Origin of the sequence: Limnomicrobium aquaticum, assembly GCF_040545545.1 — a bacterium.
Lineage (GTDB): Bacteria > Pseudomonadota > Alphaproteobacteria > Rhizobiales > Rhizobiaceae > Ensifer_A > Ensifer_A aquaticum.
In genome coordinates this window covers 451,076-676,361 of record NZ_JBEPMB010000001.1, presented here as the reverse complement: position 1 = coordinate 676,361, position 225,286 = coordinate 451,076, and the positions used below count along the sequence as shown (strand labels likewise).

Genomic DNA, 225,286 nt, shown 5'->3' with positions numbered 1-225,286 from the left:
GATGTCGACATAGTCCAGGCCGAGCCGCTTCAACGACTGGTCGCACGACGCGATCACATATTTGCGGCTACCCCATTCGCCATACGGCCCAGGCCACATGCCGTAGCCCGCCTTGGAGGAGATGATCAGCTCGTCGCGATAGCCTGCAAAGTCCGTCTTCAGGATGTCGCCGAAGGCCGTTTCCGCGCTGCCGGGCGGCGGGCCGTAGTTGTTGGCGAGGTCGAAATGGGTGATGCCGAGATCGAAGGCCGTGCGGCAGATGTCGCGCTTGGTGGCCATCGGCGTATCCTCGCCGAAATTGTGCCAGAGCCCCAGCGAGATTGCGGGAAGCTTCAGGCCGCTTTTGCCGCAGCGGTTGTATTTCATCTTTTCGTAGCGGTTTTCGGCGGGCTGCCAGGCCATGGGAATTCTCCTCGACATAAAACATGGAAAGCCGCGCCTCAACAGCGCGGCTCGAAAGAGCGACTGGGAAGGGTCAGCGCATGAGCGCTGCTGCCTCCTGCATGCTGAAGGGCGCGGGCTGGGTGCATTTCGTGCCGATATCGACCGAACGCTTCTCCTCCGCCGACTTAAGGATCGACAGCAGCACGTCCACGACATGCAGCGCGCGATCCAGCGAGCAGCGATGCTCGCGTCCCTCCTCATGCGCCGCCATCATGTCAGAAAGACCGGCCGCGCGATAGTTGGCGAGCATGCGTCCATCCTGCGTCTGGAACTTCGCACTTGTGAGCGGATGATCCCAAAGCTCCACCGCCTCAAAGCCCTTGCCGCCACGCTGGGCCATCTCGACCGAACCGCCGAAGAAGTTCGGGTCCGGCACATGCAGCGCGCCGTCAACCCCGTAAAGCTCCATGTTCGTGTGCTTGTTGGCGATGACATCCCAGCTTCCCATCAGCGCGATATGCGCGCCGTTCTCGAATTCGAGGATGGCGTGGATATTCGTAGGCGTCGAAACCGGCACGGCCTCGCCATTGCGCGGACCATTACCGATGACGCGCTCGGTGCGCGCCATGTTGGCCATGGCCATCACACGCTTGACCGGCCCGACGAGGTTGACGAGGTTGGTCACATAATAGGGCCCCATGTCGAGGATCGGCCCGCCGCCCGGACGGAAGAAGAAATCCGGGTTCGGATGCCAGGCTTCCATGCCCGCACCCAGCACATGCGCCGTGCCGGACATGACCTTGCCGATGGCGCCATCATCGATCAGCTTGCGGGCAAACTGATGTGCACCGCCGAGGAACGTGTCCGGGGCAGATCCCACGCGAAGACCCTTGGCATCGGCGATCTTGCGAAGCTCCTCGCCTTCCTCGACGGAAAGCACGAAGGGCTTTTCCGAATAGACATGCTTGCCGGCTTCCAGCGCCCGCTTCGACATCGCGAAATGCGCTTCCGGGATCGTCAGGTTGACAATGACATCGACCTCGGGATCGGCCAGCAGCGCCTCGACGGTTTCGGCGCGAACGCCGAATTCGGCGGCGCGGGCTTCGGCAGCCGCCGGGTTGATATCGGCGCAGGCAACCGCCTTCAGGTTCTTGAACAACGGGATCAGCTTGAAATAGGCGGCGGAAATGTTTCCGCAGCCGAGAATCCCAACTCCATATTCACATGCCATGACTGCAATCCTCAATACGTCTTGAACGAAGCGATCGAGCGGCTGACCATCCGCTTGAGATCGTTCGGGTTATCGTGCTCGGCGATGTAGTATTTCGCGCTTGTCGTCTCGCGCAGGAACGGCATGAGCTTCGCCCACGGCACGACACCATGGCCCACATCGGCCCAGCCGCCCTCATCCGTTGCCTCGCCCGGCGGCGCAATGTCCTTCACATGGACGGTCACGACCTTGTTCTTGTACTTTTCGATCCAGGCAAACGGATCGGCCTTGCCGCGCACGATCCAGGCAATGTCTGCCTCCCAGTCGAGATCGGGCGCGCCTTCGAAGATGCGGTCCAGCACGACCGAACCGTCCTCCAGTGCCGCAAATTCGAAGTCGTGATTGTGCCAGGCATAGCCGAAACCGGCAGCGCGATAGGGCTGGCCAGCCTTCTGCAGACGACGACCGAAGTCAGTCCAGCCTTCGACCGAGTTGGGCCGCTGGTCGGGCATGAGATAGGGGCAGATGATGATCTCCATGCCCACGGCCTTTGCAAAGGCGATCACCTTGTCCGGGTTCTGCTCCAGCGCGTCGATGGAGAAATGCCCGGTGGGCATCGCAAGCCCGTTGGCGTCAAGCTGTGCCTTCAGCGCCTTGCCGGCAGCCTCGTCGGCATCGCCATAGACGCCACCGAAACCTTCGGCGTAAGCATAGCCGTTGGCGGCGAGAAGCTTGAAGACATCTTCAAGCGGCGGATAATTGCGAGAGCTGAAAAGCTGAAAGCTGAACTTTTCCATGGGGTAACTCCTCCTCGTTGTTTTGTTTCCGTTACGTCAGCCAACATCCTTGGGTGATGCCGCCTTGCGGGCGCGGTGTGCGCTCGAAAAGTTTAGCCGGCGTAACAGCTGTGAAGATCGAGCACGCTGAACTGCGGCGTGACGGCCAGACGGTTCGCGGGCGTGAAGATGACGGTCTTGGTCTCTCCGGCCGTAAGGTCGAAGGCGTTGTCGGAATAGCGTCCCTCGCAATCGGCCTCGAGCATGACATGCAGCGCAAGTCCCTTCGCGGTGACCCGCACCTCGAAGACACCTCCCGAGAAAGGCTGGACATCGACGGACAGGCCGGCAGACTTCATATCCAGCGACTTGTAGGTCACCGTCGCGTGATGCCCCTCACCCGTCATGCCGTTGGCGGCGGCAAACGACCAGAAGAGCAGCATGTTTTCCGGAATGTCCGCCCTAGCGATGGTCGCAGCCGTCACCGCCCGGTCGGCAGGTGCCGCACTCTCGAAACTGCGGAACGGACGGCGTTTGCCGGCAAGATCGACCAGCCAGGTCTCGATCTTGACCGTCGTATCGTCCAACGTGTCGTTGACGACAGACAGCGCAATTTCGCTCTCGTCATCGGACGGAATGGCGGCCACAGCCACCTGCTGGAAGAAGCGGCGCGCCATGTAATGCATCGCCTTCCAGCCGCCGCCGTAATCGAGGCTCGCCCAGGAGGCGACCGGCCAGGTGTCGTTGAGCTGCCAATAGAGTGTGCCCATGCAATGCGGCTTCAGCGAGCGCCAGAAATCGACCGCCGTGCGGATCGCAAGACCCTGCTGGATCTGGCTAAGATAGACGAAGGAGGGGAAGTCCTTGGGGAAGCGGAAATAGCGGAACATCGTGCCCGCGATCCGCTCGTTGCCGCCGGCATTCTTCTGATGCGATTCCATCACCGGCGAAGCAATGTTCATGTCCGCCTCATCCGCGAACTTCCGGATGACCGGCATGGACGTATAGGACTGGAAGCCGAATTCCGAGCAGAAGCGGGGCTTGACCGTCCGGTAATTGTCGAACGACTTGTTCTCGTGCCAGACCGACCAGTAATGCATGTCGCCGGAGCCATCGGCATGCCAGGCATCGCCGAAATCAAGATAGCCGGACGCCGGGCTCGACGGCCACCAGATCAGATCCGGCCCCGCTTCCTTCAACGCCACTTCGATCGTCCGGTTGAGGCGGTCATAGGACACGAGATAGCGGTCGCGATTGTTGCGCGTGATCTCAAACCAGTTCAGCGCGCCAATCAGCTCGTTGTCGCCGCACCAGAGCACGATGGAGGCGTGCGAGGAGAGCCTGCGAACCTGATAGAGCACCTCATCACGCACCTCAGTGAGAAAATCGTCGGTCGACGGGTAGATATTGCAGGCGAACATGAAGTCCTGCCAGATCATCAGACCCTTGGCATCGCAGAGATCGTAGAACCAGTCCTGCTCGTAGAAGCCGCCGCCCCAGACGCGGATCATATTCATGTTGGCGTCGACCGCCGACTGCAGCAGGTCCTCGGTCTTCGCCGGGCTCGACTTGGAAAAGAGCGCGTCGGCCGGAATCCAGTTCGCGCCGCGGCTGAAAATCTCTTTGCCGTTGATGCGGAAGGCGAAACGGCTGCCGGCCTCATCCTTGTCCGTCAGAAGCTCGACCTTGCGGATGCCGATCCTGCGAGACACGCGCTCGCGCGTCGTCTCGACGGCAAGATCGTAAAGGACCTGCTCGCCCGAGCCCGCCGGCCACCAGAGGCGCGGCTTCTCGATACGATAGACCTGCGTGACCTTGGTCAGCCCCTCGCCCACCGAGCAATCCAGCCGCTCGCGCTCGCCGTCGAAGGTGAGATAGAGCTGCACCACACCGGGTTCGAAGGCATCCAGCGTCACGGTGACCGTCACGTCCACAGCACCATTGTCATGATGCGTCTGCCGCGCTTCGACATGCTCGATCCGGGCCGGTTCCATGCGCTTCAACGCAACCGTACCGTAAAGACCCAATGGCGCCAGCGCGATATTCCAGTCCCAGCCGAAATCGCATTGCGCCTTGCGCAGGAGATTGCCGTTCGCGATGGGCGAATTGGCCTCCTGGCGAGGCACGTAGAAGGGTTGCAGCGCCTGCCGCCGTGCGCCCTCGGTCACCGAGGAGTGAATGAGGATGCGGATCTCGTTGCGACCGGCCTTCAGCGCATGGCTCACATCGGGCCGGTAGCGGCGGAAGACGTTCTGCGCCTCAAGCACGACGACATCGTTGATGGAAACCGTCGCCACTGTATCGAGATAGTCGATATCGAGATACCAGCCTTCCGAACCGGCATTGTCGCCCATCTCGAAGCTGCGCGTCAGCACCCAGTCCTTCTCGGCCAGATGCCGCAGTTTGTATTCGTTGCGCCCGTAATAGGGATCGGGAATCAGCCCTGCGCATTCCAGCGCGGAATGCACGTCTCCCGGCACGGCCATATCGACCGAGGGAAAACCCTCCGACGAAACATGCCATTCACCCGAAAGATCAACGCAATCCTTCTCCGCCCCGATCCATACCACCGGCATCGCACTCACCCTGTCACATGTTCTAATTTGCCGGCGGACCAAGGGCCCGCCAGTCTTGTCTGTTCCGAAATCAGATACGCAGTTCGGTTTCTGCATCGAACAGCGACGCGAGGCTCATGTCGTAGGCGAGCTTCACCTGCGCGCCCGGACTGTAGCGCCGGTTGCCGCCGATGCGCACGGACATGGACTGTCCGGCATGCTTCAACCAGATCAGATTGTCGGCGCCCATGGGCTCTTCGATTTCGACGACGGCCTGATGCGTGTTCACCGTCTCCGGCCCATCGACGCTGATATGTTCGGGACGCAGGCCAAGCACCGCCTTCGTGCCCGGCTGCAGCGGCCCCTTGGCCCGGTAGCCGTCAAGCATGAAGGTGACGCCATTGGTCACGAAAGCCGGACGGCCATCCGCGCTCGTGATCTCACCCTTGAAGAAATTCATTGCCGGCGAGCCGATGAAGCCCGCGACATAGAGATTGTTCGGCTCGTTATAGATCGTCATCGGATCGTCGAGCTGCTGGATAAGCCCCGAGCGCATGATGGCGATCCGGTCGGCAAGCGTCAGCGCCTCGATCTGGTCATGTGTGACGTAGATCATCGTATTCTTCAGGTTCTGGTGCAGGCGTTTGATTTCGACGCGCAGTTCCGAACGCAGCTTGGCGTCGAGGTTCGACAGCGGCTCGTCGAACAGGAACACATCCACATCGCGCACCAGTGCACGCCCGATGGCGACACGCTGCCGCTGGCCGCCGGAAAGGGCAGCGGGCTTGCGCTGGAGCAGCGGACCGATCTGCAGGATTTCGGAAGCCCGCGCCACGCGCTTGTCAATCTCTTCCTTGGCCATGCCGGCAATGCGCAGGCCGAAGGACAGGTTCTTCTCCACCGTCATCTGCGGATATAGCGCATAGGACTGGAACACCATGCCGATGCCGCGGTCCTTGGGCTCTTCCCAGGTGACGTTCTTGTCCTTGATGAAAATCTGTCCGTCCGTCGGCTCGAGAAGACCGGCGATGCAGTTGAGCAGCGTCGACTTGCCGCAACCGGACGAGCCGAGGAGAACAAGGAACTCGCCATCCTGGATGTCGAGATTGAGCTTGTCCAGCACGGTGATCGCGCCGAATTTCAGCGTCAGGTCCTTGACCGAAACACTCGTATTCATTCGATTATCCCTTTACAGCGCCGGCGGCGATGCCGCGCACGAACAGTTTCCCCGAGACGAAATAGACGATGAGCGGCACAAGCCCGGTGATCAGCGTCGCGGCCATGTTGACGTTGTATTCCTTGACCCCCTGAACGGAGTTCACGATGTTGTTGAGCTGAACGGTCATCGGATAGGTGTCCGGTTTGGTGAAGACGACGCCGAACAGAAAGTCGTTCCAGATGCCGGTGATCTGCAGGATCATCGCAACGACGAAGATTGGCAGCGAGATCGGCAGCATGATGCGGAAATAGATGTTCCAGAACCCCGCGCCATCGACACGCGCGGCCTTGAACAATTCCTCCGGTAGCGCCGCGAAATAGTTGCGGAACAGCAGCGTCAGGATCGGCATGCCGAAGACGGTATGCACGATGATAAGCCCCTGCAGCGTTCCGTAAACACCCATTTCACGCAGGATGATGACCATCGGATAGAGCATCACCTGATAGGGAATGAACGCGCCGACGATGAGGATCGTGAAGAAGACATCCGCACCCTTGAAACGCCAATTGGCGAGCGTGTAACCGTTGAGCGAGGCGACCGCGATGGAAATGACGACAGAGGGAACGGTGATGATCACCGAATTCCAGAAGCCCCGCGACAGACCATCGCAATTGAGGCCGGTGCAGGCTTGCGACCACGCCTTGACCCAGGGCTCGAAGGTGATTTCGACCGGCGGGGCGAATATATTGCCTAGCCGGATTTCCGGCATGCCCTTCAGGGAGGTGACGATCATCACGTAGAGTGGGAGGATATAATAGATCGCGGCCACGATGAGCGTGCCGTAGACGATGACGTTACGACGGGACACAACCCTCTTCGGCTTGGCGCCGCGCGGTTCTGCAGATGTGCCCGAGGTCACGGAACCGGTTGCTGAGACCATGGTATTCATCAGCGCGCCCTCTTGCCGGAGAATTCGAGATAGGCCCACGGAATGATGATGACGATCACCGTCACCAGCATCATCGATGAGGCGGCAAAGCCCTGACCGAGATTCTGCGAATAGAACATCAGGTCGTAGACATACTTGGCCGGCACTTCGGATGCACCGCCGGGCCCACCGCCGGTCTGGGCGACGATCAGGTCATAGACCTTGATAATACCGGAGCCGATGAGCACCAGCGTCGTCACGAAGACGGGACGCAGCATGGGAATGATGATGAAGACATAGGTCTTCCATGTCGGAATGCCGTCGACGCGCGACGCACGCCAGATTTCCTCGTCGATACCGCGAAGCCCGGCGAGCATTATAACCATGATCAGCCCGGTTCCCTGCCAGAGGCCGGCAATCAGCACGCCGTAGATGACGATATCGGCATTATAGAGTGGGTCGAAAGTGAAGCTCGTGAACCCTAGGCTGCGCACGATATGCTGCACGCCGAGATCGGGATTGAGCAGCCACTGCCAAACCAGCCCGGTGACGATGAAAGACAGCGCGAAGGGATAGAGAAAGATCGTCCGGAAGGTGTTTTCGAACCGGATCTTCTGATCCATCGCCACCGCCAGAGTAAAACCGATGACAAGCGAAAAGATCAGCGACAACACGCCATAGATCGCAAGGTTCTCGACGGAAATCAGCCAGCGCGGCGTAGACCACAGCCGCGCGTACTGGTCGAAGCCAACAAAATTCAAACGCGGCAGCAGCTTCGAATTGGTGAAAGAATAGACGACGGTCCAGATCGTTCCGCCGAGAAAGACCACCAGCGCGGTGAAAGCCATCGGGATAGCCGCGATCTTGGCGCTCATGTTCTTGAAGAGCGAATTCCTTCGCTTGGGCGCGGCGCGCTCCATCTCCCCTCCTCCCGGTTACGCGCAACGGCGTCCGGTGTTTATATTGGCGACAGCGGAGAACGGGCCGACCGAAGTCGGCCCGAAACGCCCGGCAATCAATCGGCCTTGGCGATAATCGCAGCGTACTGCTTCTGGGCTTCCTCCGGGGTGATGGACAAGTCGTGCCAGAACTTGTCGATGACATCCTGAAGCTGGCCGGTCGTGTCCGGCGATAGCGTCTGCGAACCATCAGGCAGAACACTGCCCTTCTTGAGGATTTCGAGACCCTTCTTCATGCAGTCGTTGGCAGCCGCAAGATCGACGTCGCCACGAACCGGCAGCGAACCCTTCTTGAGATTGAAGGCAACCTGCGTGTTTTTGTCCAGGAGCGTCTTTGCCAAAACCAATTGGGCCTTGGTCTTTTCCGGGTCCTTCTGCTTGGGGAAGTAGAAGCTGTCACCACCAGTGCTGATGACTTCGTTCACACCGAGGCCCGGAAGGCAGGTGTAATCCTTGCCGGCGACCTTGCCGGCCACGGCGAATTCGCCCTGCGCCCAGTCGCCCATGATCTGGGCGGCAGCCTTGCCGGTAATGACGAGGTTGGTTGCCTGGTTCCAGTCCTGAACCTTCGTGTCTTTGGACCATTCACGCGCCTGCGCGGCAGCCTTGAAGATCTTCAGCATTTCCGGACCGCCGGCAACCTTGGCGTCCTTGTCGACATTGACCTTCTTCCAGAGATCGACACCGCCAAGCGCGACCTGCAGGACGCCGAAGAGGCCGTTCGACTGCCAGGACTGACCGCCCACGGCAAGCGGAATGATGCCCGCCTTCTGCAGGTCCGGCACATCGGCGACGAATTCATTCCAGTTCTTCGGAACCGGCTTTCCGATCTTCTCGAAGACGCCGTTGTTCATCCACATCCACTGCCAGGAGTGAATATTGATCGGCACGCAAAACCACTTGCCGTCCTTGACGCAGGATTTGTAGAGACTTGGCGGGTTGATGATCTTGTCCCAGCCCTCGGCCTTGGCGACCTCGGTCACGTCCTGCATCAGGCCCGCTTCAACGAGTTCATCGGCCTGACGGCCGGTGTTGAACTGCGTGGCACCCATCGGGTCGCCGCCGGTGATGCGGCTGATCATGATCGGGCGGGCCGTATCGCCGCCGCCGGCGATAGCGCCATCGACCCACTTGTTGCCTGTTGCGTTGAATGCCTTGGCAAGCTCGGCGACCGCGGCAGCCTCCCCGCCGGACGTCCACCAATGCGTGACTTCCAGATCAGTTGCCTGAGCTGCACCAAAAGAAAGCGTCACGGATGCTGCGAGTGCAGCAGCCAGAGAACGAATATTCATGAGTTCCTCCCTCACTGAAACGTTACCGGAAAAACTTATGACAAAGCTCTGAAACACGCAACCGGCTCCGCAAAAATTATTTTCTTCCCCAAAAATAATCGTATTGCGTGTACATTCGAGACCGGGTCACGAGCGAAATCGCAAACGGCTGAAAGAGACTCCTCTGTCGTATAATCTTGATATTTCGATATAAATGACATTATGAGAACGTTTTTACTTTGCGCCGCGAATTCGCAGCGCAACACCTGGATTTTGCCATGCGGAATTTCATCCCGCATACGGAAAATTGGGTTGTGTCGAAATTTTCGCTCGACAATCAACCTGTAACGTTACAGATTTCCCGCCCTGCCCTTGGTCCCGCTTTCGGCATTGACCGGAGCCCGCATACATATATGAATCCGATGAGTGGAAGCATGGCGACGCGAAGGAGCGGAATGGTGTCGGGAACGGATCGGGTGAGCGCCGGCAAGGCGCACGCGCCGCAAATTCTGGAGGGCGAGCGCCCGACGCTGAAGACGATCGCTTACCTGACAGGCCTTGGCGTGACGACTGTGTCGCGTGCGCTGAAGGATGCGCCCGACATCGGTGCCGATACGAAGGAACGGGTCCGGCTTGTTGCCCGGCAGTTGGGCTATCAGCCGAACCGCGCAGGCGTGCGCCTGCGCACAGGCAAGACCAATGTGATCGCACTTGTCCTCGGCATGGACGCCGAAATCATGTCGATGACGGGTCGTATGGTCTATGGCATATCGGATGTGCTCACCGGCACGTCCTACCACCTCGTCGTGACCCCGCATATGAACAGCGCAGACCCTATGGTGCCGGTGCGCTACATTGCCGAAACGGGCTCGGCCGACGGGGTGATCCTGTCGCGCACGGAACCCGACGACGCGCGCATCCGGTTTCTGGCGGAGCGGAACATACCCTTCGTCACGCACGGTCGAACGGAGATGGGCTTTGTCCACCCCTATCACGATTTCGACAACGAGGCTTTCGGCTATCGGGCCGTGCAGCGGCTGGCCGAGCGCGGCCGTAAGCGTATCGCCATTCTGCGTCCGCCGATCCAGCTTACCTATTCCGGCCATACGATGACGGGTTTTCACCGCGCGCTCAGAGACTTTGGCCTTGAAGAGGCCCGCTTCGACTGGATTTCCGTCGAAACACCGGCCTCGGAACAAAAGGATGCGGTGGAGGCCCTGATGCGTGGTCCTGACGCGCCGGACGGCCTGATCTGTTGCTCCGGAAGTTCGGCGATTGCGGCCGCGGCCGGGATCGCCTCCGCCGGCAAGACGATCGGGCTGGAACTCGACATGGCGGCCAAGGAAGCCGCAGGCGTTCTGCCCTGGTTCCAGCCCGCAATCATCGCGATGAACGAGGATTTCGCCAGCGCCGGCCGCGAGCTGGCCCGCGCGCTGCTCGCCCGCATCGCAGGCACAGATCCCGAAACGCTGCAAAGCATCGCGATGTCGCCCTGGGCGGATGAGTAGTCGTCTATCGGGACAGACTGATCTCAAGACCATCACGTCCGACGATCAGCTCGCCAGAATAGGTCTCCTCAAGCGCCGCGCGCCAATGCGCTTCCGTAAAGTCCGGATCGTCGGCAGGGATCATGTGGTTCAGCGCAAGCCGCCTGACACCCGCGGCAGTCGCAATTCGCCCGACATCGACGGCAAAGGTATGCGAAGCGATGAGATGCTCGCGCAGCCGCGACCCGTTGCCGGTGCGGCTAATGATGCTCTCAAGACCCGTCGGTAGCATCGCTTCGTGTATCAGCAGATCGGCACCGCTCGCAAACTCTGCCAGTGGCGGATGATAAGCGGTGTCGCCCGAAAACACGACGATGCCCGAGGGCATCTCGACCCGAAAGGCAAAGCAATCAGCCACCGGCGGATGCGGCACCCGAAGCGCAGTGACCCGGAAGCCCGGCTCATCGAGCACCAAGCCTTCGTCGATTTCCATCACCGTCACCAGATCGGCCAGCACCGGGCGGCCCTCATCCACGATACGGGTGGAGATATCGACGTCCAGAGAGGCGAGGAAACCACGCCACACCGCAGCAACACCTTTTGGACCGTAGACCTTCACCGGCGTCGAAAGACCAGACGTCCAGGCCGTATGGATCAGCCCGCCGAGTTCCAGCACATGGTCGGAATGGAGATGTGTCACCAGGATGTGACTGAGCCCCTTCAGCGACACGCCGGCATTGACGATGCCGCGCGAAACGCCGAGCGCGCAGTCAACGGCGATCACGCGCCCGCCGGTCTCGATCAGGCTCGATGTCGGCGAAGGACCGCCCGGCCGGATGGCCGGACCGCCCTTCGTGCCGAGAAGAACGATGCGATCATTCATTCAGGCCGCTACCCCACGGGCCGTGGTGGAAGTCCTTGCCGTCGAGACGGTCGAAGCCATGCGCGCCGAAGAAGTCGCGCTGCGCCTGGATGAGGTTGGCGGTTCCGCGCGCCTGTCGGTAGCTGTCGAAATAGGACAGTGCCGAAGAGAGCGCCGGAACCGGCAACCCTGCCGTTACGGCTGCGGCCACAACGCGACGCAGCGACGGCAGAGCTTCCTTGACCATCGCGGAGAAAGCCGGTGTCATGATCAGGTTTTCCACATCCGGCATGGCCGTGAACGCGGTTGTGATCTCGTCGAGGAACTGCGAGCGGATAATGCAGCCGGCGCGCCAGATCTTGGCAATCACCGGCATCGGCAGCGACCAGCCGAATTCCTTCGACGCTTCCGACATAACGGCAAACCCTTGCGCATAGGCGCCAATCTTGGCGGCAAACAGCGCCAGTTCCAGATCATTGAGACCCGCGCCACTCGCATCAATCTTGCCGGGAGCGGAACCGAAGATCTTTTCGGCCGCAACACGCTGCGACTTCATGGACGAAAGCACGCGGGCAGCCACGGCAGCTTCGATGGCCGTTGCCGGCACGCTTAGCTGCTGCGCTTCGATCACCGACCACTTGCCGGTGCCCTTCTGACCCGCCTGATCGAGGATCATGTCGACCATCGGTCCGTCGCCATGGGGGTCACGGGCAGCCAGCACCTTCTCGGAGATCTCGATGAGATAGGAGTTCAGACGGCCCTTGTTCCAGCCGCCGAAAATGTTGCCAATCTCGGAGGCCGACTTGCCGGCACCGTCGCGCAGCAGGCCGTAGATCTCGCCGATCATCTGCATGTCGGCATATTCAATGCCGTTATGGATCGTCTTGACGAAATGGCCGGCACCGTCGGCGCCGAGCCACGCGCAGCAGTCCTCGTTATTGAACTTGGCGGAAATGGAGGTCAGGACCTTCTCGACGCGCGCATAGCTTTCCGGCGTCCCGCCGACCATGATCGACGGTCCGTGGCGCGCACCCTCTTCGCCACCAGAGACGCCCATGCCGATGAAGGTCAGACCAGTGCCGTCCAGCTCCTTGAATCGGCGGCGCGTATCATGGAAATTGGCGTTACCCGCATCAATGACGATGTCGCCATTGGTCAGATAAGGCCGAAGGTGCTGGATCTGGTCGTCCACCGGCTGGCCTGCCTTGATCATGATGATGATCGGGCGCGGCGGGCGGATCGCGTCGATGAACTCTTCCATCGTGTGGCAGGGAATGATTCGGTCGGCGAGCGCGCCAGCCTCGGCGAAGAACTCGTCCGTCTTCTCGGTGGTGCGGTTGAACACCGCGATCCGGTTACCCTTTTCGGCGATGTTGAGAGCGAGATTCGCCCCCATCACGCCCAAACCGATGAGACCGATTTCTGCCTTTTCCATGGGGATCACTCCAATGTTTTTATTGGAGCCTTTTTTGGCACTCGGCACGGCCATGGGCAAGAGCAAATCGATTAAGTTTATGTGTCAGGCCGGTCGTCGCCGTCGTCGAGCACCCGCCATGACGACCCTTCGAGATCGTCATACTGGCCGCTCTTCAGTGACCAGAGAAAGGTCGCAAGGCCAAGCCCACCCAGTGCAAGCGCGATGGGGATGAGATAGATCAGGACGTTCATGAAGCCACCGCCGGTGTCAGGGGTGCATCATGTTGCTCGCCCACGGCGACCCTGCTCGATCCGAGCGTCAGCCGCATCGCATTGGCCACCACGATGATCGACGAGGTCGACATGGCAATGGCAGCAACCAGCGGCGAGGCGTAGCCCAGCAGCGCGAGCGGCACGAAGACGACGTTATAGGCAATCGCCAGCGCGAAGTTTTCGATAATCAGCCGGCCTGCGCGCTTCGACACCTTGATGGCCAGCGACACGGCAGAAAGGCTCTCATGCAGGAAGACGAAGTCTGCCGCCTGTCGACCAACATCGGATGCCGTTGCCGGCGCCATCGAAACATGCGCGGCGGCAAGCGCCGGCGCATCGTTGATCCCGTCACCGACCATTAGCACCTTATGTCCACGAGCCGAAGCCTTGTTGATTTCCTCCACCTTGCCCTTCGGCGTCAGTGCCGAGCGCCAGAAGCCGATGCCGAGACGCCGAGCGAGCGCCGCAACGACACCTTCGCGGTCGCCCGAAAGGATCGCCGTCTTCAGACCGCGCCCGGCAAGCCCGGTGATCAGCCCCTGCGCATCGCGCCGCATCTGGTCTTCGAACTGGAAGACGGCAACGAGCTTGCCATCCAGCGACAGAACCGTTTCGGGGCCGGCGGCATCGTCTTTACCCGCGTCGGCTGAAGCAGCATTGAGAGCGAATGCGCGGTGACCAAGCCGCCACAGTCCCTCGCGGTCTTCGGCCTCGATACCTGCGCCGGGTATTTCGGAGACGGTCAAGAAGCGTGTCACGTCACCCCCGCCGGCATCGGCCAGAGCAACCGAGAGCGGATGGCGCGAATGCAGCGCCAGCGACGCAGCCGCCTCAAGCGCCTTTACCGGCATCGCGCCCTTGTTGATAAGCCTCGGTTTGCCCAGCGTCAGCGTGCCCGTCTTGTCGAAGATCGCCGTATCGATCTCCGTCAGCCGCTCCATGGCAGAGCCGTCCTTGACCATGATCCCATCGCGGAAGAGCCTGCCAGCCGCAACCACCTGCACCACCGGCACGGCAAGGCCGAGCGCGCAAGGGCATGTGATGATGAGAACGGCTATGGCAATGGTCAGAGCATGCTTCCAGTCGCCGCCGAAAACGCCCCAGAAGAGGAAGGCGGCGAGCGCCAGAATATGCACCGCCGGCGCGTAGATTTCCGCAGCACGGTCGGCGATGCGGCGATAGCGCGCCTTGCCGCCCTCTGCCGCCTCCATGAGACCGATGATTTCGGCAACAAAGGAATTACGCGCCGCAGCCATCGCCTGCACGGTCAATGCGCCCGTGAGGTTCAGCCCCCCGGCCTGCAGCGCCGATCCCTTTGAAGCCGCTATGGGCAAACTCTCACCGCTCACGATGGACAGATCGAGCTCGCTCGCCCCCAACATCACGACACAGTCGACCGGCACGCGCTCGCCAGCAGCGATCAGCAGCCGGTCGCCGGGAGCGATCTCGTCGATATTGCGATATTCGCGGCCGCCATCGGCGGTCAGCACCGTTGCGCCGCGCGGGCTTAAGCGAGCCAGCCCGCTGATGGCCGAACGCGCGCGATCACGCATGATATGGTCGAGCGTGCGGCCGATCAGCAGGAAGAAGAGCAGCGACACGGAGGCGTCGAAATAGGCTTCCCGACCGTGGTTCATCGTCTCGTAGAGCGACATGGCATAGGAGAGCGTGATCGCCAACGCTATCGGCACATCCATGTTCATCCGGCCATGACGCAGAGCGTTATAGGCTGAAACATAGAATGGACGGCCGGAATAGATCAGCGTCGGCCCGGCAATCGCGGCAGAAATCCAGTGGAACATGTCGCGGGTCGCCGCATCCGCGCCCGACCAGACGGAGACCGACAGCAGCATGATGTTCATCGCGGCAAACCCGGCCACCGCCATGGCGCGAATGAGTCCATTGCGCGTGCTGTCCTGCTCCTCGGCAGAAATCGAAAAGAGATGCGACTCGTAGCCGGCCGCCTCGATGGCCCTGGCAATCACCGAAGGGTCGGTGCGGCGGCCATCCACCTCTTCCTTCCACACGCAGGTGACGCGCCGGGTCGATAGATTGACGCGGGCGCGCTCCACTTCAGGCAGCGCCTTCAGCGCCTTTTCGAGCGTCGTGATGCAGGCGCCGCAATGCACACCGGGCACGGCAAGATCCGTCTGGCGCAGCCCGCCATCGAGCGGGCGGCTCGCCATCCACAGTTCGTCAGTCGGCGGCAGATCGTGGATCGCCTTTTCGGCATCCAGTGCGGCTTCGGTGCCTGCTGCACAGCAACTCATGGGACTACCCTACCCTTCAACCGTCAGCGATTGGGGAACACATGGACGCGGATGGCTTCGTGATAGACCATCTTCCCGTCGTCATTGGTCTTCAGATCGACGATCCATTCGCCCGGCAGAACCTCATGATTGGTCGTGAAGACGCCGTCGCCTTCATGTTTGAGCGTCACGGTGAAGTCCTGCAGCGTCCCGACCGGGCGGTGGAACGAGGCCACGACCTCGTCGGCGGGAACCGGGCCGCGCTGCGGATGGGTCAGCACATAGCGGATCCCTTCCCGGTTGGCGTTGAGCTCGCCGCGAATACCGGTCGCAGCCATCTGGCGCATATGCTCCGCAGCCGCATTGAATTGCTGGCTTGCCTTGAACGTGTCATCCGCCACCAGCCCGCTCCACGAATGGGTGGCGTACCAGGCCATCGTGAAGTTGACCGCGATGACCGTCCCGAAGAAGGCGATCATGATGGCCAGGAAATGCCAGCCTGTGAAGGTGAAGCCGCTGGGCTTGTTGGTAGCAGTTGCCATCAGTGATGCTCCCTGTTCTTGACGTCGGCCGGCGCATTGAAGACGGCCTTGTAGACGTCATGCTCGTTGCTGGACTTGTCTTCGGCAATGAAGCGGAAGTGTTGCTCTTCGTCATGCAGATGTTCGCGCGGCACGGTCACATAGACCTTCAGCGTCACGGCCTTGTCGGGATCGGCCTGAATGTCGAAGCTGCGGCTGTCGGGCTGATCCATGCCGTTGATCTTCATGACCGCCCCATCGAGCCCCTCAAGAGACAGTGAGATCACGCGCGGCTCGGGGATCATGTTGAGGATGCGCACGGTAAACCCGTTGCGGATCGAACCGTCCGATTCCAGCACGAATTGCGGATTGCGGTCATGCAGAACGTTGACCTCCAGCCGGTCACGCGACAGCAGCGCAACGAGCAGACCGATGCCCACCGCCGCCCAGACGCCCATATAGAGCAGCGTGCGGGCGCGGAAGATGATCTTCCAGTTGAAATGCTTGACCTTGTCGTGGAAATGCCCGTCGGCATCTCGCACGATATTGGGGTTGATGTCATGCGCGCCGTTGCCAGTCGCCAGCGCCATGTTGGCGTTGTAATCGGCAAGCGTCGCATAGGAGATCAGGCCCTTGTCGCGGCCGAGCTTGTCCATCACACCGTCGCAGGCGTCGATGCAGAGCGCGCAGGTGATGCATTCGAGCTGCTGCCCGTCGCGAATGTCGATGCCCATGGGACAGACGACCACGCAGGCATTGCAGTCGACGCAATCGCCGGCGACCTTACCCTCGGCGGCTGCCTTCTTGGTGCCGTGGGTGCGGGGTTCGCCGCGCCAGTCGTTATAGGTGACGGTCAGCGAATTTTCATCCAGCATCGCGCCCTGAATACGCGGCCAGGGACACATATAGGTGCAGACCTGCTCGCGCATCAGCCCGCCGAAGACATAAGTCGTGGCAGTCAGAACGCCGATGGTCATGTAGGCAACCGCGGGGGCTTGGAAGGTCCAGAGATCAAGGAGCAGCTGCGGCGCGTCGGCGAAATAGAAGATCCACGCGCCGCCGGTGGAAACGCCGATGGCCAGCCAGATGGCGTGTTTCGACACCCGCTTCCACAGCTTATCAAAGGACCACGGTGCCTTGTCGAGTTTCATGCGTGCATTGCGGTCGCCCTCGATGAAGCGCTCGACAACGAGGAAGAGATCGACCCAGACCGTCTGCGGACAGGTATAGCCGCACCACGCGCGGCCGACGGCCGAGGTGATAAGAAAAAGGCCAAACCCGGCCATCACCAGTAGCCCGGCGACGAAGAAGAATTCCTGCGGCCAGATTTCGATGAAGAAGAAGTAGAAGCGGCGGTGCGCCAGATCGATCAGGATCGCCTGATCGGGCGCAAACGGCCCGCGATCCCAGCGAATCCAAGGGCCGAGATAGTAGATGCCGAGCGTGACCAGCATCACGATCCACTTGAACTGCCGGAACTGCCCTTCCGCGCGCTTCGGGAAAATCTTCTTGCGCGCTTCGTAGAGCGGCTTTCTGATTTTCGCGGAGTTGACCGGCTCGGCGTCATGGCGAACCACGTCGTCAGCTTGCGCGTTCGCGGCCTCCTTCTTGGGCTCTTCGGCAGTGTAGATGTTCATCGCTGGAATTCCCGATTCTGATATCTGCCTTTTCACATCGGGACGCGTTCAAGACCTTGACTTAAGTCAAGCGCGGACAATTGGCCGCATCGCCGGGAAACGAAAAAGCCGCGCCTTTTGAGGGCGCGGCAAGCGGCATGACAAACAGGTTATCATGCTGGAGAGATCGTAGGCCGCCGGCGTGAAACCGGCGACGAAACTTCATTCACCGCCGCCGAGAGAGTGGACGAACACGGCGAGTTCCTTGACGGTCGTGTCGCCGAGCCGGGCTGTCCAGGCCGGCATGACGCCATGCTTCGGCTTGGTGACCTGCGCGATGATCGCTGCCTCGCCCGAGCCCTTCAGCCAGATGGCATCCGAGAGGTTCGGCGCGCCGAGGTCGCGGTTGCCCTGAGCCTGATCGCCATGGCAGGCGACGCAGTTGGTGGCGAAGATTTCCTTGCCGGCGGCGGGATTGCCGCTGGTCACCGGCTGCTTGGAAAGATCGGCCACATAGGCTGCGACGTTTGCGATTTCCTCCGGCTTCAGCATGTCACCGAAGGCCGGCATTTCCGAAACGCGGGTATTGGTATCCTGCGGATCGCGAATACCATGCGAGATCGTAGTGTAAATCTGATCCGCCGAGCCGCCCCACAGCCAGTCGTTGTCGTTGAGGTTGGGATAGCCGATGCTGCCTTGCGCGCCCGAACCGTGGCAGGGCGTGCAATTGACCTTGAAGGCGGCAGCGCCTGCGGCCGTTGCAAACTCGCTCAGGGACTTGTCCTTGATGATGTCGGCAACCGGCATTGCGGCGATCTTGTCCACGAAGACCTTCTGGGTGCCGTTCGCAGCCACAAGCTCGTCCTTGAGAACGGCACGGTTAGTCACGTTCCAGACGCCTTTGGTGTTGGTCGTGAGCAGCGGCCAGGCCGGATAGACGATCGTATAGCCGATCGCCCAGAGAATGCAGGCATAGAAGGTCCACACCCACCATCTCGGCAGCGGATTGTTGAGCTCGCGAATACCGTCCCAGACATGGCCTGTGGTCTCGACGCCGCTCAGTTCGTCAACATGTTTGTCTGCCATTTTTCAATCCTCCTTGAGAGGTATGGATGCGGCCTCTTCGGCCATCTTTTTCGAACCGGGCCGGAGCGCGAAGACGATCGCGCCCACGAAGAAGAGGGTGAAGCCCAGGAGCCCCCAGCTGTCGGCGAATTGCCGCATCATGGTGTAGGTTTCCATGGTTCTTACCTCCTCACCGGTAGCCGGATGCGTCGTCGTAGGTCGAGAAATCGACCAGCGTGCCGAGCATCTGGAGATAGGCGACCAGCGCATCCATTTCGGTGACCTTTGTCGGATCGCCGTCGAAGTCACCGACCTTGGCCTTCGGATAGCGCTTGACGAGATCAGCCGTATCCGCATTCGGATCGGACTGCGCCATCAGGTCCTTCTCGGCATTCGCGATGTCGATATCCGTATAGGGGACGCCGACGACACGATTGGCCTTGAGGTGGCCTGCCACGTTCTCGATCTTGAGCGGCGTATCCTTCAGATAGCCGTAGGTCGGCATCACGGATTCCGGAACGACGGAACGCGGATTGGTCAGGTGCTGGACGTGCCACTCGTTCGAGTAGCGGCCGCCGACACGGGCGAGATCCGGGCCCGTGCGCTTCGAGCCCCACTGGAACGGGTGGTCGTACATCGATTCAGCCGCCAGCGAGTAGTGACCGTAGCGCTCCACTTCGTCGCGGAACGGACGGATCATCTGGCTGTGGCAGAGGTAACACCCTTCGCGGATGTAGATGTTACGGCCAGCCAGTTCGAGCGGGGTGTAGGGACGCATCCCGTCCACCTTCTCGATCGTGTTCTGTAGGTAGAAGAGCGGCGCGATTTCCACGATGCCGCCGATGGTGACGACAAGCAGCGAACCTACCAGGAGGAGCGACGCGTTCTTCTCGAGCAATTCGTGTTTTGCAAGAATGGACATGATTGCCTCTCCTTATTCTGCCGGCTGGAGCTGCGGGACAGCGCCACCGATCGGGGCTTCATCACGCTGGTGGCCAAGGATGGTCATCGTGACGTTGTAGGCCATGATCAGACCGCCGAGCAGGTACATGCCACCGCCCACTGCACGCAGGACGTAGTAGGGGAACATGGCGCGGACAGCTTCAGCGAACGAGTAGACGAGGAAGCCCTGGTCATCATATTCGCGCCACATCAGACCCTGCTGGATACCGGCAACCCACATGACGGCGGCATAGACCACGATCCCGAGTGTTGCGAGCCAGAAGTGCCAGTTGACCAGCCGCAGCGAGTACAGGCGTTCCCTGCCCCACAGCTTCGGAGCGAGGTAGTAGATGGCGCCGAAGGAGATCATGCCGACCCAGCCGAGCGCACCCGAATGAACGTGACCGATGGTCCAGTCTGTGTAGTGGCTGAGCGAGTTGACCGTCTTGATCGACATCATCGGGCCTTCGAAGGTCGACATGCCGTAGAAGGCGATGGCCATGATCATCATGCGGATGATCGGGTCGGTGCGGATCTTGTCCCAGGCGCCCGAAAGCGTCATCAGACCGTTGATCATGCCGCCCCAAGAGGGCATCCAGAGCATGATGGAGAAGACCATGCCGAGCGTCTGTGCCCAGTCCGGCAGAGCCGTATAGTGCAGATGGTGCGGACCGGCCCAGATATAGAGGAAGATCAGCGCCCAGAAGTGGATGATCGACAGGCGGTAGGAGTAGATCGGACGACCGGCCTGCTTCGGAACGAAGTAGTACATCATGCCAAGGAACGCGGCAGTGAGGAAGAAGCCCACTGCGTTGTGGCCATACCACCATTGCGTCATGGCATCCTGAACGCCCGAGAAGGCCGAGTAGCTCTTCACACCGAGGAAGGAGACCGGCACGGCGGCGTTGTTGACCAGATGCAGCATGGCGACGGTGACGATGAAGGACAGGAAGAACCAGTTCGCCACATAAATGTGGGTCTCTTTCCGGGTCATGATCGTGCCCAGGAAGACCAGCAGATAGGCGACCCAGACGATCGTCAGCCAGATATCAACATACCATTCCGGCTCGGCATATTCGCGCCCCTGCGTGATGCCGAGAAGATAGCCGGTTGCCGCCATGACGATGAACAGCTGATAGCCCCAGAAGACGAACCAGGCGAGATCGCCGCCGAAGAGACGGACGCGCGAGGTGCGCTGGACCGAGTAAAAGGACGACATCAGCAGTGCGTTGCCGCCAAAGGCGAAGATCACCGCCGAGGTGTGCAGCGGCCGCATGCGGCCAAAATTGAACCAGGGCGCAATGTTCAGCTGGGGATAGGCAAGCTGAAGGGCAATGACGACCCCGACCAGAAAGCCGACGACACCCCAGAACACCGTGGCGATCAGGGCATAGCGGACCACTTCATCGAAATATTCGGACTTGCGCTGCTCGGCGGAGACCGTCGAAACCGGCGCAAAGGAGACGCGACGGATCAACGCCACGCTGAAAATGAGAAGAACAGTGAACAGGACCCACATATGGGCCTTGAACAGGCTGTCCTGGGCAAAGGCTGCCCCTAGCAAGGCGAGAAAGGCGAAAAGCCCGACACCCACCGTTTGTGAAATTTTCGTCATTGTTGGTATCCCCCAACGATTGCTGATCATGCGGCAAGCAGCGCCGGAATCGTCGTCCGACCGTCTTGCGGCTGATGCAGCAATCGCATTTGGGGGGCATGCCATCCTTGATATAGATCAATGCAAATTCGTGCATTCCACGCGACAAATAGCCCTACAATGGGGCTCCTTAGCCTGCACTCAGACAGGTGGAAAAATGAAGACGCTGGACACGCACGACCGGGAGGAATTCGAGAAGCGCTACCGCCCGCCGCAGGGTGTGAGCGCTGTCGATTGGCTGAAGAAAATACACGGCGAACAGCTCGAACTCTGCCGGGAACTCGAAGAGATCGCCGACAGCCTCCCCGCAGAGGTCAATCGCCAGAAATGCATCTATGCCGCCAAGGCGATCGGCCCGCTCACCATGGGTGCTCACCGTTTCGAGGAAGATGTGCTCTTTCCCTGGGTCGAGCAGAATGTGACCGGCCATCCTGAACTCGCAGCCACGCTTGAGCGACTGAAGTTCGAGCATTTCGAGGACGAATGCTTCATCGAGGAGCTGATCGACGCCCTCCTCCGCCTTGGCGCGGCAGACCCGACGCTGAATGCCGAAACCATCGGCTATATGCTGCGCGGCTATTTCGTCAGCATGCGCCGCCACATCGCCTTCGAGCAGGATCACCTGCTGGCCATGGTGAGCGAGCGCAAGGCGGCGTAAAAAGTCGCCTTCCGTTACCCGAAGACGGACCAGCCCGATTTCTTGGCAAACAGTTCCAGCGCCCGCGTACCCGTCGCGGAATTTCCGTTGGCATTGAGCCCCGGCGACCAGACGGCAATCGACGCCTTGCCGGGCGCGATCGCCAGAATGCCGCCACCGACGCCGCTCTTGCCGGGCAGGCCGACGCGGAAGGCGAAGTCGCCGGATGCATCGTAGTGCCCGCAGGTGATCATCAGCGCATTGATGCGCCGCGCCCGCTCGCGTGTGACGACCGTCAGTCCGGAGACGGGATTGCGACCGCCATTCGCCAGGAACAATCCGGCCTTGGCCAACTGCTCGCAGCTCATCGCCAGAGAGCACTGGTGGTAATAGACCCCGAGCGTCTTTTCGACAGGATTGTGGATATTGCCGAAGGCACTCATGTAATTGGCGAGCGCCGCATTGCGAAAGCCCGTGGCCTGCTCGGAGCGCGCGACGTCCTCATCGATATAGACGCTGTCGTCGCCGGAGAGGTAGCGGAAGAATTGCAGGATCTCGCCCAGCGTCTCGCGCGGCTGATGGCCGGCGAGCAGGACGTCGGCCACCACGATCGCCCCAGCATTGATGAAGGGGTTGCGCGGTATGCCGTGCTCATGCTCAAGCTGGACGATGGAGTTGAACGCCGTGCCGGACGGTTCGCGTCCAACGCGCGACCAGAGGCCAGCCCCTATCCGTCCCAGCGCCAGCGTCAGCGTGAACACCTTCGACACACTCTGGATGGAGAACGGCTCGGCCGCATCGCCCACCGTGAACACCTCGCCCTCGGCCGTCACCACCGCCATGCCGAATTTCTTCGGGTCGATGCGGGCGAGCGCCGGAATGTAGTCCGCCACCTTGCCCTCCCCGATATGCGGCTGCATCTCGTGATAGACCTCGTGGAGGATGTCCTGAACCGGCTGGGAGGCGATTGGCATGCGGGCTCCTGTGATTGGCGTCCGGCAGCCCGAATGCGGCATTGCAACCGGGCCTTCAAGGATTTCCTATGCGGTGTGTGAGTGTTTTTGAAGGGCCGAAATGGAATTGCCGCTGTGCAAATCCGGCAAACCGCGATCAGGGAACGAAGTTGCGGTACTCTTCGGAAAACTTGATGTCCCAGCGGTCGTGATACCAGAGCCACTGACCGGGATATTCCCGAACCCAGCGCTCCACCGTATCGTTAAGCAATTGTGCGGTGGCGTTCACATCCACTTCGCCCGTCGCCTTCCGAGGAATGGCCAACGCCGGCTCGAGTTCAAGACGATAGCGGTTGTCGGGAAGCCGGATACAGCGGGCCGGATAGACAGGGCAGTCGAACTGGCGCACCAGCTTGGCAAGGAGCGGATTGGTCTTGACCGGCACGCCGAACAGCGTGGTGTCCGCACCCTTGGAAAACTTCTGGTCTACCAGAACGCCGACGCCACCGCCCCTTTCCAGCTGCCGGGCCAGCGCAAACGAGGACCCCGCATGCGACGGCACCAGCGAACCCATACGATCTGCGCGGAAATCGTGGATCATCTCGGCCATGTAGGGATTGTTCGGCGGCCGGAAGAGCACGGTCACGCTGAGCCCGAATGCGTTACCCGCCACCGGCAACATCTCGAAATTCGCCGTATGAGCGGTGAAGACGATGAACGGCCCCTTGAGATCGCGGATTTCCAGGAAGAGCGGGATGCCGGAAACCTCCACCCTGCCCTTACCCTCGCGGGCCGGATCGAAATCGAAAAGCTTGTCGAGATAGACATATTCGGCCGCCATGCGGCCCATCGATCCCCACGAATCCATGGCGATCTTAACCCGCTCCTCTTCCGTCATCTCGGGAAATGCGCGCCTGAGATTGTAGAGCATCATCTTGTGACGCTTCTGCCTAGGCCCCAGCCGACGCGCAATCCGGTCCATCAGGTTCAGCGCGAAATCGGCAGGAAGTAGCTTCAGCAGCGTCAGGCCAAAGAGCACCAGCTTCGCCAGAAACCACGGCCAGATCTTGCGCAGGTTCGCGCCTATGCGGAGCGCAAGGCCCTTCATGGACTCAATCCATCCGCAGGATGATCTTGCCGAAGATGGAACGATCTTCCATCCGCTTCAGCGCCTTGTCGATCTCGCCGAAGCCGACTTCCGTGTCGATGACCGGATGCACGATGCCCTGCGCCATCTTCTGCATGGCATTCGCCATGTTCTCCATGCGGCAGCCGAAGGAGCCGAGCAGTTTGAGCTGCTGCTGGAAGAGCATCATGAGGTTCATTTCGGTCGAGACGCCCGAGGTCGAGCCGCAGGTCACGAGACGGCCGCCGCGCTTCATCGACAGCATCGAGCCCGCCCAGGTGTCCTTGCCGACATGTTCGAAGACGACATCGACGCCCTTCTTCTTGGTCAGCTTGCGCACCACGCCTTCGAAACGATCGACGCGATAGTTGATGACGTGGTCGGCGCCCAGCGCCTTCGCCTTCTCGATCTTGTCGTCCGAACCGACCGTCGTGATGACCGTGCAGCCCATCCGCTTGGCAAGCTGGATCGCCGCCGATCCGATGCCAGAACCACCGGCGTGAACGAGGATCGTCTCGCCCGGCTGGAGCTTGGCATTGTCGAACAGCATGTGCTCGACCGTGCCGAAGGTTACGGGCGCAAGGGCTGCTGCCACCGCATCGATGCCGGGCGGTGCCACGACGAGCTGACGGGCCGGAATGTTGATCTTTTCCTGCGCGAATCCGTCGAGATGGAAGCCATGCACGCCGCCGACATGTTCGCAGAGGTTCTCACGGCCTTCCCGACAGGCCTTGCAGTAACCGCAGATCCGCGCGCCATAGATCGACACGAGCTGGCCCGGCAGCACATTGGCAACGCCCGAACCGATCGCCTCGACCACACCGGAGGCTTCAGCACCGATCGTCAACGGCATCTTGCGCTTGGCAAAGGCCATGCCGCGCCAGCCCCAGACATCGATATGATTGAGCGCGACCGCCTTGACGCGCAGCGTCACCTCGCCGGGAGCCGGTGCTTCCGGTTCGGGAAGCTCGACGGCTTCCAGTCTGCGATCTTCGATGAGTTGCAATGCGCGCATGGGCCAACCTTCCGCTTTCGCGGCTCAAATTCATGTGTTCAAGATGTGCGGTTTACTGAGGTTCCGCCGCCAGCACAAGGCTGGCATTCTGCCCGCCGAAGCCGAAGGAGTTGGACAGCACGGCCGAAACCTGCTGCGCCCGCTTCACATTCGGCACGACGTCGAGTTCGATGCTCGGGTCCGGGTTCTGGTAGTTGATCGTCGGCGGCAGCGTGCCGGTGAGGATCGTCTGCAGAGAGAACACGGCTTCGACCGCACCTGCTGCCGTCAGCGTATGGCCGATCATTGACTTGTTGGACGAGACCGGAATGGACTTCAGCCGCTCGCCGAAGACGGAAAGCATGGCGCCGTATTCCATCTTGTCGTTTTCCGGCGTCGACGTGCCATGCGCATTGATATAGCCGATCGCCTCTTCACCGACGCCCGCATCTTCAAGCGCGGCGCGAATCGTCGCAATCGCCGGCCCGCCATCGGGCGAAGAGCGCGTGCGGTGGAAGCTATCCGCCTTTTCGCCGCAGCCCTTCACGATGCCATAGACCTTCGCGCCACGCGCAATGGCCGATTCCAGCGATTCGAGCACGAGCGTGGCAGCACCTTCGGCAATGACGAAACCGTCGCGATCCTTGGTGAAGGGCTTGGAGGCCTTTTCCGGCGGATCGTTCTGGGTCGAAAGTGCGGAGAGAAGCGCGAAGCGAATGAGTGATTCGGCCGAAACGGAACCGTCGGTCGCAACCGTCAGCGCGCGTTCCGTGCGGCCTTGGCGGATCGCCTCCACGCCGAGCTGGATCGCCGTCGCACCCGATGCACAGGCCGTCGACAGGGTCACGGGAAGCCCGCGCGTCCCGAAACGGTCGGCAAGGCGCTCCGAGATCGAACCGAAGAGAACCGCCTCATGAAAAGCCGGATCGGGACGCTCGCGCATCGCGGCAAGGAAGCGGTCGTAGGCATCGCCCGGCTCTTCCGCCGGACCGGCGCGATCAGCGAGTTCAAATCGCGCCGACCATTCCGGCTCGACCGGAGGGGCCGCCAGGAACAGCGGGCCGTTGAAGTCGCCGGAAAGCCCGGCCTGCGCCAAGGCTTCCAGCGTCGTCTCGCGCGCCATGGCATAGGAGCGCTCGACGGAATTCGCCACCGGCAGATCGATGAAATCCACCGTGCCGGCAATCCGCGTCGAGAGTTCGTTGACCGGGAAGCGCGTGATGTCGTGGATGCCCGAACGGCCACCCGTCAACGCCGCCCAGTTGTCCTCAAGCCCCTGGCCGAGCGAGGTGATGACGCCCATGCCTGTCACGGCAACGATGGGCCTGCCGAGATGATCGCGAAACTGATTGCTCATGGGCGTTTGCCTCACGCGTTGGCGGCAAGAAGGGCAACCCCCTCGCCGCGCTGATGGCCGATCGTGGTGACGAGCGCGGTCGCAGCCGGCTTCGCCATCGCCTTTTCATGATCCTTGTCGAAGGGTGCAACCGGCTTGGCGGCAGAGAGCGCCATCGCGGCAAGACCGATCCCGGCGGTAAACTGCGCCTCGACCGAATGGCCGATGAGCCCACCGAAACCACGGAGGGCCGCCTCCGGGAACTTCGCTTCGAAGAAGGCCTTTTCGCGGGCCGCCAGATCGTGGAAGCCCGTGGTGCCGGACATAACGAGTTCGGGCTTCGCCCCCGAGACCATTCGCTCCAGCCGCTTTTCCAGCCGCCCCTCGGCGCGATTACCGCGGTCGCCTTCGACCTGCTCGATCGTCGCATAGATGCGCGCACCGCGCGCTTCCGCATGGCCGCGCGATTCGAGGATCAGGAAAGCGCCGACCGAGCCCATGATCATGCCGCCGCCGTGGTCCTTGTCGCGCGCCCAGATCGACGACCATTCGCCGGTCTGATGCCCCTTGATCGCCTCGACCATCAATATGATGTCCAGACGCTCGGCAATGAAGGCGCCGCCAACCAGCGCATGGGTGGACTGTCCGGCGCGGATGCGCGCAGCAGCCGTTTCCACGGCCGAAACGCCCGCACCCTCTTCGCCCATGAAGGTGCGCGAGGAACCTGTGACCTTGTGAACGATCGAGATATTGCCGGCGAGAAGATTGGAAAGCTGCGCGAGAAACAGCGTCGGGCGCAGTTCGGTCGTCAGCTTCTGGTTCAGGAGCGCCTCGCGGTCGTTGCGCTTCAGCGCCTCGTCCACGATCATCGAATCGACATTGATGTCGCGCTCGCCGCCACCGGCCGCCACGATCATGTCCATGGAGGCGCAGGCGTCCGCATCGTCCTTGAAGCCGGCATCGTCCAGCGCAAGGCCGGCCGCGAAGACGCCAAGCCGTTGCCAGTTTTCCATCTGGCGCTGGTCACCACGTTTCGGGATCTGCTGCGACCAGTCGATGGCAGGCAGCGGATGCACCGGATAAGGCGCGAAACGTTCGGTGTCGACGATCGGTGCCGGGGCGCTGTCGCCCAAAATCAGCGCCTCATGCGCCTCGCGTCCGACGCCCAGCGACGACACGAGGCCTATGCCGGTAATCACCACATCCTTATCAGACTTGGCCATGTTTTCAGTCCTTATGACACGTTGGCCGCGATTGCGTCGTGAAGCCCGATCTCGCGGGCGCGGTTCTTCACGATATCGCCGATGGGAACCTGGTCGAAGGGAATCGTGCGCAGCTTCAGCTGCGCATCGCAGACCTTCTTGCCGCCGGATGTGATCTTCGCCTTCGTCACCGCATAGCCGGAGCCGAGATGCACCAGATCGGCCTCGATGTCGAGCTCGGCAAGCGGCTCGACAAAGGTGCGAAGCTTGGCCTCGTCCACCGCCATCAGCAGCGGCATGGATGACAACTCGTTGACCGCCAGCAGCATGAGGCCGCAAGCCTGCGCCATCGTTTCGATGAGCAGAACGCCGGGCACCAGCGGCATGCCGGGAAAGTGACCTTCAAACACCGGGCTCTTTTCCGGAACGACGGAACGCGCGACAAGATGCCCCGACTTGAGGTCGAGGCTCGTCACGCGGTCGATCATCTGGAAATATTCAAGCAGCATGGGATCGCACCTGTCGCTCGGGACCGCAGGATACGGCCCCGGAGAAAGCCGTCAGGCCTCAGCCCTTGGCGGCGCGCAGTTCGTCGATCTTGGCACAGAGGTTCTTGAGAACGAAATACTCGTCCGTCGCGACCTTGCCGTCGTTGACTTCCTGGGTCCACTTTTCGAGCGGAATCTTGATGCCGAATTCCTTGTCGATCGCGAAAACGATGTCGAGGAAGTCCAGGCTGTCGATGCCGAGATCGTCGATCGTGTGGCTCTCGGGCGTAATCTTCTCGCGGTCGATTTCGCTGGTTTCGGAAATAATGTCGGCTACTTTATCAAACGTCGTCGTCACGCCGATACCTCTCAATGTCAAAGCTGTTGGCCGATGCTATAGGCAAATCGATTTCAAAAGCCAATGGCTTGCAACAGTCAAATGACATAAATGGGCGCAAGCTGTTGCGCGTTTACACTGCTATCGAATGCCGCCCCTTGCCGTTCCCGAGATAGGCATCGAACTGCGAAGCGACCGTGCGCGCAAAAAGCCGGCCCGTTTCGGTGAGCCTGAACCGGCCGTCCACGATCTCTGCCAACCCGTCCGCGTTCTGCCCGACGAAGAGCTTTGCCTCCGCAATCACCTCGTCGGCACCCGCACCGAAGCGCGCCTTGAGATCGGCAAAGGAAAAGGCGAAGTCGCACATGATCTTCTCGATCGCATAGCCGCGAAGGCGATCCTCGTCGCTGAAGGCAAGGCCCCGCACGACCGTCAGCCCGTCCGAGCCGGTCATCCGCTGATATTCGCCAGTCGCCACCATGTTCTGCACGAAACCCTGCCGGAACTGGCCGATGGACGAGGCCCCGAAGCCGATCAGCGTTTCGGCAGCGTCATCGGTGTATCCTTGGAAATTGCGCCGAAGCCGCCCTTCCCTATCCGCAATGGCCATCGAGTCGTCCGGCTTGGCGAAGTGGTCGATACCGATTGGCTGATAACCGGCCGCCACCAGCATGGCCGCGGCCATGCGCGACTGGTCGAAGCGCTGATCGACATCCGGCAGCACCTCTTCCTTGATCATCGTCTGATGCTTCTTCATCCATGGCACATGCGCATAACCGAAGAGCGCGATGCGATCCGGATCGAGCGTCAGGATCTGATTGACGGTGGCGGCCAGCGTTTCCAGCGTCTGGTGCGGCAGGCCGTAAAGCAGGTCACAATTGACCGAGTGGACACCGCGTGCCCTGACCGCATCGACGACCGACTTCGTCTGCTCGAAGGTCTGGATGCGGTTGATCGCCTTCTGCACCTCGGGCTGGAAGTCCTGCACGCCGAGGCTCGCCCGTGTCATGCCGATATCGGCCAGCGCATCGTAACGCGCTTCGTCCATGTCGTTCGGGTCCATCTCGACACTGATCTCGGCATCAGGCGTAAAATTGAAAGCCTCACGGAAAAGCGCTCCGATGCGACGGATGTCCTCGGGCTTCATTAGTGTCGGCGAGCCACCGCCGAAATGCAGTGCAGTCACGAGTGCCTTCGGGCTCACCAGCTTTGCTACTGCCCGAACTTCGCGCGTCAACGCATCAAGATACTCGGCCACCGGCTCGTAGCGCAGCGTATGCTTCGTATGGCAGGCGCAGAACCAGCACAGCCGATCGCAATAGGGAATATGGACATACAGCGACAGCTTGTCGCCCTCGCCAAGCGCTTGCAGCCATTGGCTGTATGCGTCATTTTTAATATGAGGACCAAAGTGAGGCGCTGTGGGATAGCTCGTATAGCGCGGAACGGGGGCGGAATATTTGCCGGTCAAGGTCTTGTGGGTGGGCGTCGTCAGCATGGGCGTTCTCCTGCCGGAATTGCATAAAGGCAAAAAACCGCCGCGTGCTTGATCTTGATCAAACAGGCAGTGTCTAATCTTTGCGACACTCCGGACGTTGACGATTGCCAAGTCGATCAATGCAGACGAACGTTGCGTAGACGGCAGGGGGACTCCCGATTAGAGGTCGGGAGAAAAAGCGAGATGCAAGTCATTCAATTCAGCCAAGCCAGGGCCTCGATGGAACCGCAGCGCAAGGACATTCACAACTCTGAAATCCCGGCAGTCTGCGTGTCCTGCGAAGCGCGGCATGGCGGGATCTGCGGAACGCTTTCGCCGTCACAACTGACGGAACTGAGCCGTCACACGAAACGCCGCAAGGTCACTGGTGGCTCAGAGGTTATCGGCCAGGGCGAACAGCTGAACGCCTATTCGAATATCCTGAGCGGCGTCGTGAAGCTGTCGAAGATGATGGCGGACGGACGCCAGCAGATCGTCGGCCTGCAATTCGCCCCCGACTTCATGGGCCGGCCCTTCCTGCGCGAAAGCCAGGTTGCGGCGGAAGCGGCCGTCGATATCGAAGTCTGCTCCATGCCCAAGGCCATCATCGACCGGATGATTGCCGACACGCCGGAGCTGGAACACAAGATCCACGAGCAGACGCTGAAGGAACTGGACGAAGCGCGCGACTGGATGCTGACGCTCGGCCGCAAGACCGCACAGGAAAAGGTCGCAAGCTTCCTGCACATGATCGCCATGCATATCGATCCGGAAAGTGCCGACAAGCGCAGCTTCGACCTGCCGCTGACCCGCGCGGATATCGCCGACTTCTTGGGACTGACAATCGAAACAGTCAGCCGCCAGATGACGAAGCTACGCCGCGACGGCATTATCCGCATCGAGAACAACCGCCACGTCACCTGCCCCGACATGGAAAGGCTCCGCCGCGCCGCCGGCAACGACTGACGGCGCAGACCTCATTCTTCACGCTTTACAGCGCATCACTGCGAAATGACGATCCGTGTATTGGAAAGACCGGCATCCTTCACCAGCGAGAAGAAGGTCGCAGCATTCTGCGGGTGCAGCCGGACGCAGCCATGAGACGCCGGACGGCCGAGGTTGCGCACTTCGTTCGTGCCGTGAACGGCATAGCCGCCCTTGAAGAAGACCGAATAGGGCATCGGCGAATTGTGATACTTGCGCGAACGATGGTCGATGTCGAGCGACTTGGCCGAGTAGCTGCCGACCGGCGTGGAGTAGCCGCGGCGCGCCGTCGAGACCTTCCATTCGTAACGAACGAAGCCGTTCTCAGTGATTGTCATTGTCTGCTTGGAAAGATTGACCTGCGCCACGAGGCTTGAGGCGTAGGAAGAAGAAACAGTGGCTGCAAAGGCGGCGGCGAATGTAACGCCGGCAAGAATATACTTTTTCATCAAATCGTCCCCACGTTAGGCAGGAGTGTCCGACTCCGCTGATACATAAGGATATGCGAATTTTTGTGGATTAAAAGCTATTCGCGAAAAAACCGTTGCGCATCGTTAAAAAGCCGCAATTGAATTAAGTCACTGCCAAGATCAGCAGGGCGCATATGACACCCGCGAGCCAGTAACATGCGTGGTCAAAAACCTTGATCGCCCGGTCGATATCGGCCGGAGAGGCGCTTCGCCGCCCCCCGATATTCAGCATCTCTTCGTTGACCGGAACTCCGTGATAGATACGCGGGCCGGCGAGCTGCAGGTCGATGGCGCCGGCCATGGCCGCCTCCGGCCAGCCCGAATTGGGCGAACGGTGCTTGCCATGATCCACGCGCGCCGTCCGAAGCGAACGCCGCATGGCCATCATGTTTTCGGCAGTCCAGGCACCCAGCGCAATGAAGATCGCCGACAGCCGTGCGGGGATCAGATTGACGAGATCGTCCCATCGTGCGGCTGCCCAGCCGAAATGCAGATATTTCTCCGATTTGTGGCCGATCATCGAGTCGGCCGTGTTGACCATCTTGTAGGCGAAAATTCCCGGCAGACCGAGAAGCACATACCAGAAGGCGGGCGCGACCACGCCATCGGAGTAATTCTCCGCTAGGCTTTCGATCGCCGCCCGGCTCACGCCCGGACCATCCAACGTCTGTGGATCACGCCCGACAATCAGCGACACCGCGCGCCGCCCGCCGGCAAGCCCCTCCTGTGTAAGGGCATCAGCGACCGCACCAACATGGTCCGCCAGGCTCTTCTGCGCGAGCAGAATGGCGACAACGATAACCTCCATCACCACACCAAGCAGCCAGAGACCGGAAAACACCGCCGAGAGCAATATGCCCGAGGCCAATGCCAGCACAGTCAGCAAAACGGCGGCAACAATGCCGCGCGATCTGGCCGCAGCAGGTGACAGACCGGGTGCGTTCAACCGCCTGTCAGCCGCCGCCACCGCCTTCCCGAACAAGACGATCGGATGGGACACACGCGCCCACAGACGCGGCGGATCGCCAATCGCCTTGTCGATCAGGAGCGCGAGAAACAGAAGGGCCAGACGCAGTGCGATCATCGTCCGCTCCAGTTCTGCAGGGCCGTCTGCAATCGCGCGAGACCTGCGCCGTCGGCTGGCAGGCCCAGACGCATCCAGTCACGCCGATAATCGAAGATCCGCGTCAGGATCGCATGGCGGCAAAGATGGGCATGCAGCGCCTCCGCCCTCGCGTCCTCGACCAGAAGGAAAAGGCCGGCATTGGCGGCGACCCGTAAACCCGCCCCCCTCAGCACCGCCTCAAGCTGCCCGGCCCGCTCGAATATCTGCCGCCGGAGCGCATCGGCATCGAGATCGAAACAATAGCGCGCGAGCGCAAGTGCCGGGCCGGAAACGGGCCACGGCCCCAGCCCGGCCTCAAGCGTTGCCGCATGCTCTTCGCCCGCAATTGCAAAGGAGAGCCGGGCCCCGGCAAAGCCGAAAAACTTGCCGAAGGACTTGAGAACGACGAGATGCGGATGATGTGCAACAACGCCGGCAAGACTGGCCTCCGGATGCATCTCGCCAAAGGCCTCGTCAATGATCAGCAAAGCGCCGCGCTCGCTCAGATCAAGCGACAGCGCCAGCAGGTCGGCCCGCGAGTAGCGCCGGCCATCCGGATTGTTCGGATTGACGACGACGACCGCGCGATGCTCCGCCGTCACCTCAGAAAGTCTTGAGACCTCATCAACGACAAGACCCGCCGCCGAAAACACCGCGCGATATTCGCCATAAGTCGGCGACAGGATCGCCACGCGCCCCTTCTCGACCTTCGCGGCCAAAATCCGGATCAGCGGCTGCGTGCCGGCGGCGGCGATCGGCAGGACATCGCCGCTGCCATAGAAGCGCGCCGCTGCCCGACGCACATCGTCAAACAGATCGGCGTCCGGCAGGCGATGGAAAAGCTGCAGATCAAAAGACGGCAGCGCGGGCGGAACCGGGTTGATCCCGGTCGAAAGGTCGAGCCAGTTTTCTGAAGCGATGCCATAGGCCCGCACCGAAGCAGCCACGCCGCCACCATGGAAGACGATGCTCATGAACGATCACCATCAATATCCTGGGCAAGATCAATCAGGTGCAAATAGGAGCCCGCGACTCGGCCGCGTTTCATCCCCATCGGCCCCAGATCGGCCCCAAGCGCATCCTCAACCCGGAAAAGCGGCTCCGCCTTGCCCGCCTGAACGACGCTCGAATAGTGGAATTCATGCGCCCGCATCGGTGCGCGAAAGATCGAATCATCGGCCGGCCGCGCCACCCGCAGGCCGAGATGCCGCTGCCGCCTTTCGAACGATGTTGTCACCGGCAGCAGACCAAGCATCGCGTGGGCCGCGCCAGTCGCATCGACAAGCGCCTCGCCGAGCACCATATAGCCGCCGCATTCGCCATAGACGAGCGCACCACGTTTCACCGCATCCCGCATGCCGACAAAGAATGGCTCGGCCGCAGCAATGCGACCCGCGTGAAGCTCGGGATAGCCGCCCGGCAGATAGACCGCATCGGCCCGCCCGTTCGGCGCTTCACCGGCCAGAGGTGAAAAGAAGGTCAGTTCCGCACCTTGGCCCCGCCAGCCCTGCAGGAGATGCGGATAGGTGAAGGCGAATGCCTCGTCGCGCGCCACGGCAATCCGCTGCCCAAGCGGCGGCAGCAGCGCCGGGACGTCCAGCGCATCGGCCGCATCGCGCCGGGCCAGCTTCGCCAACGCAGAAACATCGCAATGCTGCTCAACGCGAGACGCCGCGTGTTCAACGAACTCTTCCAGCGCCTCATGCTCGGCCGCCTGCACCAGTCCCAGATGCCGCTCCGGCAGTTTCAGCGCCTCATCGGTGGACAGCGCACCGAAGATGGTGAAACCCACACGCTCCAAGGCGACACGCAGCATCGCCTCATGCCGCACGCTGCCGACGCGGTTGAGGATGACGCCGGCGACCCGCACATCCTTGCGGAAATCGCGATAACCGGAGGCCAGCGCCGCTACCGAATGCGACATGCGCGCGCAATCGATGACCAGCACGACGGAGAGATCGAGCTGCGCTGCCAGATCGGCCGGCGAACCGGAGCCATCGCTGGCCCCATCGAATAGACCCATCATGGCCTCAACGACAAAATGCCGCCCGCCACCGTGTCCCGCCGCCATCACATTCAGCAGTTCCGGCCGCATGCCCCAGGGATCGAAATTGAAGCAGACTTCACCGGAGGCCGCAGTGTGAAAAGCTGGATCGATATAGTCAGGCCCCGCCTTGCCCGGCGCGATCTTCAACCCGGCATTTTTCAGCGCACGCAACAAACCCAACGTGACTGTCGTCTTGCCGGAGCCGGAGGAAGGCGCTGCAATCAGCAATCCGCTCATTCTGCCGCTTTCGGGTAATCGGGCATAAGCCCCTCCGTAGTAAGCTGCCGGCCCGACATCGCGCCCAGCCAGTCCATGCCCTTGCGGAAGCGGACCACCTCGCCGATCACGACAATCGCCGGAGGCTGCAGGCCAGAAGCCTCGACATCGGCCTCGGCGCGGGCAAGCGTCGTTTCCAGCACCTGCTGTTCAGGCGTTGCCGCATTGCAGACAAAGGCGACCGGTTCGTCTGCCGAGCGCCCAGCTGCGATCAGATTGGCCGAAATCTGCCCGATATGCTTCATCGCCATATACATGACGATGACTGGCGAGCCACGACCCAGCGCCTCCCAGTCGATCCGGTCCGGCACGATGCCGGACGAATCATGGCCTGTAAGAAAAGTCACGGCATGGTTGATCTCGCGATGCGTCACCGGAATGCCGGCATAGGCCAGTCCGCCGATCCCGGCCGTGATCCCCGGCACGATACGGAACGGGATGCCATGCTGCACCAGTGTGAGCGCCTCTTCTCCGCCGCGCCCGAACACGAAGGGATCGCCCCCCTTGAGGCGCAACACCCGATGCCCCTCGCGCGCCAGATCCACCAGCCGCAGCGAAATATCGCGCTGCTTGACCGAAGGCTTGCCGCCGCGCTTGCCCGCATATTCCAGCATCGCATCCGCACGGGCCAGCTTCAGGCATTCATCGTTGACCAACGCGTCATAAACGATGACATCCGCCTCGCTCAGCGCCTTGGCGACGAGAAGCGTCAACAGGCCCGGATCGCCGGGTCCCGCGCCTGCGAGCCAGACGCTTCCCTTCTCGATCCCCGGCAGTTTCGCGAAAAGCATGTCCATGACAATGTCCTATGAGCGAGGCTCGAAAAATGCAACGGCGGAATGAATTGCCGCCTTTCCCGACCACGCCCCACTCCCTATAATCCGCCCCATGAGCGACACTCCCGAAACCGCCCGCATCGACAAGCCGGATGCCGCCCTGCGAACGGGCTGGACAACAGGCGCCTGCGCCACGGCAGCCACCAAGGCCGCTCTGACGGCGCTGATCACCGGCGAATTCCCCGACCCCGTCGAGATCACCCTGCCGCGCGGCGAAACGCCTGCCTTTCCGCTCGCCTTCGAGACGCTGGGCGATGGTTACGCCATGGCAGGCATCGTCAAGGATGCCGGCGACGATCCGGACGTCACCCATGGCGCAACTGTAGTCGCAGCAGTCCGCCCCCTCCCGCCTGAAAGCGGCATCCGCTTCCGTGCCGGCGAAGGCGTTGGCACCGTCACCAAACCGGGCCTGCCGGTCGAGGTCGGAGAGCCCGCCATCAACCCAGTGCCGCGCTCGATGATGGCGGCAGAAGTGCTGGCGATTTGCGAGGAAGCCGGCCTGCCCACCGATCTGGAAATCACCATCTCCATCCCCGGCGGGCAAGCACTCGCGGACAAGACCTGGAACCCCCGCCTCGGCATTGTCGGCGGCCTCTCGATCCTCGGAACCACAGGCATCGTCCATCCCTTCTCCTGCGCCGCCTGGATCCACTCGATCCATCGCGGCATCGATGTCGCCCGCGCCGAAGGGCTGACGCATCTTCTCGGCGCCACCGGCTCGACCTCGGAAAAGGCCGCGCGGGACTTCCATAACCTGCCGCTTGGCGCACTCATCGACATGGGCGACTTCGCCGGCGCGCTGCTGAAATACTTGCGCGCCCACCCGGTCGAACGGCTCACCATTGCCGGCGGTTTCGCCAAGATGACGAAGCTGGCGCAAGGCGCGCTCGACCTCCATTCCGGCCGCAGCCAGGTGGATATGGATTTCTACCTGTCACTCCTGCCCGGCATAGACGACGCGCTCGCCAAGCGGATTCAATCTGCGAACACAGCGCTGGAAGTGCTGGAAACGACTCGGGAAAATGGCATCGACCTCGCGAGCCTCATCGCCGCCCAAGCCCGCGAGAAGGCGACGGAGACGTTGCGCGGTGCGCCCGTAGCGGTGGACATCCTCGTCACCGACCGGCAGGGAACGATCATCGCCCATGCCGAGTGACGCGCTACCCGCAAAGCCAGAAAAAATCCTCATCCTCGGCGGCACCCGTGAAGCCGCCGAACTCGCGCGCGATCTCACCGCCAAGGGTCTCGACGTCACCACATCCCTCGCCGGCCGCACGAAGGAACCCGCCCCCGTCGACGGCACGCTCCGCCTCGGCGGCTTCGGCGGCGCGGACGGCCTCGCCGCCTATCTGAAAGCGGAAGGCTTCACCCGCGTCATCGACGCGACACATCCCTTCGCCAAAACCATTTCCGCCAACGCCGTCAAAGCCTGCGATATCGCCGCCCTGCCGCTCGACATCCGCACCCGCGCGCCTTGGCAAAAACAGCCCGGCGACCTCTGGACCGAAGTCGTAACCCTGGAAGACGCCGCAAACGCCCTGCCGCAAAACGCCCGCGTCCTCCTGGCGCTCGGCCGCCAATATCTCGACGCCTTCTCAGCCCGCCCGGACTGCCATTTCGTCATCCGCATGGTCGACCCGCCGGAAAAGCCTCTTGGCTTTGCGAGCTACGAAATCCTCACCGCCAAGCCTTCAACCGATCCGGACGAAGAAGCCACCCTCTTCCGCAGCCACGCCATCACCCACATCGTTTGCCGCAACTCCGGCGGCGACGGTGCCTATGCGAAGATCGTCGCGGCAAGGGGGATGGGATTGCCGGTGGTGATGGTGGAACGACAAAATCAACTGCCGGAAGCCTTTCGCAGTGCCTCGCTCATACGCGCCCGCCAATCCTTGCCCTGACGCTGAAAACGCTCAATCACATCGGGATCGACACGCAGTGTTACGGCTTGCTTCGGTTTTTCAATCCGCGGACGCCCCGCCTTTCTGGCCTGTGCGAGTTTTTCAAAGAAGCTCTGCGGAAGAACCTCTTTCGCGGGCTTCATCTGGGCAAATTCGGCCTCGGTCAGTTCCGGGCTGTCCACAGCATCCCAGTCTTGCCGCGTGTAGCCGCGCCCCGGAACAAAGGTCTTCGTTCGATCAGGCTTTGTTGTCACGAAAGAGCCTCCTTTCCACGGAGCCGGCGGGACGAAAACTGATGACGGACAGAGCCTCCGATCCCAGAAGCGCATAAATCACCACCGCTGTTCCGTCTTCAAGGCGCCCAATCGCCTTGTAACGTCCGTCCCTGGCAATCAGGATGAGTGCATTCTCCCAACCGAAATGCACGACATCGATAAAATCGAGGCCGTGTTTTCCAGATTGGCCAGACGCTTCGGCTCATCCCAGACGATTTTCATGACTATTAATGTACACGAAAATTAGGCTCGCCGCCAGTAGGGCCATCAATCAAGCCCTCAGTCTTCCTTCACCGACACGATCGTGTCATGGATCAGCTTCAGCACCGCCTTGTCGTTGATCCCCACTGCGATCTTCTGGCTCGGCAGGTTGTCCCAGTCGGACGGGCCGAAGCCGCGGCCGTCGGGTTTCTGGATCGTCTTGCCATCGGCGAGGCCGCCGCAGACGACGCGGACCGTGCCGGAGCGGGTGGCGAAGAGTTCGGGTGCCACGACATAGGCGCAGGCGCAGCTGTCGTGGACGACCATGCCGTCATCCACGAGGCCTTCGTAGAAGTCGATATAGAACTGCGACAGATCGAAGAGCAGCTTGCCGCGGCGGCCCGCGGCATCAGCGATCTCCTTGAGTTGCGTCCGCGTCATGACGGTCTGCATGGTCACGTCGAGACCGATCCAGACGACCGGCCATGTCGCCGTTGCCACGATATCGGCGGCTTCCGGATCGCCATGGATATTAGCCTCGGCCGCCGGCGTCACATTACCGGGCACTTCGAACGCGCCGCCCATGATGACGACTTGCCTGACCAGCGAGACAATTTCCGGATCCTGCTTCAGCGCATTGGCAAGGTTCGTCATGCGGCCGACGGCGACCAGCGTGACCTCGCCCGGATATTTGCGCACCATGTCGATGATGAACTGCGCGGCGGGACGCGGATCGGGTTCGATATCGACCGTCTCCGGCACGCCGATATTGCCGAGCCCGTCGGCACCGTGGATATGCTTCGGCGGCTCATGCGTCACGCGATGCGGAATGAAGGTCTCACCTGCCCCTTGAACGACCGGCGCATCGATCTTCCATTCGCGCTTCAGGAAGAGCGCGTTGCGCGTCGTCACCTCGATCCGGGCATTGCCGAATACGGTCGTGACGCCGATGAGATCGATATCCTTGTGATGATGCAGAAAGAGGAGCGCCATGGCGTCGTCAACGCCGGGATCGGTGTCAAAAATGACCTTATGCATAGTGTTCTTACCTTTTGATAATCGAAATATCGGCGCTCATGCGATGATGTTCAGTCTTACCCGGATCGTATCGCCCGCCGCAAGTCTCGCCGCCTTTCGTAGCGATGCCTTCAATGGCAGCAGATAGCTGCCGGAGGTCTTGTCCGGAAAGATGGACGTTTCCACACTGGCTCCTTGAACGGTCGCCCTTACCTTGATCATGCCCCAGCCCGGTCCGTCGAACCCGTTTTCCGCCTTGATCTGAAAGCCGATATCGCCCGGCACAGTGACAAAATGCCAGCCGCCCGGCCCTTCGTATTTCCAGATTTCGGCTTCGAACTCCATATGGCCGGCCCCAGGCTCCGCTCAGAAATCGGACGCCGCATAGGCCGCGAGCAGCTCCGGAAAACGTTCCATCGGCGCGAATTTCTCGAAACTGTGCTGTGCCGGCGTCTTTGCCCAGGGCAGCATTTCCGACGTAAAAGTCTCGATGAACGGCTTATAACCGCGACTATCGTCGATCAGCGTGGAGCGCACGTTGACATAAGGCCCCATCATTTCGGCGCGGGTGAACATCCAGCTTTTGCAGTCCGGGCAGACATGGTGCTTCAGCTCCTGCCGAAGCCCGCCGAGCACCGTCTCTCCTTGTGTGACCTCGAAGTTCTCAAGCGCGTAGAACGAGCTCAGCGAAAAGGCGCTCGCCGTCATCTTCTGGCAGCCCGTGCAATGGCAGGCCATGGTGATCATCGGCCTACCCTTCACGCGGAAACGCACCGCCCCGCAACGGCAGCCGCCATCCTTGTAGTCGCTCTCTTCGGTCATGCTCGAACTCCTTTCACGGGAGCCAGCTTACCAAGCGATCATGACACGTCTACAGAACTCTTCTTCTTTCCCTTGTTTCTCAGAACATGGCTGAAGGAAGCATTGTAGAGATCGCTGTCGCGGAACTCGACCTCGCCGAACACCTTGCCGACGAAAATCAGCGCAGTGCGGGTGATCTTAGCCTTGCGCACGTCTTCCTTCATGTCCTTCAGCGTCGTGCGGATATACTGCTCATCCGGCCAGGTGGCGCGATAGGCGATGATCACCGGGCAATCCCCGCCGTAATAGGGCTCAAGTGCATCGTGCACATAGGTGAGATTGCGGATCGAGAGATGGATGGCGAGCGTCGCGCGCGACTTACCCAAAATCTCCAGCGTCTCGAACTCCGGCATCGAAGATGCCTTCATGCCGGTACGGGTGATGATAATCGTCTGGGCGATTTCCGGCAGCGTCAGTTCCGCCTTCATCTTCGCCGCCGCCGCTGCAAAGGCCGGAACGCCGGGCACGACCTCATAGGGGATGTCCAGCGCATCGAGCCTGCGCATCTGCTCGGCAATCGCCCCATAGATCGACGGGTCGCCGGAATGAACGCGCGCCACATCCTCACCGCGTTCATGCGCCGCCTTTATGTCCGCGACGATCTCGTCGAGATGCATGGGGGCGGTATCCTTGACGATCGCGCCCTCGGGCGCACATTTCACCGTCTCCTCCGGCACCAGCGAACCGGCATAGAGGCAGACCGGGCAGCTTTCGATGAGGCGCAAGCCGCGTACGGTAATGAGATCGGGCGCGCCGGGACCGGCGCCGATGAAATAGACTGTCATGCTTCCACCTTCTTCATGCCGGTATCCGTCTTTCCCGAATAGCCGCGTGGCGTATAGACCCAGGTCTTGCCGTCGCCGGTCGTCACCGTCCGGCTTTCCGACGAGCCGACCACGACCACGGTCAGCATATCGACCTCTTCGATATTCAGTTCGCCAAGCGGCACCGTGCGCACGCTCTCGCCCGGTCGGCCGAGATTGGTCGCGAGCACGACCGGCGTCGAAGCCGGGCGATATTTCAGGAGTTCGTCGCGGGCGTAAGCCAACTGCGTGCGCCGCTTCATCGAGACGGGATTGTAGAAGGCAATCACAAAGTCGCCCTCGCCCGCCGCCTTGACGCGCCGCTTGATATCCTCCCACGGCGTCAGCAGATCGGAGAGCGAAATCGTGCAGAAATCATGCCCCAGCGGCGCGCCGATCCGGGCAGCGGCACCTTGAAGGGCAGAGATACCCGGCGAGCATTGCACCTCGATCCGCGAGGCCGCATCCGAAATGCCGCCCTTGTCGAAGAGTTCGAAGACCAGCGTCGCCATGGCATAGATGCCGGCATCGCCAGAGCAAACCAGCGCAACATCGCGGCCCTGGCCGGCAAGCTCCATGGCGTGCACCACGCGCGCCTCTTCCTTGCCGAGGTCGAAATCGTGCCGCGCCTTGCCCTTGGCGAGCGGCCCGAGCAGATCGAGATAGAGCGAATAGCCAACGAGATCGGTGGAACGCGCCACCAGCTCCGTGACCTCCGGCGACCGCCAGCCTTCCGACCCCGGCCCGATGCCGACGACGAAGAGCCGCCCGCGCGCCCGGCCGATCTGTGTCGGATCGATGATGTCAGCGGCGCGCGCAATCGCCGCCGTCGCGCCCTTGGACTTGATCTTCTGGAACACCAGCTCGCCTTGTGCACCAACCGCCGCCAGTGCCGCCCCCTCGGCCACGCCATGGCACCCAACTTCGGCAAAGACGACATCGGACGGGTTCTTCAGCCGCGGCGTCTCAGCCTCCAGTCTCGCGGCATCGAAGAAGCGCGCGGGCACACCGAAATGCTCCGCCACAGCATGGATCGCCGCCTCATCCGCCTTCAGATCGAGCGACACGACCGCCGCGATGGATTGCCGGGCATAACCGCTCTCGGCAATCGCCTTCTCCGCCAGCGCAATCGCCTCGGCTGGATCGCAGCCGCGCTCGCAGCCCATGCCGAGCGCCAGCGTTGCCGGGTGATAGACGAGTTCGCGCGGCCCGGCCGTGTGGGGCTTGTCGGTGACGGTGAGCGTGACAGTGCCGCCTTCCGAAAAGGGCAGCTTGGAACTGGCGAGCCATCGGCTTGCTCCACTCTCCCCCCTTGAGGGGGAGATGTCGGCGTAGCCGACAGAGGGGGGTGCGGCTGGCGCAGGAGCAAGCGGATTACCCCCCTCTGCCCTGCCGGCGTTCGTCACTGCAATCGATTCACTGGATCGATTGCTTCGCTGCGCGAACCGCTCCTCACCCCCCTCAAGGGGGGAGATCGGCAGAACGGCTGCCCCCGCCACCAGTTCCGCCATCACAGCCTTCGCCGCCTCCGGATTACCCAACCTCAACCCAGCCGGCGGCGCATCCAGCGCAATCCCGAACCGTAAGTCGCCGGCCGTCGTGATTGCCGCATACCCCTTCAGAACCTCGGCAATCGTCCGCGCCAGATCGTTCGCTCCATGATGCCCGCCGAGAAGCGGCACGACGGAGGAACCATCCTCAGCCACCGCGATCACTGGCGGCTCGACCATCTTGTCGGCAAGCAGCGGCGCAACGAGCCGGATCAGCGCGCCGGAGGCCATGACGGCAACGATGGGCCGGCCGGCGGCAAACAGCGCCTGCACCTCCACCCGCGCCTCATCGAACAGTCGGTCGGCCGAGGTCACCCGCGCCCGCGCGCCGACAAGCTCCCCGCCTAGGATGTCCGCGACGGCGCGGCCGAGCGGCGCAGCCTGTTCGCTCAGGATGATGACGGCGGGTTTGGTCATGCGGAGAAATCTTTCGTGACGATGGGCAGACTGGAAATCCAGTCCTCCTGCCCCTTGTAGATCAGGATCAGCGAGAAATAGGGCGCGGCATCTTGTGCGACGTCTGCCAGCGGAAACACCCGCTCATTGGCAAGCGAAACACGCTCGAGATAGCCGGCACGGTCGATGAGCCCCATGTCGCGGATGAGATCGCGGATACGGGCGAAATGCCGCCCGACCTTCATGATCGCCACCGCATCGGAAGCGTCTATTCGCGCACGCAAGGTCTCCGTGTCCAGCGGTCCGGGGATGACGGTCAGAATATCGTTGCGCGCCGTCAGCGGGCGTCGAAGTGCCGCAGCGCCTGCCATGATCGAGGACACGCCGGGCACGATCTCGACCTCGTAGCGCGCTTCAAGACGCTCGAAGAGATACATGAAGGAGCCGAAGAAAAACGGGTCGCCCTCGCAGAGAACCGCCACGTCGCGGCCTGCATCGAGATGCCCCGCGATGTCCTTCGCGGCGGCGTCATAGACATCCTGCGCCGGATAGCGCTCGACGCGCATCGGCATGACGATGGGAATTTCGACCTGTTCGGGCCTCAGATATGGCTCGGCGATCTGCCGCGCAAAGCTTGGGCCGGTATCGGGCGCCGGATAGGCGATGACAGGCGCTGAGGTCATGATACGATGCGCCTTCAGCGTGATCAGTTCCGGATTGCCGGGGCCGAGGCCAAGGCCGTAGAGTTTACCGGGCATGGGAGGCCTCCGCATCCTCTCCCCTTGTGGGAGAGGATAGTAAGCCCGCACGAGCCGCAGGCGAGTGCTGGGCGCACTTGGTGAGGGGTAATTGGGTTAGGATGAAACCCCTCACCAAGCCCGCCAAGCCAATCGGCTTCGCCTCTTGGGGCGGGCTATCCTCTCCCACAAGGGGAGAGGAGGAAATCGAGGCCACCATCACGCCCACCCCTTCTGCACCGACCACAACGTCACCGGCATCATCGGCCTGAACGCCGAGAACCGCCCAACGGGCTCCGCCCGCGACACCGCCAAGCGCACCAGATCTCCACCCAATTGCGCCTGAAGCGAGATCAGCGCCATCTCGCCCTCGACCGTCACCGCATTGGCAACGAGACGCCCGCCCGGCTTCAGCGCCTCCCAGCAGGCCTCGAACACGCCCTCACCCGTCACGCCGCCACCGATGAACACAGCATCCGGCGCTTTCAACCCATCAAGCGCATCCGGCGCTTCGCCTTCAACAATCTGAAGACCGGACAAGCCAAATTCCGCAGCATTATGCTGGATCATCTCGATCCGCTCGGCCTTCTGCTCAATCGCCACGGCCCGTCCACCGGCGCGCATCCATTCGACCGAAATCGAACCGGACCCCGCCCCGACATCCCAGAGCATCGCATTGCGATAGGGCATGAGATAGGCGAGCGTGACGGCGCGAATTTCCCGCTTGGTGATCTGCCCGTCATGCGCGAAGGCATCGTCCGAAAGCCCCGGCACCAGCGGCTGGAATTCGGGCGCACGCACCAGATGAATGCCGATCGTATTGAAATCGGCAAACTCTTCCGCCCCCTCAATAATGTCTTCCACCGTCAGCAGGCTCACCCGCTCGCGCTCGCCGCCCATATGCTCCAGCACATGGATATGCGACCCGCCATAGCCCTTGGCCACGATCAGTTCGGCAACCTCGCGGATCGTTGCCGCATTGGAGGTCAGCGCCAGAATCCGCGCCGCCGGCTGCAAATGGCGGATCAGCGTTTCGACCGGCCGGCCATGCAGCGAAATCTGCTCGACATCCTGCAGCGCCCAGCCGAGCCGGGCCGCCGCCAGCGAAAATGCCGACGGATACGGGATGATGCGCATCTCCTGCGGATCGAACTGCCGGCGCAGCGTCGAGCCGATGCCGAAATGCATCGGATCGCCGGTGGCAATGATCGTGACCGGCGTGCCGCGCAGCGCAACGATCCGGTCGATCACGTCGCGGTAGCCCTCGGCCCAGTTGATCACCGTCTTCGGTGGCAGGCCTTCGAGCACCGTGTCGAGCCGCTCGGCGACGACAATCGTCTCCGCCTGCCAGATATAGGACAAGGCCTCCGGCGTGATGCTGGAAAGCCCGTTATCGCCGATGCCGACAATGGTGAGCCAGGGCTCTTCGCCCGGCTCTGTCCGCTCGATATCCTCAGTCATTCGCCCCCAATCCCCCGGCCAGCGCATTCACTGCCGCCGCCGCCATCGCCGAACCACCCCGGCGCCCCCTGACGGCAATGAAAGGAATGCGTGAACTGTCTCCAATAAGTGACTCTTTTGATTCAGCAGCACCAACAAAGCCGACCGGAAAACCGAGAATGATCGCAGGCTTGCGCCCGCCCGCCGCGATCAGCTCCAGCAGCCGGAACAGCGCCGTCGGCGCATTGCCGATGGCGACCACCGCACCCTCCAGACGATCGCCCCAGAGATCGACCTGAGCCGCCGAGCGCGTATTGCCGATCTCGCCCGCCAGCGGCCGCACGCGCGGATCGTTGAGCAGGCAGATCACCTCGTTGTCCTTCGGCAGCAGCCGCCGGATAATCCCATGTGCCACCATTTCCGCATCGACCAGCACGGGTGCCCCGGAAGCCAGCGCCGCCTGTCCCGCCTCGAAGGCACCATCGGAAAAGGCAATATCACTGGCGAGATCGACCATGCCGCAGGCATGAATCAATCTGATCACCAGCGCATCCATCCCCTTGGGAAACCGCGATAAATCCGCTTCCGCGCGGATCGTCTCGAAGGACTTCGCATAGATGGCGGCGGGGTCGCGGATATAGGTGAGGTGGGACGCCATCCTCACCCCTTCTTCAAACTCTTCGGCCCCAGCGGATGATCGGCATGGGGATAAGGCGCGTGGTGGTGATCGTGGTCATGCGCGTGGCCATGATCGTGGTGATGGTGCCCGTGATCGTGCGAATGACCGTGGTCGTTCCCGTGATCATGGTCATGTTTATGATCGTGATGGTCGTGATCATGGCCATGATGATGATCATGCGAATGATCGTGTCCACAGCCGCAATCGGGCCCGTGGACATGACCTGTCCGCTCGTAATCCGCCTCGTCAAGCGTCTCCGCCACGACATGTTCCAGCTTGGCATACTTCCCGCCAAGCGAGATCGAGGGGGTGTAGTCGAAGGCAGGCTCCAGCGGTGCGGGGCTGGCGTGGCTATGCACCGGCGTCCACGGCAGGCCATGTTTCAGGCAGAACGCTTCCTCGCGGCAGGAGGCGTCACAATCGCCCTTGCAGGGACAGTTTTCCAGACCGCCGCCAATGCCTTCGACATGATGGTGATGGCTTTCCTGCGGCTGGCCGACGGAAGCCTCGAAGCCGAGAACCTGTTCGCGATACTTGCACATCTGGCAATTCATCAGCGCCTGGCCTTCGAGGATTTCGGTCACGCGATCCTGAAAAGCATCGAGCACAAGCGGATGATCGTTGAGGTAAGGCGCCTTGACGAACTGGATCTCGGGATGGCGTGCCGCCACCTCGTCGGTCGAGGAATAGATGCGCTTCACCAGAACGCCGGTGAAGAGGAAATACGGGAAGACGATGATGCGCTTGTAGCCGAGGCGCGAGACATGCTCCAGCGCCGGCTCGACGAGCGGGAAGGTCACACCCGAATAGGCCGTCTCGCCCCAGCCGAAGCCCATGCCTTCCCAGAGCATGCGCATGACCTTGGCGACATTGGAATTGGCATCCGGATCGGAGGCCCCGCGCCCGACCACCATCAGCATCGTGTCATGCAGCGACATCTCGCCATGCTCGCGATTTGCGGCATCGACGGCTTCCTTGATGCGATCGCCGGCGGCACGGATCATCTTGAGGTCGATGCCCAGTTCCCGGCCGTAATTGACCGTCACGCCGGGGTTTTGCGCGGCCCAGGTATTGAGGACAGAAGGGATATCGTTCTTGGCGTGGCCGGCGGCAAAGAGCATGCCGGGAACGGCGAGAATGCGCGTCACGCCGGCGTCGCGCAACGTGTCGAGACCGTGCGACAGGACAGGATTGCAGAATTCGAGATAGCCGTACTCGACTGGCAGGTCGGGGTAGCGCTTGCGCAACTCTTCGGCGATGACGGAAAATTCGCGCGCGGCATTCTGGTTCCGGCTGCCATGGCCGCAGACCATGATTCCGAGCTTTTCCGTGTGCTGAAGCATGACTGTCTCCCGTTTCGCGTTTCCCAATGCACGAAACGGCGCGAGCACTTGCACATGACAAGGCTCCACCTCCCCGACAGCCCCGGATCCAAGCCCCCTGTTTGGGTCAGCCGCACCGAACTCGCTTCAGTCCTCAATAGGACGCCGCCGTACATCTTGAAGGATCGGTGTTAGCCGAAGCACGCGCCGGGGTCAAACCGGATTGCGCCCGCGACAGGCGCATTTGCGCCAGAGCCACTCCGCGCCCGCAGAATTGTCATCGAGACGAAATGACATTTGCCTTTTTTAATCGGCAGTGCGACATGTCGGCCCTTCCCTTTGAAAGCCTACCCGTGCTCGAAATCACCCTCCATCTCCTCATCTTTCTCTTCATAGCCGCCTTCGTCGCCGGCTTCATCGATTCCATCGCCGGCGGCGGCGGGCTGATCACGGTTCCAGCACTTCTGATCGCCGGCGTCCCGCCGCTCGAATCACTTGGCACCAACAAGCTGCAATCGTTGTTCGGAGCGGGCTCCGCGACCATTGCCTATGCGACCAAGGGGCATGTGAGGCTCAGAGAGCAGCTGCCGATGGCGCTCATGTCCATGCTCGGCGCGATGATCGGCGCCAAGATCACGACCTATATCCCCGGCGATGTGCTGAAGGCCTTCCTACCGCTCCTGCTGATCGCCGTGGCGCTTTACTTCGGCCTGAAGCGCAACATGGGCGATGACGACCGCCATGCCCGTATTCGCCCGTTCATTTTCGGCCTGACCTTCGTGCCGGTCATCGGCTTTTATGACGGCATGTTCGGACCAGGCACGGGCTCCTTCTTCATGCTCGCCTTCGTCACCATGGCGGGCTTCGGCCTGCTGAAGGCGACCGCCCATACGAAACTCCTGAATTTCGCCTCCAACCTGGGCGGCTTCATCGTCTTCAGCCTGTCCGGTGTCATCCTGTGGAAAGTCGGTATCGTCATGGCGGCCGGCCAGTTCCTCGGCGCACAGACGGGCTCGCGGCTCGCCATGCGCAACGGCGCGAAGATCATCCGGCCACTGCTCGTCGTCACCTGCATGGCGCTGGCGGTAAAACTGCTGGCCGATCCGGCGAACCCGGTGAGAGTGTGGCTGGGGATATAAGCCTCAAAGCACCGCAAGCATGACGGCACCGGCCGTCATCATGCTGATCGCCAGCCAGTGCAGCAGGCTGAGCTTTTCGCTCAAGAATACGACGCCGAATACGGCAACGAGCACGATCGACAGCTTATCGACGGGCGCGACACGCGCCGCATCGCCAAGCTTCAACGCGCGAAAATAACAGAGCCATGAAGCGCCGGTGCCGAGACCGGATAGAGTAAGAAACATCCACGTCCTTGCGGAAATGTCCCGCAGCGGCTGGAACTGTCCCGTCACACCAACAATCGCAGTTAGAACGACAATCACCACACAGGTCCGGATCAACGTCGCGAAATCGGAGTTCACACCGTCTACGCCAATCTTCGCGAAGACGGCCGTCAGCGCGGCAAAAACGGCGGATAGAAGCGCCCAGGCCTGCCAACCGAGCGCCATCAAAACTCCACACCCTTCTGCGCCTTGATCCCCGAACGAAAGGGATGTTTCACCAGCTCCATCTCCGTCACCAGATCGGCAATCTCGATCAGTTCTTCGCGCGCATTGCGCCCCGTCAGCACCACATGGGTCATATGCGGCTTTTCGCTCTTCAGGAACTCGACCACCTCGTTGATATCGATATAGTCGTAGCGGATGGCGATATTGATCTCGTCGAGCAGCACCATGGACTTCTCGCCCGAGGCGATCAGCTCCTTCGCCTTCGCCCAGGCAGCCTGCGCCGCCGCAATATCGCGGGCGCGGTCCTGCGTTTCCCAGGTAAAGCCCTCCCCCATCGTATGAAACTCGCAGAGTTCCGAGAAGCGGGCGAGGATCAGATCACGCTCGCCCGTCGACATGCCGCCCTTGATGAACTGCACGACGGCCGACGGCATGCCATGCGCGATATGCCGGAAGATCATGCCGAAGGCCGCCGTGGACTTGCCCTTGCCCTTGCCGGTATGGACGACGATCAAACCCTTCTCATCGGTCTTCGTCGCCATGATCTTGTCGCGTGCGGCCTTCTTCTTCGCCATCTTCTCGGCGTGGCGCGCATCGTCCTTCGGCGTGGTCTCTTCGGCTTCGGTCACTTTGCAGGCTCCTCGATTTGCGCTATTCTTACATTTCTTGATCGATAAGGATACGTAAAATGAGCGATACGGCTACGCTCTCGTCCAAGTTCCAGATTTCCGTGCCGAAGGCGGTGCGGGAAAAGGAAGACTGGCAACCGGGCCAGAAATTCGCCTTCGTGCCATGCGATGGCGGCTACGTGCTTGTGCCGGTCCCCTCTGCCGCCGGTCTTCGCGGTCTTGCCCGTCACGCGGACACGAAAAACGTCCGCGACCGGAATGACCGCGTCTGATGCGTGTCATCGATTCTTCCGTCTGGATCGAAATTCTGGCCGACAAGCCACTTGCCGACCGTCTTTTGGCGGAAATTCCCGCGCAGCAAGAGATCGTCATGCCGTCCATCATCGAGCTCGAGCTCGCGAAATGGATTGGCCGCGAGGCCGACACCGCAACGCTGCGCAAGTTCCTTGCCTTCTCCAGCCTGTGCATTCCAGCCCCTCTCGATACTAATCGCGCACTCATGGCCGCCGAGATCCACCGAGATCTTAAACTCGCGACTGCCGATGCCATCGTTTATGCCGCAGCGCGCGAATTCGACGCCGAACTCCTCACCTGCGACCGACACTTTGAGAGCTTGCCCCATGTGATCTACATCCCGAACAAATAGCATCAAAGGCCGCCGACCAGCCGCTCCAGCTCGAACCGCGCCGAATTCGACCGCGCCTCCCAAAGCCCCCGGTCCAGTGCCTCGATGAACCGCTCCGCCAGCTCCTTCAGCGCAGGTGCATTCTTCTCGCGCATAAAGTCGCGCACCGCCTCGTCCGCGATAAAAGCCTGATACGCCGCCTCGAAATGATGGCTCTTCACCGCGCCAGTGGTCGCCGAAAACGCGAACATGTAATCCACCGTCGCGGTAATTTCGAACGCGCCCTTGTAGCCATGGCGCATCACGCCAGCGATCCATTTCGGATTGACGACGCGACCGCGCACGACGCGCGAAATCTCCTCTTCCAGCGAGCGGATCACCGGCTTTTCCGGCCGCGAATGGTCGTTGTGATAGACGGCCGGCTGGCTGCCCTTCAGATGCTCGACAGCAGCCGACATGCCGCCCTCGAACTGGTAGTAGTCGTCGGAATCGAGCAGATCATGCTCGCGATTGTCCTGGTTGTGGATGACGGCCTCGACGCTCGATAGCCGGGTCTCGAACAGCGCCCTTTCCGCCGCGCCCTCCTCGCCCGCGCCATAGGCATAGGAGCCCCAGACGATATAGCTTGTCCCCAGATCGCCGCGCCGGTCCCAGCCCTTCTCATCAATCAGCGCCTGAAGACCCGCTCCATAAGCACCCGGCTTGGAGCCGAAGACGCGGAAGCCAGCCTTGCGCGCCGCGTCGGCTTCGCTCAGACCGGAAGCTGTGAGCGCGGCCACCTCGCCGCGCATCCGCGCCGCGACCGGATTGTCGGTCTCATCCTCCTCCAGCGCCCCCACTGCCCGCACGGCCTTGTCGAACAGCGCGATCTGTTCCGGGAACGCATCGCGGAAAAAGCCGGAAATGCGCAAGGTCACATCCACGCGCGGCCGCCCAAGCTGCGCAACCGGGATGATCTCATATCCCGTCACCCGCAGCGACGCCGCATCCCAGACAGGCTTCACGCCGATCAGCGCCAGAGCCTGCGCAATATCATCACCGCCGGTGCGCATGTTTGAGGTGCCCCACGCGGTGAGCGCAAAACTCTTGGGCCAGTCGCCGTGATCCTGCACATAGCGCGTCACCAGCAACTCCGCCGATTTGCGCCCCAGCTCCCACGCCGTCTGCGTGGGCACGGCGCGGCTGTCGACGGAATAGAAGTTCCGCCCCGTCGGCAACACATCGGGCCGCCCCCGCGTCGGTGCGCCGGAGGGACCGGGGGCGACGAAACGGCCATCGAGTCCGGTGAGAAGGCCGTGGATTTCCGCTGGTCCGCAGGCGATGACGGAAGGCTTCAGGCGGGTTTCGATCTCGTTGAGAACAGCATGTGTCGCGGCCCATTCCCCGGGGCAAGCCGTCCCGCCGGACACGAATTGCGCGGAAAGGAGTTCGATGCGCTCAACGGTGTCGCCGTTGGTGCGCCATGGGTCCATGGAGAGATCAGTGAGGACGGCGGGCTTGGGGCCGATCCAGAGATCGGACATGATGCAATCGAGGGGATCGAAAACGCTCGCCTTCCCCTCAAGGGGGGAGAGTGAGAGGGCATCCCGCGCAATCGCCCGCTGCAAGCTGGCATTGCCGCCCTCGCCCAGCGCGCGCGGCACCCGCGCCAGCGCAACGCAAAGATCGGTCAGCAATCGCCCCTCCGGCGCCACGCCAAAGACATGCAGACCATCACGGATCTGCATTTCCTTCAGATCGCAGAGCCAGGCATCGAGCTTGGTGAGCGCCGCATCCGCATCGTCCGCCTTGGCAATCCCTGCATCGTGGTCGAGCCCCAGATCGGCAACCAGATCGAGGATCTTCTTCCTGAGCACGGTCAGACGGCGCGGATCTCCACCCGCCGCCTGATAGTATTCGTCCACCAGGGCTTCCAGATCCTTCAGCGGCCCGTAGCTTTCGGCCCGCGTGAGTGGCGGCGTCAGGTGATCGATAATGACAGCCGACGTCCGGCGCTTGGCCTGCGTACCCTCGCCCGGATCGTTGACAATGAAGGGATAGAGCTGCGGCAGCGGCCCGAACACGGCCTCCGGGTAGCAGGTCTCGGAGAGCGCCAGCGCCTTGCCGGGCAGCCATTCGAGATTGCCGTGCTTGCCCATATGGACCACGGCATCCGCCTCGAAGGCCTCGCGCAGCCACGCATAGAAGGCAAAATAGCCATGCGGCGGCACGAGGTCCGGCGAGTGATAGGTCTCCTTCGGATCGATATTGTAGCCGCGCGCCGGCTGGATGCCGATCGCCACATCACCGAGGCGGGACACGGGCAGAGCAAACACATGGCCGACGATGTAAGGATCGCGCTCCGGCGCACCCCATTTCGCGGTCACGGCCTCTTGAATCACTGTGGGAAGTTTCGCTAAGAAGGCCTTGTAGAGACTCAAGGAATAGGTCTCGCGGATTTCGCGCCCATCATTCCCCGCATTGGTCGGCCCGGCCATCAGGAAGTCCATGAGCATGTCGCCGTCCGCCGGAATATCTGCAACCGGATAGCCCGCCCCCGCCATCTCCTTCAGAACCTCGACGGTTCCGGCTGGGGTATCGAGCCCCACGCCATTTCCCAGTCGCCCGTCGCGGTTCGGATAGTTCGCGAGCACAATGGCCACCCGACGCTCCGCAGGAGACTTCCGCCGCAGCCGCACCCAGTTGGCCGCCAGATCGGCGACGAACCAGACGCGCCCGTGCTCAGGCACATGCGAGACGATATTGGCCTGAACCCGCTCGTCAAATCGCGCCGCCGCCTTGAAGGACACGGCCCGTGTCATCACTCGCCCGTCGGTCTCGGTCAACGACACATGCATGGCCAGATCGCGCGCCGACAAGCCTTGCGGCGAGGCTTCCCAGGCTTCTTTCGAGGACGAGGAAAACACCACCTGAAGCACCACCGCCCCGCCCTCATCCAACACGCCGGGCCGATACTCGGCGCCGGGCGGCGAAACGGCAAAGCCGGTCGCATTGATCACCACATCGGGCTTCACCTCGGCAAACACATGCCGCACCGTCTCCTGACTGACCGCATCCTTGAGGCTAGACACGAAGATGGGCAGCGCCTTGATGCCTCGCGCAGTCAACGCCTCGACCAGCGCCGCCACCGGCGCGGTCTCGCCGGATTGCACCAGTGCCCGGTAGAAGCAGATCGCAACAGTGCCACCGCCGCCAACTCTCCCCCCTTTAGGGGGAGATGTCGGCGAAGCCAACAGAGAGGGGGGCGCCACGGCAGACTGGGAGGTTACCTCCCTCTGTGACCGCCACGCATCAAGCCCAACTACACCCTGCCCCGGCCACCAGATCCCCGCCTTCAAAAGCGGCGTCGCAGGCGCCGGCCGATCCGCCTCGGCGAGCATTGCCGCGCAATAATCGAGAAACCCGCGGGCATTCGCCTCGCCCCCCTCGACGAGATAGGAATGCAACGCCTCGTAATCACCACGCGAAATGTTGGAATAGCCGACCAGTGCCGGGTCAGGTCGATCATCGCCCGGAAGCGCAGCTATCAACGCGCCCGAACGGCTCGCAGCCGCATGAAAAGCTTCCAGCAGATATTGAAAATACCCCGCCCCGCCGAGCGCACGCACGACGACAAGCTTCGCGTGTTTCAGCGTCCGCTCAACATAGGTATCGACCGACATCGGGTGTTTCAGGCTCATCAGGCTCGCCAGCCTCAACGACGGCCCGCCCCAGCCTTCAGCGGCGCCAGCCACCGCCGCAAGCTCGGTATCGGCCGCCGACAGAAACACGATATCCCCCGGCGACTGCCCGAGATCAACCGCCTCGCCGCCATCGGCTATGGAACCCTTTTGTGCGAGAAGAAGATGCATCGTGGCGCAATCAAGCCGCTTCGAGCGGTTCTATGGCGGCAATGACATCCGCCTTTTCCGCCCGCGCCACAGCAAGCTCGTAGCCGACCTGCATGTTCATCCAGAAATCGGGCGTTTTCCGGAAGAAGCGCCCGAGGCGCAGAGCCGTGTCGGTCGTGATCCCAGTTTCCTCGGCAACAATTCGCTCGATCCGCGTACGTGGCACCTGCAAGCGGCGCGCCAATGCGCCAGCGCTCATATTCAACGGCAGAAGGTATTCTTCCCGAAGGATTTCTCCGGGATGGATCGCGGGCAGCAACTCAAAGATTTCCCTCATGACATTCAACCTTTGTGATAGTTCGGCGAGCGCGCCTCCATCCGTCTCCCCCCTTGTGGGGGAGATGGCGGCAGCCAGAGGGGGCTTAAACACCAGCGCCCGCTTACCCGCGAGAATGCCCCTCCCCAACCCTCCCCACAAGGGGGAGGGAGTACCCTCATCAAATCCCCTTGATCGCCGCAATGATCGCGGCATCGTCCATCTCGTCATGCAGCCCGATCACCACGAGCTTCGTCGCCCGCGTCTCGCCCGGCTTCCACGGCCGGTCGAAATAGGTTTCGATGCGGTTGCCGACAGCCTGGATGACGAGGCGCATCGGCTTGCCGGGAACATCCGCGAAGCCCTTGAGGCGGAGGATATCGTGCGTCTCGATGATGCCCTTCAGCGCGTCGGCAAAAGCGGCCGGATCGGCGACCGGACCGTAATCGACGACGAAGCTTTCGAACTCGTCGTGATCATGGTCATGCGGCGCACCTTCATGCTCAAGCTCATGATGCGACTTCCGGTTTTCGATATCGTCTTCCGTGCCGACGCCAAGGCCGAGCAGGACAGAAGCCGGAACGTCACCGCCACGGCTGACCACCATTTTCGGCTTGCGCGCCGTCGCATTCGAAACGGCCTCGCGCACGGTTTCGAGCCCGGCTGCGTCGAGCAGATCGGCTTTGTTGAGAATAACAAGATCGGCGGCCGTCAGCTGGTCTTCGAATAGCTCTTCCAGCGGGCTTTCGTGGTCCAGCCCCTCGTCCTCGGCGCGCTGCGCGTCGATGGCATCATGGTCGTCGGCAAAGCGCCCGGCTGCCACGGCGGCGCTGTCCACCACGGTGATGACACCATCCACCGTCACGCGCGTCTTGATCCCCGGCCAGTTAAAGGCGGCGACGAGCGGCTGTGGCAGGGCGAGACCGGAGGTTTCGATGACGATGTGATCCGGCAGGTTGTCGCGCCCCAGCAGCTTTTCCATCGTCGGGATGAAATCATCAGCAACCGTGCAGCAGATGCAGCCATTGTTGAGTTCGATGATGTCGTCCTCGGTGCAGTTCTCCGCGCCGCAGCCCTTCAGCACCTCGCCATCGACGCCCAGATCGCCGAATTCGTTGATGATCAGCGCGATCTTCTTGCCGCCCGCATTGGACAGCAGATTGCGGATCATCGTTGTCTTGCCAGCACCCAGAAAGCCCGTGATTACGGTGGCCGGTATCTTCTGCATTCTCGTCAACCCTTCATCTTGAGCGGCAGCCCGGCCGCCACGAAATAAACCTCGTCGGCCACAGCCGCGATTTTCTGGTGTAGCCGGCCGGCATGGTCGCGAAAGGCGCGCGCCATGGCATTATCCGGCACGATGCCGAGACCGACTTCATTGGAAACGATGAAAATCCGCGCCTTTGCGCCGGCAATCGCGGAGACTAGCCGGTCGAAGGCGTCGTCCACGTCGCGCTCCGCCATCATCAGATTGGTAACCCACAGCGTCAGGCAATCGATGAGAATGGTATTCTCCTCGAAGTCCAGTGGAGTGATCGCGCAGGTGAGTTCAAGCGGCGCTTCGATGGTCGTCCATTCCGGCCCGCGCCGGCTTTGATGCTGGCCGATGCGCTCGCGCATCTCCGCGTCCCAGGCCTGGCCGGTCGCGATATAGTGAAGCAGCAGGCCGCTCTCGCGCGCCAGCCGTTCGGCAAGCGCGGATTTGCCCGAGCGGGCACCGCCGAGAATGAATGTGCTGCGCGTCATCGCGCCGCTCTCGATGGAGCGTTGAAAACCTGCGCCAAGACAACCTCCGTGCTGCGAGCGCCTGATCTGAACGGAGAATGGCAGGTCTCCTGGCTCACGGCTCCCGGTCTAGAAAAAGACCATCGGCGGCCCTCGCCTTCCCGGCATTGCTGCGCATCTTGAGAGGTGGACGATTCGTAGAAAAAGAGGCGTCCGGCCCCGGTTGTTCAAGACATGCATGCCAGTGGCTTTTCGCGCATTCCTGACGCCCGCACCCATTGCAGTTTCAGATTTGCGTGACGGGCCGACCTCACCGTTCTACAGTCGCGGGGTCGGCTGCGATTGGAAATCCGCATGAAGCGGCTTTCGTCGCATTCCCTCTTCGTCTCCGGTTGCCCGGAGAAACCATTCAAGTAACGGGAAAAGGGTTAGGCGCGATGGACGCGCATGTCAATCGAGCAGACTGCCGAGCCACCGCTTGTCCAGCACCGCCTCAAGCTCCTCCGCCACCTGATCAAGCGCCTGATCGACCGTCTGGCGATATGATTGAGCACCACCTTCAACCCCGAAGCTGGCGAGAAGCGCCCGCCTGTACGCATCCGAGCCGAAGAGCCCATGCAGATAGGTCCCCATCACGCGCCCATCGCTCGAGATCGCGCCATCGGCCCGGTTGTCGATGGACACGGAAGGTCGGGAGCAATCAACACCCTGCGTTACACCGAGGTGGATTTCATAGCCCGTGAGCGGTGTGTCATATTCCAGCGAGCGCGCAGAGGAATTCCGCACCGTCTTTTCCGGCGCCATCTCCGTTTCGACATCAAGAAGCCCGAGCCCCGCAATCTCCCGCTCCTCGCCTTCCAGTCCGAGCGGGTCCGTGATCCGGTTGCCGAGCATCTGGTAACCGCCGCAAATGCCGATCACCCGGCCGCCCCGGCGGCGGTGCGCGAGAAGATCGCGATCCCAGCCAAGGGCGCGGAGCGCCTTCAGGTCGCCAATCGTGGACTTGGAGCCCGGAAGTACGACAAGCCCGGCATCGGCGGGCAATGGCTCGCCCGGCTTGACGAAGACAAGCTCCACCTGCTCCTCCGCCACCAGCGGATCGAGATCGTCGAAATTGGCAATGCGCGGCAGCATGGGCACCGCCACCTTCAACGCGCCCGCGCCCTTTGAGACCAGCCGTTCCAGCACGACCGAATCTTCTGCCGGCAGACGCCCGGCCGATTTGAGCCACGGCACGACCCCGAAGCATGGCCAGCCGGTAAATCCTTCGATCTGCCTGATCCCCTCATCAAACAGGCTGACATCGCCGCGAAACTTGTTGATCAGATAGCCGGTGATCATCGCGCGATCCTCTCCCGGAAGGATCGCATGCGTCCCGACCAATGAGGCGATGACACCGCCCCGGTCGATATCCCCGACCAGAACAACGGGAACATTCGCCGCCGTCGCAAAGCCCATATTGGCGATATCGCCTGCCCGCAGATTGATTTCAGCGGGAGAACCAGCGCCCTCGACCACGACAATATCCGCGCCCGCCTTCACGGTCTCGAAGCTCTCGAGCACAGCGCCCAGCAATTGCGGCTTCAGGCGCTGGTAATCGCGGCCCTTGGCCTGCCCAACCACCTTGCCTTGCACGATGATCTGGCTGCCATTTTCCGATTGCGGCTTCAGCAGAACCGGGTTCATGTGAACGGAGGACGGCACCCGCGCAGCCATGGCCTGCAGCCACTGTGCCCGCCCGATTTCGCCACCATCGTCGGACACGGCTGCATTGTTGGACATGTTCTGCGGCTTGAAGGGTTTCACCTTCAGCCCGCGATTGGCCGCAATCCGGCAAAGCCCTGCGACAAGCACGGTCTTGCCGACATCCGAGCCGGTCCCCTGAAGCATGATGGTCTTGGTCATGGGGCGTGTTGGTAGCATCGCAACGGATGCTTTAAAAGCGCGAAAGCCACACAGTCGCCGAGCGAACCATGTGGCTTGCCGATACTCACTGGCCATCCCGCACATACACTGCGAGATACGCTCGCCTCCGGTACGCGAGACCTGATCCGGAAGCGTTGCGAGCGGTGTCCCCCGCTGCACGAAAACAATTAGCCGGACATTCTTACCGGAGAGTTATTGAGAGCTTAAATATCTATGAATTGGCGATTTATTTTATTGGCGGCGACCCCGGCTGCGCGTTCCAGGTCGCGGGGAGACCAGTTATTTTATTGAAACGGAAGGATAATTGGTAATTATAGAGCTAAGGGAAGATAGCGATTGAAATGATATAAAGATATCTTTATATCATTCGCATCAAATTGAGGATCCGACGATGACGACTGCAAATCCGTTAGAGGCGCTGCTGGCCGAAAAGGGCGTACTCATGGCCGATGGCGCCACTGGCACCAATCTTTTCGCCATGGGTCTGGAGGCCGGCGAGGCTCCGGAATTGTGGAACGAATCCAAGCCCGAAAACATCACGAAACTGCACCAGGACTTCGTCGATGCCGGTGCTGATATCATCCTCACCAATTCCTTCGGCGGCACGCGCCAGCGTCTCAAGCTCCACAAGGCCGAAGGCCGCGTCTTCGAACTGAACAAGAAGGCTGCAGAAATCGCCCGCGCCGTCGCCGACAAGGCCGGCCGCAAGGTCATCGTGGCAGGCTCCGTCGGTCCGACAGGCGAGCTTCTGGTGCCGCTCGGCGCCATGACCTATGATGATGCAGTCTCCGCCTTCAAAGAGCAGATGGAAGGCCTTAAAGCCGGCGGCATCGACATCGCCTGGATCGAAACCATGTCGTCGCCGGACGAAATCCGCGCTGCCGCAGAAGCGGCCATCGCGCTCGATCTGCCTTACGTTTACACCGGCTCGTTCGACACGGCCGGCAAGACCATGATGGGCCTGAACCCCAAGGACATGCCGCAGGTGGCCGATGGTCTCTCGGACAAGCCGGTCGCCTTCGGCGCCAATTGTGGCGTCGGCGCTGCAGACATCCTCTCCTCGCTCCTCGACATGACGGCAGCGGATCCGAATGCCGTCGTCGTCGTCAAGGGCAATTGCGGCATCCCGGAATATCGCGGCGCTGAAATCTATTATTCCGGCACGCCGGAACTGATGGCCGAATATGCGCATCTGGCGATTGACGCCGGCGCGCGCATCATTGGCGGCTGCTGCGGCACGTCCTGTGATCACCTGCGCTCGATCCGTGGCGCCATCGACAGCCACACGAAGGGCCCCCGCCCGACGATCGATGACGTCGTCACCCGCATCGGCCCGCTGCGCAACAAGATGGCCTCCGAAAGCGGTGGCAGCGGCGAGCGCCGTCGCCGTCGCGGCTGAGTCCCCGTTCGGCACTCAGGCCGATGCTGATCTGAGAAAGATGATATGTTTCGCCTTCAGGGCCGGCTGGAAACAGTCGGGAAGGTGCGCCATGCAGAAATTTCAAGGTCGTATTGCGTTGCTGTAACCCTTCCACACCGCCTATTGAGGTGGGCGCTTCCGTTCTTCTCCTAGGAGACCATGAGCTCACGGAAGCGAAGTCGAGATCGTCAGAGAACGCGACCGATTGGAGCTCTGACAGCGCCTCGCGAACGAAAACGCAATCCTTGCGGTCGCGAACGGAACAGTCCTCCCCTATGATCCGGCCAGACCCGACGATTCGAAACCAAGGGACCTGAGACGATGAACGCCAAGGCCAATTTTCCGGACAGCGAGACCGTTGCGGCAAAGCTCTCGAACCTTGACGATCAGGACAAGGCCTGGCTTCTGCTCGTTCTGGAAAATCTGGCGCAGGACGATGCGTTACTCGACGGGATCAGTCATTTCGTCAACGCTGCGGCTGAAGGGCGTTTCCTGAACTCGTTGAAGCTCTCCCGCGCCGGCGAATGGTTGGGGACGAATGCCCCTGCCCGTCTCCAGATCCGGCTGATGGAAATAGCGCGCTCCAGCCAGCACCCCGCCTATGCCGCCTTCCGCGAAGGCGTGGCTAAATCCGGCGGCCTGGACAAGGCGTGGCCCAAGGCCTGAAATTCAGCGGAAGAGTGCTTCCATGTGAAAGCGAAGTTGCTCATCGGAATAGCGATACTCTGCTCCGGCCGGGCAGGAATGGCGCGCCAGACATCCTGCCACCATACAGCCGGTTCGCCCCTCCTCCGTAAGGAGATGAGCCCGGCAGGCACCGACTTCAAATCCCGACGCCGAAATCGCGCCGACCGGACATGTTGACAGGCACGGCTTCCCGACACAGCTTTCGCAGGGTGCACCCGACACGGTGCGCCGCTCCGGAGCGATTGGATCGGCAAAGGCCAGAGCGGCGCGATAGCCGTGCCATGTCCCATAGATCGGGTGAATGAGAATGCCGAACGGCGACGCCGTAAGCCCCTCGGCGAGCACCGCCCATTGCTGGAATGGCATGTAAGGCTGGTCTGATGGAAAGAAGGCTGTCGCGCGCATCTCTTCGGCAATCGGCGTGATCACCGCTTTCGACCAGGTATCGAGCGGATCGTCACCTACATAAGTCATGTGCCACGCCGAAAACGCCGGCCAGATCGATCCGCCGACATTGCCGAGCAGAACGAGCGCCCGCGCCGTCTTGCCATCGCTGAGCGTCGGCCCCGCTCCGTCCCCGAACGAAACGACACCGCGCAGGCGAATGCCCGAAGGCCGCAGCGCCTCCTCAAGTGCACCAAGAACGCCGAAGGCGGACATCACTGCCCGCCCTCCGCTTTACGCGACGCCTGATCACGCATTTCCTGATAATGCGGCCGCCAGACGGCACGCTGGATCATCCCCGTCACCTGTGCCGCCGCGCCTTGCTCCCTGGCTGCGGGCTCGTTTCAGGTGAAGGCGTCAGGCACGGAGTCCTTCTTCTGCTGGATGAAGGCCAGAAGCGCCTCGTCGATGGCCGGATCGAGCGGCGGGGCTTCGTAAGCCTCAAGCCACGAACGGCAGAGCGCATTGGCGCGCTCCTCGATCCGCTTGGAGCCTTCGATTTCCCACTGCTCGAACGAGTTGTTGTCGGCGAGCGCTGAGCGATAGAAGGCCGTCTGGAAATTCGCCTGCGTATGCGCGCAGCCGAGATAGTGGCTGCCCGGACCCACTTCGCGGATGGCGTCGAGCGCCTGCGCGTTCTCGGACAGGTCCACGCCCTCGGCCATCTTCTGCATCATGCCGAGCTGGTCCTGGTCGATCATGAACTTCTCGTAGGACGAAACCAGACCGCCTTCGAGCCAGCCGGCGGCGTGAAGCACGAAGTTCGTGCCGGCCAGCAGCGTCATGTTGAGCGTGTTGGAGCTCTCATGGGCCGCCTGCGCATCCGGAACCTTGGACGCACAGAGCGAACCGCCGGTGCGGAACGGCAGGCCGAGACGGCGGGCAAGCTGCGCCGCACCGTAAGACACGAGCGACGGTTCCGGCGTGCCGAAGGTGGGCGCGCCGGACTGCATGGAGATCGAGGCGGCAAACGTTCCGAACAGAACCGGCGAGCCCTTGCGGATGAGCTGCGTGAACGAGGCACCGGCGAGAACTTCCGCCAGGATCTGCGTCAGCGTGCCGGCCACTGTCACCGGGCTCATCGCGCCCGAGAGAATGAAGGGCGAGATGACCGAAGCCTGGTTGTGACGCGCATAGACCTTCAGCGCACCGACCATCGTCTCGTCGAAAACCATCGGCGAGTTGGCATTGATGAGGTTGAGCGTCACGCAGTTGTTCTCGACGAACTCGTCGCCGAAGACGAGCTTCGCCATGGCGATCGTGTCTTCCGCGCGTTCCGGCGCGGTGACCGAGCCCATGAACGGCTTGTCGCTATACTTGATATGGCTGTAGATCATGTCCAGGTGACGCTTGTTCACCGGCACATCCACCGGCTCGCAGACAGTGCCGCCCGACGAGTGCATGGACGGCGCCATGTAGGCGAGCTTCACGAAATTGCGGAAATCCTCGATCGTGGCATAACGACGATTGCCTTCCAGGTCGCGCACGAAGGGCGGGCCGTAGACGGGCGCAAAAATCGTTGCCTTGCCACCGACATGGACGCTGCGCTCAGGGTTGCGCGCATGCCAGGTAAACTCGCGTGGCGCGGTCTTCAGCAGTTCGCGACACAGACCTTTGGGGAAATGCACGCGCTCGCCACGAACATCCGCACCTGCGTCCTTCCAAAGCTTGAGCGCTTCCGCGTCTTCACGGAACTCGATGCCGATTTCCTCCAGAACGCGGTCCGCATTGCTCTCGATCAGGCTGAGGCCTTCCTCGTCCAGAACCTCATACTCGCGGATCTTGCGGGTGATATAGGGAAGCGACGGACCAGGACCACCGCCCGTGCGGGCTGCACGGCGTGCGGCCGCTCCACGGCCTGCTCCACGGCTGCGCCGCCCGCCATCTCCCTCGGCTGCGGCGCCTGCAAGTTCGATTTCCTGATCCATGGTTCCCTCACCCGATATGATGGCTTTTCCAGCCGATGAAAAACGATCTTAGACCATAGCCCTAGCCGGACATTCCTAAATGCGCCACTGAGAAGGCTGTTCGCGAAGCAAAATTCACCGCCGGCAAGCGCCTTTTCATCCGCTCGCATCCTTGCACCGGCCGGGCCACTGCTCTACAGGCGGACGCATCGCCCTCCGAAAGAACAAAGCTCCGCCCATGTCCAAAAGCGACAGCCGCAACAGTATCGGGAACTGGTGCCTGCTCATCGTACTGACCGCTGTGGTGACGGGCGCTCTTTTCGCCTTTCGCCTGCCCGCCGTCTTTCTGCTCGGACCGATGGTGTCGGGGCTGACACTCGCAGCAAGGGGCACAAAATTCTCCCTGCCCTCGCCGCTGGTTGCCTTCTGCCAGGGCATTATTGGAGTCATGATTGCCGGAGGCATGCCGCTCACCGTCTTTGCCGAGATAGCGAAAGATGGCTTTCTCTTCATCGGTCTCGTGCTCTCGGTCGTCGCCCTGAGCTTCGGCATCGGCTGGCTGCTCGCAAAATATCAGGTCCTGCCGGGCACGACCGCCATCTGGGGTTCCTCGCCGGGGGCGGCCAGCGCCATGGTGCTGATGGCGGAAGCAGCGGGCGCCGATTTCCGTCTCGTCGCCTTCATGCAGTATCTGCGCGTCCTCATGGTTGCCGCGACAGCCTCGCTGATCGCCCGCTTCGTGCTCGGCCAGACCGGGCAAATGCCACCGCCCGAGCCCTGGTTCCCACCGATCGACCCACTGAACCTGATCCTGACACTCGCCATCGCCACCTCAGGACCGATCCTCTCCCGGTTATTCAGGCGCCCCTCAATCAACATGCTAGCGCCCATCGTCATCGGTATTGCCTGCCATGCGGCAGGCCTTGTCACCATCACGCTGCCGATGTGGCTGCTCGCCTCGGCCTACATGCTCTTCGGCTGGAATGTGGGTTTCCGCTTCACCCGCGACATCGTCATCCATGCGCTGAAGGCACTGCCGACGCTCTTCCTCTCGATCCTCACGCTGATCGCACTTTGCGGCCTGCTGGCCGTCGCCGTCTCGCATCTCTTCCACATCGACCTGCTCACCGCCTATCTCGCGACAAGCCCCGGCGGGGCGGATTCAGTCGCCATCATCGCGGCCTCCTCCCCGGTCGACAAACCCTTCGTGCTCGCCATGCAGATGGCGCGGTTCATCTCCGTCCTCTTCCTCGGACCAGTGTTCTCCCGCTTCGTCGCCGCGCAATTCGACCGCAGAACTGCGCGGTAACATCGCAGCCGTCGCAGATCGGCGCACCACCTGTCGCTTTCAATTGCGCGTTACCCAAAACTTAAGCTAAGCATATGTAAGGTTTCGGCGAATTGATGCCGAAAGGCTTTTTGGAGCGGGAGCGACCATGTCTGACGATGAAATCATTCTTTCCGAGCTTTCCGACGAAGAACTCGTGCAGCAGATGCACGATGACCTTTATGACGGTCTGAAGGAAGAAATCGAGGAAGCCACCCGCATCCTGCTGGATCGCGGCTGGGCGCCCTACGACGTTCTGACCCAGGCGCTCGTCGAAGGCATGCGCATCGTTGGCATCGACTTCCGCGACGGCATCCTCTTCGTGCCGGAAGTTCTGCTCTCGGCCAACGCCATGAAGGCCGGCATGACCATCCTGCGCCCGCTGCTGGCAGCCACCGACGCCCCCAAGCAGGGCAAGATGGTCATCGGCACCGTCAAGGGCGACATTCACGACATCGGCAAGAACCTCGTCGGCATGATGATGGAAGGCGCCGGCTTCGACGTCGTCGATCTCGGCATCAACAATGCGGTTGAAGCCTATCTCGAAGCAATTGAAAAGGAAAAGCCGGACATTCTCGGCATGTCCGCGCTGCTGACGACGACGATGCCCTACATGAAGGTCGTCATTGATACGCTGAAGGAAAAGGGCATCCGCGACGATCTCGTCGTTCTCGTCGGCGGCGCGCCGCTGAACGAGGAATTCGGCAAGGCGATCGGCGCAGATGCTTACTGTCGCGATGCGGCTGTGGCCGTGGAGACAGCCAAGGACTTCATCAAGCGCAAGCACAACAGCCTGAACGCCTGATAGAAATACAAAACGGCCGCCCTTCAAAGCGGCCGCTTCGATTTTTGTGCTGACGCGGCGCGGCTTAGTTGGCAGCCTTCGCAACGCTGTGCGCGGCACTCTTCGTCGCACCAACGGCACTGGCCGTATCGCGGCCGACGCCACGGATCGTGTTGCCACAGGAGGCCAGCGCGACGAGCGAGGCGAGAAGAACTGCGGTGGTGATTTTGGAACGATTCGAAATCATGGTAAGTTCCCAAATAATTAGACTGCCCAAGCTCCGGTACGGAGCTAACTCAGCGATAACGCATGACTCGCCGCCAAGTTCCCTGACAGGTTACACATGGTTCAGATTTCTCAAAAGGTGAAAGTGATCGCCTGCGGTGCTCTTGCACGCGAAATCCTCGCGGTCTGCGAGGCGAACCGGCTGGACCATGTCGACCTGACCTGCCTGCCCGCTATCTGGCATGTCTATCCGGACAGGATCGCCCCCGCCCTTCGGGAGAAAATTGCGGAAGCCCGCGCCGAAGGCATCGAGCGCATTTTCGTCGGCTATGCCGAATGCGGTACACGTGGTGAAATTGACCGCATCTGCGCGCAGGAAAAGATCGAGAGGATCGCCGGCCCGCATTGTTATGCCTTCTACACCGGCGTCGACAAATTCCTGGCGGAATGCGCTGACGAGATCACGGCCTTCTACCTGACCGACCTGATTGCCCGTCAGTTCGAAGCCTTCGTGATCGAGCCGCTCAAGCTCGACAAGCATCCGGAGCTGATACAGATGGTCTTCGGCAATTACGAGAAGATCGTCTATCTGGCACAGACGGAGGACAGGGAATTGCAGTCCAAGGCAAAATGGGCTGCGGAATTCCTCGGCCTAGCCTACGAATATCGCTTCACCGGCTACGGCGATCTGACACCCGCTCTCACGGGTGCTGCCAACGCTCAAACCTGACGAACTCAGCGGGCTGCCCGGAGCGGTTCCCCACCAAGGCTACGGGCGGTGCAAGCCTTTTCCGCATAATAGGCGCGCTTTTCCTCGAACATGATCGCATCGGCGCGGCGTACGACGGATTCGATCGTATCGCCGGGCTCGCTTGTGGCGAAGCCTAATGACATCGAGATCGGCGCGTCGCAGTAGAACTGATTGTTGATCTTCAGCAGCTCGCGCACCGTGTCGGCCATGGCCTGTGCCGCGCGATAATCCGCGCCGGGCATCAAAACGGCGAACTCATCGCCGCCGATACGCGATGCCGTGACGGGAGCGGAAGCAACACCGTTCAGCACCTCGCCGAAACGGCGCAGCAACGCGTCGCCCGCCTCGTGGCCGAGCTGGTCATTGGCTTCCTTGAGACCGTTAAGGTCGATGATGATCGCCGAAACTGGCCGCAGCGGCTTGCGCTCCAGACGGTTCAGTTCATCGGTATAGAAGGCGCGGTTATGCAAGCGCGTGAGCACATCGTGCTTGCCGAGATATTCCAGATAGGCCTCTGCCTTCTTCCGCGCCGTGATATCGGTCAGCGCCACCTGCACCAGCGACCAGTCTGCTTCGTACCCCGGTAGCACCGAGAAGTTCATCAGGAGATGCCGCTCGTTGCCGTCGAGCGCGTAATTGACGACCTCGCGATGCTGATGAAGCCGGCCCTCCCACAGATCGACCAGCTGCTCCTTGAACGGCTTTTCCATCGCATCCCGAAACACATGCGGAAGCCGCTTGAACAGCACTTCGCGATCCGGCGCCCCGAAGAGATCGAGCGTCGCCTTGTTCACGTCAAGCACGCGAATCTCGGACATGCACTGCTGGATAAATTCAGGATGCACGTCGAGGAAGACACGGAAATCGACGATACCTGTTTCCCGAACGCGCTCCATCAGCTTGTAGATGGCGCTGAAATCCTCCATCCACAAAGAAACCGGCGAATATTCGAAAATACCTTCCGCATGGAGACGGTTGCGCTCTTCGGCGCGGCGAGCCTCCTCGCGTGCCGTAACGTCTTCCGTCGTGATCAGCAGGCGATCCAGCGCCGCCTCATGGCCCGGTAGAACGGTGCCGCGCAGCTGTATATCAAGCCGGCGTCCTGAGAGCGTATAATTCACCGCGCTGCCAGAAAAGGCCGTCTTGCCCTCCCAGAGCTGAACCAGCTCGTTGATATGGGTCTCGAGCATGTCGCCCCAGAACACCTTGTCGAGATTGGCCTTCAGGTCATCGAGATCACGCGCTTCGAAAAGTTCGAGCGTCTTGGAGTTTACCTCGAGAATCTTGATCCGGCTTGAGCAGGCTGAAACGCGTGATGCGTCGTCACGCAGAAACGCGCCGAGGTCTTCGACACCCTCGGCTCGCCAGGCATTGAATTGCGCACGAACATCGCTGAAATCCTCGATCCACATCGCCACAGGAGCGAGTTCGAAAATATCCGTATCACGAGACTTCGGCATGAAGACAACCTGTTGAAAGAATCATTGGAAAATACAATCGAACGTCGAATAAGTCTCGGCCTTTCTGGTCGCTTGACGAAGCTCAAGACTTGAGAACCCTGACGCACGCTCACGGTAGAGACAATTCGTAAACCCGGTGTTTACGTCTTCCCTAAAGATGTTGCGGTTCGGGCGGCATCCCTTTCAGACTCTGTCGCTTTTGAGCGATCCCGACGTCGCGGCAAGTGGCGTCCGCCTGTGAACGCAGGTGCATTCTCCTTGCATTCGCGAGCCTTGCAGGACAGGCTCTGGCGATCTGGGGAGAGGCAAGGCAAATCCATCATGGCAGATCTTATCGTCGTCTATTGGCGCGACATTCCGGCGCAGGTGATCGTGAAGAAGGGCCGGACGGCCGCAAAGCGCGAATTGTCGCTGCGCTTTACCGAAGCGATCGACATGTGCGCCATGCGCTCTGGTGTCGCCGAAACCGACGATTACCTCGCCGAATGGCGCAAGGCCGACCCCGTGCCGGTCTCCGACGAACTGGAGGCGGAAGCCGACAAGGCCGCTGCCGATCTTGAAGCCGCCTACCCCAGGGACCGCCTCGTGGCGCTCGTCCACGCCGGAGGCCGCGACAATGGCTGACGCTGCTGCCAAGAAGCCGATCGCAACGGCCTATCAGCCCTCCGGCGTCTCACCCTCGCGGCGTGCCGGGCGCAGCTACACGATCCGTCTCTGGTCGGTGCGCCACTCGCGCTTTCTCGAAGTGATCTACAATCTCTTCGCCGACCTGTTTCTCAAGCTTCATCCCGTCTGGAAGGCCATCGGCTACGCCCGCGCCGAAAAGCCGTTGAAGTTCATCGAGCGCAACGTGAAGGGCCTCCTCTTCGACTGTCGCATGTGCGGCCAGTGCGCCCTGTCTTCGACCGGCATGAGCTGTCCGATGAACTGCCCCAAGCAGCTCCGCAACGGCCCCTGCGGCGGTGTGCGCGCCAACGGCAATTGCGAGGTCGAGCCGGACATGCCTTGCGTCTGGGTCCAGGCGTGGAAGGGCTCGCGCAACATGGAAAAGGGTGATGCGATCCTGAACGTGCAGAAACCCGTCGATCAGTCTCTGCGCGAAACCTCCGCATGGCTGCGCGTCACCGCGCAGGCCGCGAAGGCAAGAGAGGAAGGGGCGGCAAAATGATGAACGATACACATCCGCACGATCCCGGCCTGCCGCTGGAGCCCCTGCCCGGCCATTCCTCGCGCGGGCGGCTGGAACGCATTCTCCGCCGCGGCGAATTCGCCGTCACCGCCGAACTCAACCCGCCCGACAGCGCCAATCCCGAAGATGTCTACGAACGCGCCGCGATCTTCGAAGGCTGGGTTGACGGCATCAACGCCGTCGATGCGTCGGGCGCAAACTGCCACATGTCCTCCGTCGGCATCTGCGCGCTGCTGACCCGCATGGGTTATGCGCCGATCATGCAGATCTCCGCCCGCGACCGGAACCGCATTGCCATTCAGGGCGATGTGCTGGGCGCTTCCGCCATGGGCGTGCAGAACATTCTCTGCCTCACCGGCGACGGCGTGCAGGCCGGCGACCAGCCGGGCGCCAAGCCCGTCTTCGACCTCGACTGCATGTCCATGCTCGAAACCATCCGCACCATGCGCGACGAGGCGAAATTCCTCTCCGGCCGCAAGCTGACGACACCGCCCGCCGTCTTCCTGGGCGCAGCCATCAACCCCTTCGCGCCCCCTTACGATTTCCGCCCCTATCGCCTCGGCAAGAAGATCGCCGCCGGCGCGCAATTCGTGCAGAGCCAGTATGTCTTCGATATTCCGATGTTCAGGGAATACATGAAGAAGGTCGTGGATCTCGGCTATGCCGAGAAATGCTTCATCCTCGCCGGCGTCGGCCCGATGGCCTCGGCCAAGACCGCGAAGTGGATCAGGACCAATGTCCCCGGCATCCACATCCCGGACAGCATCATCAAGCGGCTGGAAGGCGCCGAGAACCAGAAGCAGGAAGGCAAGCAGATCTGCATCGACATGATCAACGAGGTCAAGGAAATCGAAGGCGTTTCCGGCATCCATGTCATGGCCTACCGGCAGGAAGAATATGTTGCCGAGATCGTGCATGAGTCCGGCGTGCTCAAGGGCCGTCAGCCGTGGAAGCGCGAAGTCTCGCGCAGCGAAGCCATTGCCGCAGCCCATGCCACGGAAGTTCACGAAGGCCAGTTGCAGAACCAGCAGGACATGGTCAAAGCTGCCGCCACGCATCAACCCTGAGGCGGCGACGCCTCATAGTCAAACAATCATCTGTTCAACGTTGATCCGCCTGAAGGACCGAACACAATGACCCGCACCATCGTCGCCTCAGCCACCCGCGAAATCGTCATCGGCTTCGACCAGCCCTTCTGCGTGATCGGCGAACGCATCAACCCGACCGGCCGCAAGAAACTCGCCGCCGAAATGCAGGCGGGCAATTTCGACACCGTGATCAAGGACGCGCTGGAACAGGTCGCCGCCGGCGCGACCATGCTGGACGTCAATGCGGGCGTCACCTCCGTGAACCCGAACGAGACCGAGCCGGGCCTTCTCGTCCAGACGCTCGAAATCGTGCAGGGTCTCGTCGACGTGCCACTCTCCATCGACAGCTCCGTGACGGCCGCTATCGAGGCGGCGCTGAAAGTCGCCAAGGGCCGCCCGCTGGTCAATTCCGTCACCGGCGAGGAAGAGAAGCTCGAAGCCATCCTGCCGCTCTGCAAGAAATATGACGTGCCGGTCGTCGCCATCTCCAACGACGAGACCGGCATTTCCATGGACCCGGACGTCCGCTTTGCGGTCGCCAAGAAGATCGTCGAGCGCGCCATGGACTACGGCATCAAGCCGCATGACATCGTGGTCGACCCGCTCGTCATGCCGATCGGTGCGCTGGGCGATGCCGGCCGTCAGGTCTTCCAGCTTCTCTATCGCCTGCGCAACGAACTGAAGGTCAACACGACCTGCGGCCTCTCCAACATCTCCTTCGGCCTGCCGCATCGCCACGGCATCAATGCCGGCTTCATCCCCATGGTCATCGGCGCCGGCATGACGTCCGCCATCATGAACCCCTGCCGCCCCCAGGAAATGGAAGCCGTCCGCGCCGCCAACGTGCTCAACGGCACCGATGCCAACTGCGCCAACTGGATCATGACCTATCGCGACTACAAGCCGGCAGAGGGCGGCGCTGCGGCCCAAAGCCCGGCCCCCGCCCCCAGCGGCGAGCGCGCAGGCCGGCGGGGTGGGCGAGCAGCGCGCGTTGGCGGGGGTGGCGCGAGCGAGTGAGGCTGAAGATCAGCCGATCATCTGCCCCAAAAGGAAAATGCCGGCAGCACTGCCGGCAAATGCATAGATGGTGGAATTGATCAGGCTGTCGGCGCTGCCAGGATCAAGTTTGTCTGCGAGCAGACTCACGACGACCGAACCGATCATGGCGGCAGCCAGGAACTGCGGATAGCGCAGCCACGGTCCCTTCAGCAGCCTGACAAAAGTGAAACTCGAGATAAGGGCGCTGATGACGAGATCCGGCATGAAACCTCCGTGAACTGCGCGGAATTTTCATTGAAACTCTCTGCCAAACCATTAAGCCCGGCGGGACAATTCGAAAGAACGCCATATTCACGCATCGGCGAAGCGAGCAAGAATGACAGATCACCTCGTCCTTTTCATGCCTTCGGGCAAGCGCGGCCGTTTTGCCTCGGGCACGCCCGTCATCGAGGCGGCGCGGGAGCTTGGCGTCTATGTCGAAAGCGTTTGCGGCGGGCGGGCGACCTGCGGGCGCTGTCAGGTGTCCGTGCAGGAAGGCCAGTTCGCCAAGCATGGCATCACCTCCTCCAACGATCACATCTCGCCCATCGGCCCGAAGGAAGAGCGCTATGACCGTGTGCGCGGGCTGCCTGAAGGCCGCCGCCTCTCCTGCTCGGCCACCATCGAAGGCGATCTCGTCATCGACATTCCGCAGGACACGGTCGTCAATGCACAGGTGGTGCGCAAGGAAAGCGATGGCCGCGTGATCGAGCGCGATCCGGCGGTCCATATGTGCTATGTCGAGGTCGAGGAACCCGACATGGAAAAGCCGCTCGGCGATCTCGACCGGCTGCTGGTGGCGCTCGAAAAGGACTGGAAGCTGTCCCGTATCGAGGTCGATTTCCATATCCTGCCGCGCGTTCAGCAAATCTTGCGCAAGGGCGAATGGAAGGTCACTGCGGCGATCCACAAGGATGAAACGGACGACCTCCCGCGCCTTGTCGCGCTCTATCCCGGCCTCAAGAACGAGGCCTATGGCATCGCCTGCGACATCGGCTCGACGACGATTGCCATGCATCTCTCCTCGCTGCTGTCGGGCCGTACGCTGGCGTCATCCGGCACGTCCAATCCGCAGATCCGCTTCGGCGAGGATCTGATGAGCCGCGTCTCCTATGTCATGATGAACCCGGACGGACGCGAGGCGATGACGAATGCCGTGCGCGACGCCATCAACGGCCTTGTCGACAAGGTGGCTGCCGAAGGCGGCATCGACCGCGAGGACATTCTGGATGCCGTCTTCGTCGGCAATCCGGTCATGCACCACCTCTTCCTCGGCATCGACCCGACCGAACTCGGCGGCGCGCCCTTCGCACTCGCCGCCTCCGGCGCGCAGCACATGAAGGCCGACGAGATCGGCATCCATCTCAACAAGGGCGCGCGCGTCTACATGCTCCCCTGCATCGCCGGCCATGTCGGCGCGGATGCCGCCGCAGCGACCCTCACCGAAGGCCCGCACCGGCAGGACGAGCAGATGCTGCTGGTCGATATCGGCACCAATGCCGAAATCGTGCTGGGTAACTCGGCGCGCACCGTCGCCGCCTCCTCACCGACCGGCCCGGCCTTCGAGGGTGCTGAAATCTCCTCCGGCCAGCGCGCGGCGCCCGGCGCCATCGAGCGCGTGCGCATCGACCTCGACACACTGGAGCCGCGCTTCCGCGTCATCGGCGTCGAACAATGGTCGGACGAGCCCGGCTTTGCCGAGGCCGCCGAGAAAACCGGTATCACCGGCATCTGCGGCTCGGCCATCATCGAGGTCGTCGCCGAAATGTTCCTCGCTGGCATCATTTCGGAAGATGGCGTGGTTGATGGCGCAATGGCCGCCAGAAGCCCGCGCATCCTCGAAAACGGCCGCACCTTCTCCTATCTGCTGCATGACGGGGCACAGAAGATCACCGTCACCCAGAACGACGTCCGCGCCATCCAGCTCGCCAAGGCGGCCCTCTATGCCGGCGTCAAGCTGCTGATGGACAAGCTGGGCATCGATCATGTGGATCGCATCGGCCTTGCTGGCGCCTTCGGCACCTTCATCGACCCGAAATACGCCATGGTGCTCGGCCTCATCCCCGATTGCGATCTGGACAAGGTCAAGGCCGTCGGCAACGCCGCCGGAACCGGCGCCCGCATGTGCCTGCTCAACCGTGGCTATCGTCGCGAGATCGAGGAGACCGTGCGCAAGATCGAAAAGATCGAAACCGCGCTGGAGCCAAAATTCCAGGAGCACTTCGTCTACGCCATGGCCATGCCCAACAAGGTGGATAGTTTTCCGAACCTTGAAAAGGTGATTGCGCTGCCGGAGAAGAAGGCGATGGGGGATGCAGGGGGAGAAGGCGGGAGACGGCGGAGACGGAGCCGGGAGTAGCATCGCTAAGGGGCGCCGAACCATAGGTTCAGCTTGAAAAGACCTGTTATTGGTACTAATATAAGCACTCAGAACAGGTCTAAGGATCGCATCATGACGCAAGTTGTTCTTTCCGAGGTCACGGCCAGCGTTTCCGAGCTGAAGAAAAATCCCATGGGCACGGTTGCGGCTGGTGAAGGCGCTGCGGTTGCCATCCTTAATCGCAATCAGCCAGCATTCTATTGTGTGCCGGCCGACACTTACGAAGCGATGCTCGAAAGACTGGAAGATCTGGAATTGAATGCCATCGCCGATGCGCGGGCGAACGATCCCGTGATCAAGGTCAAGCTGGATGACCTATGAGCTCGGCTTTGTCGAGGCGGCCCTGAAAGAGTGGAACAAGCTCGACAGCAACACGCGCGAGCAGTTCAAGAAGAAACTCGCGGAACGTTGCATCAATCCTCGGGTGCCGTCAGCGCAGCTTTCTGGAAGCCGGGATCGGTACAAAATCAAGCTTCGCAGTGCCGGCTATAGGCTCGTCTATGAAGTGCGGGACGAACAGCTGATTATTGTGGTGATCGCTGTCGGAAAACGGGATCGCTCAGAGGTCTATAATGCCGCGGCAAGCCGGAAAATCCCGAGCAAGGCTGAGTGACTGACACGATCGGTTTACTTCCAGACTCGCCCCACCCCTGCTAGCCTCGCTCCATGAAACTACTCGCCATCTCCGGCAGCGCCCGCGCCCAATCCACCAACACAGCACTTCTGTGCGCGCTGGTGGATCTCGCGCCGCCCACGATAAAAATCGAGGTTTTCGCCGGCATCGGCGACCTTCCCGTCTTCTCACCAGATCGTGAAGGCGATGCGACGCCGGATGTCGTGCGGGCCTTCCAGCAGAAGATTGCCGCTGCCGATGGCCTGATCATCGCCAGCCCCGAATATGTCCGCACCCTTCCCGGTGGGCTTAAGAACGCCATCGACTGGCTGGTCTCCGGCGAGCATGTCATCGGCAAGCCGATCGCCCTTGCCCACGCCTCCCACCGGGGCGATGACATGCTGCAGATACTGCGGACGGTGCTTTCCACCATCAGCTCGAATTTCAATCCCGGCATCTTCCTTCGCGTGCCTCTGATGAAGCAGACGCCCGAGTCCATTGCCGAAATCATGACCCAGCCCGCAAACAGGCAAGCCGCCGAGAAATTTCTGGCCGACTTCGCCGTCTTCTGCCGCAACAGCCGGGCGATCAAGCCAAACGCTATGGAATTGTGATCGAACCGGAGGGATCGGCGTCGCGTTTTCCGCAGCCTTTCCCCAAGTTGCGGGCATTTTACTGTCGCCTGAACCGGCTTCCTGCGCTATAGGGGCCTGATCAGCGCCACCCTGAGCCAGACGGACGCCCATGACCATTTCGAACAGCAAGCCGATCACCCCGGAACTCATTGCCGCTCACGGCCTGAAGCCGGATGAGTACCAGCGCATTCTGGACCTGATCGGCCGCGAGCCGACCTTTACCGAGCTCGGCATCTTCTCCGCCATGTGGAACGAGCACTGCTCCTACAAGTCGTCGAAGAAGTGGCTGCGCACGCTGCCGACCAAGGGGCCGCGCGTCATCCAGGGGCCGGGCGAAAATGCCGGCGTGGTCGATATCGATGACGGCGAATGCGTTGTCTTCAAGATGGAGAGCCACAACCATCCCTCCTATATCGAGCCCTATCAGGGCGCTGCGACCGGCGTCGGCGGGATCCTGCGTGACGTCTTCACCATGGGGGCGCGTCCGATTGCCGCGCTGAACGCCCTGCGTTTCGGCGAGCCGGATCATCCGAAGACCAAGCATCTCGTCTCCGGCGTTGTGGCCGGCGTCGGCGGTTATGGCAATTCCTTCGGCGTGCCGACTGTCGGCGGCGAAGTCGAATTCGACGCCCGCTATAACGGCAACATTCTCGTCAACGCCTTTGCCGCCGGCCTTGCCCGCGCGGACGGCATCTTCCTCTCCGAAGCCAAGGGCGTCGGCCTCCCCGTCGTCTATCTCGGCGCCAAGACCGGCCGCGATGGCGTCGGCGGCGCGACGATGGCATCGGCCGAATTCGACGAGAGCATCGAGGAAAAGCGCCCCACCGTTCAGGTCGGCGACCCCTTTACCGAAAAGTGCCTGCTGGAAGCCTGCCTTGAGCTGATGCAGACGGGTGCCGTCATCGCCATCCAGGACATGGGTGCGGCCGGCCTCACCTGCTCGGCCGTCGAAATGGGCGCCAAGGGCGACCTCGGCATCGAGCTTCTTCTCGACAAGGTGCCGGTGCGCGAAGAGCGCATGACGGCCTATGAAATGATGCTGTCGGAAAGCCAGGAGCGCATGCTCATGGTGCTCGAACCCTCCAAGGAAGAGGTCGCCAAGGCGATCTTCGTCAAATGGGGCCTCGATTTCGCCATCTGCGGCAAGACCACCGACGACCTGCGCTTCCGCGTCATCCATCAGGGCGAGGAAGTCGCGAACCTCCCGATCAAGGATCTCGGCGATCAGGCTCCGGAATATGACCGCCCGTGGAAGGAGCCCGGCAAGTTCCCGGCGCTCGCCGCCAGCGCCGTCGCCGCGCCGGCCGACTACAAGTCCACTCTTCTCTCGCTGGTCGGCTCGCCCAACCAGTCTTCGCGCCGCTGGGTCTACGAACAGTATGACACTCTGATCCAGGGCAATTCGCTGCAGCTTCCCGGCGGCGATGCCGGCGTCGTGCGTGTTGATACGCATCCGACCAAGGCGCTTGCCTTCTCCTCCGACGTGACGCCGCGCTATGTCGAGGCCGATCCGTTCGAGGGCGGCAAACAGGCCGTTGCCGAATGCTGGCGCAACATCACGGCCACGGGCGCCGAGCCGCTCGCCGCCACCGACAACCTGAATTTCGGCAACCCGGAAAAGCCGGAAATCATGGGCCAGTTCGTCATGGCCATCAAAGGCATCGGCGAAGCCTGCCGCGCGCTCGACTTCCCGATCGTCTCCGGCAACGTCTCGCTTTACAATGAGACAAACGGCGTCGCGATCCTGCCGACCCCCACCATCGCCGGCGTCGGCCTCCTGCCCGACTGGTCGAAGATGGCTCGCATCGGCGGGATGAAGGAAGGCGACGCCATCCTCATGATCGGCGTGGATGGCAGCCATCTCGGCCAGTCGATCTACATGCGCGACGTGCTCGGCATCAAGGAAGGCCCCGCCCCGGAAGTCGATCTTGCCGCCGAACGGCGCAATGGCGACTTCGTCCGCAATGCCATCCGCAACGGCGAAGTCACCGCCTGCCACGACATCTCGTCGGGCGGCTTGGCAATCGCGCTTGCCGAAATGGCGATGTCTTCGGCCAAGGGCATGAAGCTCTCGCTCGCCGAAAGCCATGGCCCGGCACACGCCCTGCTCTTTGGCGAAGATCAGGCGCGCTATGTCATTGCCGTTCCGGCCGATCTCGCCGATTTCGTCTGCGCAGGCGCTGAAGATGCCGGCGTTCCCTTCCGTCGCCTTGGCACGGTCGAGGGCGCAAATCTCGTTGTCGATGAACTTTTCAATGTTTCGGTTGACGAATTGCGCATGGCCCATGAATCATGGTTCCCTGAATTCATGGACGGCGGCAAGGCGCTTCGCCCGGCTGCCGAGTAAGCGGAGAAGTACCAGACATGGCAATGAAAGCTGGCGACATTGAAGATCTGATCAAGGCGGGCATTCCGGGCGCGAAAGTAAAAATTCGCGACCTTGCCGGCGATGGCGATCATTTTGCCGCTGAAGTCGTCGCGGAAGCCTTCCGCGGCAAGACCCGTGTGCAGCAGCACCAGATGGTCTACGATGCCCTTCAGGGCAATATGGGCGGCGTGCTTCACGCGCTCGCCCTGCAGACCAGCGTTCCCGAATAAGGCACGCGGGCGGCGTCCGATGAAATCGCCTGCCGCCTCTTTTATTCCGGAAATGCCGTGCTATTTATCATGTCGGAGATCGCCGGACCTTGAATCCGGGCAGGAAAGGACAAAACCATGAGCGCAGTTCAAGAATTCATCGCCAACGAAGTCAAGTCGAACGACGTCGTCCTGTTCATGAAGGGCACGCCGCAGTTTCCGCAGTGTGGCTTCTCGGGCCAGGTCGTGCAGATCCTCGACTATCTCGGTGTCGACTACAAGGGCATCAACGTTCTCGCCGATGGCGATATCCGCCAGGGCATCAAGGATTACTCCAACTGGCCGACCATCCCGCAGCTCTACGTCAAGGGCGAATTCCTCGGCGGTTGCGACATCGTGCGCGAGATGTTCCAGGCCGGCGAACTGCAGGATCACCTGCAGGCGCAGGGGGTTGCCGTCAAGGGCGCCGCGTAAGCAGCAGGACAGCCGCTCCCGGCGGCAAAACGGAAAACCGGAATGGCGAAGGCGCTGTCCAACCAGCGCCTTCTTGCTTTTTGGAGTACAGGAAGAATGACCGGAACGAATGCAACGCGGCCCACCGTGCTCGGCAGGATGGGCAGGACGCAGTTCATCGCGCTTTGCGCCGCGCTCATGGCGCTCAACGCGCTGGCCGTCGATATCATGCTGCCCGGCCTGCAGCAGATCGGTGCTTCGCTGAATGTCGAAGACGAGAACAGCCGACAATTCATCGTCACGGCCTATCTCATCGGCTTCGGCCTTGCGCAACTCTTCTTCGGCCCGGTTTCCGACCGCTTCGGCCGCCGCAAGCCGCTCTTCTTCGGCTTCCTTGTCTATGTGCTCTCGGCCTTCGCCATTGTCTTTGCTCCCACTTTCGGCATTCTGCTCGCGCTGCGCTTCGTGCAGGGGATCGGCTCGGCGGCAACGCGCGTCGTCACCGTCTCGATCATCCGCGACGTTTACGGCGGGCGTCAGATGGCGGAAGTCATGTCGCTGATCATGATGGTCTTCATGGTCGTGCCGGTCATTGCGCCGGGCACGGGCCAGATCATCCTGTTCTTCGGCGAATGGCACCTGATCTTCCTGTTCATCGGAATGGTCGGCCTCGTCGTCGCGCTTTGGACATGGCGTAACCTGCCGGAAACTTTGCATCCGGAGGATGTGCGTCCCTTTACCGTGGCGGGCATTCTGGGCGGCTTCCGCATCGTGCTGACCAACCGTTCGGCACTGTTCTACACGCTCTCCAGCGCCGTGATCTTGGGAGCCCTGTTCGGCTTCATCAACTCGGCCAACCAGATCTATATCGAGGTCTACAAGCTGGGGAACTGGTTCCCGCTCGCCTTTGCAGGTGTCGCGCTCTTCATGGCTCTCTCGTCCTTCATCAATTCGCGGCTGGTCGGACGCTTCGGTATGCGGCGTCTGTCGCATGGCGCGCTTCTCGCCTTCATTGCCGTCAATGCCATCTGGCTGGCCGCCGAAATTCTCGGCCCTGAACCGCTGCCCTTCCCCATCTTCATCTCGCTCTTCGCGATCTCGATGTTCCTCTTCGGATGGATCAGTTCGAACTTCAATTCGCTGGCCATGGAGCCACTTGGCCATGTCGCCGGCACCGCTTCGTCCGTGCTCGGCTTCACAACCACCGTCGGGGGCGCAGCACTCGGCGCCGTGATAGGTCAAGCCTATGACGGCACGGCCCTGCCGCTTGTCATCGGCTATTGCGCCCTGTCGATTGTCGGTCTGGGATTCGTGCTGATCGCAGAAAAGGGCCAACTCTTCCGGCCGCATAACCCGCCGGTAAAGTAAGACTTTGCGGCAGGCATTGGTCGCCGCTCAGGCGGCCATCGTGATGTTCGGGAAAATCGTGTCGCGCAGCGCCTGCCAGCTATCTCGATCGGTGGCGACCAGCAGCCCGCCCTCGGTATGGCTCGGCAGATAGGCGGACCCATCGAAGCGCGCCGCATGACCGCCGGCTTCCTGCGCGAGCAGCGCCCCGGCGAGATGATCCCACGGCATCAGCTTGTTATAGAGCGCGAACTGCATCCCGCCCTTGGCGAGCAGGCGATACTCATGCGCCGCACAGCGGTAGCTGAAGAAGGAGCGGACCTTGGCAAGATTGGAAAGCAGCGACACGCGCTCCTCGCCATACATGTAACCGGTCGAGGCAGCGCCCAGCATCTCCTCAACCGGAAGCCCCGCGCCGAGCGACAGGCGCTTGCGCTCACCGTCGAGCGGTACCGCCCAGGCGCCCGCACCCTTTTCCGCCACATGGCAATCGCCCGCAAACGGATCGAGGATGATGCCGGCAACCGTCTCGCCGCCCTTCACCACCGACATCATGACGCCGAAGAGCGGCACGCCATTGGCGAAGTTGAACGTGCCGTCGACCGGATCGACAACGATGGCCAGATCGGCAGCGCCGAGTTTGCCAAGCAAAGCCGGATCGGCAGCCACCGATTCTTCGCCGACGAACAGCGCATTCGGCATCAGCGCTGCGATCTCGCGCGCGATCAGCCGCTCGGCCGCCTCATCCGCCTCCGTCACCAGATCGATGGCCTCGCTCTTCTCGCGAATGTCGCCGTCGCCAAGCTTGCCGAAGCGCGGCATGATCTCCGCCTCCGCAGCCTGCCAGAGAATGTCTATGAGCTTGTCGGTCTGGATGGTCACGCGATCAGTCCTGCCTGTCTTGAGCGGATAAGTCTTTTGAGAGTGTGAGCGACGCGAAGTCGAAGAGGTTCTTATCGAGCATATGCGACGGGTTGATGTTGGCGAGCGCCTTCATCATCACATCCCTGCGGCCGGGCATCCTCGCCTCGATCCCGGCAAGCATGTCCTTCATCGCATTGCGCTGCAGACCATCCTGCGAGCCGCAAAGATCGCAGGGAATAATGGGAAACTGCATGGCCGCCGCGAACTTCGCCATATCCTCTTCAGCGCAATAGGCAAGCGGCCTCAGAACCATCAGGTCGCCCTCGTCGTTGAGGAGCTTGGGCGGCATGGTGGCGAGCTTTGCGCCATGGAAGAGATTGAGGAAGAAAGTCTCGAGAATATCCTCGCGGTGATGGCCGAGAACGAGCGCATCGCAGCCCTCCTCCTTGGCGATCCGGTAGAGATTGCCGCGTCTGAGCCGTGAACAGAGCGCGCAATAGGTCGCCCCCTCCGGCACCTTCTCCTTCACGATGGAATAGGTGTCGCGATACTCGATCCGGTGTGGAACCCCAAGCGAGGTCAGGTATTCCGGCAGGATATGTTTCGGAAAGTTCGGCTGTCCCTGGTCGATATTGCAGGCGACAAGCTCCACGGGTAGCAGCCCGCGCCACTTCAACTCCATCAGGATCGCAAGCAGACCGTAACTGTCCTTGCCGCCCGAAAGCGCCACCAGCCAGCGCTTCTGCCCTTTGAGCATGGCGAAGTCGTCGATGGCCTGCCTGACATTGCGCAGCAGCCGCTTGCGCAGCTTGTTGAAGTTCGAGGACTGCGGCGCATGGGCATAAAGCGCCGTCATCGACGCATCGCCCGCAAAGCTTTCGGCAGCAGGATCGACATGTTCGTCAGGCGTCACCGCAATATTCATCAGACCCTCTGCCGCAAGCTGGACTCGATCCGCATCAGTGATGGGTCGAGGCTGCTCAGCACCGAATATTCCACGTCCCGCCCCTCTACCAGCGCGTCGCGCTGCCGCAATACCTTGTCGACGAAGCCGGGATGGCACATGAACACGCCGTAATTGCCCTTCTCGATCAGGCCCCGCAGCATCGGTTCGAATTCTTCCGGGCGAGACCAGTCGTAAAAGCCCAGAAGCGGACCGCGGATGCTGTAGCCATATTTCCGCATCGCCGTTTCAAACCCGGCGGCCACGACAGCGACCACGGCGGTTTTCGCCTTGATCCTTATCCCCGGTGCCGCCATCACGGACGGGGCGCCGCGCAGCCACGGCAGCTTGCCATATTCCGCAAATAGCGTCGCGCGCTTGGCAAGCCAGCCGCGCACGACGGGCAGGAAATGCACATGCTGGTGGCCATCGATATAGGCCGGCAGGCCGCCCATGGCTTCGACATAGGCGGCGAACTGTGCATCGAGTTCGCCTTCAACTGCAGCCGTATTCACCTTGCCACGGAAGCTCGCCTTGATCAGCGCATCCACCTTCGGCATCCGCCGGTTCTGGCCAAAAGCGTTGCGGCCGCTCATCGGATTGAAGTCGGTCAGCGTCAGGTGAAGTCCCGCCTGCGCATAGCCCTGATCGATCAGCGCCTTGAGCCCGGCCGCCTCGACGCGCCAGTCTGCAAAGAGGGTCATGCAGCCCGTGCCGTCGATCTTGCCGGCAGAGATCAGCTTGCGGATGGCGCGGTTGACGCCGGGCGCCAGACCATAATCGTCCGCCACCACACTCAGGCCGTCACGCTTTGAACCCCCGCCCTGCCTGCTCATGACAGGTCGCCCGGACGGTGAACCTTGCGAACGATGTAGAGCGGCCGGTCCTTGACCTCGGCAATCGTCACCCAGATATATTCGCCGAGCAGCCCGAGCAGCGCCAGATTGAAGCCGCCGAGAACCGAAATGGCGGACATGAGGCTCGGGTAACCGGGAACGTCGATCCCGAAAACAAGAGAACTGATGATGATATTCGTGCCGTAGACAATCCCGGCAAGGCCCGTAAGAACACCAATGATGGACATGATCCGCAGCGGCAGAGCCGAGAAGGACACGATGCCCTCCACCGAAAGGGCAATCAGCCCGAGACGCGACCATTTGGTTTCGCCTGACAGGCGGGGATCAGGCTTGTAGTAGATGCCCTTCTGCCGGAAACCCGCCCAGGCATAGAGCCCCTTGTTGAACCGCCGCTTGTCGCGCACCCGCAGCAGCGCATCGACAGCGGCGCGGTTCATGACACGGAAGTCACCGGCATTTTCCGGCACTTCGAAACGCTGACGAAAATTGATCAGCCAGTAGAAAATGCGTCCCGCAATCGCCTTCTTCCAGGACTCCTCGTTGCGGTCGTCACGGATCGTATAGACGACATCGAGCTTGGGATCGCCCATCAGCTCGTCAATCATTTGAATGCAGACATCATAAGGATGCTGCAGATCGGCGTCGATCATCATCACATAGTCGCCGCGCGTCTCGGCAAGGCCCGCATAGAGAGCCACTTCCTTGCCGAAGTTGCGGCTGAGCTCGATGATGCGCCAGTTGCCGTTAAGATGTTCCCGATAACGCTCGATGCTGTCGTCGGTGCTGCCGTCGTCCACGAGCACCACTTCCAGATCGAAACCGTAGCGGCTTCGGATCTCGAGCGCGAGCTTGTCCGCGAACGCACCGAAGCGTTCGGCGGATTCCCGTTCGTTCAGAAACGGTGCGACGATCGAGAACAATGGCATGTAGGAACCAGACTTTACAGTTTCATTGAGCCGGTCGGCAAAGACCTTCCGGCAGCAGAACAGTTAATGTCGCAATCCTGCCCTGTCCACCGCGGCCGTTCCGCCAATCGAAATTTTCCTGTGCGGCAACGCAAAGGCCGTTGGCCTCCGGATAGCCGGCAGGAACTGCCTCGGTCGCCAGAATGCCCTGGCTCCGAATGAGCGCGTCGGTGATCCAGGGCGAATAGCCCTTGTTGTAGTGCTCGAACCAGGCGGGCCTGCCCGGCGTCACATTTGCGACGCCTGCCGCCTCGGGCCCGCCTGCGACGATCTGGATCTTCATGTCCGGCTTGCCCGCCGCCGTGACCGCCTTGCGCCACAGAACCTGCCCCGCCTCGGCCATCGGTTCGGCGGGCATCAGCGGCGCCCAAAGAACCGGTCCGCCATTCGACCGCCAGTAATGCGCCTGACGCTCGACGGGATAGGCAATCGCCAGGACGACAAGGCACACGAAATAGAAGATCGCGGCACTCTTGCGCCATGCAACGTCAACGCCGTGGGGCACAATCAGCATGACGACCATGGCAGGTGCGGCCAGCAGATAGGCGATCAACCACTGGTCCTTGATCAGCCCACCGCCCAGCGCACCGATAAAGGCAGCTATGGCAATCGGGCCGACGACCACGAAACCGAGATAAACCTTAAGGCTGCGGTCTACGGAGGAATCAAACCGGCGTGGCTCGGATAGGAAATCGAGGCCACGAACCGCAATCAGCGCGGTCGGAATAAGGACGGCGACAGCGCCCAGTATGACCAGCAACGGACTGGTGAGGTGCCCGAGCGCAGTTCCTTCGGTCCGTTCGGCACTCATCCGGAAATAATCGACCGTATTCATCGGTGCAGTGAAAAACCAATAGACATGCGGCAGGAAGACCAAGACGCTTGCGACAAATGCCAGCAGAACATGCAGCACCTTCACCCGCGAGCGCGCAACCGGATCAGCCAACAGCCCGGCTGCGGCGAAAAGGGCAATGAGACCGAAGGAATACTTGCCGAGCAGACCGGCCCCGGCGGCAAAGCCGGCCAGAAGCGTCCATCCTAGCGAACGGGTCATGACCCCGCGGAAGGCCGCATAGAGAAAGAGGCCGACGAAGGGCAGCTGCGCAACATTGGCATTCCACTGCGGCAATTGCGGTCCGAAGAAATAGACGAGCGGCGTCGTCAGCGCCACAAGACCGGCCTGAGTGGCCGGCCGCGAAATGCGCATGAGCAGATAAATGAAGACCAAGCCGACACTGAGAGCAACACCGGAAGCGAGGTAAGGACTACCAATCCAGCCGCCCGAAAGCTTCCATGCGATCCCCACCAGCCAGATCATCATGGGCGGGTGACGGTAGATGCCGAGAAGCCATTCGCGCGACCAGGCGACTTCCTCGATCGTATCGACCGGCAGACCGGCATTGGAGAAATAGGGAATGACAGTCCAGCAGATCGTATAGATCGCAAGAAAGACGACAACACCCGCAAAAGACCGGATGAGCCAGTCAAGGCCTACCTGAAGTTTGTTCTTCTCGTTCAAAATCGCCTGCCCGCCCGCGTGGCTGAAACGCAATAAATTCAAAAACAGCTTGGCCTTCCGGAGGCCCAAAATAAAGAAGCCGGCGACCTTGATCGCCGGCTTTCCAAAGATAAATTCCTGGGACGACTGAAAGAAATCAGCGCGAATAGAATTCGACGACCAGGTTCGGTTCCATGATGACCGGATACGGTACGTCGGCCAGCGAAGGAACGCGAACGAAGGTTGCGACCATCTTGTTGTGGTCGGCTTCGATATAGTCCGGAACGTCGCGTTCAGCGAGCGAAACAGCTTCGAGAACGACCACGAGTTGCTTGGACTTTTCGCGAACTTCGATCACGTCGCCAGCCTTGCAGACATACGAGCCGATGTTGACGCGAACGCCGTTGACCTTGACGTGGCCATGGTTGACGAACTGACGGGCAGCGAAGACCGTCGGAACGAACTTGGCGCGGTAGACGATGGCGTCGAGGCGCGATTCGAGCAGACCGATCAGGTTTTCGCCCGTGTCGCCCTTGCGGCGGTCAGCTTCAGCGAAGATCGCCTTGAACTGCTTTTCGCGCAGGTCGCCGTAATAGCCCTTGAGCTTCTGCTTGGCGCGCAGCTGCACGCCGAAGTCCGAAAGCTTGCCCTTGCGGCGCTGGCCGTGCTGGCCGGGGCCGTATTCGCGGCGGTTGACCGGGGACTTCGGACGGCCCCAGATGTTTTCGCCCATGCGGCGATCGATTTTGTACTTGGCAGCGGTGCGCTTGGTCATCGCATTTCCTTTTTATTCGTTGTTGTTAGACCGGTCTGTTGCCAAACCGGTTCAAGGAAACACGCCCTCCTCTGAACGGTTTTTGCCGCTCTGACAGGCTTCTCACGGGTAAGCGTCCGGAGAATCCACGGGACATGTCAATAAAAACACCGGAAACGTTAAGCCTCCGGTCCTGGCGCGGTCTTTATGGAATCGTCACGGAATTGTCAACACTGTCAGAGCACAACGCTTGCTGATGTTGTCCTTGATGCGCCGGAAATTGACGGAATGCCAGAAATTTTGACCCGCCTGCCCTTGAAGCAACAGCATCAGTCCCCATTTCGAAAAAAGCACCGGGCCCCTCTGACGTGTACGCCGCCGGATCGACCGTGATGTCGGTGCTTTGAATTTCAACCTGATCCGGCATGGACGATGTCATGGATTTTTTCCTGGTTGATTTTCAGGGAGCCGCCGTCTGGATGTGGCTCCTCTTTATCTCCATCGTGATCGCGCTTCTGGTGCTGGATCTCGGTGTCCTCCACAAGAAGAGCCGTGAAATCGGCATCCGCGAGAGCCTGCTGATGTCGGGCTTCTATGTCACGCTCGGTCTTCTCTTCGCCGGCTTCGTCTGGAGCCAGTTCGGTGAGCAGGCCAGCCTTCAATACCTGACCGGCTTCGTGATCGAGAAAAGCCTGGCGATGGACAATATCTTCGTCATTGCCATGATCTTCGGCTATTTCTCCATTCCGCGTGAATATCAGCACCGCGTGCTTCTATTCGGCATTCTTGGCGTGATCGTTCTCCGCGGGATCATGATTGCAGCCGGCGCTGCCGTGGTCGAAAACTATGGCTGGGTTCTCTACCTCTTCGCCGCCTTCCTGATCGTTACGGGCATCAAGATGCTGTTTTCGAACAGCGAACCCTATGATGTCGAAAACAATCCGGTCCTGAAATTCCTGCGCAAGCGCCTCCCTGTCACGGACCGCCTGCGCGGTCAGAAGTTCCTGGTGCGCGAGAACGATCCCTCGACCGGCAAGCTGAAGACCTATGTGACGCCGCTCCTGCTGGCGCTGATCATGATCGAATTCGCCGACCTCGTCTTCGCGGTCGATTCGATCCCGGCCATCTTCGCCATCACCACCGACCCGTTCATCGTCTACACGTCGAACATCTTCGCGATCCTTGGCCTGCGTGCGCTTTACTTCGCGCTTGCCGCCCTCATCCACCGCTTCGCCTATCTCAAATATGCGCTCTCGGTGGTCCTGATCTTCATCGGCTCGAAGATCTTCGTCGCCGACATGCTGGGCCTCGCGAAGATCCCGCCGCTCATCTCGCTCGGCGTGACGCTCGCCATCCTCGCTTCGGGCATCATCGGCTCGCTCTGGGCGACGAGGGATATGGACAAGGCCGATAAGGCGCTGCCGGAAAAGCCCGCCGCGTAAGATAGGCAACCTCAACGCAACAGCCGCGCCGCCCCAAAAGCGGCGCGGCTTTCTATTTGTTGGGCGCAAAAGGATTTCCGCGAGGCCTCTGCGGGGCTAAGGTCGCCCCGAAAGTCTCGATCAGAATCGGATGCCCTTGATGACGCCTGCCAACGACACTGTCCTTTCCCGCTTCCTGCGCTATGTCGTGGTCGACACCCAGTCTGACCCGGCCTCCCCGGCACAGCCATCGACGGAAAAGCAGAAGGACCTCGCCCGCATCCTCGTCGCCGAACTTCTCGAGTTGGGCCTCGCCGACGCGCATATGGACGAGCACGGCAATGTCTACGCGACGCTCCCCTCGAACACAGACAAGGACGTCCCCGTCATCTGCTTCTGCTCGCATGTCGATACTGCACCAGATTTTACCGGCACGGGCGTGAAGCCGCAGGTGGTGAAGAATTACGATGGCGGCGACATCGTCCTGCCGGGCGACAGGGAGCGCGTCATCCGTCCGTCAGAACATCCCGAACTTCTGAACCTCATCGGCAACGATATCGTCACGTCAGACGGCAAAACGCTGCTCGGCGCTGACGACAAGGCCGGCGTCGCCGAAATCATGACGGCCGCCGCGTGGTTCATGGCCCATCCGGAAGTCAAGCACGGCACGGTGAAGCTCCTTTTCACCACCGACGAAGAGATCGGCCGTGGGGCGGACAAGGTGAACCTCGAAAAGCTCGGCGCGCGCTTTGCCTATACGATGGACGGCTCCACCGCCGGCGACATCGAGAACGAGACGTTCTCCGCCGATGGTGTGGAGATCGAGATTTCAGGCGTTGCCATGCATCCGGGCTTTGCCAAGGACCGCATGGAAAACGCCATCAAGATCGCCTCGGAAATCGTCGCACGCCTGCCGAAATCGCTGTCACCGGAACGCACTGCGGGCCGACAGGGCTTCATCCATCCCGTCTCGCTGGAAGGCTCGATGGAGAAAGCCACGATCGGCCTCATCGTCCGCGATTTCGTCGATGACGGGCTGAAGGAAAAGGAAACGCTGCTGGAGGGGATCGTCGGAACGGTGATGGCCGACTATCCCGGCTCGACCTACACGTTCAAGGTCCGTCAGCAGTACCGCAACATGAAGGTTGTTCTCGACCGCACACCGGAAGTGGTGCACTACGCGGTGGAAGCGGTGCGCCGCGCCGGCATGGCCCCGAAACTCGGCAGCATTCGTGGCGGCACGGACGGCGCGCGCCTCTCCTTCATGGGCCTGCCCTGCCCCAATATCTTCACCGGCGGACATGCCTATCACTCGCCGCTCGAGTGGGTGAGCGTTCAGGACATGGAAAAGGCGGTCAGGACAATCGTCGAACTGGTCAAAATCTGGGAAGAGCGCCAGGCTTGACAGCAGTTCGCGGTCAGAAAGCGTTTAGCGGTCGCGGCCACCGACGGAAGGCGCAGCAACGCTGCCCGCTCCCGCCATCGAAACGGCGGTATTGTCGTTGCGCTTCAGCCACTGCTCGAAAGACTTGCTCCAGGTGATGCTCGCCGTTCCCGGCCGCCCCATGGCAAAGCCGTGGCCGCCCGTAGGCAGACGCACAAAATCAACCGGCACCTTGGCGCGCTTGCAGGTGAAATCCATGATTTCGCTGTGTGCGACATTGGCAATGGGATCGTCTGCCGCATGAACCAGAAACACGGGCGGCATGCGCGTATTGACGCCCGTCTGCACCGACCATTGCGCCTCCGTCGCCACCGTACCGCGGCCGACCATCTGGCGATGTGTCGAGGTCTTGGTAAAGGGCGGCTCCAGCGAAATGACGGGATAGATCAGCGCCACCCAGTCGGGCCGCGCGGAGAAGGTGTCGATCTTGTCGACCGGCTCGTAGAAAGCTTCGGCAAAGCGTGTCGCGGCCAAGCCGGCAAGATGTCCGCCAGCGGAAAAACCGATGAGACCGACTCTGGCTTTGTCGATGCCATAGGTCGCGGCGTTGGCCCGAATAAGCCTCAGCGCGCGCTGCGCATCTTCCAACGCCACTTTAGGTCCATCGGCCCAGCCCTCGCCGGGCAGGCGGTAGGTCAGAACGAAGGCGGCATAGCCACGGTCATTCAACCACTTGGCAGACGAATACCCCTCGCCCTGCACCGAGATGGAGCGATAGCCCCCGCCCGGAATGATGAGCACCGCACCACCATTCGGCTTCGAGGAAAGGAAGACGCTGAGTTCCGGCGTCGAAACCTGGCTGACCGCGCCCCAGGGGGTGGATTTGATCTCACCCTTCGGGCCGCCGCCACCGGGCGCAGCCTCGGGCCAGAGAAGAACATGTTCAGGTGATTGAGGCATGACATCTCGCGCTTGGACTGAACCAACAGTCAAAGCGAGAATTGCAGCAGCAATGAGATATATGCGGAGGATCATCCAGTCTCCGATAACACGAAGGCTTCTTGCGCACCGGACCATCAGGTCCGGGCAGCGACCACAATTCCATTGTGTCATGCGCCCCTGCGGTTCTCATTGGGCAAGGTCGCCGTCAAATGCAAGCGAATTGTTCGGTTCGAATGATTTATGTTTCGCAAACGCGGGAAGATATGGCGTTTCCGGCCCGTTTCGGCTAACCGTCGCGGCATATGAATACCCCGCCGCCGAACTCCAGGAACCCCTCGTCCATGTCCTTGCGTCTCTCCCTCGCTCTTGTCCGCGCAGCACTCAGCTTCTCCCTGCTCTTTTCGGCCCATGCCGCATTCGCCGACCGCGCCCACCTCATGCTTGATGCGCAGACAGGCAAGGTTCTAGAGGCCGAAAACCCCGATCAGCAGAACTTCCCCGCCTCGCTGACCAAGATGATGACGCTCTATCTCACCTTCGAGGCGCTGCAGAAGGGCGCGCTGAAGTGGGACGACAAGCTGGTTCTGTCTGCCAATGCAGAGAGCAAGGACCCTTTCAAATACGCGCTCGGCGCGGGCAAGACGATCACGGTCAAGGAAGCCGTTCTGGGCATGATCGTCCTTTCGGCCAATGACGCGGCCGTCGCGGTCGCCGAACATTTCTCCGGCTCCGAAGCGGATTTCGGCAAGGTGATGACGCAGAAGGCCCATGCGCTCGGCATGACCAACACCGTCTTCACAAACCCGGCAGGTCTGCCCGACCCGGAGCAGGTCTCCACCGCGAAGGACATGGCAACGCTGGGGCTCGCGCTGATGCGCGACTTTCCGGAAGACTTCAAGCTCTTTGCCACCCGCAAGTTCGTCTTCCGCGGCATGAAGCTGCATGGCCATAACCGCATGATGGCGAGCTACACCGGCGTCGATGGTATCAAGACCGGCTATACCCAGGCCGCCGGCTACAATCTGGTCACGTCGGCGTCGAAGAACGGCAAGCGCGTCATCGGCGTGGTCATCGGCGCCAAATCAGCCACCGAGCGCGACCAGCAGATGACCGACATGCTCAACAGATATCTCGGCGGCGAGACCAAATCCGCGAAGAAATAACACCAATACGACGAGGACGAGCAGGACATGCCAACAGTGACAGTCACCTACGCCCTCCTCGTCGCAGCCATCTTCTTTGAGGTCATCGGCACGACGCTTCTGAAGCAGGCGGCAGGGTTCACCAGACTTTGGCCCACCGTCTTTTCCATGGCCTCGTATGGTGTGGCCTTCTACCTGCTCTCGATCATTCTCAAGACCATGCCGGTGGGCATCGCCTACGCGATCTGGAGCGGACTGGGCATCGTCTTCGTCTCCATCATCGGCGTCATCATCTTCCGCCAAAGCCTCGACTGGCCAGCAATCGCAGGACTTTTCCTGATCATAGCCGGCATCCTGATCATCAATCTTTTCTCCTCGTCTGTCGGTCACTGAGCGTCACACCTGCATCTTGCGACAAAGACGTTCAGGAAAAACGGTTGCGTTTTCAGCCGATTCCTTTATGAAAAGCGCATCGAACTTTGCTAGCGACTTCTGGTCGGCGCTTAACCGGCCTCTGTTTTCCCTTCAAAATCGATCCACCGGCGTGGGAGGTTTCCCTCGCCAAGTCCACACAACGATTTGAAAGGAAATCGTCATGGCATCAGGTACCGTTAAGTGGTTCAACAGCACCAAGGGCTTCGGCTTCATCCAGCCGGACGACGGCTCCACGGACGTTTTCGTACACATCTCCGCCGTTGAGCGCGCCGGCATGGGCTCGCTCACCGAAGGCCAGAAGATCCGTTACGAAGTCCTCCAGGACCGCCGTTCGGGCAAGAGCGCCGCAGGCAACCTGCAGGCAGGCTGATAAGCCGCTCTCTTGAGAGAACAACGAAAAGGCCGCGTTTCGACGCGGCCTTTTTGATTCTGATGTCCCTTTAGGAAGATCAGTGGCGTTCTGACAGCCTGCTTACTCCGCCGCCTGCGCCACATCCGCCGCATCCGGATTGCCCGGCGCGGTCTCGCAATCGAGATCGGGAAAGGCCGCGATGCGCCCGCCGCCATGGGCCGTATGGACCACGACAAGCCCCTGCTCCTCGAAATAGCTCAGGAACCGCCGCGCACGCCGTGCCGAATGCGTGCCATAGACGCGGGCGATCGACGCATCCGGCGGGCAGGCCTCGCCCTGGATTGCAGCTTTTGCCAGCAGCAGGAAAACGCCTTGCAGGTCATCGGTCACGCGGCGCGCCAGCTCCAGCGCACTCGCCCATTGTTCGGAACCCGCCGTTTCCTCATCGACGCCCGAGCGAACGATGGCGAGCCTGCGCCGGAAATCGGCGAGCGGCAGCGGCGGCCCCGGAATGCGGCGAATGCGCGCACGCACGAGGAAGTCCTGATAAAGCTCCGCATCCGGCCGGAAGGTTGCGCCGGGCTGGGAAAGCACTTCCGAGAGCGCCAGATCGAGCTTGTCCTCCCGCTCGGACGGATCGAGGTCAAGCGAAGCCTGACGTGGCTGCGGCTCGGAGGCTGCCGGCTCGGCGCGGGCAAGCTCGGCCAGAATATCGGTCGCCGGCTTCGGCGTCGGCGGCGCACGGCGCATGACGGGTCGCGTCAAGTCCTCCTCGGTCGGAGTCAGGATCAAATCCTCGACGTCGACTTCCGGCGCCTGCCCCGGCAGCGGCATGAGCTTGGGGCTCGAAGACCGCGCCGAGGTCTCGACGTTTCCGATCGTCACGTTCAGAGGACGCCGCGACAGCGCCGGCCCGAGCGCCACGAAGGAGCCGCGCGACAAATCGCGGAACATCTCTGCCTGCCGCCGCTCCATGCCGAGAAGGTCGGCCGCACGCGCCATGTCGATATCGAGGAAGGTGCGGCCCATGAGGAAGTTGGAGGCTTCCGCCGCCACGTTCTTGGCAAGCTTCGCCAGACGCTGCGTCGCAATCACGCCCGCCAGACCACGCTTGCGGCCGCGGCACATGAGGTTCGTCATCGCACCGAGAGAGAGCTTGCGCGCCTCGTCCGAAACCTCGCCACCAACGGCCGGCGCAAACATCTGCGCCTCGTCCACCACGACCAGAACCGGATACCAGTAGTCGCGATCCGCATCGAAAAGCCCGTTGAGGAACCAGCCCGCCGCCCGCATCTGGTTCTCGACATCCAGCCCTTCCAGCGAGAGGACACAGGAGACGCGATGCTGGCGCACCCGCGTCGCAATGCCGACCAGCTCACCCTCGGTGCGCTCGCCATCGACAACCACATGGCCATACTTGTCGGCCAGCGTCACGAAGTCGCCTTCCGGATCGATGATGACCTGCTGCACCCATTGCGAGGACTGTTCGAGAAGACGCCGCAAGAGATGCGACTTGCCGGAGCCGGAATTGCCCTGCACCAGAAGACGCGTCGCCAGCAGTTCCTCGATATCGAGCATGGCCGACTTGCCGCCCGAAACCGTCCCCATATCGATGCCGACTTTCAAACGCGCGTATCCTGATCTGATTGGAAGCTGCCATTAGACTCAAAGCGAGCCTGCCACGACCTCGCCTTTTAGCAAAGACGCAGGGCTTTGGGGACAGCGAATGCCGAAAAACACAGATGATTGCGGAACATATCATCCTGCCATAATCTGTCAGGACACCATGCCATTCAGGCGGTTCGAGGGAACCCATGTCGCGCTCTGCCAGATTGCTCGATCTCATCCAGATCCTGCGCCGCCACCGCCAGCCGGTGAGCGGGGAAAATCTCGCGCGCGAACTCGGCATCTCTATCCGCACGCTCTATCGCGACATCGCGACGCTGCAAGCGCAGGGCGCCGATATCACCGGCGAACCGGGCATCGGCTATATCCTGAAGCCCGGCTTCATGCTGCCGCCGCTGATGTTTTCCGAGGATGAGCTGGAGGCGCTCGTACTCGGCTCCCGCTGGGTATCCAAACGCGCCGGCGGGCCTCTCGGCAAGGCGGCGGAAAATGCGCTGGCGAAGATTGCAAGCGTTCTGCCGAAAGACCTGCGTGAGCAGCTGGATGCGACCAACCTTCTCGTCGGCCCCGGCGATCCCGTGGTGGCCGGCGACACACATCTTTCCGCCATTCGGCTTGCTATCCGCAAAGAACGCAAGCTGGCTATCGCCTATGAGGACGAAAGCGGACGCTCGAGCGAGCGGACGATCTGGCCCTTCGCGCTCGGTTTCTTCGATCGCTCCCGAGTCGTCATCACCTGGTGCGAACTGCGCAACGATTTCCGCCATTTCCGCGCCGACCGCATTACCCGTCTGGACGAAACCGATATCCGCTATCCCCGTCGCAAGGCCATTTTGCTCAAGGAATGGCGCGAGCTGGACCACAACACCGGCAAAAACTGATACTGCCATTTTTTGGCAGTATCGGATTCTATAACTCTCCTGTTCCCAACGACAGGAGATCATCATGCAGCCTTCCAACTTCGTCCTCTTCTATGTGAAGAGCCCCAACGCCAGCGCCGCCTTCTATGAAAAGCTGCTGGGTTACAAGCCCGTCGAGCAGTCGCCCGGCTTTGCCATGTTCGTCATGCCCGGCGGCTTCAAGCTCGGCCTGTGGATCGACACGGCCATCGATCCTCCTGCCAATGGCAGGATCGGCGGTGCGGAAATCATGTTCGATTGCGACACGGATGCAGAAGTCGACGCTGCCCATGCCGACTGGACGGCCAAGGGTGCCGAGATCCTGCAAAAGCCAACCCTGATGGATTTCGGCTACACCTTCACCGCCGCCGACCCGGACGGCCATCGCCTGCGCGTCTATCGTCGCGCCGAAAACCCGGTGTGAGGTGAAAATCATGCCGAGATACTGGATCGGAATTGCCTCGGCGGACCATGTCCGTCGGGGTGCCGGCGAAGGCTTCATGCAGGTCTGCCACGGCAAGAGCGGCCCGCTGAAGCGCACCGCTCCCGGCGATTTTATCGCCTATTATTCGCCCAGCCGCGTCATGGGCGTGAAGGACGGCTTGCAGGCCTTCACCGCCTGCGGCCGCATCCGCGACCGCGATCCTTACGAGTTCGACGCGGGCGGCGGCTTCGTCCCGTTCCGCCGCGATGTTGACTGGATAGCCGCCGGCGAGGCCAAAATCCTGCCCATGCTGCAATTGCTGAGCTTCACCGCCGGCAAGACGAACTGGGGCCAGCCCTTCCGCTACGGCCTGTTTTCCATCCCGGCAGAGGATTTCGTGTTGATCGAACAGGCGATCCGTCAATCGTCCGGAGAAAGAACCGGGGCAGTCGCGGCTTGAAATCGGCGCATGCGATGCTACCTTGAAGACATTCAAGCGGATTGTTGCATGCGTCACCTGACCCGCCTATTCCTGATCGTCTGTCTGCTGGCCGGCCTCGCTGCCGCGCCGGCAGCATCTTTTGCCGCGCCCCAGGGACACGAGATGACGACAGCCATGATGACTGACATGGATGCATCCATGGATGCCCATCACATGATGATGCAGACAGAGAAGACAAAGCCCGCATCCCCGGCCCATCACGGCGACCACGCTGCCGCCTGTGCGGCCTGGTGCGCGGGCGCGTTTCTGACCACCCTGCCCGCGAGCCCGGCGTGGAACCACGCCACGCCCTCGCCCCGCCTTGAACCAACCCCGGCAGAACCGCTCACCGGCCTCGTCCCCGCCCCGCCGCTCCAGCCGCCGAAACGCCTGCTTTCCTGATGTCACCGCTCCGCGACTTGGCGGAGCAATCGACCTACATCACGAAAGCAAAAACCATGAACAGAAGAGAGTTTCTGAAAACGGCAGGCCTTGCCGTGGGCGGCCTTGCGGCCAGCCAGGTCTTCCCCCGCCTCGGCCTTGCCACGCCGAACCCGCGCTCGCTCACCATCGACACCCGCACGCTGGAGGTCAACGGCAAGGCGGCGACCGTCTACGGCCTCACCGAAAACGGCAAGCCCGGCCTCACCTTCGCACCCGGCGAACGTTTCTCCGTAGCGCTCAGCAACCGCCTGAAAGAAGAGACCATCATTCATTGGCACGGCCTCACCCCGCCCTGGGAACAGGATGGCGTGGCGGATAATCCGCTGCCCATGCTGAAAGGTGGCGAGACCCGCGCGTATGACTTCGCACTTGAAGAGACCGGCACATTCTGGATGCATGCCCATACGTTGCAGGAGCAGAACCTGCTGGCCGCCCCGCTCATCGTCCATTCGAAGGAGGACACAATGGCCGACCGGCAGGAGGTCGTCATCCTCCTGCACGACTTCTCGTTCAAGCCTGCGGAAGAACTGCTCGCAGCCCTGAATGGCGGCAAGGGTAGCCATATGATGCATGGAGGCCACAAGATGGACATGGGCAGCATGGGCAAGATGTCGATGCAACATGACATGACATCTATGGGCTCCGGCCAGACCATGTCCGGAAATCACGACATGTCGGCGATGGGTGGCATGGGCGCGATGGACCTCAACGACATCGAATATGACGCCTATCTCGCCAACGACCGAACGCTGGATGATCCCGAAGTCATCAAGGTTGAAAAAGGCGGCCGCATACACCTGCGCATCATCAACGGCGCGGCCTCCACCGCCTTCCATCTGACGACGGGCAAGCTTGCCGCAAAACTGGTCGCCGTGGACGGCCACCCCGTCGTCGCCGTGGCCGGCGATACGTTCCCCATGACCATGGCCCAGCGCATCGACCTCGACATCGAAATCCCCAAGGATGGCGGCGCGTTTCCGATCCTAGCTCTGCGCGAAGGCACCGGCCACCGCACCGGCATCGTGCTCGCGACCGCTGGCGCGAAGATCGAACGCCTCCCCGCAAAAACCGAGGCGAAGGCCCCGCCCCTCGATCTGTCGCTGGAAGTAGCGCTCCGCTCCACCACACCGCTCGGCGAGCGCCGCGCGGACAAGTCCGTCGTGGCGCATCTGACGGGCGATATGGCGAGCTATCAATGGGCGCTCGAAGGCCTTGAAGACCTGAAGCTGAAAACCGGCGAGCGGGTCGAGATCGCCATGATGAACATGTCGATGATGGCGCATCCCATGCACCTGCACGGCCATGCTTTTCAGGTCGTCGATATAGACGGCAAGCGCTTTGCGGGCGCTGTACGCGACACCGTCTTCGTGCCGCCGATGAAAACCGTCACCATCGCCTTCGATGCCGGCAGACCGGGCCACTGGCCCTTCCATTGCCACCACCTCTACCACATGGTGACCGGCATGATGACGCATCTCGAAGTAAGCTGACGAAAGAGGCGGAAGCGGGGATTGCTCCGCTTCCGCCTCGCCATCAAAGCCGGCTATCCCAACGGCCGGGCCACAGAATATGGGGCTCGACCTCGATCTCGGGCAGACCTATATCCCGGCGCGTCCTGTTGTCGAGAAATGCCAGTTCGCGCGCCTTGCGGCGGCGCTGCATTTCCGTGGCCAGAAGCGCCCGCAATGTCCTCCAGAAGCCGAATTTCCGGCGGATGATATCCAAAGCAAGATCAAGCTCTCTTGCGTCTCTAAGTTGCAATTCAAACATGATTGTCCGTCCCGGCGCTCGACGAGCCGCCAGGTCCTTTCGCGATTGCGACGGACAGATTCCGGGTGCGAAGGGCCATGCCCCAAGGCGCCGAAAGACCGTCAGGAACTAGGAATGAAATCGGGAGTTAAGCGTCTGCAGAATAAGGGTTTCAGACGCCATCACACGTGATGGCGATAACCCATCGTGCCGGAAAGCACGCCCGCTGGTTTGAACCAAATTCGCAGACGCATGTCGGGATATGTCGAATTCATCTCGCGTCTCCAAGGTTCGCGTTGCAGATGCTGAGACGATACACGAACTTTTTTGCTCGGCAACCCCGCAATTGAAGATTGCAGAAATCGGATTCATTTGTTGCAAATCCGCAACAGGCCGAAGCGTCACTCGATAGCCATGACAGTTGGCTGCCTTCTCGTATCTGCAGCGACGCGATGCATCGGGTCGGCCTCCCCGGCGCGATAGCCGAATTCGCGCGCAAAGCCCGCCTCGCCTGCCCGCGTGATCGTCAACGCTCGCCCGCTGCTCGCGCGCCGGAGCCAGCCAAGCTCGATGAACCGGTCAAGCAGGCCTGCGCCCAGCGCCCCGCCGATGTGAAACCGCCGTTCGCTCCAGTCGAGACAGGCCCGGCAAAGCGCCCGGCGGCCCATCGAGTGCATCTCGAGATCGACCCCGAAATCGCAAACATAGCGCCTGCCGTCCGCGCTGAGGCTGGCCCCATCCTGCGACAAAGCGATAAAGCCGCGTGCTTCCATGCTCTCTGCCACTCTGACGGCGAGATGCCCGGCCAGGTGATCGTAACATGTCCGCGCCAGACGCATGGCCGCGTCCTTTGGTCCCGTCGGGCGGGAACGCTTCGGCCCGGCGGCGATCAGCGCGGACAGGACTTCGATCAGCTCGGCGACATCGCCCGACGCGAGCTTGAAATACCGATGCCGGCCCTGCTGGTGAACCGCGATCAGCCCCGCCTCCGATAACTTTGCAAGATGCGCGCTCGCGGTTTGCGGCGTCACCCCGGCCTCGGCAGCGAGTTCGCCGGCGGAAAAGGCGCGGCCGTCCATCAGCGTCAAGAGAATGGTCGCGCGGCTGACATCGCCGATCACGGCACCGATTTCGGCAATGCGGGTTCCGGAAACGAAATTGCTCATGCGCCGACCTTAGCCCGCAGGCCGGCATCCGTCATCGACAAACACTTCGGCGCTCCCCGAAACGTCGAGCCCGCCAGCCGCATTACACCCATGGCAGCAAAGGAGATTGGGCCATGACGTTTGGAAACCTGTGGAGACTCTGCCTGATCGAATGGCCGCGCCGCTGGAGCCAGCGGCAGGATCTCGCCGAACTGGCGGAAGAACGCCTGCAAGACCTCGGCCTTTCGCGCAAGGACGCCCTTGCCGAAAGCCGACGTCCCTTCTGGGCAACCTCGCAAAAGCGCGATCCCGTGGCTAGACCGTCAACCCAAACCCCTGCAAGAGCCGCCGTGTCGCAAAATCCGGCGAACCAGCCGTGAAATGGGCGACATCGGCCTCGCCGTCGGATTTCAGGTGGTCCGTCATCGGCACCAGCCGCCGCGCCTGCCGGGCAATGGCCTCGGCCGGGTCGAGCCAGTCGACCGGCCATGGTGCGAGCTTGCGGAAGATGTTGCCGAGGAAGGGATAGTGCGTGCAGGCAAGCACGACGATATCGGTCTTCTTCCCATCCTTCTCGACAAAGCAGCCGGAAATTTCGGCGAGCACCGCCGCATCCTCCAGCTTGCCGCCGCGAATATAGGTTTCCGCCATGCCGGCCAGATTTTCAGATCCGACAAGGCGGACATGGCACTGGCTGGCAAATGACTGGATGAGTTCGCGCGTATAGGCGCGCTTGACCGTACCGGGCGTGGCCAGCACCGAGACGAGGCCCGAACGCGTGCGCTCCGCCGCCGGCTTGATCGCAGGCACGGTACCGACAAAAGTCATGTCGGGATAGGTCGCGCGCAGCGCAGAGCCTGCAATCGTGAACGCGGTATTGCAGGCGATAATACAGGTTACCGGCCTGAACCGCGCGATCAACTCTCCGAAAAGCGAAACGACGCGCTGCGTCAATTCAGCTTCCCCCCAACGGCCATAGGGAAAGGCGGCATCGTCTGCCACATAGACGAAATTGCGCTCCGGCATCAGCACGCGCGCCTCGCGCAATACGGTGAGCCCGCCGATACCGCTGTCGAACACGAGAACCGGCTGCATCTCCATCGTCTTACTCTTCCGTGCTTTCCGTATTTTCCGTGTGTTTCACCCGCTCGGCCCGCGGCTTGACCTTCGGCTTGCGCGCCCGGTTTGCATCGGCAGAGCCGCGCGGATTGTCCCGCGTGAACTTGTCGAGGCAGGAAATGACGCCGCGTATGACCTGGATTTCGGATGCCGTGAAGCCTGGCCGGGTGAGAACGGTGCGCAGATTCTCCACCAATTTCGGCTTTTTGGCGGCTGGCCGGAAATAGCCTCGCCCGTCCAGCGCCTCCTCGACATGGTCGAACAGGCCCTGCAGATCACCCTTCGTCGCCGGCGGCATGGGTTTCGCCTGAAACGGGGTGTCCTCGGGCGACGCCAGCCCCGTCTTCAGCCATTCATAGGACATGAGCAGCACGGCCTGCGCGAGGTTCAGCGAGGCGAACGCGGGATTGACCGGAAAGGTCACGATCTCGTCGGCCAGCGCCACTTCCTCATTTGTCAGGCCCGTGCGCTCGCGGCCGAATAGGATGCCGACCTTCTCGCCCTCCTTGAAACGGGTGCGTAGCGTGGCAGCGGCCACTTCCGGCCCGCGCACCGGCTTGAACCCGTCGCGGTCGCGCGCCGTGGACGCATAGACGAAATTGATGTCGGCCAGCGCTTCCTCCAGCGAGGAGAAAAGCTGAGCCCCGTCGATGACGTGATCGGCGCGTGAGGCGGCAGACCGCGCGCTTTCGGACGGCCAGCCGTCGCGCGGATTGACGATGCGCAGCTCGGCAAGCCCGAAATTCGCCATGGCGCGCGCCACCATGCCGATATTCTCGCCCAGTTGCGGGCTCACCAGAATGATCGCCGGTCCCTCCGCCAGAAGCGGTTTTTCGCTGTTCGTGCCTGCCATGCTGCCCTAGAGTTTAGTTAGCGCATTTCCGGACGGAAAACCGGATGCCACCTTTCCTGGAAATGCTTATAAAACCGGGCATCCATAGTTCAGCACGGCGCAAAAATCAAAAGCTACCGCCCGCCACAGCCGTCACTGCGCGGTGAAATAACCGTTCATCGTGTCGCGCAACGAAACCGGATCGCCGTCGGGAACGATATTGACGATATCGTCGATCTTCGCAGCGCCGTTTTCGATGACGACCTTGAAATGCGTCTCACTGAAACGGTTGTCCGCATTATCGAAGCAGTAGAAGGCGTGGAACTTGGCAATAACATCGAACCCGCCATCCTTCGGCCCCGCATTGGTAATCGTCAGGTCCTTGGGCGCGCAACCGTCCTGCCCGCCGAGCACCGGATCGTAATCGATGAAGGGCTCGTCATTCGCCTGCGCCTTGGCAAAACCCTTCTTCGCAATAGCCACGAAGGCGGAGCTGAAGAGCTGCGGCATCCACTTGTCGGAGAAATAGTCGTCCTGGGTCGAATCATTTCCGCTGAGCGTGCTCTGACTGATCTCCATGATCTTCTGCACGGGAGCCACAGGATCAGCGTCAGCAGCCAATGCCGGCAGGGCCAAAGCGAGAAATGCAAGGAAGGAGGACAGTGCGCGCATCTACGGTTCTCCGGCGCGAGACTGATTCGCGCAATGGTGTGACGTTGGCATGAACTGGATTCGAACTAGCCTGCCATTTCAACCAGAAAATGGCATGACAACCATGCTCTCCCAAAATGATCCGGCCCGCTAAATTTGACGAACTGGCCCCGCATCCGCCTTTGCGTTCGCTTCTCCCGGTGCTATAGCCCACGGGATATTTTCCGAAAGGCGACTTCCCATTCGCCGCAATCCGAGAAAGAGGCCGATATATGAGCAAGATCAAGGTAGCCAACCCCGTCGTGGATCTCGACGGCGACGAGATGACCCGCATCATCTGGCAGTTCATCAAGGAAAAGCTGATCCTGCCCTATCTCGATCTCGACATCGAATATTACGACCTCTCGGTCGAAAACCGCGACGCCACCAACGACCAGGTCACCGTTGACGCCGCCAACGCCATCAAGAAGCACGGCGTCGGCATCAAGTGCGCCACGATCACGCCGGACGAAGCCCGCGTGAAGGAATTCAACCTCAAGGAAATGTGGAAGTCGCCCAACGGCACGATCCGCAACATCCTCGGCGGCGTGATCTTCCGCGAGCCGATCATCTGCAAGAACGTGCCGCGCCTCGTTCCCGGCTGGACCCAGCCGATCGTTGTCGGCCGTCACGCTTTCGGCGACCAGTACAAGGCAACCGACTTCAGGTTCCCCGGCAAGGGCACGATCACCATCAAGTTCGTCGGCGAAGACGGCCAGGTCATCGAGAAGGAAGTCTTCAAGGCTCCGGGCCCGGGCGTCACCATGGCCATGTACAACCTCGACGATTCGATCCGCGATTTCGCACGCGCCTCGATGAACTACGGCCTGATGCGCAAGTGGCCGGTTTACCTCTCCACGAAGAACACGATCCTCAAGGCCTATGACGGCCGCTTCAAGGACATCTTCGAGGAAGTCTACCAGGCCGAATTCAAGGCAGAGTTCGACAAGGCCGGCATCATCTACGAACACCGCCTGATCGACGACATGGTCGCTTCCGCGCTCAAGTGGTCCGGCGGTTATGTCTGGGCCTGCAAGAACTATGACGGCGACGTTCAGTCGGACACGGTGGCACAGGGCTTCGGCTCGCTTGGCCTCATGACCTCCGTTCTCCTCTCGCCCGATGGCCGCACGGTTGAAGCCGAAGCTGCCCACGGCACGGTAACGCGTCACTACCGCCAGCACCAGAAGGGTCAGGAAACCTCGACCAACTCGATCGCCTCGATCTTCGCCTGGACGCGTGGTCTCGCCCACCGCGCCAAGCTCGACGACAATGCCGACCTCGCCAAGTTCGCCGACACGCTGGAAAAGGTCTGCGTCGCAACGGTCGAAAGCGGGTACATGACGAAGGACCTCGCCCTTCTCATCGGTCCCGATCAGCCGTGGCTCTCCACGGTCGGCTTCCTCGACAAGGTCGACGAAAACCTCAAGAAGGCCATGGCCGCCTGATCGGCACCCTGCTCCGAATTCCGAAGGACCCGGTCGCAAGGCCGGGTTTTTTGTTGCCCAAGACACATAGCGAAAACCAAAGTTTAACCCTCGGAGGCCATTATTCGCACAACTGTGGAATGAATGAATGACCCCGCAAACGCCCCGCTACAAACATTACGATCTGGGAAGGCAGCCCGCCGGTACGGTGGTGGAGGTTGCTCTGTCATCGATCAATAATGTCCGGCTGATGGATGAGCGGAACTACCGGCTCTATGCCTCGTCGCAGGCTTACAGGTTTCTGGGCGGTCTTACGGTCAAGACACCGACAAAGCTGATCGTACCGGCGAATGGTCAATGGCATCTGGTGGTCGATCGCGAAGGCCTGCCCAAGCTCGCCAATTCCAATGTCCGCACGATCCAGCCGGGACACAAGCAGTTTCGTGTCCAGGAAGCCGATGCAGTCGATCCGCAAAAGACAAGGGCGGGAAGCGAAATCGGCGCTCCCGAGCAGCCGGCATCAGAGCCCGCGTCTGCAACCAACGGGGAACACAGTCCTGCGGTAATGGGAGAAATCCTCAAGGAGCTGCACCAGTACAAGCGCATTGCCAATACGGATGCTCTGACCGGTCTTTCCAACAGGCGCGCCTTCGACGAGAAGCTGGCTTCCGTCTTTGCGACCGGTCAACCCCACATGGCGGCGCTCGTGATTTCGGATGTCGACCACTTCAAGAAGTTCAACGACACCTACGGCCATCTGGTCGGCGACAAGGTCCTGACTATCGTGGCCGAAATTCTTCACCGGCATGCACGCGAAGATATATTCGTGGCCCGCGCCGGCGGCGAGGAATTCGTCATGGTCATCGAAGGCCGCGACCCCGCAGACGTTCTCCGGATCGCCGAAAGCGTCCGAACCGCGCTTGAGCAGACGCCGTTCAGGGACGAAGAGGCAGGCGCGGATTACGGCAGCATTACCATTTCCGTGGGCATCTGCATGAAGGCGGATGCCACGGACGCGAAAGACATCTACTCGAAGGCTGACAGCGCGCTCTATGCCTCGAAGAAGGGCGGCCGCAATCGCTGCACTATTTTCGACGCCGATCTTCAGGCAGCAAGCTGACGTCGTTCAGACCCCATGGGCTCGGTATCAGGCCTTGCGCCGCCCCACCTCATTGGCAAACTCCGAGGCAAAGAGTTCCAGGGCCGCCCAGTCGGTGAACTCACGGTCACCCTTCTGCTCACCCGCCGGCGCGTTGCGCGACAGCCGGCGCACCATCCAGCGCTTGAAGAAATCGTATTCAGCCAGCCGCAGCGCCCCGCCTGCATGATGAATGGCCAAAGGCTGCCAGCCGGTCTCGGCAAGCAATCCGGTCGGGTAATCCTCCGCCTCCTGGCGCTCATCTGCATTGTCGCTGACAATCGACAGCGAGACCGAGACGAAGGCGGACGGAACGGAATTCAGCCAGTCGGCTTCCTGCCTGACGAAATGCGTGAAGGGGGTAGGATATCGCCCCGCATGGACAGGCGCGAGCAGGATCGCGGCATCCGGCCGGTTGAGAATGAATTCCATCATCCCCGCCGTGTTCTGCAACGCGACCTGCCAGCCGCGATTCTCAAAGATTTCGGCAAGCTGCGCAGCAATCTTCCGTGTCTGCCCCTCGACCGTGGCATAGGCAATCAGAATGTTCATGGGTCCGCTCCCGTTCAATGTTGAACGGATCATGACCGTGAATACACTTCTACGCTTTGAGGAAGATCAAGTCGTCCGAACTTCCAATCGCTCAGGCGACCTCAAGCTCCGGAAAACCGTCTTCCACCGCATCCTGATGTGTCTCATTCAGCCGGCGGGCCACGATGTCATGGTTCAGCCACAGGACCGGACCAGACGGCTTCGAGGTTTCACCGAAGATCAGCTTGCCGGTCGCCTGCACGACAAGCGCGCTCAGGTGATCGCTGATCAGCGCCTTGCCGTCGCGATGCATCTGGGTGATCTCGTTGGAGGTACCGATCGTCAGGTCGGCCTGTTCCTGGCTGTTGGCCTTCGGCCATGCCGAGAAATCGTAGAAGGGTTCCATGACCGGGCTAGCCTGCATGTCGGCGATCTTGCCGAAGACATCCTTGAGGCCGTAACCGTCAGCGAGAAGCGCTTCGCAGGCCTGCCACTGCGCATCCGCCCACGCGCCACCATTCTCCTGCTTCAGCGCCAGCAGAAGCGGGATCAGCGGCAATTCGATGCCGGCGAAGACGTCGGAAGAATTGGTGCGGATTTCCGGGCAATTATAGACGGTCGCCTTGATGCCCTTTTCCCATGCCGCCTGAGCGACATTTTCAAGCCGCATCTTGGCATACCCTTGCGTGTAGTTCGTATAGGTCTGCCAACGGTAGTTGCCGTCAATCAGCACGGCGGAACCGTGATATCCATAGGCGGTGTAACGCACCTGCCCGCCCGCAGCAGTGATGCGCTCGCGGATAGCCGCGCTGCAATCGATCAGATGCTGGAACGTATAGGCCGTCACCTCATCGAAATTCTGCAGGATCAGCTTGCCGAGATCGCTGTCGAGCAGCGCCTGCGACGACATGTGACGCGCCCCGCGCCCCTTGTAGATCCGGTTGGCCAGAACGAGGAACACCTTGGCCTTCGGAATGCCGCCCGCCATCGTATGGGCGAAGAAGACATTACGGCCATTGGCGATCATGCCGTCGAGAACGGTCATGACCTCGGCGAGTGTATCCTTGAACCGCTTCGTGCCGATCTCACGGCATTTGGCGATGTGATCCCAGTCCAGCGTCTCGTCCTGCCAGCCTTCCAGCGTCAGCTTCGCCAGAAGATCGGTCGGCGTCTCGCCGCCTTCCGGGGCGTCAAGGTCGAAGCCCGCCATCAGCGGCAGATTGATGATTCGTCCGCCCAGCCGGGCCTCCGCCTCCGCAAGTTCCTCGGCAGACAGCGGACGCAGCGCGTTGTTCTCGTCGCGACGACCAACAGTGATGCCGATGATCTCCATGCCCACCCGCCGGGCTTCGTCCAGCAGGCCGGTCGCATAGCCGCGCCCGAACAATTCGCCGAAGAGAACGAAAACGTCGCCCTTCCGAAAGACAGTGTTTTCCGCGATGCGATTCAACGAGACCGGATTTTCCATACTTTGCACTCTTTGATTTTTTCAGGTCAGGAGACGCGAATGTAAGCGTGGACTATGACATGGCTTTATTGGTGCAAAATTGGAAGTCATTTTAAATAAACGTTTATTTCACTGCGTGAACAGCCGTGGAAATGTGCCGGAATGATGCACATCAAGAGCCGACGGGCGCTAGGGTCAAAACCCTAGGCTTTGCCCGACCGCTCGGCCCGCAGCTTCGCCCACCAGTCCAGCCTTTTGCGGATATCGCGCTCGAAGCCGCGCTCCGGTGGATCATAGAATGTCTTGCGGCCCATCTTCTCGGGGAAATAATCCTGGCCTGAGAAGGCATCGGGCTCATCGTGATCATAACGATAGCCCTCATTGTACCCCTCCGCCTTCATGAGCTTCGTGGGGGCATTGAGAATATGTTTGGGCGGCAGCAGCGAGCCATATTCCTTGGCCGCCCGCATCGACGCCTTATAGGCGTTGTAGACCGCGTTCGATTTCGGCGCGGTGGCGAGATAGACGCAGGCCTGCGCCAGCGCCAGTTCCCCTTCCGGCGAACCGAGAAAGTCATAGGCATCCTTGGCGGCATTGGCGACGACCAGCGCCTGCGGATCGGCAAGGCCGATATCCTCCACCGCCATGCGCACCAGCCGCCTGCCCAAAAAAAGCGGGTCTTCACCTGCATCGAACATGCGCGCCATATAATAGAGTGCCGCATCGGGGTCCGAGCCGCGCACGGACTTATGAAGCGCCGAAATCAGATTGTAGTGCCCGTCCTGCCCCTTGTCATAGACCGGGGCCCGACGCTGGACGACGCGGGTCAGCCCGGCCGTGTCGAATCGCTCGCCGGCACGCGCCGCGCGCCAGACTTCCTCAACCAGCGTCAGCGCCGCGCGCCCATCGCCATCGGCCATGCGGATGAGGCTCGTGCGTGCATCCGGGTCCAGCGGCAACGCTTTCCCTTCCTCCTCCTCCGCACGCTGCAGAAGCGCCTCAAGACTCTCCTCGTCATGCGGCTTGAAGGTCAGCACGCGAGCGCGGGAGAGAAGAGCGGCGTTGAGTTCGAAGGACGGATTTTCCGTCGTTGCGCCCACAAGCACGATCGTCCCGTCTTCCATCACGGGCAGGAAACTGTCCTGTTGCGCCCGGTTGAAACGATGGATTTCGTCGACGAAAAGCAACGTCTGCCGGCCCGACATGCGCCGCGCGCGCGCCGTCTCGAACACCTTCTTGAGGTCGGCAACGCCGGAAAAGATCGCCGAAATCTGCTCGAAGGCCAGCCCCGTCTCGCCGGACAGCAGCCGCGCAACCGTGGTCTTGCCCGTGCCCGGTGGGCCCCAGAAGATCATCGAGCCGAGCGAACCCGCCTCGATCATCCGCGTCAGAGCGCCGTCCGGCCCGGTGAGATGTCCCTGCCCGGAGACTTCCGCAAGCGACTTCGGCCGCAGGCGTTCGGCCAGCGGCCGCTTTGCCGCAAAGTCTTCCGGTTCGTGCGCGGCGAAAAGGTCGCTCATCGGAAGACTTGCCGGATGCGCTGGCCGCCGCGATTGATCTCGACCCGCCAGATGTTCGGATCGCTGTTGGCCATCTGCGCCAGCGTCTTCGTGTCCTCGATCGCGGTTCCGTTGACGGAGACGATGATATCGCCCTTGGCAAAACCGAGCTGATCGGCCGGCGAGCCATCCTCAACCTTGCGGATCGCAACGCCGGTATTGTCGCCCGGCATCTGCAGCTCGTCCGCCACGCGCGGCGACAGGTTCACGGCGACAATGCCTGCAAAGGGGTTGCGGCCGTCGATGCGGCGCTCGTCGCGCGGCGGATTTTCCGGTGCACGGTCAAGCTTGAGCGAGACCTCACGTTCCTTGCCATCGCGATAGACCGTGAGCTTGACATCGCTGCCGAGCCCGGCGGTGAGCATGCGATAGCCCAGCGCATCGGGATGCTGGATCGGAATACCATTGAGCGCGATCACGGTGTCGCCTTTCACAAGTCCGGCCTGCTCCGCCGGCCCACCCTTGGCAACCTTGGTGATGAAGGCGCCGCCGGCGCGCTTCAATCCCAGCGCATCGGCGACATCGGCCGAAACCGCATCGAAAGACGCGCCGACATAGGGACGTTCGAACGCCTTGTCGCCGCGCTCGGCGGCCGCGATGAAGACCTTGGCAAGATTTGCGGGAATGGCAAAGCCGATGCCGTTCGAGCCACCGCCCTTGGAGAAGATCGCCGAATTGATCCCGATCAGCTCGCCCTTCATGTCGACAAGCGCGCCGCCGGAGTTGCCGGGGTTGATCGAGGCATCCGTCTGGATGAAGAAGCCGAAGTCGGAGACCCCGATATTGCCGCGCGCGAGGCCGGATACGATCCCGCTTGTCACCGTCTGGCCGACACCGAAGGGATCGCCGATGGCCAACACGATGTCACCGACTTCCAGCTTGTCGGAATCACCCAGTGGCAGCGGCGGCAGCTTCTCCGTCGTGTCGATCTTCAGCACCGCGAGATCGACCTTGTCGTCCTTGAGCATGACCTTGCTCTTGAACTCGCGCCCATCGGACAGCGCGACCTTGATGTCGTCCGCCCCTTCGATCACGTGGTTGTTGGTGATGACAATGCCGTTTTCGCCGACGATGACGCCCGAGCCCAGCGAGCTTTCCGTCTGCCGCCTGCCCTGCCCGCCACCGAAGAACTGACGGAAGAAGGGATCGTTGTCGAAGATCGTGCTGCGCACCACCGTGCGCTCGGCATAGACGTTGACGACCGAAGGCGCCGTCTGCTTGACGAGGGGTGCATAGGAAAGCCGCACCTCTGCCTGGCTCTCCGGCAACTTGCGCACATCCTCCGACACCGCCGTGAAGGCGAGCCCCCCGGCAACGAGAAGTGCGGCGGCGAAAACGGCTGGGATTTTGAAATTCATGGATCAACCTCGGCATTGGGTCGGAAGGGCGGCAACCGACATGCCGAAACTGGCCCAAAACGCTGGCCGTTTCAAACCCCTCCGGTGGTCAACTCACCGGAAAAGCGCATCGCTTGCCTGCCTTGCGGCCAGAAACATGTGGGCTGCGGCCCTTCCGATTGAAGGGCCCTTTTTGCCAAGGATTTTGGGCCACCGGAATACGGCCAAAATGGGGATAAGGGGACGCGGCTCAGGCCGCCATCTCGAGCGATTTTCCGATCGAGACGACCGCGCCGCGAATGTATTCCGCCAGGGCATCCACAGTCTCCGGCGCACCGGCGCGCCTTACCATGCCGACATCGTAATAGCCGATATCCGGCAGACCATGCGCTTCGCCCAATTCCACCATGTCATCGGCGATCAGGAAGCGCGCGAGTGGCGCAATGGCGATATCGGCGCGAATGGCGGCGCGCTGCCCCATGTGATGGGCGCTGAGATAGGCAATGCGGTAGGACTGGCCGGACTTGTCCAGCGCATCGAGCGCCTTGGAGCGCCAGATGCAGCCCGCCTCCCAGACAGACACCGGCAGCGGCGTCCGCGCATAGGCGTTGCCGCACTTCTTGCCCGCCCAGACAAGCTTCTCGCGATAGAGCAATTCGCCCTCACCGTTGAAATTGCCGGCGGTGCAGTTGAAGAGTGCAATGTCCAGCTTGCCTTCGGCCACCTGCCGGCGCAGCGTATCACTACCCTCGATGCGCACATCGACGGCCACCATCGGATAGGCTTCGGCGAAGCGCCGCAGCACCTCCGGCAGGACCAGATCGCCGATATCGTCCGGCGCCCCGAGATTGACGACGCCGTTCATATGCGGGCGGACGAAGCGGCCGACGATCTCATTGTTCATCGCCAGCAGCCGGCGCGCGGCGCTCAGAAGTATCTCGCCGTGATGGGTGAGCGTCACCGCGCGGGCGTCGCGTCGAAACAGCGTCGCCCCCAGCATGTCTTCCAGCTTCTTGATCTGCATGGACACGGCCGATGGCGTCCTGAGCACGGCTTCGGCGGCGGTGGTGAAATTGCCGGTATCTGCAATGGCCACGAAGGTCTTCAGGATATCGAGTTCAAGAAGTGGCAGATTTTCACGGCGCGGCTCGTCCATGACATGATCCTCTTTCAATTTTTCTGAACCTTAAAGGCAGAGCAATTCGTTTCATTGAACTTCGAACTCGTGAGATAGTCAAGATACAAGCTTGGCCAAGCGAACTGACCTCGAACACACATCAATAATTCGAATGTCTGAAATTCGATCAATTCGTTGGATTGATGAATGAGTCTGACATACGATCCCGGCAAATCAGGTCGCAAAAACGCGACCGGGAAAGGAGAGCAGTCATGGCATCGTATTTTTGGGAAGTTCCGCTTGCAGCCCCCCGTCGGAGAAACATCGGCGCCGTAGTCGCCGCCCTCACCCGTGTCGCAATTGCGCCACTTGCAACGGGGTATGGCGCATGGCGACGCTACCGGAACGAACGTCTTCTGGAAGGCCTGCCGATGGATATCCGCAAGGACATTGGTTACCGGCTGCCGGCCGACATCGACGGCAAGCCCATGCGCTGACTGTCTTTTCAGAACAATCATCCAATTGTGGACACCACCTCCCGCATCGCCGCGAGGTGGTGTTTTCGCATGCAACCTGCACAAAATTTAGGAGGCAGACCGGATGTCCCCTTCACGACAATCGTCTTTCATGCGAATGTCGCAATCAGCAAAGCAGACGCCGCCAGTCCCGTTAGGCTGACAAGTGTCAAATTCACCAGGTTTAACGCCCTCTCGCTTGGAACATGTCGCAATGAGCACACAACAAACGACCAAGCGCTGTCTGGTCTTCTTCCTGGTCAACGACTTCACCATTCTTCCGTTCACGGCTGCGATCGAGGCGTTGCGTATCGCCAACCGCATGCTCGGTTATCAGGCATACAAATGGCGCCTCGCATCGGCTGATGGCGAAAAGGTCTCCTCCTCCAGCGGCATCGAGATTGCCGTCCAGACGTCGCTCGCACAAGAGCGTCGTATGCTCTCTGGTTCTGACCGGCCTTCCATGGCCATCATCTGTTCCGGCATCGATGTCGAGAATTTCAGCAACAAGGCCGTTCACGCCTGGTTGCGCGAGGCATATAACCGCAACGTCCAGATCGGCAGCCTCTGTACGGGCGCCCATATCCTGGCCCAGGCCGGGCTTTTGAATGGCAAGCGCTGCGCCATTCACTGGGAAAACCTGCCCGGCTTTTCCGAGGCCTTCCCGGAAGTCGAGGTTTACGCCGATCTCTATGAAGTCGATGGCAATATCCATACCTGTGCCGGCGGCACGGCCTCGCTCGACATGATGCTGAATCTGATCGGCCAGGATTTCGACGACAATCTCGTCAACCGCATCTGCGAACAGGCCCTCACCGACCGTGTGCGTGAACAGTCCGACCGCCAGCGCCTGCCCTTGCGTGCGCGTCTCGGCGTGCAGAACTCCAAGGTTCTTTCGATTATCGAAGTGATGGAAAAGAACCTTGCCGAGCCGCTCTCGCTGCTCGAAATCGCCGACGATGCCGGCCTGTCGCGCCGGCAGATCGAACGCCTCTTCCGTCAGGAAATGGGCCGCTCGCCCGCCCGCTACTATCTGGAGATCCGGCTGGAACGCGCGCGCCATCTCCTGGTCCAGTCCACGCTTCCGGTCGTGGAAGTGGCCGTCGCCTGCGGCTTCGTTTCCGCCTCGCATTTCTCGAAGTGTTATCGCGAAATCTACAATCGCTCACCCCAGCAGGAGCGCGCGGAACGCCGCATGCGCCAGGCAGCCTAAGAGGCCGGCATGATCAGCTGGCCTTCTGCCGTTCGGCGAAGAGCTGCGTGATCGAATAGTCCGAAAAGACCCGGTTGCGGCCGGAATTCTTGGCCATGTAGAGATACTGGTCGGCGGCGTGAAGATAGTTGTCGAACGTCTCCTCCGCCGAAATGACTGCCACACCGATCGATACGCGGACCGAAAGCTCTTCATCCTCGAACAGAATGTTTGTCCGTGCGATCTCCTCGCGCAACAGATCGCAATATTCGGTCGCTTCGCGAATATCCATGTTCCGGAGCAGGATCGCGAATTCCTCGCCGCCGAGCCGAGCAATCAGATGCATCTCGCCGTCGATCATCTGCCGAAGCTTGCGGGCGACCGTCTTCAGCACCAGGTCGCCGGTCTCGTGGCCATAGGTGTCATTGAATTTCTTGAAATGATCGATATCCAGCACGACGGCGCAGCACGGCTCCTGCCGCGCCAGACAATGCTGCACCAGAACAGGACCGCGCTCGAAGAAATAACGGCGGTTAAAGGTATCCGTCAGGAAGTCGCGTGAAGCGATCGCCTGTAGCTTCTTGATCTGAGCGAGGGTATCGACGCTTTGCGCGACACGGCACTGGAACTCTTCCTGTATAAAGGGCCGATAGAGGAAATCGCTGGCCCCGGCCTTCAGGAAGGCCGCGCAATTGAGAGGATTTTCGCGCGTCGAGTAGCCGATGATCCGCATGTCCTCCGCGGAAAAATTGCGCCTGATCTGGCGTGTGAGTTCGATACCGCCGGAACCGGGCAGAGCGTGATCGACCATCACCAACTCGATGTCCCGATACTTGGCAAGTTTGTCCATGGCATCCTGAACGCTGCCCGCGTGGACCACCAGAAACTGCTGCGCCTGCAGCATCTGCACCGCTTCACTCTCTTCGGGGGCAAGACCATCCGCGACCAGCACCCGGATGTTGCGGTTCTGAAGCACGCGGCGGACCGCATGAACGATGGAGTCGATCGCCCGGTCGTTGTCCTTGATGACATAGTCGAGCACGTTCTTCTTCAGCAGGCTCTCCCGCATGTGAAAATTGAACGTCCCCGTAAAGACAATGGTCGGAAGCTCCACCTCCAGCGCGTGATCGAGCACCTCGCCCTTGGGGGAATCGGCAAGATTGAGATCGACGACCGCAAGCATGAACTGACCACGGCCCTCGGAAAGCGTCTGCCGCATTTCCTTCAGCGTATGGCAGGTAACGACATCGACGCCGAGTTCGGTTTCAAAGCGATGGGCAAGAACGGTTGTAAAGGTGCGCGTATCTTCAACGACGAGAATGCTTGGCCGGCCGCCGGAAAGCGCTCCCCCGCGGGTCCTGATTTGCGCTGTCCTCAAATTGCTGGGCAAACCACGTCCTCTCCGCCTCGGTTGCCTGCCCGCTGGCTGGACCGCGCGAAACGCAATCCAGGGCGCGGGCTCGCCAGTTGCCGCATCGAACTGCGGCTCGGAATAGCTGGCAGGCACTCAGTTGCCGACGGATGACATCCACCCCGTTTCATCCACGCATCCGCCCATTGCATGAAGAAACATTCGGCTCGCTCTAACGATTTCAAACGGAAATCGCGAGCCGATGAAGCACCATTTAACGTCCAGTTGATTGAGTAAACCTTAATATAAGTCGGCGATTGTTGGCGCAAACAACAATTGTCGAGCCCGCAGCCCACTTCATGCGACTGCGAGCAAGGGAATGGCCTTAGCGTGCCTTCATCCGCTCCTGCGCGGACTTGATCTGCACCAGCGTGTCGAGGTTCTGGTTGACGCGGCAATAGAATTCCTCGTCGATGAAGGGCCGCATCATGAAGTCGTTGCCGCCGGCCTTCAGGAAGCGGGCGGAGAGGAGACGGTCGTTGGAAGACGACACACCAATGACACGCAACTGATGCGATCCGCGCACATGGCGGATGCGCCGCGTCAGCTCGAACCCGTCGATATCGGGCATATTGTAATCGGTGATGACGAGGCTGATATCCGGGTTCTTCTTGAGCAACTCGATCGCGGCAATGCCGTTTTCTGCGGAGCTGACCCGGAAATTGTAACGTTTCAGCCGGCTCGTGAGCAGCGCCCGCGCGGTCGCGCTATCGTCCACGATCAGCACATGATGGCGCTGGTTGGTGAGAAAACGGCACACCGATTCTGCCAGCATATCGATGGCAAAGACGCTGTCCTTGATGATGTAGTCGACCACCTCCTTCGCAAGCAACCCTTCGCGGATGCTGTCCTGGAATGTCGCCGTGAAAACGATGGTCGGCACGCTGAGGTCAACGAGGTAGTTCAGCGCTTCGCCATTTTCGGCGCCCGGCAGGTTGATGTTGGAAATCGCGAGCGTAATGGGCTCGGGGTTGAGTTCATAGGCCTGCTGCAGGTCTTCAAACGTGCGGCAAATCTCGACATCGATGCTGAAAAGCTCTTTCAGCTTCTGCCGGATCATCGAGGTGAAGACATTGGAGTCCTCACCGACAATGATTCTGTATTTCTCCAGCGATTCGCCGGAGTATTGCATGCCCGAAATCCCCAAAAAATTCATGTCCCGCCCACTAATATAGCCGAATTTACTCAAGTCTTACGCAGGCGTTGTTGAATTTTCGTTAAGCGGAATTCCTCAGAATTCGGGGGAGAAAACCGCGCTTGAATCGCCCCCGGATGCCCCCCTGTCGCTTCCCCGTCGCGCTGTTCAATGATTATGTCGTAGACAGGATTTGGTCGCGTCGTTTTGCGATCTAAGATCGCGCCAAAATACCAACCGGGGCATATTCCATGGCAGAGTTTCCGACCAAGGCAAAAGTGGTCATCATCGGGCTGGGCGGCATTGTTGGCGCCTCCATCGCCCATCATCTGATCGAACGCGGCTGGGACGACATTGTCGGGATCGACAAGTCCGGCATCCCCACCGATATCGGCTCTACCGCCCACGCCTCCGACTTCTGCTACACGACCAGCCACGATTACCTGTCGGTCTGGACGACGCAGTATTCCATCGATTTCTACGAGAAGATGGGCCACTACGCCCGCATCGGCGGCCTCGAAGTCGCGCGCACCGGCGACGACGCCTGGATGGAAGAGATCAAGCGCAAGCTCTCCTCCGCCCGCGCCTTCGGTACCCGCGCCCACTATGTCTCGCCCGCCGAGATCAAAGAAAAGTTCCCGCTGATCGAGGAAGATCAGGTCATGGGCGGCCTCTTCGATCCCGACGCCGGCCTCGTCATCCCGCGCAGCCAAACCGTTGCCGGCAAGCTGGTGGACGCTGCCGAAAAGTCCGGCAAGCTCCAGATGTTCGGCAACACGCCGGCAAAGTCGCTGATTGTCGAGAACGGCCGCATCAAGGGCGTCGTCACCCATCGCGGCACGATCATGGCCGATCACGTCATCGTCTGTGCCGGTCTCTGGGGCCGCCTGATCGCCGAAATGGTCGGTGAAGATCTGCCCGTCATGCCGGTCGACCACCCGCTGACCTTCTTCGGCCCGTACAACGAGTTCGAAGGCACCGGCAAGGAAATCGGCTACCCGCTGCTGCGCGACCAGGGCAACTCCGCCTATATGCGCGACACGGGCGATCCGAAGACGACCGAAGGCGGCCAGATCGAATGGGGCTACTACGAAACCACCAATCCGCGCATGTGCCATCCGCGCGAGTTGCTCGAAAAGCATGAGGCCCGCCTCTCGCCCTCGCAGCGCGATCTCGACATGGAGCAGATCATCGAGCCGCTCGAAAAGGCGATGGAGCTGACGCCGATCCTCGGCGAACTCGGTTACAATGAAAGCCATTCCTTCAATGGCCTGCTTCAGGTTTCCGCCGCCGGCGGCGCGTCCTGCGGCGAAAGCCAGAAGGTGCGCGGCCTGTGGTATTGCGTCGCCATCTGGGTAAAGGACGGCCCCGGCTATGGCAAGCTTATAGCCGACTGGATGACCGACGGCCGCACCGAGATCGACCACGCCTCCATCGACTATTCGCGTTTCTACAAGCACCAAACGGAAGAAAAGTTCATCGAGGGCCGCTGCTATGAAGCCGCCCAGAAGATCTATTTCCCCGCCGTGCACCCGCGCGAACCCTATGCCACCGGCCGCAATGTCAAGCGCTCGCCCTTCTACGAGCGCGAAGTCGAGCTCGGCGGCTATTTCATGGAACTCGGCGGCTGGGAGCGTGCGCATGGCTACAAGGCCAACGAGCATCTCCTGGAAAAGTATGGCGACAAGGTTCCGGTCCGCGAAAACGAATGGGACAGCCGCCACTTCTGGCGCGTCTCGAATGCCGAACATCTGGCGATGAGCGAGGATTGCGGCATCGTCAACCTGAGCCACTTCTACATCTTCGACGTCGAAGGTCCGGATCATGTGGAGCTGATGGAATGGCTCTGCGCCGCCAAGATCGGTGGCGACGCCAATATCGGCAAGGGCATCTACACCCACTTCCTCGATGACGAGGGCAATGTCCGCGCCGACCTGACGGTGATCCGGATGGCAGACCGCTGCCGCATTATCGACGGCGCCGACGCCGGCCCGCGCGACTTCCACTATGTGAAGCGCGTTGCTGAAGACAAGGGTTTCAACGTCACCGTCACCGACGTCTCGGAAAAATTCGTCACCATCGGCATCTGGGGCCCGAACGCCCGAGACACGCTGAAGAAGGTCGTCGCCGACCCGGCAGCGCTCAATCCGGAAAACTTCGCCTTCGCGGCCATCAAGCCGATCGAGATTGCCGGAAAGCAGGTCACTGCCTTCCGCATCTCCTATGTCGGCGAACAGGGCTGGGAACTGCATATGAAATACGAAGACGGCCTCACTGTGTGGGATGCGCTGCGCTCCACCGGCGTCATGGCCTTCGGCGTCGAGACCTATGCGAACTCGCGCCGCATGGAAAAGAGCCTGCGCCTCCAGAACGCGGATCTGCTGACGCAATATAACCTCATCGAAGCCGACCTCGCCCGCCCGAAGGTCAAGGAAGCCGACTTCCGCGGCAAGGAAAAGCATCTGGAATACAAGGCACGCGAAAAGCAGCCGGCCATGCTCTGCACCCTGATCATGACGGAAAACACAGATAGCAAGGGCGTCAAGCGCTACCCCGTCGGCTCGCTGCCCGTCGTCGACCCGGCGACCGGCGACGTCCTCGTCGATGCCCTCGGCCGCCGCTCCTACACGACCTCCATCGCCTACGGCCCGACGGTCGGCAAGAACATAGCGCTCGCCTACCTGCCCGCAGACTATTGCGAAGTCGGCCGCAAGCTGAATGTCGAGTATTTCACCGAAACCTACCCGGTCGAAGTCTTCGGCGTCGGCTACAAGCCGATCTACGACCCGGAGAATCTGAAGCCGCGCAGCTAAGGCGGAGCAGATTACGAATTGCGAAAAGCCCGCGCGGCGATGCGCGGGCTTTTCGTTTTTCCCGACGCTCACTTTGGGCACCGCGCAATCCCCACACACTCCGTCATGCCGGACTTGATCCGGCATCCAGCCAGCGCGCGTCTGCGCGCTGAGAGGACTCTTCATCAAACAGGGAGTCTCTCGCGCGATGGACATCGCGCACTGGATCCCGGATCAAGTCCGGGATGACGGAAGAGAGGTAGCGCCCTCAGTGAAGAGGGAGCAAAAGGCCCCGAAATCAAAGGCGACCAGGCCGGCCCAATTGTCTCTGCGACAAGAGAGCAGTTGTCGCAGACACCATTTCATGTAAGGCCTAGCATACGCGCGGACTGACGCAGACCCGGCGTCAAAGCAATTCCAGCAGAACGACGCAGCGGCTTTGTGCCCGGAACGCGGATAACAACAGACAGAGCATTCGCATGACCCTCACCCCCGCCCTCACCCGTCACCTCAACAATCCCGAACTCTTCTCCGACCTCACCTCCATGAGGTCGCTTGGCCAACCGTCCGTCAGCCGCACATTCCAGGTCTTCAACCCCTCGACCGGCGAGCTGCTGGCCGAACTCCCCGATATGGGCGTCGCCGAAACGAAGGAAGCCATCGACAAGGCATACGTGGCGCAGGCCGAATGGGCGGCGATGACCGCGCGGGCGCGCAGCGATGTGTTGTGGCGCTGGCACCAGCTGATCGTCGATCACACCGACGATCTCGGCGCGATCCTCACCGCCGAAATGGGCAAACCGCTGGCGGAGGCGAAATCGGAAGTCAGCCACGCCGCCGCCTATCTGCAATGGTATGCCGAAGAGGCGAACCGCATCTACGGCGAGACGATTTCCGCGCCCTCGACCGACCGCCGCATGCTGGTGATCAAGCAGCCCATCGGCGTCGTCGGGACGATCACCCCCTGGAACTTCCCCGCCTCCATGGTCGCCCGCAAGATTTCGCCTGCACTCGCCGCCGGCTGCGCCATCGTGCTCAAGCCCGCCGAACAGACCCCGCTGGTTGCCGGCGCCATGTTCGCGCTCGCCGAAAAGGCGGGCTTTCCGGAAGGCGTGCTGAACCTCGTCTACGCTGCCGAAGGCGACGCGGTTGGCCATGAGCTTTGCACCAATACCAAGGTGCGCAAGATCAGCTTCACCGGCTCGACCGAAGTCGGCCGCCTGCTGATGCGCCAATGCGCCGACCAGATCAAGAAAGTCAGCCTCGAACTCGGCGGCAATGCGCCCTTCATCGTCTTCGACGACGCCGACATCGATGCCGCCGTCGATGGCGCGATCCAGGCGAAGTTCCGCAATGCCGGCCAGACCTGCGTCTCGGCCAACCGGCTCTATGTGCAGGCGGGCGTCCATGACGAATTCGCCGAGAAATTCGCCGCCCGCGTCGCCACACTCACCGTCGGCGACGGTTTCACGCCCGACGTCGCCATCGGCCCGCTGATCGACACGCGCGCACTCGCCAAGATCGAACACCATATCGGAGACGCGCTCGCCAAAGGCGGCACGATCCGCTGCGGTGGCGCCCGCATCGACCGCGACGGCACCTTCTTCCAGCCAACCGTGCTCACCGACATCTCGTCTTCCATGCGCGTCGCCCAGGAAGAGACCTTCGGTCCCCTCGCCCCCATCATCCGCTTCGAGGATGCCGATCAGGTGGTGCGCGAAGCCAATGACACGATCTATGGCCTCGCCGCCTATTTCTACGCCTCGAACCTCAAGCGCGTCTGGCGCGTCGCCGAAGCGCTGGAATACGGCATGGTCGGCATCAACACCGGCCGCATGTCTTCCGAAGCCGCCCCCTTCGGCGGTATGAAGCAATCCGGCATCGGACGGGAAGGCTCGCGGCACGGGCTGGAGGATTATCTGGAGATGAAATATCTCTGCATGGGGGGGATTTGAGAGGCGGTGCGCGCCAAAGCCTTGGACCGCATGGCCGCAATGATCCCACTGTGGATGTCAGGCTCGGTGTCCTATGACGGACGAACTTTGAAGCGCACTGTCAACTATCCTCGCGGTCGATTTCATCCATTCTGGCTTCGAAACGTTTCCAGGCGTCCTCAAGTGGGATCGCGCGATCAGAATTTGCCTTATGCGCGTCATAGGCAGGGGCAACTTCCCTTCGCAGCCAGGGTTCCTGCAAAGTTTCACGGTTTTGAGAATTACGAAAATCATCGCGATTCATACTCACCCCCCATACCCCCTGATCACCTTCAAAAACGCCTCCCCATACCGCTCCAGCTTCGCCTGCCCCACGCCCGAGATCGCCAGCAGCGCCTCGTCCGTCGTCGGCCGTTCCGCCGCCATCGCGGTCAGTGTCGTATCCGGAAACACCACATAGGGCGGCACGGAGAGGGATTTGGCGATCGCCATCCGCGTGGCGCGGAGTTCCTCGAAGAGACCCATGTCCGCTTCGGGCAGTGCTGCCCGCGCCTTGGCGGCCGCGGGCGACGCGCCCCTGGCGGACTTGCCCTTGCCCGGACGGTCCTTGCGGAAGAGCACCTGCCGCTCACGCTTGAAGACGGAGCGGGCCTCGGGCTCCAGCTTCAGCGCACCGAAGGCCGCGTGATCGATACGGACGAGGCCGGCGGCGAGCAGCTGGCGGTAGACGGATTGCCATGTCTTGGCGGGAATATCCTTGCCCGCGCCGAAGACCGGCATTTCGGTGTGCCCGAAGCGCAGCGTCCGCTCGTTTTCGACGCCCATCAGCACATCGACCAGATGCCCGGCGCCGAAGCGCTCACCCGTGCGATAGATGGCGGCCAGCGCCTTGATCGCGGCTTCCGTCCCGTCCCAGGTCTCGACCGGCTTCAGGCAGGTGTCGCAATTGCCGCAATGACCGGCATGCGCCTCGCCGAAATGGGCAAGGATCGCCTGCCGCCGGCAACCGGGCGTTTCGCAGATGGCGAGCAGCGCGTTAAGCTTGGCGCGCTCCACGCGCTTGATCTCGTCAGCAGCGCCGCCTTCATCGATCATCCGCCCGCGCTGGATGACATCGGCCATGCCATAGGCCATCCAGACTTCCGACGGCAGGCCGTCGCGCCCCGCGCGCCCCGTCTCCTGATAATAAGCCTCGACTGAGCCCGGCAGATCGAGATGGGCGACATAGCGCACATTCGGCTTGTCGATGCCCATGCCGAAGGCGACGGTTGCGACGAGGCAAAGCCCTTCCTCCTTCAGGAACGCATCCTGGTTGGCGTCGCGCACCGCGCGGTCCATGCCGGCGTGATAACCAAGCGCATTGACACCTTGCGTGTTCAGCCATTCCGCTGTGTCCTCGACCTTGGCGCGCGAGAGGCAATAGACGATGCCGCTCTCGCCCTCATGGCGGGAGAGGAAGCGCAGCAATTGCTGGCGCGGCTGGTCACGCTCGACGATCTCATAGGCGATGTTCGGACGGTCGAAGGACGAGGTGAAAACCTCCGCCTTCTCAAGCCCCAGCCGCTCGATAATGTCCTCGCGCGTATGCGGATCGGCGGTGGCAGTGAGCGCCATGCGCGGCACGCCGGGATAGAGTTCGGCAAGCTTGCCAAGTTCGCGGTATTCAGGGCGGAAATCATGCCCCCATTGCGAGACACAATGCGCCTCGTCGATGGCGAAGAGCGCGATCTTCACGCCGCGCGTCATGTCGGCAAAGCCGGGCGTTGCGGCGCGTTCCGGCGCGACATAGAGAAGATCGAGTTCGCCTCGGGACAACGCCCGCCGCACGGCCGAATACTCATCACCGCTCAGGGATGAGTTGAGCGCCGCAGCCGGCACGCCAAGCTGCTTCAGCGCCTCGACCTGATCGCGCATCAACGCAATCAGCGGCGAGACGACGATGCCCACGCCCTCGCGGCAAATGGCCGGGATCTGGTAGCAGAGCGACTTGCCCGCCCCTGTTGGAAACAGAACGACGGCATCGCCGCCCGAAACGACGGTCGAGACGACCTCGGCCTGACTGCCACGAAAGGCTGGATAGCCATAGACCCGCTTCAGGATGGAAAGCGGGTCTCTTGCGCCGGCAGGTGCTCTAGTCTGTTCGGAAATGTCGCGTGTCATACCCCTTCCATAGCAGCAGAGGCAGCAAAGCGACTAGGGCTGATAGCCATCGCCCTCAGTTCACGATGACCGCTCCACCGGAAATTTTCACGGTCTCCCCGCCACTGAGACCGACACGGTCGCCATTGGGTGCCGTGATGAAGCAGCCCGAGGGGCAGATGCTTTCCGTTGCGCCGGGCGGCAGCGGCACCTTGGAGCGGCTGCCGTTTTCCACGACTTCGATAACGACCGCCTTTTTGTCGCCATTGGTAATGTCGGCGGCGGCGGCCGGCATCACGCCGGCGAGAGATGCAGTGGCAACAAGTGCGATCGTCAGGATCTTCATGAGCGCCTCCTCTCAAACAGAGGACAGGCCCAAAGCCGCCCTCTTGAGAACAGACTATCGCCCTTTTTGGCTGAATGCGACCTGAATGCGGCGTTCAGCCTCAGTTGCCGTGGGAACCACCCCCGCCGCTGTGGCCCTCGCCATCTCCGTCGCCGTCATCGTCATGATGGCTGCCGTCATCGTCTTCATGCCGGTGCCCCAGCCCGCCCATGTTGGTGAAGACCTTGTCCGGATTTCCCTGAAACTTCCCGCGCTGTGAAATCGCGTCGCGCAGGATCGAGGTCACGCCGTCCTCGATCTTCAGATGCAGCTCGCGCTGCGGGAACGGGAACTCGATTCCCTCTTCCTTGAAGCGCTCGAAGATCGCCAGACGGATATTGTTGCGCACCTTCAGGCCGTCGAGTACGTCGGCCAGATGCACCCGGATCTCGAAATTGAGCGCGGATTCGCCGAAGCCCTGGAAGGCGACAACGGGTTCCGGAATTTTCAGCACATTCTCCTGCGCCTGCGCGATCTCCAGCAGGATTTCCATGACGCGGCGCGGATCGGAGCCGTAGCTGACGCCAACGGCAATTTCGACGCGGCCGAGACGGTTCTTGTGGGTCCAGTTACCGACCGAGGCGTTGATGAGCTCGGAGTTCGGCACGATGATCGACAGATGCTGGAACGTCTCGATTTCGGTGGCGCGCACAGAAATGCGCCGCACGAAACCTTCCGTCGTGCCCGTCACCACCCAGTCGCCCACCTTGAATGGGCGCTCGACGAGCAGGATGAGGCCCGATACGAAGTTCGACACGATGTTCTGCAGGCCGAAACCGATACCGAGCGAGAGAGCACCGGCCACGAGCGCGAGGCTGGAAAGGTCGATGCCCGCCGCCGACACGCCGAACAGCGCGGCAATCGCTATCCCCACATAGCCGAAGCCGGTTTTGACCGAGTTGCGCACCCCGCTGTCGAGCTTCGAGCGCGCCAGCACGTTCCCGTCCAGCCAGCCCTGCAGCCACCGGGTGATCCAGAGGCCTGCAAAGAAGAAGGCGACGCCGGCGAGCAGCCCGATGATCGAGAAATGGAACTTGCCGATCGAGATTTCAGTGAAGATCTGCGACACCCAGATCCAGATTTCCGTCAGCTGGAAGCCCCATTGAACCAGCAGCAGCGGCACGCCGATGACGATCGCGATGCCGTAGAAGGCGAAACCGACGGCAAGCCCGATCTGGTCGAGCGTCATTTCCTCCAGCTTGAAGCGACGCTGGCAGTAACGGCCGAAAACCGTATCGCCAAACGCGCCCGGCTTGATGATGGCGCGGCCGGAGAGAAGCCCAAGGAAAGTCGTGACGACGACCGCGCCAGCCATGACGATCTGCGTGGCGGCAAACCGCGCGAGACCCACATAACCGAGAAGCGCGCAGGCAATGAGTGCCAGACCGGCAATGGCGAGCGGAAAGCGAACGATGCGTGGCCACGCCTTGCCTTCCTCGGAACCATCGTCCGGGCGGATGGGCCTGATGAAGGACATGGCAAACATCATGGCGCCCGCAATGATCGAGGAGAAATAGCTCTTCACCACGGTCAGGACGATGTCAGCCCCGAGCACCTTGCTCACGGCGCTCAGGAAGAAGTCGAAGCTGATCACGACGGCGAGCGCCACGATCGTCATCGTCAAGAGCCGCGCCCCCCGGTCGGTCACATGGGCAAGCCGCCAGTTCGGCTCCAGCGGTGCCAGAACCGCCGTGGTCAGCCGGTAGACGAAGAAGATCGCCAGCACGAGCCCCATGAAGGCCCCGAGGATCGGCGCGATGTCGGCGCGCAGCACATTGAAATTGTCGAGCAGGAACAGGCTGAACACGTCGAAGACGAACAGCGCCACCGTCGGCAGGATCGTCGACCAGAAGGCCACCGAAAGCCGGCTCAGATAGGCCGGATTTTCAACGCCAGTGTTGCGCCGGACGAGCGGCGACAGCAGGCGATAGGAAAACATGACGATGACCAGCGCCGCGAGCACCGAGAAGAACAGCGCGCTCATCAACTGGTAGAACTTGAAATTCCAGACGAAACGGAACCAGCTCGACACCGACTGGACGAACGTGGTCTTCTCCTCGCCGAATGCGCGTGCCGCCTCGGAAAGCGTATCCAGATTGACGTCCGTCTTCTTCAGGAGCGTGTTGGTGAAGAGTGTCCGCCGATCTTCGGTAATCTGGTTGGAGAGCTTGCGCGAGGCGATGGAGAGGTTTTCCGCATCGCCCGTCACCGAATTGATGGTGGCGCGCTCGGCGTTCAGCTTCTCGCGCTCGGCCTTGACGGCCGGATCTTCCGCCGTCCCCGCTGCCGGCGGATCGCCCAGCGCCGCCAGCCGCTCCCGGATCTGTGTCAGGCGCGGATTGAACGACACCGAAACGTCGAGGATCGCCTTCGTCAGCCCATCGACCTTGAGCTTCAGATCGGCAAGCTGCTGATCGTCATCCGCCTTGTCATCGACCTGGTCCGTCAGCGCTTTCAGCGTGTTGCCGGCATCGCTCAACTGCTTGCGCGCGACCTCGACCGGGCTCGGCTCAGGAGCCGCCACCGCGTCGGTCTGCTGCGCGGCAGGCGCCGCTGCAGGCTGCGGGTTTTGCGCCAGCGCAGCCGTCAGGGTGCCGAAGGCGATCAGCGCCGCCGCCAGAAGGGCGGCAAAGGGTCGTGAAGCAGTTCCAGAGGTCATCGATACCAAGCTTGCATCTCAAAAAACAAATTTTCAAACCGTCGCTATGTCAGAAGCTGCTGCCGGGCAGCTTGAGGAATTCAATCTCCTCCTCCGTCGAGTCCCGCCCAACGAACTGGTTTCGATGCGGGAAGCGGCCGAAGCGTGCGACGATATCGCGATGCCGCACGGCATAGTCCAGAAGATTGGCGTCGGGAAGATCGGAAAACAGACTTACAGAATATTCCTGGTCCTCAATTTGCTCCGAATGCTCGAAAGGCAGGTAGAAAAACGGCCGTTGCCGCCCATGCACGAGCCGGTCCGCCCCTTCCGCGATCGCCAGCCGCGCCTCGCGCCGCGCAAGTCCGTCTGTCGCAAAGGCCAAAGGTGTGGCGCGAAACATGTTGCGAGGCAGCTGGTCGAGGACGATGACCGCAGCGAGGCGCGATGCCGGATCAGCGCGCCACCCAGGCTCGACAGACCGGGCAAGCGCCAGATGCGTGGCCCGAAACCGGCGCAGGATCTGCTGGTCGAGTGCCGGCGTGGAATTATACCAGTCGCGGTCGGTCAATTCCTCGAACCAGAATGCCAATACCTCTTGCGGCGAAGCGATCCGATCACTCTCGGGCATGTCAATCTTCCTCCGTTGCCGAACCCTCTAAGTCGGGCCTCATCCCATCCCTGAAAAGCCCTCACGGGAAAATCCGTGTATTTTGTGTTCTTCTCACCCAAAACCTTATGCATTTTCAGGACTTTGCCGAGGAAAATGTAAAAGAGCCGGAAAAAATATCGAAACGGCGCTTGCCAACCAGAATGAACCTGTTTATACGGCCCCTCACCGAGACGGCAGCGCCGCTCTCGGGTGTGTGGGTGATTAGCTCAGTTGGTAGAGCAGCTGACTCTTAATCAGCGGGTCCACGGTTCGAGCCCGTGATCACCCACCAAAATTCTTCAATGATTTTAAAATATTCCGCTGATGAGTTCGTACGCTGAATGAGCGTGTTTCGAATGATGAAATCGCACGCCTCGCGCCGGCTCAACGCCCTCAGTGCGAAGAGGGTATGCCGTAGCGATCGGCCAGAAGCCCGGCGATGCGCTTGGCGTCACCGATGAAGCGTGTGCCTTTGAGTTCTCCTGCATCTGCCGGCGCGGCCGCCGCGTCAGCGAAGATGAGGACAGGCAAACCCTGATTCTCCTCACCGATCCTTTCGAAGATCGCCGGACGAGGACGAGCGAAGGGAACGCGGAGCACATCGAGGCGGTCCTTCAGTTCAGGAAAACTTGCCAGAAGCCCTTCCAGCAGGTTGCAATGGGGGCAGTAGTAGAGCCTGTCGTCAGACAGCTTGTCATCGGGAAATCCGGGCTGGATAAGAATGAGAAGATCACGGGACGTGGAACGCCTCAGAATTGGACACGGTCTTTGAACTGAAGAAACTCAGGCGGCTAGCGCTGCACTGCGCCAGCCGAGCTCGGGTGCGACCTTTCCGGCGAAATCGTCGAGGATCTGCACATAGTCCTCCTCCTCCAGATCGTAGGGAAGTTCCAGACGCAGTTCGCTGACGAGCGGCAGAATCGGGTCGTTCAGAAGGCTCTCGAAAATCTGATCGGAGCTGCCGACGAGGTCGGGAGCAAATGGTGTCCGGCGTTCGCCTTGCGGTGCCAGTGTTCGCGCGTGGCGCGCTGCTGCAAAGGCGGCATCTTTCTGCCGGGCCGCAGCACCTGCGCCATCCGTCGGCACGATGACGCGGCCGGCGGCCGTGCGGTATCGCTCGAACGCGTCAATGCTGCCCGGTCGCTGGGCGCGAACCGCCTTCAGCTGTTCTTGCAGGTGGTTCTTCCGAATGCGCTCCCGGAAATCCTGACGGGCATCCGGATCGCCTTTGGCATCGGCGGGGTGCGGAACAAGAGATGATGGTTTTTCAGCGCAAGCGGCCCGCGCCGCCGCCGCTCAATCGAGTGCGGCTATGATGACGCAAAGACATCCGGAGGTCGACCTCACGGTTCCATGCGTCGATCCCTTTCGGGCCAGATGGTAATCGCCGATGCGCAATTGCGTCTCGCCAAACCAGATGTCGCCCGAAATGACGTAGCATTCCTCGTCATCGTCATGGGTGTGGTTGTCGGCCACAGCGCCGGGCTCAAGCTCAAGCAGATATGTCTGGCGTCGGATGGCGGGAATGGTGTGCAGCACCTTGATGCGCGCGCCCGGCGACAGGTCGACCCAGATCCCCTCCTCGGCTCGCGACACAAAGCATTGCGGCGCTTCGGCCTCAACTGCGTCGATGCGCGCTTCGAGCCGGCTGAAGAAATCGTCCGCGACATCCTCGGCCGGCAGTTTCAGGGCGAGCGTTGCCAGCATCTCTTCGGTGCGGGAAACCTCTGCCGCGAAGACCCTGTCGCGCTCCATGACCGCTCCGGCGTGGGAATATTCGCCGCCGGACAGAAGGCCGATGGCATAATCACGCGCGGTCACAAGCTTCGCATCGTCGTCGGTGTTGATCATCCCATGCATTCCCTCAGATCGATAATGCCGCGGTGGACCCAGGTTTTGACCGTGCCCAGCGGCCTGTTCAGGCTGAGCGCCAGCTGATCATACGTCAAACCTTTCAGATACGCCAATACGACCGCGTCCCGATATTCGGATCGCAACAATTTCAGACAGCCCTCAAGCTGGTCGGCTCCGAGTGGTTCCAGCTGCGGCACGTCTGCGGCCAGCGAATTCTTCAGGGCCTCGTCGTCATCAAGTGACTGAATGAGCGGGCTTGCACGACGCAATTCGTCAATGGCAAGGCGACGGGTCACGGTTGCCATCCACATCATAGCGCTGCCCCTTTGCGGATCGAAGCGCGCGGCGTTCTGCCAGATCTTCACAAAGGCTTCCTGCAGGATTTCCTCCCGGCGTGCCCTGTTGGAAATCATGGGGCGGAGCACCCCGTTCAGTCGCGATGCTGTCAGCTTGTAGAGCTGCCGGAAGGCCGCACGGTCTCCCGTTGCCACATCGGCAAGACAGGAGTCGAGATCTGACCCGTTCATCGTGGCCGGCTTTTTTTCTTGAACAATTTCCATGACACGTGGCCCAGCCAGAGTTGGTGGCGCATCTATGGCAAGGCACGAACGAAAGAGGCAACGCCTGTTCCGATCCGCGTGCACAATTGTAAATTGTCAAAAATGGGAAATCTGGGCGACCTCTTTTGCAAGCGGCACGCGAGGCACCCCTAATATCCAATCGGAAAATTTTCAAAAAAAATCGCGCGGCTTTGAAACTTTCGGATCGAACCCCCGTATATCTCCATGAAGGCTGATGGATTTTATATAAAAATCTCCTTCAAGAACCGAATTAAAAACAAACTAACCGCTCGTGGAGACTATAATGTCATTTTTCCGTAATATTTCCCTTTCGTCAATCGCTGCAGTCATGACGCTTTCCGCCGGCGTTGCTTTTGCAAACCCGGATGTTGGCGGTGCGCCGATGTACGAAAACAAGAACATCGTCGAGAATGCTGTGAATTCCAAGGACCACACGACGCTGGTCGCCGCCGTAAAGGCTGCCGGTCTGGTCGATACGCTGATGACCCCCGGTCCGTTCACGGTCTTCGCTCCGGTCAATGCTGCATTCGAAAAGCTGCCGGCCGGCACGGTCGATACGCTGCTGAAGCCGGAAAACAAGGCCAAGCTGACGGCTGTGCTGACCTATCACGTCGTTGCGGGCAAGCATTCGGCCGAAGAGCTGATGAAGGATGCCAAGGAGCATGGCGGCAAGACCACGCTGACGACCGTTCAGGGCGAGAAGCTCACGATCGTAGAAAAGGGCCGCAAGCTTGAAGTCGAGGACGCCAATGGCGGCATCGGCATGATCACCATCGCCGACGTGAACCAGTCGAACGGCGTCATCCATGTGATCGATAAGGTCCTGCTGCCGAAGTAACACCATTCGGCAGGAATTCGGTGCGGGCATCTGCCCGCACCATTTTTCTTATGGGGAGATCGCCATGGGGACGCCGCGCGTCATTCATCCGCTTTTTGTCCGGATCACGCATTGGATCAACGCGGTGGCAATCCTCGTGATGATCCTCAGCGGCTGGGCCATCTACAATGCCAGCCCGATTTTCGACTTCAGTTTTCCGCCTGCCCTGACCCTTGGCGGAGGATTTATTGGTGCGCTGCGGCTGCATTTTGCGGCCATGTGGCTGCTCGCAGCCAATGCAATTCTGATGATCGGCTATGGCCTCGCGTCTGGACGCTACCGCGCCAAGCTGCTGCCGATCCGGATCCGGGACATTATTGATGACGGGCGAGCCGCACTGACCGGCCGTTTGAGCCATGTCGATCTCAGTCAGTACAATGGCGTGCAGAAGGCTATGTATGCGGCAGTTCTCGTCGCCATCGTCGGTGCGATCATCACCGGGCTTGCACTGTGGAAGCCGGTCCAGTTCCAGTTCCTGGCGCGGCTTCTGGGGGATTTCGACACAGTCCGCGTGCTGCATTTCCTTGCCATGTCGGGGATCGCTCTGTTCATCCTTGTCCATGTCACCATGGCACTTCTCGTACCACGCTCGCTGCTCGCCATTCTCAGGGGCCGACCATGACAAAGCGAATTTTTCACCCGGACACCCATATCATCCTCGACGAAGCGGCAAAGCGTGTCAGTCCGTGGAGCCGCCGAAACTTCCTGCGCAACGCGCTCGGTCTTGGCACGCTGACGATGCTGAGCGGCTGCGATGTCGTGGATGGCGTTTCAGCCGAAAGCATGCTGTCGAACATGTCGGACTTCAATGATCGCGTTCAGGCCTGGCTGTTCAATCCGCAGCGCCTGGCACGCGAATATCCCGAAAGCGCGATCACGCGGCCATTTCCGTTCAACAGCTTCTATGTCCCGAACACACCGGATAAGGCTCCGGACATCAATCTCGACGAATGGGCGCTCAATGTCAGCGGAAGCGTCGAGAAGACGGATGACTGGAAGTTCGCCGATCTTCAGCGGCTGCCGCAATTCACCCAGATCACGCGCCACATCTGCATCGAGGGCTGGAGCGCGATCGGCAAGTTCACCGGCATCCGCTTTTCCGATTTCCTGAAGGCTGTCGGGGCGGATATGTCGGCCAAATATGTCACCTTCCGCTGCGACGATCGCTATGTCACCAGCATTGACATGGCCTCCGCCCTGCATCCGCAGACGCAGCTGACCCTCGGCTTCGACGGCGGGGCGCTGCCGCGCGAACACGGTTTCCCGCTGAAGCTCAGGATCCCGACCAAGCTTGGGTTCAAGAACCCGAAGCATATCGGCGAGATCGAGATCGGGAACGACTATACCGGAGGCTATTGGGAAACCTATGGGTACAACTGGTTCAGCGGCCTGTAGTAGACAGGCATGCGAGAACCACTCGCCTCTCCCCCGCAAAAAGGTCGGCCGGTTGCGCTGGCGGACCTTCCGGTCTGGCGACCCTAGAGTTCCAGCACACCCGAGGCGACGCGAACGGCCTGCCCGCCGATCCGCGCACGCGAAATTTCCCCCGCCGTCACATCCATGTGCAGGTGGATCTTCGAGGCGCGTCCCATCTCCACCCCTTGCGCGATCACAAAGGCATGATGCCCGTCCGGCAGCTTGTCATTTGCGTGGATGACGCCGGAAAGACCCGCCGCTGCGGCCCCCGTTGCCGGATCTTCGGCAATGCCCATGTCGGGCGAAAACATCCGGGCCTGGAAGTGGGTGCCGTTGACGCTGCGGCAATAGACGTAGGCCGAAACGAGGTGTCCGCCGGTGAAGGGAGCGACGCGCTCCCAGAGCGCCGGATCGAAATCCACTTCTCCCAAGGTCGCCGCATCCTTCACCGGAACGAAGAGAAACGGCACGCCCGCCGACCATACGCTCGGATAGTGGTTCTCGAAGCCGACATGCTTCACGCTGATGGACAGGGCATCTGCAATCCCCTGCCGCTCCAGCGCGTTCTCGAGCTTGTAATGCGTGGACTTGGTCGGCAGATCGAATTCGGCAAAGGAGGCACCCGTCTCGGCAAGACGCACGGCGCAACGCACGGGCCCGACCTTCTCTTCCAGCACGCAGACCTGATCGATCGCCTGGCCCATCCCTGCCCGCTCGGCCAGCGCAATCGCCGTCCCGACTGTCGGATGGCCAGCAAAGGGCAGTTCGCGGCCGGGTGTGAAAATCCTGAGCCGCGCCGTGTGCGCGGGATTTTCAGAGGCAAAGACGAAGACAGTTTCAGACAGGTTGAACTCGGCCGCAATGGCCTGCATTGCCTCGTCAGAAAGGCCCTCGGCCTCCAGAACAACCGCGAGCGGATTGCCTTTCAGCCGCTCCTCGGTGAACACGTCGTAGAGCACATAGGGGCGCGCCATGTTCCAGTCTCCTTACAAGATGCCGTTGATCGGCGAGTCGCTTGAGAAAATCCTATCGATTATCGGCGGCATGAAGGCGGGATAATTTCGCCCCTCCCGGCTTTTGTCGCGAATGATCACGGGACCGGCAATTTCCTGCTCGTGGTCGGTCTCCATATGGTGCCGTACCAGCGCACAGGCTTCCTCTGCGTCATAGGGCAGACGGAATATCCTGAACAGTGTGACGGCACGCATCACCCGCACACCGAGATAGCCGCCGACGGGCGTCGCCGCGGAAAGATCGATGCCCGTCTCTTCGGCCACTTCCCGCAGCATGTTGGCGTCCAGATCGACCTTGCCATCGACAACGTCATGGGCGTCGAGCGAACCGGCCGCGCAATAGATGCGCCCGGCATTCGCCGTCTTCGCCGACATCTCGATGGCAAGGATTGCGCCGTCGCGGGTGATCGGCACGGCGATCGGAAAGAGATGCTCGGCGACAGGCCGCTCCTGCTGCTTGCGCCACCAGAGCATGGTGGCAAACGGCGTCAAATGGCCCGTGGCGACCAGCCGGCCGGCCGCATCAATGCGAATATCGCGGTGGATCAGCATTTCGCCGTTGAAAAGCGCCGGATTGGCTTCATGTTCGTCAAGCCAGTTCGCCTCGATCTCTTCGCGCTTCTGATGGTAGAGCGGATGCGGCCCGGCGGCGACACTGATGTTGTAGCCGGAGAGATCAAACAGCGTCCCCTCTTCCGGCCAGACAAAATCCTGCATCGATGTCTTCATGCCAGCACATCCAGTTCGATGACGACCGGACAATGGTCGGAGGATTTCGGCCGGTCCCAGCCGACGCGCGGATAGCGCTCCACCGCCTGCCCCGGCGGAAAAATGGTGCGATAGGGTTGCCCGGCCCGGATGATCTCGGGAACGCTTGTCCCGTTGAGTTCGGCCAGATGCGGCGACAGCCAGATATAGTCGAGTTGGCTCAGGTGTCGTTCCGCCGGCCCGCGCTGGTGAAAATGCGTCCAGCGATCGTCCACGGGCCGCCGCGCCACGACGTTCTCGACAAGCCCGTCAGCGGAAAGAATATCCACGACGCTTCCCGGCTCCCGGACAGGCGTGAATGTGAAGCCCCTGCGCTTGTCGCCCGCGACCTCGAGCTTTTCGCCATAATCGTTCATGTCTCCGCAGATCGCGTAATTGGCGCGGTTGCCCGGTCCGGCGCCGAAGCGTCGCGACACGATCTCGCGCACCGCGAGCGCCTCGGCATGCCGAACGGGCACAGAGGATGCGCGCCCGTCGAGCCCGTTACGCCCGCCATTCATCGACTTGAAATGCACGACATAGACCGTGAATGGCACGCCGCCGATCTTGAGATCCGCCTCCAGACAATCGCGCTTGAAGATACGGTCCTGCGGCTTGTAGTCGAGTGCGGCAAGTTCGGGCGTGAAGAGATCGAGATCGGCGTAGGCCAGCCGCGCGTGGCTCCTGATGTCGGTGAGCTCGATGGGAGCGCCGGAGCGTGTCGTGTCGCGCATCATCAGCGCCACGTCGATGCCGCGTGAATCATTGCCTTCCATCAGATATTTCTGCCGGTAGCCCTCGCCGATCATGCGGTAGAGATAGCCGTATTCGAAAGCCTTGAGTGCCTCGATATTATCAACCTCCTGCAGGCAGAGGATATCGGCATCCATGTCCGCAATCGCAAGCGCTGTCAGCTGGCGCGTGTCGTCGGTGGAGGCTATCAGCCGCGCTTCTTCCAGCCGCTGGAACTCGGCTTCGCTGCGGATGTCGAAGAGCCGTAGCGCCCTATCCTGCCGGAGTTCATTGCGAAAGCCACTGAAATCGAACCGCGAGAGCAGGTTCTCAATATTGAAAGTTCCAAGCCTGACGCTCATCGCTTAACCCTTGCCGATTCTTCGGCAAGGTAGCCAATGGCGGCGCGTTTTCAAAGCGCCGCTGGAGCCGGAACCGGCTTTTGTTCAGCGCGGGCCTGTGCTCGTGCCTTCGTCCACTGGCGAACCTTCTTCTCCGCCGGAACCTCGATATAACGGTAGGTGAAATGGCTGACCAGGACGACGAAACCCATGACCGCAAAGGCCAGGATGTTCATGTAAAGCGGATCCATCACGACAAGTTTGGTCGGCAGCCCGCGGAATATTTGCGTTTCGACCAGCGGCATGCCCGTCAGCTTCTGGATCAACTCGGCCACATTGACCACCCGCAGCAGGATGAAGGCGTGGATCATGTAGATCGACAGCGAAATCGTGCCGAGATAGACAATGGCCTTGTGGCTGAGAAGCCGCGACAGCCCACCCTTCTGAAGGGCGAAGATCAGAATGAACGGCGTGAAGGCCAGCGTCATGACAACCGCATAGGGCGTCGTTCCGACGGTGAACGGTAGCACGAAGATCAGGGATGCAGCAGCGATCTCCAGCACCGTCCAGACCGGGACCGAAAGCTTATCCTCAAGCTGTGCGGATTTGATCCGGGCATAGACGTAATAGGTCAGCGCGCCGCCGCAGAAGCCGTAGATCGAGCGCAGGATGCCATAATGATAGGTCTCATGCATCGGATAGGGCGAGAGGCTCGCGAGCAGCACCGGGGCAACCATGAAGCCGATCACCGCGAATGGCAGGAAGCGCTTCCCCGGAAGCAGCAGAGACAGGGCAAACAGTATATAGGTCGCCCACTCCGTCGAGAGGCTCCAGCTCGGATAGTTCCAGCCTGCGACATCATGAAGCCCGAGGCTGTGAACCAGAAACAGGTTGGACCAGAAGGAGGGAACCGTGTTGCCACCCGAGAACGGCGGACGATCGACATAGCCGGACTTGTGGCCCGCATAGACGAGCAGCAGCTCGAACAGAAGGAACATCATCAGCATGACGAAGTGGATGGGATAGATGCGTCCGAGCCGTTCCAGCAGGAAGCGCCCGGCGCCATAGCCGTTGGCAAGCTTGGTCTCGTAATTCGAGACGATCACGAAGCCGCTGAACAGGAAAAAGACGTCAACGATTGCGGAGCCGCCCTCGTAGAAGCTCGTATCCATCAGGATCACATGCCCCGGAAAATGGGCAAGTACGACAAAAAGCGCGAGAACCCCGCGCCATCCATCCAAAGCCGTCAACCGCATCCCTGTTCGCCCCTTGGCTGCACGAGAGCCCTCATTGAGCCTCGTGACATTCTTATTGGAGCGGCCGGACGCCGCTCGCCTTGGGGCAAACTCTAACGCTATGCGCGTTGAAATTTGATGAGCGGAAGTGGTTAACCCGCCATTTCACTCTTGATAAGTGTGCCAAGCCGGGAAATGCCGGTCTCGATAGCGTCATCCGAAGCGCAGGAGAACGACAGACGGATCGTGTTCTCGCCCGTTCCGTCCGCATGGAAAGCCTTGCCCGGCACGAAGGCGATACGATGGTCGCGAACCGCTTTCGCCAGCAGCGAAGCACCGTCGAAGCCCTTGGGCAACGTGACCCACACGAACATCCCGCCTTCTGGCTTCGTCCATTCGACGCCAACCGGCATGTATTTCGTCATCGCTTCCAGCATGCGGTCGCGGCGGTGGCTATAGGTCTTGCGGATCTTCTCGACCTGGGCGTCGAAGATCTTATGCGCGACCTTGCCCATGACGACCTGGTTGACCGTCGAGGAATGCAGGTCGGAGGCCTGCTTGACCAGGACGAGCTTGCGAATGACGTCCTGCGCGGCAACGATGTAACCGAGGCGAAGGCCGGGTGCGAGCGTCTTGGAGAAGGAGCCGCAATAGAGCGTGCGCGTCTTGTCGATATCGCCGCCATTGCGCTCGATGTCGAGCGCAAGGATCGGCTTGACCGTCTCGCCGCTGTAGCGAAGCTGCTGATAGGCCGCATCTTCGACGACCGCAATGTCCAATGCTTCAGCGAGGTTCAGAATGTTCTCGCGGCCCGCGCGCGGGATCGTTTCACCCGACGGGTTTGAGAATTCCGGTACGCAGTAGGCGAACTTGACGCGACCGCCGCCCTGCGCCGCCTTCTCCGCATAGGTCGAAGGCTCTCGATTGGTCATCGGGTCGAGCTTGTCGTAGTTAGGCTCATAGGCGTTGAACGCGCCGAGCGCACCCATATACGTCGGCCAGGTGACGAGCGCCGTATCCTTCGGCGACAGCAAGACCTTGCCGATGTAGTCGAGACCCTGCTGGGAGCCCGAGACGATGAAGATATTGTCCGGCGCGCAGGGAATGCCCAGCTTGCCCATCTCGCCGACCAGCCATTCCCGCAGCGGCTTGTAGCCTTCGGAAACCGAATATTGCAGCGCCGGCACCGCGTCCGGCCCGGTCAGAACCTCGGCATAGGCCTTGGAAAACTCTTCCGCCGGAAACAGGGCCGCATCGGGAATGCCGCCGGCAAAGGAAATGATGTCGGGCTGCTCGAGGAGTTTCAAAAGCTCGCGGATTTCGGACGCCTTCATGCGGCTCGCGCGTGAAGCGAAGATCTTTTCCCATTCCATGGTGGTTCATCCCGTCGATTTGTTATGCACCAAGGTAACCATGATGCGCAGTTTATGTCAACAATGCTGACCTATTTAAATAGTCGGCCTTAGCGAATCTTAAGACTGTGAACCTAATCTCAGGCCGACCCGTCGCCAATGCCCCTGCCCCGCCCTTCCATGAAGGGCCAACACCGCTCAGTCAGATGTCCGATCGCTTGCGCACATTGTCCAACCTGCCGCCCTTACCGCAAACCGCTCGGGCGCTTCTGGCGGCCTTTCCACTGGTTGCTCTTGGCGCGCTTCTCTATGGCGCCTGGAACCTCGGCCCCTGGTTCGACGAATTCTGGAGCCGCTATTTCGCCGACCCTTCGGTAGACCTTCGTGCGGCCTTCGAGACAAAATGGGCGCTCGACGTTCATCCGCCGCTCTTTTCGTTCCTCGCCTGGGGCGCAGGCAATCTCGGCCTGCCACGCACGCTCGAGGCGGGGCGCATGCTCAACCTGATACCGCTCTTTGCATCAGCCATATTTCTGGTTGCCTTCTGGCGGCTGAACCGCAAGGAGGGGCCGTTTCTGGCGACATTTCTGCCGGCGGCCGTAGCGCTTGTCCAGTTCCTGGCTGTGTTTGCCGAGTTTCGGTCCTATTTCGCAGGCTTTGCCGCCTTCATCGTCCTGCTGGTCTGCCTCAAGCGGCTGGACCGGCAATCCGAAGAACCGCTGGACGGTCAAAATCGAGTCTTCGTCTGGTCGGGACAGGTGACAAGCCTGTTTTTCTGCCTGAACCTTCATTTCGTCTTTGCCCTGCTGGCCATTGCCCTGGTGGGCACGTTCGCCATCGGGGCACTGGTGCGCGGCGACCGCCGGCTGTTCGTTGCCCATTTCCTCAGCGGCTTTATCTGCTGCCTGCCGCTGGCGGCGACGACTCTCCTGCAATGGACCTATCTGTCTTCGATCTCCAAGGACTTCTGGCTCAAGACGACGCCCGTCGCAGCGCTCGGAATACTCATGCAATCCGTTCTGTCGCCCGTCGCCCAGAGCACGATCATGAGCCTCGCCTGGCTCGGCGCGCTCGGCCTCCGCGTCATCTCCAGAGAGAACAACAGGGCAGACGATCGCTACGCCGCCGTCCTCGCCGCCTCATTGATCGCCGCAGCAGCCATCATTTTCGCCTACACGGCTGTCACCGGAGCACTGACGGGACGCTATCTCATCCCCGTCTGCATGATCGTCGTGGCCGGAATGGCCGCCGTGACTGCCAAAACCGTGAGCATTCACGCTCTCATGCGGGCGCTCTTCCTCCTCGCCTGCATGGCCGCGATCGTGCAGACTGCACTGGAGGCAGCGCGCGAACCACAATGGAACGAAGCGGCAAGTTTTGTTGCCGAGAGGCAGAAGGCCTGCCCCGGCGCCCGCATAGTCCCCATGCGGGCCACGCTTCAGGATGGAACCGCCAATGTCGAGGCGAATTACACCATGGCCTACGCCTATCTGGCAGACCGATGGCACATGACCGTCGGTCCGCTCGACACAATGCCTGTAGCCCCGCGCGATCCCGCCTGCCCCGATTATTTCTGGGCCGACAACCAGTTTGCGGGCAAGCGGCCGGAACCGGTCTTGCAGGCGGAACTACTGCGCCGCTTCCCCCAGATCGACGGCTGCACCATCCAGACTCACATCTTCAGATCCGATGCAGCGGTCTTTGAGGTGTCCGGCGATCCCCCTCGATGCAAACGCTGATCTCGCCCCATAGAAACTGCACAAAGTTTCCCGGCAAAATCAGAGTTGATGCAGCCTGAGCACACGCCCGGTAACGCTCAAATGCGAATACGCAAATATCTCCGTTGCAAAGCATGGCGGGCTCCTTATCGTCCCACGAGGAGACGCTGACGATGGACGATTTCACAGTGGCAGTGGAAGATTTGGCACCCGCAACGGAAACGCCTCTTGATCGCCCGATATGGGCAGCTCTCTCAGGTCCGCAAATGGGCCTCTCGATCGGCACGGACCGCGCGCGCGCCTATCCTGCCGAAATTGGCCCGCTCGCTGCCGTTTGCAACGACACGCCGGAGGCGCTCGCCGACCTCGCACGCCTTGTCGCAGCGCGGCAAACGCTCGTTCTCCTGCAGGCGGGCAAGCCTCCTGTTCCCCAAGGTTGCAGGGTGGAAATGACGGCCGATGCCGTCCAGATGATTGCAACTGGCAGCACGGATTTGCCAGATTCAGGCCCAGGTCCCAGCGAAATCGTCGCTCTTCGAGATGAAGACGCAGCGGAAATGCTGGCCCTTGCCAAACTGACTGCGCCCGGCCCCTTTGCCGCACGCACCCACACGCTCGGTCAGTTTTACGGTATTCGCATCGACGGACGTCTGGCCGCCATGGCAGGTCAACGCATGCGCTTTGCGGGCTACGGCGAGATGTCTGGCGTTTGCACCCATCCTGATTTTCGCGGCCTGGGTCTGGCAATGCACCTGAGCGCAAAAGTCATCAACATCATACGGGGACGCGGCGAGCAACCGTTCCTTCACGTCCGAGCCCGGAATACCAACGCCATAAGGGTCTACGAACGGCTCGGCTTCACGATCAGGCAAGCCTTCACTGTCATGCAACTGGTCCCCGAAAACAAACAAGGCGGCGCCGAAGCACCGCCTTGGTAATACAATTGTTCTTGCCGATCCCCGCATCGCCGAAGGCGTGCGCCCAGATGACCGGGATCGGCAAGCCTCTTAGTTGCGGGCCTTGTCGGCCAGCTTGTTCTTGCCGATCCCCGCATCGCCGAAGGCGTGCAATCAAGATGACCGGGATCGGCAAGCCAATGTTAGTTGCGAGCCTTGTCGACCAGCTTGTTCTTGCCGATCCAGGGCATCATGGCGCGGAGCTTTTCGCCGACTTGTTCGATCGGATGCTCGTCGTTGAGGCGGCGGGTTGCCTTGAAGCGGGCAGCGCCCGAATGCCATTCCTGCATCCACTCGGAGGTGAACTTGCCGGACTGGATGTCCTTGAGGACGCGCTTCATTTCGGCCTTCGTTTCAGCCGTGATGATGCGCGGACCCGTGGCGTATTCGCCCCACTCGGCCGTGTTGGAGATCGAGTAGTTCATGTTGGCGATGCCGCCTTCATAGATCAGGTCGACGATGAGCTTCACTTCGTGCAGGCACTCGAAATAGGCCATTTCCGGAGCGTAACCAGCTTCGGTCAGAGTTTCGAAGCCGGCGCGGATCAGTTCGACGAGACCGCCGCACAGCACGACCTGTTCGCCGAAGAGGTCGGTTTCGCATTCTTCGCGGAAGTTGGTTTCGATGATGCCCGAACGGCCGCCGCCGACGCCGCATGCGTAGGAGAGTGCGAGTTCAAGCGCATTGCCCGAAGCATTGTGGTGAACGGCAACCAGGCACGGCACGCCGCCGCCCTTCTGGTATTCGCCGCGAACCGTGTGGCCGGGGCCCTTCGGTGCGATCATGACGACATCGACGGTCTTCTTCGGCTCGATGAGGCCGAAGTGAACGTTGAGGCCGTGCGCGAAGGCAATCGCTGCACCGTCGCGGATGTTCGGCGCGATGTCGGCCTTGTAGATACCGGCCTGCAGTTCGTCCGGCGTTGCCATCATGAGAAGGTCGGCCCAGGCAGCAGCTTCGGCCACCGTCATGACCTTGAAGCCATCCGCTTCAGCCTTGGCTGCCGTCGGCGAGCCGGCCTTGAGCGCGATTGCGACATTCTGAGCGCCGGAATCCTTCAGGTTCAGCGCATGGGCGCGGCCCTGCGAACCGTAACCGACGATGACAACTTTCTTGGACTTGATGAGGTTGAGATCGGCATCCCGATCGTAATAAACGCGCATGTCTGGTTCCTTCCCTTGATGAATGCGTCTGTCTGTTGCGGCAAGAATTCACGCATGCCTGATGCGCGGCTCTTCCCATTTGTTCGCGGCTCCGTAAAGGCGCAGGAAGGCGTCAATCGCCCGCTCCGCCCTGGACCCGAGTTCCTTGCGCGCCGTCTCCGGGGAAACGCCCAGCAACATGCGCACATGAAGATCGCTGACGGCCAGACCGTATAATGTCTCGTAGGCCTCGCCGCCATCGGAAAAATCGAGAAGTCCCGAACGCCGTCCGGCTTCCAGCAGCGCCATCGCGCGCTTGCCGATCGGCCCCCGCCCGCGCTCCAGCATCAGCCGCCCGAGCTTGCCGCCGCCAGCACCCGCCTGCCCAATCGAAAGGCGGTTGAGCGCCAGCGACACCTCACCCGACAGAACTTCGTCCAGATCGCGAATGAAGGTCAGCAAATGCGCGCGCAGTTCCTCACGCGTCAGCTTGCTGCCGGTAGGCTCATAGGTGCGGACCTTGGACGCCTGATAGGCGATCATCGCGGCCAGCAGTCCGTCGCGGTCGCCAAACCACTTATAGAGGCTTTCCTTGGAGCAATTGGCTGCACGCGCCACGCCGGCCGTCGTCAAAGCCTTCTCGCCACCCTCGACAAGAAGGCGCAATGCCTCTTCCAGAACGGCGCTCTGGCGCGGGGAAAACTGGTCCTGCTCCGGCTTGCTCATGTCCAACCTCATCTAGTACCGTACGGTACGGTTCTTCTCTAGATGAGCTTTGTGAGGATTTCAAGGAAAAAATCAGAGCCGCACAACGCCAGCAATTTATTTGACTCAGTCCACTAATTAGATCACGCTCGAAACATTCCTCTAACAGACTCCACCGGAGACCCAGATGCCTTCAGTGAGAACGACAGACGCCGTTCGTGCGTTCAGCCGCTTCTACACCGCCCGCCTCGGTGTCGTTGGTCCGACCTATCTCGGAACGAACTATACATTGAGCGACGCGCGGGTGATCTTCGAACTCCACACGCGCGAAAAGACCCGAGCGGCCGATCTGGTCCGCGACTTGTCCATCGACCCGGCCTATCTCAGCCGGATCGTCTCCCGTTTCGCAAGCGACGGTCTCCTCGAAGCAAGCCCTGACCCGGACGACCGTCGCAGCAGGCTGCTCGCGCTGACGGCTTCCGGAATGAAGGAGGCGGAACGTCTCACCGCCCTTTCGCGCAACGAAGTGGGAGCGATGCTTGACGGCCTGTCAGCCGCGGAAGCGGCGGCTCTTGAAACGGCACTGAACACGGTCGAGCGCTATCTTTCACCGAGGGACCGGAACAAGTCCGCTTACACGCTGAGAGGTCATCGGGCCGGCGACATGGGCTGGATCGTCGAATCTCAGGCTGCGTTCTATGTGCGCGAATACGGCTGGAACGACCGTTTCGAGTCCATGGTCGCCGGGCTCGCCGGCAGCTTGCTGGCCGACTTCAACGCCGCGCGCGAGCGCGTCTGGATCGCCGAACGCGACGGCGCGCGTATCGGCTCCATCGTTCTGGCAGATGGAGGCGAGCAGGTCGGCAAGCTGCGCCTGCTCTATGTGGACGAGGCCGCGCGGTGTCTGGGCCTCGGCAGCCGGCTTGTTGATGAATGCATCGCCTTCGCCATCTCCGTCGGCTATCGGAAGATCAGTCTCTGGACCAATGATAACCTCACGGCCGCCCGCAGCCTGTATGCGCGAAAAGGCTTCACGGTGACGGACCGGGCGGCGCATACGATGTTCGGGCCGCAGCTAATCGGCGAAACCTGGGAACTCAACCTTTCTGGGAACAGCATTGCAGCGTCTTGATCGGCCAGCGACTTTGTGATCGAAAATTGTCCATCCGCGCAGACATCGCGCGGCTTGCGAGGATTTTTCATGAAGACGCTGCTGATTTCCGGGTTTATCGCTGCCACCTGCCTGATCTCCACCGAGACATTCGCCGGCGGACCATTGACGCGCTGTGGCTGGGTTTCCAATCCAACACCCGGCAACTGGTATCTTTCCGACGGCGATGGAGACTGGACGCTGGCCACGGAGGGCAGCGACGAAGAGGCCGTGGGCATGGACCTCATCGGCGATATCAGCGCCGGCGATTACGTAGCCACGAATGGCGCGCATGGCTATGCCTGCGGCTGCATGCAGGTGCGCGACGACCCGTCCAGCATGCGCATTCTCGAGGTTTTCAGTTTCCGTCAGTCGCGCATCTCCAAATGCGCCAGGGATCCGAACCTGCCGTCTCCGAACTGATTTCAACACACTGAAAACCGATCGCTTCAAAATGAAACAGGTCTTTCTAATATTGTGAGACAAGTTGAAAAACTTCCTTATAGATTTGGGAGTAAGCCAGTCCCGTTGTTTGGCACCCGAGGTCGGCCTCGCGTGTCGGAACAGATCGATTGAGGCACTCGTTTGACAACAGCAACCCTCCTGCTCGCAGTGATGCTCGCGCTCGGTTTGATCGCCTGCGCAGCCGCATTCCGGTCGCCTCGTGCACCGGGCAAGCATGCGTTCATTCTTGCTGTCGTGTGTGCTCTCTGGTGGACGGCGATGGTGCTGCTTCGCTTCGGCGCAACCAGCTTGCCGGACAAGGTGATGTTCAGCGAACTGGCCTGGTTCGGCATCGTCGGGGCGCCGATGTTCTGGGCCGCCGGCATCCTGAGTTATTCGGGCTTTCGCAGGCTGGGAACATTGCAGGCCCTTGTGGCAATTGCATGCTATTCCGCCCTGGCCGGCCTTGCGGCGCTCACCAATGACCGGCATCACGCTCTCTACACGGGCATCGTCAATGTCCAGCGCCCGACATTCTCTCATGGCTGGCTTTTTCATATCCTGCTGACGGTCACTTACGTCTTCATGATCTGGGCATGTGTCACCGCCGCAAGCCGCCTGCAGCTGTCACAGGCGATCCACCGCCGTCAACTCCTGGGTCTTGTCGCGGCCATGCTTCTGCCATGGGTCGCCAATTTCGCTTTCGTCTTCTTTGAATTCCGCATCTTCAACGACGATCCGACACCCTTTGCCTTCAGCCTCACCTCGCTGGCCATGCTGATGATGCAGGAGCATGGGAAACTTTTCGTCGCCCCGCCCATCGCACGCGACGTCATCTTCAACGTTTTGCCCGATCCCGTGATCGTGGTCGATGGCGACGCGCGTGTTCTGGAGGCCAACCCTGCGGCCTGGACCTTGCCCGGACTGGCGGAAGGCTCCGTCGGCACCATCCTCCCGCCCGGCCATCCGCTGCGGGCATGGCTGGACCGTGACAATCATGCAGCCGCCCCCCTGTTGACGATCGGCGAAACGCAGACGACGTATGAGGTATCTGTACAGCGGCTGGAGAAATGGGGCCGCGACGGCTCGATCATGGTCGTGCTGCGCGACGTCACCGCACGCGAAGCCGCCCAGCAGCAGTTGGCGGCCGCCTCGCGCGACCTGGTGGTTCGCCTCAACGAAAACCTCGCGCTGCAGAAAAAGCTGGTGGAGGAAGCCGCCAGAGACCATTTGACCGGCCTCTACAATCGTCGCCATGCCAGCAAGATCATACCCGATTGCATCGACACACACGGGCCGGCCCAGCCCCTCGCCTTCGCGCTGATCGATCTTGACCATTTCAAGCAGGTGAACGATCGCTTCGGCCATGACGCGGGAGACAATGTCCTCATCGCCTTCGCTGAGATATTGCGAAACAGAATGCCCCCGGAAGGCTGCGCGTTCCGCTTCGGTGGTGAAGAATTTCTGATCGCCATACCCGGCATCAGCGAAACCGAAATGCTCTCACTGACGCAAACCTGGCGCTGCTTGCTGGCCGAGGAAGGCGCAAGGCTGACCCCCGGCTTCCAGCTGACATTCTCCTGCGGCGTCGCCGTCTTCCCGCGCGACGGCCAGTCGCTGGGCGACTGTTCGAAGGCGGCCGACGTTGCGCTGTACGAAGCAAAAGTCGCCGGCAGGAATCGTGATGTCGTCTGGCGCGACAAAAGCAGCCATCTGCACATCGCCTCGTGACGTGCTCCCTTGCGGGATCAGAGGCGACCGTCGGTCATTCGGCGTAATTGACCGGCAGCGCAAGACCTGATTTCAGGATTTCCATCGAGATCGATGCGGACACATCGAACAGAGATATCTGCCGAACAATCTGCTTGTAGACCGTATCGTAATGCTCTGCGCTTGGGAGAACGATTTTCAGGATGTAATCGACGGAACCGGTCACCCGATGCGCCTCGACAATCTCGGGAATGGCGGAAATCACCCGCCGAAATTCGTCAATCCAGCCGTCATTATGCGTCGCGGTCTTGATCAGCGCAAAGACCGTTGTCGGTACGCCCATCTTGCGGCGATCCAGGACGGCGACCCGGCGAGCGACATAGCCCCCCTCCTCAAGCCGCTGAATGCGCCGTGAACAGGCAGAGATCGACAGGCTGACCTCATCTGCAATGGCCGCCACCGACAACCCGGCATCCTCCTGCAAAAGCCGCAATATCTTCCTGTCGCGATCGTCGAGCATCATTCGCCTCCTTGAGCCAGATCAAGGCGCACCGGGGTTGCGCGCTGTAATAGCAGCACCGAAAATAATTGCACGGTTTCAACCGAATCGCAAAATCTTTGCAAACAATTCGCCCTGCGCCTCGGGCATATTTGCACCATCCTACGCAAACGCGCAATTTGAGGGACTTAAGATGAAGAAGATCGGCGTCATCGGCGGCATGAGCTTTGAAAGCACCGCAATTTACTACCGGATGATCAACGAGCAGGTCCGAACCGAACTCGGCGGTCTTTCTTCGGCCGACATGCTGGTTCATTCCGTCAACTTCGCCGAGATCGTCGCCCTGCAGAAGGCCGGCGACTGGGCAGAAGCCGCCGAGCGTCTGGCGAAGTCCGCTGCCAATCTCGAAAAGGCAGGCGCCGGCTGCATCCTGATCGCCACCAACACCATGCACAAGGTCGCCGACGAAGTCGCCCGCCACATTCATATTCCGCTTATCAATATCATCGACGTGACCGCCGACGCGCTGAAGGCCAAGCACGCGAAGAAGCCTCTGTTGCTGGCCACCCGCTACACGATGGAAGACGGCTTCTATGCCGAGCGCATGGCACGCCATGGTCTCTCGCTGGTGACTCCCGATCATCTCGGCCGTGTCATCATGCACGACGTGATCTTCAACGAACTCTGCGCCGGTCACATCTCGGATGCCTCGCGCAAGCGTGTCATCGAAATCATCGAGAAGGCCCATGATGCCGGCGCCGACAGCGTCATCCTCGGCTGCACGGAAATCTGCATGCTGATCGAACCGTCGATGAGCCCGCTCCCGACCTTCGACTCGACCGCAATCCATGCTGCAGCAGCCGTCGAGTTCTCGCTCGCTGGAATGCGCGCCGAGATGGTCGAAGCAGCCTGAAAACCGACCACCGGAAATCTCGGAAGGCCGCCGGCACGCCCGGCGGCCTTTTTCGTGCCGCGCCTTTGACCGTCTGGAAAAAAGCTGTTGCGCCGGCGTCATAATGCTGGAGTAATGCGGCCCTGTCCGCATCCGGCCTGCATCCTGTTCGTGGCGCGGACCGATCGAAACATGATCTGGAGGTGATTGACGATGAGACGATTTTCCAAGCTGGCTGGCGCATTCCTGGGCGCAACGATACTCTGTTCGGCAGCCCTGACGGCCGCTCGGGCCGAGACGGTCAAGATCACCTTCCTGGGCGTCGGTGACGTCTACAATTTCGACGGCGGAAAGACGCGTGGGGGGCTCGCCCGCATGAACGCGGTCGCCAAGGCCGAAAAGGCTGCCAACCCGAACACGGTCTATGTGTTTGACGGCGACATGCTTTCGCCCTCGCTGCTGTCCGGCCTCGACAAGGGCCAGAACATGATCGACCTGACGAATATTGTGCCCTTCGATCTGGCCGTTCCCGGCAACCACGAATTCGACTTCGGCACGCAGAACTTCCTCGCCAAGATGAAGGCCTCGAAATATCCCTGGGCGGCCATCAACATCACCGCTGCCGATGGCAAGCCGATCGAGGGCCTGGGTGGCGTGACGATGAAGGACGTCGCCGGCGTGAAGATCGCCCTGATCCCTGTCGCGCAGGATACCTCGCCGGAAGTCGCAACAACGGACGACTGGAAGTTCGAATCGAGCATCGAGACTGCGGTGACGGCGGCCAAGAAAGCCCGCAAGGACGGCGCCGATCTGGTCGTCGGAGTGGTGCAGACGCCGCATTCCCAGGACCAGCTGATGCTCGCCTCCAAGGCGTTCGACGTGATCCTTTCGGGCGACGACCACGACATCGTGATGCAGTATAACGGCATCACCGCCTATATCGACACGTCCATAGACGCCAACTACATGATCCCGCTCGATCTGAATGTCACGGTCGAGGAAAAAGAAGGCAAGCGCAAGGTCACCTGGGAACCGCTCTTCCGCTTCATCGACACGGCAACCGTCAAGCCTGACCCGGAAACGCAGGCCAAGGTAGATGAGTTCAAGCAGGAACTCTCCAAGGAGCTTGATGTATCCGTCGGCAAGTCGGAAGTCGCCCTCGACAGCCGCCGCAACATGGTCCGCACGCAGGAAACGACCATGGGCAACCTGATCGCCGACGCGCTGAAGGAAGCAACCGGCGCGGACGCCACGATCATCAATGGAGGCGGCATACGCGGCGACAAGCAATATGCCGCCAATATCGACGTCACCCGCAAGGATGTGCTGAGCGAGCTGCCGTTTGGCAACAAGACGGTCCTGGTGGAACTGACCGGCAAGCAGATCCTCGACGGCCTGGAAAACGGTTTCTCGCAGATCGAGGATGGCGCGGGCCGCTTCCCGCAGGTCTCCGGCATGAAGATCGTCGCCGATGCGAAGGCGCCGAAGGGCAAGCGCGTGGTCTCCGTTACCATCGCCGACAAGCCGCTTGACCCGGCCGCAACGTACAAGATCGCGACGAACGACTACATGCTGACCGGCGGCGACGGCTACACGGCCTTTACCGGTGGCAAGGTGCTGGTCGATGCCAACAACGGCAAGCTGATGGCCAATGACGTGATGGTCTACATCCGCAAGGTCGGCACGGTGAAGACCGGCGTCGAAGGCCGCATCACCTTCAAGCAGTAAGCGCAGCTAACGCAAAACACAGGGAAGCCGCCGAAGGCAACTTCGGCGGCTTCTTTGTTTTGACGATGTGCGTGGACGAAGATCAGATCGCCTCGCCGCAGGCACGGCGATAGCGCCGCACCGTCTCGGCCATGCCGTAGACCAGCGCATCCGCCGTCAATCCATGACCGATGGAGACTTCCGCCAGCATGGGTATATGCCGGGCCAGAAGCGGCAGGTTATCGACCGTCAGATCGTGACCGGCATTGACACCGAGGCCGAGTTCGGCGGCCAGGGCTGCCGTTTGGCCGAGTTCGCCGGCAATCTTCTCAGCCGTGGCGGGATCGTCGAAACAACCGCCGTAAGGCCCCGTATAGAGCTCGATGCGATCGGCACCCACGTCGCGGGCGATCTTCAGCGCCTGGCGATCCGGTACGCCATCGGCAAACAGCGACACCCGGAACCCACCGTCCTTCAGACGACGGCAGACCGTCGTCAGCCGGTCCCGGTTTGCGCGAAAGTCCCAGCCATGGTCGGACGTCGCCTGACTTGGGTCATCGGGCACCAGTGTCACCTGCTCCGGCTGATGCTTTTCGACAAGCTCGAGAAAATCATCGGTCGGATAGCCTTCGATATTGAACTCGGCCTTCGGAAACTCGTCATCGATCAGCGCACGAAGCGCCGGCACGTCACCGAAGCGGATGTGCCGCTGGTCGGGACGTGGGTGGACCGTCAGACCATGCGCTCCGGCCTCAAGGGCCAGTCGCCCCACCCCGGTGACGCTTGGCCACGGCAGATCGCGGCGGTTTCGCAGCATTGCGATGGCATTCAGGTTCACCGAAAGCTTGGCAGTCATGGGCATTTCATCCATTCAATCACAACGAAAATCCGAGGCGGACCATATCGGACTGCGAATTTCCGCGCCAGACGCAATCGATTGATGACCCATCTCGCGGATTCATGCTTCCGTGCTGCCAAATGGCAATTCGGATCGTTTTGCCGGAATTACACGGTTTTCGGTTATTACGTGAAATGCAGGTCCGCAAGGCACAGAACACTCCCTCCGCGCATTGCGCAAAGGGTCGAGATAGTTATTCTCAGGCTGCGAGATGGCGGGACCTGATGTCGCTTGAGACGGCGATGTGACGATTATGGAAATATATTTGGAATAAAATATGGCGACTCCATACCAAGTATTTCGATATTCGAAACATTTGCCGGTCTCTGGCAACGACTGACTGAAAGCGGGAACATTCATGTCAGACGGCAGAAAAGAAACAGTGCGGAGCCCGGCTGCCCCGGGTAAACCCGTTGCGAAACCCGTTGATCGGATTGGCTTTTTACCCGATATCGAATTGCCGGCAAGCCTTCCTGCACACGGCATCGGCATTGCCGAAATGGCAAACGCTTTCGGCGTAACCCACCGCACGCTCCATTTCTACGAAGAGAAGAACCTGATAGCGGCCAGCCGCAACGGCCTCATGCGCGTCTACGACCGCAAGCAGGCCGCGCGCATGGCGATCATCAACGCCTGCCGCGAAATCGGCATGCCGGTCGCCGTCATCCAGGAAATGATGGAGGCGCTTGACCGCGCGCATAGCCAGGAAGATGCAGATAACCTCTTCCTTCAGGCCCTTGAGACACGCCGCCGCGAACTCATGGCCGAGCAATCCACCATGCTTCGCCAGATGCACCGCATCAATGACCTGATCGAGCAGGCGGCGGGCATACCCGACAATGCCAACGACAATTTCGAAGCGTCGGACTTCGAGCCGCGCGAACTGCACTGCCTCGCGCTGATGTCGGAAGGCTATGCGCCTGCCCGCCTCTCCCGCGCACTCGGCCTCGGCCTTGCCGAGATTGCGGCTCTGGAAAATTCCATCATCCGCAAGTTCGGCGCGAACAACCGCTTTCAGGCAGTCGCAAAAGCCGTGCTGCTGGGCATCATCAAATGATCATCTGACAATGGTCAGCCGCTCGGCCGCCCGCGTGATCGCGGTATAGAGCCAGCGCTCCCGCGTATCGCGGAACGCCCAGCTCTCGTCGAACAGCACGACATTGTTCCACTGCGACCCTTGAGACTTATGCACGGTCAGCGCGTAGCCGTAGTCGAACTCGTCATAGCGCTTGCGCGTCTGCCACGGAATTTCCGTCTCGATATCCTCGAACGCGGCTTTCAGCAGTTTAATCTTGGCCGCACCGCGATCCATGTCGTCGTCTTCCGGCTTGACCAGAAGATTGATCCCCGGCTTCACCGTTTCGCGCGACGAACTCATCACCTGCCAGAGCGATCCGTTGAGCAGGCCCTTGGCGGGATCATTGCGAAGACACACCAGCTTGTCGCCGGCCTGCGGATAATCGGCCGTGAAGCCTTTCAATTCGCGCAGCCGCTGATTATAGCGCCGCCGCGTCTTGTTGGTGCCGACGAGAACCTGATCGGCCTCCAGCACCAGATCCTGCGTCACCTCGTTGCGCGAAATCACCTGCGCCGTGCCCCAGTCGCCCTGCATGATCTCCTTGCCCTCGCGCACATGCATGGCAAGTTCGATGATTGGGTTGTCGCGCGCCTGTCGGTGGATGTCGGTCAGCAGATAGTCCGGCTCCGCATCGGTGAAATAGCCACCACCCGTCACCGGCGGCAGCTGGCCGGGATCGCCGAGGACGAGAATGGGCGTTCCGAAGCTCATCAGATCGCGCCCCAGCGCCTCGTCCACCATCGAACATTCGTCGACGATAATGAGGGCAGCCTTGGCAACCGGGCTCTGGCGGTTGATGGCGAACATAGGCGCAATCGAGGTCTTGCCCGTCTCCTCGTCCTCCACCGCCTCCTCGCCGCGCGGACGATAGATCAGCGAATGGATGGTCTTGGCATTCGAAGCACCCTTGGAGCGCAGCACCTGCGCGGCCTTGCCGGTAAAGGCGGCAAAGAGAACATCGCCGTCCACATGCTCGGCAAAATGCCGCGCCAGCGTCGTCTTGCCCGTGCCGGCATAGCCAAACAGTCGAAAAAGTGGCGACCGGCCCTCTTTCAGCCAGCGCGAAACGGCCTTCAGGGCCTCATCCTGTTGCGGTGCAAATTCCATGGGACCCGGCATGGCAGGATTCGAGGCAGGAAGGCAAGAACAAAACGTGGCCGGCAACAATGCGCCGAAGCAAGGCGCGATCATCAGCCGCGCTTGGTTTGTGCCCCGCACCGACATAGGGTTGCATCATGAACATCCTGATTCTGGGCGCAACCGGCTTCATCGGTTCGCATATCGCCGCAAAGCTAGCTGCCGAAGGCCACGCAGTCACCGGCCTTGGCCGCGACACCGCGCGCCTTGCCGCCCGCATGCCGCAGATTTCCTGGGTGCGCGCCGACCTCGGCCAGCTTCTGTCCGCCGAAAGCTGGCAGAACCTGCTGCGAGGTCAGGATGTGGTCGTCAATTGCGCCGGCGCGCTGCAGGACGGCCCGAGCGACAATCTGAGGAACGTGCAGACCCGCGCGCAGCTCGCCCTCCATGCTGCTGCCAAGGCCGCCGGCATCAAGCTGATCGTCCAGATTTCCGCAGACACGGCCGGACCCTCGGGCGAAACCGAATTCCTCGCCACCAAACGGGCAGCCGATGAGGCACTGGCCGCCAGCGGATTGCCATGTGTCATCCTGCGTCCTGCCCTTGTCATCGGTCGCAACGCCTTTGGCGGCACGGCGCTCCTGCGGGCGCTTGCAGCGCTTCCCATGGTGCACCCGCTGGTCCACGCTGAAAGCCCGGTTTCAACGGTGACGCTGGATGACGTTGCCAAAGCTGTTTCGCTGGCTATTTCGGGAGACATTCGCAACGGCTCCGACCTGACGCTTGGGCAGCACGGCGGAACATTGGCCACAACCGTGGCCGAGCATCGCGCTTGGCTCGGCCTGCCGCCCGCCCCGGTCATCAACCTTCCGGCCTTCGCGGCAGCACCAGTGTCGGCGATCGCCGATGCCCTGGGCTGGCTCGGCTGGCGCTCGCCTCTGCGATCCACCGCCATGCAGGTCATGCGTCATGGCGTCGGTTCTGGCGAAGACGAGCCGCCCTTCCCGCCCGAACCCGCATCCGACTTCCTCGCCCGCAACCCGGCAGGCGTTCAGGACCTGTGGTTCGCACGGCTCTATTTGCTGAAGCCACTGATCTTCTTCTGCCTTTCGGCCTTCTGGCTCGTCTCGGGGATCGTGCCGCTTCTCGATCCTTTGCGCGCTGCAGGTCATTTCGCGCCTTTTATGGGCCAAACGGCAGCGCTGGCCCTCACCTTGTTGACCTGTCTCATGGATATCGCCCTTGGTCTCGCCGTGCTCTATCGCCCCAAGACCCGCCTCGCGCTCTGGGGCATGATCGGCGTCACCTTCGGCTATCTCGCCGGCTCCATCGTCGCGGAACCCGCGCTCTGGCTCGACCCGCTCGGGCCCATGGTCAAGACCCTGCCTTCTCTGGTGCTGACGCTTGCGGCCCTCGCCATTCTGGATGAACGCTGATGGAAATCGACCTCGATTCAATCCTCCTCTTCCTGCATGTCATCGGTGCCACCGTACTTCTCGGCACAGGTGCCGGCATCGCCTTCTTCATGGTCATCGCGAACGGGACGCGCAACGCGACGCTGATTGCCCATGTCGCCTCCAGCGTCGTGCTGGCAGATTTCCTCTTCACTGCGACCGCCGTCGTCCTGCAGCCCATGACCGGCGTGGCACTAGCACTGCGCACCGGCTGGCCTCTCGGCGAAGGCTGGATCTTCTATTCGCTCGTCCTTTACGTCATCGCCGGGATATTCTGGCTGCCGGTTGTCCGTTTCCAGATGCAGATGCGCAATCTCGCCAGGCAGGCAGCCGTCGAAAAGACCGCCCTACCCGCGCCTTACCACCGCCTCTACCGAATCTGGTTCGCCTGCGGCTTCCCGGCCTTTGCAGCCGTTTTGGCCATCATCTGGCTGATGCTGACCAAGCCGGATCTCGGCCGATTATTCTAACCGAACTTTTTTCAAATGCCGGGAATAAACCCCACCGCTGAATTGTCTTACTCCCGTCCGCAGCCTCGAGACGGCTCGCGAGGACCTGAACCCTGGGAGAACACCATGAAGACGAGACTGATCCTGACGCTTCTCTTTACCGCCGGCGCCTCCATCGCCTATGCTCAGCCGACAACCACCGTGAAGACGGACAAGGGTGAGGTTCTGGCGGGCGAGAACGGCATGACGCTTTACACCTTCAAGAACGACAAGAAGGGCGTGTCCAACTGCTACGAAGCCTGCGCGCAGAACTGGCCGCCCTATATGGCAGCCGCCGGCGCGAAGGCCGAAGGCGCCTATTCGATCGTCGACCGCAAGGACGGCGGCAAGCAATGGGCCAAGGATGGCATGCCGCTCTATTTCTGGGTTAAGGACACCAAGAAGGGCGACACGACCGGCGATGGCGTGAAGGGCGTCTGGGATGTCGCGAAGCCCTGAGCCAAACAAGGGCCTGCACAATGAAAGGGGCTCCGGTGATGCGGGAGCCCCAAGCTTCGAGCGCGGCATGCTGGACCTCATGCCGTCGCTGCGCCGCTACGCGCGGTCGCTCACCCGTTCCGATGCCGATGGCGAAGATCTGCTGCAGGACAGTCTGGAACGGGCACTGGTCAAGCGCGGCCAATGGTCGGGCGGCAGCCTCAAGGGCTGGGCCTTTTCGATCATGACCAATCTTTACCGCAACGAGACGCTGCGCGCCGCCCGCCGCCGCAGCCTGCCGCTCGAAGAGGCGGAAACCATTGCCTCGGCCCTGCCCCCACCCGGCGACCCGCTGGAACAGCGCCGGCTCGCCGCAGCGATCGACAGTCTCGCGCCGGATTTCCGCGCTGTGCTGATGCTGGTCGTTGTCGAAAGCATGAGCTATCGCGAGGTGGCGAACCTCTTGCAAATCCCCGAAGGCACCGTGATGTCGCGCCTTGCCCGCGCCCGCGCGCAGATCGCCCGCTTTCTCGATACCGATAATGTCATACCCATGCGGAGAAGCGAATGAACGACGCTCTCAACCCCGTGACCGAAAATGACCTCCATGCCTATGCCGACGGCCAAATGGCAGCGGAAGAGGTGGCGCGTGTCGAGGCCTGGCTTGCCCAGCGTCCGGAAGACGCCACCCGCGTCGCCGCATGGCGGAGCCAAAACGAGACGATCAGGGATATGTTCGCACCCTATGCCAGAACGCAACCCGACGATGCCGCCCGCCTGAAGACGCCGCCGCAGAGGTCTCTAATCGACCGGCTGCCGATGCGCGCCGCCGCTGCCGTCCTGCTCTTCGCGCTCGGCACGGCAACCGGCCTTGGCCTTCCCTCGCTGCTCGGCAGCACGGCAACTGCCACGCCGATCTTCGAACAGGCGAGCGACGCCTACACGATCTACGCCCGAGAGGTCCGCCATCCAGTGGAAGTCTGGGCGGGAGAGAAGGACCACCTCGTCGCCTGGCTCGGCAAGCGTCTGGGCGAGAAGATCGTCGCCCCTGATCTCGCCTCGACAGGGTACAAACTGGTGGGCGGTCGTCTCGTGCCGGTCGATGGCGTTGCCGGCGCGCTTCTGATGTACGAGGACCAGAGCGGCAAGCGCCTCACCCTGCTTCTCGGCCGGACAGCGAAAAAGTCCGAAACAGCCTTTCAGTTCGCCTCCGAGGGCTCGGTGGAAACGCTATACTGGATGGATAACGGTCTTGCCTATGCGGTCAGCGGCGAGGTCAGCCGGGAGGCGCTGCGCGCTGTCGCCGATCTCTGCTATCGGCAATTCCAGCCGGCCTGAAGTCTCCTCACCTCAGCATCGGCCAGAGGCTTAAGACCAGCAGCACAGCCATGGTGATGTTGAACACCCTGAGCCGACGCGGGTCGGCGAGCCAGCCTTTCAACCCCGTGCCAAAACCGGCCCATGCGGACGTGCAGAAAATGCCGACAGCCATGAAGGCGAAGACAATGAGGAATGAATCGCGAATGTACGCATCGGGCGCCTGATAGGCCGCAACCGCCCCGCCCGCCATGACCCAGGCCTTGGGATTGACCGCCTGAAACAGTGCGGCTTGCATCAAAGTCATGGGCCGCGCCTCCGCATCGCCCTTCGCCTCGGCGAGACTGCGCGTCGTGGCGATATGCCAAGCGATCCATAACAAATACCCGCCGCCCAGAACCTTCAGCACGAGGTAAAGCCGCGGCTCCGCCGAAAACAGCGCCCCAAGCCCCAGCCCCACGGCCAGGATCAACAGCGCGAAGCCCACTTCGATCCCCAGAATATGCGGGATCGTCCGCCGGAACCCGAAATTCACGCCCGAGGTCAGCAACATCATATTGTTCGGCCCAGGTGTGACCGAAGATGAGAAGGCAAAAACAAGCAGCGCCAGAAACGTTTGATAGGACATGTTACCTCCGAATTTTATGTCAGCAGTACTGACCTATTTTTCCGAAGGCGGCAATGTCTTCATTGTGAGGGTGACAAGATTGGATCGATACTTCTAGCATCACAGAATTCGACCAAATCTCGGATTTTCGCCTAAGTGGACGCGTTGCACGACGGAGTAAACTTCCAGTCCCATTGTTCATCTCGCTCGGTCGGATGGTCTACTTTACTCCCGGCGTTCGGACCGCTGATTACCCTAATTTTTTGTGGTACGAACTTTCCGGTCTTTTCGTAAGTCGCCATGAGATTGGTAATGTGTCGACAATTAAAAACGTCAACATATTCGACTTTTCCTATCAGAAATAACCTGTGTGTATCATAGTCGGCGATAAGTTTACGTTCTTGTTCAGGAAACGGGCCGACCAGAATGTGTGTAATCTGTTCGGAGTTGCCGCCTACGTGAATATCAGAGTGAGGGACATTGCCGTAATTAATCTCAATCGTGTGATCTGTACCAAGCTCGTAAACCTTAGAAAGGACGAAAACATTCATTTGAATTGTGATGTTCTTGGCCGGCGTTTGACCTGTATTACGGATTTTTACGTCGATTACATGCTTAGTATAGGCTGACGCTGGACTACCGAAGGCTTGGGGATCAAGAGCGAGATAGGCTCTGACCTGCGCTTCTCCTATACGACGGGTTTCTGCAACTGAATCGTGCGCAGCATCGGCACTTCTTTTGGTTTCATCGGCTGCTTTTTTAGCAAATACCGCAGCAGCTGCCGCCGCAACCAACGTGAGAAACCCGATGAGCGTCCCACCTATGCTGACGAAATAAGATCTTCTTGCCCAATCTACGGAGGCCTTCGCAGCATCTGCGGCCTTCCATTGAGCACACAAATCGGAACTACGATTATCCTCGTTCTCCCGACAAGGAGCGTGACCGACGATCTCTGCGCTAGACGCACGCGAGAAAGGCGGAAATGGAATCTCCAGAACAATGCCTGACTGACTCTCAGATGCTGAGATTGCCCCACGCGACGTAAACGCTACTAAGAAAAGGCAGCATACGGCCGAGAAAAACAAATGGCGCCACGACATCTGGACTAATCCAATAATGTTAATTTCATTCACACATCTAGCACTCTCGCGGAAGTTGAAGAAGCCTTTAAATGCGCTTAGTGAACCTAACTTCGGACGTTAGCACTCCGCTGGCACACGATAGACACGCCGCACAATTACGTTTATATCAACCTATAAACACAAGGAGGAGAGATACTATGACCACCGTCACCCAACATCTGTGGTTCGAAAAGGGCATGCGCGAGGCGCTTTCGACCTATGTCGGCCTGATCCCCGGCTCAGCGATCGAGTGGATCACGCCCATCCCCGGCGACACGCCATCCGGTCCCGCCGGCAGCGTCCAGATTGCCGGCTTCCATCTCGGCGACCAGCGTTACATGGCCATTGAAGCCGGCCCGCTCGACAGCTTCAACCATTCCTTCTCCATTCTCGTGTCCTGCGACGATCAGGCCCAGATCGACCATCTGTGGGAGAAGCTGGGCGAAGGCGGCTCCTACGAGCCCTGCGGCTGGCTGCGCGACCGCTGGGGTCTCTCCTGGCAGATCTCGGCCAAGCGCCTTGGCGGGTTGATGATGGGTCCGGACCCTGAAACGGCCAAACGCGTGACTCAGGCGATGCTCAAGATGAGCAAGATCGACATCGCCGGCCTCGAACGCGCCGCCGCCGGCTGAACGGAGGAACCCAAATGCAGGAAATCGTTCTCTACACCTATGACTGGGTCCCTGAACCGCCCCGCGGCTTTGTTCGCGATCTGCGCCTTCGCTGGGCGCTGGAAGAGGCCGGTCTGCCCTATCGCGTCGCCTCCGTGTCCTTCAAGGAGCGAGGGCCTGATCACATCGCGCACCAGCCCTTCGGCCAGATTCCCTGGCTGACGGATGGCGAACTCTCGATCTTCGAAAGCGGCGCCATGCTGCTCCACGTCGCCGAAAAGAGCGAGGCGCTGATGCCGGGAGATACCAGGGGCCGCAGTGAAGTGCGCGAATGGCTCTTTGCCGCGCTCGCCTCCGTCGAGGCGGCCACGCAGCCCTGGTCGATCATGAAGTTCAGCGGCTTCGACGGCGACAACCCCGCATGGCCGTTCTTCGACAATTTCGTCGATCTGCGGCTGAAGCGCATGGAAGCGGTATTGTCGGAGCACGAATGGCTCGTGGCCACGCGTTTCACAGTCGCCGATATCCTGATGGCGGACGTGCTCCGCCTTATGGACCGCTTCGGCAAGCTCGCCGAGTACCCCGCCTGCAAGGCCTATGTCACCCGCGCCACCGCCCGCCCCGCCTTCATCAAGGCGCATGCGGATCAGCTGGCACATTTCGCGGCGGCGGATTGAATTCCGGAGCCCTGCCAGACGGTCGCAGGTCTTAAGGCTTTGGGTCGGGCCGAAATCAGCCCGACCTTTCTTGTTGAACTCGGCCGCATTCGAGAACTCAGCCGTAATGCGCCGCATCCAGATCGACAAGGAGCGATGGTCCAGTCGGCGTCCATCCCAGCTTTTCCCGCGTGATCACGCTCGACGCCGGAAAATCCAGGCCTGCAAATGCACCCATCCAGCCGAAATGCTCCGCCGCCTTGTCCGGCGTGATCGAGGCAACCGGCAGATTCATCCCGCGCCCCAAGGCCTCCGCAATGGCTTTCGCGCTGATGCCTTCCTCGCCGACCGCATGATAGCGCGCGCCCCGCTCCGCCCGCTCGATCGCCAGCCGATAGAGCCGGGCGACATCGGAGAGATGACCGGCAGGCCAGCGGTTTGCCCCCTCGCCCACATAGCCCGAGACGCCCTTCTCACGGGCGATCTCGATCAGCGGCGCAATCAGCCCCTGCCGCCGCGTGTCGTGAACCTGCGGCAGGCGCACGACCGAAACATTGACACCACGGGCCAGCAGCGCTTCCGCCGCCTGTTCGGAGGCAACGCGCGGGTTGGGGTGATCGAAATTCGTCACATCCTCGCGGGCAATCTCACCATGATGGCCGCTGCCGAGCCCCGTTCCGGATGTAATTAGCAGCGGCCTGTTCGAACCCTCCAGCGCCGCGCCCAGCGCAGCAACCACCCGCCGATCCTTCTCGCAATTTTCAACGAAGCGGGAGAAATCATGGTCGAAGGCCAGATGCATCACCGCATCCGCAGCAATAGCCCCCGCGCTCAAGCCATCAGGCTTCTCCAGCGTTCCACGAAACGGCGTCACGCCAGCCTTTTCAAGCGCCACGGCCCCTTCGTCGGAGCGCGTTACGCCAACAACAGTGTGCCCAGCCGCCAGAAGCTCCGGAATGACGGCCGAGCCGATGAAGCCGGTCGCACCGGTCAGAAAAATACGCATTTTGCCTTCTCCTTCGTTTGAGAGAAGCCTTCTATGCGGCTGGCCTTTATGCTGGTAAAGTAGTGACATTATCATGGTATAATAGCTAATCGGATTCACCATGCCCGACGCCGGACAAACCTCGCTCGCAACCTTCCTCAAGGACCGCCGCACCCGCCTCAATCCCGCCGCCCTCGGCTTCGCCGGCCGCCGGCGGACGCCGGGCCTGCGCCGCGAGGAAGTTGCCCAGCGCGCCAATATCAGCACGACCTGGTACACATGGCTGGAACAGGGCCGTGGCGGCGCACCCTCTGCCGATGTGCTGAACCGCATCGCCAAGGCGCTCATGCTGACCGAACCCGAACGCGATCACATGTACATGCTCGCGCTCGGTCGCCTGCCGGAGGTGCGCTACACCTCTTCGGTCGATGGCATCGCCCCACGCTTGCAAAGGGTGCTCGACCGGTTCGAAACCAGCCCCGCCATGATCAAGACCGCGACGTGGCAGATTGTGGGCTGGAATCGCGCCGCAACGCTCGTGATGACCGACTACGCCAAGCTGCCGCCGAACGAGCGCAACGTGCTGCGCTTCCTGTTTGGCAATCCGGAAATCCGCAAGCATCAATACGATTGGGAAGGTCTTGCACGCTTCGCCGTAGGCTCGTTCCGCGCCCATGCGATCCGCGCTGGTGCGGCCTCGGAAGTGGGCGAACTGGTGGAGGAGCTATCCCGCATCAGCCCGGAATTTGCCTCCCTCTGGCGCCAGAACGAGGTGATTGCGGATATGCAGGGCTTCAAACGCATCCGCCATCCGATCCTCGGCGACGTTGAGCTCGAATATTCCAGCTTCGCGGTCGATGGCCGGCCCGATCTCGACATGGTCGTCTACAACCCGGTGGATCGGGACGTCGGGGAGCGTATCAGGACGATGGTGCACGAGGCGCCCGTAACAGCCATGGAAGCAGCCTGATTTTGCCAAGAACATCGCGCGCGGAACGTTCAAACCGAGCCTATTCAGCCGCTCGCGGCTTGAAATCGATCAGCAGCGATTTTAATTCTATCTCGCGCACCCGCCGCGCCGCCTCGACAGGACTCACCCACGCAATCACCCGCTGGCCAAGTTCCTTGAAGCGCTCATGCAGGGTCTCGGCCTCGATCTGGAAGACATCGACGATGCAGGGAACGACCTCACCGCCGTCGAGTTCCTTCAGATAAGTGTAACGTCCAATGGCCCGTTCCAGCACCTTGCCGCGAACGCCCGCCTCCTCGAAAGCCTCGATGGCGGCGGATTCGGCCAGCGTCTTCTTCTTCACCGGCCAGCCCTTGGGGATGATCCAGTTGCGGCTGCCGCGCGAGGTGATGATCAGGACCTCGATTTCCGCGCCACCGTCCTTGTAGCGGAAACAGAGTGCAGCCGTCTGCTGGCGAAAGGAGCCGCTGAAAAGCGTCTCCGGTCGCTTGGCGAGCTGCTGCAAGAGGGATTGCGCCGGCCCAGATGGCTTTGCCTGTGGCTTTTCAGCCTTTTTCTTTGATTTCATCAGAACCGAGATTGTCAAAATTTGGTTTTTGGAGCAATTGCCTGCGGGGATATATGACAGTTTTGTGACAGTGATCACAAACATGCGTCGACTTCAAGACGCTCAAAGGAAGGGCCGCGACCATGATGGGTTTGTTCCGCAAGCTGATGCCAAGGGAAGACAAGTTCTTCGACATGTTCGTCCGGCACTCCAAGACCGTGGTCGGCGCGGCCGAGGCACTCGAACGGCTGCTGAAGGGCGAGGATGTCGAAGGCAATTGTGCCCGCATCGTCGCGCTCGAAAACGACGCAGACGACATCACCCGCGAAGTGCTGCTGGCCGTGCGCCGCAGCTTCATCACGCCTTTCGATCGTGGCGACATCAAGGATCTGATCCAGTCCATGGATGACGCCGTCGACATGATGCACAAGACGGTGAAGACCATCCGCCTCTTCGAGCAGACAAGCTTCGATCCGCTGATGCAGGAGATGGGTCAGGGCATCGTCAAGGCCGCACATCTCATTGCCGAGGCTGTTCCGCTTCTCGACAAGATGGGCGCGAACGCCCACCGCCTCTCCACCATCGCCGAGGAAGTGACGCGCGTCGAGGGCCGCTCCGACGAGTTGCACGAACAGGGCCTGAAAGACCTCTATCGCCGCCACGGCGCGACCGGCAACGCGATGGCCTATATGGTCGGCAGCGAGCTATACGGCAATCTCGAAAAGATCTTCGACCGCTTCGAGGATGTCGCCAACGAGATCAGCGGCATCCTGATCGAGAATGTCTGATGGACGCCTCGCTCGCCCTCCTGCCGCTCGTCGCCCTCATCTCGGTCGCGCTGTTCTTCGACTTTCTGAACGGCCTGCATGACGCGGCAAACTCGATTGCGACGATTGTCTCCACCCGCGTTCTGCGCCCGCAATATGCGGTCGCCTGGGCGGCCTTCTTCAATTTCATCGCCTTTCTGTTCTTCGGCCTGCATGTCGCCAACACGCTCGGAACCGGCATCATCGATCCCGGCATCGTGACGCCGCAGTTGATCTTCGCGGCGCTGATGGGCGCCATCGTCTGGAATATCGTCACCTGGGTCTTCGGCATCCCGTCGAGTTCGTCACATGCACTCGTCGGCGGCCTCGTTGGCGCTGGCTGGGCCAAGGCGGGCTTCCACGCCGTCGTCTGGGGCGGGCTGAACAAGACGATCGCAGCCATCTTCCTGTCGCCGGCCATCGGCTTCCTGCTGGCGCTGGTCCTCATTCTGCTCGTCTCATGGATCTTCGTGCGCCAGACGCCGTTCGCTGTCGACAAGACTTTCCGCTACATGCAATTCGTCTCCGCCTCGCTCTATTCGCTGGGCCATGGCGGTAACGACGCGCAGAAGACGATGGGCATCATCGCCATCCTGCTCTTCAGCCAGGGGCATCTGGGCTCGACCTTCTACGTGCCGCTCTGGGTGGTGCTCTCCTGCCAGTCCGCCATGGCGCTCGGAACGCTTTTCGGTGGCTGGCGTATCGTCCACACGATGGGCTCCAAGATCACGCGGCTGAACCCCATGCAGGGCTTCTGCGCCGAAACCGGCGGCGCACTCACCCTCTTCGGCGCCACATGGCTCGGCATCCCCGTCTCGACCACACACACCATCACCGGCGCCATCGTCGGCGTCGGCGCTGCCCGCCGCGTCTCCGCCGTGCGCTGGGGTCTGGCCGGCAACATCGTGATTGCCTGGATCGTCACCATGCCCGCCGCCGGCGTGATTGCGGCTGTGAGCTATTGGGTGGCGGGGCTGGTCGGATAATCACCTAGCTCGGAAAATGCTCCACATGCGTCTCCGCCGTGCGACCGAAATAGACGACGCGGCGACCGGAGAAAGAGACGAGATAGCCGGCACAGCCGGCTTTCTTCGCGCCTTCTGAAAAGCCGGCATAGGTATAATCGGCAGCGCCCGATTGCGCCCAGCGCACCATGCGCTCGACGCCCTCCGCGTCGAAGGCGGCCTCGACCGCGCCCGGCGAGACCGGCATCGGCAGGGTCACCTGGTCGCCGGATGGCAGATAATAGGTCTGGCAGTTGGCGCGATAATCGACTGTGTAGCCCTCGAAGCCCGCGCCGATCAGGCGTCCGACGATTTCGGGGAAGCTCAGGCTTCCGTCATGGGCGGCTTCAAGGCAGGTCTTGGCAATAGCAATATGCTCCGCGTCCATGGCGGTCTCCTGTTCTGGTGTGATGTGGAATTGTGAAAAGGCTCAATCGGTGGGGACCGAGGAGAGCCCTCGCCGCTCGGCCAGCGCCTTCAGCAGCCGATCGAGTTCGGCGCGTTCCTCCGCCGAGAGAACCCCGAAGGCCTCGGCGTCATTGGCATCGGCAAGTGCGGCAAGCTGCGGCACCTTCGCCCTGCCCTCCGCCGCAAGCGCCAGATGATGCGCGCGGCGATCCTTCTCATCCTCAGCGCGGGTGACGAGGCCCTTCTCGATCAGCCGCTCGGCAAGCTTGCTGATCGCGCCCTTGGTCATGCCCATCTTCTCAGCCAGCAGCGTGGGCGAGAGCGATGGCTCATCGTAAAGCGCCCGCAGGAAGACCCATTCGGCCACCGTCACACCCTCGCCCGCCACCCGGCGGGCAAAATCCTGGGACACGGCATTGGAGATCATGCGCATCCAGTAACCCGTATGGGCGGTCAGATCGGAAACACCGGACATCGGAACCTCATTTGTTGACTAGGAAACTATATGGGTTTAGTTTCCTAGTCAATAAGATTTCGGAGATCAGAGGAAACCGATCCCCAGAGCGGCCAGGGGCAGCGCAATCACCACGACCCAGGGCGGCAGTTTCCACATCGTGAGTCCGAGAAAGCCGGCCAGCACAAAAGCGAAGTCGGCTGGCGACAGCACCGCACTCGTCCAGACCGGATTGTAGAGCGCCGCGCCCAGAATGCCCACCACAGCGGCATTTGCCCCGCGCATCGCGGCTTGAGCATCCTCGCGCCGGCGCACGCTTTCCCAGAAGGGCAGCGCACCTGTCACCAGCAGGAGACCCGGCAGGAAGATCGCGATGACTGCCACAGCAGCGCTGGCCAAATCTCCCGTCATCTGCCCGATGGCGGCGCCCAGATAGGCGGCGAAGGTGAAGAGCGGTCCCGGCACGGCCTGCGCCGCGCCATAGCCGGCCAGAAACACATCGTTGGAGAGCCAGCCCTTGTCGACGATCTCGGCTTTGAGCAGCGGCAGCACAACATGCCCGCCGCCGAAAACCAGCGCGCCGGAGCGGTAGAAGGCATCGAAGAGAATGACATCCGCAGATCCGCTCACCGCCGCCCAGAGCGGTGCGGCGATCAGCAGCGCGAAGAAGACGACAAGGCAGCCAGCTCCGAACCGCCGCGAAATCGGCACGGAAAGATGCCCGACCGTCGCCATCCCTGCCTGCCGGCAGAGCAGAAGCCCGCCAGCCGCCCCCAATGCAATCGCAATCACCTGCCCGAAAGCACTCGCCAGAAAGGTCACGATCAGCACTGCGGCAAGCGCAATGCCCGCGCGTTGCCTGTCCGGCGTCAGGGTCTTCGCCATGCCGTAGACCGCCTGCGCCACAACTGCGACGGCGACGAGCTTCAGCCCATGCAGGATACCCGTCTCCACCGGTCCACCGGCGGACGCAGCCCCATAGGCAAAGAGAACAAGTAGAATGGCCGACGGCAGCGTGAACGCCGTCCAGGCGGCCAGCGCCCCCAGCGGCCCGCCACGCAAAAGGCCGAGGCAAAACCCGACCTGGCTCGAGGCCGGCCCCGGCAGAAACTGACAGAGCGCAACGATCTCCGCATAGCGCGCTTCATCGATCCACCGCCGGCGCAGAACCAGTTCATCGCGGAAATAGCCAAGATGCGCGATCGGCCCGCCGAAGGAGGTCAGGCCGAGCTTGAGAAAGGTGGTGAAAACCTCGCCCGCGCGGGCAACAGGCCTGCCCTGTCTTGCGTCCATTCAACACCCTTCAGCCAAACGGCCGCCTGCAAAACAAGAAACGCCTGCCCGCTTCAAAGGCGGGCAGGCGTGGGCAAGCTATCCAGCTTCAGACCGATCGGCAAGCGCCGAGTGGCGCAGTTCTCAGGCGACGCGGCGTGCCTGTTGACCGCTGCCGACGACGAATTGCGAGACCATGACGCGCAGGTTCGCCGCTTCATCGGACAGCACCGAAGAGGCAGCCGTCGTTTCTTCGACCATGGCGGCATTCTGCTGTGTCATCTGGTCCATCTGATTGACGGCACTGCTGATTTCGCGAAGACCGTTCGCCTGCTCGTCGGCAGCTCTGGAAATCTGCTGCATGAGATGATCGATGGCCTGAACCTGATCGGCAATACGCCCGAGCGCGGTCCCCGTCCGGCTGACGAGATCAACGCCCTGGCCGACCTGCGAATTCGAGGCCGAAATCAGCGCCTTGATGTCCTTGGCGGCCGTGGCGGAGCGCTGAGCCAGTTCGCGGACTTCCATGGCAACAACAGCAAAGCCCTTGCCTGCCTCGCCGGCACGCGCCGCCTCGACGCCGGCGTTCAGCGCCAGAAGATTTGTCTGGAAAGCGATCTCGTCGATCACACCGATGATCTGGCTGACCTTGCGGGAGCTGTCCTCAATATCTTCCATCGCCGAAATCGCCTGTTGGACAACCACGCCCGACGCATCGGCCTCGTCGCGGGCACCCTTGACCTTGGCCGCCGCCTGTCGCGCATTGTCGGCGCTTTCATGCAGCTTACTGGAAATTTCGCCCAGCGCCGCTGTCGATTCCTCCAGGCTTGCCGCCTGCTGCTCGGTGCGGCGCGAGAGAAGATCGGAACTGTGATTGATCTCGCGCGTCCCGTTCGTCAGCGTCTCGACGGTCCCGTTCAGCCGGATGACCGTCTGCTCCAGGCTGTCGATGGCGGAGTTGTAGTGGTCGCGGAGTTCCTCGTAGGAACCCGGAAAACGCTCGGAAATACGATGGGCGAGATTGCCGTCCGACAGATGCTTGAGCGCCTTGGCAAGCGATGCCACGACCTGACGCTGGGTCTCGGAAACCGCCTGACGCTCGGCCTCGGTCATGTTCCGCTGCTCTTCGGCGGCAACGCGCTGTTCGCGGGCGACCGCCTCCAGCGAGCGCCCTTCGGCCAGCTTGTGGCGAAAGGCTTCGAGCGAGACGGCCAGTTCGCCGACCTCGTCGCTGCGCTGACGGTTGCCAACCTCGGTGTCGAAATCGCCCCGCGCCATGCGGCTGACATCCTGCAGCAGCGTGCCGACCGGACGCTGGATCAGCTGGCGAACGGCAAGCCAGAGCACGAGCATCACGGCCGCCATGATGACGATCCCGCCGATCACCAGAACCATGGTCTGCTGACGCACGGCTGCGGACACGACGGCCTGCGGCACATCTTCAACGACGATCCAGCGCGCATTGAGACCGGGCAGATCGAACGGATAGACGACACGGATCACCGGCAGGCCATCGGCGCCGATGACCCCGCCGAGAACCTGCGCTTCACCCTTCAGCGCGCCCTGCCGGGCGGCATCGTTATCCTCGAAAGCATAGGGCTTCATGATCTGCTTGGCATCGGGTGCGGCAAGCCAGGCGCCCTGCCCCGACAGAAGATAGACACGGCCCGTCTCGAACGGTCGTTCCTTGCTCAGTGCGCCGGCCAGCGCGTCGAGCCCGACGTCCACGCCAAGCACGCCGCGCAGCTTGTCCTTGGCGATAACCGGATAGGCGATGCTCATCATCAGCTTGCCGCCCGCGGTTTCCTCGACATAGGGCTCGGTGGCAGCCCCCGCACGCGTCTTGGCCGCGAGGCTGAAATAGCTCAGGCTGTAGTCGATATTGTCAGGCAGGATCAGCTGCAAGCCGTTGTCGGCGCGCGTCCAGTAGGGGGTGAAAATGCCCGCCTTGTTGGTGCCGTCAACCTCGCTCGGACCCGCGACCTGCTTGCCGTCGAAGCCCTTGTCCTGCTCGGTCATCCACGACCCGAAGACAAGATTGAACTTCTCCACCAGCGCCGGCAGCATCGCCGTGATTTCGGCGCGCGTGAGATCAGACCTCTCTGCTGCACCGGCGGTGAATTTGACGGCACCTGCGAGGTTGTTGAGTTCGGAGGCAACGCTTGCCGCAGTGGCCTTCGCGTCCTTCCTCGCCTGATCCAGCGTCATGTCTTCGACTCGCGTTCGAACCTGCGAGATGACGACGGCAAATGTCCCGACAAGACAGATGAAGATCGCTGCTGCACTGACGCCGAGAAGTTTCACGGCCAGAGTCTTTTGCATGAATATCCCTCCAGAATGCGCACCGTCCCGAGAGACACGGCATTAGTTGAATATTCACTTAATCCGATTTGGTTAAAAATCGCAGAACGAGGCCTCATCAGGACTGACATCTGTCAATTTTTAAGGGTCGGGCGACGATGGACCGCCCAACCCGGTCGGTGCTGGAGCTGTCTTTACATCCCCTGCGGGCCGCGGTTCAGCGCCGCAATGCCCGTCCGGCAGACCTCGATCAGGCCCATCGGCTTCATGATGGCGATGAACTGGTCGATCTTCGACGGCTTGCCGGTGATTTCGAAGATGAAATGGCCGACGGTGGCGTCGATGACCTTGGCGCGGAAGGCTTCGGCAAGACGCAGCGCCTCGACGCGAGCCTCTCCCGAACCGGCCACCTTGATCAGCGCCAGTTCCCGCTCGACCGGGCGATCCGAGCCGAGTTCCAGCGCGCGAACCGTGAGGTCCACGACGCGGTGAACTGGCACGATGCGTTCCAGCTGCGCCTTGATCTGTTCGAGAACATGCGGCGTGCCCCGCGTCACGATGGTGATGCGCGACAGATGCGCCTCATGCTCGGTTTCCGAGACGGTGAGGCTTTCGATATTGTAGCCACGGCCCGAGAAGAGGCCGATGACGCGGGCAAGCACGCCCGGCTCATTGGCGACGAGAACAGAAAGCGTATGATTTTCAACGGCTTGCGTTTCCTTGTCGATGAAATAGGCGGAGCCGGTCGGTTGTAGATGTGCGTTCATGATCCTGATCCTTCCCTATTTCGTCAGACGAGCTGACGGCCCTTGGCGTCGATGGCGTTGGCAACAGCTTCGTCGGTGGCCTCATCGGGGAGCAGCATTTCGTTATGCGCCTTGCCGGAGGGGATCATCGGGAAGCAGTTGGCGAGGTTCGCCACGCGGCAGTCGAACAGCACCGGCTTCTTGACGTCGATCATTTCCTGGATCGCATCGTCGAGATCGCCCGGCTTTTCGCAGCGGATACCATGAGCGCCGAAGGCCTGCGCCATCAGCACGAAATCGGGCATCGCTTCCGTATAGGAGTTCGACAGACGGTTGCCATGCAGCAGCTGCTGCCACTGGCGGACCATGCCCATATACTGGTTGTTCAGGATGAAGATCTTGATCGGCGCATTGTACTGAACCGCCGAAGACATTTCCTGCATCGTCATCTGGACTGAGGCGTCGCCCGCGATGTCGATGACGAGGCTTTCCGGATGCGCGATCTGCGCGCCGAGTGCCGCAGGCAGGCCGTAACCCATCGTGCCGAGGCCGCCCGAGGTCATCCAGCGGTTCGGCTTTTCGAAGCCGTAGAACTGCGCCGCCCACATCTGGTGCTGACCGACTTCGGTCGTGATGTAGGTGTCGAGATGCTTCGTCTTCTCGTAAAGACGCTGGATCGCATATTGCGGCATGATAACATCGTCATTCGGCCGGTAGGCGAGCGAATTGCGCGCGCGCCAGCGGGCGATGTTCTCCCACCAATCCTTCAGATGCGACTTGTCGGCCTTGTTGGCCGTGGCGCGCCAGAGCCGTACCATGTCTTCCAGAACCCGGCCGACATCGCCGATGATCGGAACATCGACGCGAACCGTCTTGTTGACCGAGGACGGGTCGATATCGATATGGATCTTCTTCGAATTCGGCGAGAAGGCGTTGAGGCGGCCGGTAATACGGTCGTCGAAACGCGCACCGATGCAGACCATGACGTCGCAATCATGCATCGCCATGTTGGCTTCATAGGTGCCGTGCATGCCGAGCATGCCGAGCCAGTTCTTGCCCGATGCCGGATAGGAGCCGAGACCCATCAGCGTCGAGGTGATCGGGAAGCCGGTGAGCTCGACAAGTTCACGCAGCAACTGCGAGGCTTCCGGACCGGAGTTCACGACGCCGCCGCCGGAATAGATGATGGGACGGCGCGCATTGGCCATCAGCTCGACGGCGGCGCGGATGCGATCAAGATCGCCCTGCATCTTCGGCTGGTAGTGACCCTTCGGCTGGACGGCAGACGGCGGCGTATAGGTGCCGGTGGCGAACTGAACGTCCTTCGGGATATCGACGACAACCGGACCCGGACGTCCGGTCGTGGCGATCCGGAAGGCCTCATGGATCGTCGCAGCCAGATCGTTGACGTCCTTGACCAGCCAGTTGTGCTTGGTGCAGGGCCGCGTGATACCGACCGTATCGCATTCCTGGAAGGCATCCGAACCGATGAGCGTGGTCGGAACCTGGCCGGACAGGCAGACAAGCGGGATCGAGTCCATCAGCGCATCCTGCAGCGGCGTGACGGCATTGGTCGCGCCGGGACCGGAGGTGACGAGCATGACGCCCGGCTTGCCGGTGGAACGGGCATAGCCTTCAGCTGCATGGCCGGCGCCCTGCTCGTGGCGCACGAGGATATGCTGGATGTCTTCCTGCTGGAAGATCTCGTCATAGATCGGCAGCACGGCGCCGCCGGGATAGCCGAAGATATGCTCGACGCCGTTGTCCTTCAGCGCCCGGAGAACGATCTCCGCTCCGGTCATCTTCCCGTCGTTCTGAGTGTCCTTACCCGTCATCGTCCTTGTTCCATTTTGCTTGGTTTTGCGGGGTGTCTAGCTTGTTTTAGGGCATAAAAAAAGGCCCCTTGGAGGAGCCTGTGTGCAGCGCATGGGTGGCTATCGCCGGATGGTTACACCATCCTGCCCATGCGCCGTCCCACCACGATAAGAGATACGATCTTGATCATGGCGCGAAGTGTTAACGGCAAAGCGGCAGGGCGTCAACGCCCCTGAATGGGAAAAAATCAAACGAAAGCAGGAAACCTCCCATTAAGACTGATGCCTTAACCTTGGCAGGCAAGCGAAAGTTGGAATGATGACTGACAACGGTTTGGCGACGAACGCCGCAGAACGCAGAGACGCGGACGCTCCCGGCGACCGCCTGCTCGGCCATGTCGTGGCCTGCAGCGGCGCGCGCGCTACCGTTGCCGCGATCATCGAAAGCGGATCGACGGACCTTACCGAACGCTGGTCGGTCGGACGTTTGATCTCTATCAGCGTGGGCAGAAACCGCGTCGTGGCGCTGGTCGATTCCATGCAGACCGACAACAAGGCATGGGCGCAGGGCGTCGACAACGTCTTCCGCGTTGAAGTCGAGCTGTTGGGCGAAGTGGCGGTCGATGAGAATGGCGAAGAAAGCTTCTCCACCGGCATCAGCACCTATCCGCATCTCGGCGCGATCGCCCACCGCATCCGCCAGGCGGACCTGAAACGCATCTACAAGAACCGCAACGGCGAAAGCTGCGTCATCGGCAAGCTGTCGCAGGACACCAGCATCGACGCATCGGTGCACGTCCCCTCGATGCTTTCCAAGCACTTCGCCATCGTCGGCTCGACGGGCGTCGGCAAATCCTCGGCAGTTTCCCTGCTGCTGCGCGCCGCGGTGCACTCCGACCCGAAGCTTCGCATCCTGATCCTCGACCCGCATAACGAATTCGCTGCCGCGTTTTCCGATCTTTCCGTCGTCATCGATCCCGAGCGACTGGACCTGCCCTTCTGGCTGATGCGGCTGGAGGAACTGACCGAAGTCGTTTTCCGCGGCCGCCCAGGCGTGCCGGAAGAAGTCGATGCCCTGCGCGATCTCATTCCGGAGGCCAAGAAGGCGTTTCGAGGGGAATCGAGCCTCATGCGCCGCCAGTCGGACCGATCTTCGATCACGGCCGACACGCCGGTTCCTTATCGCATTTCCGATCTCCTGGCCCTGATCGACGAACGCATCGGCAAGCTGGAAGGACGGGCCGAAAAGCCATACCTCCGTTCGCTGAAACTCAGGATCGTCGCTGCCGTCAACGATCCGCGCTATCGCTTCATGTTCTCGTCGAACACGATCAACGACACGATCATGGAGACGATCCAGACCATCTTCCGCATTCCGGGCAATGGCAAGCCGATCACCGTTTTCCAGCTGTCGGGCATCCCGTCCGAGGTTGTTAACTCGGTCGCATCGGTGCTTACCCGCATGGCCTTCGAAATAGGCCTCTGGTCGAATGGTGCCGTTCACATGATGGTTGTGTGCGAAGAAGCACATCGCTACGTCCCGTCGGACCCCAACCTCGGCTTCTTCCCGACGCGCCAGTCGATCGCCCGCATCGCCAAGGAAGGCCGCAAATACGGCGTTTCCCTCGGCATCGTGACACAGCGCCCCGGCGATCTCGATCAGACCATTCTCTCGCAGTGCTCGACCGTCTTCACCATGCGGCTGACCAACGAGAACGACCAGCACATCATTCGCTCCGCCATTCCTGAAACGTCCATGTCGGCCACGAACTTCATCTCGTCGCTCGGCAACGGCGAGGCGATTGCTTTCGGTGAAGCTGTCGGCGTGCCCATGCGCATGAAATTCAACCGCCTGCCCGCCATCCATCTTCCCAAAACGACGTCGTCGGAAGTCGCCGAGGTCGAAGATGCCGGCGACAACATAAACCTTCGCGGCATTATCGCGCAGATGCGCCAGACCTCGACAGCGCCGGATATCTCTGCCTTTCAGGAAACCTTCGAGGACGTCAACCGCCGGCAGGTCGAACAACTTCCCTCGATTGACGAAGCGGGGGCGCTCGAACCCTATAGTACCGACATGTTGCCCGGACGCGCACCTTATGGAAGTGCGGAACCCGCGCGCTATCCTGTGCAGCCAATGCGCGCGGACAACGGCTTCGACGGCAATTCGCTCGGGCGACAGTCGGGCGAAGCCTCCGGCCTCACCTCGCTCCGGCGCGATCCGAACAGGCCCACCACCTTGCGGGAAAGCCTGCTGAAGAAGCCGCTCTCAAGCCTCTAAAAGGGCTGATCGGTCAGGGCGCCATGCGCTCCCAGCTCTCGTCCATCTGGTTGCGAAACCATGTCATCTGCCGCTTGGCATATTGGCGCGTCGCGGCGCTGGCCTGCTCGATAGCCTCGGCGCGGCTCATCTCACCATTCAGCATCGCAACGATCTGCGGCACGCCGATCGCCTTCATCGCCGGCACGTCCGGCGGCGGCGACAGCGCCAGAAGTGCCTCGACCTCCTCCACAGCCCCCTCCTCCATCATGGAAGCAAAGCGGCGATCTATGCGCGTACGCAGGATGTCACGCTCCGGCAGCACCACGATCTTGCGGGCCGTCGACGGATCGATGAGTGCGGGACCGGCCAGGGCCTGAAAATGCGCGATCGGCCTGCCGCTCGCCATCAGCACCTCGAGCGCACGCAGGATGCGCTGCCCGTCGTTCGGCTGCAGAACAGCCGCACCCGCCGGATCACGCGCCGCGAGCATGGCATGCAGCGCCTCCGGCCCTTCCTTCGCAAGCCGCGCCCTGAGCGCCAGCCGCAGCTCTTCCGGAATCTCCGGCATCTCGGAAAGCCCGCCGGTCAAGGCCTTGAAATACAGTCCCGTGCCGCCGACCAGCACCGGCACCTTCCCGGCCGCACGGATCTTTGCAATCTCGGCCTCTACAGCCCTGAGCCACGCCCCGGTCGAATAGGTTGTGTTGGCAGGCACATGACCATAAAGCCGGTGTTCGACCCCATCCATCTCGGTCTTGGACGGTCGTGCTGTCACCACCCGAAGCGTGTCATAGACCTGCATGCTGTCGGCATTGACGACGACACCATCGACACGGCGCGCCCAGTCAAGCGCCAGTGCGGACTTGCCGCTGGCGGTCGGGCCGGTTATCAGGATCGCGTCGTATTCGCTCACAAGGTTGTCTCCATGGCTCTGGTTGCCACGCTCATCGCCAATCCGCAAAATCCTGTACTCGTCCCGGCGCTCGGTGAAAAGGCCGCTGCCGCGGTTTCCGCCTCGGGGCTCTACTGGCTCGCGGACGGGATCGCCTGCGACATCGCGCTGAAGGATGGCACAGATGCGGCCGAGGCCCTGAAGGCGCTAACGGCAGCCGTCGACGGCGCGCCGGTCGACATCGTCATCCAGCAAGCAGAGACACGCCGCAAGAAGCTCCTGATCGCCGACATGGACTCCACCATGATCGGCCAGGAGTGCATTGATGAACTCGCCGCCGAAGTCGGCCTGAAGGATCTCGTCGCCGCCATCACCGCGCGCGCCATGAATGGCGAAATCGAATTCGAACCGGCCCTTCGGGAGCGCGTCGCGCTGCTCAAGGGCCTGCCCGTCACCGTCGTCGACGAAGTGATTGCCAAGCGCATCACGCTCACCCCCGGCGGCAAGGAACTGATCGACACGATGACGGCCAATGGCGGCTACACCGCCCTCGTCTCCGGCGGCTTCACGGTCTTTACCGGCCGCATCGCCTCCGTTCTCGGCTTCCACGAAAACCGCGCCAATGTGTTGATCGAGGAAAACGGCAAGCTCGCCGGCATCGTCGCCGAACCGATCCTCGGGAAGCAGGCCAAGGTCGATGCGCTGATCGACATCACTGAAACGCTCGGCATCCACACCGACGACGCCATCGCCGTCGGCGACGGCGCCAACGATCTCGGCATGCTCCAGCTCGCCGGCTCCGGTGTGGCGCTGCACGCCAAGCCATCCGTGGCCGCACAGGCCAAGATGCGCATCGACCATGGGGATCTGACGGCGCTGCTCTACATTCAGGGTTATCGGAAGCGCGATTTCAAATGACCACGCTCGAAACCCCTCGCCTCCTCTCGCGCCCTTGGACTGAGGCGGATATCGAGCCGTTCTTCGCGCTCTGCAGCGATCCGGAAGTCATGCACTATTTCGGCGGGCCGCATTCGCGGGAAAAGGTCGAGGCGACGGTACGGGGCGCCATGGAGGCGCAGGCGCAATTTGGCGTCTGGCTACAGCCGCTGATCCTGAAGGAAACCGGCGAGTTCATCGGCATGGCCGGGATCGCCGATGTCCGTTTCGAGGAGCATTTCACGCCTGCCGTCGAAATCGGCTGGCGTCTGGCGCGGCGACATTGGGGTCAGGGCTACATCACCGAGATCGGCAAAGCCTTCATCGACCATGCCTTCACGGTGCGCAAATTCGGCGAGCTTGTCTCCTTCGCCGTTCAGGACAATGAGCGCTCTATTGCTGTGATGAAACGGCTCGGCTTTACGCATGATCCGGCCGACGATTTCGACCACAAGCGTGTGCCGGATGAGCTGCCGCATCTCAAGCGGCATGTGCTTTATCGACTGAAAAATCCGGCGGCTGCCTGAGCGTCTCGCTCGGTTCACTCGCCGGGATGCTGCTTGTGCTTGTTCTTGCGGCTGTCGTAGACGAGCCATGCAAAACCACCGATAGCGACCAACAGCGGGAATACGTACCAGAAAAAGATATCCGGGGTCATGGCACAAGGCCTCCAAGTATTCTTCGTGCTATAAGATGTAATATGAATGCGCCCAAAATCCAAGTGGCGACGCCCAGAAGGCCGATCCACATGTCCGCTCCCGGAGAATAGTTGAACGTTCGGCCCAGCACGCCCACCACCACAAACGCCGTCGAAAGCCGATCCAGCGCATTGGCCGCAAGCTTCGTTCTCTCATTGTGAACCAGCATCCCGGCCCCCTTTAACAAACTCGCGTGTAAATTGCGCAGCCGTTTGTCTAAAGGTCAAGAATGAGAGCGCTCCAGCGTTTCGGTAAACACTGCAATCGTCCCAAAGAGGCGCTATTCCAGCCGGAGCGCGACGAAGCGCAGATCGCCTTTGGCGTTGGAGACCATGACCTGTGCGTTGCGCCGGTCGGCCTGCTTGAGCGACGTGATCTTGGCCACAGCATCCGCGGGGCTCGCGATGAATTCCTGCGCGATCTCGACGATGACATCGCCCGCCACAATGCCCTTCTCCGACGCCGGCGAGCCCGGCTCGACCTCGGTCACAACGACGCCCTCGACACTCTTCTCGATCGAAAACTGCTTGCGCAGATCGTCGTTCAGCGCCTTGAGTGTCATGCCGAGAACCGGCCCTTCGGGCGACACCGCCTTGTCGCCGTCGTGCGGCTTCTCGGGCTTGCCCGGCTTCTGCGGCTTGGCCTCGTCGGACGATCCCCCGTCATCCAGCGCTTCGGGTGCAGCCTCGGCATCGTCTTCGGCATCCTTTGCCATCTGCTTGAGGCGAACAGTCACCGCCATTTCCTTGCCGTCACGTTGCACGACGGCCGGAAGATCGGTCTCGATCGGGCTCTCGGCCACGATGAGCGGCAGATCGCGCGCCTGCTTTACCGGACGCCCGTCGAAGGACAGAATGACATCGCCCGGCTTGATCGGGCCATTCTCCGCCGGACCACCGGCAATCACGCTCGAAACCAGCGCCCCGCGCGTCTTGTCCAGCCCCAGCGTCTTGACCATGTCGTCCGTCACCGGCTGGAGACGTACGCCGAGCCAGCCACGACGCGTCTCACCATAGGTCTTCAACTGCTGGATCACGTTCATCGCAATCTCGGAGGGGATCGAGAAACCGATGCCTATCGAGCCTCCCGTCGGGGAGATGATCGCCGTGTTCACACCGATCACGTCACCTTCCATATTGAAGAGCGGACCGCCGGAATTGCCCTTGTTGATCGCCGCATCCGTCTGGATGAAGTTGTCATAGGGGCCGGCATTGATATTGCGCCCGCGCGCCGAAACGATACCCACCGTCACCGTGCCGCCAAGGCCGAACGGGTTGCCGACAGCCATCACCCAATCACCGATCCGCATCTTGCGGGAATCGCCGAATTTCACGGCCTTCAACGGCGCCTTCGGCTCCACTTTCAGAACGGCAAGGTCGGTCTTGGTATCCGTACCAATCAGCTTGGCTTCGAGCGTCGTGCCGTCGGCAAAGTTGACGTCGATCTCATCGGCGCCCTCAATCACATGGTTATTGGTGACGATATAGCCCGCCGGATCGATGACGAAACCCGAGCCCAGCGAATTGACCTTGCGGTTCTTGCCGCCGTCCTTCTTCCGCTTGCTGAAATAGTCGTTGAAATACTGCTCGAACGGCGCGTCCTTCTGCACCTTGGGCGATGGCAAACCGCTGTCGCTCTCGCTGCCTTCGGCGTCCTGCGAGATCGATATGTTCACGACCGCATCGAGCAGCCCTTCGGCCAGATCGGCGACCGAGGCCGGTCCGCGCTGCTGGACTGCAGCGCTCTGGGCCTGAGAGGGCAAGGCAGGCAAGATCAGCGCCGATGCGACTGCGACAGCCGAGAGAAGCAGGAACTTCGAAGACGAACGTGGCACGCGGCATTTCTCCCGTTGGAGATCGCGCCCGCAAATTGCCGGCGCATGTGATGAAGCAGGTCGCTCTTGTTATCGCCACCATCCTTCCGGGTAAAGTGGCGTTTCTGTGAGCAACCGACGGATCAGCGCACCAGCCAGACCAGACCAACTCCGATGGCCAGCGTGGCGACACCGAAAATGCGCAGGCGTTCCTCGGACATGCCGGGAATCTGCTCCGCCATACGCTTGATAAGCCGAGGGGCCAGCGCATAGGCCAGCCCCTCGATAATCAGGAAGAATGCGAGACCGATCAAAAAATCGGTGAGCAATGCACTCACTGTTGCGCAGCCGGTGCCTGCGGTGCCACCGGCTTGGCAGCATCAGCCGGAAGCCGTTCGTCCAGCTTCTTCTTTCCGCCCGCATCATTGAAATAGCGGAAGAAATCGGAAGTGGGCGAGAGCACGAGACTGGTATCCGGGCTCGCCAGGCTGTTCCGGTAGGCGTTCATCGAACGGTAGAATTCGAAGAAGGCCGGGTCCTTGCCGTAGGCTTCGGCGAAGATCGCACTGCGCTGACCATCGCCCTCACCGCGCAGGATTTCGGATTCGCGCCGCGCATCGGCTACGATCTCGACAACCTGACGGTCGGCAATGGCTTCGCGGCGCTGACGTTCCTGCACGCCGCGGGCGCGGATGAGTTCGGCTTCAGCCAGACGCTCGGCCTTCATGCGGTCGAAGGTTTGCTGTGAGACTTCGCGCGTCAGGTCGGTGCGGCGAATACGGACGTCGAGGATCGAGAGACCCAGCGCACCGGCATCATTCTTCAGGTCCGTCCGAACTTCCTGCATCATCGCGCTGCGTTCCTGCGAAAGCGCAGATTCGAAGCCACGCAGGCCGTAAACCCGGCGCAGCGAAGCATCGAGACGCGTCCGAAGCCGCGATTCAGCCGAGGTGCGGTCGCCCGACACGGCTTCGCGGAACAGCTGTGCATCTGTGATCTTGTAGATGATGAAGGCATCGACTTCGTAGAACTTGCCGCCCTTCACCTGGACACGAATGTTATCGAGATCGAAGCGCAAAGCCTGTTCGCTGACATACTGCACGCGATCAGCGTCAAGGAACGAGAACGGCAACTTGAAATAGATGCCGGGATCAGTTTTCACAGACTGGATCTTGCCGAAGCGGATAACGAGCGCCTGCTCGCGTGCGCCGACGACGAAGACGGACGAATAGGCAATCAGCGCGATCAGAGCCGCGACCACGATACCGACGGAAAGACGATTGCTGTTCATTTCGTCTCTCCCTTCGACGTGTTCTTGTTGATCAGCTCATTGAGCGAAAGATACGGCACGGGCTGGCCCGCCTGGCCATCCATGACGACCTTCTTGCTCGATTTCATCACGCCTTCCATCGTTTCCAGATACATACGCTCGCGGGTCACTTCCGGAGCCTTTGCATATTCCGTGTAGATGGAGGTGAAGCGGGCTGCCTCGCCTTCTGCTTCCTTCACGACGCGATCCTTGTAGGCCGCAGCCTCTTCGCGGATCTGCGAGGCTTCACCGCGGGCGCGGCCAAGCTTCTGGTTGGCATATCTGTTGGCTTCCTCGACGAAGCGGTCTTCGTCCTGTTCCGCGCGCTGCACTTCGTCGAACGCATCGGCCACTTCGCGCGGCGGTGCTGCGTCTTCGATCGCAACCGTGCGGACAGAGATACCCGTCTTGTAGGCATCAAGCGTCGACTGGATGATCGTCTTGACCTCTTCGGAGACGGCCTGACGATTGTCGCGGAAAACGTCCTGAACGGGACGTGAACCGACCACTTCGCGCATCGCGCTTTCGGCCACCTGCTGCAGCGTGTCGCGCGGGTCTTCGACATTGAAGAGATAGGCGCGCGCATCGGTCACTGCGAAAAGAACCGAGAACTGCACATTGACGATGTTCTGGTCGCCCGAGAGCATAAGACCGGCATCGCTGTTGGAGCCGGACTTCGCACCGATATTGGCCTGCTGTTCCGTCACCTTGACGAGCTCAACACGCTCGATCGGCCAGAAATGGAAATGCAGGCCCGGCATCGAAACTTCGTTCTTCGGCACACCGAAGCGCGAGACGACACCTCGTTCGTCCGGCTGCACGGTGTAGATCGACTGGAAGAGCCAGAGGGCGGCAACCACGATGATCACGAGAAGCGCAATACCGCCGCCGCCTGCCCCACCGGGGATCATGCGTTTCAGGCGGTCTTGGCTGCGCCGGATGATTTCGTCGAGTTCCGGGGGATTGTTTCCGTTACCGGGCCGATTCGGTCCAGAGCCCCAGGGCCCCTTGCCGTTTCCGTTACCGCCGCCACCGCCGCCGCCCCAAGGGCCGCCGCCGCCATTCTGATTGCTCCAGGGCATCAAGTCCTCTTGCTGTTACGGGCAAGAGACGTTTTCCCCCACCCTCGTCTATGGTGACAGGTTATAGGTATCGCAGCACAGGGTTTCAATGCGGGCAATCGCGTTTCGCATACTGGAGGCACAAATTGCCGCAGTGAAGGTTTATTTTCGACGCGTATAGGTGACGAAACGGGCCGGATAGTCATCCTTTTCGCCCGATTCCATGCGGCCGACCTCTTCAGCCTGCCAGATAGATGCATCAATCTCCGGAAACATCGTGTCACCGGGAATATCGGCCTCGATATGGGTAATGTGCAGCACATCGGCGACGGGCATGCCAAGACGATAGATTTCGCCGCCGCCGGCGATGCATATCTCATCGACGCCCGCTTCAGCAGCCAGCGCAAATGCCTTGGCAATCGCCTCATCGAAGGAATGGACGACATGAACACCCTCGCGGACATAAGCCCTGTCCCGCGTGATCACCACATGCGGCCGTCCCGGCAGAAGACGCGGAAAGCTCTCGAGATTCTTCCGCCCGATGATCAGCGGCTTGCCCATCGTCATCGCCTTGAAGCGCTTGAGGTCCGTGGACATGTGCCAGGGCAGATCATTGTCACGCCCGATCACGCCATTGTTCGCAACAGCGGCAATCATCGAAATCAGCGGCTTGGTCATACCGCAATCGGCGCCTTGATCGTCGCGTCCGCCTCATAGCCGACCAGTTCGAAATCCTCGAACTTGAACGAGAAGATGTCCTTCACATCCGGATTGATTTTCATGAACGGCAGCGGCTTCGGCTCACGCTTGAGCTGCGTTTCCGCTTGTTCGAAATGGTTGTGATAGAGATGCGCGTCGCCGAACGTATGCACGAAATCGCCGGGGCGAAGGCCGGTTACCTGCGCCACCATCATCGTCAGAAGCGCGTAGGAGGCGATATTGAAGGGCACGCCCAGGAAAATGTCTGCCGAGCGTTGGTAGAGCTGGCAGGAGAGCTTGCCATCGGACACATAGAACTGGAAGAGGCAGTGGCACGGCGGCAGCGCCATCTCGTCCACTTCCGCCGGGTTCCAGGCCGAGACGATATGGCGGCGTGAATTCGGGTTGGTCTTGATGCTTTCGATCAGCAGCGCGATCTGGTCGATCTTGCGCCCGTCAGGAGCCGGCCAGGAGCGCCATTGCGAACCGTAGACCGGGCCGAGTTCGCCATTCTCGTCAGCCCACTCGTCCCAGATCGTCACGCCGTGCTCGTGCAGATAGGCGATATTCGTCTCGCCCTTGAGGAACCACAAAAGCTCGTGGATGATCGATTTCAGGTGCAGCTTCTTGGTCGTCGTGACCGGAAAGCCCTCCGACAGGTCGAAGCGCATCTGATAGCCGAACACCGAGCGCGTGCCCGTACCCGTGCGGTCGCCACGATCGACGCCCGTTTCCTTCACATGGCGGAGGAAGTCGAGATATTGCTTCATGGCCCGCTGATTCCCTGTTCTCGAGACGGGCACAAGCTTAAATCCAAGCGGCGGCGCTTCCAAGGCGGAAACGCCGCGTCAGGTCGTCCATCCAGAAGAAAGACGCTCAGAGGTCGCCGAGCTTCCCGAGTTCCTTGGCGACCAGATAATAGAAGGTGACGCGCGACTTGGCGCGATCTGCCTTCATCGCCTCGGCGACGGAAGCCACGGCCTTCTCGGCGGCGTCGCCCGTCACACCCAGTTTCTTGCCGCACCAGCTCTGCACGACGCGGTCGAGCTCCGACTTGTCTGAGGCGGAAACCAGCGAAGAATCGCGGTTGCGCAGCGCAATGCCCAGATGCTTGACGATCTTGGCGACAATCGCCTCATCGGCATTGGCATCATACTTGCGGACGTCTGGAAGATAATCGGTCATGATGTTTACTCCCTGCTTTCGCGATGCTTATTCATGCATTCTCATATTGAAATGTTTAGTCGAATTGACCGCAAGTCAAGCAGAGATTGCAAGGGGACACGAAATCGCCTCGGCAAATTCGGGCGAATTCTCCGACGGCCCTTTTCATCCGCCCGCATAACACTTATATGAACAGTGCCGTTCTTCGGGGCGGCTATGGCAATAAACGGGCGATGGAATAAACCTATTGGACCCGGGGGCGGTACCCGGCGCCTCCACCAGAAACCGCTGAAAGCGTGACGCGCTGCGAGCGGCTTCTGATGGGGGCGAAATAGGATCGACAAGGGTGTAAAGATCGACTTTTTGCCCGGCATGATACCGCCGTTATCGGGTCACAAGTGTAGTTGCAAACGACAACAACGCTAAGGGTTATGCTCTCGCTGCTTAATCGCGGTGCGGGAAATCCGACCTAAGTCCTTTTGGTTAGCACCTTAAGGCGGGGTTCGGAGGTACCTGGCAACAGAAACCTCCACTTCTCTCCCTTGATCTCTTCTGCTCGCTGCCTCACCTTCTCCCCATTGGCGGAATCAATTATATTGCCGTAGCAATTGGGCTCGCATATAGCGGGTTTTCAAAAATGCCCGGTTCGTGGCATACATAGCTGGTAACGAAATTCAGGAAGGCGGTCACAGTATGGGGCAGGATCACATCCGGTACGACATTCTCGCACAGGACGCTCTGCGCGGCGTGATCCGCAAGGTGCTCGGCGAAGTCGCCGCGACCAACAGCCTGCCGGGTGATCATCACTTCTTCATCACCTTCCTCACCGGTGCTCCGGGCGTACGCCTGTCGCAGCACCTGAAGAGCAAGTATCCGGAACAGATGACTATCGTCATCCAGCACCAGTTCTGGGACCTCAAGGTCACGGACGCCGGCTTCGAGATCGGTCTCTCCTTCTCCGATACCCCGGAAAAGCTCGTCATTCCGTTCAACGCGATCCGCGGTTTCTATGACCCCTCGGTCAATTTCGAACTCGAATTCGATGTCGCGGCCGATGCCGGCATGGAAATTGTCGAGGACGAAGACGTAGCCGCCTTCGTGGCCCCGGTCGAAACAGCAGGCGATGGCGTCGCCAAGCCCGCCGATGGTGAAAAGGCCGGCGCCTCGGTCGTCTCGCTGGATGCCTTCCGCAAGAAGCAGTAAACGGGCAAGCCCTTGGCCGATGTCGTCAATCTCCGCCAGTTCCGCAAGCGCGCAGAACGCGCCGAGAAGGAGAAGACGGCTGAGCAGAACCGCCTTTCCCATGGCCGGACGAAGGCTGAAAAGTCTCTGACGAAGGCCTTGAACGAAAAGGCCGCCAGGGTGCTCGATCAGGGCAAGCTTGAGAACGGCGCCGCCGGCAAGGCGAAGCCCGAGGGAGACCCCGAGACGTGATCCGGAAACATTCCGTCACGCTGCGCGGTCATCGGACATCATTTTCCCTGGAAGACGAATTCTGGGCCGAGGCGGTCGCGATAGCACGCAGGCGGGACATGTCGATTGCAGCCCTTCTCACGGAAATCGACGAAGCGAGAGATGCAGACAGCAATCTGTCTTCGGCCATCCGCGTGTATGTCCTGTACGAACTGAAACACCTCGGCGTCTGAAGCCAAGCCCCGCGATCCTTAATTCGCGCGCGGCGGCGCCAGCTTGTCCCCGCGGATAACCTCCGGCAGGAAGCCGTCGGTGTTCTGGTTAGGGGGCAGGCTCTTCAATTGCTGGATCGAATTGGTCTTCTGGCCTGCCTTTTCCCCCGAGGCCTTATCACCCGAAGGCGTCCCCGAAGCCGGCTTGTCGGCAGCGGCTTTCTCCGCTGCAGCCTTGTCAGCCGCCTGTTTCGCCGCCTCTGTTGCAAGCCTTTCCTCTTCGGCCTTGCGTTCGGCCTCTATCCGCGCCTTTTCGCGCGCATCGTCCAGCGCATGGTAATAGAGCGCTTCGCGCCGCAGCCGCTGGCGCTCGGCAAGCCGCCCCTGCAGAAGGTCGGCCTTGCGGCGCTCGCGCTCGAAGGCGCGAAGCGACAGATAGTTGGCGAGTTCAGTGGCATCGACGGTCGACGCCGGGCTTGCCAGCGTCCCGCCGAAACGCATCGTCAGCGCCGGCGTTGCACCCGCCACCTCATCGTTACCCGGCTTGAAGGCAGCCCTGAGATCGGCGCGAACGCTGCCCTCCGCGAGCCCAACGGCGGCATCGAGACCGATGCGCAGATCCGGCGTTTCGGCCCGCGCGTTCTGGACGAGAAGGCGGCCGTTCGAAATGGAAAGGGGCAGGGTCACGGCCTCGATCTTCGTCTGCCCCTTGACGACGATGGGCGCAACCATGCCGGCCACCTTCGCCGCATTGATCTCGCCCTCCAGCTTGTCGGCAGCGGACAGGATGGACGGCATCGCGCCGCCGTTGAAGCCACTGATCTGCAGGCCAGGGATCGCGATACTCCCGGAACCGCTCAACTGGCCCGCAATCTGCTTCAGATTGGCGCCCGAGCTTTCAAGTCCGAGCGCCAGATCGGCGTTGCCGGACAGGATGGGCATGTCGTCGCCGGTGCGCCACGATAGTTTGCCGAGATCAAGGCCCTTGACGTCGATCTTGCCGCGCAGGAAGCCCTGGCCCTGACCCACGGTCAGCGAAAGTCCGCCTTTTGCGGCACCTCCGGCCAACTTCCCGGTCCCCTCTTCGATCGCCACCGATCCTGCGCCATAGCGAAGCCGCCCTGCAAAGTCGTTCACCGGCACCGGATAGCCGAGCCACAAGTTTGCGGCGGAAACCCTCACATCTGCAGCAAAGGGGCCGGAAACGGGCGCGGGCAAGGCCTGCGCCGAGAAGGCGCCGTTGCCATCCGTTAGCGGGCCGGACACGAGTTCGGCCAGCCATCCGGCATCCAGCGACTTGACCGACACGTCGCCCGTCAACATCCGCGACGCGTCGCGGCTGAGCGTCAGGCTGCCCGCAACATTCTCCTCAAGCGCCTTGCCGGCCAGCGAGGAAACGACAAAGGCATCGGGCTTGATATCAAGTGTTGCGGTAACCGAAAGCGGCAGGCCGCTGCCCATGTTCGGCAGGCTGTAACCGGTCACCATCAGGAACGGCTCGACATCCTCGCTGTCGAGCAGGACCTTGTACTGCCCTTCGAGAAAATGCGCCGCTGAAAGATCGCCGCTGCCCTTTGCGTTAAACCCCGTCGTCGCCGTCTGGGCGTTCAGCACGATCTGCGCCGGCGCCGTGCCCGTCCGTGTCATCTTGGCGGACAACGCGCCGTGATTGCCGTCCAGCATCGGCAGCAGACGGAAACCCGCCTGCCCCATCAGCGTGGCGTAGTTGTCGTTCTCCGCATTCATCTGAATGTCGAGATTGGTCCCGGCCGAAAGACCGATATCCTGCCCCTGGAGCTTGACCGCAAGTTTGGTGCCGTTCGTCGTTCCCTGCACCGTGGCCGAAACAGGAAACGCGCCTGACCGCCCCGTCCCAAGCTCAAAGGCGACATTCGTGTCTGCAAAATAATGGGCATTGCTGGCAAACGCAGTCACGACAGGATGGTTCGGCAGGCTTCGCTCGGCCAGCAGCAGGAAGCCGCGGGGGTCAACGGCCTTGAGCCGCCCCTTCAAATCAAGCACCGGAGCCGCAACGCTGCCCGAGGCTGTTCCGGCGAGCTCGATGGCAGCACCCGCGAGGTCGCCGATGGTCAGCTTGCTGACCGCGAGCTTGCCATCCTTCAGCGTGAAGGCTGTCGCGACATCGCTGGCAACGATGCCCTGCGAGGCGAGGTTGCGAAACTGCAGATCAGCCGAAACGGTCTGCGCCAGAAACGCCGCGGCGGTATCCCTGCCGGTCGCAAGGCTCGCAACCGCGCGCATGGCATCAACGTCGAGATCGCCACCGGACAGATTGAGGGAGAGCGATGCGGGGCCGCCGCCATCGGGCACCTGTCGCTCGACGCGCCCCTTCAGGATCGCACCACCGGCTGCCAGCTCGAGATTGTCGAACTGCTGGACGTTATCGTCGATCGACACATCCGCGGAAAAACCGAGCGCGTTGAGATTGCGGATCTGCGGCGCGACGTCACCGGCGATCCAGGCCGACAGACCGGAAGGCTGGCTGGACGCCGCTGTCAGCGTGCCCTTGAAGGACCGGTTTTCGGAAAGATCGAGCAGGCCACTCGCCTCGACCTTTGTGCGTCCCGGCAGTTCGACCGAGACCTGATCGAGCTTCCAGCCGGTGCCATTGGGTTCCGCCACGACAGTCACATCGCGGAAGGACGTGTCGGACGAAACGATTGCCGGCAGTTTCAGCGTCGCCTTGCCGGGTACAGGCGGAACCGGAATGTCACCCAGCAACGCCAGGAAGGTTTCAAGCCTCTCCTCGGCGGAAACAACCTGCTGGCTCCTCGAGCGTTTGCCGTCCTCGCCGCTGGCACCGATCGCATTCATGTCGACCTGCTGGCCGTCGGCCGTCAGCAGGAATTGGGGGTTGAGCCCGGTGTCGAGCGTCGCCTGGCCGGTGATGGAATAGGGATCGCTGATGGCGCCCATGTCGAGCTGGTATTGCGGCAACCGCACCCGGTCGCTGGCAAGCTCGAAAGCCCCCTTGATGCGCACCGGCGCCGGATCGCCCTGCTTCTTCGCCCCATAAGCCGCGTTGAACGTGCCATCATAGCGCAATTTCAGATCAACCAGCCTCAGCGTGCCTTCGAGATCGGCGGTGACCGGCAGCGCATCCGGACTAATATGGGAGGCGACGCGCAACTCGCCCTTGGCGTCGCGAATGCCCGTATTGACCGTGAACTTGCCGCCGACGCCGTCGATCAGGCCCTTGCCCTCGAAGTGCCAGGGCCCGACGAGCGATTTGGCTGAGGCCATGAAATCCAGCCCCGTCAGCTTGCGCGTCCGCCCTGTCTGATGGTCCTCGAATGTCACTTCGCCGCCGCTGACGCGCACGTTTTCAAGCACCACGATCTTGGCCGGAATGGACGGGTTGCCGGTCTTCGCCCAATCCAGCGTCCCATCCTTCTGAAGGGCAATATGAACCTTGGGCTCGATGATGCGCATTTCGAAAATGCGCGCCTCACCGGAAAGGAACGGGGCGATTTCCATATCCATGGCAAAGCGGGCCGCAGTTACCAGCGGCTTGCCAGCCTCATCCCGACCGATGGTGACATCCTCCATGGTGACGGAGGGAAACGGAATCAGGCGCGCGCTAACGGCCCCGTGAACTTCAACCTTCTTGCCGAGGATCAGCGAGGCGCGGCGTTCGAAATCCTGACGGAAGCCCGTCCAGTCGACGAAATACGGTGCGACCAGGGCGACAAAAAGCGCCACGACCACCAACCCGGCAATGCCAACCATGATCCGGCCAAACACCGACAATCGCTCAATTCCCCGCGTTCATTCGGCGTCTGGACGCCGCACGTTATGTTTTGTGACAGACTAGCCCGCGACATGGCGCGCGAACAAGACAAATGCATGACCGGACGCAGATTTCGCGAATTAATCCAGCGTAAAAATCTTGCCGGGGTTCATGATGTTGTCCGGATCGAGCGCCCGCTTGATCTGCCGCATAACATGGACGGAGGCTCCCAGCTCCTCGATCAGGAACGGCTGCTTGCCCTGCCCGATGCCGTGCTCGCCGGTGCAGGTCCCATCCATCGCCAGCGCGCGGGCGTTGAGCCGCACGCAGAAGTCTTCGACGCGGGCAATCTCGGCCGGGTTCTTGTCATCGAAAAGCACGAGAACGTGGAAATTCCCGTCGCCCGCATGGCCGACAATCGGCGCGGTGAAGCCGTTTTCGATTATGTCCGCCTCCGTCTCCGCCACGCAATCGGCAAAGCGCGAGATCGGCACGCAAACATCGGTCGAGAGAGCCGCCATGCCGGGGATCAGCGCCTTGGCCGAGTAATAGGCATTGTGTCGCGCCTTCCAGAGCTTGGCCCGCGCCGCAGCATCCGTGGACCATTCGAAGGCCCCGCCACCATTTTCGGCCACGATCTCGGCAAACTGTTCCGATTGCAGCCGCACCGTCTCGGCGGTCCCATGAAACTCGACGAACAGCGTCGGCTGGACGGCCAGCGAAAGCCCGGAATAGGCATTGCAGGCCGCAACCTGCGCATCGTTCAGAAGCTCGATGCGGGCGACCGGAATCCCCATCTGGATTGTCGTGATGACGGCGCTTGCCGCATCCTTCAGCGTCGCAAATCCGCAAACCCCGCCGGCAATCATCTCCGGAATGCCCTGCAGACGCAGCGTGATCGAGGTCAGCACGCCGAGCGTCCCTTCTGCCCCCACCATCAACCGTGTCAGGTCGTAGCCGGCCGACGACTTGCGCGCGCGCCGCGCCGTGCGGATTTCCTCGCCATTCGCCATGACGGCGGTCACAGCGAGCACATTGTCCTTCATCGTGCCGTAGCGGACGGCATTCGTCCCTGACGCCCGCGTTGCAGTCATGCCGCCGATCGAGGCATTTGCTCCGGGATCGATCGGAAAGAACAAGCCGGTATCGCGCAGATACTCGTTCAACTGCTCGCGTGTTACGCCCGGCTCGACCGTGCAGTCGAGATCCTCCGCATTCACTTCAAGAACGCGATTCATCCGGCTGAAATCGATGGAAATGCCGCCGGCTGCGGCATTCACCTGCCCCTCCAGCGACGAGCCCGTGCCGAAGGGAATGATCGGAACCTTATGCGCCGCACAGGTTCGCACCACGTCCTGAACTTCTTGCGCCGTCTCGACAAACACTACCCCATCCGGCAACTGCGCCGGCAGATAGGTCGTCGTGTGCGCATGCTGTTCGCGCATCGCCTGCCCGGTCTGGAATCGCTCGCCGAAAGCCTGCCTGAGAATGCCGAGAACGGCGGCAATCCCCGCCTCGTTGCGAAAACCCGCGCGCACGCCTTCCAGAGCCATAGTGATCCTCCTGAATTTTCAGGTCTTCATGACGGAGGATGACGAGCCTGTCGAGGGGAAACGGCAAGTACGGGCTCTGTACAGGTGATAGGTTCGAGATCGTTGACAGCCGGGAGATATGAGATAATTTTCATGTTTATTTAATTGTTGGAAATTTGACCATGAATATCAAGTTTTTAACCTCTACTCTCGTTTTGATTTCACTCTCCGGAATTGCGTTTGCCGGAACATCGGAAGCGGCCAAAAATTCGCCCTTCGACACGGACGAAGCCTCGCTCAATGAGAAGCAGCTGATCGGGAAAAGGCTCTTCGAAGACGCCAATCTCTCAGAACCCGCCGGCGTTTCCTGCGCCTCCTGCCACGAGGCAAGCCGGGCCTTTCAGGGCAATAACGGCTCACGGGTTCCCACCGTCGCAAAGGGAAGCCAGGATGACAAATTCGGCACGCGCAACGTCCCCACCGCAGCCTATGCCATGATGAGTCCCTCCTTTCATTTTTCAAAGGAGAAGAATGACGAAGGCAAGGAAGAGTGGATGGCGCTGGGCGGCCAGTTTCTCGATGGCCGCGCCGCCAATCTGAGAGAACAGGCGGAAGGGCCCTTCCTCAATCCGAAAGAGATGAACAACGCCTCGAAGAAGACGGTCATCGACAAGGTCAGGGCCGCCGGCTACGCCCCTCTCCTGAAAAAGGCCTATGGCAAGCATGTTTTCGACAATCCCGATAAGGCGATGTTTGCCGTCACGAGCGCCATCGCGGCGTTTGAAAAGACGCATGCCTTCGCGCCCTTCTCGTCGAAATTTGATCGAGTGCTCAAGGGAAAGGACACGTTTACGGCTGAGGAAGCCAAGGGATTCGAGCTTTTCAAGGACCCGCAGAAAGGCAACTGCATCGCCTGCCATGTCGGCGACCCCAAATCCACCAATCCGCGCGACTGGCTCTTCACTGATTACAGCTACGACAATCTCGGACTGCCGAGAAACCCCGACATTCCAGAAAACGCCAATGCCGATGTCTTCGATCTCGGTCTCTGCAATCAGGACGGCATCACGAAAAAGGCGCCCAAGGGGCTTGATATCGACGCCCTTTGCGGTGCGTTCAAGGTGCCCACGCTGCGTGACATCGCCCTGACGCCGCCTTATGGACATAACGGTGTCTTTAAGACGCTGCGCGACATCGTCAAGTTCTATGCGACGCGCGATACCAATCCGGATGAATGGTATCCCAGGAAGGCCGATGGAAGTATCGACAAGTTCAACGACCTGCCGTCCCAATATGCGGAAAACGTCAACACGAAGGAAGTTCCGCTCGACCGGAAGGCTGGCGAGCAACCCCGGCTCAACGACCAGGAAGTCGATGCCATCGTGGCCTTTCTAAACACATTGACCGACGAGAAGTAGGGCTTTCAGGCTTTCACCGCGGCCGCAGCCGCAATCGCGGAACGCGCCACACGGAGCTGCAACCCAAGAACAGACTGAAATTGGGGGGGCATAAACCCCGAATTTACCCCCGTTTTGTTCTCTTCTCTTTGCCATTCCCCTCAAAATCACTAGATTGCGGGCATGATGAATCGTTTCGATGACATGCCCTTTTTCGGCGACGAGCCGGAACCCGCCCCCCAACGCGCCGTGAGCGGCGGCAGCATTGCCGCTCGCGCCATGGCGCAGCGTGACGCCGCGCGCGCGGCACCCGACTATCTGGACGGGCTGAACCCCGAGCAGCGCGAGGCCGTGGAGACGACCGAAGGCCCGGTTCTGGTTCTCGCCGGCGCCGGCACCGGCAAGACACGGGTTCTGACCACCCGCATCGCGCATATCCTTGCAACGGGCCGCGCCTATCCGAGCCAGATTCTCGCCGTAACCTTCACGAACAAGGCCGCGCGCGAGATGAAGGAGCGCATCGGCATGCTGGTCGGCGGCGCGGTGGAAGGCATGCCCTGGCTTGGCACCTTCCACTCGATCGGCGTCAAGATGCTGCGCCGAAATGCGGAACTCGTCGGGCTCAAATCGGATTTCACCATTCTCGATACCGATGACGTCATCCGCCTGATCAAGCAGATCCTGCAGGCCGAAAGCGTCGACGACAAGCGCTGGCCGGCCAAGCAGTTCGCCGCCATGATCGATGGCTGGAAGAACAAGGGGCTCGACCCCGCCCAGATCCCCGAAGGCGACGCCCGCGCCTTTGCCAACGGCAAGGGCCGCGAACTCTACATCGCCTATCAGAACCGGCTTTTGACGCTCAACGCCTGCGATTTCGGCGACCTGCTGCTGCACCCGATCCGCATGTTCAAGAAACATCCGGACGTGCTGAAGGAATATCACGAACGCTTCCGCTATATCCTCGTTGACGAGTATCAGGACACTAACACCGCCCAATATATGTGGCTGCGGCTGTTGGCGCAGCGGTCGAGCCCCAGGTCATTCTCCCCCCGTGAGGGGGGGATGCCCGGCAGGGCAGAGGGGGGTGCCCCCCGACGTAACGCCAGCGATTTACCCCCCTCTGTCGCCTCCGGCGACATCTCCCCCTCAAGGGGGGAGATCAACAAAGTCAACATCTGCTGCGTCGGCGATGACGACCAGTCGATCTATGGCTGGCGCGGCGCGGAAGTGGACAACATCCTGCGCTTCGAAAAGGACTTCCCCGGCGCCAAGGTCATCAAGCTGGAGCGCAACTATCGCTCCACCGGCCATATTCTCGGCGCCGCCGGCCACCTCATCGCGCATAACGAAGGCCGCCTCGGCAAGACCCTGTTCACCGAACGCTTCGATCCCGAGCACGACAAGGTGCAGGTCCACGCTGCCTGGGACTCGGAAGAGGAAGCCCGCGCCGTCGGCGAGGAGATCGAGCAGCTCCAGCGAGCGAAGCACAAGCTCAACGACATGGCGATCCTCGTGCGCGCCTCCTTCCAGATGCGCGAGTTCGAAGACCGTTTCGTCACGCTCGGCCTCAACTACCGCGTCGTCGGCGGCCCGCGCTTCTACGAGCGCCTCGAAATCCGCGACGCCATGGCTTACTTCCGCCTCGTCTGCCAGCCGGCCGACGATCTCGCCTTCGAACGCATCATCAACACGCCAAAGCGCGGTCTGGGCGACACGTCGGTCCGCGCGCTGCATGACTATGCCCGCGCCCGCGATATCCCGATGCTCGCCGCCGCCGCCGACATGATCGAGACGGAAGAGCTGAAAGCTGCAGCGCGCAAGTCACTGTTCAACGTCGTCACCGACTTCCGCCGCTGGCAGTCGCTGCTCGAAAACACCCCTCATACCGAACTCGCCGAGCAGATCCTCGACGAGAGCGGCTACACGGCCATGTGGCAGAACGACAAGTCTGCCGAAGCGCCCGGACGGCTGGAAAACCTCAAGGAACTGGTCCGCTCCATGGAGCAGTTCGAAAGCCTGCGAAGCTTCCTCGAACATGTTGCGCTCGTCATGGATGCCGAGAAGAACGAGGACATGGATGCCGTCAACATCATGACGCTGCATTCGGCCAAGGGTCTGGAATTCGAGACCGTCTTCCTGCCCGGCTGGGAAGAAGGCCTCTTCCCGCACCAGCGTTCGCTGGACGAAGGCGGCCGCTCAGGCCTGGAAGAAGAACGCCGCCTCGCCTATGTCGGACTCACCCGCGCCAAGCGCCGCGCCCATATCTGGTTCGTCTCCAACCGCCGCATCCACGGCCTCTGGCAATCCACGATCCCCTCGCGCTTCCTCGAAGAGCTTCCGCTGGAGCATGTCGAGGTCTCGGAAAGCCAGAACTCCAACTACGGCGGCTATGGCCGCAACCCCTACGGCCAGTCACGCTTCGACAAGCAGGAGCCGTTCCAGAACACCTATTCGACGCCGGGCTGGAAGCGTGCGCAAGCCAACCGCACCGATGCCACGAGGGACAACTGGGGATCCCGCTCCGGCCATCAGGTGGAACGCATCGGCTACGGCGAAAGCGGCCCTCGCGCCAAGACTATTCCTGGCGAACTCGTCGCCAAATCGACCGTCGACGTGCCGTCCCAATTCTCCGTGGGCGACCGCGTCTTCCACCTCAAATTCGGCAATGGCAATGTGTCGGCGGTGGAAGGCAACAAGCTGACGGTGGATTTCGACCGGGCTGGACAGAAACGCGTGCTGGACGGGTTCGTGGAGCGGGCTTGAGCTTACCTCACTCGCCAATCGGCAATACGCCTAATGCAGCACCCGCCTGCTCCGCTGCAATGCCGGCTGACGCAGCTCGGGGTTCTTGGAGCCTTCCCCCTCCAGCCCCATGACTCGGTTGCGGCCGCCGGCCTTGGCGGCGTAGAGCGCAGAGTCGGCCGAAGCAATCAGCAGCTGGAAACTATCTGCGGTCACCGGCCCATTGGCAATTCCGAGGCTGACCGTGACGAAGGGCGACACATCGCTGCTGCCGTGTTCCAGCGAAAGATCCTCCACCGCGAGCCTAACGGACTCCGCGCAGGCCGCAGCGGTGGCGCTGTCGGCATCGGCAAGCAGAATCAGGAATTCCTCGCCGCCATAACGAACCGCAGTCCCGTTGAAGAGCTTGGTGGTTTCCGCGATCACGCCGGCGACAGTGCGGATGCAATCGTCCCCGCGTCCGTGTCCGTAGAGGTCGTTATAGGCCTTGAAGAAATCGATATCCATGAGGATGGCGGAAACAGGACGCGGCTCCCCGTCCGCCGGAGGCAGCTTGCCAGCGAAGCTTGCCAGGTATCGACGATTGCCAAGCCCGGTCATCGGATCGAGCTGGGCATCGGTTTCCGCTGCGCGAAGCCGGACATTCTCGCGCAGTCTGAAAAGAAAGGCGTAGCGGGCATCGCGCTGCGCCCGCAGGTTCGCCGAGAGCCCCAGATAGCTCGAAACCACGATGAAGGAGAGCCCGGCCAGCTTCTGCTCCGGCAGCATGTCCTGAAACACCAGAACACTGACATACATGATGAGGATCAGTATCGTCGTGGCATTGGCGACACGCGTGTCCAGCCGCTGATTGACGTTGGAAAAGAGGAGGATCAGCGGCACGAAATACTGGTAATAACCAGCATTGGGAACATGGTTGAGCGCCATCACGGTCAGCGTCTGCGCCGAAATGAGCACGGGAATACCCGCCTCGGCAACCTGCCTCTGAAGGAAGCCCTCAACGCGGAAATAGAGGAAATACAGGAGGAAAAGACCTGGGGTAACGATCGCGAAATGCAGGAAGGCCGCGACTTTCGCCGTATCGGGCAGCAGCGCTATATCGGTCAGCAGGAGGAGGTTGTAGATGACGATGGTCGGCCACAGCGCCCGGCGAACCGCCCTCTCCCGCACCTTGCCCAGATCGCGTTGATAAATCCGCTCCATGGCGGCCGGGAAAACGGTTCGCCACCCCTTGCGCGAAAGGGTATCCTCAATCTCGGAAAGCGTGACCCGCGTTTCGGCGTCCAATGGCAGCACTCGAACCTAACCGGGAAAGTTCTACCGCAGCTCAGTGAAGACTCAATTAGCAGATTCTATAAATATCGCGTATTCTGATAGAAACCTGAACTCCACCCACATTGGGCGCTGCGGAGGGCGGAGAGCACGTCAGATCACGAGGGCAACATTCAAATTGCGCCAGTGAACCGCCCTCAGACGTTGCCGCCGCACACGACAACCCACAGTCTACGATACTTGGTCGAAAGTTCATTCTCCAATGCTGCAGCCAATGCCAAGGCTCCGCTCGGTTCTGCCTTGATCCCTGCTTCAGATTCCAAACGGGCTTGGGCTTCGACAACTGCAGTGTCCGAGCCAACAATTGTGCTCAGCCCCACCGTCTCTAATATCTGAAATGGAAGCAAACCGATCTCGGTCACTCGGAGAGCGTCGCAGATTGTTTTCTCTCGGGGAGTGATTTGCACGGGATGCAACACGTCGATTGCCGCCTGAAGGCGTGGATAGCTTTCCGGTTCGGCCACATAGATATCGTTTGTGAGACCACCGTTTCTCAGCGCCAAAGAAACTCCTGCCGCCAATCCACCTCCACCACAAGCAACCACGATTGCATCTTCCTCGGAGCCGCCGGCTTTTATGGATCGTGCTAACTCCTCACCAAGCGAGTAGCTACCCACAAGCATCAAAGCGTCGCGGAAGGGATGCAAAAGAGGCAATCCCCGCGCTTTCGCTTCCTGTTCCCCCGTTGCAAGATAGTCCGATCTAGGAACAAACAACACTTCAGATCCAGAACTGAGTGCCATATCTTTTTTTGAGACCGGTGCATCATCCGGCATGATCAACATTGAGGGTGTGCGAAGTTTCGACGCCGCAAGCCCCACCGCCGCGGGGAAATTTCCGGAGCCACAGGCAATCACGCCCTGCGGATGCTTCGAGACGCCAAGGACCGCACCTCTAAATTTGAACGAGCCCGCGTATTGTTTGGATTCATCAACCAAACGAATTTGGCAAGGCTTGTCACCGTCTACAGCCAAATCGGCAAACCCGGCTGGAACACAATGGCTCCAAATGAACCGAAGATCTCGCTCCAGATCCTCTGAAAGACATCGCGTCATGGGAGACAGAAAAGCCATGGGCACAAGAAAGAACTCCAGCTTGTTGCAAGACTGCACGCTACACGCATCGATTTCAAGTTACATGCCGCAGGTTGGCAAATGGCGTTGCGCTACCCACCCGTCTTCGCCAGTTTGTCCTCACTGGTCGTCATATCCCCGAGCCGCACGAAGCGATAACCCTTCGCCTTGAGCGCCTCAATGCCCTTCACCACGCCCTCGCCGGCCTTATGTGTCGGCTGGTTGATATGGGCGATGATCACGTCGCCGTCCCTGGCGCTTTCGAAGGAGCGCACGGTGGCGTCCACGCCGAGCAGCGAGCCTCCGTCGCCATTCACCGAATAGCCGCCGATCTTGTAGCCCATGGCCCTGATCTGGCGGATCGCCTCGGGGCTGTAGACGGCAGTCGCATCGCGATACCATGTCGGCTTCGGCGCGCCGGTCGCAGCAATCGCCTGCGCCCCGCCTTCGACCTCGGCCCGCACGCCATCCGGCGAACCCGCCGTCTTGATGCCGTAGATATCCATCGGGCGATCAACCGCGGGAATATGGTTCTCACCATGGTTCTCGATCTGGAAAAGATCAGGACGCGCACGCAGTTGCGCATAGGATTGCGCGTTCTTGCGCAGCCAGCGATGCGTCACGAAGATTGTCGCCGGGATCTGGTGATTGATCAGCGTCTCGAGAATGCGGGGGTCGGTCGCGCCCATGCAGGCATCGAAGGTCAACGCAACGGTCGGAACATCATGCTTCCCCGCAAGGTGCAGCTTCGGCTCCACGAGACCCTGCTTCGTGTAGCTGTCGGCAAGCGCAGGCGTTGCCGCGAGAAGGATGGAAACTACGAAGATCGTTTTCATGAAAAGCGGGACGAGGAGCAATCGTTGGAGGGAAAGATGTCCCCTCGTCCCGAAGAGGGGCGGATTTATGGCCGTGGCCCGTGTACCCGCCCCAGGGGAAAACAGACATTTGCATCGCTGCAATTCTGACCCGAGACCGGTCCCCGCTTTCGGATCGAAATTGTTTCTTTGCCTGCAGCAATTCCGGACGTGAAACCGGTCCCACTTTCACTGGAATTGCTTTAGTCGAATTTCACTTCCTTCAGCTTGTCGATACCAAGAACCTGCAGCGCCAGCTTTTCATAAAACGGCTCCGACTTGCCCTGCCTGACCTTGCGCAGGAAGTATTTCTCGAAGCCGATCTTGGCCAGATGCACCCATTTGCCCGACGATGACCAGTTGACGTTGCGCGGCGGGATCTGCGGCTGGGCGACGAAGGCGACGCCCCCATCGCCGAAATCGGCAAGGCACACGGCGTTCCATGTGCCTTGAGCATCCGGCACACGACCGGCAACCAGATTGGCAATGTTATGCGCCGTCGCCGTGACCATGGACTCGATCATGAAGCCGGTCTTGGGCACGCCAACGGGAACCGGCGTCGGCCCCATGGGCGGAATAGCGATGCACACGCCGATGCCGAAGACGTTCTGATAGGTCGGGTTGCGCTGATGCTTGTCGACAATGATGAAGCCGCGCGGGTTCGTCAGTCCCTCGATGCCGCGTACCGCCGCCACACCACGGAAAGCCGGAAGCATCATCGTGTAGGTCATCGGCACGTCATGCTTCTTCTTCACCGAACCGTCCTCGGCGATCTCGTCGACCAGAATCCTGCCCGGTTCGAACTTCTCCACCTTGGCATTGGTGATCCACTTGATGTGATGCGCCCGCATCTCGCTTTCGAGCAGACCTTTGGTGTCACCCACGCCATCAAGGCCGAGATGGCCGATATAGGGCTCGGAGGTAACGAAGGTCATCGGTACCTTGTCGCGAATCTTCGCATCCCGCAGCGCCTTTTCCAGAATGAAGGCGAATTCATAGGCCGGACCGAAACACGACGCCCCCTGCACTGCTCCGATCACCACCGGGCCGGGGTTCTTCAGGAGCTTCTCGAACTGATCCTTGGCCGTAAGCGCGTGGTCGATATGGCAGACGGATTGCGTATTGGCCGCCGGGCCGAAACCCTCGATCTCGTCAAAGGCAAGGTCCGGCCCGGTCGCGATAACCAGATAATCATAGGCGACGCTTTCGCCATTGGTCAGCTCGACGCGGTTCTCCGCCGGATGCACCCGTGCCGCCCCTTCCGGGCGAAGTGTGATGTCACGCTTGGCGAAGACAGGCTTCAGGTCGACCTCGACCTCCTCCCGCTCGCGCCAGCCGACCGCCACCCAGGGGTTCGACGGAACGAAGGAATAGGTGTCGCCCCGATTGATCACCGTCACCCTGTCGTCACGCGACAGCACGTCGCGCAACTCGTAGGCCATGATGGTCCCACCCAGCCCCGCACCCAAGACAACAACATGCGTCATGATTTTCTCCTCCCGGTTCTGGAAGGTCGAAGGTCAGGCGACCCGGCAATCCTCCCACTCACTAAACATTACATTTATCATATATATGTATTCCGCTATTTTATGTCAAACATGAGAATTGCTGAGCACGCGCGGTGATGAGCAATCCCTTGCAGGCCGCCGCGCCTTGCGATCCCTCTTCACGCGCTCTATCTGTGAAGTCCCGCCCTCGTCCGATTTCCGGAGAAGACCATTGTCAGCATTCAAGTGCCTGCCCGAAGCCCCGCGCGCCGCCAAGAAGCCCGTCGAAGATACACGCCACGGCGTAACGCGCATTGATGAGTATCAATGGCTGAGAGCAGACAACTGGCAGCAGGTATTTCACGACACGTCCGTGCTCGACCCGGAAATCCGAAGCTACCTTGAGGCCGAGAACGCCTATATGAAGGCCGCGATGGCGGACACCGAGGCGCTGCAGAAGCAGCTCTTTGCCGAGATGAAGGGCCGCATCAAGGAAGATGACAGCTCCGTACCGATGAAGGACGGCCCCTTCGCCTATGGCTCCTTCTACGTCACCGGCGGCGAGCAGCCGCATTACTTCCGCATCCCCGCTGAAGGCGGCGAGCGCCAGGTCATTCTCGATGGCGACAAGGAAGCGGCAGGCAAGGAATACCTGCGCCTTGCCGGCATGGAGAGTTCGCCGGATCACACGCTTGGCGTCTGGGGCTATGACGACAAGGGCTCGGAATTCTTCACGCTCCGCGTCCGCGACCTGACGACCGGAGAGGACATGGCCGATCTCCTCGAAAACACCGGCGGCGGCGGCACCTGGGATGCCGAAGGCAAGAGCTTCTTCTATACGCTGCAGGACGAAAACCACCGTCCTTCCAAGATCTTCCATCACATTCTCGGCCAGCCGCAATCGGCAGACCGTCTCGTCTATGAGGAAACCGATCCCGGCATGTTCATGGGCGTCGGCGGATCGCGGCTCGACGATTTCATCTACATCGATATCCACGACCACGACACGACCGAATATCGCCTTCTCTCCACCAAGGACCTCCTGGCCGAACCGAAGCTCGTCGTCGCCCGCGAGCCGGGCATGCAATATGAGCTGACCGAAGGCGGCGACCGCTTCTTCATCCTGACCAATTGCGATGGCGCCAAGGATTTCAAGATCATGGAAGCGCCGGTTGAATCGCCTTCCAAGGAGAACTGGCGCGAACTGGTGCCGCATGAGGCCGGCCGCCTCATCCTCAACCATATGGCCTTTGCCCGCCATCTCGTCTGGCTGGAGCGCCGCGACGGCCTCCCGCGCATCGTCATCCGCGACCGCGCCACCAACGAGGAGCACGCCATCGCCTTCGACGAGGAAGCCTATTCGCTTGGCCTCACGGGCGCCGCCGACTACGACACGGATGTCATCCGTTTCTCCTATTCCTCGATGACAACCCCGAACCAGGTCTTTGACTACAACATGGCGACGCGCGAGCGCACATTGCTCAAGACCCAGGAAGTCCCCTCCGGCCACAACCCGGACGACTATGTCACCCGCCGCATCCAGGCCGTGTCGAATGACGGCGAACTCGTCCCCGTGTCGCTCCTGTACCGCAAGGACACCGCCCTCGACGGCTCCGCCCCCTGCCTTCTCTATGGCTACGGCGCCTATGGCATCTCGATCCCGGCCAGCTTCTCCACCAATGCCCTGTCGCTCGCCGATCGCGGCTTCGTCTATGCCATCGCCCATATCCGCGGCGGCAAGGAGAAGGGCTATCGCTGGTACGAGGACGGCAAGCTCGCGGGCAAGGAAAACACCTTCAAGGACTTCATCGCCGCCGCCGATCACCTCGTGAAGGAAGGCTTCACGTCCTATCACCGCATCATCGCCGAGGGCGGCTCGGCCGGCGGCATGCTGATGGGCGCGGTTGCCAACATGGCGCCCGAGAAATTCGCCGGCATCATCGCCGCGGTCCCCTTCGTCGACGTGCTCACCACCATGCTCGACGACACACTGCCGCTCACGCCTCCCGAATGGCCCGAATGGGGTAACCCCATCGAGTCAGAAGAAGACTACAAGCGCATCGCCGCCTATTCCCCGTACGACAACGTCGGGCCTAAACCCTACCCCGCCCTCCTCGCACTCGCCGGCCTCACCGACCCGCGCGTGACCTATTGGGAACCTGCCAAGTGGGTGGCAAGACTGCGCGAGCACACGACCGGCTCCGAACCCATACTCCTGAAAACCAACATGGGCGCCGGCCACGGCGGCGCTTCGGGCCGCTTCCAGCGGCTGGAGGAAACCGCGCTCGAATATGCGTTCGCGATCAAGGTGGCGGGGAAGATGTGATCCGGGCGCGGGCCTCAATTGTGAACTGTAGTTGACACATATGCACATTGTGAACTACAGTTCACAGGAATGATCGAGGTCCGCGAACATCCGGTTTTCACGAAGTGGCGTCTCTCCTTGAGAGACGGATTGATCGCGCGCAGGATCGCCGTCCGCCTGACGCGCATCGAGGCAGGATTGATGGGCGACGTGAAGTATTTCGACGGCCTGGGCGAAATCCGCATCGACTACGGCCCCGGCTACCGATTGTACTTCCTCAAGCGCGGCAACACCGTGGTGATCCTCCTATGCGGCGGCGACAAGGACAGCCAAAGGCGCGACATCGAACTGGCCAAGAATCTGTCCAAGGAGGTCTGACATGACGGTAGAAACGAAGCTCTTCGATCCCGCCGAATACATGGAAAGCGATGAGGCGCAGGCCGAACTTCTGGCCGATGCTTTCGAAACCGGCGACGCCCAATATATCGCCCACGCCTTCGGCATCGTCGCCCGCGCCCGCGGCATGACGGCGATTGCCCGTGACGCGGGCGTCACCCGTGAAGCGCTCTACAAGGCGCTGAGCGACAAGGGCGACCCGAAATTCTCGACCCTGCTCGGCGTGGTGAAGGCGCTGGGACTGAAGCTTGAACTGAAGAAGATCGAGGCGGCGGAGTAGGCTGCCATCATCTCCCGGAATGGTTAGAGGCCGAGCCCAACCCTCTCTTCCCGTCATCCTAGGGCCTGTCCCTAGGATCTACTGACGAAGCCAAGCAATTGACGGTGCAGCAGAATTTCGCGCTTGCAGACCTCTGGACAAGCCAGAGGATGACGACGTTGAATGCTGTGCCGCAAAAAAATCATCCCCCAATTTCCCCGTCTCCCAAAAGTCCCCTATCCTATACCCCTTCCGCCACCGGATGGGTCCGCGACGACGGGCTCAGGCGGGAGGAGAGCCTGATGCAATGTCTCGTAACGTGCGGGACATCGCATCAGGGGGCGCGGGCGGCGTTGGGGCAAAAATCCCAACGAAACGACTCCCCCGATGGGCTGCGAATAGCTCGGCGGCTCGGCTCAAGCCGAAGAACCCGTCTGCCTCCGCAGGCGGTTTAGCGAGGCGGCCCGCGCTTGAGGAATGGAGCCGGATGAGGCTCCCCTTGCAGATCTCGACGGGTCGCGCTGGCGCTCCGCCGTATTTTTAAACTACTCAATCAGGGCGGCGCGTCAGCGTGGCTCTCCGGAAGCATTTGCCCAGAGACAGGGGCGGAGGCGACAAAACCGGAGGATAACTCGGGGAAGGTTTTTTCCGGGGCTTTTGGCGTGCCCACCCGTGAGACCTCACCCTGAGGTGCCTGCGCAAGGCGCAGGCCTCGAAGGGTCCCTGCCACACGCGCGATCCTTCGAGGCCGCCCTGTGGGCGGCACCTCAGGATGAGGGCGGAGCAAGAGGCATGCTGCCATCTCCACCGTCGCGAAAAGAACGCAGTGAACCCACACCCCGATTGGCAATCCGCATCCAACCGGGGTAGAGCTTCAAGACCACGATGGCAACGACAGGCAGTCCATGACACCGATCGACCCGATCCGCCCGGCAACAGCCCGCCCCCGCGAAAACGACGCGTTCGGATTCCAGATGCGCACCGTCTTCGGATCGCTGCGGCACACGCGCACCCGGACCCGGATCACGTTCGTCACCATCGGCCTCGTCATCCTCATCTGCCTGACATCCTACATCCAGGTTCTGCTGAACAACTGGAACGGCCCCTTCTACGATTCCATCGAAAAGCGAAATCTCGCCGAATTCGGCCGACAACTCGAAGTCTTCGTGCTGATTGCAGGCGCGCTTCTGGTCTGCAACGTGGTACAGGCCTGGTTCACGCAGACGGCAACGCTGCTGCTACGCCGTGGTCTCGCGGTCGACCTCCTGCGCCTCTGGAACAGCTGCGGCCGCGCCGTCCCGCAGGATGCGACGCTGGAGGGCGCGCGAAATCCGGATCAGCGCATCCAGGAGGATTCGCTCAATGTCGCCGATTGGACCGTGTCTCTCTCCATCGGCCTCTTCCAGTCAACGATCCTGCTCCTGAGCTTTGTCGGCATCCTCTGGTCCATCTCCGGGTCCTTCGCCCTCTCGCTCTTCGGCCTCCACATCTCCATTCCCGGCTACATGGTCTGGATCGCGCTCATCTATGCCGGCGCCGGCACGTTCCTCAGTTCCGTCGTGGGCCGCCAACTGGTCGACCAGAACAACCGCCGCGCCGCCTTCGAGGCCGAATTCCGCAAGGCGCTGGTCGAGGCCAACACGGCACGGGGCACCGACACCGTCACCCGGCAATCCGTCTTCGCCACCAGCTGGCATCTCTACCGCATCTTCTCAAACGTGCTCGCCTCGACGCGGCTGATCATCGTCTCGCAGACGAACCTCACCTGGATTTCGGCCGGCTTCGGCTGGGGTGGGCTGGTCGTGCCGGTGCTTGCGGCTGCGCCCGCCTATTTCAGCGGCCAGATCTCCTTCGGCGGGCTGATGATGGCCGTCGGTGCGTTCAACCAGGTCAACACCGCGCTGCGCTGGCAGATCACCAACTTCTCCATGATCGCCCAATGGCGCGCCGCCATGCACCGAATCGTGCAGTTCAAGCTGCAGCTTGAAATCTTCCGGCAATCGACCGGACACAATGGCAAGAGCTGACATCCGTCAACTTGGCCTTGCGTGGTCAGACGCATAGCCCCATCTAGAATCGATCATTGAAAGGACACCGCGATGCCGCTGATCGGATTCGACAATTCCTATACGCGACTACCCGAACGCTTCTATGCGCCGGCATCGGCCGCCGGCGCATCGGAACCGTGGATGTTCGCCTTCAACGAACCGCTTGCAAGGGAACTCGGCCTCGATGTCGAGACCATGAAACGCGACGGCGCCGCCCTCTTCTCCGGCAATCTGAAGCCCGATGACGCGGCCAATGTGGCGCTCGCCTATGCCGGCCACCAGTTTGGCCATTTCGTGCCGCAGCTCGGTGATGGCCGCGCCATGCTGCTCGGCGAAGTGACAACGCCGGACGGCCGCCATGTCGATATCCAGCTGAAGGGCTCGGGCCCCACCCGCTTCTCCCGCAATGGCGATGGCCGCGCGGCACTCGGCCCGGTGATCCGCGAATACATCGTCTCGGAGGCCATGCATGCGCTGGGCATCCCCACGGCCCGGTCGCTCGCCGCCGTCACGACCGGCGACGCAGTCTTTCGCGAGCAGGCGCAGCCCGGCGGCGTGATTGCCCGCGTGGCCGCCAGCCATATCCGCGTCGGCACCTTCCAGTATTTCGCCGCCCGAGGCGACGAGGAGGGCGTGAAGCTGCTGGCCGATCATGTGATTGCCCGCCACTATCCCCAACTTGAGGGAGAAGAGGATCGCTATACCCGTCTGTTCGAAGCCATTGCCGCGCGACAGGCGGCCCTCATTGCCAAATGGATGGGCGTCGGCTTCATTCATGGCGTGATGAACACGGACAACATGGCCGTCTCCGGCGAGACGATCGACTACGGCCCCTGCGCCTTCATGGACGCCTATTCGGCCACCAAGACCTTCTCCTCCATCGACCGCAACCGCCGCTACGCCTATGCCAACCAGCCGGGCATCGGCCAGTGGAACCTTGCGCGGCTGGCGGAATGCCTGCTGCCGCTCTTCGGAGATGTGCAGGAAGAGGCGATGGAAAAGGCAAATGCGGCACTCAAGGCCTATGGCGAGCGCTTCCAGGCCGAATGGCTGAAGGTCATGCGGGCAAAGCTGGGATTGGTGCGCGAGCGCGAGGACGATCTGAAGCTGATCCAGTCCTTCCTGTCGCTCATGGAAGAAGGCGAAGCGGATTTCACCCTCGCCTTCCTCCGTCTTACGGCCGCGGCTGGAGGTCCGACGACCGATTTGGAACTTGCAGACAGGGATCTGCGTGGAGAATTCAGCGCTCCGGATGCGGCACAAATATGGCTTGACGGCTGGCGTCTCTACGTGGCGGGCGATTCCATCTCGCCGGAAGAACGCAAGGCGCTGATGCAAAAGGCCAATCCGGTCTACATTCCGCGTAACCACCGCATTGAGGAAGCGATCCGCGCCGCCGTCGATGATGGCGACTTCTCGCTCTTCGAGGCACTCAACCGCGTTCTCGCGCATCCCTGTGAGGAGCAGCCGGGCTTCGAGCGCTATAAGGCGGCACCACTCACCCACGAGATCGTCCCGCGCACCTTCTGCGGGACATGATTGTCGCGGGCTGAGGCCATGCTAGTCTGTCAGCAAATGCCCTTGAACGGTCATTTGGGATCTCCTAAATCTCTAAAGACTAGAGCTTCAGGAGCTATCTTTGACATGATGACAATCGGCAAGCTTTCCATCACGGCTGGCGTCAAGGTCCCGACGATCCGCTACTATGAGGAAATCGGCCTGATGCCGGAGCCCGAGAGGACGGAGGGAAACCAGCGCCGCTATATTCGCGCCCATCTGGAGCGGCTGAATTTCATCCGTCATGCCCGCGATCTCGGCTTCTCGGTGGAGGCAATCCGCGATCTGCTTTCGCTGCAGGCCACACCCGATGCCCCCTGCCACGATGCGGACCGCATCGCTGCCGACAATCTCGCCGATGTGCGCGCCAAGATCGCCCGACTGAAGAAGCTGGAGGCCGAGCTGGAGCATATCGTCTCCGAATGCGCCGGCGGCCGGGCGGGCGAATGCAATGTGCTGTCAACGCTCGCAGACCACGCCCTGTGCATGACCGATCACGGACATGCACATAATTCTCTCCACGACGCCTCTTGACAATCAATCGGTTTAGGAGAATGTTGCCGCCCATGATCGCACAGGCACACACCACGGCTGTATATTTTTGGGGCTACCGTTAACCGGCGGCCGCGATCGATCATATCGACAAGAGGCCGCCTTCGGGGCGGCCTTGTTGTTTTCAGCGGCTCTTCCGAAGGCAAAATGAGGAAGAAGGCAATGCTGAACTTGGAACAGACCATCACGATCGAAGAAACTCCCCCGGCACAGGCGCCGGAAGCCGCGCGCGTCAGCGTGCGCCGCGCCCAGAAATCCGACCTGTTCGCGCTCGCCGCCATGATCGAGGCGCTCGCCGCCCATCACGGCGACAAGACGACGAACAGCGCCACCAAGCTCGACCGGGACCTCTTCGGCGACCAGCCCTTCGCGACCGCCTTCGTCGCTGAAACGGGCGGGGAACTGATCGGCTACGCCCTCCTCTATCCCGTCTACCGCGCCACCGAAGGGGAACGCGGCATGGAACTGCACCACCTCTTCGTCAAGGACGGACATCGCAGCGAAGGCATTGGCCGCCATCTGATCGATCGCGCCAAGGCCCATGCCCGCACGCTCTCCTGCGACTTCCTCTCGCTGGGCGCCGCCACCGGCAATTTCGCAGCCTACAAGTACTACCAGGGCCTCGACTTCAAGGCCTACCCGGCCACCGGCATGCGCTTCCGCGCCGGTCTCTGAACAGTTCATGAGAGGGTAAGAGCACCGGTTCCCTGCCCGATGCTCTGGCTCCATAAAGATTGCCCGCGCAGGCCTCCGCGCGGGCAATTTTCTTGATAATCAAACAATCCGATAATGGAATTACCTGGACGGAATGGCCTTCAGATAGGCCGCGATCGCCGCGCGATCTTCCTTCGTCAGATGTGCCATGTTCTGCTGCACTGCCACCATTGAGCCGCCCACGCTGTCGAATTCAGGCGTGAAGCCCGTCTCCAGATAGTTGGCGATATCGGCAGCACTCCAGCCGCCGATCGCCTTGGAACCCGGCGTAATATTCGGGATCGTCCCCTTGCCTTCCGGGTTCGGCCCTCCGGCGAGCCACGAACTCGTCTTGAGACCACCCAGAATGTCGCGCGGCGTATGGCATTCGCCGCAATGGCCCGGCCCTTCGACTAGATACTGCCCGCGCTTCACCTCCGGCGAGGCATTCGCCAGTTCGACGCGCGGCTGATCGTTGAGATAAAGCAGCTTCCAGCCGCCCAGCGTGAAACGCATGTTGAAGGGGAAGCCAAGATCATGCGGCGGCGCGACATTGTCGCTCTTGGGCAGGGTCTTCATATAGGCGAAGAGGTCGCGCAGATCCGTGTCCGACATGCGTGAATAGGAGGCGTACGGGAAGGACGGATAGAGATGACGCCCCTCCTCGTCCACACCGCGCTTCATCGCCGAAGCAAACTGCGCCAGCGTCCACTTGCCGATGCCGGCCTTCTCGTCCGGCGAGATGTTCGGCGGATAGAAGGTGCCGAACGGTGTCGGCAGCGGCGCACCGCCGGAGAGGACCAATTTGGCATCGCCATCGGCGCCCTTGGCCGCATGGCAGCTCTCGCAGCCGCCGGCCCAGAAAATCGTCTCGCCATTCTTCACGTCCGCCGGGCCGAGATTGGCGAACTCGCTCTCCGGCAAGGGCTGCGGCCGCGTGATCCAGAAGAAGGCGCCAGCGCCGACTATGCCTATGCCGACGAGCGCAAGAAGCGATTTGGTGAGTGCCGACGCCATGGCATCCTCTCTTGTGAGACGGCTTCAAAACGGAAAAAGGGCGCTATCCTCGAAAAGGACAGCGCCCCTCCAGACGTTGAACGCCTTATTTCTTCAGGCGGAATTCTTCGTGGCAGGCCGAGCAGACCTTGCCGATCTGGCCCAGAGCTGCGCCAACAGCCTTCTGGTCAGCCGGCGGTGCGGCGATGAGCTTGTCGGTCACAGAAGCGAGTTCCGTGGCATGCCCCTTGAAGCCGGCCATGTTTTCCCAGATCTTCGGGCTGGCAGCGCCATCAGAATCCGGCTTGCCGGCCGGGAAGAGCGTCGGGAATTCCTTGATGGTCGTGTTGATGGTGGTCAGCGCGGTCTTCACGACGGCTGCGTCATAAGGCTTGTCGCCCTTGGCGATACCGGCAAGTTGCCCGGTGGCGCCACCGATCTTCTTCATGTCGGCTTCGCGCTTGTCGCCAAATTCGCTGGCGGCAAAGACGGCCGTTGCGGCGGTCAGACAGATGAGGCTGGCGGCAATCGTTCTCTTGATCATCAGGAATCTCCATTGTTCGCCCCGGCGGGGCTGACCGGGCTTTACACAAAAACTATCCCGTGCCGATCACTTCAAAATCACAATCCGGTGAGAAAAAGGCGCCCGAATGAAGCGGCGCAGGCACAGGAGATCAGCCCGGCAACGAAAACAACGAGTTACACGCAAAGTTCTTCATTGACTCAAAAAAGTGAACACTGTGGTCACCATTGTTTGCAATGACGCGCAAAAATCCGTCACATTCAACAAAAAGCCCGCCGCACAGCGTGCAGCGGGCTCGGACATCAAACTCGAAAAAGCCTTACTTTGCAGCGGCTTCGTACATTTCGAGAACGTAATCCCAGTTGATCAGGCTGTCGACGAAGGCTTCGAGATACTTCGGACGCGCGTTGCGGTAGTCGATGTAATAGGAGTGTTCCCAGACGTCGACGCCGAGAATCGGCGATGCGCCGTGAACGAGCGGGTTCTCGCCATTCGGCGTCTTGGAGATTTCGAGCTTGCCGTTCTTCACCGAGAGCCATGCCCAGCCGGAGCCGAACTGCGTCGTGCCGGCTGCGATGAAATCGGCGCGGAACTTGTCGTAGCCGCCGAGGTCGCTGTCGATGGCGGCCTGCAGCTTGCCAGGAAGCGATTTGCCGCCGCCGTTCTTCTTCATCCACTTCCAGAAATGGATGTGGTTGTAGTGCTGGGCGGCGTTGTTGAAGAGACCGGCATTGGTGCCGAAGGACTTCTTCACGACTTCCTCGACCGACAGGTCGGCGAGGCCGGCTTCTTCCGCCAGCTTGTTGCCGTTGGTCACGTAGGCCTGATGGTGCTTGTCGTGGTGATATTCAAGCGTTTCCTTCGACATGAAGGGCACGAGCGCTTCGTAGTCATACGGAAGGGCGGGAAGTTCGAAAGCCATCTTGGTCTCTCCTTGGTGTCCATTGGGGGGATTGAAGCGGATGGAGTGGAACATAGGTGTGTGACAGTTGCGAGGCAACCGCAACAGACGGAAAATTTGACGGAATTCGCCGTGAAAAACGCGGCGCCACGCACCGCCCGGCTCTGCCGGGGCGATGCCAAACGGCAGGTTTCCACTCAGATCGGCAGAATGCCCGCCTTGTGGGCAATCAGACCCGGCTTGGCAGTCATCAGCATCAGGCCCTCGTAGCGCGCCTGCGCCAGAAGCAGCCGCGCAAAGGAATCGACCGGTAGATCCTCAAACTCGCGGATCGCCATGGCGTGCTCGGAGCGCAGGGGAATCTCGTGGTATCCCGCATCCAGCAGACCACGCCTCAAAAGCCGCATTTCCACCGGCGGTCCATCGAAGCTTGAGGCGCCGCGCAGGCCGATCTCCCAGATGCTGGCCGCACTGAAATAAAGCTCGTTGCTCTCGTCCAGAATGAGCTTGCGGGCCCTGTCGTCCAGATGAACGCTATCGGCGGCCACCCAGACCAGAACAGGCGTATCGAGAAGGATCTTCAAAAGAAGCCCCCCAGCAACCCGTCAAGATCCGCAGGCGCCGATCCGTCAAAACTGTCAGCACCCTTCACATGGCCCATGAGGAACCCGATCCGGCCGGCCGTCGGCTCTTCCGCAATCGGCACGATCTTCGCCACCGGCTTGCCGGCGCGCGCCAGGATCACCGTCTCGCCGCGCTCGACCTCCTCGATCAGCCGCGACAGATGCGTCTTGGCCGCATGAACATTCACCTGCCGCATGAACCCCTCCACCACAAGACTAAGTCCCCTTGGTCTAGGCGAGGTCTGGGTCAGGTTCAAGCCCTGCCACGCTCTAAATTCCCTAATCCTGGTGGCCGCGAGTAACCGCTTGTAAGCACTCCTCGGTGTTTCATGATGGAGAAGGCCAATCTCCGCATGAAGGCCAGGTCCAACGCCGCGATCCATCGGCGGTCAGACAAGAGCTCGACAAGGAAACAGACCGGGATGCTGAAGGCATTTCAGACAGAGCGCAACAGAGACGAGGCGTTTGATCGCATCACCGCCCTGGTGAAGGACATCTTTAACGTCGATATTGCCGCCGTCTCGCTGATCGATGGCGGGCGGCAGCTGTTCCGTTCGATCCAGGGCCTGGACCTGAAAGAAATTCCGCTCGAGGCCAGCTTCTGCCGCTCGACCTGGTGTGAGCAAACGCCGGTCGTCATGCAGGACACGAAGGATCATGACGAGTTCGCCGACCACGATCTCGTCACGAAAATGGGGCTGCGCTTCTATGCGGGCGTGGTGCTGCGAACCTCGGAAGGCCTGCCGATCGGAACGATCTGCGCCATCGACCATGCACCGCGCATCTTCACCGAGCGCGAATTGCGCGTTCTGGAAAATCTGGCGCTCATTGCCTCCAGCGAGTTCGAACTTCGCGAATTCGCCCACCGCGACGCGCTGACGGGCGCCTACACGCGCCGGCATTTCATGCAGGAAAGCGCAAGACTGTACGAGATTGCGGCGCGCAAGTCGCTTCAGGTGTCGGTCATCATGCTGGATGTCGATCACTTCAAGTCGGTCAACGACCAGTTCGGCCATGCCTCCGGCGACGAGGTGCTGCGCTCGCTGGCCGCTGCCTGCCGGGCCAATCTCAGGGATTACGATGTCGTGGGCCGCATCGGCGGCGAAGAATTCGCCATTGCGCTGGAAGGCTCCCCGCAGCAGGCCGCCAGAACGGCGGAGCGCCTGCGCCGCGCCATCTCGCGCCTTCAGTTCACCTTCGACGACGCCCCCATGCACGTCACCGCAAGCTTCGGCGTCGCCTCGCTCCAGAAGGGCGAACGCGACGTCGCCGCAGCCCTCGCCCGCGCCGACAAGGCGCTCTACAAGGCCAAGGCCGACGGCCGCGACCGGGTGGTCGTCAGCGAGTAAGGGCAAACCGGAAGCACATGAACCCAAACCGTCCGGGCCTCGGCCTGGACGACGGCGCCGTCCCTAAAGCATCCGGGATCGCTAACGCCGCGCCCCCTTCATCGCCTCCACGATGTCCATCGTCTCGACGGAGACGCGGGTGACGCGGCCGATGAGGTCGATGACATGCTCCTTGTAGTCGGCGAAGCGATAGGTGTTGAACTTCTCGCGGATCGTCGGGTCTTTCGGCGTCTTCTCCTTGTACTGGTCGAGGATCCATTCGAGCCCCGAGCGGTTGCCGAGCCGATAGGAAAACGCCGTCTTCGGAATGCCGGACAGCGTGGTCTCGCCGTCGATGCGGATCACGCCGTTATCCGGGTCGGCCTTCAGGATCGTCTTCGGCGCGACACCCGCCTCGCGCGCCTTCTCGTCCGGCACATCGGCGCGAGAAACCGGCCACGGCTCGACAGTCTCGTAGCCGATATGCAATTCCATCAGCCGCCTGCCCCAGTCGGCCCATTGGCGGAAGTCGGGATAGAAGGGAATGCGCGGAAACTCGCGCTTCAGGTTCAGCGCATAGGTCTCGCGGTAGACCGGATCATGCAGCACGCCATAGACATAGTGGAAGATATCTTCCTTGGTGATCGCGGCCGCCTTCTTCACTCTCCCCCCTTGAGGGGGAGATGTCCCTTCAGGGACAGAGAGGGTTGTTGCGGCAGGCGCGGCGGCAGGTGTGGCACCCTCCTCCGCCAACTCCGCCGACATGTCCTCCGCAAGAGCGGGCGCCTTGCCGTAATGCGCCTGAAACTGGCGCAGTCCCCAGTCGGTGATATTGTCGATACGCTCGCCGGTGGGGGTGTAGCGGTAGAGGGGTATTAGGTTGTTTTTCTCAACAGCCTCATAGTCTTGGGGAATGCTTCCGGCCAATGTTTGAAAGGGTTTTGCGGACGAAGTCCCCGATACTGCAATAAAGGGCGTTGCTATTGCCCCGTCGCCTCCAAACATAGATAAATGATCTGAATAGAAAATATCACTTAATTGCTTATTCCAATTAAAAAATTTCTTCGTAAAAGGTCTCCACATCGACGAAACGAGTGGAGCGGAAAAAGTTACAGTTCTTCCAGATTTAAGCTTCGCCTTGAGGTCACGAGACCACTTTATTGACGGCTCAAAGTCTCGCAAACGCGTATGCCGCTGATATTCAATGGCAAAAAACGCATTCTTTTGCGCTAAAGTGTCTGCGTCAAAATCATAAACCCATTCGTCGCGGTTGGTCTTGATCCCGCTGACAAATTCCTTGAAAACTGCCCTCTCCTGCCCCGACGACTTCGCCGCCTTCGTCTTCTTGTCAGCAACCGGAATTAAACTCTCCCAATCATTTTCCGTCAGGTTGATCCAGTTGCCCTTCTTGTCCGGCTCGATCCGCTCGAAGGAGAGACCGGAGAGCTTTGACGATCCGAGAAAACTCAGCTTGTCGTCCGCCGTGTCCAATTCAGGGCGGCGGGCATAGAAGATCTTGCAGCCCTTCTGCTTGCGGCGCTTGACCATGAAGGAAATGGCGACGCCGGTCTGGATGCCGAAGACATTGTGCTTCGTGCCGGAAAGCTTGGGATTGGCGCGCACGTCACCGCCGAGATCGACCACGTAGATTTCGTTGAATTCTTCCGCGACCGCCTTGCGGAATCCGTCGAAGGTGCGGCTATCGATGAAGGAACGGTTGGTGATGAAAGCCAGCACGCCATCGTCATGCATGCGGTCCGACGCCCAGCGGAAGAAGCGGGCATACATGTCGTAGACCTTGGTCTTCTGCGCTGTGGAAAGCCGGATATAGCTCGATTTGATCAGCTCATCGACGCGCTTGTATTCGCGGTTCTTGTTGTTGTCGTTCTCGTTCTGCTGGTTCGCATTATAGGGCGGATTGCCGATGATGACGGAAATCTTGCGCGCATTCTGCCGCCTCACGCGTTCGATATTCTCATCCGACAGGGCCGCGAACATATCGTGCTGGAAACCCGCGCGGATGCCGAGGCCGCCAACATTATCCAGCGTGTCGACGAAGCAGAGATTGGGATATTCGGCAAACTGGCCGGAAATGGCCGCATAGGTCGCCTCGATATTCAGGTTGGCGACATAATAGGGCAGGATCGCCACTTCATTGGCATGCAGCTCGTTCTTGTATTTATGCGCCAGCTTGCGCGGGTCGCCGCGGAAATATTCGAGCAGCTCGCAGATGAACGTGCCGGTGCCGGTCGCCGGGTCGAGGATTTCGACATGCTCGTCGATGAGGTTCCTGCCGAAATGCTTCTCGCAGAGCCAGTCGGCGCCCTCGATCATGAACTTCACGATCTCGTTGGGCGTGTAGACCACGCCGAGCCGATCGGCCTTCTTGGCATCGTAGATCTTGTAGAAATTCTCGTAGATGACCTTGAGGAAGGTCTGTTTCTCGGCATGGCTGCTGATCTGCGCCGCGTTTGACCGGATCGCCGCATAATAGGGCTCCAGCGCCTTCAGCGTCTCCTTCTTCACCGCACCGATGAAGAATTTCTCTTCAAGTTCGTAAAGCTCGTGCGCGATATTGTTCTTGCGGTGGAAATCGCCCTCGTCGAAGACATGGGCGAAGATTTCTTCCGTGAGAACATGCTGGATCAGCATCTCGCGAACATCCGCCTCGGTGAGCGTCGGATTGATCGTCTCTTTGCAGGTCTCCAGGAAGCGCTCGGCCGCCTGCCGGAACACGGTATTCTGCGCATAGGCCGTCTCGATGCGCTGACGCAGCGCATCGAGCACGGTCGGCAGGTCAGCCTTGAACGTCTCGACCGCCTTGCGGAATTCCGCGATTTCCGGGCGCTCATAGCTGAAGAAGAGCGACACGAGACGCAACAGCCGTTCCGTGTCGGTCATCGAGGCGCGCATCACCTCCTGCCGGTTCTGGATCAGCACCGCGACGTCGGAATTCTCGAAGATGATATTGTCCTGCGGGTAGCCCTTGGCGAGCTTCTTGCGGATTTCCTCGTCGAGATCGTCCTTCGTGTCCTTCGCCTCCCAATAGCCGAGCGGCACCCGGATATCGTGCAGCACGGTCCCATCCGGATAGACGGTGGACTTCATCGACGTGTCATAGGGCAGTTCAGCCACGAAAATCAGCTTCTGCGCATTCGCCCAGTTGTCGAGCAGGCGATGAAACGCCTGCCGAACGATCATCTCGTTGTTCTGGGCCGAAATCTTGCGAAGCCGATCGACGTCGGCGAGATATTGATTGATCAGCTGCTGGCTCATGATTCCCTCTTGGCGGAGCCTAGCGAGAAGGCTCACGCTTGGGTAGCGGGTGTTTCTGCGCCGATTTTTCGGTGGCGCGGGAATTCAGTGTCGCATGAGATGGAAGAGCGGGGATTGCAAGGCGTTCTCTTCACCTCTCCCCTTGTGGGAGAGGTTACAAAATCAACATCTTAGCTGAAAGCTAAGTGTTAGATTTTGTTGGTGAGGGGTACCGCGCCGGGGTAACACCCCTCACCAAGTGCGCCCAGCACTCGCCTGCGGCTCGCACGGGCTTACTATCCTCTCCCACAAGGGGAGAGGACGATCCCTCACCCGCCATGCGCCCAATCCATATAAAGCCCGTAAGCCTTCCCGGTCAGCGGCCCCTTCTGGAAGTGGCGATCATCCAGCTGGATCACCGGCTGGACCTTCGAATAATTGCCGGACATGAAGACCTCGTCCGCCTTCATGAAATCATCGACCGACAGCGTCGTTTCCCGCACCTCCACGCCGGCGGCGCGGAGCAGCTTCATGACGCGAGAGCGGGTGATGCCGGCCAGGAACGTGTGGTTCTCGGCCGGTGTGAAAGCCACGCCGTCCTTGACCATGAAGATATTGGCCGAGCCCGTTTCAGCGACATTGCCGAGCATGTCGCGCACCAGCGCATTGTCGAAGCCGCGCGAGCGGGCTTCAGAGAGAATGCGGCCATTGTTGGGATAGAGGCAGCCGGCCTTGGCATTGGTGGGCATGCATTCCATCGTCGGGCGGCGGAAGGGCGAGAGCGTGAGCTTGACGCCCGGCTGGTCCTTCGGCGGCATGGCGGCCTCGAAGATGACGAGCGCGAAACGGGTCGATTCCGGATCGACGGCGACAAGCCCGGCGGAGCCGCTCTCGCCCCAATACATCGGCTTGATATAGAGCGGGCTGGAGCCATCGAAGCGGGCAATACCCTCGCGCGCCAGCGCCTCGATCTCCTGCGGCGTCTTCGTCGGCTTGAGGCCGAGCGCGAGCGCGGAACGATTGATGCGCTGGCAATGCAGATCAAGATCGGGCGCCACGCCGTCGAACCAGCGCGCGCCATCGAACACCGAGGAGCCGAGCCACATCGCATGGGTCGAGGGTCCGGCCACCGGCGGATTGCCGGGCAGCCATTCGCCGTCGATATAGTTCCAGGTGGTGATCTTCTTGTCCGCGCTGCCGTGCATGGCCGCCTCCTCTTCTTGTCGTTGGGCTGCCACTCAAGGCGCATTTCAGCGCCACGTCAACCCGAGGAAAATCCGGGATATATTGACGCGAACGTCAATCTGCCTCATTTTGCGCCGCACAATGGGGGAGCCCGCAACCAATTGCGATGGCTCGATAAAAAACCGGACGGGACATGTCATACGCAGCCTATGTTTTCGATGCCTACGGCACGCTTTTCGACGTACATGCGGCCGTGCGCCGCTACGCCGGCGACGTGGGCCCGGACGGGCAGCTTTTCTCCGACGTCTGGCGCTCCAAGCAGCTCGAATATTCCTGGGTGCGGGCGCTCATGGGCGGCTATCAGGACTTCTGGGCGTTGACCGAACAGGCACTCGACTACGCCTTCTGGCGTGTGCCGAGCGTCAACAAGGGCCTGCGCGACAGGCTGCTGGAAGCCTACTGGAAGCTCGACTGCTATCCGGAAGTGCCAGCCACGCTGAAAATGCTGAAAGCTGGCGGCGCGCGGATTGCCATTCTCTCCAACGGCTCGCCGGCGATGCTGGCAGCGGCGGTAAAGAATGCCGCACTCGACATGATGATCGACGACATTTTCTCCGTCGACGAGATCCGCACCTTCAAGACCGCCCCGCAGGTCTATGACATGGTGACGACCAATTACCGGCTCTATCCGGGTGCCGTGTCCTTCCAGTCGTCCAACCGCTGGGACGTCGCGGGCGCAACCAAGTTCGGCTTCCGCACCGTCTGGATCAACCGCGCCAACGCGCCGGACGAATACAAGGACTACGGTCCCTCCCTTATCCTCCCCTCACTCAACGGATTGGAGTAATCCTCATGGCCTGGTCGCCGGCGCAGTATCTCAAGTTCGAAGACGAACGCACCCGCCCCGCCCGCGATCTTCTGGCCCAGGTGCCGCTCGACGCCCCGGCGCTCGCCATCGACATGGGCTGCGGCCCCGGCAACTCGACGGAGCTGATTGCCGAGCGCTTCTCCAGCGCCCGCGTCGAGGGCATGGATAGCGACGAGAACATGCTGGAAGCCGCGCGCAAGCGTCTGCCGAGCCTCACCTTCTCGCAGGGCGATCTCGAAACCTGGCTGCCGGGGGAAAAGGCTGATCTGCTCTATGCCAACGCCGTCTTTCAGTGGGTGCCTGAGCAATTGGCCGTGCTGAAGCGGCTGATGAGGCAAGGGCTCAAACCCGGCGGCGTGCTGGCTATCCAGATGCCGGATAATCTCACCGAGCCTACGCATCGTCTGATGGAGGAAACGGCGCTTTCCGGGCCTTGGGGCCATCGCTTTGCCGGCGGCAAGGGCAAGCGGCCGGGAATGCCAACGCCGGCGGACTATATGAACGCGCTCAACCCGCTCTCGTCCCGCGTCGATCTCTGGCACACGGTCTATTATCACCCGCTCGCCAATGCCGAGGCGATTGTCGAATGGGTGAAGGGAACGGGCCTGCGCCCATGGCTCGATCTGCTCGAGGAGAAGAACCGCCCGGCCTATCTCGAAGCCTATACGGATGCGATCCGCAAGGCCTATCCGCCGCTGGATGATGGGCGCGTTCTGCTGCGCTTCCCACGGCTTTTCGTTGTAGCAACAAAGGTTTGAAAAATATTCGATTATCTTAATCTTCGAAAATCGAGATTTACGATAATCAAGATAAGTGAATATCAAGAGAAAGTTGCCGGCGGCTTCAAAATGCCAGATCGCGGTCTCCGCTTGATAGCCCGGCAACACCCAAAATTCCGTAAACGGCCTTGAGAACGACAAAAGCCCGGCACGAGGCCGGGCTTTCATCAAAAGTCCTGCAAGTCCGGATCAGACGAACTGGCTTAGCCCCGGAACCGAAGCAATCACATCGTCAACGACCTGATCACCGGCATATTGACGGGCCACATTCATGGTCTCCTTGGCGAGCGACGTGATCTCGCCCATGCCCAGCCCTGCGCTCATCAGCTGCTGGCCCAGCGCCATGATGCCGCCGCCGAGCAGTCCGCCGAGGAAACCGCCGCCGCCGTTCTGCGAAGCAGCCAGTTCTTCGGCGCCCGGGATCGCCGCGATCATGGCCGACACAGCCTGATCGTCGCCTTCCTTCTTCAGGAAGGAGAGCATCAGGCCGATCGCCTTTTCGGCAACAGCGGGCTCGAGACCGACAGCATCGGCAACCTTGGAAACCAGTTCGTTCATGAAGTTCTCCCGTAGAGTCAAAAATTGACGTGAACGTCAACGTAATAGAAATCGAGGCCGATGACAAGAAGCAGAGCGGCCTCTTGTTGCCGCAAGGACGCCGCCACCATATAGATTCATATCGACGATTCAATGAACAGTCGCGCCATGTTCGCAGGGCGCGCAAGGGAGCGCACCGCATGACGATGCTTGAGGACGGAAAGATCTTTATCGGCACCAGCCGCAAACCGGACGACAGCATCAACAAGGGCGAATATCTCGAACTCAGATACGGCAACCGCCACGGCCTCGTCACCGGCGCCACCGGCACCGGCAAGACCGTGACCCTGCAGGTTCTGGCGGAAGGCTTCTCTAACGCCGGCGTCCCGGTCTTCTGCGCCGACGTGAAGGGCGACCTCTCCGGCATCGGCGGCAAGGGCGAGCCGAAGGACTTTCTGGAAAAGCGCGCCAGGGAAATCGGGCTTGATGATTTTGCCTATAACAAGTTCCCCGTCATCTTCTGGGACCTATTCGGCGAGCGCGGCCATCGCATGCGTGCCACCGTCACCGAGATGGGCCCCCTCCTGCTCGCCCGCATGATGGATGCGTCGGATGCGCAGGAAGGCGTGATCAACATCGCCTTCAAGCTCGCCGACGAACAGGGGCTGCCGCTTCTGGACCTGAAGGATTTCCAGGCGCTGCTGACCTACATGTCCCAGAACGCCAAGGAAATTTCCGGCCGCTACGGCCTCGTCTCTCCCACCTCCGTCGGCGCGATCCAGCGGCAATTGCTGATCCTCGAACAGCAGGGCGCGACAAGCTTCTTTGGAGAACCGGCGCTGAAAATCTCCGACCTGATGCGGACAACCTATGACGGGCGCGGCTATATTTCGGTGCTCGCGGCGCAGAAGCTGATGTTGAGCCCCAAGCTCTATGCCACCTTCCTGCTCTGGCTGCTCTCCGAACTCTTCGAGGAACTGCCGGAAGTCGGCGATCCGGTAAAGCCAAAGCTCGTCTTTTTCTTCGATGAGGCGCATCTTCTCTTCAAGGACGCGCCGAAAGTGCTGCTGGAGCGCATCGAACAGGTTGTCCGCCTCATCCGCTCCAAGGGTGTGGGCATCTATTTCGTGACGCAGAACCCGGCAGACGTGCCGGACACCGTGCTCGCGCAGCTCGGCAACCGCATCCAGCATGCGCTGCGCGCCTATTCGCCCAACGAGGTGAAGGCGGTGAAGATCGCCGCCGACACGTTCCGGCCCAATCCGGATTTCAACGCGGCCGAAGTCATCTCCAATCTCGGCACCGGCGAGGCGCTGGTCTCGACGCTGGAAGCCAAGGGTACGCCGTCCATCGTCCAGCGCACGCTCATCCGCCCGCCGTCGTCCCTCCTCGGCCCGCTCAGCGATGACGGTCTGGCCGAAGTCCTGTCGCAGACGCCGATCGATGACGCCAACGACACCGATCTCGACCGTGTCTCGGCCTATGAAATCCTGGCCGGTAAGGCGCAAGCCTCGGAAAACAAGCAGCAGCAGGGCCAGACACCGCATCAGGAGGACATCCAGCCGCCGGATGGCGTCCCCGGCAGCAACCGCTGGACGCTTCCCGACCTTGGCTCGGTTCTCGGCGGTGGCGGCACGACCAAATCCGGCGGCCGGCAGCGGGAGACGGTGGTGGAAGCCGCCATGAAATCGGCGGCTCGGTCAGTCGCGAGTTCGCTGGGCCGCGCTCTGGTGCGCGGGATATTGGGCAGCTTGAAGAAGTAAGGCCTCAGCTTCCCGTTATCTTTTCGGCTGAACGGAAGACAGAGGGCGGAGGGCGCGCCGCAGCGCCTGTCCGCAACCTTTGCTTTCCACACCCGAGCACACAGGATAGGCTCTTCCTAACCACCACCCCGGAGGAGACCCCATGACTGAAGAAATCGTTCAAGGCCGCGACGTCACCATCCGTTTCGATGCAAGTCGCTGCATTCATTCGCGCGGCTGCGTGCTCGGTCATCCGGAAGTCTATGTCCCCAATGTGCAGGGCGAATGGATCCATCCCGATTCCGCGACGTCCGAAACGGTGATGGTGACGGCGCTCACCTGTCCCTCGGGCGCAATCCGCGTGTCGCGCAATGATGGCTCGGCCAGTTCCGATGTGCCGCCCGTGGTCAACACCGTGCGGGTGCGCGAAAACGGCCCGCTGGCCATCGAGGCGGAACTTTCAATCCGCGGAGAGGCGCAGGTCACACCGCGCGCCACGCTCTGTCGCTGTGGCCAGTCGAAGAACAAGCCCTTCTGCGATGGCGCCCATGCGGCAGCAGGATTTGCAGCGACCGGCGAGAACGCCACGAAGGAATTCTCGGCGCTCGAAGTCCGCAACGGTCCGGTGAATATCCAGCCGCTGCCGAACGGCCCGCTGCTGGTGACGGGCAATCTCGAAATCGTGTCCGGCACGGGACGCACGACGGACAAGGTCACCAAGACGGCGCTCTGTCGGTGCGGCCAATCGAAAAGCAAGCCCTATTGCGATGGCAGCCATGTCGCCGCCGGCTTTACAGCCGACTGACCGCAACGAAACTCCCGCCGTTTTCTGAAGGACGCGGCAAGAGAGTGCGGAGCGGCAGCACCGCTACCGCTTGCCCGCCGTCAGCGCGAAGACCGCGCCTTGCAGATCGATGCCTTCCGCAATCCAGGCGTCACCCGGCACCGGATGAGGCCCGTTGGTAATCGTGCCGCCATGCGCCTTGACCCGCTCGACAGCCGCATCGATGGCATCCACGGTGATGTAGAAATTCCAGAACGGCATGGGAACCTGATCAGGCTTCTTCATCATGCCACCGATGTCCTTCCCCTCGCCGGCGAAGACCTGATAGACGCCCAACTCGCCCATCGGCACCGCCATGGATTTCGTCCAGCCGAACAGGCCGGCATAGAAGTCGAAGGCCTCATCGAGATTGCCGGCGTTCAGCTCGTTCCAGCCGAAGGTTCCGGGCGAACCGGGCTTCGGCATGTCGGGCATCGGCCCCTCCGGCATGATCGGTTTGAACAGATAGAAGGTCGCGCCATGCGGATCGGCCACGACCGAGAAGCGGCCGATGCCAGCAATGTCGGTTGGCCCCATATGCACCGCACCACCAAGTCTGAGAACCTCCGCCGTCTTGGCCTCGACGCTGTCGACGAGGACATAGCCGATCCAGGCGGGCCGTGCGCCGCCGGCCTGCATTTGCGGCGTCAGCGCCATCATGCCTGCAGACCCCATCTCGAAGCCGGGGATCTTGAAGAGCGTATAGTCCAGGCCGCCTGCCGTGGTGTTGCCGGCCTTTTCCGTTGCCCACCCCACCACAGCGCTGTAAAACGCAGCAGCAGAGGCCGTATCTGTGGTCATAAGCTCATGCCAGATGAAATTTCCCTCGCCCGCCATAACTTCCTCCGCCATAGTGAAAATCAGATATTTGACTATAGGTTGATACCAACATAATATGACGTGCATGTCAAATCTTGAAACACTGCCCCACGCCACCACGCTGCATGTGCGCGATCACTGCCTGTGCCTCCACGCGCAACGGGCGGCACGCGCACTGGCACGCCGGTTCGACCGTGCCTTTCGGCATCTGGGGATCAATAACGGCCAGTTCTCGCTGCTGATATCGCTGAACCGGCCAGAGCCTCCAGCGATGTCGCCGGTGGCAGAACTGCTTGCCATGGACCGCACGACGCTGACGGCCGTGCTCAAGCCGCTGACGCGGCGCGGGCTGGTGGAGATTGTCGCGGGAGAAAAGGACCGCCGCGAAAAGCGGCTCAAGCTGACGCCGGCCGGCCTGGCGCTGCTCGCTGAAGCCACACCCATCTGGATTGCCGAACACGCGGATGTCGAAACGAGACTGCCGCAGGGCGATGTCGATCGCCTGCGGCAGGATCTGCTGATTATTTCAAAGGAAGTCTGAGCGCGCGTTCTCAGGCGAGAACGGCAGAGACTTCCTTCGGCGTGCGCATGGCGTGGCTGTAGGGGCAGACCTGGTGTGCCTTGGCAACGAGGTCTTCAGCCTGCGCACGGTCGAAACCGGGGATCGAAACCGAAACGGCCGGATGGATTTCGAAGCCGCCTTCACGCGGACCAATGCCGACGCTGACCGAAACGCTGGTCTCTTCCGGCAGCTTCACCTTGGCCTGACCGGCTACAAAGCGCAGCGCGCCGAGGAAGCAGGCCGCATAGCCCGAAGCGAAAAGCTGCTCAGGATTGGTGCCGCGCGCGCCGTCGCCGCCGAGACCCTTCGGGACTGTGAGGTTCAGATCGATGACGCCATCGTCAGACCTGGTGTGACCATTGCGGCCGCCGCCGGTTGCCGTTGCATTGGCTGTGTAAGCTACAGACATTTTGCTCTCCATCCTTCAGGGGTTGCTGTTGCATTTTATATAGAGCATAATTAAATTGTGCACAATAGGATTTTGCAGGATTTTTGTCCGCCTGCTATCAAAGGGCGGGGAAATTGGGGATTAAGATCATGAAGCCACATGAGAATGTGCTGAAACTTGAGCAGCAGCTTTGCTTTGCCGTCTACTCGGCTGCCCACGCCTTCAACCGCGCTTACAAGCCGCTTCTGGATTCCCTCGGCCTCACCTACCCGCAATATATCGTCATGATGGTGCTATGGGAACGTAACGGCCAGACGGTCAAGGAGATCGGCGCCAAACTGGACCTTGATTCCGGCACCCTGTCTCCCCTTCTCAAGCGGCTTGAGAAACTGGGCATGATTACCCGCACGCGTGACGAGAACGATGAACGACAGGTGGTCGTTTCGCTGACCGAACAGGGCAAGGCCACCCGCCGGCAGGCGCTCGACAAGATTGTTCCGGCCATCGGCAATCTGGTCGGCTGCGGCGTTGACGATCTGGATGAGATGCGAGATCGGGTGATCAAGCTGAAAACGGCGCTCGATACCGCCGTCCCTCACGACTGACCGGACGGGGCTCAGCCCGCCCCCTCTAACCGCGCAGTTGCAGCGACACGCTCGCCCGATAGAGCTTTCGCGATTTTGCCGGTCTTGCGGCCTTTCGACGCCAGCTGCGGCACGAGGATGCCGGCTTCCACGCAAGCCGACACGAAAGCGTTGCGGGCCTCGTCGACCGGGGCGAGCCGCGCCAGTGCGGAGGCCAGAACCTCCGTGGCCTTCTGATGGCGCTTTCCGCGCGGCGATGGCCATTCGTGCTGCAGGCAATCGAGCGCATCGTGGACGCAATCGAATTGACGGACAGCGCCATTTGCGAATGTGACCAACACAGGCTTCGCCCAACGCACGGAAACCAGCAACATCATAAAACTCCTCGCATTCTCAAGCGCACAACCGGCGCCGGTCACAGAACGGCCACCCGGAGCGAATGTTCCCCCGCCCGAGACCAGAGATGAGAAGATTTAATGAAAATCGATTCGACGTCTCTGATCTTGGTCAGTCCGCCGATAAACGAGGTCTACATCACAACGATGACAGCGCCATCCCGCACACGGTTGTACAGATCAACGACATCCTGATTGTACATCCGCACGCAGCCGGACGAGGCCTGTTTGCCTATCGATTGCCAGTCCGGCGTTCCGTGGACGCGATAGAGCGTGTCCTTGCCGTCCTTGTAGATGTAGAGCGCCCTCGCCCCCAGAGGATTGTCGATGCCCGCGACCATGCCGCCGCGAACCTTGATGTTGTTGATGTCGGTGGAGCCCGCCGCCATGCCATCTGTCGGCGTCCAGCGCGGCCATTTCTGTTTCGCGCGGATGATGCCACGGCCCGACCAGGCATAGCCCTGCCGCCCGAGGCCCACGCCATAGCGAAGCGCCTGGCCGTTGCCCTCAACAAGGTAAAGGAAGCGGGAGCGCGTATCGACCACCAGCGTTCCCGGCTTCTCCGTGGTCGGATAGGCAACTTTCTGACGCAACAGGTCCGGGCTGACTCGCTCGATCGGTATCGCCGGCAGCAGATGGCCCGCATCGTTCATCTGGCCATAACGATGCCACACATCCGCATCGAGCTTCGCCACCCTCGTCTCCGCTCGCGGTGCAGGATCGGAGAGCGAGGGGCGGACGGAAGACTGTTGGCCGATCGAGGACGGCGCGGCGGGATAATAGCTCTGCGGCCCCCTCACCCGAGACGGGTCGAGCTGGGTGGACGTCGGCGGGGTCTGATAGGTGCTCTGATAGGGCTGCGAACCTTGCGGCTGCAGGGCATAGGGTGTGCCTGTGGGCTGCATGAAGACCGGAAATGTCTGGTCGCCGAAACGCTCTGCATTCATCGACCCGGTATCGGGGAAGAACGGCACTTTCGATGGATTTCGGGCATCGCCGAGAAGCGGCCTGCCGTCGTCGAGATCCACCGGTCTTCCATCGGCACCGACACAGGCTGAAAGCGAGAATGCGAGCCCTGCCAGGACGCCAAGTCTCGGCAGAACGGCTTTCAGTCTCGCAGTCACAGGCACAGTCATGGGCGGTCTCCGGACAATCATCGTCGTGCGGATTTATGCACTGCCCGGCTGGCGCGTGGCTTTCTTCCCGTCATACGCTGCGTGTCGCGGCAAAGAGATGCTTGCCGACGATCCACGCGACGGGCAACGCGACAACCGCACCGGCCAGCGCAGAAAGCGCAATGTCCGCCCGCCCGAAATGGCCGAGCGACAACATCGCTGTAACAGCAACGCCGGCCAGAACGGTGGCGACGAGCACATAGAGAATGGCGATGAGCCGGAACATGGAAGGTCCCCTTTCCTGTTAAAGACAGGAAAAGGCTATCCCGCGCCAGCCGACCGACGTTGATCCATCTCAACTAAAATATAAATATTCTTATATGTCTTGCCGACTATCAAATCCCGGAGTTCAGGACAACGAAACCGCCCGTTCGAACCGCCTGTCTGGAATGAACCACACGGCTGCAATCACGACATAGATAGCGACCGAAATGATCGGTGTGACAAGGGCCGCCGGGACGGCGACCACATAGGCGACAGCCGAGAAAATACCCTTGGCATCTCCGCCGAGAGCTTTGGCAAAATCCGAACCGCGCCCGTGAATGGCGATGAGGCAGTGGGCAAGAATGTAATAGGCTATCGCCGCCATCAGCATCACGACTCCATAGATCAAGACGGGCGTGGTGGAGAAATGCGTCTCCCCCATCCATTCGGTGGTGACGGGAACCAGCGATAGCCAGAAAAGCAGATGCAGGTTGGCCCAGAGCGCGCCGCCCGTCACATGCTTCACCGCATGGATCATGTGGTGATGGTTGCTCCAGTAGATGCCGATATACACGAAGCTCAAGACATAGGAGAAAAAGACCGGCCAGAGCGGCAGGAGGTCCTGTATCGTCTCACCATGCGGCACTTTCAGTTCCAGCACCATGATCGTAATGATGATGGCAATCACGCCGTCTGAGAAGGCTTCCAGCCTGCCTTTTGTCATTCCTCAGTCCCCAAAATTCCCCAAACGACTGTAGCAGCAAGCCTTTCGGGTGCAAGCCGGATTGAAAGCGAAGCCAGTGCTTTCTATGTCTGGTGTGGAAGCGATGCAAAGTCGCATGAAACGAGGAAGGATATTCCATGAAGCGCATGGCACAATTTGCAGCGGCGATCGCAGCGGCAGTGGTTCTTGGCACCCCCGCAGCCAGGGCCGAGACTGTCGGTCAGGTCGGCGTCGATTGGATTGGCAATGACATCATGATAGACGCAGTGACCGATCCGAAGGTCAAGGGCGTGACCTGCCATGTCACCTATTTCGACCGCTCCGTCGTAGATCGCCTCAAGAACGGCAAATGGTTTGAAGATCCGTCCAACAACTCCATCGCCTGCCGCCAGACCGGCCCGATCGAAATCGGCGACATTGATCTCGGCAAGGGCGGCGAAGAGGTCTTCAAGTCCGGCCTTTCGCTCATCTGGAAGAAGCTCGTCGTCAACCGCATCTACGACAAGCAGAACGACACGCTGATCTATCTGATCCATTCGCGCCAGATCATCGACGGCTCCGCCAAGATGGCGATCTCGACCGTCCCCCTCTTCGGCCAGAACGTCACCTGGGAAAAGGGCAAGCCCGCCGCGAAGTAAATACGCAAAACCCGCCGCTACACGAAACCTGCAGCGGCGGGTCTATCAGTTCAACCGGTCAGGTCAGATCGGCGCGCGTTACGCAGCCATCGACAGTTCGTCGGCGATGACGGTGTCGAGGTTGAGGAAGCAGACCATATTCTTTTCAAGCGCGACGATGCCGCGGCAGAAGGCGCGCTGGGCTTCCGGAATGATTTCCGGCGCCGGCTGCAGGTCTTCGGCCTTGATGGACATCATGTCGGAAACCTGCTCGACCAGAAGACCAACCAGCTTGCCCTTGATGTCCGTGACGATGATGGCGGAGCGTTCCGAGGGTTCCGTCATTGGCATGCCGAGACGGCAGGCCATGTCGATGACCGGGATCACGGCACCGCGCAGGTTGATGAGGCCGAGCACATAGCGCGGCGTATGCGGCATCGGGGTCACCGGGGCCCAGCCGCGGATTTCGCGGATAGCCATGATGTCGATGCAGAATTCCTGTTCACCGAGGTGGAAGGAGACGATTTCCAGATAAGCCCCGGACTGCTTGATGACGTTGGACATTTCAGAACTCTTCCCATTGATCGGTTGAAGGAGAAGCTTGGGTGCTGGCGCGCTGGCCGGATGACTGGACGGTCGATCTGGCAGGTGCCGGCGAACCGCCAAAAGCGTTTTCGAGACGACCCATCAGCTTCTGCGCCGGCGAGGTGCGCGGACGCTGACCCGGCTGGGCAGGCGCAACGGCCGGCTTGACGCCAGTTGAGACCACAGGCGCACGCGGCGGGATCGGCGTATTGGCATGAACAGCCGGGCGATCGGAACGCGTCTGCGCCGGTATGCCGAGCTTGGTCCGGAACTGCGAGATCACGTTTTCGAGACGCGTCGTGTCCTCGTTCAGTGTCTGACAGGCTGCATTGGTCTGTTCGACCATTGCGGCATTCTGCTGGGTCACATGGTCCATCTGGCCAATCGCCGTGTTGATTTCGGCAAGACCGGCATTCTGTTCGCGTGCCGCGCTGACGATCGAGATCATGTGCTCGTTGATCTTCACAACGTCCGCGCCGATGGCGCGCAGCGCCTGCCCCGTGGCGGTGACAAGCTCGGCGCCCGTCTGAACTTCGGCGCCCGAACGGGCCACGAGCTGCTTGATATCCTTGGCGGCACCGGCAGCCCGGTTGGCAAGTTCACGCACTTCCTGGGCGACAACGGCAAAGCCCTTCCCCGCGTCACCTGCTCTCGCAGCCTCGACGCCGGCATTGAGCGCCAGAAGGTTGGTCTGGAAGGCGATCTCGTCGATCACGTTGATGATCTTGCCAATTTCGGCAGAGGCGCTCTCGATGCGCTCCATGGCCTGCATCGCCTCGCGGACGACGGCGGTCGATTTTTCGGCCTGCACCTTCGTCCCTTCCACCATCGCACCGGCCTCTTCAGCCTTGCTGGTCGAGCTGCGCATGGTGATGGTGATCTGTTCGAGCGCCGAGGAGGTTTCCTCCAGCGAGGCTGCCTGCTGTTCGGTGCGTTTGGCAAGATCGTCCGCTGCTGTGCGGATCTGAACGCTGCTGGCATGAATGGAAGAGGATTGGTCGGTGACGTTGCCGATAACGGAGCTGAGACGGGTCACGGCCGCGTTATAGTCCTGGCGCAGGCGCTCCAGATCGGCCCGGAAGGGATCGTCGATATGCTGTGTGAGATCGCCTTCGGCAAGACGGGCAAGACCGCCTGCCAGGATCGTCACGCAGCGACGGATTTCTTCCTCGTCGCGCTGACGTTCGGTCTCGTTCTCGCTGCGCTCGCGGTCCACGCTGAGGCGGGCATCCCGAGCTGCGGCTTCGGCGCGTTCCTTTTCGACCGTTGCCTTGCGCAGGATGTCGGCAACGCGGGCGATCTCGCCAATTTCATCGGCGCGCGCAGTGCCGTCAACGGGAGTTGCGATGTCGCCTTCCGCAATCCGGTTCATGCTGCGCCGGACAGCATTCAAGCCCAGCATGATGTTGCGCGACTGCCAGGCGATAAGCCCGCTGGCAAGAAGGACGGCAATTGCGCCAATCGCAAACTGAAGGAACAACGTCTTCTGCGACTGGTCCACAGCGATATCGACCTCATGGATCTGCGCATCGCTTGTGGCCTTTGTCACGACATCAAGCACCGCCTTGATCCGCGTTCCGACCTCATCGATTTCATCGTCGATCTTGTCGAAGTCACCGTCAGGAGCTCCGGAGGTCACCAGTTGAGGCAGGGTCTCGCCTGCGGCCTTGACGATCTTGTCTATGTCCGCACCGAGTGCGCCAATATCCACCTTCAGGCCCGCCGAGGTGACAAAGCTCTGAACCGTGCCAAGCCCCCCCTTCAGGAGTTTCGTGTTCTCTTCCAGAATGGCCCGACGCTCGGGCGAGACGGTCTTGCCTCCCCGGTCGATGATGACATCCATGGACGCAAGGCGGATTTCCTCGCTCGCAAAGCGCAGGTCGTTGATCTGCTTGTCGATGACATCGATGACCTGCGACCTGGAAAGGGCGCCCGCAACGGTACTGTTCGAATACCAGCCAACGACAACAAGGGAGCCAATACCCACGAACGCCGCAACACCAGACACCCACAATCTCTGGCTGACAGAAAGCTTCATATGTATGTCCTTCGTGATGGAGTCGCCCCGAGACCCTTGATGGCAGGACACTGACAAACAACTTTTAAAGATTTGCTAACTCAAACGCCCAGGCTTCCGGGGTGACGGGCCCCGCCGCCGGACCCGGATGCCAAACGAGGCGCGGCTGTGACAACGTGGCTGTTTACGGCCTCGCCAAGGCGCACTAAAACGGCCCCTTGATAAAACGAAAACGACGGGAGAGCCGCGCCATGAAGAAGGCCAGCATCATCATCTGGATCGCGATCCTGTTGCTCGCAGGTTTCCTCGGCTGGTTCACCCTGGAATACACGCGAGACAAGCAGCAGGTGGCCGACGGCCCGTATGGCGTTCCCTTCCAGCTCGTGGATCAGACCGGCAAGCCGATTACCGAAGCCGCCTTCCGCGACAAGCCGACGGCGCTTTTCTTCGGCTATACGCATTGCCCGGATGTCTGCCCCACCACCCTTTTCGAGATGGACGGCTGGCTGCAGAAGGTAGATCCCGACGGCACGAAGATGCATGCCTATTTCGTGACCGTGGACCCTCAGCGCGACACGCCGCAGATCATGAATGACTATGTCTCGAACGTTTCAAAGCGGATCACCGGCATTTCCGGCGATCCGGCCAGGATCGCCGAGGTCGTAAGGGGCTTCCGCATCTATGCAAAGAAGGTGCCGATCGATCCGGCAAAGCCGGATGGCGACTACACCATGGACCACACCGCTTCCGTCTTCCTGCTTAACAATGGCGGCCGCTTCAAGGGCACCATCGCCTATGGCGAGGATGGCGATGTGGCCGTGAAAAAGCTGGAAAACCTGATCAAGGGCTAGTAGAGCCTTCCCCAACAAACACCCGTCACATTGTGGCCCGTCACATTGGGGAATGCCTTGAGCGAAGTCCGTCTTTACATCCACGCCACCGAAAACGACTGCGCCCTCATCCTGGACCGCCTCGGCGCGATCTTCGAAGACGGTGAATATGCCGTCACGACGATGGAAATCGACGAGGCCAACAATGTCTGGGAAACCGCCGTCTATACGATGCTGGGTGACGAAGACGGCGCAAGATCAGCCTTTGAGCAGGCGCTGAAGCCGGATTACGAGAATCTGGAAATCCGCCGCGAGGTACTGCCCGAGACCGACTGGGTGGCCAAATCGCTGGAAGGCCTGCAGCCGGTCCGCGCCGGCCGCTTCCTCGTTCACGGCTCGCATGACCGCGACCGCGTGATGCCCGGTGATGTCGCCATCGAGATCGACGCGGGCCAGGCCTTCGGCACCGGCCATCATGGCACCACCGCCGGCTGCCTTGAAATGCTCGACTGGGTACTGCGCTCCCGCAAGGTGAAGAATGCGCTCGATCTCGGCACCGGCTCCGGCGTGCTGGCTATCGCCGCCCGCAAGATCCAGCCGATCCCTGTCCTCGCCACCGACATCGATCCGATTGCAACCCGCGTGGCACAGGAAAACGCGCGGAACAATGGCGTAGGTGCCGGCCTTCGCTTCGAAACGGCGCCCGGCTTCCACCACGGGGCCTTCCGCCGCAACGGCCCCTTCGATCTCATCATCGCCAACATTCTGGCCAAGCCGCTGATGAAAATGGCGCCCGACCTTGTCCGGCACCTCGTCCCCGGCGGCACCGTGATTCTCTCGGGCATTCTTGCGAGCCAGCGTCTCAGGGTTCTCGCCGCCTATAATGGCCAGCGCCTCGCCCACCGCCGCACCATCTGGCGCAATGGCTGGGTCACGATCGTGCTCGCGCGCCGGGCAAAATAATAATACCAAGGATCATTGATTAGAACCCATTTGATGGCTTGGAAACGGACATCCGGGTAGGAGAAACCGGAGAGCGATGCAAAGGCATCGGTCGAGGATTTCGACGCCCTCCGGTGGCCGATTTCCATGCCACCCGCCCGCAGGATTGCGATTGCAATCCTGCAAACGGATAAAGCTGCTCGCCAGTGCAATCGCTTTGCTTTCAGCAAAGCGGCCTGGCGAGTGGGGCCGGTCGCCTTTGGCTTCCGGACGTCGTCTAAAATCCTCGCCGGACCTTGTGGTCCGACTGCGGTTTTCTCCTAGCCGGAAGTCAAAATCGATCCGGTCAAATGGGTTCTAATCAATGATCCTTGGTATAAAACATTTCGAATGAATTATGCGTATTAAACATGCCGCTTCGGCACGTTCGAGCGCCTACGCCGGCATATTGCTGCATTGCACAAAACTGAAGGCAAAGAAAAAGGGCGATGCCGGGAGGAGGTGGCATCGCCCTTGGATCAGCGAGGCTGATCGTGTCCCGGCATTGGGAGGAGGAGTTGCCGGGAACAAACCAGTTTCGACATTAGCGCAAGATCTTGGGAGGAGGAGCGATCTCACGCAGCCGAAACAGGAACTCTAATTCTCAGAACGGGCCCTTCTTCAGGCCTTCGCGCGATTTGCCGAGAGAAGCGAGTGTCGTATCATCCATGCCGGCAAGGACGCGAGCCACATAACGCTGAGCCTCACGCTCGCGCGATGCGATAATGGTCTTCATAACCGTCCCAAGGATGGACATTTTCGTTTTCCTTCGTTTCCGCAGCGCTTCCGCTTCGTTCGTGATTTTTTTATAGCTCGAATTATTGCATCGCAACACAGTCGATTGCTCATGGGAGCTATGCATTTTTTGCATAATTTTGACTTTCTGGTCAAAAATCCTCTCTCGACCCAAGCCTTGGCGTCGGCGGCACAGATGGTTTAAAGCTCGGGTTCTCACGCATCAGATCGATTGGCCGCATCATGTTCCAGAGCTTCGAATCCACCGCCAGCCCCGCAAACGGTGCGCCCCGCGTCCGCGCTCTGCGCGAGCGCCTGACAAGCCTCGGCATCGACGGTTTCCTGGTGCCGCGCGCCGACGAGTTTCAGGGCGAATACGTGCCCGCCTCTGCCGAGCGCCTTGCGTGGCTGACGGGATTTACCGGCTCCGCGGGCGCGGCCCTCATTGCCGCGAATGTTGCGATGGTCTTTGTGGACGGTCGCTATGTCACTCAGCTTGCACAACAGGTCGATCAGGAGGTCTTCACGCCCGGCGATCTCGTCAAGGAGCCGCCGGCGGACTGGATCGCCAATCACGCCAGCCAGGGCTTCCGTCTCGGCATCGATCCGTGGCTTCACACCATCGCGGAGGTTCGCAAACTGAAGGCCGCGCTGGAGGCCAAGGGCGGAGCGCTGGTCTTTCTCCCCGAAAATCCGCTCGACGCGATCTGGACCGACCGTCCTGCCGAACCGCTGGGCCGCGTGACCATCCAGAAGCACCAGCATTCCGGGACCCTCGCCCGCGACAAGATCGCGACCATAGCGGAAGGGGTCAAGGCGCGTGGTAGCGATGCGGTTCTGATCGCCGACCCCTCCTCCGTCGCCTGGGCCTTCAATATCCGCGGTTCGGACGTCCCGCACACCCCGCATCCCCTCGCCCGCGCGATCATCCATGCGGATGGGCTCGCCGAGATCTTCCTGGACGCCCGCAAGACAGGGATCGAGGAAAAGGCCTACCTCACCCAGATTTGCGAAATCCGCGAGCCCGCCGACCTCGCAGAGACACTGGCCGCGCTGGGTCCGCGCGGCGCGTCCGTTGAAGTGGATTCAGGCATCGTCTCCTATGAACTCGTGCGCCTGATCGAAAGCGCGGGTGGCACGATCAGGGAGGCCACCGATCCTTGCGCCCTGCCTCGCGCCATCAAGAACGAGGCGGAACTTTCAGGCACCCGCGCCGCCCACATCCAGGACGGTGTGGCCATGGTCGAGTTCCTCGCTTCGCTCGATGATGCCGAGCCGGGCTCACTCACGGAGATCGAAGCCGTCGAGCGTCTGGAAGCGTGCCGCCGTCGCGTGGGCGAGCGCATGCAGAACCAGCTGGCCGACATCTCCTTCGACACGATCTCGGGCGCAGGCCCCAATGGCGCCATCATCCACTATCGCGTCACTCGCGACACGAACCGGCGGCTCGAACCCGGTGAACTCTTCCTTGTTGATTCCGGCGGCCAGTATCGCAACGGCACGACTGACATTACCCGCACGATCGCGATCGGCACAGTCGGCGAGACGGAGAAGCGTTTCTTCACACTCGTTCTCAAGGGCATGATCGGCATCTCGACCGCCCGCTTCCCCGCAGGCACGCGTGGCGTCGATCTCGACCCGCTTGCCCGCATCGCATTGTGGAAGGCAGGCGCGGATTACGGCCACGGCACCGGCCATGGCGTCGGCTCCTATCTGTCCGTGCATGAGGGCCCGCAGCGCATCTCGCGCGCCGCGATGCAGGAGCTCCTGCCCGGCATGATCCTCTCCAACGAACCCGGTTACTATCGCCCCGGCGCCTTCGGCATCCGCATCGAAAACCTGATTGTCGTTCAAGCCGCGAGCGAAATCGCTGGCGGCGACCGATCCATGCTGGGCTTCGAGACCATCACATGGTGCCCGATCGACCGGCGTCTGATCCTGCCCGAACTGTTGACGCGCGAGGAAGTCGACTGGCTGAACGCCTATCACGCGACCACGCTGGACAAGCTGATGCCGCTGATCGGGGATGCAAAGGTCCGCGACTGGCTGGAGCAGGCCACCGGGCCAATCGGCTGAAATCTTCATTATCGGATGATAAATTTATAAAAATATCCGATAATGAAATTAAAGGATGAAATGCCGGATCACCATCGCCACGGCCCAGCCGATGGCGATGAGCGTAATGCCGGAAACCCGTAACCCCACGATCAGCGCAACAAGCAAGGCAATCGCCGTTTCGATGCCGCCCGTAATCGCGGCCGGGGCAACCAGCGTGGTCAGAACTGCGGCAGGCACGGCATTCAGCCCGGCCTCGACGCGTGGGGGAATGGTCTTGAACCGCTTGATCATCAGATATCCGGCGACGCGGGTCAGATAGGTCGCGACCGCACCACCGAAAATGATGATGAGCATTTCGGGCCGAAACAACGTCTCCATGTCAGCCCTCCTCGATCTCGGAATGCGTGTTCGACGGCAGCGGCATGAGGGCCGCGACCACGATGCCTACCACGGCC

Annotated in this window: 224 protein-coding genes, 1 tRNA gene, 1 other RNA gene, 3 pseudogenes and 1 riboswitch (2 of these 230 cut by a window edge); of the genes and pseudogenes, 92 read left to right on the top strand and 137 right to left on the bottom strand. The window is 61.1% G+C overall.

What is annotated here, in order from left to right:
• The 8 genes from mgrA to ABID16_RS03325 all read right to left on the bottom strand — a co-directional run.
• Window positions 1–402, bottom strand: the start of a protein-coding gene (mgrA, locus tag ABID16_RS03360) for an L-glyceraldehyde 3-phosphate reductase (RefSeq protein WP_354554931.1). It extends 651 nt beyond the left edge of the window; only the first 402 of its 1,053 coding nucleotides appear in the window; the start codon lies at window positions 400–402; its stop codon lies beyond the left edge, outside the window.
• Between the two features lie 73 nt (window positions 403–475).
• Window positions 476–1,615, bottom strand: a complete 1,140-nt coding sequence (locus tag ABID16_RS03355; RefSeq protein ID WP_354554930.1) for a Gfo/Idh/MocA family protein — start codon at window positions 1,613–1,615, stop codon at window positions 476–478.
• Window positions 1,616–1,626: 11 nt separating this feature from the next.
• Complete coding sequence (locus tag ABID16_RS03350; protein WP_354554929.1) at window positions 1,627–2,391, bottom strand: sugar phosphate isomerase/epimerase family protein; 765 nt, start codon at window positions 2,389–2,391, stop codon at window positions 1,627–1,629.
• 92 nt (window positions 2,392–2,483) lie between these two features.
• Window positions 2,484–4,946 (bottom strand): beta-mannosidase, encoded by a 2,463-nt coding sequence (locus ABID16_RS03345; protein WP_354554927.1) that lies wholly within the window; start codon window positions 4,944–4,946, stop codon window positions 2,484–2,486.
• Between the two features lie 70 nt (window positions 4,947–5,016).
• Window positions 5,017–6,102 (bottom strand): ABC transporter ATP-binding protein, encoded by a 1,086-nt coding sequence (locus ABID16_RS03340; RefSeq protein ID WP_354554926.1) that lies wholly within the window; start codon window positions 6,100–6,102, stop codon window positions 5,017–5,019.
• Window positions 6,103–6,106: 4 nt separating this feature from the next.
• Window positions 6,107–7,033 carry a carbohydrate ABC transporter permease gene (locus ABID16_RS03335; RefSeq protein ID WP_354554925.1) on the bottom strand — a complete coding sequence of 309 codons (927 nt, stop codon included), beginning with the start codon at window positions 7,031–7,033 and terminating at the stop codon, window positions 6,107–6,109.
• A complete protein-coding gene (locus ABID16_RS03330; protein WP_354554924.1) occupies window positions 7,033–7,932 on the bottom strand; it encodes a carbohydrate ABC transporter permease in 900 nt (299 codons plus the stop codon). The genes ABID16_RS03335 and ABID16_RS03330 overlap by 1 nt, the downstream gene beginning before the upstream one ends.
• A 95-nt stretch (window positions 7,933–8,027) precedes the next feature.
• Window positions 8,028–9,263 carry an ABC transporter substrate-binding protein gene (locus ABID16_RS03325; RefSeq protein ID WP_354554923.1) on the bottom strand — a complete coding sequence of 412 codons (1,236 nt, stop codon included), beginning with the start codon at window positions 9,261–9,263 and terminating at the stop codon, window positions 8,028–8,030.
• Window positions 9,264–9,700: 437 nt separating this feature from the next.
• On the opposite strand from ABID16_RS03325, the gene ABID16_RS03320 reads away from it, so the two are divergent.
• Window positions 9,701–10,750 (top strand): LacI family transcriptional regulator, encoded by a 1,050-nt coding sequence (locus ABID16_RS03320; RefSeq protein WP_435532380.1) that lies wholly within the window; start codon window positions 9,701–9,703, stop codon window positions 10,748–10,750.
• 4 nt (window positions 10,751–10,754) lie between these two features.
• Here ABID16_RS03320 and ABID16_RS03315 read toward each other — a convergent pair whose 3' ends face one another.
• The 10 genes from ABID16_RS03315 to ccoN all read right to left on the bottom strand — a co-directional run bounded on the left by ABID16_RS03315 (window position 10,755) and on the right by ccoN (window position 21,288).
• The gene (locus tag ABID16_RS03315) at window positions 10,755–11,612 is read right to left on the bottom strand and encodes an MBL fold metallo-hydrolase (RefSeq protein WP_354554921.1); all 858 of its coding nucleotides are present in this window, start codon (window positions 11,610–11,612) and stop codon (window positions 10,755–10,757) included.
• On the bottom strand, window positions 11,605–13,026 hold the full coding sequence (gene gnd, locus ABID16_RS03310; protein WP_354554920.1) for an NADP-dependent phosphogluconate dehydrogenase: 1,422 nt from the start codon (window positions 13,024–13,026) through the stop codon (window positions 11,605–11,607). The genes ABID16_RS03315 and gnd overlap by 8 nt, the downstream gene beginning before the upstream one ends.
• 77 nt (window positions 13,027–13,103) lie before the next feature.
• The gene (gene ccoS, locus ABID16_RS03305) at window positions 13,104–13,259 is read right to left on the bottom strand and encodes a cbb3-type cytochrome oxidase assembly protein CcoS (RefSeq protein ID WP_354554919.1); all 156 of its coding nucleotides are present in this window, start codon (window positions 13,257–13,259) and stop codon (window positions 13,104–13,106) included.
• Window positions 13,256–15,550, bottom strand: a complete 2,295-nt coding sequence (locus ABID16_RS03300) for a heavy metal translocating P-type ATPase (protein WP_354554918.1) — start codon at window positions 15,548–15,550, stop codon at window positions 13,256–13,258. The genes ccoS and ABID16_RS03300 overlap by 4 nt, the downstream gene beginning before the upstream one ends.
• A 23-nt stretch (window positions 15,551–15,573) precedes the next feature.
• Window positions 15,574–16,071: a FixH family protein gene (locus ABID16_RS03295; RefSeq protein ID WP_354554917.1), complete on the bottom strand. Its 498-nt coding sequence runs from the start codon at window positions 16,069–16,071 to the stop codon at window positions 15,574–15,576.
• Complete coding sequence (gene ccoG, locus ABID16_RS03290; RefSeq protein ID WP_354554916.1) at window positions 16,071–17,687, bottom strand: cytochrome c oxidase accessory protein CcoG; 1,617 nt, start codon at window positions 17,685–17,687, stop codon at window positions 16,071–16,073. The genes ABID16_RS03295 and ccoG overlap by 1 nt, the downstream gene beginning before the upstream one ends.
• Before the next feature lie 201 nt (window positions 17,688–17,888).
• The gene (gene ccoP, locus ABID16_RS03285; protein WP_354554915.1) at window positions 17,889–18,752 is read right to left on the bottom strand and encodes a cytochrome-c oxidase, cbb3-type subunit III; all 864 of its coding nucleotides are present in this window, start codon (window positions 18,750–18,752) and stop codon (window positions 17,889–17,891) included.
• A 3-nt stretch (window positions 18,753–18,755) separates the two neighbouring features.
• Entirely contained in the window at window positions 18,756–18,908 is a 153-nt protein-coding gene (locus ABID16_RS03280) for a cbb3-type cytochrome c oxidase subunit 3 (protein WP_354554914.1), read from the bottom strand.
• Window positions 18,909–18,921: 13 nt separating this feature from the next.
• Window positions 18,922–19,656, bottom strand: coding sequence for a cytochrome-c oxidase, cbb3-type subunit II (ccoO, locus tag ABID16_RS03275; protein ID WP_354555888.1), 735 nt, complete (start codon window positions 19,654–19,656; stop codon window positions 18,922–18,924).
• 9 nt (window positions 19,657–19,665) lie between these two features.
• Window positions 19,666–21,288, bottom strand: coding sequence for a cytochrome-c oxidase, cbb3-type subunit I (ccoN, locus tag ABID16_RS03270; RefSeq protein ID WP_354554913.1), 1,623 nt, complete (start codon window positions 21,286–21,288; stop codon window positions 19,666–19,668).
• A gap of 196 nt (window positions 21,289–21,484) precedes the next feature.
• Between ccoN and ABID16_RS03265 the strand changes: the two genes are divergently transcribed.
• The gene (locus ABID16_RS03265) at window positions 21,485–21,985 is read left to right on the top strand and encodes a hemerythrin domain-containing protein (RefSeq protein WP_354554912.1); all 501 of its coding nucleotides are present in this window, start codon (window positions 21,485–21,487) and stop codon (window positions 21,983–21,985) included.
• 14 nt (window positions 21,986–21,999) lie between these two features.
• Here ABID16_RS03265 and ABID16_RS03260 read toward each other — a convergent pair whose 3' ends face one another.
• The 8 genes from ABID16_RS03260 to hemN form a co-directional block, all read right to left on the bottom strand.
• Entirely contained in the window at window positions 22,000–22,938 is a 939-nt protein-coding gene (locus ABID16_RS03260) for a glutaminase (RefSeq protein WP_354554911.1), read from the bottom strand.
• Between the two features lie 136 nt (window positions 22,939–23,074).
• Complete coding sequence (locus ABID16_RS03255; protein ID WP_354554910.1) at window positions 23,075–24,025, bottom strand: lipid A biosynthesis lauroyl acyltransferase; 951 nt, start codon at window positions 24,023–24,025, stop codon at window positions 23,075–23,077.
• Between the two features lie 4 nt (window positions 24,026–24,029).
• Window positions 24,030–25,058, bottom strand: a complete 1,029-nt coding sequence (locus tag ABID16_RS03250) for a zinc-binding dehydrogenase (RefSeq protein WP_354554909.1) — start codon at window positions 25,056–25,058, stop codon at window positions 24,030–24,032.
• A gap of 52 nt (window positions 25,059–25,110) precedes the next feature.
• Window positions 25,111–26,394, bottom strand: a complete 1,284-nt coding sequence (locus tag ABID16_RS03245) for a beta-ketoacyl-ACP synthase (RefSeq protein WP_354554908.1) — start codon at window positions 26,392–26,394, stop codon at window positions 25,111–25,113.
• Between the two features lie 11 nt (window positions 26,395–26,405).
• On the bottom strand, window positions 26,406–27,596 hold the full coding sequence (locus tag ABID16_RS03240; RefSeq protein ID WP_354554907.1) for a beta-ketoacyl-ACP synthase: 1,191 nt from the start codon (window positions 27,594–27,596) through the stop codon (window positions 26,406–26,408).
• Between the two features lie 11 nt (window positions 27,597–27,607).
• Window positions 27,608–28,084 carry a 3-hydroxyacyl-ACP dehydratase FabZ family protein gene (locus tag ABID16_RS03235; protein ID WP_354554906.1) on the bottom strand — a complete coding sequence of 159 codons (477 nt, stop codon included), beginning with the start codon at window positions 28,082–28,084 and terminating at the stop codon, window positions 27,608–27,610.
• 58 nt (window positions 28,085–28,142) lie between these two features.
• Window positions 28,143–28,427: an acyl carrier protein gene (locus ABID16_RS03230; protein WP_181366801.1), complete on the bottom strand. Its 285-nt coding sequence runs from the start codon at window positions 28,425–28,427 to the stop codon at window positions 28,143–28,145.
• Between the two features lie 106 nt (window positions 28,428–28,533).
• Window positions 28,534–29,898 carry an oxygen-independent coproporphyrinogen III oxidase gene (gene hemN / locus ABID16_RS03225; protein WP_354554905.1) on the bottom strand — a complete coding sequence of 455 codons (1,365 nt, stop codon included), beginning with the start codon at window positions 29,896–29,898 and terminating at the stop codon, window positions 28,534–28,536.
• Window positions 29,899–30,117: 219 nt separating this feature from the next.
• Between hemN and ABID16_RS03220 the strand changes: the two genes are divergently transcribed.
• Complete coding sequence (locus ABID16_RS03220) at window positions 30,118–30,843, top strand: Crp/Fnr family transcriptional regulator (RefSeq protein ID WP_354555887.1); 726 nt, start codon at window positions 30,118–30,120, stop codon at window positions 30,841–30,843.
• Window positions 30,844–30,878: 35 nt separating this feature from the next.
• Here ABID16_RS03220 and ABID16_RS03215 read toward each other — a convergent pair whose 3' ends face one another.
• The 5 genes from ABID16_RS03215 to cobA all read right to left on the bottom strand — a co-directional run bounded on the left by ABID16_RS03215 (window position 30,879) and on the right by cobA (window position 35,556).
• Window positions 30,879–31,310, bottom strand: a complete 432-nt coding sequence (locus tag ABID16_RS03215; protein WP_354554904.1) for a L,D-transpeptidase — start codon at window positions 31,308–31,310, stop codon at window positions 30,879–30,881.
• Window positions 31,311–31,434: 124 nt separating this feature from the next.
• Window positions 31,435–32,415, bottom strand: coding sequence for an adenosylcobinamide-phosphate synthase CbiB (cbiB, locus tag ABID16_RS03210; protein WP_354554903.1), 981 nt, complete (start codon window positions 32,413–32,415; stop codon window positions 31,435–31,437).
• A complete protein-coding gene (gene cobD, locus ABID16_RS03205; protein WP_354554902.1) occupies window positions 32,412–33,410 on the bottom strand; it encodes a threonine-phosphate decarboxylase CobD in 999 nt (332 codons plus the stop codon). Before cobD ends, cbiB begins: the two co-directional genes overlap by 4 nt.
• Complete coding sequence (locus ABID16_RS03200; RefSeq protein ID WP_354554901.1) at window positions 33,407–34,720, bottom strand: cobyrinic acid a,c-diamide synthase CobB; 1,314 nt, start codon at window positions 34,718–34,720, stop codon at window positions 33,407–33,409. The genes cobD and ABID16_RS03200 overlap by 4 nt, the downstream gene beginning before the upstream one ends.
• Window positions 34,717–35,556: a uroporphyrinogen-III C-methyltransferase gene (gene cobA, locus ABID16_RS03195; RefSeq protein ID WP_354554900.1), complete on the bottom strand. Its 840-nt coding sequence runs from the start codon at window positions 35,554–35,556 to the stop codon at window positions 34,717–34,719. Before cobA ends, ABID16_RS03200 begins: the two co-directional genes overlap by 4 nt.
• A gap of 91 nt (window positions 35,557–35,647) precedes the next feature.
• Here cobA and ABID16_RS03190 point away from each other — a divergent pair, with 91 nt between their 5' ends.
• Both ABID16_RS03190 and ABID16_RS03185 read left to right on the top strand, forming a co-directional pair.
• The gene (locus ABID16_RS03190) at window positions 35,648–36,751 is read left to right on the top strand and encodes a cobalt-precorrin-5B (C(1))-methyltransferase (RefSeq protein WP_354554899.1); all 1,104 of its coding nucleotides are present in this window, start codon (window positions 35,648–35,650) and stop codon (window positions 36,749–36,751) included.
• A complete protein-coding gene (locus ABID16_RS03185; RefSeq protein ID WP_354554898.1) occupies window positions 36,741–37,496 on the top strand; it encodes a cobalt-precorrin-6A reductase in 756 nt (251 codons plus the stop codon). Before ABID16_RS03190 ends, ABID16_RS03185 begins: the two co-directional genes overlap by 11 nt.
• On the opposite strand, the gene ABID16_RS03180 is transcribed toward ABID16_RS03185, so the two are convergent.
• The 11 genes and pseudogenes from ABID16_RS03180 to ABID16_RS03130 form a co-directional block, all read right to left on the bottom strand.
• On the bottom strand, window positions 37,436–37,750 hold the full coding sequence (locus ABID16_RS03180) for a BrnA antitoxin family protein (RefSeq protein WP_354554897.1): 315 nt from the start codon (window positions 37,748–37,750) through the stop codon (window positions 37,436–37,438). The two genes, ABID16_RS03185 and ABID16_RS03180, sit on opposite strands and share 61 nt — an antisense overlap.
• A pseudogene (locus tag ABID16_RS03175) lies at window positions 37,734–37,993 on the bottom strand (BrnT family toxin). The gene ABID16_RS03180 and the pseudogene ABID16_RS03175 overlap by 17 nt, the downstream one beginning before the upstream one ends.
• Window positions 37,994–38,050: 57 nt before the next feature.
• A complete protein-coding gene (locus tag ABID16_RS03170; protein ID WP_354554896.1) occupies window positions 38,051–39,010 on the bottom strand; it encodes a nucleoside hydrolase in 960 nt (319 codons plus the stop codon).
• A gap of 36 nt (window positions 39,011–39,046) precedes the next feature.
• Complete coding sequence (locus tag ABID16_RS03165; protein ID WP_354554895.1) at window positions 39,047–39,334, bottom strand: DUF1905 domain-containing protein; 288 nt, start codon at window positions 39,332–39,334, stop codon at window positions 39,047–39,049.
• A 21-nt stretch (window positions 39,335–39,355) separates the two neighbouring features.
• Window positions 39,356–39,811 carry a GFA family protein gene (locus ABID16_RS03160; RefSeq protein ID WP_354554894.1) on the bottom strand — a complete coding sequence of 152 codons (456 nt, stop codon included), beginning with the start codon at window positions 39,809–39,811 and terminating at the stop codon, window positions 39,356–39,358.
• A gap of 38 nt (window positions 39,812–39,849) precedes the next feature.
• A complete protein-coding gene (cobM, locus tag ABID16_RS03155; RefSeq protein WP_354554893.1) occupies window positions 39,850–40,635 on the bottom strand; it encodes a precorrin-4 C(11)-methyltransferase in 786 nt (261 codons plus the stop codon).
• Entirely contained in the window at window positions 40,632–42,620 is a 1,989-nt protein-coding gene (gene cobJ / locus ABID16_RS03150) for a precorrin-3B C(17)-methyltransferase (protein WP_354554892.1), read from the bottom strand. Before cobJ ends, cobM begins: the two co-directional genes overlap by 4 nt.
• Complete coding sequence (gene cobI, locus ABID16_RS03145; RefSeq protein WP_354554891.1) at window positions 42,617–43,357, bottom strand: precorrin-2 C(20)-methyltransferase; 741 nt, start codon at window positions 43,355–43,357, stop codon at window positions 42,617–42,619. The genes cobJ and cobI overlap by 4 nt, the downstream gene beginning before the upstream one ends.
• A gap of 198 nt (window positions 43,358–43,555) precedes the next feature.
• Window positions 43,556–44,797, bottom strand: coding sequence for a precorrin-6y C5,15-methyltransferase (decarboxylating) subunit CbiE (gene cbiE, locus ABID16_RS03140; RefSeq protein WP_354554890.1), 1,242 nt, complete (start codon window positions 44,795–44,797; stop codon window positions 43,556–43,558).
• The gene (locus tag ABID16_RS03135) at window positions 44,790–45,434 is read right to left on the bottom strand and encodes a precorrin-8X methylmutase (protein WP_354554889.1); all 645 of its coding nucleotides are present in this window, start codon (window positions 45,432–45,434) and stop codon (window positions 44,790–44,792) included. The genes cbiE and ABID16_RS03135 overlap by 8 nt, the downstream gene beginning before the upstream one ends.
• 2 nt (window positions 45,435–45,436) lie before the next feature.
• A complete protein-coding gene (locus ABID16_RS03130; RefSeq protein ID WP_354554888.1) occupies window positions 45,437–46,798 on the bottom strand; it encodes a sirohydrochlorin chelatase in 1,362 nt (453 codons plus the stop codon).
• A gap of 332 nt (window positions 46,799–47,130) precedes the next feature.
• Here ABID16_RS03130 and ABID16_RS03125 point away from each other — a divergent pair, with 332 nt between their 5' ends.
• Complete coding sequence (locus tag ABID16_RS03125; RefSeq protein ID WP_354555886.1) at window positions 47,131–47,916, top strand: TSUP family transporter; 786 nt, start codon at window positions 47,131–47,133, stop codon at window positions 47,914–47,916.
• A 3-nt stretch (window positions 47,917–47,919) separates the two neighbouring features.
• On the opposite strand, the gene ABID16_RS03120 is transcribed toward ABID16_RS03125, so the two are convergent.
• Complete coding sequence (locus tag ABID16_RS03120) at window positions 47,920–48,345, bottom strand: EamA family transporter (RefSeq protein WP_354554886.1); 426 nt, start codon at window positions 48,343–48,345, stop codon at window positions 47,920–47,922.
• Window positions 48,345–48,974, bottom strand: coding sequence for a cob(I)yrinic acid a,c-diamide adenosyltransferase (gene cobO / locus ABID16_RS03115; RefSeq protein ID WP_354554885.1), 630 nt, complete (start codon window positions 48,972–48,974; stop codon window positions 48,345–48,347). The genes ABID16_RS03120 and cobO overlap by 1 nt, the downstream gene beginning before the upstream one ends.
• A gap of 59 nt (window positions 48,975–49,033) precedes the next feature.
• Between cobO and ABID16_RS03110 the strand changes: the two genes are divergently transcribed.
• Together ABID16_RS03110 and ABID16_RS03105 are read left to right on the top strand one after the other, a co-directional pair.
• Window positions 49,034–49,246, top strand: a complete 213-nt coding sequence (locus ABID16_RS03110; RefSeq protein ID WP_354554884.1) for an AbrB/MazE/SpoVT family DNA-binding domain-containing protein — start codon at window positions 49,034–49,036, stop codon at window positions 49,244–49,246.
• The gene (locus ABID16_RS03105; RefSeq protein WP_354554883.1) at window positions 49,246–49,620 is read left to right on the top strand and encodes a type II toxin-antitoxin system VapC family toxin; all 375 of its coding nucleotides are present in this window, start codon (window positions 49,246–49,248) and stop codon (window positions 49,618–49,620) included. The genes ABID16_RS03110 and ABID16_RS03105 overlap by 1 nt, the downstream gene beginning before the upstream one ends.
• Before the next feature lie 2 nt (window positions 49,621–49,622).
• On the opposite strand, the gene cobN is transcribed toward ABID16_RS03105, so the two are convergent.
• The 5 genes from cobN to ABID16_RS03080 all read right to left on the bottom strand — a co-directional run bounded on the left by cobN (window position 49,623) and on the right by ABID16_RS03080 (window position 57,375).
• A complete protein-coding gene (cobN, locus tag ABID16_RS03100; RefSeq protein WP_354554882.1) occupies window positions 49,623–53,450 on the bottom strand; it encodes a cobaltochelatase subunit CobN in 3,828 nt (1,275 codons plus the stop codon).
• A 10-nt stretch (window positions 53,451–53,460) separates the two neighbouring features.
• Window positions 53,461–53,766, bottom strand: coding sequence for a HigA family addiction module antitoxin (locus ABID16_RS03095; RefSeq protein ID WP_435532352.1), 306 nt, complete (start codon window positions 53,764–53,766; stop codon window positions 53,461–53,463).
• A gap of 160 nt (window positions 53,767–53,926) precedes the next feature.
• The gene (gene cobW / locus ABID16_RS03090; RefSeq protein ID WP_354554881.1) at window positions 53,927–54,973 is read right to left on the bottom strand and encodes a cobalamin biosynthesis protein CobW; all 1,047 of its coding nucleotides are present in this window, start codon (window positions 54,971–54,973) and stop codon (window positions 53,927–53,929) included.
• Between the two features lie 5 nt (window positions 54,974–54,978).
• A complete protein-coding gene (cobU, locus tag ABID16_RS03085; protein ID WP_354554880.1) occupies window positions 54,979–55,491 on the bottom strand; it encodes a bifunctional adenosylcobinamide kinase/adenosylcobinamide-phosphate guanylyltransferase in 513 nt (170 codons plus the stop codon).
• Between the two features lie 62 nt (window positions 55,492–55,553).
• Window positions 55,554–55,895: riboswitch (cobalamin riboswitch) on the bottom strand.
• A gap of 25 nt (window positions 55,896–55,920) precedes the next feature.
• Window positions 55,921–57,375 (bottom strand): cobyric acid synthase, encoded by a 1,455-nt coding sequence (locus ABID16_RS03080; protein WP_354554879.1) that lies wholly within the window; start codon window positions 57,373–57,375, stop codon window positions 55,921–55,923.
• Between the two features lie 412 nt (window positions 57,376–57,787).
• On the opposite strand from ABID16_RS03080, the gene bmt reads away from it, so the two are divergent.
• On the top strand, window positions 57,788–58,795 hold the full coding sequence (gene bmt / locus ABID16_RS03075; protein WP_354554878.1) for a betaine--homocysteine S-methyltransferase: 1,008 nt from the start codon (window positions 57,788–57,790) through the stop codon (window positions 58,793–58,795).
• 342 nt (window positions 58,796–59,137) lie between these two features.
• Entirely contained in the window at window positions 59,138–59,482 is a 345-nt protein-coding gene (locus ABID16_RS03070; RefSeq protein ID WP_354554877.1) for a hypothetical protein, read from the top strand.
• A 3-nt stretch (window positions 59,483–59,485) separates the two neighbouring features.
• Here the strand turns inward: ABID16_RS03070 and ABID16_RS03065 are convergent, their stop codons facing one another.
• Both ABID16_RS03065 and ABID16_RS03060 read right to left on the bottom strand, forming a co-directional pair.
• Window positions 59,486–60,163, bottom strand: a complete 678-nt coding sequence (locus ABID16_RS03065; protein ID WP_354554876.1) for a ferredoxin — start codon at window positions 60,161–60,163, stop codon at window positions 59,486–59,488.
• Window positions 60,164–60,291: 128 nt separating this feature from the next.
• On the bottom strand, window positions 60,292–61,875 hold the full coding sequence (locus ABID16_RS03060) for a trimethylamine methyltransferase family protein (RefSeq protein ID WP_354554875.1): 1,584 nt from the start codon (window positions 61,873–61,875) through the stop codon (window positions 60,292–60,294).
• Between the two features lie 217 nt (window positions 61,876–62,092).
• Here ABID16_RS03060 and ABID16_RS03055 point away from each other — a divergent pair, with 217 nt between their 5' ends.
• Together ABID16_RS03055 and ABID16_RS03050 are read left to right on the top strand one after the other, a co-directional pair.
• Window positions 62,093–63,163, top strand: a complete 1,071-nt coding sequence (locus tag ABID16_RS03055; RefSeq protein WP_354554874.1) for an AbrB family transcriptional regulator — start codon at window positions 62,093–62,095, stop codon at window positions 63,161–63,163.
• A 127-nt stretch (window positions 63,164–63,290) separates the two neighbouring features.
• The gene (locus ABID16_RS03050; protein ID WP_354554873.1) at window positions 63,291–63,986 is read left to right on the top strand and encodes a corrinoid protein; all 696 of its coding nucleotides are present in this window, start codon (window positions 63,291–63,293) and stop codon (window positions 63,984–63,986) included.
• Window positions 63,987–64,050: 64 nt separating this feature from the next.
• Here ABID16_RS03050 and ABID16_RS03045 read toward each other — a convergent pair whose 3' ends face one another.
• Entirely contained in the window at window positions 64,051–64,212 is a 162-nt protein-coding gene (locus ABID16_RS03045) for an entericidin domain-containing protein (protein WP_354554872.1), read from the bottom strand.
• A 96-nt stretch (window positions 64,213–64,308) separates the two neighbouring features.
• Here ABID16_RS03045 and ABID16_RS03040 point away from each other — a divergent pair, with 96 nt between their 5' ends.
• Window positions 64,309–64,920: a DUF1638 domain-containing protein gene (locus tag ABID16_RS03040; RefSeq protein WP_354554871.1), complete on the top strand. Its 612-nt coding sequence runs from the start codon at window positions 64,309–64,311 to the stop codon at window positions 64,918–64,920.
• A gap of 5 nt (window positions 64,921–64,925) precedes the next feature.
• Here ABID16_RS03040 and ABID16_RS03035 read toward each other — a convergent pair whose 3' ends face one another.
• Entirely contained in the window at window positions 64,926–66,401 is a 1,476-nt protein-coding gene (locus tag ABID16_RS03035; protein ID WP_354554869.1) for a sensor domain-containing diguanylate cyclase, read from the bottom strand.
• A 321-nt stretch (window positions 66,402–66,722) separates the two neighbouring features.
• Between ABID16_RS03035 and ABID16_RS03030 the strand changes: the two genes are divergently transcribed.
• From ABID16_RS03030 to ABID16_RS03015, 4 genes are all read left to right on the top strand, one after another.
• The gene (locus tag ABID16_RS03030; RefSeq protein WP_354554868.1) at window positions 66,723–67,025 is read left to right on the top strand and encodes a virulence factor; all 303 of its coding nucleotides are present in this window, start codon (window positions 66,723–66,725) and stop codon (window positions 67,023–67,025) included.
• Complete coding sequence (locus tag ABID16_RS03025) at window positions 67,018–67,569, top strand: methylenetetrahydrofolate reductase C-terminal domain-containing protein (RefSeq protein WP_354554867.1); 552 nt, start codon at window positions 67,018–67,020, stop codon at window positions 67,567–67,569. The genes ABID16_RS03030 and ABID16_RS03025 overlap by 8 nt, the downstream gene beginning before the upstream one ends.
• A complete protein-coding gene (locus ABID16_RS03020; protein ID WP_354554866.1) occupies window positions 67,566–68,657 on the top strand; it encodes a methylenetetrahydrofolate reductase in 1,092 nt (363 codons plus the stop codon). Before ABID16_RS03025 ends, ABID16_RS03020 begins: the two co-directional genes overlap by 4 nt.
• A 66-nt stretch (window positions 68,658–68,723) precedes the next feature.
• The gene (locus tag ABID16_RS03015) at window positions 68,724–69,695 is read left to right on the top strand and encodes a methyltetrahydrofolate cobalamin methyltransferase (RefSeq protein ID WP_354554865.1); all 972 of its coding nucleotides are present in this window, start codon (window positions 68,724–68,726) and stop codon (window positions 69,693–69,695) included.
• A 9-nt stretch (window positions 69,696–69,704) separates the two neighbouring features.
• Here ABID16_RS03015 and ABID16_RS03010 read toward each other — a convergent pair whose 3' ends face one another.
• Window positions 69,705–69,941 (bottom strand): hypothetical protein, encoded by a 237-nt coding sequence (locus ABID16_RS03010; protein WP_354554863.1) that lies wholly within the window; start codon window positions 69,939–69,941, stop codon window positions 69,705–69,707.
• Between the two features lie 112 nt (window positions 69,942–70,053).
• On the opposite strand from ABID16_RS03010, the gene ABID16_RS03005 reads away from it, so the two are divergent.
• The 8 genes from ABID16_RS03005 to ABID16_RS02970 all read left to right on the top strand — a co-directional run bounded on the left by ABID16_RS03005 (window position 70,054) and on the right by ABID16_RS02970 (window position 77,742).
• A complete protein-coding gene (locus ABID16_RS03005; protein WP_354554862.1) occupies window positions 70,054–72,075 on the top strand; it encodes an ASKHA domain-containing protein in 2,022 nt (673 codons plus the stop codon).
• A 93-nt stretch (window positions 72,076–72,168) separates the two neighbouring features.
• Window positions 72,169–72,417 (top strand): type II toxin-antitoxin system Phd/YefM family antitoxin, encoded by a 249-nt coding sequence (locus tag ABID16_RS03000; protein WP_354554861.1) that lies wholly within the window; start codon window positions 72,169–72,171, stop codon window positions 72,415–72,417.
• A complete protein-coding gene (locus tag ABID16_RS02995) occupies window positions 72,407–72,709 on the top strand; it encodes a type II toxin-antitoxin system RelE family toxin (RefSeq protein WP_354554860.1) in 303 nt (100 codons plus the stop codon). Before ABID16_RS03000 ends, ABID16_RS02995 begins: the two co-directional genes overlap by 11 nt.
• Before the next feature lie 53 nt (window positions 72,710–72,762).
• The gene (locus ABID16_RS02990; protein WP_354554859.1) at window positions 72,763–73,323 is read left to right on the top strand and encodes an NADPH-dependent FMN reductase; all 561 of its coding nucleotides are present in this window, start codon (window positions 72,763–72,765) and stop codon (window positions 73,321–73,323) included.
• Between the two features lie 130 nt (window positions 73,324–73,453).
• Window positions 73,454–75,691, top strand: a complete 2,238-nt coding sequence (gene purL / locus ABID16_RS02985; protein ID WP_354554858.1) for a phosphoribosylformylglycinamidine synthase subunit PurL — start codon at window positions 73,454–73,456, stop codon at window positions 75,689–75,691.
• Window positions 75,692–75,708: 17 nt separating this feature from the next.
• Complete coding sequence (locus tag ABID16_RS02980) at window positions 75,709–75,942, top strand: BolA/IbaG family iron-sulfur metabolism protein (RefSeq protein WP_109857357.1); 234 nt, start codon at window positions 75,709–75,711, stop codon at window positions 75,940–75,942.
• Between the two features lie 117 nt (window positions 75,943–76,059).
• Window positions 76,060–76,395 (top strand): Grx4 family monothiol glutaredoxin, encoded by a 336-nt coding sequence (gene grxD, locus ABID16_RS02975; RefSeq protein WP_109857356.1) that lies wholly within the window; start codon window positions 76,060–76,062, stop codon window positions 76,393–76,395.
• Window positions 76,396–76,533: 138 nt separating this feature from the next.
• Window positions 76,534–77,742: a multidrug effflux MFS transporter gene (locus ABID16_RS02970; RefSeq protein ID WP_354555884.1), complete on the top strand. Its 1,209-nt coding sequence runs from the start codon at window positions 76,534–76,536 to the stop codon at window positions 77,740–77,742.
• Window positions 77,743–77,769: 27 nt separating this feature from the next.
• Here the strand turns inward: ABID16_RS02970 and ABID16_RS02965 are convergent, their stop codons facing one another.
• From ABID16_RS02965 to ABID16_RS02935, 7 genes are all read right to left on the bottom strand, one after another.
• Window positions 77,770–78,603, bottom strand: a complete 834-nt coding sequence (locus ABID16_RS02965) for an inositol monophosphatase family protein (RefSeq protein ID WP_354554856.1) — start codon at window positions 78,601–78,603, stop codon at window positions 77,770–77,772.
• A gap of 4 nt (window positions 78,604–78,607) precedes the next feature.
• Window positions 78,608–79,510, bottom strand: a complete 903-nt coding sequence (gene ttcA / locus ABID16_RS02960) for a tRNA 2-thiocytidine(32) synthetase TtcA (RefSeq protein ID WP_435532351.1) — start codon at window positions 79,508–79,510, stop codon at window positions 78,608–78,610.
• A complete protein-coding gene (locus ABID16_RS02955) occupies window positions 79,510–80,364 on the bottom strand; it encodes a ChbG/HpnK family deacetylase (RefSeq protein WP_354554855.1) in 855 nt (284 codons plus the stop codon). The genes ttcA and ABID16_RS02955 overlap by 1 nt, the downstream gene beginning before the upstream one ends.
• A complete protein-coding gene (locus tag ABID16_RS02950) occupies window positions 80,361–81,311 on the bottom strand; it encodes a glycosyltransferase family 2 protein (RefSeq protein WP_354554854.1) in 951 nt (316 codons plus the stop codon). The genes ABID16_RS02955 and ABID16_RS02950 overlap by 4 nt, the downstream gene beginning before the upstream one ends.
• A gap of 22 nt (window positions 81,312–81,333) precedes the next feature.
• Window positions 81,334–82,869: a glycosyltransferase family 39 protein gene (locus ABID16_RS02945; RefSeq protein WP_354554853.1), complete on the bottom strand. Its 1,536-nt coding sequence runs from the start codon at window positions 82,867–82,869 to the stop codon at window positions 81,334–81,336.
• A gap of 136 nt (window positions 82,870–83,005) precedes the next feature.
• Entirely contained in the window at window positions 83,006–83,623 is a 618-nt protein-coding gene (rpsD, locus tag ABID16_RS02940; protein WP_354554852.1) for a 30S ribosomal protein S4, read from the bottom strand.
• Window positions 83,624–83,807: 184 nt separating this feature from the next.
• A complete protein-coding gene (locus ABID16_RS02935) occupies window positions 83,808–84,041 on the bottom strand; it encodes a hypothetical protein (RefSeq protein ID WP_354554851.1) in 234 nt (77 codons plus the stop codon).
• Here ABID16_RS02935 and ABID16_RS02930 point away from each other — a divergent pair.
• The gene (locus ABID16_RS02930) at window positions 84,040–85,044 is read left to right on the top strand and encodes a TerC family protein (protein ID WP_354554850.1); all 1,005 of its coding nucleotides are present in this window, start codon (window positions 84,040–84,042) and stop codon (window positions 85,042–85,044) included. The two genes, ABID16_RS02935 and ABID16_RS02930, sit on opposite strands and share 2 nt — an antisense overlap.
• Window positions 85,045–85,183: 139 nt before the next feature.
• Window positions 85,184–86,428 (top strand): peptidase T, encoded by a 1,245-nt coding sequence (pepT, locus tag ABID16_RS02925; RefSeq protein WP_354554849.1) that lies wholly within the window; start codon window positions 85,184–85,186, stop codon window positions 86,426–86,428.
• Between the two features lie 24 nt (window positions 86,429–86,452).
• On the opposite strand, the gene ABID16_RS02920 is transcribed toward pepT, so the two are convergent.
• Complete coding sequence (locus tag ABID16_RS02920) at window positions 86,453–87,367, bottom strand: alpha/beta hydrolase (protein WP_354554848.1); 915 nt, start codon at window positions 87,365–87,367, stop codon at window positions 86,453–86,455.
• 323 nt (window positions 87,368–87,690) lie between these two features.
• Between ABID16_RS02920 and ABID16_RS02915 the strand changes: the two genes are divergently transcribed.
• The 3 genes from ABID16_RS02915 to ABID16_RS02905 all read left to right on the top strand — a co-directional run bounded on the left by ABID16_RS02915 (window position 87,691) and on the right by ABID16_RS02905 (window position 89,296).
• Window positions 87,691–88,512 carry a D-alanyl-D-alanine carboxypeptidase family protein gene (locus tag ABID16_RS02915; protein ID WP_354554847.1) on the top strand — a complete coding sequence of 274 codons (822 nt, stop codon included), beginning with the start codon at window positions 87,691–87,693 and terminating at the stop codon, window positions 88,510–88,512.
• Between the two features lie 27 nt (window positions 88,513–88,539).
• Window positions 88,540–88,884, top strand: coding sequence for a DMT family transporter (locus tag ABID16_RS02910; protein WP_354554846.1), 345 nt, complete (start codon window positions 88,540–88,542; stop codon window positions 88,882–88,884).
• Between the two features lie 202 nt (window positions 88,885–89,086).
• Window positions 89,087–89,296 (top strand): cold-shock protein, encoded by a 210-nt coding sequence (locus ABID16_RS02905; protein WP_109857346.1) that lies wholly within the window; start codon window positions 89,087–89,089, stop codon window positions 89,294–89,296.
• Between the two features lie 102 nt (window positions 89,297–89,398).
• On the opposite strand, the gene ABID16_RS02900 is transcribed toward ABID16_RS02905, so the two are convergent.
• Window positions 89,399–90,904 (bottom strand): helicase HerA domain-containing protein, encoded by a 1,506-nt coding sequence (locus ABID16_RS02900; protein ID WP_354554845.1) that lies wholly within the window; start codon window positions 90,902–90,904, stop codon window positions 89,399–89,401.
• 188 nt (window positions 90,905–91,092) lie between these two features.
• On the opposite strand from ABID16_RS02900, the gene ABID16_RS02895 reads away from it, so the two are divergent.
• The 5 genes from ABID16_RS02895 to ABID16_RS02875 all read left to right on the top strand — a co-directional run bounded on the left by ABID16_RS02895 (window position 91,093) and on the right by ABID16_RS02875 (window position 94,642).
• The gene (locus ABID16_RS02895) at window positions 91,093–91,785 is read left to right on the top strand and encodes a helix-turn-helix transcriptional regulator (protein ID WP_354554844.1); all 693 of its coding nucleotides are present in this window, start codon (window positions 91,093–91,095) and stop codon (window positions 91,783–91,785) included.
• A 64-nt stretch (window positions 91,786–91,849) separates the two neighbouring features.
• Window positions 91,850–92,227: a VOC family protein gene (locus ABID16_RS02890; RefSeq protein WP_354554843.1), complete on the top strand. Its 378-nt coding sequence runs from the start codon at window positions 91,850–91,852 to the stop codon at window positions 92,225–92,227.
• Between the two features lie 10 nt (window positions 92,228–92,237).
• Window positions 92,238–92,687, top strand: a complete 450-nt coding sequence (locus ABID16_RS02885) for an EVE domain-containing protein (RefSeq protein WP_354554842.1) — start codon at window positions 92,238–92,240, stop codon at window positions 92,685–92,687.
• Window positions 92,688–92,735: 48 nt separating this feature from the next.
• The gene (locus tag ABID16_RS02880) at window positions 92,736–93,110 is read left to right on the top strand and encodes a hypothetical protein (RefSeq protein WP_354554841.1); all 375 of its coding nucleotides are present in this window, start codon (window positions 92,736–92,738) and stop codon (window positions 93,108–93,110) included.
• A 56-nt stretch (window positions 93,111–93,166) separates the two neighbouring features.
• Window positions 93,167–94,642, top strand: coding sequence for a multicopper oxidase family protein (locus ABID16_RS02875; RefSeq protein WP_354554840.1), 1,476 nt, complete (start codon window positions 93,167–93,169; stop codon window positions 94,640–94,642).
• A gap of 43 nt (window positions 94,643–94,685) precedes the next feature.
• Here the strand turns inward: ABID16_RS02875 and ABID16_RS02870 are convergent, their stop codons facing one another.
• Window positions 94,686–94,922 carry a DUF1127 domain-containing protein gene (locus ABID16_RS02870; protein WP_354554839.1) on the bottom strand — a complete coding sequence of 79 codons (237 nt, stop codon included), beginning with the start codon at window positions 94,920–94,922 and terminating at the stop codon, window positions 94,686–94,688.
• Window positions 94,923–95,302: 380 nt separating this feature from the next.
• Window positions 95,303–96,067, bottom strand: a complete 765-nt coding sequence (locus ABID16_RS02865; protein ID WP_354554838.1) for an ArsR/SmtB family transcription factor — start codon at window positions 96,065–96,067, stop codon at window positions 95,303–95,305.
• A gap of 113 nt (window positions 96,068–96,180) precedes the next feature.
• Between ABID16_RS02865 and ABID16_RS02860 the strand changes: the two genes are divergently transcribed.
• A complete protein-coding gene (locus ABID16_RS02860; RefSeq protein ID WP_354554837.1) occupies window positions 96,181–96,426 on the top strand; it encodes a DUF1127 domain-containing protein in 246 nt (81 codons plus the stop codon).
• On the opposite strand, the gene murI is transcribed toward ABID16_RS02860, so the two are convergent.
• From murI to ABID16_RS02845, 3 genes are all read right to left on the bottom strand, one after another.
• Complete coding sequence (gene murI, locus ABID16_RS02855; RefSeq protein WP_354554836.1) at window positions 96,362–97,147, bottom strand: glutamate racemase; 786 nt, start codon at window positions 97,145–97,147, stop codon at window positions 96,362–96,364. The two genes, ABID16_RS02860 and murI, sit on opposite strands and share 65 nt — an antisense overlap.
• Before the next feature lie 4 nt (window positions 97,148–97,151).
• A complete protein-coding gene (locus tag ABID16_RS02850) occupies window positions 97,152–98,018 on the bottom strand; it encodes an RNA methyltransferase (RefSeq protein WP_354554835.1) in 867 nt (288 codons plus the stop codon).
• 132 nt (window positions 98,019–98,150) lie between these two features.
• Window positions 98,151–98,669 (bottom strand): hypothetical protein, encoded by a 519-nt coding sequence (locus ABID16_RS02845; protein WP_354554834.1) that lies wholly within the window; start codon window positions 98,667–98,669, stop codon window positions 98,151–98,153.
• A 251-nt stretch (window positions 98,670–98,920) separates the two neighbouring features.
• On the opposite strand from ABID16_RS02845, the gene ABID16_RS02840 reads away from it, so the two are divergent.
• A complete protein-coding gene (locus ABID16_RS02840) occupies window positions 98,921–100,135 on the top strand; it encodes an NADP-dependent isocitrate dehydrogenase (RefSeq protein ID WP_354554833.1) in 1,215 nt (404 codons plus the stop codon).
• Between the two features lie 127 nt (window positions 100,136–100,262).
• Complete coding sequence (locus ABID16_RS02835; RefSeq protein WP_354554832.1) at window positions 100,263–101,234, top strand: DUF1883 domain-containing protein; 972 nt, start codon at window positions 100,263–100,265, stop codon at window positions 101,232–101,234.
• 27 nt (window positions 101,235–101,261) lie between these two features.
• Here ABID16_RS02835 and ABID16_RS02830 read toward each other — a convergent pair whose 3' ends face one another.
• From ABID16_RS02830 to ABID16_RS02810, 5 genes are all read right to left on the bottom strand, one after another.
• Window positions 101,262–101,804: a flavodoxin domain-containing protein gene (locus ABID16_RS02830; protein WP_354554831.1), complete on the bottom strand. Its 543-nt coding sequence runs from the start codon at window positions 101,802–101,804 to the stop codon at window positions 101,262–101,264.
• Window positions 101,805–101,895: 91 nt separating this feature from the next.
• Window positions 101,896–103,251 (bottom strand): enoyl ACP reductase FabMG family protein, encoded by a 1,356-nt coding sequence (locus ABID16_RS02825; protein ID WP_354554830.1) that lies wholly within the window; start codon window positions 103,249–103,251, stop codon window positions 101,896–101,898.
• A 182-nt stretch (window positions 103,252–103,433) separates the two neighbouring features.
• Window positions 103,434–104,750 (bottom strand): replication-associated recombination protein A, encoded by a 1,317-nt coding sequence (locus tag ABID16_RS02820; protein ID WP_354554829.1) that lies wholly within the window; start codon window positions 104,748–104,750, stop codon window positions 103,434–103,436.
• On the bottom strand, window positions 104,747–106,147 hold the full coding sequence (locus tag ABID16_RS02815; protein ID WP_354554828.1) for a DegQ family serine endoprotease: 1,401 nt from the start codon (window positions 106,145–106,147) through the stop codon (window positions 104,747–104,749). Before ABID16_RS02815 ends, ABID16_RS02820 begins: the two co-directional genes overlap by 4 nt.
• 229 nt (window positions 106,148–106,376) lie before the next feature.
• Complete coding sequence (locus ABID16_RS02810) at window positions 106,377–107,282, bottom strand: LysR substrate-binding domain-containing protein (RefSeq protein WP_354554827.1); 906 nt, start codon at window positions 107,280–107,282, stop codon at window positions 106,377–106,379.
• A 233-nt stretch (window positions 107,283–107,515) separates the two neighbouring features.
• Here ABID16_RS02810 and ABID16_RS02805 point away from each other — a divergent pair, with 233 nt between their 5' ends.
• Together ABID16_RS02805 and ABID16_RS02800 are read left to right on the top strand one after the other, a co-directional pair.
• Window positions 107,516–107,740: a hypothetical protein gene (locus tag ABID16_RS02805; protein ID WP_354554826.1), complete on the top strand. Its 225-nt coding sequence runs from the start codon at window positions 107,516–107,518 to the stop codon at window positions 107,738–107,740.
• 232 nt (window positions 107,741–107,972) lie between these two features.
• Window positions 107,973–108,971, top strand: coding sequence for a GlxA family transcriptional regulator (locus ABID16_RS02800; protein WP_354554825.1), 999 nt, complete (start codon window positions 107,973–107,975; stop codon window positions 108,969–108,971).
• A 13-nt stretch (window positions 108,972–108,984) separates the two neighbouring features.
• Here ABID16_RS02800 and ABID16_RS02795 read toward each other — a convergent pair whose 3' ends face one another.
• Both ABID16_RS02795 and ABID16_RS02790 read right to left on the bottom strand, forming a co-directional pair.
• Window positions 108,985–110,340, bottom strand: a complete 1,356-nt coding sequence (locus ABID16_RS02795) for a sensor domain-containing diguanylate cyclase (protein ID WP_435532350.1) — start codon at window positions 110,338–110,340, stop codon at window positions 108,985–108,987.
• Window positions 110,341–110,686: 346 nt separating this feature from the next.
• On the bottom strand, window positions 110,687–111,517 hold the full coding sequence (locus tag ABID16_RS02790; protein WP_354554824.1) for a response regulator: 831 nt from the start codon (window positions 111,515–111,517) through the stop codon (window positions 110,687–110,689).
• A 230-nt stretch (window positions 111,518–111,747) separates the two neighbouring features.
• On the opposite strand from ABID16_RS02790, the gene ABID16_RS02785 reads away from it, so the two are divergent.
• Both ABID16_RS02785 and ABID16_RS02780 read left to right on the top strand, forming a co-directional pair.
• Window positions 111,748–114,309: a GcvT family protein gene (locus ABID16_RS02785; RefSeq protein ID WP_354554823.1), complete on the top strand. Its 2,562-nt coding sequence runs from the start codon at window positions 111,748–111,750 to the stop codon at window positions 114,307–114,309.
• Between the two features lie 458 nt (window positions 114,310–114,767).
• Window positions 114,768–116,243, top strand: a complete 1,476-nt coding sequence (locus ABID16_RS02780; protein WP_354554822.1) for an NAD-dependent succinate-semialdehyde dehydrogenase — start codon at window positions 114,768–114,770, stop codon at window positions 116,241–116,243.
• Between the two features lie 100 nt (window positions 116,244–116,343).
• Here ABID16_RS02780 and ABID16_RS02775 read toward each other — a convergent pair whose 3' ends face one another.
• The 5 genes from ABID16_RS02775 to ABID16_RS02755 all read right to left on the bottom strand — a co-directional run bounded on the left by ABID16_RS02775 (window position 116,344) and on the right by ABID16_RS02755 (window position 122,015).
• The gene (locus ABID16_RS02775) at window positions 116,344–116,526 is read right to left on the bottom strand and encodes a hypothetical protein (RefSeq protein ID WP_354554821.1); all 183 of its coding nucleotides are present in this window, start codon (window positions 116,524–116,526) and stop codon (window positions 116,344–116,346) included.
• A 2-nt stretch (window positions 116,527–116,528) separates the two neighbouring features.
• Complete coding sequence (gene recQ / locus ABID16_RS02770; protein WP_354554820.1) at window positions 116,529–118,382, bottom strand: DNA helicase RecQ; 1,854 nt, start codon at window positions 118,380–118,382, stop codon at window positions 116,529–116,531.
• A 55-nt stretch (window positions 118,383–118,437) separates the two neighbouring features.
• Window positions 118,438–118,707 (bottom strand): hypothetical protein, encoded by a 270-nt coding sequence (locus tag ABID16_RS02765; protein WP_354554819.1) that lies wholly within the window; start codon window positions 118,705–118,707, stop codon window positions 118,438–118,440.
• A gap of 100 nt (window positions 118,708–118,807) precedes the next feature.
• A complete protein-coding gene (locus ABID16_RS02760; RefSeq protein WP_354554818.1) occupies window positions 118,808–121,405 on the bottom strand; it encodes a mechanosensitive ion channel family protein in 2,598 nt (865 codons plus the stop codon).
• Between the two features lie 49 nt (window positions 121,406–121,454).
• Window positions 121,455–122,015, bottom strand: coding sequence for a DUF924 family protein (locus tag ABID16_RS02755; protein WP_354554817.1), 561 nt, complete (start codon window positions 122,013–122,015; stop codon window positions 121,455–121,457).
• Between the two features lie 237 nt (window positions 122,016–122,252).
• Between ABID16_RS02755 and ABID16_RS02750 the strand changes: the two genes are divergently transcribed.
• Window positions 122,253–122,328, top strand: a tRNA-Lys gene (locus ABID16_RS02750).
• Window positions 122,329–122,429: 101 nt separating this feature from the next.
• Here ABID16_RS02750 and ABID16_RS02745 read toward each other — a convergent pair.
• Together ABID16_RS02745 and ABID16_RS02740 are read right to left on the bottom strand one after the other, a co-directional pair.
• Window positions 122,430–122,759 carry a DUF3088 family protein gene (locus tag ABID16_RS02745; protein WP_354555881.1) on the bottom strand — a complete coding sequence of 110 codons (330 nt, stop codon included), beginning with the start codon at window positions 122,757–122,759 and terminating at the stop codon, window positions 122,430–122,432.
• Window positions 122,760–122,819: 60 nt separating this feature from the next.
• A pseudogene (locus ABID16_RS02740) lies at window positions 122,820–123,146 on the bottom strand (LLM class flavin-dependent oxidoreductase); the annotation flags it as partial.
• Window positions 123,147–123,149: 3 nt separating this feature from the next.
• Here ABID16_RS02740 and ABID16_RS02735 point away from each other — a divergent pair.
• Window positions 123,150–123,275 (top strand): annotated as a pseudogene (locus ABID16_RS02735) (ABC transporter permease subunit); the annotation flags it as partial.
• A 57-nt stretch (window positions 123,276–123,332) separates the two neighbouring features.
• Here ABID16_RS02735 and ABID16_RS02730 read toward each other — a convergent pair.
• Both ABID16_RS02730 and ABID16_RS02725 read right to left on the bottom strand, forming a co-directional pair.
• Window positions 123,333–123,887, bottom strand: a complete 555-nt coding sequence (locus ABID16_RS02730) for a cupin domain-containing protein (RefSeq protein ID WP_354554816.1) — start codon at window positions 123,885–123,887, stop codon at window positions 123,333–123,335.
• Window positions 123,884–124,417: a sigma-70 family RNA polymerase sigma factor gene (locus ABID16_RS02725; protein ID WP_354554815.1), complete on the bottom strand. Its 534-nt coding sequence runs from the start codon at window positions 124,415–124,417 to the stop codon at window positions 123,884–123,886. The genes ABID16_RS02730 and ABID16_RS02725 overlap by 4 nt, the downstream gene beginning before the upstream one ends.
• 337 nt (window positions 124,418–124,754) lie before the next feature.
• Here ABID16_RS02725 and ABID16_RS02720 point away from each other — a divergent pair, with 337 nt between their 5' ends.
• From ABID16_RS02720 to ABID16_RS02710, 3 genes are all read left to right on the top strand, one after another.
• Window positions 124,755–125,309 carry a fasciclin domain-containing protein gene (locus tag ABID16_RS02720; protein WP_354554814.1) on the top strand — a complete coding sequence of 185 codons (555 nt, stop codon included), beginning with the start codon at window positions 124,755–124,757 and terminating at the stop codon, window positions 125,307–125,309.
• Between the two features lie 64 nt (window positions 125,310–125,373).
• On the top strand, window positions 125,374–125,970 hold the full coding sequence (locus ABID16_RS02715) for a cytochrome b/b6 domain-containing protein (protein ID WP_354554813.1): 597 nt from the start codon (window positions 125,374–125,376) through the stop codon (window positions 125,968–125,970).
• Window positions 125,967–126,743, top strand: a complete 777-nt coding sequence (locus tag ABID16_RS02710; RefSeq protein ID WP_354554812.1) for a molybdopterin-dependent oxidoreductase — start codon at window positions 125,967–125,969, stop codon at window positions 126,741–126,743. Before ABID16_RS02715 ends, ABID16_RS02710 begins: the two co-directional genes overlap by 4 nt.
• A gap of 83 nt (window positions 126,744–126,826) precedes the next feature.
• Here the strand turns inward: ABID16_RS02710 and ABID16_RS02705 are convergent, their stop codons facing one another.
• The 5 genes from ABID16_RS02705 to ABID16_RS02685 all read right to left on the bottom strand — a co-directional run bounded on the left by ABID16_RS02705 (window position 126,827) and on the right by ABID16_RS02685 (window position 132,205).
• Window positions 126,827–127,738: a PhzF family phenazine biosynthesis protein gene (locus ABID16_RS02705; protein ID WP_354554811.1), complete on the bottom strand. Its 912-nt coding sequence runs from the start codon at window positions 127,736–127,738 to the stop codon at window positions 126,827–126,829.
• Between the two features lie 12 nt (window positions 127,739–127,750).
• On the bottom strand, window positions 127,751–128,506 hold the full coding sequence (locus tag ABID16_RS02700; protein WP_354554810.1) for an NUDIX hydrolase: 756 nt from the start codon (window positions 128,504–128,506) through the stop codon (window positions 127,751–127,753).
• Window positions 128,503–129,618: an endonuclease/exonuclease/phosphatase family protein gene (locus ABID16_RS02695; protein WP_354554809.1), complete on the bottom strand. Its 1,116-nt coding sequence runs from the start codon at window positions 129,616–129,618 to the stop codon at window positions 128,503–128,505. Before ABID16_RS02695 ends, ABID16_RS02700 begins: the two co-directional genes overlap by 4 nt.
• A gap of 50 nt (window positions 129,619–129,668) precedes the next feature.
• Window positions 129,669–130,853 (bottom strand): acyltransferase family protein, encoded by a 1,185-nt coding sequence (locus tag ABID16_RS02690; protein WP_354554808.1) that lies wholly within the window; start codon window positions 130,851–130,853, stop codon window positions 129,669–129,671.
• Between the two features lie 131 nt (window positions 130,854–130,984).
• Window positions 130,985–132,205, bottom strand: a complete 1,221-nt coding sequence (locus ABID16_RS02685) for an aminotransferase-like domain-containing protein (protein ID WP_354554807.1) — start codon at window positions 132,203–132,205, stop codon at window positions 130,985–130,987.
• Between the two features lie 185 nt (window positions 132,206–132,390).
• Between ABID16_RS02685 and ABID16_RS02680 the strand changes: the two genes are divergently transcribed.
• A complete protein-coding gene (locus ABID16_RS02680) occupies window positions 132,391–133,923 on the top strand; it encodes a hypothetical protein (protein ID WP_354554806.1) in 1,533 nt (510 codons plus the stop codon).
• Between the two features lie 152 nt (window positions 133,924–134,075).
• A complete protein-coding gene (locus ABID16_RS02675; RefSeq protein WP_354554805.1) occupies window positions 134,076–134,840 on the top strand; it encodes a GNAT family N-acetyltransferase in 765 nt (254 codons plus the stop codon).
• 161 nt (window positions 134,841–135,001) lie between these two features.
• Here the strand turns inward: ABID16_RS02675 and ilvC are convergent, their stop codons facing one another.
• Both ilvC and ABID16_RS02665 read right to left on the bottom strand, forming a co-directional pair.
• Entirely contained in the window at window positions 135,002–136,021 is a 1,020-nt protein-coding gene (ilvC, locus tag ABID16_RS02670) for a ketol-acid reductoisomerase (RefSeq protein ID WP_354554804.1), read from the bottom strand.
• Between the two features lie 48 nt (window positions 136,022–136,069).
• Window positions 136,070–136,738, bottom strand: a complete 669-nt coding sequence (locus ABID16_RS02665; RefSeq protein ID WP_354554803.1) for a TetR/AcrR family transcriptional regulator — start codon at window positions 136,736–136,738, stop codon at window positions 136,070–136,072.
• Between the two features lie 154 nt (window positions 136,739–136,892).
• Here ABID16_RS02665 and ABID16_RS02660 point away from each other — a divergent pair, with 154 nt between their 5' ends.
• The 3 genes from ABID16_RS02660 (at window position 136,893) to ABID16_RS02650 (ending at window position 140,030) form a co-directional block, all read left to right on the top strand.
• Window positions 136,893–137,837, top strand: a complete 945-nt coding sequence (locus ABID16_RS02660) for a bifunctional helix-turn-helix transcriptional regulator/GNAT family N-acetyltransferase (protein ID WP_354554802.1) — start codon at window positions 136,893–136,895, stop codon at window positions 137,835–137,837.
• A gap of 69 nt (window positions 137,838–137,906) precedes the next feature.
• Window positions 137,907–138,278, top strand: coding sequence for a DUF4087 domain-containing protein (locus tag ABID16_RS02655; RefSeq protein ID WP_354554801.1), 372 nt, complete (start codon window positions 137,907–137,909; stop codon window positions 138,276–138,278).
• A 162-nt stretch (window positions 138,279–138,440) separates the two neighbouring features.
• Window positions 138,441–140,030, top strand: a complete 1,590-nt coding sequence (locus tag ABID16_RS02650) for a GGDEF domain-containing protein (protein WP_354554800.1) — start codon at window positions 138,441–138,443, stop codon at window positions 140,028–140,030.
• A gap of 34 nt (window positions 140,031–140,064) precedes the next feature.
• On the opposite strand, the gene ABID16_RS02645 is transcribed toward ABID16_RS02650, so the two are convergent.
• The gene (locus ABID16_RS02645) at window positions 140,065–140,529 is read right to left on the bottom strand and encodes an Lrp/AsnC family transcriptional regulator (RefSeq protein ID WP_354554799.1); all 465 of its coding nucleotides are present in this window, start codon (window positions 140,527–140,529) and stop codon (window positions 140,065–140,067) included.
• A 172-nt stretch (window positions 140,530–140,701) separates the two neighbouring features.
• Here ABID16_RS02645 and ABID16_RS02640 point away from each other — a divergent pair, with 172 nt between their 5' ends.
• Window positions 140,702–141,421, top strand: coding sequence for an aspartate/glutamate racemase family protein (locus tag ABID16_RS02640; protein WP_354554798.1), 720 nt, complete (start codon window positions 140,702–140,704; stop codon window positions 141,419–141,421).
• Between the two features lie 192 nt (window positions 141,422–141,613).
• The gene (locus tag ABID16_RS02635; RefSeq protein WP_354554797.1) at window positions 141,614–143,128 is read left to right on the top strand and encodes a bifunctional metallophosphatase/5'-nucleotidase; all 1,515 of its coding nucleotides are present in this window, start codon (window positions 141,614–141,616) and stop codon (window positions 143,126–143,128) included.
• Between the two features lie 82 nt (window positions 143,129–143,210).
• On the opposite strand, the gene ABID16_RS02630 is transcribed toward ABID16_RS02635, so the two are convergent.
• Window positions 143,211–143,963: a pyridoxine 5'-phosphate synthase gene (locus ABID16_RS02630; protein WP_354554796.1), complete on the bottom strand. Its 753-nt coding sequence runs from the start codon at window positions 143,961–143,963 to the stop codon at window positions 143,211–143,213.
• Window positions 143,964–144,363: 400 nt separating this feature from the next.
• Between ABID16_RS02630 and ABID16_RS02625 the strand changes: the two genes are divergently transcribed.
• Entirely contained in the window at window positions 144,364–145,062 is a 699-nt protein-coding gene (locus ABID16_RS02625) for a MerR family transcriptional regulator (RefSeq protein ID WP_435532349.1), read from the top strand.
• Here the strand turns inward: ABID16_RS02625 and ABID16_RS02620 are convergent, their stop codons facing one another.
• Window positions 145,063–146,190, bottom strand: coding sequence for an ATP-dependent DNA helicase (locus tag ABID16_RS02620; RefSeq protein WP_109857302.1), 1,128 nt, complete (start codon window positions 146,188–146,190; stop codon window positions 145,063–145,065).
• Window positions 146,191–146,318: 128 nt separating this feature from the next.
• Between ABID16_RS02620 and ABID16_RS02615 the strand changes: the two genes are divergently transcribed.
• The 5 genes from ABID16_RS02615 (at window position 146,319) to ABID16_RS02595 (ending at window position 149,878) form a co-directional block, all read left to right on the top strand.
• Window positions 146,319–147,596 carry an SDR family oxidoreductase gene (locus ABID16_RS02615; protein WP_354554794.1) on the top strand — a complete coding sequence of 426 codons (1,278 nt, stop codon included), beginning with the start codon at window positions 146,319–146,321 and terminating at the stop codon, window positions 147,594–147,596.
• A complete protein-coding gene (locus ABID16_RS02610) occupies window positions 147,596–148,084 on the top strand; it encodes a DUF2269 family protein (protein WP_354554793.1) in 489 nt (162 codons plus the stop codon). The genes ABID16_RS02615 and ABID16_RS02610 overlap by 1 nt, the downstream gene beginning before the upstream one ends.
• Window positions 148,085–148,189: 105 nt before the next feature.
• Window positions 148,190–148,561, top strand: a complete 372-nt coding sequence (locus tag ABID16_RS02605; RefSeq protein ID WP_354554792.1) for a COG4315 family predicted lipoprotein — start codon at window positions 148,190–148,192, stop codon at window positions 148,559–148,561.
• Window positions 148,545–149,111: an RNA polymerase sigma factor gene (locus ABID16_RS02600; RefSeq protein WP_435532348.1), complete on the top strand. Its 567-nt coding sequence runs from the start codon at window positions 148,545–148,547 to the stop codon at window positions 149,109–149,111. The genes ABID16_RS02605 and ABID16_RS02600 overlap by 17 nt, the downstream gene beginning before the upstream one ends.
• Window positions 149,108–149,878, top strand: coding sequence for an anti-sigma factor family protein (locus ABID16_RS02595; protein WP_354554790.1), 771 nt, complete (start codon window positions 149,108–149,110; stop codon window positions 149,876–149,878). Before ABID16_RS02600 ends, ABID16_RS02595 begins: the two co-directional genes overlap by 4 nt.
• Before the next feature lie 7 nt (window positions 149,879–149,885).
• On the opposite strand, the gene ABID16_RS02590 is transcribed toward ABID16_RS02595, so the two are convergent.
• Window positions 149,886–150,485: a LysE family translocator gene (locus ABID16_RS02590; protein WP_354554789.1), complete on the bottom strand. Its 600-nt coding sequence runs from the start codon at window positions 150,483–150,485 to the stop codon at window positions 149,886–149,888.
• A gap of 131 nt (window positions 150,486–150,616) precedes the next feature.
• Complete coding sequence (locus ABID16_RS02585; RefSeq protein ID WP_354554788.1) at window positions 150,617–151,564, bottom strand: DUF8453 domain-containing protein; 948 nt, start codon at window positions 151,562–151,564, stop codon at window positions 150,617–150,619.
• A gap of 179 nt (window positions 151,565–151,743) precedes the next feature.
• On the opposite strand from ABID16_RS02585, the gene ABID16_RS02580 reads away from it, so the two are divergent.
• Window positions 151,744–152,217, top strand: coding sequence for a VOC family protein (locus ABID16_RS02580; protein WP_354554787.1), 474 nt, complete (start codon window positions 151,744–151,746; stop codon window positions 152,215–152,217).
• Between the two features lie 14 nt (window positions 152,218–152,231).
• Window positions 152,232–152,873 (top strand): glutathione S-transferase family protein, encoded by a 642-nt coding sequence (locus tag ABID16_RS02575; RefSeq protein WP_354554786.1) that lies wholly within the window; start codon window positions 152,232–152,234, stop codon window positions 152,871–152,873.
• A gap of 97 nt (window positions 152,874–152,970) precedes the next feature.
• Here ABID16_RS02575 and ABID16_RS02570 read toward each other — a convergent pair whose 3' ends face one another.
• Window positions 152,971–153,858: an SDR family oxidoreductase gene (locus ABID16_RS02570; RefSeq protein ID WP_354554785.1), complete on the bottom strand. Its 888-nt coding sequence runs from the start codon at window positions 153,856–153,858 to the stop codon at window positions 152,971–152,973.
• A gap of 100 nt (window positions 153,859–153,958) precedes the next feature.
• Between ABID16_RS02570 and ABID16_RS02565 the strand changes: the two genes are divergently transcribed.
• Window positions 153,959–154,807 (top strand): helix-turn-helix transcriptional regulator, encoded by an 849-nt coding sequence (locus ABID16_RS02565; RefSeq protein ID WP_354554784.1) that lies wholly within the window; start codon window positions 153,959–153,961, stop codon window positions 154,805–154,807.
• 40 nt (window positions 154,808–154,847) lie between these two features.
• Here ABID16_RS02565 and ABID16_RS02560 read toward each other — a convergent pair whose 3' ends face one another.
• Entirely contained in the window at window positions 154,848–155,375 is a 528-nt protein-coding gene (locus ABID16_RS02560; RefSeq protein ID WP_354554783.1) for an NUDIX hydrolase, read from the bottom strand.
• A gap of 122 nt (window positions 155,376–155,497) precedes the next feature.
• Between ABID16_RS02560 and ABID16_RS02555 the strand changes: the two genes are divergently transcribed.
• Together ABID16_RS02555 and ABID16_RS02550 are read left to right on the top strand one after the other, a co-directional pair.
• Entirely contained in the window at window positions 155,498–156,142 is a 645-nt protein-coding gene (locus tag ABID16_RS02555; protein WP_354554782.1) for a DUF47 family protein, read from the top strand.
• Entirely contained in the window at window positions 156,142–157,146 is a 1,005-nt protein-coding gene (locus ABID16_RS02550) for an inorganic phosphate transporter (protein WP_354554781.1), read from the top strand. The genes ABID16_RS02555 and ABID16_RS02550 overlap by 1 nt, the downstream gene beginning before the upstream one ends.
• A 4-nt stretch (window positions 157,147–157,150) precedes the next feature.
• On the opposite strand, the gene ABID16_RS02545 is transcribed toward ABID16_RS02550, so the two are convergent.
• From ABID16_RS02545 to ABID16_RS02520, 6 genes are all read right to left on the bottom strand, one after another.
• Window positions 157,151–157,552, bottom strand: a complete 402-nt coding sequence (locus ABID16_RS02545) for a DUF1398 domain-containing protein (protein WP_354554780.1) — start codon at window positions 157,550–157,552, stop codon at window positions 157,151–157,153.
• Window positions 157,553–157,594: 42 nt separating this feature from the next.
• Window positions 157,595–158,047: a MarR family winged helix-turn-helix transcriptional regulator gene (locus ABID16_RS02540; protein WP_354554779.1), complete on the bottom strand. Its 453-nt coding sequence runs from the start codon at window positions 158,045–158,047 to the stop codon at window positions 157,595–157,597.
• A 66-nt stretch (window positions 158,048–158,113) separates the two neighbouring features.
• Window positions 158,114–159,319 carry a chromate efflux transporter gene (chrA, locus tag ABID16_RS02535; RefSeq protein WP_354554778.1) on the bottom strand — a complete coding sequence of 402 codons (1,206 nt, stop codon included), beginning with the start codon at window positions 159,317–159,319 and terminating at the stop codon, window positions 158,114–158,116.
• Between the two features lie 123 nt (window positions 159,320–159,442).
• The gene (locus tag ABID16_RS02530; protein WP_354554777.1) at window positions 159,443–161,620 is read right to left on the bottom strand and encodes a methyl-accepting chemotaxis protein; all 2,178 of its coding nucleotides are present in this window, start codon (window positions 161,618–161,620) and stop codon (window positions 159,443–159,445) included.
• Between the two features lie 173 nt (window positions 161,621–161,793).
• On the bottom strand, window positions 161,794–162,366 hold the full coding sequence (gene ilvN / locus ABID16_RS02525; protein WP_354554776.1) for an acetolactate synthase small subunit: 573 nt from the start codon (window positions 162,364–162,366) through the stop codon (window positions 161,794–161,796).
• A 23-nt stretch (window positions 162,367–162,389) separates the two neighbouring features.
• Entirely contained in the window at window positions 162,390–164,147 is a 1,758-nt protein-coding gene (locus ABID16_RS02520; RefSeq protein ID WP_435532379.1) for an acetolactate synthase 3 large subunit, read from the bottom strand.
• A gap of 331 nt (window positions 164,148–164,478) precedes the next feature.
• On the opposite strand from ABID16_RS02520, the gene ABID16_RS02515 reads away from it, so the two are divergent.
• Window positions 164,479–166,440 (top strand): ATP-binding protein, encoded by a 1,962-nt coding sequence (locus tag ABID16_RS02515; protein ID WP_435532378.1) that lies wholly within the window; start codon window positions 164,479–164,481, stop codon window positions 166,438–166,440.
• A gap of 13 nt (window positions 166,441–166,453) precedes the next feature.
• Here ABID16_RS02515 and miaA read toward each other — a convergent pair whose 3' ends face one another.
• Window positions 166,454–167,335 carry a tRNA (adenosine(37)-N6)-dimethylallyltransferase MiaA gene (gene miaA, locus ABID16_RS02510; RefSeq protein WP_354554773.1) on the bottom strand — a complete coding sequence of 294 codons (882 nt, stop codon included), beginning with the start codon at window positions 167,333–167,335 and terminating at the stop codon, window positions 166,454–166,456.
• Window positions 167,336–167,347: 12 nt separating this feature from the next.
• On the opposite strand from miaA, the gene serB reads away from it, so the two are divergent.
• Together serB and ABID16_RS02500 are read left to right on the top strand one after the other, a co-directional pair.
• Window positions 167,348–168,232, top strand: coding sequence for a phosphoserine phosphatase SerB (gene serB, locus ABID16_RS02505; RefSeq protein WP_354554772.1), 885 nt, complete (start codon window positions 167,348–167,350; stop codon window positions 168,230–168,232).
• Window positions 168,229–168,777, top strand: a complete 549-nt coding sequence (locus tag ABID16_RS02500; RefSeq protein ID WP_354554771.1) for a GNAT family N-acetyltransferase — start codon at window positions 168,229–168,231, stop codon at window positions 168,775–168,777. Before serB ends, ABID16_RS02500 begins: the two co-directional genes overlap by 4 nt.
• A gap of 451 nt (window positions 168,778–169,228) precedes the next feature.
• Here ABID16_RS02500 and ABID16_RS02495 read toward each other — a convergent pair whose 3' ends face one another.
• The 7 genes from ABID16_RS02495 to ABID16_RS02465 all read right to left on the bottom strand — a co-directional run bounded on the left by ABID16_RS02495 (window position 169,229) and on the right by ABID16_RS02465 (window position 175,015).
• Window positions 169,229–170,758 carry a Do family serine endopeptidase gene (locus ABID16_RS02495; RefSeq protein WP_435532377.1) on the bottom strand — a complete coding sequence of 510 codons (1,530 nt, stop codon included), beginning with the start codon at window positions 170,756–170,758 and terminating at the stop codon, window positions 169,229–169,231.
• A gap of 146 nt (window positions 170,759–170,904) precedes the next feature.
• The gene (locus ABID16_RS02490; protein ID WP_435532347.1) at window positions 170,905–171,099 is read right to left on the bottom strand and encodes a DUF2065 domain-containing protein; all 195 of its coding nucleotides are present in this window, start codon (window positions 171,097–171,099) and stop codon (window positions 170,905–170,907) included.
• Complete coding sequence (hflC, locus tag ABID16_RS02485; RefSeq protein WP_354554769.1) at window positions 171,096–172,052, bottom strand: protease modulator HflC; 957 nt, start codon at window positions 172,050–172,052, stop codon at window positions 171,096–171,098. Before hflC ends, ABID16_RS02490 begins: the two co-directional genes overlap by 4 nt.
• The gene (gene hflK, locus ABID16_RS02480) at window positions 172,049–173,152 is read right to left on the bottom strand and encodes an FtsH protease activity modulator HflK (protein WP_354554768.1); all 1,104 of its coding nucleotides are present in this window, start codon (window positions 173,150–173,152) and stop codon (window positions 172,049–172,051) included. The genes hflC and hflK overlap by 4 nt, the downstream gene beginning before the upstream one ends.
• Window positions 173,153–173,293: 141 nt before the next feature.
• Window positions 173,294–173,809 carry a dihydrofolate reductase gene (locus ABID16_RS02475; protein ID WP_354554767.1) on the bottom strand — a complete coding sequence of 172 codons (516 nt, stop codon included), beginning with the start codon at window positions 173,807–173,809 and terminating at the stop codon, window positions 173,294–173,296.
• Window positions 173,806–174,600, bottom strand: a complete 795-nt coding sequence (locus ABID16_RS02470) for a thymidylate synthase (RefSeq protein ID WP_354554766.1) — start codon at window positions 174,598–174,600, stop codon at window positions 173,806–173,808. Before ABID16_RS02470 ends, ABID16_RS02475 begins: the two co-directional genes overlap by 4 nt.
• A gap of 106 nt (window positions 174,601–174,706) precedes the next feature.
• Window positions 174,707–175,015: a DUF2853 family protein gene (locus tag ABID16_RS02465; RefSeq protein WP_354554765.1), complete on the bottom strand. Its 309-nt coding sequence runs from the start codon at window positions 175,013–175,015 to the stop codon at window positions 174,707–174,709.
• A gap of 137 nt (window positions 175,016–175,152) precedes the next feature.
• Here ABID16_RS02465 and ssrA point away from each other — a divergent pair.
• The 4 genes from ssrA (at window position 175,153) to ABID16_RS02445 (ending at window position 176,640) form a co-directional block, all read left to right on the top strand.
• Window positions 175,153–175,528, top strand: a transfer-messenger RNA (tmRNA) gene (gene ssrA / locus ABID16_RS02460).
• A gap of 159 nt (window positions 175,529–175,687) precedes the next feature.
• Complete coding sequence (locus tag ABID16_RS02455; protein ID WP_354554764.1) at window positions 175,688–176,197, top strand: SspB family protein; 510 nt, start codon at window positions 175,688–175,690, stop codon at window positions 176,195–176,197.
• Between the two features lie 12 nt (window positions 176,198–176,209).
• Window positions 176,210–176,428 carry a DUF4169 family protein gene (locus ABID16_RS02450; RefSeq protein WP_354554763.1) on the top strand — a complete coding sequence of 73 codons (219 nt, stop codon included), beginning with the start codon at window positions 176,210–176,212 and terminating at the stop codon, window positions 176,426–176,428.
• A complete protein-coding gene (locus ABID16_RS02445; RefSeq protein ID WP_354554762.1) occupies window positions 176,425–176,640 on the top strand; it encodes a ribbon-helix-helix domain-containing protein in 216 nt (71 codons plus the stop codon). The genes ABID16_RS02450 and ABID16_RS02445 overlap by 4 nt, the downstream gene beginning before the upstream one ends.
• A gap of 18 nt (window positions 176,641–176,658) precedes the next feature.
• On the opposite strand, the gene ABID16_RS02440 is transcribed toward ABID16_RS02445, so the two are convergent.
• A complete protein-coding gene (locus ABID16_RS02440) occupies window positions 176,659–180,384 on the bottom strand; it encodes an AsmA family protein (protein ID WP_354555879.1) in 3,726 nt (1,241 codons plus the stop codon).
• Window positions 180,385–180,510: 126 nt separating this feature from the next.
• Window positions 180,511–181,923: an FAD-binding oxidoreductase gene (locus ABID16_RS02435; protein WP_354554761.1), complete on the bottom strand. Its 1,413-nt coding sequence runs from the start codon at window positions 181,921–181,923 to the stop codon at window positions 180,511–180,513.
• Window positions 181,924–182,084: 161 nt separating this feature from the next.
• Between ABID16_RS02435 and ABID16_RS02430 the strand changes: the two genes are divergently transcribed.
• Together ABID16_RS02430 and ABID16_RS02425 are read left to right on the top strand one after the other, a co-directional pair.
• Entirely contained in the window at window positions 182,085–183,320 is a 1,236-nt protein-coding gene (locus ABID16_RS02430) for a cytochrome-c peroxidase (protein WP_354554760.1), read from the top strand.
• Between the two features lie 162 nt (window positions 183,321–183,482).
• Window positions 183,483–186,062, top strand: coding sequence for an ATP-dependent helicase (locus ABID16_RS02425; protein ID WP_354554759.1), 2,580 nt, complete (start codon window positions 183,483–183,485; stop codon window positions 186,060–186,062).
• Window positions 186,063–186,092: 30 nt separating this feature from the next.
• Here the strand turns inward: ABID16_RS02425 and ABID16_RS02420 are convergent, their stop codons facing one another.
• The 4 genes from ABID16_RS02420 to ABID16_RS02405 all read right to left on the bottom strand — a co-directional run bounded on the left by ABID16_RS02420 (window position 186,093) and on the right by ABID16_RS02405 (window position 190,787).
• Entirely contained in the window at window positions 186,093–187,328 is a 1,236-nt protein-coding gene (locus ABID16_RS02420; RefSeq protein ID WP_354554758.1) for a GGDEF domain-containing protein, read from the bottom strand.
• A gap of 182 nt (window positions 187,329–187,510) precedes the next feature.
• Window positions 187,511–188,446, bottom strand: a complete 936-nt coding sequence (locus ABID16_RS02415) for a pyridoxal-phosphate dependent enzyme (protein ID WP_354554757.1) — start codon at window positions 188,444–188,446, stop codon at window positions 187,511–187,513.
• Between the two features lie 92 nt (window positions 188,447–188,538).
• The gene (locus ABID16_RS02410) at window positions 188,539–189,282 is read right to left on the bottom strand and encodes a polysaccharide deacetylase family protein (protein WP_354554756.1); all 744 of its coding nucleotides are present in this window, start codon (window positions 189,280–189,282) and stop codon (window positions 188,539–188,541) included.
• A gap of 221 nt (window positions 189,283–189,503) precedes the next feature.
• Window positions 189,504–190,787, bottom strand: coding sequence for an NAD(P)/FAD-dependent oxidoreductase (locus ABID16_RS02405; RefSeq protein WP_354554755.1), 1,284 nt, complete (start codon window positions 190,785–190,787; stop codon window positions 189,504–189,506).
• Window positions 190,788–191,019: 232 nt separating this feature from the next.
• On the opposite strand from ABID16_RS02405, the gene ABID16_RS02400 reads away from it, so the two are divergent.
• From ABID16_RS02400 to ABID16_RS02370, 7 genes are all read left to right on the top strand, one after another.
• On the top strand, window positions 191,020–193,113 hold the full coding sequence (locus ABID16_RS02400; protein ID WP_354554754.1) for a S9 family peptidase: 2,094 nt from the start codon (window positions 191,020–191,022) through the stop codon (window positions 193,111–193,113).
• Between the two features lie 69 nt (window positions 193,114–193,182).
• Window positions 193,183–193,470: a type II toxin-antitoxin system RelE/ParE family toxin gene (locus tag ABID16_RS02395; protein ID WP_354554753.1), complete on the top strand. Its 288-nt coding sequence runs from the start codon at window positions 193,183–193,185 to the stop codon at window positions 193,468–193,470.
• A 1-nt stretch (window position 193,471) separates the two neighbouring features.
• Window positions 193,472–193,768 carry an addiction module antidote protein gene (locus tag ABID16_RS02390; protein ID WP_354554752.1) on the top strand — a complete coding sequence of 99 codons (297 nt, stop codon included), beginning with the start codon at window positions 193,472–193,474 and terminating at the stop codon, window positions 193,766–193,768.
• Window positions 193,769–194,652: 884 nt separating this feature from the next.
• A complete protein-coding gene (locus ABID16_RS02385) occupies window positions 194,653–195,774 on the top strand; it encodes an SbmA/BacA-like family transporter (protein ID WP_354554751.1) in 1,122 nt (373 codons plus the stop codon).
• A gap of 72 nt (window positions 195,775–195,846) precedes the next feature.
• Complete coding sequence (locus tag ABID16_RS02380) at window positions 195,847–197,334, top strand: protein adenylyltransferase SelO (RefSeq protein WP_354554750.1); 1,488 nt, start codon at window positions 195,847–195,849, stop codon at window positions 197,332–197,334.
• Window positions 197,335–197,439: 105 nt separating this feature from the next.
• Window positions 197,440–197,886 (top strand): MerR family transcriptional regulator, encoded by a 447-nt coding sequence (locus ABID16_RS02375; RefSeq protein WP_354554749.1) that lies wholly within the window; start codon window positions 197,440–197,442, stop codon window positions 197,884–197,886.
• A 297-nt stretch (window positions 197,887–198,183) separates the two neighbouring features.
• Complete coding sequence (locus tag ABID16_RS02370; RefSeq protein WP_354555878.1) at window positions 198,184–198,579, top strand: GNAT family N-acetyltransferase; 396 nt, start codon at window positions 198,184–198,186, stop codon at window positions 198,577–198,579.
• Between the two features lie 120 nt (window positions 198,580–198,699).
• On the opposite strand, the gene ABID16_RS02365 is transcribed toward ABID16_RS02370, so the two are convergent.
• The 5 genes from ABID16_RS02365 to ABID16_RS02345 form a co-directional block, all read right to left on the bottom strand.
• Window positions 198,700–199,614, bottom strand: a complete 915-nt coding sequence (locus ABID16_RS02365; protein WP_354554748.1) for a c-type cytochrome — start codon at window positions 199,612–199,614, stop codon at window positions 198,700–198,702.
• 85 nt (window positions 199,615–199,699) lie between these two features.
• Window positions 199,700–200,137, bottom strand: coding sequence for a c-type cytochrome (locus ABID16_RS02360; RefSeq protein WP_354554747.1), 438 nt, complete (start codon window positions 200,135–200,137; stop codon window positions 199,700–199,702).
• A 298-nt stretch (window positions 200,138–200,435) separates the two neighbouring features.
• Window positions 200,436–201,038, bottom strand: a complete 603-nt coding sequence (locus tag ABID16_RS02355) for a superoxide dismutase (protein WP_112626275.1) — start codon at window positions 201,036–201,038, stop codon at window positions 200,436–200,438.
• Window positions 201,039–201,214: 176 nt separating this feature from the next.
• The gene (locus ABID16_RS02350; protein ID WP_354554746.1) at window positions 201,215–201,601 is read right to left on the bottom strand and encodes a type II toxin-antitoxin system VapC family toxin; all 387 of its coding nucleotides are present in this window, start codon (window positions 201,599–201,601) and stop codon (window positions 201,215–201,217) included.
• A complete protein-coding gene (locus ABID16_RS02345; RefSeq protein WP_354554745.1) occupies window positions 201,598–201,837 on the bottom strand; it encodes a type II toxin-antitoxin system Phd/YefM family antitoxin in 240 nt (79 codons plus the stop codon). Before ABID16_RS02345 ends, ABID16_RS02350 begins: the two co-directional genes overlap by 4 nt.
• A 225-nt stretch (window positions 201,838–202,062) precedes the next feature.
• On the opposite strand from ABID16_RS02345, the gene ABID16_RS02340 reads away from it, so the two are divergent.
• Window positions 202,063–202,989, top strand: a complete 927-nt coding sequence (locus ABID16_RS02340; protein WP_354554744.1) for a sensor domain-containing diguanylate cyclase — start codon at window positions 202,063–202,065, stop codon at window positions 202,987–202,989.
• Between the two features lie 81 nt (window positions 202,990–203,070).
• Here the strand turns inward: ABID16_RS02340 and ABID16_RS02335 are convergent, their stop codons facing one another.
• Both ABID16_RS02335 and ABID16_RS02330 read right to left on the bottom strand, forming a co-directional pair.
• Complete coding sequence (locus ABID16_RS02335; protein ID WP_354554743.1) at window positions 203,071–206,244, bottom strand: type ISP restriction/modification enzyme; 3,174 nt, start codon at window positions 206,242–206,244, stop codon at window positions 203,071–203,073.
• Between the two features lie 308 nt (window positions 206,245–206,552).
• Window positions 206,553–207,428, bottom strand: a complete 876-nt coding sequence (locus ABID16_RS02330; RefSeq protein ID WP_354554742.1) for a branched-chain amino acid aminotransferase — start codon at window positions 207,426–207,428, stop codon at window positions 206,553–206,555.
• A 173-nt stretch (window positions 207,429–207,601) separates the two neighbouring features.
• On the opposite strand from ABID16_RS02330, the gene ABID16_RS02325 reads away from it, so the two are divergent.
• Window positions 207,602–208,255: a haloacid dehalogenase type II gene (locus tag ABID16_RS02325; RefSeq protein ID WP_354554741.1), complete on the top strand. Its 654-nt coding sequence runs from the start codon at window positions 207,602–207,604 to the stop codon at window positions 208,253–208,255.
• A 5-nt stretch (window positions 208,256–208,260) separates the two neighbouring features.
• Entirely contained in the window at window positions 208,261–209,034 is a 774-nt protein-coding gene (gene tam / locus ABID16_RS02320) for a trans-aconitate 2-methyltransferase (RefSeq protein ID WP_354554740.1), read from the top strand.
• A 210-nt stretch (window positions 209,035–209,244) separates the two neighbouring features.
• Here the strand turns inward: tam and ABID16_RS02315 are convergent, their stop codons facing one another.
• Complete coding sequence (locus tag ABID16_RS02315; RefSeq protein WP_354554739.1) at window positions 209,245–209,613, bottom strand: hypothetical protein; 369 nt, start codon at window positions 209,611–209,613, stop codon at window positions 209,245–209,247.
• Between the two features lie 185 nt (window positions 209,614–209,798).
• On the opposite strand from ABID16_RS02315, the gene ABID16_RS02310 reads away from it, so the two are divergent.
• Window positions 209,799–211,355 carry a helicase HerA-like C-terminal domain-containing protein gene (locus ABID16_RS02310; protein WP_354555877.1) on the top strand — a complete coding sequence of 519 codons (1,557 nt, stop codon included), beginning with the start codon at window positions 209,799–209,801 and terminating at the stop codon, window positions 211,353–211,355.
• A 142-nt stretch (window positions 211,356–211,497) separates the two neighbouring features.
• Window positions 211,498–212,139 carry a CDGSH iron-sulfur domain-containing protein gene (locus ABID16_RS02305; RefSeq protein ID WP_354554738.1) on the top strand — a complete coding sequence of 214 codons (642 nt, stop codon included), beginning with the start codon at window positions 211,498–211,500 and terminating at the stop codon, window positions 212,137–212,139.
• Between the two features lie 63 nt (window positions 212,140–212,202).
• On the opposite strand, the gene ABID16_RS02300 is transcribed toward ABID16_RS02305, so the two are convergent.
• Window positions 212,203–212,994: a VOC family protein gene (locus ABID16_RS02300; protein ID WP_354554737.1), complete on the bottom strand. Its 792-nt coding sequence runs from the start codon at window positions 212,992–212,994 to the stop codon at window positions 212,203–212,205.
• A gap of 67 nt (window positions 212,995–213,061) precedes the next feature.
• Here ABID16_RS02300 and ABID16_RS02295 point away from each other — a divergent pair, with 67 nt between their 5' ends.
• Window positions 213,062–213,517, top strand: a complete 456-nt coding sequence (locus ABID16_RS02295; RefSeq protein ID WP_354554736.1) for a MarR family winged helix-turn-helix transcriptional regulator — start codon at window positions 213,062–213,064, stop codon at window positions 213,515–213,517.
• Window positions 213,518–213,527: 10 nt separating this feature from the next.
• Here ABID16_RS02295 and ABID16_RS02290 read toward each other — a convergent pair whose 3' ends face one another.
• Complete coding sequence (locus ABID16_RS02290) at window positions 213,528–213,947, bottom strand: organic hydroperoxide resistance protein (RefSeq protein WP_354554735.1); 420 nt, start codon at window positions 213,945–213,947, stop codon at window positions 213,528–213,530.
• Between the two features lie 128 nt (window positions 213,948–214,075).
• Between ABID16_RS02290 and ABID16_RS02285 the strand changes: the two genes are divergently transcribed.
• The gene (locus tag ABID16_RS02285; RefSeq protein ID WP_354554734.1) at window positions 214,076–214,531 is read left to right on the top strand and encodes a MarR family winged helix-turn-helix transcriptional regulator; all 456 of its coding nucleotides are present in this window, start codon (window positions 214,076–214,078) and stop codon (window positions 214,529–214,531) included.
• An 11-nt stretch (window positions 214,532–214,542) separates the two neighbouring features.
• Here the strand turns inward: ABID16_RS02285 and ABID16_RS02280 are convergent, their stop codons facing one another.
• The 4 genes from ABID16_RS02280 to ABID16_RS02265 form a co-directional block, all read right to left on the bottom strand.
• The gene (locus tag ABID16_RS02280; protein ID WP_354554733.1) at window positions 214,543–214,848 is read right to left on the bottom strand and encodes a DUF982 domain-containing protein; all 306 of its coding nucleotides are present in this window, start codon (window positions 214,846–214,848) and stop codon (window positions 214,543–214,545) included.
• A 191-nt stretch (window positions 214,849–215,039) separates the two neighbouring features.
• Entirely contained in the window at window positions 215,040–216,041 is a 1,002-nt protein-coding gene (locus tag ABID16_RS02275; protein ID WP_354554732.1) for a L,D-transpeptidase, read from the bottom strand.
• Between the two features lie 70 nt (window positions 216,042–216,111).
• On the bottom strand, window positions 216,112–216,306 hold the full coding sequence (locus ABID16_RS02270) for a hypothetical protein (protein WP_354554731.1): 195 nt from the start codon (window positions 216,304–216,306) through the stop codon (window positions 216,112–216,114).
• A gap of 123 nt (window positions 216,307–216,429) precedes the next feature.
• Complete coding sequence (locus ABID16_RS02265; RefSeq protein ID WP_354554730.1) at window positions 216,430–217,008, bottom strand: TMEM175 family protein; 579 nt, start codon at window positions 217,006–217,008, stop codon at window positions 216,430–216,432.
• A gap of 146 nt (window positions 217,009–217,154) precedes the next feature.
• Here ABID16_RS02265 and ABID16_RS02260 point away from each other — a divergent pair, with 146 nt between their 5' ends.
• Entirely contained in the window at window positions 217,155–217,646 is a 492-nt protein-coding gene (locus ABID16_RS02260; protein ID WP_354555876.1) for a CreA family protein, read from the top strand.
• Between the two features lie 78 nt (window positions 217,647–217,724).
• Here ABID16_RS02260 and ABID16_RS02255 read toward each other — a convergent pair whose 3' ends face one another.
• Together ABID16_RS02255 and ABID16_RS02250 are read right to left on the bottom strand one after the other, a co-directional pair.
• Window positions 217,725–218,189, bottom strand: a complete 465-nt coding sequence (locus tag ABID16_RS02255) for a chemotaxis protein CheW (protein ID WP_354554729.1) — start codon at window positions 218,187–218,189, stop codon at window positions 217,725–217,727.
• Between the two features lies 1 nt (window position 218,190).
• Entirely contained in the window at window positions 218,191–220,248 is a 2,058-nt protein-coding gene (locus ABID16_RS02250) for a methyl-accepting chemotaxis protein (RefSeq protein WP_354554728.1), read from the bottom strand.
• A gap of 230 nt (window positions 220,249–220,478) precedes the next feature.
• Between ABID16_RS02250 and ABID16_RS02245 the strand changes: the two genes are divergently transcribed.
• Window positions 220,479–221,078 carry an SCO family protein gene (locus ABID16_RS02245; protein ID WP_354554727.1) on the top strand — a complete coding sequence of 200 codons (600 nt, stop codon included), beginning with the start codon at window positions 220,479–220,481 and terminating at the stop codon, window positions 221,076–221,078.
• A gap of 57 nt (window positions 221,079–221,135) precedes the next feature.
• Window positions 221,136–222,020: a 50S ribosomal protein L11 methyltransferase gene (locus ABID16_RS02240; protein ID WP_354554726.1), complete on the top strand. Its 885-nt coding sequence runs from the start codon at window positions 221,136–221,138 to the stop codon at window positions 222,018–222,020.
• Window positions 222,021–222,642: 622 nt separating this feature from the next.
• On the opposite strand, the gene ABID16_RS02235 is transcribed toward ABID16_RS02240, so the two are convergent.
• Window positions 222,643–222,795: a hypothetical protein gene (locus tag ABID16_RS02235; RefSeq protein ID WP_354554725.1), complete on the bottom strand. Its 153-nt coding sequence runs from the start codon at window positions 222,793–222,795 to the stop codon at window positions 222,643–222,645.
• Between the two features lie 221 nt (window positions 222,796–223,016).
• Here ABID16_RS02235 and ABID16_RS02230 point away from each other — a divergent pair, with 221 nt between their 5' ends.
• Window positions 223,017–224,849, top strand: coding sequence for an aminopeptidase P family protein (locus ABID16_RS02230; RefSeq protein ID WP_354554724.1), 1,833 nt, complete (start codon window positions 223,017–223,019; stop codon window positions 224,847–224,849).
• 48 nt (window positions 224,850–224,897) lie between these two features.
• Here ABID16_RS02230 and ABID16_RS02225 read toward each other — a convergent pair whose 3' ends face one another.
• Together ABID16_RS02225 and ABID16_RS02220 are read right to left on the bottom strand one after the other, a co-directional pair.
• The gene (locus tag ABID16_RS02225; RefSeq protein ID WP_354554723.1) at window positions 224,898–225,209 is read right to left on the bottom strand and encodes an AzlD family protein; all 312 of its coding nucleotides are present in this window, start codon (window positions 225,207–225,209) and stop codon (window positions 224,898–224,900) included.
• Between the two features lies 1 nt (window position 225,210).
• Window positions 225,211–225,286: the 3' end of an AzlC family ABC transporter permease gene (locus ABID16_RS02220; protein WP_354554722.1), read on the bottom strand. It continues 632 nt past the right edge of the window; the window shows 76 of its 708 coding nt (coding positions 633–708); its start codon lies off the right edge, out of view; it ends in the stop codon at window positions 225,211–225,213.

Bases quoted from the DNA above. Each gene is read 5' to 3' on its own strand.
- ABID16_RS02695 (WP_354554809.1), bottom strand. From the start codon at position 129,618: ATGAGCGTCAGGCTTGGAACTTTCAATATTGAGAACCTGCTCTCGCGG.
- hemN (WP_354554905.1), bottom strand. From the start codon at position 29,898: ATGCTGACGACGCCCACCCACAAGACCTTGACCGGCAAATATTCCGCC.
- ABID16_RS02690 (WP_354554808.1), bottom strand. From the start codon at position 130,853: ATGCGGTTGACGGCTTTGGATGGATGGCGCGGGGTTCTCGCGCTTTTT.
- ABID16_RS02395 (WP_354554753.1), top strand. From the start codon at position 193,183: ATGATCGAGGTCCGCGAACATCCGGTTTTCACGAAGTGGCGTCTCTCC.
- ABID16_RS03130 (WP_354554888.1), bottom strand. From the start codon at position 46,798: ATGCTTCAGCACACGGAAAAGCTCGGAATCATGGTCTGCGGCCATGGC.
- ABID16_RS02265 (WP_354554730.1), bottom strand. From the start codon at position 217,008: ATGACAAAAGGCAGGCTGGAAGCCTTCTCAGACGGCGTGATTGCCATC.
- cobI (WP_354554891.1), bottom strand. From the start codon at position 43,357: ATGCCCGGTAAACTCTACGGCCTTGGCCTCGGCCCCGGCAATCCGGAA.
- ABID16_RS03295 (WP_354554917.1), bottom strand. From the start codon at position 16,071: ATGGCAACTGCTACCAACAAGCCCAGCGGCTTCACCTTCACAGGCTGG.
- ABID16_RS02850 (WP_354554835.1), bottom strand. From the start codon at position 98,018: ATGGCAGGCACGAACAGCGAAAAACCGCTTCTGGCGGAGGGACCGGCG.
- ABID16_RS02915 (WP_354554847.1), top strand. From the start codon at position 87,691: ATGTCCTTGCGTCTCTCCCTCGCTCTTGTCCGCGCAGCACTCAGCTTC.
- ABID16_RS03065 (WP_354554876.1), bottom strand. From the start codon at position 60,163: ATGTCCGCCTTCGGCGTTCTTGGTGCACTTGAGGAGGCGCTGCGGCCT.
- ilvC (WP_354554804.1), bottom strand. From the start codon at position 136,021: ATGCGCGTTTATTACGATCGGGATGCCGATCTCAACCTCATCAAGTCC.
- ABID16_RS02590 (WP_354554789.1), bottom strand. From the start codon at position 150,485: ATGTCCTATCAAACGTTTCTGGCGCTGCTTGTTTTTGCCTTCTCATCT.
- ABID16_RS03355 (WP_354554930.1), bottom strand. From the start codon at position 1,615: ATGGCATGTGAATATGGAGTTGGGATTCTCGGCTGCGGAAACATTTCC.
- ABID16_RS02865 (WP_354554838.1), bottom strand. From the start codon at position 96,067: ATGAGCAATTTCGTTTCCGGAACCCGCATTGCCGAAATCGGTGCCGTG.
- ABID16_RS02720 (WP_354554814.1), top strand. From the start codon at position 124,755: ATGTCATTTTTCCGTAATATTTCCCTTTCGTCAATCGCTGCAGTCATG.
- purL (WP_354554858.1), top strand. From the start codon at position 73,454: ATGACCATTTCGAACAGCAAGCCGATCACCCCGGAACTCATTGCCGCT.
- ABID16_RS02555 (WP_354554782.1), top strand. From the start codon at position 155,498: ATGATGGGTTTGTTCCGCAAGCTGATGCCAAGGGAAGACAAGTTCTTC.
- ABID16_RS03095 (WP_435532352.1), bottom strand. From the start codon at position 53,766: ATGAGGGAAATCTTTGAGTTGCTGCCCGCGATCCATCCCGGAGAAATC.
- ABID16_RS02275 (WP_354554732.1), bottom strand. From the start codon at position 216,041: ATGACTGTGCCTGTGACTGCGAGACTGAAAGCCGTTCTGCCGAGACTT.
- ABID16_RS02360 (WP_354554747.1), bottom strand. From the start codon at position 200,137: ATGATCAAGAGAACGATTGCCGCCAGCCTCATCTGTCTGACCGCCGCA.
- ilvN (WP_354554776.1), bottom strand. From the start codon at position 162,366: ATGAACGCACATCTACAACCGACCGGCTCCGCCTATTTCATCGACAAG.
- ABID16_RS02610 (WP_354554793.1), top strand. From the start codon at position 147,596: ATGGAAATCGACCTCGATTCAATCCTCCTCTTCCTGCATGTCATCGGT.
- ABID16_RS02920 (WP_354554848.1), bottom strand. From the start codon at position 87,367: ATGCCTCAATCACCTGAACATGTTCTTCTCTGGCCCGAGGCTGCGCCC.
- ABID16_RS02565 (WP_354554784.1), top strand. From the start codon at position 153,959: ATGCCCGACGCCGGACAAACCTCGCTCGCAACCTTCCTCAAGGACCGC.
- ABID16_RS03330 (WP_354554924.1), bottom strand. From the start codon at position 7,932: ATGGAGCGCGCCGCGCCCAAGCGAAGGAATTCGCTCTTCAAGAACATG.
- ABID16_RS02800 (WP_354554825.1), top strand. From the start codon at position 107,973: ATGAGCACACAACAAACGACCAAGCGCTGTCTGGTCTTCTTCCTGGTC.
- hflK (WP_354554768.1), bottom strand. From the start codon at position 173,152: ATGCCCTGGAGCAATCAGAATGGCGGCGGCGGCCCTTGGGGCGGCGGC.
- ABID16_RS02385 (WP_354554751.1), top strand. From the start codon at position 194,653: ATGACACCGATCGACCCGATCCGCCCGGCAACAGCCCGCCCCCGCGAA.
- ABID16_RS02780 (WP_354554822.1), top strand. From the start codon at position 114,768: ATGACCCTCACCCCCGCCCTCACCCGTCACCTCAACAATCCCGAACTC.
- ABID16_RS02890 (WP_354554843.1), top strand. From the start codon at position 91,850: ATGCAGCCTTCCAACTTCGTCCTCTTCTATGTGAAGAGCCCCAACGCC.
- ABID16_RS03245 (WP_354554908.1), bottom strand. From the start codon at position 26,394: ATGAGCAATCAGTTTCGCGATCATCTCGGCAGGCCCATCGTTGCCGTG.
- ABID16_RS02310 (WP_354555877.1), top strand. From the start codon at position 209,799: ATGCTTGAGGACGGAAAGATCTTTATCGGCACCAGCCGCAAACCGGAC.
- ABID16_RS03010 (WP_354554863.1), bottom strand. From the start codon at position 69,941: ATGCCGGATCTCGTCATCAGCGCCCTTATCTCGAGTTTCACTTTTGTC.
- ABID16_RS02950 (WP_354554854.1), bottom strand. From the start codon at position 81,311: ATGCCATTGTTCTCGATCGTCGCACCGTTTCTGAACGAACGGGAATCC.
- ABID16_RS03345 (WP_354554927.1), bottom strand. From the start codon at position 4,946: ATGCCGGTGGTATGGATCGGGGCGGAGAAGGATTGCGTTGATCTTTCG.
- ABID16_RS02700 (WP_354554810.1), bottom strand. From the start codon at position 128,506: ATGAAGACATCGATGCAGGATTTTGTCTGGCCGGAAGAGGGGACGCTG.
- ABID16_RS02575 (WP_354554786.1), top strand. From the start codon at position 152,232: ATGCAGGAAATCGTTCTCTACACCTATGACTGGGTCCCTGAACCGCCC.
- ABID16_RS02815 (WP_354554828.1), bottom strand. From the start codon at position 106,147: ATGAATTTCAAAATCCCAGCCGTTTTCGCCGCCGCACTTCTCGTTGCC.
- ABID16_RS02820 (WP_354554829.1), bottom strand. From the start codon at position 104,750: ATGAGCGACCTTTTCGCCGCGCACGAACCGGAAGACTTTGCGGCAAAG.
- cobW (WP_354554881.1), bottom strand. From the start codon at position 54,973: ATGCAGAAGATACCGGCCACCGTAATCACGGGCTTTCTGGGTGCTGGC.
- ABID16_RS02370 (WP_354555878.1), top strand. From the start codon at position 198,184: ATGATCGAGGCGCTCGCCGCCCATCACGGCGACAAGACGACGAACAGC.
- ABID16_RS02760 (WP_354554818.1), bottom strand. From the start codon at position 121,405: ATGACCTCTGGAACTGCTTCACGACCCTTTGCCGCCCTTCTGGCGGCG.
- cobD (WP_354554902.1), bottom strand. From the start codon at position 33,410: ATGAGCATCGTCTTCCATGGTGGCGGCGTGGCTGCTTCGGTGCGGGCC.
- ABID16_RS02475 (WP_354554767.1), bottom strand. From the start codon at position 173,809: ATGACCAAGCCGCTGATTTCGATGATTGCCGCTGTTGCGAACAATGGC.
- recQ (WP_354554820.1), bottom strand. From the start codon at position 118,382: ATGACACGCGACATTTCCGAACAGACTAGAGCACCTGCCGGCGCAAGA.
- ABID16_RS02625 (WP_435532349.1), top strand. From the start codon at position 144,364: ATGTCAGACGGCAGAAAAGAAACAGTGCGGAGCCCGGCTGCCCCGGGT.
- ABID16_RS02980 (WP_109857357.1), top strand. From the start codon at position 75,709: ATGGCAATGAAAGCTGGCGACATTGAAGATCTGATCAAGGCGGGCATT.
- ABID16_RS02260 (WP_354555876.1), top strand. From the start codon at position 217,155: ATGGCACAATTTGCAGCGGCGATCGCAGCGGCAGTGGTTCTTGGCACC.
- cobA (WP_354554900.1), bottom strand. From the start codon at position 35,556: ATGGACATGCTTTTCGCGAAACTGCCGGGGATCGAGAAGGGAAGCGTC.
- ABID16_RS02755 (WP_354554817.1), bottom strand. From the start codon at position 122,015: ATGCCCGAGAGTGATCGGATCGCTTCGCCGCAAGAGGTATTGGCATTC.
- ABID16_RS02825 (WP_354554830.1), bottom strand. From the start codon at position 103,251: ATGGAAAATCCGGTCTCGTTGAATCGCATCGCGGAAAACACTGTCTTT.
- ABID16_RS02380 (WP_354554750.1), top strand. From the start codon at position 195,847: ATGCCGCTGATCGGATTCGACAATTCCTATACGCGACTACCCGAACGC.
- ABID16_RS02685 (WP_354554807.1), bottom strand. From the start codon at position 132,205: ATGGAATGGGAAAAGATCTTCGCTTCACGCGCGAGCCGCATGAAGGCG.
- ABID16_RS02970 (WP_354555884.1), top strand. From the start codon at position 76,534: ATGGGCAGGACGCAGTTCATCGCGCTTTGCGCCGCGCTCATGGCGCTC.
- ABID16_RS02290 (WP_354554735.1), bottom strand. From the start codon at position 213,947: ATGTCTGTAGCTTACACAGCCAATGCAACGGCAACCGGCGGCGGCCGC.
- ABID16_RS02790 (WP_354554824.1), bottom strand. From the start codon at position 111,517: ATGAATTTTTTGGGGATTTCGGGCATGCAATACTCCGGCGAATCGCTG.
- ABID16_RS03055 (WP_354554874.1), top strand. From the start codon at position 62,093: ATGTCCAAAAGCGACAGCCGCAACAGTATCGGGAACTGGTGCCTGCTC.
- ABID16_RS02805 (WP_354554826.1), top strand. From the start codon at position 107,516: ATGGCATCGTATTTTTGGGAAGTTCCGCTTGCAGCCCCCCGTCGGAGA.
- ABID16_RS03220 (WP_354555887.1), top strand. From the start codon at position 30,118: ATGGAACCGCAGCGCAAGGACATTCACAACTCTGAAATCCCGGCAGTC.
- ABID16_RS02500 (WP_354554771.1), top strand. From the start codon at position 168,229: ATGACCACGCTCGAAACCCCTCGCCTCCTCTCGCGCCCTTGGACTGAG.
- cobN (WP_354554882.1), bottom strand. From the start codon at position 53,450: ATGCATCTTCTTCTCGCACAAAAGGGTTCCATAGCCGATGGCGGCGAG.
- ABID16_RS02910 (WP_354554846.1), top strand. From the start codon at position 88,540: ATGCCAACAGTGACAGTCACCTACGCCCTCCTCGTCGCAGCCATCTTC.
- ABID16_RS02725 (WP_354554815.1), bottom strand. From the start codon at position 124,417: ATGAACGGGTCAGATCTCGACTCCTGTCTTGCCGATGTGGCAACGGGA.
- ABID16_RS03015 (WP_354554865.1), top strand. From the start codon at position 68,724: ATGACCCGCACCATCGTCGCCTCAGCCACCCGCGAAATCGTCATCGGC.
- ABID16_RS03240 (WP_354554907.1), bottom strand. From the start codon at position 27,596: ATGGCCAAGTCTGATAAGGATGTGGTGATTACCGGCATAGGCCTCGTG.
- ABID16_RS03280 (WP_354554914.1), bottom strand. From the start codon at position 18,908: ATGGAAACCTACACCATGATGCGGCAATTCGCCGACAGCTGGGGGCTC.
- ABID16_RS02410 (WP_354554756.1), bottom strand. From the start codon at position 189,282: ATGAAAACGATCTTCGTAGTTTCCATCCTTCTCGCGGCAACGCCTGCG.
- ABID16_RS03315 (WP_354554921.1), bottom strand. From the start codon at position 11,612: ATGAATGATCGCATCGTTCTTCTCGGCACGAAGGGCGGTCCGGCCATC.
- ABID16_RS02715 (WP_354554813.1), top strand. From the start codon at position 125,374: ATGGGGACGCCGCGCGTCATTCATCCGCTTTTTGTCCGGATCACGCAT.
- ABID16_RS03105 (WP_354554883.1), top strand. From the start codon at position 49,246: ATGCGTGTCATCGATTCTTCCGTCTGGATCGAAATTCTGGCCGACAAG.
- ABID16_RS02665 (WP_354554803.1), bottom strand. From the start codon at position 136,738: ATGAGGTTGGACATGAGCAAGCCGGAGCAGGACCAGTTTTCCCCGCGC.
- chrA (WP_354554778.1), bottom strand. From the start codon at position 159,319: ATGGACGCAAGACAGGGCAGGCCTGTTGCCCGCGCGGGCGAGGTTTTC.
- ABID16_RS02235 (WP_354554725.1), bottom strand. From the start codon at position 222,795: ATGTCCATCCTTGGGACGGTTATGAAGACCATTATCGCATCGCGCGAG.
- gnd (WP_354554920.1), bottom strand. From the start codon at position 13,026: ATGGAAAAGGCAGAAATCGGTCTCATCGGTTTGGGCGTGATGGGGGCG.
- ABID16_RS02935 (WP_354554851.1), bottom strand. From the start codon at position 84,041: ATGACATCGTCCATGCCGGATCAGGTTGAAATTCAAAGCACCGACATC.
- ABID16_RS02635 (WP_354554797.1), top strand. From the start codon at position 141,614: ATGAGACGATTTTCCAAGCTGGCTGGCGCATTCCTGGGCGCAACGATA.
- ABID16_RS02300 (WP_354554737.1), bottom strand. From the start codon at position 212,994: ATGGCGGGCGAGGGAAATTTCATCTGGCATGAGCTTATGACCACAGAT.
- ABID16_RS02580 (WP_354554787.1), top strand. From the start codon at position 151,744: ATGACCACCGTCACCCAACATCTGTGGTTCGAAAAGGGCATGCGCGAG.
- ABID16_RS02405 (WP_354554755.1), bottom strand. From the start codon at position 190,787: ATGACGCATGTTGTTGTCTTGGGTGCGGGGCTGGGTGGGACCATCATG.
- ABID16_RS03110 (WP_354554884.1), top strand. From the start codon at position 49,034: ATGAGCGATACGGCTACGCTCTCGTCCAAGTTCCAGATTTCCGTGCCG.
- ABID16_RS02620 (WP_109857302.1), bottom strand. From the start codon at position 146,190: ATGGAATTTGCACCGCAACAGGATGAGGCCCTGAAGGCCGTTTCGCGC.
- ABID16_RS02285 (WP_354554734.1), top strand. From the start codon at position 214,076: ATGAAGCCACATGAGAATGTGCTGAAACTTGAGCAGCAGCTTTGCTTT.
- ABID16_RS03025 (WP_354554867.1), top strand. From the start codon at position 67,018: ATGGCTGACGCTGCTGCCAAGAAGCCGATCGCAACGGCCTATCAGCCC.
- ABID16_RS02785 (WP_354554823.1), top strand. From the start codon at position 111,748: ATGGCAGAGTTTCCGACCAAGGCAAAAGTGGTCATCATCGGGCTGGGC.
- ccoG (WP_354554916.1), bottom strand. From the start codon at position 17,687: ATGAACATCTACACTGCCGAAGAGCCCAAGAAGGAGGCCGCGAACGCG.
- ABID16_RS02955 (WP_354554855.1), bottom strand. From the start codon at position 80,364: ATGAGCAGGCAGGGCGGGGGTTCAAAGCGTGACGGCCTGAGTGTGGTG.
- ABID16_RS02585 (WP_354554788.1), bottom strand. From the start codon at position 151,564: ATGTCGTGGCGCCATTTGTTTTTCTCGGCCGTATGCTGCCTTTTCTTA.
- tam (WP_354554740.1), top strand. From the start codon at position 208,261: ATGGCCTGGTCGCCGGCGCAGTATCTCAAGTTCGAAGACGAACGCACC.
- ABID16_RS03255 (WP_354554910.1), bottom strand. From the start codon at position 24,025: ATGAAGGGCCTTGCGCTCCGCATAGGCGCGAACCTGCGCAAGATCTGG.
- ABID16_RS03000 (WP_354554861.1), top strand. From the start codon at position 72,169: ATGACGCAAGTTGTTCTTTCCGAGGTCACGGCCAGCGTTTCCGAGCTG.
- ABID16_RS02390 (WP_354554752.1), top strand. From the start codon at position 193,472: ATGACGGTAGAAACGAAGCTCTTCGATCCCGCCGAATACATGGAAAGC.
- ABID16_RS02470 (WP_354554766.1), bottom strand. From the start codon at position 174,600: ATGAAGCAATATCTCGACTTCCTCCGCCATGTGAAGGAAACGGGCGTC.
- ABID16_RS02530 (WP_354554777.1), bottom strand. From the start codon at position 161,620: ATGCAAAAGACTCTGGCCGTGAAACTTCTCGGCGTCAGTGCAGCAGCG.
- ABID16_RS02540 (WP_354554779.1), bottom strand. From the start codon at position 158,047: ATGTCCGGTGTTTCCGATCTGACCGCCCATACGGGTTACTGGATGCGC.
- ABID16_RS03030 (WP_354554868.1), top strand. From the start codon at position 66,723: ATGGCAGATCTTATCGTCGTCTATTGGCGCGACATTCCGGCGCAGGTG.
- ABID16_RS02295 (WP_354554736.1), top strand. From the start codon at position 213,062: ATGTCAAATCTTGAAACACTGCCCCACGCCACCACGCTGCATGTGCGC.
- ABID16_RS03120 (WP_354554886.1), bottom strand. From the start codon at position 48,345: ATGGCGCTCGGTTGGCAGGCCTGGGCGCTTCTATCCGCCGTTTTTGCC.
- ABID16_RS03190 (WP_354554899.1), top strand. From the start codon at position 35,648: ATGAGCGACACTCCCGAAACCGCCCGCATCGACAAGCCGGATGCCGCC.
- ABID16_RS03300 (WP_354554918.1), bottom strand. From the start codon at position 15,550: ATGAGTTGCTGTGCAGCAGGCACCGAAGCCGCACTGGATGCCGAAAAG.
- ABID16_RS02230 (WP_354554724.1), top strand. From the start codon at position 223,017: ATGTTCCAGAGCTTCGAATCCACCGCCAGCCCCGCAAACGGTGCGCCC.
- ccoP (WP_354554915.1), bottom strand. From the start codon at position 18,752: ATGGCAGACAAACATGTTGACGAACTGAGCGGCGTCGAGACCACAGGC.
- ABID16_RS02875 (WP_354554840.1), top strand. From the start codon at position 93,167: ATGAACAGAAGAGAGTTTCTGAAAACGGCAGGCCTTGCCGTGGGCGGC.
- ABID16_RS02885 (WP_354554842.1), top strand. From the start codon at position 92,238: ATGCCGAGATACTGGATCGGAATTGCCTCGGCGGACCATGTCCGTCGG.
- ABID16_RS03335 (WP_354554925.1), bottom strand. From the start codon at position 7,033: ATGAATACCATGGTCTCAGCAACCGGTTCCGTGACCTCGGGCACATCT.
- ABID16_RS02830 (WP_354554831.1), bottom strand. From the start codon at position 101,804: ATGAACATTCTGATTGCCTATGCCACGGTCGAGGGGCAGACACGGAAG.
- ABID16_RS03170 (WP_354554896.1), bottom strand. From the start codon at position 39,010: ATGCATAAGGTCATTTTTGACACCGATCCCGGCGTTGACGACGCCATG.
- ABID16_RS02375 (WP_354554749.1), top strand. From the start codon at position 197,440: ATGATGACAATCGGCAAGCTTTCCATCACGGCTGGCGTCAAGGTCCCG.
- ABID16_RS02415 (WP_354554757.1), bottom strand. From the start codon at position 188,446: ATGGCTTTTCTGTCTCCCATGACGCGATGTCTTTCAGAGGATCTGGAG.
- murI (WP_354554836.1), bottom strand. From the start codon at position 97,147: ATGGAGATGCAGCCGGTTCTCGTGTTCGACAGCGGTATCGGCGGGCTC.
- ABID16_RS02595 (WP_354554790.1), top strand. From the start codon at position 149,108: ATGAACGACGCTCTCAACCCCGTGACCGAAAATGACCTCCATGCCTAT.
- cbiB (WP_354554903.1), bottom strand. From the start codon at position 32,415: ATGATCGCACTGCGTCTGGCCCTTCTGTTTCTCGCGCTCCTGATCGAC.
- ABID16_RS03325 (WP_354554923.1), bottom strand. From the start codon at position 9,263: ATGAATATTCGTTCTCTGGCTGCTGCACTCGCAGCATCCGTGACGCTT.
- ABID16_RS02615 (WP_354554794.1), top strand. From the start codon at position 146,319: ATGAACATCCTGATTCTGGGCGCAACCGGCTTCATCGGTTCGCATATC.
- ccoN (WP_354554913.1), bottom strand. From the start codon at position 21,288: ATGACGAAAATTTCACAAACGGTGGGTGTCGGGCTTTTCGCCTTTCTC.
- ABID16_RS02870 (WP_354554839.1), bottom strand. From the start codon at position 94,922: ATGTTTGAATTGCAACTTAGAGACGCAAGAGAGCTTGATCTTGCTTTG.
- ABID16_RS02435 (WP_354554761.1), bottom strand. From the start codon at position 181,923: ATGGCTCTGGAAGGCGTGCGCGCGGGTTTTCGCAACGAGGCGGGGATT.
- ABID16_RS03040 (WP_354554871.1), top strand. From the start codon at position 64,309: ATGGTTCAGATTTCTCAAAAGGTGAAAGTGATCGCCTGCGGTGCTCTT.
- ABID16_RS02520 (WP_435532379.1), bottom strand. From the start codon at position 164,147: ATGACCGGAGCGGAGATCGTTCTCCGGGCGCTGAAGGACAACGGCGTC.
- ABID16_RS02325 (WP_354554741.1), top strand. From the start codon at position 207,602: ATGTCATACGCAGCCTATGTTTTCGATGCCTACGGCACGCTTTTCGAC.
- ABID16_RS02645 (WP_354554799.1), bottom strand. From the start codon at position 140,529: ATGCTCGACGATCGCGACAGGAAGATATTGCGGCTTTTGCAGGAGGAT.
- ABID16_RS02245 (WP_354554727.1), top strand. From the start codon at position 220,479: ATGAAGAAGGCCAGCATCATCATCTGGATCGCGATCCTGTTGCTCGCA.
- ABID16_RS02660 (WP_354554802.1), top strand. From the start codon at position 136,893: ATGCCTTCAGTGAGAACGACAGACGCCGTTCGTGCGTTCAGCCGCTTC.
- ABID16_RS02880 (WP_354554841.1), top strand. From the start codon at position 92,736: ATGCGTCACCTGACCCGCCTATTCCTGATCGTCTGTCTGCTGGCCGGC.
- ABID16_RS03005 (WP_354554862.1), top strand. From the start codon at position 70,054: ATGACAGATCACCTCGTCCTTTTCATGCCTTCGGGCAAGCGCGGCCGT.
- ABID16_RS02710 (WP_354554812.1), top strand. From the start codon at position 125,967: ATGACAAAGCGAATTTTTCACCCGGACACCCATATCATCCTCGACGAA.
- ABID16_RS02765 (WP_354554819.1), bottom strand. From the start codon at position 118,707: ATGAAGATCCTGACGATCGCACTTGTTGCCACTGCATCTCTCGCCGGC.
- ABID16_RS02570 (WP_354554785.1), bottom strand. From the start codon at position 153,858: ATGCGTATTTTTCTGACCGGTGCGACCGGCTTCATCGGCTCGGCCGTC.
- ABID16_RS02840 (WP_354554833.1), top strand. From the start codon at position 98,921: ATGAGCAAGATCAAGGTAGCCAACCCCGTCGTGGATCTCGACGGCGAC.
- ABID16_RS02560 (WP_354554783.1), bottom strand. From the start codon at position 155,375: ATGAAATCAAAGAAAAAGGCTGAAAAGCCACAGGCAAAGCCATCTGGG.
- ABID16_RS03250 (WP_354554909.1), bottom strand. From the start codon at position 25,058: ATGCGCGCATTGCAACTCATCGAAGATCGCAGACTGGAAGCCGTCGAG.
- ABID16_RS02425 (WP_354554759.1), top strand. From the start codon at position 183,483: ATGATGAATCGTTTCGATGACATGCCCTTTTTCGGCGACGAGCCGGAA.
- ABID16_RS02600 (WP_435532348.1), top strand. From the start codon at position 148,545: ATGTCGCGAAGCCCTGAGCCAAACAAGGGCCTGCACAATGAAAGGGGC.
- cobM (WP_354554893.1), bottom strand. From the start codon at position 40,635: ATGACAGTCTATTTCATCGGCGCCGGTCCCGGCGCGCCCGATCTCATT.
- ABID16_RS02930 (WP_354554850.1), top strand. From the start codon at position 84,040: ATGGATTTTTTCCTGGTTGATTTTCAGGGAGCCGCCGTCTGGATGTGG.
- ABID16_RS02860 (WP_354554837.1), top strand. From the start codon at position 96,181: ATGACGTTTGGAAACCTGTGGAGACTCTGCCTGATCGAATGGCCGCGC.
- ABID16_RS02225 (WP_354554723.1), bottom strand. From the start codon at position 225,209: ATGGAGACGTTGTTTCGGCCCGAAATGCTCATCATCATTTTCGGTGGT.
- ABID16_RS03215 (WP_354554904.1), bottom strand. From the start codon at position 31,310: ATGAAAAAGTATATTCTTGCCGGCGTTACATTCGCCGCCGCCTTTGCA.
- serB (WP_354554772.1), top strand. From the start codon at position 167,348: ATGGCTCTGGTTGCCACGCTCATCGCCAATCCGCAAAATCCTGTACTC.
- ABID16_RS02255 (WP_354554729.1), bottom strand. From the start codon at position 218,189: ATGTCCAACGTCATCAAGCAGTCCGGGGCTTATCTGGAAATCGTCTCC.
- ABID16_RS03050 (WP_354554873.1), top strand. From the start codon at position 63,291: ATGTCTGACGATGAAATCATTCTTTCCGAGCTTTCCGACGAAGAACTC.
- ABID16_RS03060 (WP_354554875.1), bottom strand. From the start codon at position 61,875: ATGGATCAGGAAATCGAACTTGCAGGCGCCGCAGCCGAGGGAGATGGC.
- grxD (WP_109857356.1), top strand. From the start codon at position 76,060: ATGAGCGCAGTTCAAGAATTCATCGCCAACGAAGTCAAGTCGAACGAC.
- ABID16_RS03080 (WP_354554879.1), bottom strand. From the start codon at position 57,375: ATGACCAAGACCATCATGCTTCAGGGGACCGGCTCGGATGTCGGCAAG.
- ABID16_RS02810 (WP_354554827.1), bottom strand. From the start codon at position 107,282: ATGGACGAGCCGCGCCGTGAAAATCTGCCACTTCTTGAACTCGATATC.
- ABID16_RS02905 (WP_109857346.1), top strand. From the start codon at position 89,087: ATGGCATCAGGTACCGTTAAGTGGTTCAACAGCACCAAGGGCTTCGGC.
- ABID16_RS02330 (WP_354554742.1), bottom strand. From the start codon at position 207,428: ATGCACGGCAGCGCGGACAAGAAGATCACCACCTGGAACTATATCGAC.
- ABID16_RS03265 (WP_354554912.1), top strand. From the start codon at position 21,485: ATGAAGACGCTGGACACGCACGACCGGGAGGAATTCGAGAAGCGCTAC.
- ABID16_RS03070 (WP_354554877.1), top strand. From the start codon at position 59,138: ATGAACGCCAAGGCCAATTTTCCGGACAGCGAGACCGTTGCGGCAAAG.
- ABID16_RS02305 (WP_354554738.1), top strand. From the start codon at position 211,498: ATGACTGAAGAAATCGTTCAAGGCCGCGACGTCACCATCCGTTTCGAT.
- ABID16_RS02640 (WP_354554798.1), top strand. From the start codon at position 140,702: ATGAAGAAGATCGGCGTCATCGGCGGCATGAGCTTTGAAAGCACCGCA.
- ABID16_RS02835 (WP_354554832.1), top strand. From the start codon at position 100,263: ATGACCCCGCAAACGCCCCGCTACAAACATTACGATCTGGGAAGGCAG.
- ABID16_RS02545 (WP_354554780.1), bottom strand. From the start codon at position 157,552: ATGGACGCGGAGCATATTGCTATTGCCAAGACCTGCCTTGAAGCCGCC.
- ABID16_RS02550 (WP_354554781.1), top strand. From the start codon at position 156,142: ATGGACGCCTCGCTCGCCCTCCTGCCGCTCGTCGCCCTCATCTCGGTC.
- ABID16_RS02340 (WP_354554744.1), top strand. From the start codon at position 202,063: ATGCTGAAGGCATTTCAGACAGAGCGCAACAGAGACGAGGCGTTTGAT.
- ttcA (WP_435532351.1), bottom strand. From the start codon at position 79,510: ATGAATATTGCGGTGACGCCTGACGAACATGTCGATCCTGCTGCCGAA.
- ABID16_RS03260 (WP_354554911.1), bottom strand. From the start codon at position 22,938: ATGCCAATCGCCTCCCAGCCGGTTCAGGACATCCTCCACGAGGTCTAT.
- ABID16_RS02895 (WP_354554844.1), top strand. From the start codon at position 91,093: ATGTCGCGCTCTGCCAGATTGCTCGATCTCATCCAGATCCTGCGCCGC.
- ABID16_RS03340 (WP_354554926.1), bottom strand. From the start codon at position 6,102: ATGAATACGAGTGTTTCGGTCAAGGACCTGACGCTGAAATTCGGCGCG.
- ABID16_RS03165 (WP_354554895.1), bottom strand. From the start codon at position 39,334: ATGGAGTTCGAAGCCGAAATCTGGAAATACGAAGGGCCGGGCGGCTGG.
- ABID16_RS02630 (WP_354554796.1), bottom strand. From the start codon at position 143,963: ATGACTGCCAAGCTTTCGGTGAACCTGAATGCCATCGCAATGCTGCGA.
- ABID16_RS03350 (WP_354554929.1), bottom strand. From the start codon at position 2,391: ATGGAAAAGTTCAGCTTTCAGCTTTTCAGCTCTCGCAATTATCCGCCG.
- ABID16_RS02730 (WP_354554816.1), bottom strand. From the start codon at position 123,887: ATGATCAACACCGACGACGATGCGAAGCTTGTGACCGCGCGTGATTAT.
- ABID16_RS03045 (WP_354554872.1), bottom strand. From the start codon at position 64,212: ATGATTTCGAATCGTTCCAAAATCACCACCGCAGTTCTTCTCGCCTCG.
- ABID16_RS02315 (WP_354554739.1), bottom strand. From the start codon at position 209,613: ATGAACGAACTGGTTTCCAAGGTTGCCGATGCTGTCGGTCTCGAGCCC.
- ccoS (WP_354554919.1), bottom strand. From the start codon at position 13,259: ATGAACGTCCTGATCTATCTCATCCCCATCGCGCTTGCACTGGGTGGG.
- ABID16_RS03235 (WP_354554906.1), bottom strand. From the start codon at position 28,084: ATGCTGCTTGAATATTTCCAGATGATCGACCGCGTGACGAGCCTCGAC.
- ABID16_RS02775 (WP_354554821.1), bottom strand. From the start codon at position 116,526: ATGAATCGCGATGATTTTCGTAATTCTCAAAACCGTGAAACTTTGCAG.
- ABID16_RS03185 (WP_354554898.1), top strand. From the start codon at position 36,741: ATGCCGAGTGACGCGCTACCCGCAAAGCCAGAAAAAATCCTCATCCTC.
- bmt (WP_354554878.1), top strand. From the start codon at position 57,788: ATGACGACTGCAAATCCGTTAGAGGCGCTGCTGGCCGAAAAGGGCGTA.
- ABID16_RS02680 (WP_354554806.1), top strand. From the start codon at position 132,391: ATGTCCGATCGCTTGCGCACATTGTCCAACCTGCCGCCCTTACCGCAA.
- cobU (WP_354554880.1), bottom strand. From the start codon at position 55,491: ATGACGCGCAGCACATTCATTCTCGGCGGTGCCCGCTCGGGCAAATCC.
- ABID16_RS02655 (WP_354554801.1), top strand. From the start codon at position 137,907: ATGAAGACGCTGCTGATTTCCGGGTTTATCGCTGCCACCTGCCTGATC.
- ABID16_RS03200 (WP_354554901.1), bottom strand. From the start codon at position 34,720: ATGAGCGGATTGCTGATTGCAGCGCCTTCCTCCGGCTCCGGCAAGACG.
- ABID16_RS02455 (WP_354554764.1), top strand. From the start codon at position 175,688: ATGGGGCAGGATCACATCCGGTACGACATTCTCGCACAGGACGCTCTG.
- ABID16_RS02365 (WP_354554748.1), bottom strand. From the start codon at position 199,614: ATGGCGTCGGCACTCACCAAATCGCTTCTTGCGCTCGTCGGCATAGGC.
- ABID16_RS02465 (WP_354554765.1), bottom strand. From the start codon at position 175,015: ATGACCGATTATCTTCCAGACGTCCGCAAGTATGATGCCAATGCCGAT.
- ABID16_RS02990 (WP_354554859.1), top strand. From the start codon at position 72,763: ATGAAACTACTCGCCATCTCCGGCAGCGCCCGCGCCCAATCCACCAAC.
- ABID16_RS02250 (WP_354554728.1), bottom strand. From the start codon at position 220,248: ATGAAGCTTTCTGTCAGCCAGAGATTGTGGGTGTCTGGTGTTGCGGCG.
- cbiE (WP_354554890.1), bottom strand. From the start codon at position 44,797: ATGACTGAGGATATCGAGCGGACAGAGCCGGGCGAAGAGCCCTGGCTC.
- pepT (WP_354554849.1), top strand. From the start codon at position 85,184: ATGACGCCTGCCAACGACACTGTCCTTTCCCGCTTCCTGCGCTATGTC.
- ABID16_RS02995 (WP_354554860.1), top strand. From the start codon at position 72,407: ATGACCTATGAGCTCGGCTTTGTCGAGGCGGCCCTGAAAGAGTGGAAC.
- ABID16_RS02515 (WP_435532378.1), top strand. From the start codon at position 164,479: ATGACTGACAACGGTTTGGCGACGAACGCCGCAGAACGCAGAGACGCG.
- ABID16_RS02845 (WP_354554834.1), bottom strand. From the start codon at position 98,669: ATGCGCGCACTGTCCTCCTTCCTTGCATTTCTCGCTTTGGCCCTGCCG.
- ABID16_RS02705 (WP_354554811.1), bottom strand. From the start codon at position 127,738: ATGGCGCGCCCCTATGTGCTCTACGACGTGTTCACCGAGGAGCGGCTG.
- hflC (WP_354554769.1), bottom strand. From the start codon at position 172,052: ATGAACAGCAATCGTCTTTCCGTCGGTATCGTGGTCGCGGCTCTGATC.
- ABID16_RS03160 (WP_354554894.1), bottom strand. From the start codon at position 39,811: ATGACCGAAGAGAGCGACTACAAGGATGGCGGCTGCCGTTGCGGGGCG.
- ABID16_RS02355 (WP_112626275.1), bottom strand. From the start codon at position 201,038: ATGGCTTTCGAACTTCCCGCCCTTCCGTATGACTACGAAGCGCTCGTG.
- rpsD (WP_354554852.1), bottom strand. From the start codon at position 83,623: ATGACCAAGCGCACCGCTGCCAAGTACAAAATCGATCGCCGCATGGGC.
- ABID16_RS02605 (WP_354554792.1), top strand. From the start codon at position 148,190: ATGAAGACGAGACTGATCCTGACGCTTCTCTTTACCGCCGGCGCCTCC.
- ABID16_RS02345 (WP_354554745.1), bottom strand. From the start codon at position 201,837: ATGCGGCAGGTGAATGTTCATGCGGCCAAGACGCATCTGTCGCGGCTG.
- ABID16_RS02675 (WP_354554805.1), top strand. From the start codon at position 134,076: ATGGACGATTTCACAGTGGCAGTGGAAGATTTGGCACCCGCAACGGAA.
- cobJ (WP_354554892.1), bottom strand. From the start codon at position 42,620: ATGACCAAACCCGCCGTCATCATCCTGAGCGAACAGGCTGCGCCGCTC.
- ABID16_RS02270 (WP_354554731.1), bottom strand. From the start codon at position 216,306: ATGTTCCGGCTCATCGCCATTCTCTATGTGCTCGTCGCCACCGTTCTG.
- ABID16_RS02335 (WP_354554743.1), bottom strand. From the start codon at position 206,244: ATGAGCCAGCAGCTGATCAATCAATATCTCGCCGACGTCGATCGGCTT.
- ABID16_RS03035 (WP_354554869.1), bottom strand. From the start codon at position 66,401: ATGCCGAAGTCTCGTGATACGGATATTTTCGAACTCGCTCCTGTGGCG.
- ABID16_RS03135 (WP_354554889.1), bottom strand. From the start codon at position 45,434: ATGGCGTCCCACCTCACCTATATCCGCGACCCCGCCGCCATCTATGCG.
- ABID16_RS03020 (WP_354554866.1), top strand. From the start codon at position 67,566: ATGATGAACGATACACATCCGCACGATCCCGGCCTGCCGCTGGAGCCC.
- ABID16_RS02430 (WP_354554760.1), top strand. From the start codon at position 182,085: ATGAATATCAAGTTTTTAACCTCTACTCTCGTTTTGATTTCACTCTCC.